This window comes from Pantoea agglomerans, assembly GCF_021397715.1.
Taxonomy (GTDB): domain Bacteria; phylum Pseudomonadota; class Gammaproteobacteria; order Enterobacterales; family Enterobacteriaceae; genus Pantoea; species Pantoea astica.
The window spans coordinates 969,913-1,200,598 of the sequence record NZ_CP090207.1; the positions used below are offsets into that span (position 1 = coordinate 969,913).

Sequence of the window (230,686 nt, forward strand, 5' to 3'; positions counted from 1 at the left end):
ACAAATATCTCAATATCGCCTGAGGCGATGCGATGTGGGCCGGGTGAAAGTCCGAAACCGGGCTAGCCGGATCGGCGGGTAAAAAACGCTGTGCCGGATCGAAGGGTTCGATCCGACAGCATTAACCGCGGTAGACGCAGCCCGCAGTGCAGGTTTCTTTGATCATCACCGCACTGAGCAGCGGCAGGCGAGGCTTCATCTGATCCCAGATCCATTTTGCCAGCACTTCGCTGGTCGGGTTTTCCAGCCCAGGGATCTCATTGAGATAATAGTGGTCAAGGCGATCGTAGATCGGCTTAAACGCCGCTTTCAGTTCAGCGAAATCCATCACCCAGCCAGTGTGCGCATCCACTTCGCCGGTAATTTCCAGACGCACCAGAAATGAATGACCGTGCAGACGACCGCATTTGTGTCCGGCCGGCACGTTGGGTAAATGGTGCGCGGCTTCGAACTGGAACTCTTTAAATAAAGTGGTAGACATAGTGGTTCTCAGACAGGAAAAAACCGCTAAATTCTACCTGAAAACCGCTATTTTCGCACCTGGATCACATAACGCCGCCACGAAACCTCCCGCCTGCCGATGTTGTACCAGCTAATTAACTGATATATCGCCGCTTTACTTACCACTTTTGTCGATTAATCCTACCAGGAAAACCATTTAGTCATTTTGGTTATTTGATATGTCGAAGGTGTATTTAATCGTTAATATACGGGCCGGTAACCTACGCACTCTTCCGCCATTTTACGGTCCGGACTTCTGATACTGGAATTTTTAACGCGATGACGACTCAGGCACCAGGTTCACTGCTTCCGCTCTCCCCGGAACAACTCGCCCGCTTACAGGCGGCGACGACCGATTATTCCCCCACCCAACTGGCATGGCTGTCAGGTTATTTCTGGGGCAGGGTTGAACAGACACCGGGTAGCGCAGTGGCCAGCGCGCCGGCCCCCGTCACCGCCACCGCGCCAGAAGCACCGGCAATCACGCTGCTGTCGGCTTCGCAGACCGGCAATGCCCGTCGCCTGGCCGAGCAGTTGCGCGATGACCTGCAGGCAGCCAGACTGAATGTAAACCTGGTGAATGCTGGCGATTACAAGTTCAAGCAAATTGGGCAGGAAAAGCTGCTGGTGGTGGTGACATCCACCCAGGGCGAAGGCGATCCACCGGAAGAAGCGGTGGCGCTGCATAAATTCCTGCTGTCAAAAAAGGCGCCGAAAATGACCGGTACCGCGTTTGCGGTGTTTGGCCTCGGCGACAGCTCTTATGAATTTTTCAGCAAAGCGGGCAAGGATTTTGATAGCCGGCTGGCGGAGCTGGGCGCGGAGCGACTGCTGGATCGGGTTGATGCCGACGTCGAGTATGCCGATCAGGCGGCGGCCTGGCGCAGCGCGCTGACAGAGATTTTAAAGCAGCGCGTGCCGACCGAATCCCCGGCTCAGGCTGCCGCCGCCGCCGCAGGCAGCGTCAATGAAGTCACCACCAGCCCCTATACCAAAGAGGCGCCACTCAGCGCCACGCTGGCGGTGAATCAGAAAATTACCGGCCGCGACTCTGACAAAGATGTTCGCCACATTGAAATTGATCTCGGCGAGTCAGGCCTGCGCTACCAGCCCGGCGACGCGCTGGGTATCTGGTATGAAAATGATAGCGCGCTGGTCAGCGAGCTGCTGGAGCTGGTCTGGCTGAAAGGTGATGAGCCGGTGCAGGTCCAGGGCGCAACGCTGCCGCTGGCTGAAGCGCTGCAAAAACATTTTGAGCTGACGGTTAATACGGCGCAGATCGTCGCGCAGTATGCCCAGCTGTCGCGTGATGCCGAGCTGCTGGCGCTGGTGGATGATAAAGCCCGGCTGCAACAGTATGCGCAGCGTTATCCGATTGTCGACATGATTCGTCTGGCCCCGGCGGAGCTCAGCGCAGAGCAACTGACGACGTTGCTGCGTCCGCTGACGCCACGGCTCTACTCAATCGCATCGTCGCAGGCGGAGACCGATACCGAAGTGCATATCACCGTGAGTGCAGTACGCTTTGATATTGAAGGTCGTCAGCGTGGCGGCGGTGCATCGACCTGGCTGGCCGATCGGGTTGAAGAAGAGGGCGAAGTTCGGGTGTTTATCGAGCACAACGATAACTTCCGCCTGCCGGCTAATCCGGACGCACCGGTGATCATGATTGGACCGGGTACCGGCATCGCGCCGTTCCGCGCCTTTATGCAGCAGCGCGAAAACGACGGTGCCAGCGGCAAAAACTGGCTGTTCTTCGGCAATCCGCACTTTACCGATGATTTCCTCTATCAGGTGGAGTGGCAGAAATATGTGAAAGAGGGGCTGCTGACCCGAATCGATCTGGCCTGGTCACGCGATCAGGCAGAGAAGGTATACGTACAGGATAAGATCCGCGCCAACGGTGCGGAAGTGTGGCGCTGGCTGCAGGAAGGCGCGCACCTTTACGTCTGTGGCGATGCGAATCGCATGGCGAAGGACGTTGAGCAGGCATTACTGGATGTGGTGGTCGAACACGGCGGAATGGATCGTGAAGCGGCCGACGAATTTTTAAGTGAGCTGCGCATTGAGCGCCGTTATCAGCGAGACGTTTACTAATGAGCGAAAAACACCCTGGACCGCTGGTTGTAGAAGGCAAATTAGCCGACGCTGAGCGTCTGAAGAAGCAGAGCAACTATCTGCGCGGCACCATTAAAGAAGATCTGGAAGAGGGTCTGACCGGCGGCTTTACCGGTGACAACTTCCTGCTGATCCGTTTCCACGGTATGTACCAGCAGGATGACCGCGATATTCGTGCCGAGCGTGCTGAGCAGAAGCTGGAGCCGCGCCACGCCATGATGCTGCGTTGCCGCTTGCCGGGCGGCATCATTACGCCAACCCAGTGGCTGGCCATCGACAAATTTGCCACCGATAAAACCATCTATGGCAGCATCCGTCTGACTAACCGTCAGACCTTCCAGTTTCACGGCATTCTGAAGAAGAATGTCAAGCCGACGCACCAGATGCTGCATGAAGTCGGACTGGATGCGTTGGCCACCGCCAACGATGTTAACCGCAACGTGCTCTGTACCTCGAATCCGGTGGAGTCGGAGCTGCATCAGGAAGCGTATGAGTGGGCGAAGAAACTCTCTGAGCACCTGCTGCCGCGCACCCGTGCTTACGCCGAAATCTGGTGGGATCAGGAGAAAGTTGCGACCACCGACGAAGAGCCGATCCTCGGTGAGACCTATCTGCCGCGTAAGTTTAAAACTACCGTGGTGATCCCGCCGCACAACGATGTGGATCTGCACGCCAACGATCTTAACTTCATCGCCGTGGCCGAGCAGGGCAAGCTGGTGGGCTTTAACCTGCTGGTCGGTGGTGGACTGTCGATTGAGCACGGTAACAAGGCCACCTACGCCCGTACCGCCAGCGAGTTCGGCTACTTCCCGCTGGAGAAGATCCTCGACGTGGCTGAAGCGGTGGTGACTACCCAGCGCGACTGGGGTAACCGCACCGATCGTAAGAATGCCAAAACCAAATACACCCTGGAACGCGTCGGCGTTGAGACGTTCAAAGCGGAAGTCGAGAAGCGGGCGGGCGTCACTTTTGAACCGATCCGTCCGTACGAATTTACCACCCGCGGCGATCGAATTGGCTGGATCAAAGGCATCGACAATAAATGGCACCTGACGCTGTTTATCGAGAATGGTCGCCTGCTGGACTATCCTGGCCGTCCGCTGAAGAGCGGCGTGGCTGAGATTGCTAAAATCCACCAGGGCGATTTCCGTCTGACCGCCAACCAGAACCTGATTGTGGCGGGCGTGCCGGAAAGCGAAAAGGCGAAGATTGAGGCGATCGCCCGTGAGCATGGGCTGATGGAAAACGTCTCGGCGCAGCGTGAGAACTCGATGGCCTGCGTGGCGTTCCCGACCTGTCCACTGGCGATGGCGGAGGCGGAACGCTTCCTGCCGGCGTTCGTGACCAAAGTTGAAGCGATCATGCACAGCCACGGCGTCGGTGATGAGCACATAGTGTTACGCGTTACCGGTTGTCCCAACGGCTGTGGCCGTGCCATGCTGGCTGAACTGGGTCTGGTCGGCAAAGCGCCAGGCCGTTACAACCTGCATCTCGGCGGCAACCGCATCGGCACACGCATTCCGCGGATGTACCGTGAAAACATTAATGAAAACGAAATCCTCGCCACCATTGATGAACTGGTGGGACGCTGGGCCAAAGAGCGCCATGCCGCTGAAGGCTTTGGTGACTTCGTGATCCGCGCGGGCATCGTTGCGCCTGTGCTGGACCCGGCGCGTGATTTCTGGGAGGAGGCAAAATGAGTCAGATTGACCTCGCAGCACTGAATGAGATGTCCAAAGTCCAGCGCGCAATGGCGCTGGCGGCCACCAATGCGCAGCTGGAGAAATCGTCAGCGGAAGCGCGGGTGAGCTGGGCGCTGGAAAATCTGCCGGGCGCCTATGTGCTCTCTTCCAGCTTCGGCATTCAGGCGGCGGTGTCGCTGCATCTGGTGACGCGTCAGCAGCCCGATATTCCGGTGATCCTCACCGATACCGGCTATCTGTTCCCGGAAACCTATCGCTTCATTGATGAGCTGGCGGATCAGCTCAATCTCAACCTCAAGGTGTTCCGCGCGGAGACCTCACCGGCCTGGCAGGAAGCGCGCTACGGCAAGCTGTGGGAGCAGGGCGTTGAGGGGATTGAGAAATACAACGACATCAATAAAGTGGAGCCGATGAATCGCGCGCTGGAAACGCTCGGTGCGCAGACCTGGTTTGCCGGCCTGCGCCGCGATCAGTCCGGTAGCCGGGCTAATCTGCCGGTGCTCGGGGTGCAGCGCGGCGTGTTTAAAGTGCTGCCGATCATCGACTGGGATAACCGCCAGATTCATCAGTATCTGCAGCAGCATAATCTGAAATACCATCCGCTATGGGATGAAGGCTATCTCTCAGTGGGCGATACCCATACCACACGTAAGTGGGAGCCAGGCATGGCAGAAGAAGAGACCCGCTTTTTCGGCCTGAAGCGCGAGTGCGGTCTGCACGAAGGGTAAGGGTGCGGTTTCCGGCTTCTCTGCGATTTCACAGAGAAGCCGGTGATTTACTGACCTTTTAAGCCAGCAAATTCTTCAGCCGCGCGCGTGACGTTCACTCGGGTCACCGCGTAGTGCGCCACCGCAACAAAGGGATCTTCTGCCAGTATCGCCTCCAGCCGTTCAGGTTCCATCTCTTTCACCAGCAGCATTCCACCGGTACGCGGATCTTTACGTCCTGCCGCAATCATTACGCCTGCCTCAAAATAGCGATCCAGCCACGTAATGTGTGCGGCCAGCAGCGCTTCTACCTCTTCCATCGGACGAAAATAATCGAGAGAAACAACGTACATAACAGATCCTCAGACTTTGGGATTGGTGAGTTCGCTCAGCAGCGGCAGCAGAACGCTGACGCTGTCGCGGGTACGGGCGGTAATCCGGCCAGGCATCCAGCGATCCAGATAGTTCAGGTTATCGCGATCGGTCTGATGGCGAATGGTGCCGTCGGGAAAATGACGGCTGCGATGACGCTGCTGAGCGCCATCTTTGTTACCCAGCGTCCAGTTGCTGGCCGTGACATCCAGCAGTGGAAAGCCCGCTTTATCAAAGGCGTTCAGGCCGGGAAAATCCTGGCGGGTTAACTGATGGCTGGCGGCAGAAATGCCATGCTGGCGCGCCAGCAGCAAGGCGCGCTCGCTGGTCTGTTTACGCACCGCGCGCGGGGTATTCATCCCGCTGTTGAAATAGAGATGATCGCCGGCGATCAGGCTGTTGAGATCGATCACCAGCAGGGTATTTTTCTTCTCTCTGGCGCTCATGCGCTCGACATAATCGTCCATGCCGTGCATCTCCGCCTCACCGGCGCTAAGCGCCACGAAGCGCACGCCGTAGTGCAGCGGTTGCTGACTCAGCTGTTGTGCCAGCTCCAGCATCACGCCAAGGCCCGAGGCGTTATCATCGACGCCCTGCAGGCGTAAACCACCGAGGTTCTGGTTAGTCTGACTGTTGCTGTGCGGCGTCCAGGTATCCAGATGCGCGACGATCAGAATCTCCTGCGGTTCACTGCCGGCGCGGGCAGCAATCACGGAGGTCGCCGTCAGCTTATGCCAGCGTAATTTTCCGTCATTTTCCTGCCAGTTATAGCCGGTGTTGAACTGCCGGGTATTGGTCTTAAAACCCAGCGCGGAAAATTGCTGCTGCAGATAGTCGGCCGCCATCAGTTCGGCCGGACTGCCGCTCATCCGGCCAGGAAAATAGGTGGCGATGTGACGAACCTGCTGCTCGGCAAAATGGCCAGGCTGGCTGGCAAGTGCCAGCGGGGAAAGTAGCGCGCCAATTAACGTCGCGGCTGCCCTCAATCGGAGGGAAAAAAACATAGTGCGTCCTTTTTCATTTTTCAGATACCGGTCCGGCATGACGCACCGGCCGGTCATGCCGGGCGACATTATAGCCTTTTTGCTCCGGCGTACGATGAACAGAATCAGGCACGGTACGCGCAGCGCTCGCTGGCTGCTCTGGCGGTAATCTGTATTTGCTGCCGAATGTGCCGATTTTTCCCCGCGGGTCCGGAGAATAATCTGTGAGCACGGTCACGGATAACCCCTTAATTCTCCGTCGTTAAGATCAAATTGTTCTGTGCTTTGCGGGGTCGTTATTCCATTCAGTAACTACTCATTCCAATTCGTAATTTCATCTGGATAAACTCAGGGACGTATAGTCGCGTTAATACAAAGTTAAAACATCAGGGTTAACGTGGACTATTTGCCCCTTTTTGCCGATCTCTCTGGCCGTCCGGTTCTGGTTGTCGGTGGTGGAGATATCGCAGCGCGAAAAATTGAACTGCTGCGCCGTGCGCGTGCGCGCGTGCAGATTGCCGCGCGTGAACTCTGCCCTGAACTGCAGGCGCTGCTGGAGACGCAGCAGCTGGAGTGGCTGGCGACCGCGTTTGATCCTGCCCAGCTGGACGGCGTTTTTCTGGTGATTGCCGCAACCGATGACAACGCCCTCAATGCTGCCGTATTCGAGGCGGCCAATGCGCGCCAGAAGCTGGTGAACGTGGTGGACGATCAGCCGAAATGCAGCTTTATCTTCCCGTCGATTGTTGACCGTTCACCGCTGGTGGTGGCGATCTCCTCCAGCGGCACCGCGCCGGTGCTGGCGCGGATGCTGCGTGAAAAGCTGGAGGCGCTGCTGCCCGCTAACCTGGGCCAGATGGCTGAGGTGGCCGGACAGTGGCGTGACAAGGTTAAACAGCGTTTTCAGCGGATGTCTGACCGTCGCCGTTTCTGGGAGCGGGCGTTCAACGGCCTGTTCGCCAGTCAGATGTCGGCTGGCAATGTGGATGAGGCGAAACGCACGCTGGATCGTGAACTGCTTGATGAACCGACCCGTCAGGGTGAAATCATTCTGGTGGGCGCGGGGCCGGGCGACAGCGGTCTGCTGACGCTGCGCGGTCTGCAGGTGATGCAGCTGGCCGATGTGGTGCTGTATGACCATCTGGTCAGTGACGAAGTGCTGGAGCTGGTGCGTCGCGACGCCGATCGTATCTGTGTCGGCAAACGGGCCGGCGCGCATTCGGTGCCGCAGGAAGAGACCAATCAGATGCTGGTGAAGCTGGCATTGCAGGGCAAGCGGGTCGTGCGCCTCAAGGGCGGCGATCCCTTTATCTTTGGCCGCGGCGGCGAAGAGCTGCAGGCGGCACAGCAGGCGGGTATTCCGTTTCAGGTGGTGCCGGGCGTTACTGCCGCTGCCGGTGCGACGGCCTACGCCGGTATTCCGCTGACCCACCGCGATTATGCTCAGAGCGTGATGTTTATTACCGGTCACTGTCGTCCGGATGGTGACGACATTGACTGGCCATCGCTGGCGCGGGCACGTCAGACGCTGGCGATCTATATGGGGACGGTTAAGGCTGCGCTGATTAGCGAGGTGCTGATTCAGCATGGCCGCGCAGCGTCAACGCCGGTGGCGGTGATCAGTCGCGGTACGCGTCAGGATCAACAGGTGCTGACCGGCACCTTAGAACAACTCGAGGCGCTGGCCGCCTCGGCACCCACTCCGGCACTGCTGGTGATCGGAGAAGTGGTCAATTTGCACGGGCAACTCGCCTGGTTTCAACATTCGGCACAGCAGGGGGCTCGCGAGTCCGCCGTTGTCAATCTGGCTTGAGGGAAAATCATGGACCAAAAACGACTCACTCATCTGCGTCAGCTGGAGGCGGAGAGTATCCACATCATTCGCGAAGTGGCGGCAGAGTTCAGCAACCCGGTGATGATGTACTCCATCGGTAAAGACTCCTCCGTGATGCTGCATCTGGCGCGTAAGGCCTTCTTTCCAGGCACGCTGCCGTTCCCGCTGCTGCATGTGGATACCGGCTGGAAATTCCGTGAAATGTACGAGTTTCGCGATCGCACCGTAAAAGCGATGGGCGCCGAGCTGCTGGTTCACCGCAACCCGGAAGGCGTGGCGATGGGTATCAACCCGTTCGTCCACGGCAGTGCCAAACACACCGACATCATGAAAACCGAAGGGCTGAAGCAGGCGCTGAATAAATATGGTTTCGATGCGGCTTTTGGTGGCGCTCGCCGTGACGAAGAGAAGTCGCGCGCCAAAGAGCGTATCTACTCGTTCCGCGATCGTTTCCATCGCTGGGACCCGAAAAACCAGCGCCCGGAGCTGTGGCACAACTACAACGGTCAGATCAACAAGGGCGAAAGCATCCGCGTTTTCCCGCTGTCGAACTGGACCGAACTGGATATCTGGCAGTACATCTTCCTGGAAAACATCGAGATCGTGCCGCTCTACCTCGCAGCGCCGCGTCCGGTGCTGGAGCGTGATGGCATGCTGATGATGATCGATGACGATCGGATCAATCTGCAGCCCGGTGAAGTGATTAAACAGCGCATGGTGCGTTTCCGTACCCTCGGCTGCTGGCCGCTGACCGGCGCGGTGGAATCGGAGGCGCAAACGCTGCCGGAGATCATCGAAGAGATGCTGGTCTCTACCACCAGTGAGCGTCAGGGCCGCGTGATCGATCGCGATCAGTCCGGGTCGATGGAACTGAAAAAACGTCAGGGTTATTTCTAAGGAGACGCCAGATGAATACCGTAATTGCACAACAGATTGCCGACCAGGGCGGCGTTGAAGCCTGGCTGACCGCACAACAACACAAGAGCCTGCTACGTTTTCTGACCTGCGGCAGCGTCGATGATGGCAAAAGCACCCTGATTGGTCGCCTGCTGCACGATACCCGGCAGATCTATGAAGATCAGCTCTCTTCGCTGCACAACGACAGCAAGCGTCACGGTACCCAGGGCGAGAAGCTCGATCTGGCGCTGCTGGTGGATGGTCTGCAGGCCGAGCGCGAGCAGGGCATCACCATTGATGTGGCCTATCGCTACTTCTCGACTGAAAAGCGTAAATTTATTATCGCTGATACGCCGGGACATGAGCAGTACACCCGTAATATGGCGACCGGCGCCTCAACCTGCGATCTGGCGATCCTGCTGATCGATGCCCGTAAAGGCGTGCTGGATCAGACCCGTCGGCACAGCTTTATCTCGACGCTGCTGGGGATCAAACACCTGGTGGTGGCGATCAATAAGATGGATCTGGTGGAGTACGATCAGGATCGCTACGAGCAGATCAAACAGGATTATCTCGATTTCGCTGCGCAGTTGCCGGACGACCTCGATATCCGTTTCGTGCCGATGTCGGCGCTGGAAGGGGATAACGTAGCATCAGCCAGCCAGACCATGTCGTGGTACAGCGGGCCGACGCTGCTCGACGTGCTGGAAACGGTTGAACTGAAACGCGTGGTCGATCATCAGCCGATGCGTTTCCCGGTACAGTATGTCAACCGTCCAAACCTCGATTTCCGCGGCTACGCCGGGACGCTGGCTTCAGGCAGCGTGCAGGTCGGCCAGCGCGTTAAAGTGCTGCCTTCTGGCGTGGAGTCGTCCATTGCCCGCATTGTGACCTTTGATGGCGATCTGCAGGAAGCGGGTGCAGGCGAAGCGATTACCCTTGTGCTGCAGGATGAGATTGATATCAGCCGTGGCGATCTGCTGGTGGATGCCAGTGAAGATCTGGCAGCGGTTCAGTCTGCCAGCGTTGACGTGGTCTGGATGGCAGAACAGCCGCTGCAGGCCGGTCAGAGTTACGACCTGAAAATCGCCGGTAAGAAAACCCGTGGCCGGGTAGAGAAGGTGCTGCATCAGGTCGAGATCAACTCGCTGGAGACGCGTCAGGTCGATACGCTGCCGCTCAACGGTATTGGTCGCATTGAGATCACCTTTGACGAACCGATGGTGCTCGACAGCTATCAGCAGAACCCGGTGACCGGCGGCATGATCTTTATCGATCGCCTGAGCAACGTTACCGTGGGTGCCGGCATGATCCATCAGCCAAACCATGATGCCCCGGTTAATACCGGCGAGTTCAGCGCCTTTGAACTGGAACTGAATGCGCTGGTGCGCCGTCACTTCCCACACTGGAACGCGCGCGATCTGCTGGGCGGTCAATAATGGCCCGGCACGATGACAACGTGGTGTGGCATGACCATCCGGTGACCCGCACCGCCCGCGAACAGCAGCACGGCCATCAGGGCGTGGTGCTGTGGTTCACCGGGCTGTCAGGCTCGGGGAAATCGACCGTGGCGGGCGCGCTGGAGCAGGCGCTGCACCGCATTGGCGTCAGCACCTATCTGCTGGATGGCGACAATGTGCGTCATGGCCTGTGCCGCGATCTCGGTTTCAGCGATGACGACCGCAAAGAGAACATTCGTCGGGTCGGCGAAGTGGCGAAGCTGATGGTGGACGCCGGGCTGGTGGTGCTGACCGCCTTTATTTCGCCGCATCGCGCCGAACGTCAGATGGTCCGCGATCTGCTGGAACCGGGCCAGTTTATTGAGGTGTTTGTGGATACGCCGCTGGCGGTGTGCGAAGCGCGCGATCCTAAAGGACTCTATCGCAAAGCACGCGCCGGTGAGCTGCGTAATTTCACCGGGATCGATAGCGTATACGAAGCGCCGGAAAGCCCGGAAATCCAGCTGGATGGCGAACAATTGGTTACAAAACTTGCCGCCCAATTGTTAGACCTGCTGCGTGACCGCGATATCATCAGATCCTGAACAGACAGCGGCAAATCCACGTTGATTTGCCGCCTTCGCGTCAACAGGACCTCTATGCAGAACATTACTCCCATGCTGGCTCGTAAAGATGAAAGCACCCCGGATGAGCCGCGTTCGTCGCTGCCGGGCGGCATCATCGGCTTTTTTGCCTACTGGTGCGCGCTGGCCATTCCCTTCCTGTTGTACGGCTCTAACACCTTGTTTTTCTTTCTCTACACCTGGCCTTTCTTCCTGGCACTGCTGCCGGTCTCGGTGCTGATGGGCATTGCGCTCAACACGCTGCTGCGCGGCCAGTTGTTGTGGACCACGCTCGCCACAGTCATTCTGGTCATTTGCCTGTTCTGGTTAATGTTCTCTTTTCTCTCCGGCTGGTAACCCTCTCGTGCCAGCGCGCTGATGTGCAAACGCATCGGCAGGTTACAAAACTTTTCCCGTCTGGTGATCCCTCTGATTCATATTTTGCGCAGACGCGCAGCAAAGCGCGCCATTTTCGCCACTGGTGTGGAGTCCTGTGCAAAGTTATGGGATGATTGGGCCGTTTTTAGGGGGCGGGATGGGAAAACTGACGTTACTGCTATTGGTGCTGCTTGGCTGGCTGCAATATTCATTGTGGCTGGGAAAAAATGGCATCCATGACTATACGCGCGTCAACGATGACGTCGCGGTGCAACAGGCGAATAACGCCAAACTGAAATCGCGTAACGATCAGCTGTTTGCCGAAATTGACGATCTCAATGGCGGCTCTGAAGCGATCGAGGAACGCGCACGCAATGAATTGGGCATGATCAAACCCGGTGAAACCTTCTATCGCCTTGTGCCTGACCAGAACAAACGCAACGCGCAACAAGCAGCGCAAAACCAACAACGATAAAACATGAACAATCTGTCCACCCTTGCGGATGTGATTGCCGTGGTGCCCGCTGCCGGAATCGGCAGCCGCATGCAGGCAAGCTGTCCTAAGCAGTATCTGACGATTGGTCAGCACACCCTTCTGGAACACAGCATTGCACGCCTGTTTTCCCATCCCGCTATCAAACAGGTGATTGTCGCCCTGAGCCCCAATGACCCGCATTTTGCCGCGCTGCCGCTGGCACGCGATCCGCGCGTGCTGCAGGTGACCGGCGGTGAAACGCGTGCCGAGTCGGTGCTGGCCGGCTTGCAGGCTGCCAAAGGCGCCTCATGGGTATTAGTGCATGATGCGGCGCGTCCCTGTCTGCATCCGGACGACCTTCAGCATCTGCTGAGCGTGCGTCAACAGAGCCACGTTGGTGGCATACTCGCGGCGCCGGTGCGTGACACCATGAAGCGGGGCGAGCCGGGTAAAGCGGCTATCGCCCATACCGTTGAGCGTGAAGATCTGTGGCACGCTTTAACGCCGCAATTTTTCCCGCACGCGTTACTCACTGCCTGCCTGACGCGCGCGCTCTCTGAAGGTGCCACCATCACGGATGAGGCGTCGGCGCTGGAGTATTGCGGCTATCATCCGGTGCTGGTGAGCGGACGCAGCGATAACATCAAAGTTACCCGGCCAGAAGATCTGGCACTGGCGGCTTTTTATCTCAGTCAGATTCAATTAAAGGAGAGCGCATAATGCGTATCGGTCACGGTTTTGACGTTCACGCCTTCGGTGGAGAGGGTCCGCTGGTGATTGGCGGCGTGCGAATCCCGTTTGAACAGGGATTTATCGCCCACTCTGATGGCGATGTCGCGCTGCATGCGCTGACTGACGCGCTGTTAGGTGCGGTGGCAATGGGCGACATTGGTAAGTTGTTCCCGGATACCGATCCCGCTTTTAAAGGGGCCGACAGCCGCGGTTTGCTGCGTGAAGCCTGGCGTCGTATTGAAGCTAAAGGCTACCGCATCGGCAACGTCGATGTGACCCTGATTGCCCAGGCACCCAAAATGCTGCCGCACGTACCGCAAATGCGCATCAATATTGCTGAAGATCTCGGCTGCCATATGGATGCGGTCAACGTGAAAGCGACCACCACCGAGAAGCTCGGCTTCACCGGTCGTGGCGAAGGGATCGCCTGTGAGGCGGTGGCCCTGCTGCTCAAAGCCGATAGCCAGTGATGCTGCACTATCTGCACGGCGTGCCTGCCGCCACCGGCGTGATCAAAGCTAACCCGGAAGATTTCGTGGTGGTGGAAGATCTCGGCTATGGCGCGGACGGGGAAGGCGAGCATCTGCTGGTGCGCATCCGCAAAGTGGGTGCCAATACCCGCTTTGTCGCAGAGGCGCTGGCGAAGTATCTCGGCATCCATCAGCGTGATATGAGCTACGCCGGCATGAAAGATCGTCATGCGGTGACCGAGCAGACGCTCTGTTTTCGTCTGCCGGGCAATGCGATGCCGGATCTGCGCGGCTTTGCGCTGGAAGGGGTAGAGATCCTTGAAGTGGCGCGCCACAGGCGTAAGTTGCGTATCGGCGCGCTGGCGTGCAATGCGTTCCGTCTGGTGATCCGTCAGATCAGCGATCGCGATGCAGTGGAAACCCGTCTGACGCAGATACGCGATGCTGGCGTGCCTAACTATTTTGGCGAGCAGCGTTTTGGCCGTAACGGCAACAACCTGATTATGGCAGAAAAGTGGGCGCGCAATGAGATTGTGATGCGCGATCGTAACAAGCGCAGCCTGCTGCTGTCAGCGGCGCGCAGCGCGCTGTTTAATCAGGTCACCAGCGCGCGTCTGCAACAGCAGGGCGGACTCAGCCAGGTGATGAGCGGCGATGCACTGCAGCTCACCGGACGGGGCAGCTGGTTTGTCGCTCAGCCTGAGGAGCTCGACGCACTGCAGGCCCGCGTTGATCAACACCAATTGCGCATCACGGCGCCGTTGCCGGGCTGTGGCGAGGCCGGTCCGCAGGCGGATGCGCTGGCGTTTGAACAGCAGGCGCTGGCTGAAGCGACGCTCTTGCTTAGCCTGATCACGCGTGAACGCGTCGATGCAGCCCGCCGCGCGATGCTGGTGGTGCCTCGCGATCTGTGCTGGAACTGGTGGGATGAGGTGACGCTGGAGATGAGCTTCTGGCTCCCCGCTGGCAGCTTTGCCACCAGCGTGGTCAGAGAGCTGCTGACCCAGACTGACGCGCTTGATAATATTGACGAGTAATCCCTGCTGCAACATTACCCTGAATGTGGGTATTGTTGCGGCAAACCCCCGCAGTAGTATGATTTACGCCTACCACTTCCTTGCATGCCTCGCTAGAATGCAAAAATCGCTGTCCGGTCTTCACCTGTTGCCATGCTGTTCAAACGGGTCCTGTCACGGCGACCAGTCGAATAGAAAAAGGTCAGAATAAATGCGGATATTGCTCAGCAACGATGACGGCATTCACGCGCCAGGTATTCAAACGCTGGCGAAAGCCCTGCGGCACTTTGCTGAAGTGCAGGTGGTTGCGCCCGATCGTAACCGAAGCGGCGCGTCGAACTCATTAACGCTGGAAACGCCGCTGCGCACCTTTACTCATGAGAATGGGGATATCGCGGTGCAGATGGGCACGCCGACAGACTGTGTTTATCTTGGCGTCAATGCGCTGATGCAGCCCCGTCCCGACATTGTGGTGTCGGGAATCAACGCCGGACCCAATCTGGGGGATGATGTGATCTATTCCGGCACGGTGGCGGCGGCGATGGAAGGGCGTCACCTGGGGCTGCCTGCGGTAGCGGTATCGCTCAATGGTCATCAGCATTATGCGACAGCGGCGGCGGTGACCTGCGCTATTCTCAAGGCGCTGACGCAGCAACCGCTACGCACCGGCCGCATTCTTAACATCAACGTACCGGACCTGCCGCTGGCCGAGCTGAAAGGCATCCGCGTGACGCGCTGTGGCAGCCGGCATCCTGCCGATCAGGTTATCGCCCAGCAGGACCCGCGCGGCAACACCCTCTACTGGATTGGGCCGCCGGGGGAAAAACTGGATGCCGGTCCGGATACCGACTTTGCCGCGGTGGATCAGGGCTATGTCTCGGTGACTGCGCTGCACGTCGATCTGACCGCGCACAGCGCCCAGGATGTGCTGCATGAGTGGCTGGCTAAAGCTGAGGTGAACCTGGCATGGTGAATCGGCGTATTGAGACATTGCTGTCACAACTGCGTCAGCAGGGAATTGATGACGAGAACCTGCTGAAAGCCATCAGCGATGTGCCGCGTGAACGCTTTATCGACGAGGCTTTTGAACATAAAGCCTGGGATAATGTGGCCCTGCCGATCGGCTCCGGCCAGACCATCTCCCAGCCTTATATGGTGGCGCGAATGACGGCGCTGCTGGCGCTGAATCCGCATTCACGGGTGCTGGAAATCGGCACCGGTTCCGGCTATCAGACCGCTATCCTCGCCCATCTGGTGGATCACGTCTATTCAGTTGAACGTATTAAAGGGCTGCAGTGGCAGGCCAAGCGCCGCCTGAAACAGCTCGATCTGCATAATGTCTCGACCCGACATGGCGATGGCTGGCAGGGCTGGCCTTCGCGCGGGCCGTTCGACGCCATCATCGTTACCGCAGCCCCGCCAGAAATTCCGATTGCGCTGATAGCGCAACTGGCAGAAGGCGGCATTATGGTGCTGCCGGTCGGCGAAGATCAGCAGGTGCTGAAACGTCTGCGCCGTCAGGGCGAAGAAATTATTGAAGAAACGATTGAGCCGGTACGGTTTGTGCCGCTGGTTCAGGGCGATCTTGCCTGACCGGCTTCGTATTTCTTCACAACTGTTTCATAGCACCACGTACTTGATATTGTTACTATCCAATTTAATCAACAAAAACGCAGATTTTATCGCGCCGCGCAGAGCATTCTGCTGGCAAGTACAGTGAAACAGGTACATCAGGGTTGCCATCACGGGGGATCAATGAGCACGGGAAGCACAATTTTTCAGTTACGCCGTCTGGCGGCGCTTTCACTGGTAGGTTTTTGGCTGGCAGGCTGTAGCTCCAGCGACAACACACAAGCACCCATTAGCCGCGTTGGTGATGGCGGCGGCATGAGCAGCAGTCAGAGTGGCGCAGCAAGCGCCTCTGGTGGTGTTCCCGCGATGCCTTCACAGGGAGGAATGTTAAGCGGAAGTGCAGCATCTGCCTCTGGCAATGGCGGAATGGTTAGTGCCAATAATAATGTGGAGACGCAAAATGGCCGAATCGTGTACAACCGCAGTTATCAGAATATTCCTAAAGGTAGCTACTCCGGCGAAACATATACCGTAAAACGTGGCGACACATTGTTTTACATCGCCTGGATCACCGGCAACGATTTCCGCGATTTAGCCCAGCGTAACAACGTTCCGGCGCCGTATAGCCTGAATGTCGGGCAAACTTTGCAGATTGGCAACGGTTCCGGTCAGCCGATTACTGGCGGTAATGCCATTACCGTTGCTGATGCAACGCAGGGCGGCGTTCCGACCACGCCACAAATTAAATCTGCCGCTGTTGCACAGCAACCTGTTATTACGTATTCTGATGATTCGGGTAGTTCGAGCGGCAGTAAACTGTTGCCTTCGAAAGGAGCAAATGTTGCAACGACAACAGCTCCAGTGGTTACCGCACCCCCAACGGTTAGCAGCACAACCAATAGCTCGACGCCGGTAGGAAGCTGGCGTTGGCCGACCGATGGGAAGATCATCGATAACTTCTCTGCTGCCGAAGGCGGCAATAAAGGTATCGATATCGCCGGCACGCGTGGACAGTCTGTCGTCGCTACCGCTTCAGGAAGGGTGGTGTACGCAGGTAACGCGCTCCGGGGTTACGGTAATCTGATCATCATCAAACACAATGATGATTACCTGAGTGCCTACGCCCATAACGATACAATGCTGGTCCGGGAACAACAGGAAGTTAAGGCGGGGCAGAAGATCGCAACCATGGGTAGCACCGGAACCAGTTCAGTAAGATTACACTTTGAAATTCGTTACAAGGGGAAATCCGTAAACCCGTTGCGTTATTTACCGCAGCGATAATCCGGCAGAACGCACTTTTTTGATGTTCTGCCCTGGAATCACGGGTAGGAGCCGCTTATGAGCCAGAATACGCTGAAAGTAAACGAGTTACATGAGAACGCGGAATTCGAGGAGAATGGAGCAGAGGTTTTTGATGAGAAGGCTCTCGTCGAAAACGAACCTGGTGATAACGACGTAGCGGAAGAAGAGTTGTTATCACAGGGTGCGACGCAACGTGTGTTAGATGCGACGCAGCTCTATCTCGGGGAGATTGGCTATTCTCCGTTGTTAACGGCAGAGGAAGAAGTGCTCTTCGCTCGCCGTGCATTGCGAGGTGACATCCCTTCCCGTCGCCGCATGATCGAAAGTAACTTACGCCTGGTGGTCAAGATCGCCCGTCGTTACAGCAATCGTGGTTTAGCACTGCTGGACCTGATTGAAGAAGGTAACCTCGGCCTGATCCGTGCCGTTGAGAAGTTTGACCCGGAGCGCGGGTTCCGTTTCTCAACTTACGCCACCTGGTGGATTCGTCAGACTATTGAACGGGCGATCATGAATCAAACCCGTACCATTCGTCTGCCGATTCATATTGTTAAAGAACTGAACGTTTATCTGCGTACTGCGCGTGAACTCTCCCACAAGCTTGACCATGAGCCAAGCGCGGAAGAGATCGCCGAGCAGCTGGATAAACCGGTTGATGACGTAAGCCGTATGTTGCGTCTCAACGAACGCATCACTTCAGTTGATACGCCGTTGGGCGGAGATTCTGAAAAAGCGTTGCTGGATATTCTGGCCGATGAAAAAGACAACGGACCGGAAGACACCACGCAAGACGATGATATGAAACAGAGCATCGTTAAGTGGTTGTTTGAACTGAACGCTAAGCAGCGTGAAGTGCTGGCACGTCGTTTCGGCCTGTTAGGCTATGAAGCGGCAACGCTTGAAGATGTAGGCCGTGAAATTGGTTTAACCCGTGAGCGTGTCCGTCAGATTCAGGTTGAAGGTTTGCGCCGTCTGCGCGAAATCCTGCAGGCGCAGGGCCTCAACATTGAAGCTCTGTTTCGGGAATAACAGCTTCGTGGATAACTGATTTAAGTGCGAAAAGCGGTGGTGAAAACCACCGCTTTTTTTATGTCTGCAGTTCAGGGAAAAGCGCAGCAGAGAGAATCCGCACAGCGCGGCAGCTGATAACGGCACCAGTAAAGCATCGCGTGCATCAGGCCTGACCGGATGCACGCGCTGTTTACACCAGCGATTTAAGACGATAGATCCATTCCAGCGCCTGACGTGGCGTCAGGGTATCCGGGTCCAGTGCCTCAAGCGCTTCAACCGCCGGTGAGGTCTCTTCAACCAGCAGCGGCAGTTGCGATCCATCTACTGTTGAAGAGGCGGTGTGGCTGGAAACCGTCTCCAGCTCCTTCAGCTTATTACGCGCCCGCTTGATCACTTCCTTTGGCACGCCCGCGAGCGCGGCGACGGCAAGACCATAACTCTTGCTGGCTGCGCCATCCTGTACGCTGTGCATAAAGGCGATGGTGTCGCCATGCTCCACTGCATCCAGATGCACATTGACCACGCCTTCCATTTTTTCCGGCAGGGTGGTCAGCTCAAAGTAGTGGGTGGCGAACAGCGTCATCGCCTTGATGCGGTTTGCCAGATTTTCGGCACAGGCCCAGGCCAGCGATAACCCATCGTAGGTTGAGGTGCCACGGCCAATCTCATCCATCAGCACCAGGCTGTTTTCGGTGGCGTTGTGCAGGATGTTAGCGGTTTCGGTCATCTCCACCATAAAGGTCGAACGGCCGGAGGCCAGATCGTCAGCCGCACCAACGCGGGTGAAGATACGATCCAGCGGACCGATCAGCGTTTCATCCGCCGGTACGAAGCTACCAATCCACGCCATCAGCGCAATCAGCGCAGTCTGTCGCATATAGGTACTTTTACCGCCCATATTGGGTCCGGTAATGATCAGCATCCGGCGCTGCGGTGCCAGCGAAAGCGGGTTAGCAATGAATGGCTCTTTCAGTACCTGTTCAACTACCGGATGGCGTCCACCACTGATTTTAATGCCTGGCTTGTCCTGAAGTACCGGACGGCAGTAGTTAAGTGACCAGGCGCGTTCTGCCAGGTTGCTCAGCACATCCAGCTCAGCCAGCGCCGCGGCACTCAGCTGTAATGCTTCCAGATGCGGTAACAGCTGATCAAACAGCGCCTCATACAGGCTTTTTTCCAGCGCCAGCGCTTTGCCTTTCGAGGTGAGCACCTTATCTTCGTACTCTTTCAGTTCCGGAATAATGTAGCGTTCGGCATTTTTCAGCGTCTGGCGGCGGACATAGTGCATCGGCACCTGATGACTCTGACCCCGGCTGACCTGAATGTAGTAGCCATGTACCGCATTAAAGCCGACCTTCAGCGTATCCAGTCCCAGCTTTTCACGCTCGCGGATCTCCAGCTTGTCGAGATAGTCGGTGGCACCGTCAGCAAGGGCGCGCCACTCATCCAGTTCCGCGTTGTAGCCGGGCGCGATCACGCCACCATCACGGATCAGCACCGGTGGCGATTCAATTACCGCCCGCTCCAGCAGCTCGCGCAAATCGGTAAATTCGCCCATCCGGGTCCGTAGCTGTTTCAGCTGTTCCGACTCCACCTCAGCCAGCAGCTGGTTCAGCTCGGGCAACTGCTGAAACGCATGGCGCATCCGGGCCAGATCGCGTGGACGTGCAGTACGCAGAGCCAAACGCGCCAGAATACGCTCCAGGTCACCGACCTGGCGCAGCACCGGTTGCAGGGTTTCGCTGAGATTTTGCAGCTCGGCAATCGACTCCTGACGCTGATTGATAATGCGGGCATCGCGCAGCGGCATATGCAGCCAGCGCTTCAGCATCCGGCTGCCCATCGGCGTAACGGTTTTATCCAGCACCGCCGCCAGGGTATTTTCAGTTCCACCTGCCAGGTTCTGGGTAATTTCCAGGTTACGGCGGGTTGCCGCATCCATAATGATGCTGTCCTGCTGCCGCTCCATGCTCAGAGAGCGAATGTGGGGCAGGGTAGTGCGCTGGGTATCTTTGACATACTGCAGCAGGCAACCGGCGGCACTGAGGCCAAGGTGGGCATTTTCGACGCCGAAACCGTTGAGATCGCGGGTGCCAAACTGCAGGTTCAGCTGCTGACGTGCGGTATCAATCTCAAATTCCCACAGCGGACGACGGCGCAGGCCGCGGCGCTGATCGATCAGCGACATCGCCTGAAAATCTTCCGGATAGAGCAGCTCGGCGGGATTGGTGCGTTGTAATTCTGCCGCCATGGTTTCCGCATCGCCGGGTTCAGTCAGACGAAAACGGCCAGAACTGATATCCAGCGTGGCATAGCCAAAGCCGCGCGGGCCCTGAACAATCGCCGCCAGCAGGTTGTCTTGACGCTCCTGCAGCAGCGCCTCATCACTGATGGTGCCGGGCGTGACGATGCGCACCACTTTGCGCTCAACCGGCCCTTTGCTCAGCGCGGGATCGCCGATCTGCTCACAAATCGCCACGGATTCACCCAGCTGCACCAGCTTCGCCAGATAACTTTCGACCGCATGATAAGGTACGCCAGCCATCGGAATCGGTTCGCCAGCCGAAGCGCCGCGTTTGGTGAGTGAAATTTCCAGCAACTGCGAGGCGCGCTTTGCGTCGTCATAAAACAGCTCGTAGAAATCGCCCATACGGTAAAACAGCAGAATGTCAGGATGCTCCGCCTTGAGTCGCAGGTATTGCTGCATCATCGGCGTATGGGAAGGAAAATCCTTTTCGGTTGGCTCTTGCATAGGGTTTTAACTCATATTCAATGCGGTAAGATTCTGGCTGCTGACGCCTGATGAGCCGAAGCGGCTCAGCGTCAGCGCGCAGGATAAGCTGATGATAACGAATAGGGTGGTGGATATACCAGCCTGATGCATCGCCGTATCGTCAGCCGTTGTCGCCTGAGCGGCACCCTATCAAACCGGGGAGGCAACTGGCGACAGAAAAAAGCCGGTTTTTCCGCTGTTGTGTTGCGGCTGCGAGACTGATCGCGAATCCTGTTGCACCAGCCTGACGGCGCGCGTCTCGCGCTGGCGCTAAACGTGTCCGTTTTGCAGCGCCCAGACCGCCGCTTCCAGCCGTGATTTCAGGTTCATCTTTTTCAGTAGATATTTGACGTGCACTTTGACCGTACTTTCACTGATCGCCAGTTTGCGGGCAATCGCTTTATTGGTCATGCCGGCGCTGATCAGTTGCAGAATATCGCGCTCGCGGCGCGTGAGCTGATTGATATCCCGTGCCGGTGCAGGACGGTCTTCACGTAACCGGGCGACCAGAATCGGGGTTAAGGCTTCGCTAAGAACGGTCTGGCCAGCCGCCGCCTGATGCAGTGCTTTCAGCAGCGCTTCCGGCTCCATGTCTTTCAGCAGATAACCGTCGGCGCCGCGTTTCAGGGCGCTGACCACATCCTCTTCATGGTCGGAAACAGTGAAAACCACCACCCGGCCAGAGAGCGAAATCTCGCGCAGCCGGCTCAGGGTATCCAGACCGTTCAGGCCCGGCATATTGAGATCGAGCAGGATCAGGTCAGGATCGTGCTGCTGTGCCAGCGCCACGCCATCAAATCCGTTACCCGCTTCAGCGACCACCTGCAACCTTTCATCCAGCGCAATCAGCTGTTTCAGGCCGTTACGCAACATGGGATGGTCGTCGATTAGTAACAGCGTAAATTTTTCTGGCGTCACGTCACTACTCCGTGGGTTCGCGCGCAGGGCGAAGTGAGATAAAGCGCTATCTTACCGGGGAAGCCGGGTCGCTATATACCCCTTATGGACTACTCCTTTATTTCCTCAGGTCGACCCGCCATTCACCGGTTTTCATCGCCTGCTTTAAAAGCCCCTGATAATTAAGGGTTATTTGCTGTTTCTTCATCTACTTAACCGGGATAAAAGCGGGCCTGCGGTGCTTAACAACCTGCTTTGCGGTTGATTTGTATCAAGCTGCCCGCCAGGTCAGATGCGCAGGATATGCACAATTATTATCCTGTTAATGAGAGAGTTATGACCCAATCCGCCCCACTGCAAACCGAAACGCGACGCGCGTTAATTCAGGACTGGCAGCCGGAAAATGAGGCTTTCTGGCAGGCGCAAGGTAAACGTATCGCCAGCCGTAACCTGTGGATCTCCGTCTTCTGTCTGCTGCTCGCCTTCTGCGTCTGGATGTTGTTCAGCACCGTCGCGGTTAACCTGAATAAAGTTGGCTTTAACTTTAGCACCGAGCAGCTCTTTTTACTGACCGCGCTGCCGTCGGTTTCTGGCGCGTTGCTGCGCGTCCCTTACTCTTTTGTTATTCCCATCTTTGGAGGACGTCGCTGGACCGCTTTCAGCACCGGCATCCTGATCATTCCCTGCCTGTGGCTCGGCTTTGCCGTACAGGACAGCCAGACCTCATTCACGACTTTTATGGTGATTTCCCTGCTATGCGGTTTCGGGGGCGCTAACTTTGCTTCCAGCATGGGCAATATCAGCTTCTTCTTCCCCAAAGCCCATCAGGGCGGCGCGCTGGGCATCAACGGCGGTCTGGGTAACCTTGGCGTCAGCGTGATGCAGTTTGTCGCCCCGCTGGCGATCTCCTGTGCCATTTTTGGTTTTGCCGACGTAGGTCATACCACCGTCACCGGCGACAGCATCTGGCTGGAAAATGCATCCTGGATCTGGGTGCCGTTACTGGCGATCGGCATGCTGGCGGCCTGGTTCGGCATGAACGACCTCGCAGCGGCCAAATCCTCGCTGCGTGAGCAGTTGCCGGTTCTGAAACGTCCGCACCTGTGGATCATGGCGCTGCTCTATCTGGCGACCTTTGGCTCATTTATCGGTTTCTCTGCCGGTTTTGCCATGCTGACGAAGACGCAGTTTCCTGATGTTGTGATCATGCATTACGCCTTTTTCGGACCGTTTATTGGCGCACTGGCCCGTTCAGCAGGCGGCATCATTTCTGACCGTTTCGGCGGTATCCGCGTCACGCTGATCAACTACGTGCTGATGGCGCTGTTTGCGGCGCTGCTGTTCCTCACCCTGCCGGGTGCCGGACATGATGGCTCGTTCGTTGCCTTCTTCGCCGTGTTTATGGGCCTGTTCCTGACCGCCGGCCTGGGTAGCGGCTCCACTTATCAGATGATTGCGGTGATTTTCCGCAAGCTCACGCTGGATCGCATTAAAGCAGAAGGCGGCGACGATGCGCTGGCCCTGCGTGAAGCGGGTACCGAAACGTCCGCTGCACTGGGCTTTATCTCTGCGATAGGCGCGCTGGGCGGCTTCTTCATTCCGCAGACCTTTGGCCTGTCGCTCTCAATGACCGGTTCGCCAGCCGGTGCGATGAAGATTTTCCTGGTGTTTTACCTCTGCTGTATCGCCATTACCTGGCTGGTTTACGCACGCAAGTCCCGCGCCTGATAACAACAATGCCGGCGTGGCGCGCCGGCAATTATTCACTTTCTGCGTCCTCACTGACGCAGGGTTAGCAATGTCACACTAAGCCTTCAGGAGTATTCCGGATGAGCAAGTTTCTTGATCGGTTTCGCTATTTCAAACAGCTGGCAGAACCGTTTTCCGGCCAGCATGGCCAGACCCTGAACAGTAATCGCGACTGGGAAGATGGTTACCGCAGTCGCTGGCAGCACGATAAAATTGTTCGCTCGACTCACGGCGTGAACTGCACCGGCTCATGCAGCTGGAAGATCTACGTGAAAAATGGCCTGGTGACCTGGGAGACGCAGCAGACCGACTATCCGCGTACCCGTCCCGATCTGCCAAATCATGAACCCCGCGGCTGCCCGCGCGGCGCCAGCTACTCCTGGTATCTCTACAGCGCGAACCGGCTGAAATATCCGCTGATGCGTAAGAAGCTGATTCAGCTCTGGCGCGAGGCGAAAACGCAGCACAGCGATCCGGTCGATGCCTGGGCTTCGATTATCAGCAATCCGGAAAAAGCCAAAAGCTACAAGCAGGCACGCGGCCGCGGTGGATTTGTGCGTTCCAGCTGGCAGGAGGTCAACGAGATGATCGCCGCCGCCAACATCTGCACCGCAAAAACCTACGGCCCGGACCGGGTGATGGGGTTCTCGCCCATCCCGGCGATGTCGATGGTTTCTTATGCGGCGGGCGCGCGTTATCTGTCGCTGATTGGCGGCACCTGCCTGAGTTTTTACGACTGGTATTGCGATCTGCCACCGGCATCGCCGATGACCTGGGGTGAGCAGACCGACGTACCGGAATCAGCCGACTGGTATAACTCCTCTTACATCATCGCCTGGGGCTCAAACGTGCCGCAGACGCGTACCCCGGATGCGCACTTCTTTACCGAGGTGCGTTACAAAGGCACCAAAACCGTGGCGGTCACGCCGGACTATGCGGAAGTCGCCAAGCTGTGCGACCAGTGGCTGAATCCGAAACAGGGCACCGACAGCGCGATGGCGCTGGCGATGGGCCATGTGATGCTGAAAGAGTTTCACCTCGATCGCGAAGTCAGCTATTTCAGCGACTACGTGCGTCGTTATACCGACATGCCGATGCTGGTGCTGCTGGAGCCGCGTGAAGGCGGTTATTACGCCGCCGGACGCCAGCTGCGCGCCAGCGATCTGGTCGACGGGCTGGGCCAGCAGAATAATCCTGAATGGAAAACGGTGGCGATCAACGAAGCGACCGGCCAGCTGGTGGCACCGCAGGGTTCAATCGGCTTCCGCTGGGGTGAAAAGGGCAAATGGAACCTTGAGCAGCGTGACGGCGCGTCACAGCAGGAAGTTGAACTGCAGCTTAGCCTGCTGGGCAGCCATGACGAGGTGGTTGAGGTGGGTTTCCCTTACTTTGGCGGCATCACCAGCGAACATTTCAACAGCGTGGCGCTGGATGAGATCCTGCTGCATAAGCTGCCGGTAAAACGTCTGCAACTGGCCGATGGCAGCGAAGCGCTGGTCACCAGCGTCTACGATCTGACGCTGGCTAACTATGGGCTGGAGCGCGGGCTGGACGATGCCAACTGCGCGCAAACTTACGACGAGATCAAAGCGTACAGCCCGGCCTGGGCGGAACAGATTACCGGCGTATCACGTCAGAACATCATCCGCATTGCCCGTGAGTTTGCCGAAAACGCCGAGAAGACCCGTGGTCGTTCAATGATCATCGTCGGTGCCGGTATGAACCACTGGTATCACATGGATATGAACTACCGTGGCCTGATGAACATGCTGATCTTCTGCGGCTGCGTCGGGCAGAGCGGGGGTGGCTGGGCGCACTACGTTGGCCAGGAGAAGTTGCGTCCGCAGACCGGCTGGGCACCGCTGGCGTTTGGTCTCGACTGGCAACGTCCGCCACGTCAGATGAACAGCACCTCCTTTTTCTATAACCACTCCAGCCAGTGGCGTTATGAAACGCTGGCCACCAGCGAGCTGCTGTCGCCGCTGGCCGATAAAAGTCGCTACAGCGGCAGCCTGATCGATCTCAACGTGCGTTCCGAACGCATGGGCTGGCTGCCATCTGCGCCTCAGCTTAACGTCAACCCGTTACGCATCGCCGCCCAGGCGAAAGCCGCCGGTCAGTCGCCGCTGGATTACACCGTGGAGAGCCTGAAAAACGGAACGATGCGTTTCGCCGCTGAACAGCCAGACGATCCGCAGAACTTCCCGCGCAACCTGTTTGTCTGGCGCTCCAACCTGCTCGGCTCATCCGGTAAAGGGCATGAGTACATGCTGAAGTACCTGCTGGGTACGGAAAACGGTATTCAGGGCAAAGATTTAGGCCAGCAGGGCCGCGTCAAGCCGGAAGAGGTGGAGTGGCAGGATCAGGGAGCAGAAGGCAAGCTCGATCTGGTCGTTACGCTCGATTTCCGCATGTCCAGCACCTGTCTTTATTCCGATGTGGTGCTGCCTACCGCCACCTGGTATGAAAAAGACGATATGAATACCTCGGATATGCATCCGTTTATTCATCCGCTCTCGGCTGCCGTTGATCCCGCCTGGGATTCAAAAAGTGACTGGGAGATTTATAAGGGCATCGCGAAAGCCTTTTCCGATCTCTGCCCTGGCCATTTAGGGGTAGAAACCGATGTAGTCACGCTGCCGGTACTGCACGATTCGCCAGCCGAACTGGCGCAGCCGTTTGACGCCAGAGACTGGAAAAAAGGCGAATGTGAGCTGATTCCGGGTAAAACCGCGCCGCATATCATGGTGGTGGAACGCGATTATCCGGCCACCTGGGCGCGCTTTACCTCGCTGGGTCCGCTGCTCGATACCCTGGGTAACGGCGGCAAGGGCATCGGCTGGAATACCCAGAAAGAGGTCGATTTCCTCAAGCAGCTTAACTATGTCAAAGCGGATGGCCCGGCGGCGGGACGGCCGAATATTGATACGGCCATCGACGCAGCTGAGGTGATTCTGGCGCTGGCGCCGGAAACCAACGGTCAGGTGGCGGTGAAAGCCTGGCAGGCGCTGGGTGCGATTACCGGCCGCGACCACACCCATCTGGCGCTGAACAAGGAAGATGAAAAAATTCGCTTCCGCGATATCCAGGCACAGCCGCGCAAAATCATCTCCAGCCCGACCTGGTCCGGTCTGGAAGATGAACATGTTTCGTATAACGCCTGCTACACCAACGTGCATGAGCTGATCCCGTGGCGCACCCTGAGTGGTCGTCAGCAGCTCTATCAGGATCATGAGTGGATGCGCGCCTTTGGCGAAAGCCTGCTGGTCTACCGTCCGCCAATCGATACCCGCGCGGCGAAGCCGTTGCTGAACAGCAAACCCAACGGTAACCCGGAGAAGGCGCTGAACTTCCTGACGCCACACCAGAAGTGGGGCATTCACTCCACCTACAGCGACAACCTGCTGATGCTGACACTGTCGCGCGGCGGACCGATTGTCTGGATGAGCGAAGAGGATGCGCGCGAGCTGGGGATCGTCGATAACGACTGGATCGAGGCGTTCAACGCTAACGGTGCGCTGACCGCGCGTGCGGTGGTGAGCCAGCGTATTCCGGCTGGCATGACCATGATGTATCACGCTCAGGAGCGCATCGTGAATATTCCGGGCTCGGAGATCACCAGCCAGCGCGGTGGTATCCACAACTCGGTCACCCGTACCTGTCCGAAACCGACCCACATGATCGGCGGCTACGCGCAGCTCTCCTGGGGCTTTAACTACTACGGCACCGTCGGCTCAAACCGTGATGAGTTCGTGGTGGTGAGAAAAATGAACAACGTTAACTGGTTAGACGGTGAAGGTAACGACGCCTGTCAGGGCAGCCAGCAGGAGGTAAAACCATGAAAATTCGTTCACAGGTCGGCATGGTGCTGAACCTCGACAAATGTATCGGTTGCCACACCTGCTCGGTGACCTGCAAAAACGTCTGGACCAGTCGCGAAGGGATGGAGTACGCCTGGTTCAATAACGTCGAAAGTAAACCAGGCGTTGGCTATCCCCACGCCTGGGAAGATCAGCAGAAGTGGAAGGGCGGCTGGATTCGAAAAATCAACGGTAAGCTGGAACCGCGCATGGGTAACCGTGTCGGTGTGCTGTCAAAAATCTTCGCCAATCCGGATGTGCCAGCGCTGGATGATTACTACGAGCCGTTCGATTTCGATTATCAGCATCTGCACAACGCACCGGCCGGTAAGCATCAGCCGATCGCGCGTCCGCGTTCGCTGATCACCGGTCAGCGAATGAAAAAAATTGAAAATGGCCCGAACTGGGAAGAGATCCTCGGCGGTGAGTTTGCCAAACGCTCGCAGGATAAGAACTTCGATAATATCCAGAAGGATATTTACGGCCAGTTCGAACACACCTTCATGATGTACCTGCCGCGCCTGTGTGAGCATTGCCTCAACCCGGCCTGCGTAGCGACCTGTCCGAGTGGTGCCATCTACAAACGTGGCGAAGATGGCATCGTTCTGATTGATCAGGATAAATGCCGTGGCTGGCGGATGTGCCTCACCGGCTGTCCGTACAAAAAGATCTACTTCAACTGGAAGAGCGGCAAATCAGAGAAATGTATTTTCTGTTATCCGCGTATTGAAGCCGGTCAGCCCACCGTCTGCTCGGAAACCTGCGTCGGCCGTATCCGCTATCTCGGCGTGCTGCTGTATGACGCTGACCGCATTGAGCAGGCTGCTTCGGCGGAGAATGAAAAAGATCTTTATCAGAGCCAGCTGGATATCTTCCTTGATCCCAACGATCCGGCGGTGATCGCCCAGGCGCTGAAAGATGGCGTCGCGCAGAGCGTGATCGACGCGGCGCAACGTTCACCGGTGTACAAAATGGCGATGGAGTGGAAGCTGGCGCTGCCGCTGCACCCTGAATATCGCACTTTGCCGATGGTGTGGTATGTGCCGCCATTGTCGCCAATCCAGTCAGCCGTTGACGGTGGCGCGCTGGCACACACCGGCGTGCTGCCGGATGTTGAAAGCCTGCGCATTCCGGTTGAGTACCTGGCGAACCTGCTGACCGCCGGTGATACCGCGCCGGTGCTGCTGGCGCTGAAACGGATGCTGGCGATGCGTCACTACAAGCGAGCGGAAAGCGTCGAAGGTGAACGGGATGTGCGGGCGCTGGAGCAGGTTGGCCTGAGCGAGGCGCAGGCACAGGAGATGTACCGTTATCTGGCGATTGCCAATTACGAAGATCGCTTTGTGGTGCCGTCCAGCCATCGTGAACTGGCGCGTGAAGCCTTCCCGGAAAGTAAAGGCTGCGGCTTTAGCTTCGGCGATGGCTGCCACGGCAGCGACAGCAAATTCAACCTGTTTAACAGCCGCCGTATTGATGCCATCGACATCAGTAAAAAAACCGTACGTCCGGAGGATGCATCATGATTGCGCTACGTGTGCTGTCGCGCCTGCTCGATTATCCGGATGAGGCGCTGTTTACCCATCATCAGGCGCTGATCGAGGCGCTGGAAAGCGCTTGTGAACTGAACCTGCAGCAGAGTGCAAAGCTGGTGCGCTTTATTAATCAGCTCTGCGCCCGGCCACTGCTCGACGTGCAGGCTGATTACTGCGAGCTGTTTGATCGCGGCCGCGCCACCTCGCTGCTGCTGTTTGAACATGTGCATGGCGAGTCACGCGATCGCGGCCAGGCGATGGTCGATTTGCTGGCGCAGTATCGGGCCGATGGGCTGGAGCTGGACAGCAAAGAGCTGCCTGATTATCTGCCGCTCTACCTCGAATACCTCGCCTGTAAAACGGCTGACGAGGCGCGTCAGGGGCTGGAGGATATCGCACCGATTCTGGCGCTGCTGGCGGCGCGGCTGGTGGAACGTCAGAGTCCTTATGCCGATCTGTTCAGCGCACTGTTAGCGCTTTCAGGCACCGCGATCCAGCCTGACGCGTTACGCCCGCAGGTGGCGCAGGAAGCGCGCGACGATACCCCAGCGGCACTGGATGCCGTCTGGGAAGAGGAGCAGATCAAATTTCTCGGCGAACAGGGCTGTGCTTCGGCACAGCAGGCGGCGCATCAGCGCCGTTTTGCCGACGCGGTTGCGCCGCAGTATCTGGATGTTGCTCAGGCGACAACGCGCGCCACAGGAGAATCAGCATGAATTTTATCAACACTTTCTTCTTTGATATTTACCCCTATCTTGCCGGAACGGTGTTTCTGGTCGGCAGCTGGCTGCGCTATGACTACGGACAGTACAGCTGGCGGGCCGGCTCCAGTCAGATGCTGGACAAAAAAGGAATGCGTCTCGCGTCCAACCTGTTCCACATTGGCATCATCGGCATTTTTTTCGGTCACATCGTCGGGATGCTGACGCCGCACTGGATGTATGAATCCTTTCTGCCGATCGACGTTAAACAGAAGCTGGCGATGATTGCCGGTGGGCTGTTTGGCGCGATGACCCTGGCGGGCGGGGCATTGCTGCTGAAACGCCGTCTGATGAATCCGCGGGTGCGGGCCACCAGCAGCGTCGGCGATATTCTTATCCTGAGCTTACTGGTGGCGCAGGCGACGCTGGGCTTGCTGACCATTCCTTTCTCGGCACAGCATATGGATGGCAGTGAGATGATGAAGCTGGTGGGCTGGGCGCAGGCAGTGGTGACCTTCCACGGTGGCGCATCACAGCATCTTGACGGCGTAGCGCTGATTTACCGCATCCACATGGTGCTGGGAATGACGCTGTTCCTGCTGTTTCCGTTCTGCCGGCTGGTCCATATCTGGAGTGCGCCGGTGGAGTATCTGACCCGCCGCTATCAGCTGGTCAGAAACCGCCGCTAAGCCACTAACGGCCACCGGAACTGCGCATCCGGTGGCCGTTTTTCAGGCGACAGCCTTGACGTTTTTTTAAGAATTTGACCTGTATGTCGTTGCGCTGAACGACTACTATTAGCGCATCTGAATTTACCCCTCGTTTATGGATAACCGATGCGTCTCAAGCTAGCTCTCCTTGCGTTCATCCCGTTACTGGCCTCCTGCAGCAGCAAACCTGAGGTTCCCCAACAGCAAAAGATGCTGGCTGCGCCGCAAGGTGGATTTTTACTCCAGCCGTCGCACAGTGGATCGGCAATGTCGGGTGACTTCGCCGGTAATCCGGCCGCGGAACAATTTATCGATCAGATGGTGGAGAAGCACGGCTTCGATCGCCAGCAGTTGCATAACATTCTGGGTCAGGCCAAACGGCTGGATTACGTGCTGCGCCTGATGGATCGCCAGGCACCAAGCTATACGCCAGCGCCGGGGCCGAACGGTGCCTGGATTCGCTATCGCAATAAGTTTATTACGCCAGATAACGTCCAGAATGGTGTGGCATTCTGGGATCAATATCAGGATGCGCTGCAGCGTGCACAGCAGGTTTACGGCGTTCCGCCTGAAATCATCGTCGGGATTATTGGCGTCGAAACGCGCTGGGGCCGCGTGATGGGAAAAACGCGTATTCTCGATGCGCTCGCCACCTTATCCTTTAACTATCCGCGCCGCGCCGCTTACTTCAGCAGCGAGCTGGAAACTTTTCTGTTGATGGCGCGTAACGAACAGGACGATCCGCTGGCACTTAAAGGCTCCTTTGCCGGGGCGATGGGCTATGGTCAGTTCATGCCGTCGTCCTACAAAGAGTATGCGGTTGACTTCAACGGCGACGGCCATGCCAACCTGTGGGATCCGGTGGATGCCATCGGCAGCGTGGCTCACTACTTCCAGCAGCACGGCTGGCGCAGCGGCGAGAACATCGCGGTTCCGGCCAGTGGTCAGGCGCCGCTGCTCGACGATGGCTTCAAAACCCGCTACAGCGTCAGCATGCTGGCCGCTTCAGGCCTGTCACCGCAGGGATCGCTCAACGGTAATGATGAAGTGAGCCTGTTACGGCTTGATCTCGGTACCAGCTATCAGTACTGGTACGGCTTACCCAATTTTTATGTCATTACCCGTTATAACCACAGCACCCATTACGCGATGGCGGTGTGGCAGTTAGGTGAGGCGGTGAGTAAGGCGCGTCAGGGCGGGCTGCTATAAAGACTGTCCTTATTAACAGTAAGGTTATATGATAACGCCCTTTTTCAGGCCTATCCGCCACTGTTATCTCTGGAGTCGTTATGTCTTTACCTGCCTGCCCAGCCTGTCACGCCGATTATACCTGGCAAGACGGCGATAACCTTAACTGTCCTTCCTGTGGTCATATCTGGACCGAGGCGGAAAGCGAAAGCAGCAATCAAACGCTGGAAGTGCGCGATGCTAACGGTAATCTGCTGGCAGATGGCGACAGCGTCACGGTGATTAAAGATCTTAAAGTGAAGGGCAGCTCTTCTTCCCTGAAGATTGGCACCAAAGTGAAAAGCATTCGTCTGGTGGAAGGGGATCACAACATCGATTGTAAGATCGACGGTTTTGGTCCAATGAAATTAAAATCTGAGTTCGTGAAAAAGAACTGAGCTGACGGGCGCAGGGACGCGCCCGTGACAGAAGCTAACTGAACAACCGATCCAGCGCCGCGCACTGCTGCGCATCTAAGCTGCCGCCATAATTACGCGACGCGCTCCCCATTGAGTCATAGCGACGCGACACCGCGGTTTTAATGGTGGTCACAAAATCATCGCCGATACTGTAAATTGCCATCAACCGACCGATCTGCTGCTGGAGACGGGTCAGCTCAGCCAGATTGCCGTCACGCCACGCCTGCATCATCTGCGCAAAAACCTCCGGCACAATATTATTCAGCCCTGAAATGACGCCGGCACCGCCCGCCAGCAAGTTAGGCAGCAGATATTCGTCATAGCCCGACAGCACCGCAAAATCACTGCGCACCTTCCTGGTCTCTTCAATCATTGCCCGGTTGTGTGACAGGCAGTCCACCGTATCCTTGATGCCGACGAAATTGGGTAATTTTGCGGCTAACGCAGCGACCAGCGTCGGGGTCAGATCGCAGCCGGTACGTGCCGGAAAGTTATAGGCAAACCACTTTCCGCCTAGCTGTTGATCGAGTGCTTCAAAGTAGTGCATCAGCTGCGCCTGCGTCTGGCCGTAATAGTAGGGCGGCAGCACCATAACCGCGTCGTAACCACTTTTCCATGCCGCATCCGCCAGCGTCAGCATATCGGGAATACAGGTGGCAGAGACGTTAGCCACCATTTTTAACGGCGACAATGGCCGGGCTTCTTTGATCAGCTGTAAGCGTTCCTGCTGCGTCAGTGAGGCGAACTCGCCAATGCTGCCCATGATCAGTAAGGTATCAATGCCTGAAGCGTTAAGGCGGGAAAAATGGCGTCCGAGCGCATCGATATCGAGGGCACCCTGCGCATTAAATGGGGTAACTGAGGGGCACCAGACACCGGCAAAGGCAGATTCTGCAGTCATGACTCACTCCTGAAGACGTTTCGGAAAAATGAAACAATGTTTTAACTTAATTATTCACCCTGACCACTACCAGCATTCGATTCAGAATTGAGCAATGGGTCGCACTTTTCCGCTTTTAAAGCGTCTTAACAAGCGGTCACGTCAGATAACGCAACCGGAGGTGAGCATGAAAGAGTGGGATCCTGTGCTGTATCGCAAATTTGAGGCGGAACGTACCCGTCCGGCGCGTGAGCTGCTGGCGCGCATCAGCTCTGAAGAGGTTGAACAGGTCACCGATTTGGGCTGCGGTCCGGGCAACAGCACTGAACTGCTGACGGAGGCCTGGCCGCTGGCAAAAGTCTGCGGTCTCGACAGTTCTGCCGCGATGCTAGCCCAGGCGCGCGAACGGTTACCGCACTGCCATTTTGTACAGGCGGATATCCGCAGCTGGCAGGCGGAAGCGCCTCAGCAGGTGATTTATGCCAACGCCTCTTTGCAATGGCTGGATAACCATGCCGTGCTGTTTCCCCATCTGGTAAAACAGCTGGCGCCCGGCGGCGTGCTGGCGGTACAGATGCCCGATAATCTCAATGAACCCTCGCATCAATTAATGCGCGAAGTGGCGGCAGCCGAGCCCTGGCGTACGCGTATCGGTGCGGAGACAGCAGACCGTAAACAGCTGCTCTCCAGCGGGGAATATTACGATCTGCTGACTCAGGCGGGTTGCGAAGTGGATATCTGGCGCACCACCTATTATCACGTGATGGCCGATGCTCAGGCGATTATCAGCTGGCTCCAGGCGACCGGTCTGCGTCCATTTCTCGCCCCGCTGGATGACGCCAGCCAGGCCGATTTTCTGGCGGCCTATCATCAGCGTCTGCTCAGCGCCTATCCGGCGCAGCGCGATGGTCAGGTTCTGCTCGCTTTCCCGCGTCTTTTTATTGTGGCGGTGAAAAAAACCTGATGCTCAGGGAAAGCAGGTCGCAAAAAGCGCGCAATACTGGATAGAGGGCTTGAAAACGTGATGATATTGCTCCACGTTCAACCCACGACCTGAGGGAGAAACGCGATGGATGATCAGCAGTTGCAGGCGCTTAGCGCGCAGATAGGTGAGAAGCTTAAACAGCAGAACGCCACCGTGACCTGTGCCGAATCCTGCACCGGCGGGTGGATTGCTAAGGTATTTACTGACATCAGCGGCAGCTCCGCCTGGTTTGAACGTGGCTTCGTGACCTACAGCAATGATGCCAAACAGCAGCTGGTAGGTGTGCAGGCCACCTCGCTGGAACAGTACGGGGCGGTGAGTGAAGCCGTGGTGCGTGAAATGGCGCTGGGCGCCCGACACGCGGCCCAGGCGGACTATGCTATTTCGGTGAGCGGTATTGCCGGGCCGGATGGCGGCAGTGAGGAGAAGCCAGTCGGCACCGTCTGGTTTGGTTTTGCCGGTCCGCAAGATAAAACCCTGACTTTTCAGCAGCATTTCGCCGGTGACCGTGAGGCGGTACGTCGTCAGTCCGTTGGCTGGGCATTGCAGAAGCTGTATGGCGAATTTCTGACAAATTAAACTTGATACTGTATGACTATACAGTATAATTGTCGGCAACAGAAAGAGTGCAGGCACCCATGAGTGCGTGTTTACCCGGCTTGATTAGGAGTTGAAATGGCGATTGATGAAAACAAACAAAAGGCTTTAGCTGCCGCGCTGGGCCAGATTGAGAAGCAATTTGGTAAAGGCTCCATCATGCGCTTGGGTGAAGACCGCTCAATGGATGTGGAAACCATCTCTACCGGTTCGCTGTCACTGGATATTGCATTAGGTGCAGGCGGTCTGCCAATGGGCCGTATCGTTGAGATTTACGGACCCGAGTCTTCAGGTAAAACCACGCTGACCCTGCAGGTGATTGCGTCGGCACAGCGTAAAGGCAAAACCTGTGCCTTTATCGATGCGGAACATGCGCTGGACCCGGTTTACGCCAAGAAACTGGGCGTAGACATCGACAACCTGCTCTGTTCACAGCCCGATACCGGTGAGCAGGCGCTGGAGATTTGTGATGCGCTGGCACGTTCAGGCGCGGTTGACGTCATCATCGTTGACTCCGTGGCGGCCCTGACGCCGAAAGCGGAAATCGAAGGTGAAATCGGTGACTCTCACATGGGCCTTGCGGCACGTATGATGAGCCAGGCGATGCGTAAGCTGGCCGGTAACCTGAAACAGTCCAACACGCTGCTGATCTTCATCAACCAGATCCGTATGAAAATTGGTGTGATGTTTGGTAACCCGGAAACCACCACCGGGGGTAACGCGCTGAAGTTCTACGCCTCTGTCCGTCTTGATATCCGCCGTATCGGTGCCATCAAAGAGGGCGATAACGTAGTCGGCAGTGAGACCCGCGTTAAAGTGGTGAAAAACAAAATCGCCGCGCCATTCAAACAGGCTGAGTTCCAGATCATGTACGGCGAAGGTATCAACACCTTCGGCGAGCTGGTCGACCTGGGCGTGAAGCACAAGCTGATTGAAAAAGCGGGTGCATGGTACAGCTACAATGGCGATAAGATTGGTCAGGGTAAATCGAATGCCGGCAACTTCCTGAAAGAGAATGCGGCTGTGGCAAACGAAATCGATATGAAGTTACGTGAGATGCTACTGAACGGCGCTGACGATAAACTGGCAGCAGAGCAGTCTGCTGACAAAGTGGAAAACGCAGCGAGCGAAGCGAACGAAGACTTCTAATCACTGACGCGGGGGTGGAGCTATCCACTCCCGCTGTTTTATTTACCTGACATCCTGCCTTTCTTACCTTCCTTCTCTGCCGTTCTGTCGCCATAATCCTCCTCCCGTTTGTACAAGGTGCGCAGTATGACTGAACAATCTCAGCCCCAATCCAACGTTGTCTCCTTTTCTCGTCTGCTCGATCGCGCGATGCGCATCCTGGGCCAGCGCGATCACAGCCGTGCAGAACTAGCACGCAAGCTGCAACAGTCGGCGCAGCGTGCCGCCTGGGCGCAGCAGAAAGAACCGGAAATCGTCACCGAAGAGCTGCTGGAAAAAGTGCTGAACTGGTGCCAGGAAAATGGCTGGTTAAACGACGAGCGTTTCACCGAACGTTTTATTCAGAGCCGCAGCCGCAAAGGTTTTGGTTCACAACGGGTGCGTATGGAGCTGGCGCAAAAAGGAATCGATCGCGAAGCAATTGATATTGCGATGGAAGAGACCGAGGTTGACTGGTCTGCCTGCGCTGCCCAGCTGGCTGAGCGTAAATTTGGTCATCCGTTACCGAAAGAATGGAAAGAGAAAGCCAAAGTCCTGCGCTATCTTCAGTCAAAAGGCTTCATGACCGAAGATATTCAGTCCGTTTTCAGAAATTTTGACGACTAAAAGCCGATGTAATTTTACTTCCCACTGAAGAAAATTTATCTTATTCCCACTTTTTGTTCCTCTCATCGGGCGCCGCCAGGATGTGGCATCGCGGAGAAGATGGAACGTTCGTTAGCGTGATTCCAGGATATATATGAGCAAGAGCACTGCTGAGATCCGTCAAGCGTTTCTCGACTTTTTTCATAGCAAGGGACATCAGGTTGTAACCAGCAGCTCCCTCGTACCGAATAACGATCCGACGTTGCTGTTTACCAACGCCGGAATGAACCAGTTCAAAGATGTGTTCCTCGGCCAGGACAAGCGTGATTATTCGCGCGCGACCACCTCACAACGCTGCGTGCGTGCCGGCGGTAAACACAACGATCTTGAAAATGTCGGCTACACCGCACGTCACCACACTTTCTTTGAAATGCTGGGCAATTTCAGCTTCGGTGACTACTTCAAGAAAGAGGCCATTGCTTTTGCCTGGGAACTGTTGACGAGCGAGCAGTGGTTCGGCCTGCCAAAAGAGCGTCTGTGGGTCACGATATATGAGACCGATGACGAGGCTTACGCCATCTGGGCCAACGAGATTGGCGTGCCGCACGAGCGCATTATTCGTATCGGCGACAACAAAGGCGGTGCTTACGCGTCAGATAACTTCTGGCAGATGGGCGATACCGGTCCTTGTGGTCCCTGCAGCGAGATTTTCTACGATCACGGCGATCACATCTGGGGTGGACCGCCGGGCAGCCCGGAAGAGGATGGCGACCGCTACATAGAGATCTGGAACATCGTCTTTATGCAGTTCAATCGTCAGGCGGATGGCACCATGCTGCCGCTGCCGAAACCGTCGGTTGATACCGGTATGGGCCTTGAGCGCATTTCTGCCGTGCTGCAGCACGTCAACTCTAACTATGAAATTGACCTGTTCCAGAAACTGATTCAGGCAGTTGCGCAGGTGACCGGTGCGACCGATCTCAGCAACAAATCACTGCGCGTGATTGCTGACCACATTCGTTCCTGCGCCTTCCTGATTGCCGATGGGGTGATCCCGTCGAATGAGAACCGCGGCTACGTGCTGCGTCGCATCATTCGTCGCGCCGTACGTCATGGCAACATGCTGGGTGCGAAAGATGCGTTCTTCTATAAGCTGGTCGCGCCACTGGTTGAGGTGATGGGAGCGGCCGGTGAAGAGTTACAGCGTCAGCAGGCTCAGGTTGAGCAGGTACTGAAAAGCGAAGAAGAGCAGTTCGCTAAGACGCTGGAGCGTGGCTTAGCGCTGCTGGATGAAGAGCTGGCGAAACTGCAGGGCGATACGCTGGATGGCGAAACGGTGTTCCGTCTGTATGACACCTTTGGCTTCCCGGCTGACCTGACGGCAGATGTTTGCCGCGAGCGCAACCTGAAGATTGACGAAGCGGGCTTTGAGCAGGCGATGGAACAACAGCGCCAGCGTGCACGTGAAGCGAGTGGTTTCGGGGCGGATTACAGCAACGTTATTCGTATCGATGCGGCGTCTTCTTTCAAAGGTTATGACCAGCTCGATTTAGCGGCTACGGTGAAAGCTCTCTACGTGGCGGGCGAGGCGGTAAATGAAGTCACCGCCGGTCAGGACGCGGTTGTGGTGCTGGATGAAACGCCATTCTACGGTGAATCAGGCGGCCAGGTGGGTGATACCGGCGTGCTGACAGGGAAGAATGCTGAATTTAGCGTGCAGGATACACAAAAATATGGTCAGGCGATCGGTCATATCGGTAAGCTGACGTCAGGGCAATTACGTATCGGCGATCGCCTTGAGGCTGTAGTTGATGCGGCACGCCGGGCGCGTATCCGTCTGAACCACTCCGCTACTCACTTATTACATGCCGCACTGCGTCAGGTCCTGGGTGATCATGTAGCGCAGAAAGGGTCACTGGTTAACGACAAGTACCTGCGTTTCGACTTCTCGCATTTCGAAGCGATGAAACCTCAGGAGATTCGTCAGGTCGAAGATATCGTCAACGCGCAGATTCGCCGCAACTTGCCGGTGGAAACTGAAGTGATGGATCTTGAAGCGGCGAAGTCCAAAGGTGCCATGGCGCTGTTTGGTGAGAAATACGATCAGCGCGTGCGCGTGCTGACCATGGGTGATTTCTCAGTTGAGCTGTGCGGCGGGACTCACGCGGCACGTACCGGCGACATCGGCCTGTTCCGCATTCAGGCGGAGTCAGGGACTGCAGCCGGTATTCGTCGTATTGAAGCGATTACTGGTGAAGGTGCGCTGGCGCAGGTTAACGCCCAGAGCAGCCAGCTACAGGATCTGGCGCAGCTGGTGAAAGCCAACAGCAGCAACCTGAATGAGAAAGTACGCGGTCTGGTTGATCACGTACGGGCGCTGGAGAAAGAGTTACAGCAGCTGCGCGATCAGCAAGCTGCGCAGGAAAGTGCGTCACTGAGCAGCAATGCCATCGATGTAAAAGGGGTGAAGCTGCTGGTCAGTGAGCTGAGTAATGTCGAGCCGAAAATGTTGCGCACCATGGTCGATGACCTGAAAAACCAGCTTGGCTCTGCCATCATCGTGTTAGCAACGGTGGCGGAAGGTAAAGTGTCGTTGATCGCAGGTGTGACCAAAGATCTGACCGATCGGGTTAAAGCCGGTGAACTGATTGCGGGTCTGGCGCAGCAGGTCGGTGGAAAAGGCGGTGGTCGCCCGGATATGGCGCAGGCTGGCGGAACCGATGCGGGTGCTCTCAAAGGCGCTTTAGCAGGGGTTGAGGACTGGGTCAGCAGCCGTCTGTAAGTGAATTAAAACAAGGCATCGTATAAAGCGTCAGAACGGTTGTTCCGGCGCTTTTTAATAGGATGTTAAAGCAGCAAATGACAAAGTCAGGTTGATGTAGTGTATTTCGGCTAAACTAACTATCAGCAGAATGTATTAGCGCATCGATGTGCATTGGTGTATTTCTCATACTCATTGTGCAGCGTTAAATGATGGATAATGCCGGGAGCCTGTACAAGCCCGACTCTTTTAATCTTTCAAGGAGCAAAGAATGCTTATTCTAACTCGTCGAGTTGGTGAAACCCTCATGATCGGTGATGAGGTGACTGTAACGGTGCTGGGTGTTAAAGGTAACCAGGTTCGCATCGGGGTTAACGCTCCGAAAGAAGTGTCTGTGCATCGCGAAGAGATCTATCAACGCATCCAGGCTGAAAAAACGCAACAAACCAGCGTTTAACGGATTCAGCGTCTCGCACTTGTGCGAGGCGCTACCGCTTTTTGCGTAAAACCTGCCTTTTTCTTTTCTCCCGCTTATCCCCTTTTTTGTTAACTCCATCATCTTTCATTGTTGATAATTCACTCTTTTTGTCGCCATTTTGTCCCAATTGTGTGTGATTTGCTCAATCAAACAAAGTTTCGGAAAAATTGTTTGACTTAAAAGTCCGGGAAAGTAATATGTGCGCCACGCAGTGCCGATGAGCGGAAACAAAGTTCAGCGGCGCAGTTCGGAAGAACGCGTAAGGTGAGGTGGCCGAGAGGCTGAAGGCGCTCCCCTGCTAAGGGAGTATACGGTCAAAAGCTGTATCGAGGGTTCGAATCCCTCCCTCACCGCCATTTCCGATGCATCCATAGCTCAGCTGGATAGAGTACTCGGCTACGAACCGAGCGGTCGGAGGTTCGAATCCTCCTGGATGCACCATATTTTCGAATATGGAGAAGTGCCTCGGTGTGACATGACGCATTAGCGTTCAGGGCGCACTAAGGAGGATAACGTTGCTTCAGCAACGGCCCGCAGGGCGAAGCGCAAGCTGAGTCATCCTCCTGGATGCACCATTCGGAATAAAAGAAGTAAAGTGAACTAGCAATTCCTTTCATGGTGAGTAGTTAGCACCCTGCGTTGTACAAGAATTAAACCAATGCATCCATAGCTCAGCTGGATAGAGTACTCGGCTACGAACCGAGCGGTCGGAGGTTCGAATCCTCCTGGATGCACCATATCTTCGGATATGGTTAAGTGCCTCAGTGTGTCATAGCGTGAAAATCGTCAGGCTGCACTAAGGAGGATAACGTTGCTTCAGCAACGGCCCGCAGGGCGAAGCGCAAGCTGAGTAATCCTCCTGGATGCACCATTCTTCGTATCATTCCCAGGTTGATTTCTGTAAGTCCATAAAAAAGTTATTCCCCAATGCATCCATAGCTCAGCTGGATAGAGTACTCGGCTACGAACCGAGCGGTCGGAGGTTCGAATCCTCCTGGATGCACCATATCTTCGGATAGGGAAAGCGCCTCAGTGTGTCATAGCGTGAAAATCGTCAGACTGCACTAAGGAGGATAACGTTGTTTCAGCAACGGCCCGCAGGGCGAAGCGCAAGCTGAGTCATCCTCCCGGACAGACCATTCTTAGTATCATTCCCAGGTTAATTTCTGTAAGCCCATAAAAAAGTTATTCCCCAATGCATCCATAGCTCAGCTGGATAGAGTACTCGGCTACGAACCGAGCGGTCGGAGGTTCGAATCCTCCTGGATGCACCATATCTTCGGATAGGGAAAGCGTCTCAGTGTGTCATAGCGTGAAAATCGTCAGACTGCACTAAGGATGACAACGTTGCTTCAGCAACGACTCTCGAAGCGAAAGCTGAGTCATCCTCCCCGAAGCACCCTCTGCATTTCTTTTTTACTTCTCCCCATGTTCTCTCCGTTACGTCATCGCTTTATTGCACCTGCTGAAATCCTGTCTGATCTCTCTCTGCTCTGATTGTTAATGTTCGAATCCGGTTTTCTGTTGTTCGCGTTTCATTAATGTCTGGCGATCGACGTTGGTCACCAGAATGTAAAAAACGCAGCAATTTCGTACTGTTATTGCCGGTCGCAGGCGATCACCTTTATCTGAAAAGAAAAATTGCTAATGCTTTCAAAGCATTTGCTGTTCATCCACCCTGGCGACAACCTGTGCACATTAGGCTAAAGTAATGTCTCATTTACAGGAGGTCCGGAGTGACAATGTACGATCAATACGACGCCCTGATTTTCGATATGGACGGCACGATTCTCGATACTGAGCCGACACATCGAAAAGCGTGGCGTCAGGTACTGGCGCGTTACGGAATGACGCTGGATGAAGCGCGTATTGTTGGCTTTAATGGTGCTCCGACCTGGCGACTGGCGCAGTTCATCATCGAAACCAACCAGTCGTCTCACGATCCTCATCTTCTTGCCGCTGAAAAGACCGCCGCTGTGAAAGCGATGCTGCTGGAAAATGTTCAGCCGCTCCCGCTGATGGAAGTGGTGAAGGCGTACCACGGCCGTCGTCCTATGGCGGTGGGTACCGGCAGCGAACACAGCATGGCGGATGCGTTACTGACCCAGCTGGGCGTACGTGAGCTGTTCTCCGCGGTTGTCGGTGCTGATGACGTACAGCGGCACAAACCTGAACCGGATACCTTCTTACGCTGCGCCGAGCTGATGGGCGTGGCACCAGAGCGCTGTATCGTTTTTGAAGATGCAGATTTTGGGGTTCAGGCGGCGAAAGCGGCAGGAATGGATGTCGTGGACGTCCGCTTACTGTGAGTGACTCGCTCGCTTATGCCTCACTGTTTGGCAGCAGTTTTTTAAGTGCGACGCTCCTGCCGGGAAGCTCTGAAGTACTGCTGGTAGCACTATTAATTGCAAAAAAGACGTCAGTTTACGGGTTGCTTTTGGCCGCATCACTGGGGAACACCTTGGGCGGCTTAACCAACATTTTTCTTGGTCGCTTGCTGCCGTTAAAACGTCAGGGGCGATGGCATGACACAGCAATGACGTGGTTGCACCGATTGGGTCCTGCAGCACTGTTATTCAGCTGGTTGCCGGTGGTAGGTGATCTGCTCTGCGTGCTTGCGGGCTGGTTACGCTTCGCCTGGTTACCTGCGATGTTGTTTCTCGCTGTCGGTAAAACACTGCGTTATATCGTTATCGCGACCGCCACTTTACAGGGAATGCAATGGTGGCATTGATTCGCACAGATTCGAGGCTACGGTTAACATTATGCTGAACAAAAATAAATTATTCTCACAGCGGGAGGTTAATGTGATCCCGGACGTATCTAAAGCGCTCTCCTGGCTGGAAGCGCATCCTGATGCCCTCAAGGGTATCGGCCGTGGCATCGAACGTGAAACGTTGCGCGTGCAGGCAGACGGTAAACTGGCGGAAAGCGGCCATCCCGAATCACTGGGTTCGGCGCTGAAGCATGACTGGATTACCACCGATTTTGCCGAAACGCTGCTGGAGTTCATTACGCCAGTGGATCACAGCATTGATCACATGCTGGCATTCCTGCGTGATATTCATCGTCATGTCGCCCGTGAACTCGGCGAAGAGCGTATGTGGCCCTTCAGCATGCCGTGCGAGATTGACGATGCGAACAAGATTGAACTGGCGCAGTACGGTAAATCGAATATAGGCCAGATGAAAACCCTGTACCGTGAAGGGCTGAAAAACCGTTACGGCGCGCTGATGCAGACCATCTCCGGCATTCACTATAACTTCTCGCTGCCGCTCTCTTTCTGGCAGGAGTGGGCCGATGTGAAAGATCAGGAAAGCGGTAAAGAGACCATCTCTGCCGGCTATCTGCGACTGATCCGCAACTATTACCGTTTTGGCTGGGTGATCCCTTATCTGTTTGGGGCGTCGCCTGCCATCAGCTCCAGTTTCCTGCAGGGCCGCGAGAGCGCGCTGCCGTTTGAAACCAATGATAAAGATACGATGTGGCTGCCTTATGCCACCTCGCTGCGTCTGAGTGATTTAGGCTACACCAACAAATCCCAGAGCTCGCTGGGCATTACCTTTAACTCACTGGAAGGTTATGTCACGGCGCTGAAGAAAGCGATCAAGACCCCGTCAGAAGAGTTTGCTGAGATGGGCACCAAAGATGCCGACGGCAACTGGCTCCAGCTCAATACCAACGTACTGCAGATTGAAAATGAGCTCTATGCACCGATTCGGCCAAAGCGCGTCACGCGCTCAGGTGAAGCGCCTTCTGACGCGCTGCTGCGTGGCGGTATTGAGTATATCGAAGTGCGCTCGCTGGATATTAACCCGTTCTCAGCGATTGGTGTGGACGAGAATCAGGTTCGCTTCCTCGACCTGTTCCTGATCTGGTGTACCCTGGCTGACGCGCCGGAAATGAGCGCAGACGAGCTGCAGTGTACCCGTAAGAACTGGAATCGCGTGGTGCTGGAAGGGCGCAAGCCCGATCAGAAAATCGCGGTGGGCTGTGGTGAAGCGGAACATTCGCTGGTTGAAGTGGGTAAAACTCTGTTTGCCGATCTGCGTCGGGTCGCGGAAGTTTTAGACAGCAACAACCAGGGCAGCACGCAATATCAACAAGTTTGCGATCAACTGGTGGCATCGTTCGACGATCCTGAGCTAACCTATTCGGCGCGCATCCTTCAGGCAATGAAGGACAATGGTGTGACCGGTACCGGCGTGGCGTTAGCAGAGCAGTATCGTCATCTGCTGTGCGAAGAGCCGCTGGAAGTGTTGACCGAAGAGGATTTCAGCCGTCAGGCGAAAGAATCGGTGGCGGCGCAGCAGGCGCTTGAAGCAGAGGATAAGCTGGATTTTGAAGCCTATCTGGCGAGCCGGGAAGGGTAGAAAAGAAAAAGGCCACATCAATGTGGCCAAATTAACATCTCTGTTGTCAGGGATGATGATAACAAATGCGCGTCTTTCATATATTCAGACGTTGGGCGAACAGAAAAGTTTCATCGTTTCAAAAAAAAATTCTTAAAACAGGAGGTGACGTATGCCACTACTGGACAGTTTTACCGTTGATCACACTATCATGGCCGCTCCCGCCGTACGCGTTGCGAAAACCATGAAGACTCCGCATGGCGATACGATTACCGTTTTTGACCTGCGTTTTTGCCGCCCGAACATTGATATCCTCACTGAGCGTGGCATTCATACGCTGGAGCACCTGTTTGCCGGTTTCATGCGTAACCATCTGAACGGTGACGGCGTGGAAATCGTGGATATCTCGCCAATGGGTTGCCGTACTGGCTTCTACATGAGCCTGATTGGTACGCCTGACGAGCAGCGCGTCGCAAAAGCGTGGAAAGGGGCGATGGAAGATGTTCTGAAAGTAAAAGATCAGAACCAGATCCCTGAGCTGAACGAATACCAGTGCGGCAGCTACAAGCTGCACTCGCTGGAAGAAGCGCAGCAGATCGCCCGCAATGTGCTGGCACATGAGATCGGTGTTAACCACAACGATGATCTGAAACTGCCTGCTGAAAAGCTGAAAGAACTGCACATCTAGTCAGAACTTATCAGCGAAGAGAAACGCCGCGATTATCGCGGCGTTTTTTGTGGGATTTATGAACCGACGGACTTTTTCAGCGGCGTGGCGGGCGTGATGCGGACCTGCTTGATCATGTTGTCCTGCACATCAAGAATATCGATATTGTACTGACTGATTTGCACCCGGGTCTTTGTCTGAGGGATCTCTTCCAGCACCTCCAGCAGCATGCCATTGATGGTGCGGGCCTCCTGCTCTGGCAGATGCCAGTTAAACGCCTTGTTGATTTCACGCACGTTGGCGCTGCCTTCAACCAGCACCGAGCCATCATTCTGCGGCATCACTTCTTCAGCCAGCGACGGTGACATCGAGGTGGTAAAATCACCCACGATCTCTTCCAGAATATCCTCTATCGTCACCAGTCCTTTGATGTCGCCATACTCATCCACCACCAGGCCGGCTTTCTTCTTGTTACGCTGGAACTTCACCAGTTGGGTGTTAAGCGGTGTGCCTTCCGGGATGTAGTAGATCTCATCCGCAGCACGCAGCAGTGTCTCTTTGGTGAACTCTTTTTTCTCGGTCATCATGCGCCAGGCTTCACGCACCCGCAGCATCCCGACGCAGTCGTCCAGCGAATCACGGAACAGCACGATGCGACCGTGCGGCGAATGACTTAACTGACGCACCACCGACTTCCAGTCATCGTTGATGTTAATACCGACGATCTCATTGCGCGGCACCATGATGTCATCCACGCTGACCTTCTCCAGATCGAGCACCGATAGCAGCATGTCCTGATTACGGCGTGATATCAGATTACGTGACTCGTAAACGATGGTGCGCAGCTCTTCTTTGCTCAGCGCGGAGTTGACCGAGCCATCGGTGCGAATGCCGACCAGCCGCATCAGCAGCCGGGTAATGGTGTTCAGCAACCAGACCAGCGGCAACATAACGTACTGCAGCGGACCCAGCAGGAAACTACTGGGATAGGCGACCTTCTCCGGATAGAGCGCTGCGATGGTTTTTGGTAACACTTCGGCAAACACCAGCACCACGAAGGTCAGCACGCCGGTGGCGATAGCGACGCCGGCATCGCCGTAGAGGCGCATCCCGACGATGGTGCTGAGGGCAGAGGCCAGGATATTGACCAGGTTATTGCCGATCAGCACCAGGCTGATCAAGCGGTCAGGGCGACGCAGCAATTTTTCGACGCGACGGGCAGCGCGGTGGCCATTTTTAGCCTGATGGCGCAGCTTGTAGCGATTGAGGGTCATCATGCCGGTTTCGGAGCCAGAAAAATAAGCCGAAACCAGCACCATGATGATCAGCGTAACAATCAGCGTGGTGGTTGAAACATGTTCCAACGCAGAACTTCCTTTTTAACGAGAGGTAGGGATAAGCAGGTGCTGTAAGATGCGACTGCCAAAGTAGGCCATGGTTAACAACAACGCGCCGCTGCAGTTAAACCACACCACACGACGCCCACGCCAACCTTCATGATAGTGTCCCCACAGCAAAACGATATACACAAACCAGGCGATGATCGAGAGCACCGCTTTATCGACGTTTTCCGCGCTGAAAAGATCCTGCATGTAAAACAGGCCGGTACAGAGTACCAGCGTCAGCAGCACCACGCCGACCTGCGTGATGTGAAACATCTTGCGCTCAATCGTCAGCAGCGGCGGCATATCCTGGGTAAAGGCCAGCCGTTTGTTTTTCAGCTGGTAATCAATCCACGCCAGCTGCAGCGCATAGAGTGCCGCAATGATCAGCGTAGCGTAGGCGAACAGCGACAGACCGATATGAATCATCATGCCTGGCGTGGTTTCCAGATGGGTGATAAACGCATTGGGCACAAAAGTGGCAAAGGCGAGGTTGATCAGCGCGAAACTATAAACAATCGGCAGCAGTAACCAGCCACGGTTGCGGGACGCCACAATGGTCATGATGGCGCAGATCAACAGACTGACCAGTGAGCCGATATTCAGCAGGCTGAAATTCTGTCCGCTATCGACGGCAAAAATACGTTGCTGCAAGGCCACCGCGTGCGTAATCAACGCCACGCAGGCAGAGAGCATCGCCATTCGACGCCAGCCACCGTTACGTTTCAACAGGCTGGGAACGATCAGTGCAAGACTTAGGGAGTAGGCTAACAGCGCCACTATCGCGAAAACGAACATAGATCCTTTCGGGTATCAGTCAGATAAGGAAAACGGCAGTATAGCGCCAGCGGCAGCTGGCACCAAACGATCTCAGGGGCAATTGCAGAGATCGCTGCGCCTTCGTGTTATAATCCGCCGCATTCTGCCGATCAGGCGCCTCGCGATCTTTTTAAGTGAGAGACCATGTTTGATAATTTAACCGATCGTTTATCGCAAACCCTGAAAAATATCAGCGGCCGCGGAAGGCTGACTGAAGAGAACATCAAAGAGACCCTGCGTGAAGTTCGCATGGCACTGCTTGAGGCTGACGTTGCGCTGCCGGTAGTGCGTGACTTCATTAATCGCGTGAAAGAAAGCGCGGTCGGGCACGATGTGAATAAGAGTCTGACGCCAGGTCAGGAGTTCATCAAGATTGTCCGTAACGAACTGGTTACGGCGATGGGTGCAGAAAACAACGCACTGGATCTGGCGGCGCAGCCACCGGCCGTGGTGTTGATGGCGGGTCTGCAGGGTGCGGGTAAAACCACCAGCGTCGGTAAGCTGGGTAAATTCCTGCGTGAAAAGCACAAAAAGAAAGTATTAGTGGTTTCTGCCGACGTCTATCGTCCGGCGGCGATCAAACAGCTGGAAACGCTGGCGCAACAGGTCGGCGTTGACTTCTGCCCGTCCGATCTGAGCCAGAAGCCGGTCGACATCGTAAACAATGCGCTGCGCGAAGCGCGCCTGAAGTTCTACGATGTGCTGCTGGTGGATACCGCGGGTCGTCTGCACGTAGACGAAGCGATGATGGACGAAATCAAACAGGTTCACGCTGCGATTAATCCGGTAGAAACCCTGTTTGTGGTCGATGCCATGACCGGTCAGGATGCGGCGAACACGGCCAAAGCCTTTAACGAAGCACTGCCGCTCACCGGGGTTATCCTGACCAAAGTGGATGGTGATGCACGCGGTGGTGCGGCGCTGTCGATTCGTCATATCACCGGCAAGCCGATTAAGTTCATGGGTGTGGGTGAGAAGACTGAAGCCCTGGAGCCGTTCTACCCGGAGCGTATCGCCTCACGTATCCTTGGCATGGGCGATGTGCTGTCGCTGATCGAAGATATTGAAAGCAAGGTTGACCGCGAGCAGGCGGAAAAGCTGGCGAAGAAACTGAAAACCGGTGACGGTTTCGATCTTAATGACTTCCTTGAGCAGCTGAAGCAGATGCGCAACATGGGCGGGATGGCCAGCCTGATGGGCAAACTGCCTGGCATGGGGCAGTTGCCGGATAACGTGAAGTCACAGATGGATGATAAAGTGCTGGTGCGCATGGAGGCGATCATCAACTCGATGACCCGCAAAGAGCGCCAGAAGCCAGAAATCATCAAAGGCTCGCGCAAGCGCCGCATTGCAACCGGCTCGGGTATGCAGGTGCAGGACGTTAACCGCTTACTCAAGCAGTTCGACGACATGCAGCGTATGATGAAGAAAATGAAGAAGGGCGGAATGGCGAAAATGATGCGCGGCATGAAAGGTATGATGCCGCCAGGTTTCCCTGGACGCTAAGTGTTCCACAAAAAAGCCCGAAAAGACGCGGTTTAGGTTGCTTTTTGCGCCAAAATGAGTAAAATTTTCGAGCTTTTTATACAGCACCCGGACCCCGTTCCTCGATGGGGGCCGGGTGTTTTATTAACTGAAGAGGATGTTATGGTAACAATTCGTTTGGCACGTCACGGCGCTAAAAAGCGTCCGTTCTATCAGGTCGTCGTTACTGACAGCCGCAATGCACGCAACGGTCGTTTCATCGAGCGCGTTGGTTTCTTCAACCCGATCGCATCTGGTCAGGCTGAAGGTCTGCGTCTGGATCTGGATCGTATCGAGCACTGGGTTGGCCAGGGCGCAACGCTTTCTGACCGCGTTAACGCGCTGGTCAAAGAAGCTAAGAAAGCAGCTTAATCTGTCACGGTGGTAAGCATGAGCAGACAACTTGCCGCACAGCCTCCTGTTAACCCGCTGGTGTTGGGTAAAATGGGAGCCGCCTACGGTATTCGCGGCTGGCTCAAAGTGTTTTCCTCCACTGAAGACGCTGAAAGCATCTTCGACTACCAACCCTGGTTTATCCAGCGCGCCGGTCAATGGCAGCAGATCGAACTGGAGGGTTGGAAGCACCACAATCAGGACCTGATCATCAAAGTCAAAGGCGTTGACGATCGGGATGCGGCGGCTCAGTTAACCAATTGCGAAATTCAGGTTGACTCGACGCAGTTGCCATCGCTGGAAGAGGGCGACTACTACTGGAAAGACCTTATGGGTTGCCAGGTGGTTAACCTCGACGGCTACGAGATGGGCAAAGTCATCGATATGATGGAAACCGGCTCGAACGACGTTCTCGTCGTTAAGGCAAACCTGAAGGATGCATTCGGTGTGCAGGAGCGGTTAATTCCGTTTCTTGATGAACAGGTTATCAGGAAAGTCGATCTCTCTACTGGCGTCATTGAAGTAGATTGGGATCCTGGTTTTTGATCTCCGAATCGAACGGTAACGTAACGGCGAAGACAATGTGGATTGGTGTAATTAGCCTGTTTCCAGAAATGTTTCGCGCTATTACCGATTACGGGGTAACTGGCCGGGCAGTAAAAAACGGTCTGCTCAGCATTCAAAGCTGGAGTCCTCGTGACTTCACGCACGACCGGCACCGTACCGTGGATGATCGTCCTTACGGCGGCGGACCGGGAATGCTGATGATGGTACAACCCTTACGGGATGCTATCTCCGCAGCGAAAGCAGCGGCAGGTGATGGGGCCAGGGTGATATATCTTTCACCTCAGGGGCGCAAACTGGACCAACAGGGCGTTTGCGAACTGGCGGCACGGGACAAGTTAATTCTGGTCTGTGGCCGTTATGAAGGGATAGATGAGCGCGTAATACACGCCGAAATTGATGAAGAATGGTCAATTGGTGATTACGTTCTCAGCGGCGGGGAACTGCCAGCGATGACGATGATTGACGCGGTCGCCCGGTTTATTCCCGGCGTGCTCGGCAAGCAGGCGTCAGCCGACGAGGACTCGTTCTCTGATGGGCTGCTGGACTGTCCGCACTATACCCGACCTGAAGTGTTAGACGGCGTGGAGGTTCCGGCAGTATTACTGTCAGGCAACCATGCTGATATTCGCCGTTGGCGCCTGAAGCAGTCGCTAGGCCGTACCTGGCTAAGAAGACCTGAACTTCTGGAAAACCTGGCTCTGACTGAAGAGCAAGCAAGGTTGCTAAGTGAGTTCCAGCGGGAATTTCACCAGCAACAAAACGATGATGTGGAAGAGTGATCTTCCCCGACTATCAGTTTACCCAGGATATGAGATTTAATTATGAGCAACATTATCAAGCAAATTGAACAAGAGCAGATGAAACAGGACGTACCTTCCTTCCGCCCGGGTGATTCCGTGGAAGTGAAAGTATGGGTCGTTGAAGGTTCTAAAAAACGTCTGCAGGCATTCGAGGGCGTGGTTATCGCTATTCGTAACCGCGGTCTGCACTCTGCATTCACTGTTCGCAAAATTTCTAACGGCGAAGGCGTTGAGCGTGTATTCCAGACTCACTCACCTGTAATTGACAGCATCACTGTCAAACGTCGTGGCGCTGTGCGTAAAGCCAAACTGTACTACCTGCGTGAGCGTACTGGTAAGTCTGCTCGTATTAAAGAGCGTCTTAACTAAGGTATCGCTAACGCGACATCTAAAAGTTAATAGCAAACAAGGGGTTGGCGTGAAGCCAGCCCCTTTTTTTATCTTATCATCCGGTCGATGGCGACGAACCTGTGGCATCAGGTCGCTGAAAATGATAAATCGCGCTATTTACCGGCCCGCTCTCCAGCACAATCAGCCCGTAGCGGCAGCCAATAAACTCACCACCACATTTCTCCGCCACTGCCCGACTGGCCAGGTTGTCTTCCGCCGCCAGAATCTCTATGCCGCGCGTTTCAGGACGGGAGAAGCCTAGCGACAGCAACGCAATCACGGCGCGGCTGGCGATACCCTGACGCTGTGCATCGCTGCGTACCCAATAACCCAGGGCGCTGAAATCGCCAGGATGACGGGCGAACCGAATCCCTGCGCCGCCCAGTATCCGGTCGCGCTGATCCACAATCGCAAACTCTTCTGCTTCACCTTTCAGGCGTTGCCAGTGGGTAAAGCGTATCCAGCTCTCCGCTTCATGCGGCTGATAATTCGCGTGCGCCCAGGCCATCCACGGCAACAAACTATCCAGCGAGGCGTTAACTGCTTCAGTAAACGCAGCGATATCGTTAAGCGTGAAAGGGCGGAGGCGAAGGTGGGTACCGGTCTGCGTCATGGCTCGCTCATAATGATCATGGTTGATTTTTATTCTGACAGCGACGAGAAGGAAAACAATGCTCAATGATGTAAATATATATGTACACTTTGTTTTATGTGGTCTTGCTGTAATGATCTAGTAATTACTTGTTTAATAAGTGTTTTAATAATTTACCTCACGCCGATCAATTTTACTGGTAATAAAAGTGTACGCCTGATGTTGTGTTATGTATTCCCTGTGATACAGTGTGCTGCATCCTCCATGAGGATCCCATGACCGCATATACGAGCAAAAAGGATCGCCACCATGCAAAAAGACGCGCTGAACAATGTGCATATCGCCGACGAACAGGTACTGATTACCCCGGAAGAGCTGAAAGCAAAATTTCCGCTGACCGCTGAGCAACAGGCTCAGGTTGCTGCCTCTCGTCAGACTATCTCCGACATCATTGCCGGCCGCGATCCGCGCCTGCTGGTGGTATGCGGACCTTGTTCAATCCACGATACCGAAGCGGCTCTGGATTATGCTCGTCGTTTGCAAACCCTCTCTGAACAGTTGAAGGATCAGCTGTATCTCGTCATGCGCGTCTACTTTGAAAAACCCCGTACCACCGTCGGCTGGAAAGGGTTGATCAACGATCCCTACATGGATAACTCCTTCGATATGGAAGCGGGCCTGCATATTGCCCGTAAGCTGCTGGTGAATCTGGTTGAGATGGGGTTACCGCTGGCGACAGAAGCGCTGGACCCTAACAGCCCGCAGTACCTCGGCGATCTGTTCAGCTGGTCTGCCATCGGCGCACGCACCACCGAATCGCAGACGCACCGTGAAATGGCCTCGGGTCTGTCAATGCCAGTGGGCTTCAAAAATGGCACCGACGGCAGTCTGGGTACCGCGATTAACGCGATGCGCGCGGCGTCAATGCCACACCGCTTTGTTGGCATCAATCAGGCCGGGCAGGTTTGTCTGTTACAGACACAGGGAAACCCTGATGGGCACGTGATTCTGCGCGGAGGTAAAGCGCCTAACTACGGTCCGGAAGATGTTACGCAATGTGAAAAAGAGATGCTCAAGGCGGGACTGCGTCCAGCCTTAATGATAGATTGCAGCCATGGTAACTCTAATAAAGACTACCGCCGTCAGCCTGGCGTAGCGGAATCCGCTATTGCCCAGATCAAAGATGGAAACCGTTCAATTATTGGTTTGATGCTGGAAAGCCACATCAATGAAGGTAACCAGTCTTCTGAGCAGCCACGCAGTGAAATGAAGTATGGCGTTTCCGTCACCGATGCCTGCATCAACTGGGACGTCACCGAAACGTTGCTGCGTGAGATGCATCAGGATCTGCAGGGAGTGCTGTCGGCGCGTCTGTCACACGAGGTGTAAGAGCAATGGTGGCTGAATTAAGCGCGTTACGCGATCAAATTGATAGTGTCGATAAGGCGCTGCTCGACCTGCTGGCCAGACGGCTTGAACTGGTCGCCGAAGTAGGCGAAGTCAAGAGCCGTTATGGACTGCCGATTTATGTCCCTGAGCGTGAGGCCTCAATGCTGGCCTCGCGCCGTAAAGAAGCTGAAGCGCTCGGCGTACCGCCGGACCTGATTGAGGATGTGCTGCGTCGGGTGATGCGCGAGTCCTATACCAGCGAGAACGACAAAGGCTTCAAAACGTTGTGTCCTGAACTGCGTCCGGTAGTGATTGTCGGCGGTAATGGGCAGATGGGGCGGCTGTTTGAGAAAATGCTGCGGCTGTCGGGCTATACGGTGAAAACGCTGGATAAAGAAGACTGGCCACAGGCGGAGAGTTTACTCAGCGATGCCGGTATGGTGATCATCAGCGTACCGATTCACTTAACCGAGCAGGTGATTGCCCAACTGCCGCCGCTGCCAGAGGATTGTATCCTGGTCGATCTGGCGTCAGTGAAGAACCGACCTTTGCAGGCGATGCTGGCGGCGCATAATGGTCCGGTGCTGGGCCTGCATCCGATGTTTGGTCCGGACAGCGGTAGCCTGGCAAAACAGGTGGTGGTCTGGTGTGATGGTCGTCAGCCTGAAGCGTATCAGTGGTTTCTGGAGCAGATTCAGGTCTGGGGCGCGCGCTTACACCGTATCAGTGCGGTTGAGCACGATCAGAATATGGCGTTCATCCAGGCATTACGTCACTTCGCGACCTTTGCTTACGGCCTGCATTTAGCGGAAGAGAACGTGAACCTCGATCAGCTGCTGGCGCTGTCGTCACCTATCTACCGGCTTGAGCTGGCGATGGTCGGACGATTATTTGCCCAGGACCCGCAGCTCTATGCTGACATTATCATGTCGTCAGAGAGCAACCTGGCGCTGATTAAGCGTTATTATCAGCGCTTCGGTGAGGCGATTGCCTTGCTGGAACAGGGGGATAAGCAGGCGTTTATCGCCAGCTTCAACCGGGTCGAGCACTGGTTTGGCGATCACGCGAAACGCTTCCTGGTTGAAAGCCGTAGCTTATTGCGCTCGGCGAACGACAGTCGCCCTTAAAACAGCAGCCGTCCAGAAACAACAAGGCATCCCGCGGGATGCCTTTTTTGTCTACTCGCCCGGTTCCACCGGCACCACATTCTCACTGGGATAACAGCCCAGCACCTTCAGTGAACGGGTCATAGTCTGCAACTCCTGCAGCGCCTGCTGCATTCTTTCCGACTGCAGGTTGCCCTGAACATCAATATAAAACATCTCTTCCCAGGGATTGCCGTTTATCGGACGCGACTCCAGCTTGCTCATGATCAGATTATGCTGGCGCAGCACCAGTAAGGCATCGACCAGCGCACCCGCCTGCTGACCGGTTGCCATGATCAGCGTCGTTTTGGCGGGTACCTGATCAGAAACCTCGATGGCTTTGCGGGCCAGCACAATAAAGCGGGTATGGTTTTGCTGCTGATTCGCCAGGTTGCGCTCCAGCACCTGTAGCTGATAGAGCTCGCCACCGGCTTCACTGCCCAGCGCCGCCACCTTCGGTGAGTTAAGCGCCGCCACTTTCTCCATGGCCGCTGCGGTGCTTTCGGTATATTCAATTTTCCAGTGCGGGAATCGGTTAATGAACTGGCTGCACTGCTGGAACGGCTGAGGATGGCTGTACACCGTCTCAATCTGCGTCAGATCAGTCGGGCCATTGACCAGCACGCAGTGGTCAATGGGCAGCGTCATCTCCCCAACGATCGATAAGCTGGTCTGCTGCAGCAAATCGTAGACGTCATTGATTGAGCCAGAACTGGTGTTCTCTATAGGCATCACCGCGTAATCTGCCGCACCGTTCTCCACCTGCTTGATGATATCGTGGAACTTCAGGCAACCGCATTCAACCATGTTATCGAAATGACGGGCGGCATATTTACGCGCCGCCAGATGCGAATAAGAGCCCTTGGGACCGAGGAAGGCGATACGGGCCGCATGGGCATGAGGATGATTAAGATTTTTTTGCAACAGGGCTTGCTGGGTCAATACCGAGTCTTCAATCACCAGCTGAAATAACCGGGTGATGTAGTGCGCATCCAGATTATGCGCTTTGCCCAGCACAATCAGGTTTTCCAGCAGCGCGCGCTCACGTTCAACATCGCGAATCGGGCGGTGGGTGGCCAGTTTGGCCTGCGCAACTTCCACTGCCAGCAGGCGGCGTTCCGCTAAAAGTGTCAGGAGTTTTTTATCAACTGCGCTGATTTTATCGCGTAGCGCCAGCAGTGGATTGTCGGGATTCATAAGGCTCACCTGTAAGCTGTCCAATAAAAAAGCCTCCCGGTTGGGAGGCTTTGTTGTTCGTCTTCGCTTTCGTTTTCACACGACGAATGGCCTCCCGTTCAGGGGAAGGTAAAAAAGAAAGCGAAGAAAAACAGGTCATGTTTCATAGGTATGTCCGTAAAGGGAGTGCTTTGAGAGTAACCGTACTGGTTAAAAGCTGTCAATAAAAAACGCGCCCGCAGGCGCGTTAACCAATCAGGATTGTTCGTCGGCGGGGATGATGTCTTTGACGCTGGCACTGGCACGGCGCGCTTCCGATTTATGCTGTACTTTATTTAGCTGGCGCTCGAGCTTGGCGATCAGGTCATTGATAGCGGTGTACATATCTTCGTGTTTGGCACTGGCCACCAGCGTCCCGTTCGGCGTATTAATCGTGGCATCAGCCACAAATTCTTTGGGTTCTTTGGACAGGACAATATGGGGATTAATCAGGTCGGTTTGCCATTTTTCAAGCTTGGCGAGACGGTCTTCAACATGGCTGCGGATAGCTGCAGTGATTTCCATTTGTTTGCTGGTAATGTTCAGGATCATCAATCTTACCTCTCTGTCATTTCCGTCTTGGTAAGTCCAGCATAGCGCGATAAAGGGTTAATTGCGTGATTTTGATCACGAAAAAATGTCACTTTTTGTCAAGCCAGACAATTTGTGAGAAAGGCAGAGAATGTGGCCGAAAAGCCTTGAAGCGAAGCGATTCTCGCGGCATTCTTGATGAGTTTACTTGCCGGCAAATTTCTATAACTGGCCAGCTAATAAGCAAAAAAAAGCAGCCCATTCAGGCTGCTTTTTTATCGCCGACAATCAACAGACGATCAGTGACTGTTCGCTGCAATGATTTTCGCCACTTTATCTGCTTCAGCGTTCAGCTGCAGATTCCGGTAAGCATTTTCCATCAACGGCAGCGCATCGTGTGTCGCCTGGGTATCCGGATAATCGCGCATCATGCCTTCTACCCGGTTAACAACCGCGACATAAGCCTCACGCTTAGTATAGAATTGCGCCACTGAGAGCTCATATTTGGCCAGACGATCTTTCAGGTAGACCAGACGTTTCTGAGCATCAGCCGCATACTGGCTGTTCGGGTAACCGCGCAGCAGCTGAGAGAAGTCGCGGAAAGCATCACGAGCGTGCGTCGGATCGCGGTCAGACCGATCGATACCAAAGAAGCCCTGCAGCGCCGAGTCATCCAGCGCCATATCCGTCAGACCTTTCATGTAGATGACATAGTCAATGTTCGGATGCGTCGGATTCAGGCGCATAAAGCGGGCAATGGCAGCCTGCGCCAGGGGCAGATCGGCATTTTTATAGTACGCGTAGATTAAATCCAGCTGAACCTGCTGCGAATAAGGACCGAACGGATAACGATTATCCAGCGCTTCCAGTTGCTTAATCGCGGCTTTAAAGTTACCGTCCTGCAGCTTTTGCTGCGCTGTAGCATAAATTTCAGAAGGCGGGCTGTCCGGTACCGCGTCATTAGAGCCGGAACAACCCACAAGGGCCAGGCTCAGTGTGGCAGCAGCCACCAGATGTTTCATACGCGTCATGACGAAGTGATTATCCTCAAAATGTTATGGCGGAAGCTGTCCGTATAGCTCCCGGTAATGACCAGGTACGATAGCACATTATATTAAACGGCATCGCCGTGAAAACCCAACGTTAACGAAGAAGCTGTATATGGCACAACAAGTTCAACTCACCGCAACGGTATCCGAATCACAACTCGGACAACGCTTAGATCAATCTTTGGCGGAATTGTTCCCTGATTATTCACGTTCTCGCATAAAAGAATGGATCCTCGATCGTCGCGTCACCGTAAACGGCGTCATGGTTGATACACCGAAAGAAAAAGTGTTGGGCGGCGAGCTGGTCGCCATTAACGCTGAGATCGAAGAAGAGCAGCGCTGGGAACCGCAGGCTCTGCCACTCGACATCGTTTATGAAGATGAAGACATTATTGTCATCAACAAGCCGCGTGACTTTGTCGTTCATCCCGGCGCTGGTAATCCGGACGGTACCGTATTAAATGCCTTACTTCACCACTATCCGGCAATTATGGATGTGCCGCGCGCCGGCATCGTTCACCGCCTGGATAAAGATACCACCGGTTTAATGGTGGTGGCGAAGACCGTACCGGCTCAGACGCACCTGGTGGAATCGCTGCAGAGGCGTGAGATCACCCGTGAATATGAAGCGGTAGCGATTGGCAACATGACGGCGGGCGGCACGGTTGATGAACCTATCAGCCGCCACTCGACCAAGCGTACCCACATGGCGGTGCACCCAATGGGTAAACCGGCGGTGACGCATTACCGCATCATGGAGCATTTCCGCGCGCACACCCGTCTGCGTCTGCGTCTGGAAACCGGTCGTACTCACCAGATCCGTGTGCATATGTCGCACATCAACCATCCGCTGGTGGGTGATCCGCTTTACGGCGGTCGCCCACGTCCGCCGAAAGGCGCATCGGATGCGTTCATTGCGACCCTGCGTGGTTTCGATCGTCAGGCGCTGCACGCCACCATGTTGCGTCTGTATCATCCCATCAGCGGGATCGAGATGGAATTTCATGCAGCCATTCCGCAGGATATGGTCGATCTGATTGCAGCGCTGAAGGCGGATACTGAGGCCTTCAAGGACCAGATGGACTGGTGATGCAGATGATTATTCCTCAATGGCCGGCCCCGGCGCGCGTCCGGGCTTGCTCGACGCAGCGGCAGGGTGGCGTCAGCCTGGCGCCTTGGGATGCACTTAATCTCGGCGGGCATGTGGGGGATAAGCCAGAGCACGTTGCACAGAACCGGCAACGCCTGGTTGAACAGGCGGGTCTGCCGGCGATGCCGCAATGGCTGGAGCAGGTGCATGCCACCGATGTGGCGCGTCTGACATCGAATGGCACGCTGCCGCTGCGTGCTGATGCCTGTATTACCTCGGAGAGTGGCGTGGTCTGTGCAGTCATGACGGCTGACTGTCTGCCGGTGCTGTTCTGTTCAGCAGACGGTAACGAGGTTGCTGCAGCACATGCTGGCTGGCGCGGGCTCTGTGCCGGAGTACTGGAAAATACCCTGGCGCAGTTCCGATCGCCGCCGCACCAGATTCACGCCTGGCTGGGACCGGCGATTGGGCCGGATGCGTTTGAGGTCGGTGCGGAGGTGCGTCATGCGTTTATGGCACAGGACCCGCGCGCGGCAGAGGCATTTCGTCCTTCAGGTGAGAAGTTTTATGCCGATATCGGGCAACTGGCGCGTCTTCGTCTGCGGGCCGCAGGCGTACAATCCATCACTGCTGACAGCCGTTGCACCTTCACGGAAGGCGACGATTTCTTCTCTTTCCGCCGCGATGGGATCACCGGGCGTATGGCAACTTTGATCTGGCTGTTATAACCTTACGCCATAAGACGGTCCAGTTAGCGTGTTTTTTACTCAAATCTCAGGTCATTAACCTTGAAATTTTGAGGGATGACCTCATTTAATCTCCAGTAGCATTTTGACCTGTAATGGGAGGAATTATGCGTCTGGATCGTCTTACTAATAAATTCCAACTGGCTCTCGCCGACGCGCAGTCCCTGGCTCTGGGACACGACAACCAATTCATTGAACCTCTGCACCTGATGAGCGCACTGCTGAAACAGGAAGGCGGATCGGTTTCACCTTTACTGACGTCTGCGGGTATCGACGTGGCCTCTTTGCGCACTCAGGTTGAGCAGGCTATCGATCGTCTGCCGCAGGTGGAAGGCAGCGAAGGGGATGTGCAGCCTTCATCAGACCTGGTTCGGGTATTGAACCTGTGCGACAAACTGGCGCAGAAGCGCAACGACAACTTTATATCATCCGAATTATTTGTTCTGGCGGCCCTCGATTCACGGGGTTCTCTGGCCGATCTGCTGAAAGCGGCAGGGGCAACCAGTGAAAAACTCACCAAGGCTATTGAACAAATGCGTGGAGGGGACAGCGTGAACGATCAGGGGGCTGAAGATCAGCGCCAGGCATTAAAAAAATACACCATCGATCTGACTGAGCGTGCTGAAAAGGGCAAGCTCGACCCGGTGATTGGCCGTGACGAAGAGATTCGTCGCACCATTCAGGTTCTGCAGCGCCGGACCAAAAACAACCCGGTACTGATTGGTGAGCCTGGCGTGGGTAAAACCGCCATCGTTGAAGGACTGGCGCAGCGCATTATTAATGGCGAAGTGCCTGAAGGTCTGAAAGGGCGTCGGGTACTGGCGCTGGATATGGGTGCGCTGGTGGCCGGTGCAAAATATCGCGGTGAGTTTGAAGAGCGTCTGAAAGGCGTACTGAATGATCTGTCGAAACAGGAAGGCAACGTCATTCTGTTTATCGACGAACTGCACACGATGGTCGGTGCCGGTAAAGCGGACGGCGCGATGGATGCAGGTAACATGCTCAAGCCAGCACTGGCACGCGGTGAACTGCACTGTGTGGGTGCCACCACGCTCGACGAATACCGTCAGTACATTGAAAAAGATGCGGCACTGGAGCGGCGTTTCCAGAAGGTCTACGTGGCTGAACCCACAGTGGAAGATACCATCGCCATCCTGCGTGGTCTGAAAGAGCGTTATGAACTGCATCACCATGTGCAGATTACTGACCCGGCCATTGTGGCGGCAGCGACCTTGTCGCATCGCTATATTGCCGATCGTCAGTTGCCAGACAAAGCGATTGACCTGATAGATGAGGCGGCTTCCAGCATTCGTATGCAGATTGACTCGAAGCCGGAAGCGCTTGATCGGCTGGAGCGCCGGATTATCCAGCTTAAACTGGAGCAGCAGGCGCTGAAGAAAGAGGCGGACGACGCCAGCATTAAGCGTCTTGAGATGCTGGAAAGCGAACTCGACCAGAAAGAGCGTGAATACGCCGAACTGGAAGATGAGTGGAAAACGGAGAAAGCCTCGCTGTCCGGAACACAAAATATTAAAGCCGAGCTGGAACAGGCGCGTCTGAATTTAGAGCAGGCACGTCGCCTGGGCGATCTCGCCCGGATGTCTGAGTTGCAATACGGTAAAATTCCGGCGCTGGAAAAACAGCTGGCTGCAGCCACGCAGGCGGAAGGCAAAACCATGAAGTTACTACGTAACCGTGTAACCGACGTGGAGATTGCCGACGTGCTGGCGCGCTGGACCGGTATTCCGGTAGCACGCATGATGGAAGGTGAGCGCGATAAACTGCTGCGTATGGAGCAGGATCTGCATGGCCGGGTGATTGGACAGGATGAAGCGGTTGAGGCGGTATCGAATGCGATTCGTCGTAGCCGAGCAGGTTTGTCAGATCCCAACCGTCCCATCGGTTCGTTCCTGTTCCTGGGACCAACCGGTGTGGGTAAGACCGAGCTCTGTAAGTCGCTGGCTAACTTCCTGTTCGACAGCGACGACGCGATGGTGCGTATCGATATGTCGGAGTTTATGGAGAAACACTCGGTCTCACGACTGGTGGGTGCACCTCCGGGTTATGTCGGATATGAAGAGGGCGGTTATCTGACCGAAGCCGTTCGTCGCCGTCCTTATTCAGTGATCCTGCTGGATGAGGTAGAGAAAGCGCATCCGGATGTTTTCAACATCCTGCTGCAGGTGCTGGATGATGGACGTCTGACGGATGGTCAGGGCCGTACGGTCGACTTCCGTAATACCGTGGTCATCATGACCTCTAACCTGGGATCGGATTTGATTCAGGAACGGTTTGGCGATCTGAACTATGCCGAGATGAAAGAGATTGTCATGGGCGTGGTCGGGCATCATTTCCGTCCTGAGTTTGTTAACCGTATCGATGAGGTGGTGGTGTTCCATCCGCTGGCAGAGAAACACATCGCGTCGATTGCCCAGATTCAGCTGCAGCGGTTGTACAAACGTCTGGAGGATCGCGGCTATCAGTTGCATATCTCCGACGCTGCGATCAAGTTGCTGGGTGAGAACGGTTATGATCCGGTGTATGGCGCGCGGCCGCTGAAACGTGCGATACAGCAGCAGATCGAGAACCCACTGGCACAGCAGATTCTCTCTGGCACGCTGGTCCCGGGCAAAACCATCGAAATGGATGTGGAAAACGACGTCATTACCGCGCATCAGTAATGCAGCGAGAACAAAAACGGGCCTCTGGCCCGTTTTTTTTGCCTTTCAGCGGCTGTTTTGCTGGTTTCCTGGTCATATTGCACATAAAGTGAACGGTCAGTTAAAAAGTTGAAATTAGCACTTGTCAGTCTCCGGGAACTGCCTATAATGCGCCTCCACTGACACGGAACACCGGCTTACGGAGTAACGGGTCAGCAGGCACAGGAGACTGCGCCGCCGGAGAAAACTTCTCAAAAAGAAGTTGACTCTGAAGGAGGAAAGCGTAATATACGCCACCTCGCGACAGGAAGCTAACGCACTGTTCGCACTGCTCTTTAACAATTTATCAGACAATCTGTGTGGGCACTCGCAGGATTGATATCAGCGTCTCCGGACGTTAAAAAATATCAAGTCTCACGAGTGAACACATAATGAAATTCATTATGACGTTTTACAGATGAGCACCGCTTAACTTGTTTAAGCAAATCAAACTTAAATTGAAGAGTTTGATCATGGCTCAGATTGAACGCTGGCGGCAGGCCTAACACATGCAAGTCGGACGGTAGCACAGAGGAGCTTGCTCCTTGGGTGACGAGTGGCGGACGGGTGAGTAATGTCTGGGGATCTGCCCGATAGAGGGGGATAACCACTGGAAACGGTGGCTAATACCGCATAACGTCGCAAGACCAAAGAGGGGGACCTTCGGGCCTCTCACTATCGGATGAACCCAGATGGGATTAGCTAGTAGGCGGGGTAATGGCCCACCTAGGCGACGATCCCTAGCTGGTCTGAGAGGATGACCAGCCACACTGGAACTGAGACACGGTCCAGACTCCTACGGGAGGCAGCAGTGGGGAATATTGCACAATGGGCGCAAGCCTGATGCAGCCATGCCGCGTGTATGAAGAAGGCCTTCGGGTTGTAAAGTACTTTCAGCGGGGAGGAAGGCGATGTGGTTAATAACCGCGTCGATTGACGTTACCCGCAGAAGAAGCACCGGCTAACTCCGTGCCAGCAGCCGCGGTAATACGGAGGGTGCAAGCGTTAATCGGAATTACTGGGCGTAAAGCGCACGCAGGCGGTCTGTTAAGTCAGATGTGAAATCCCCGGGCTTAACCTGGGAACTGCATTTGAAACTGGCAGGCTTGAGTCTTGTAGAGGGGGGTAGAATTCCAGGTGTAGCGGTGAAATGCGTAGAGATCTGGAGGAATACCGGTGGCGAAGGCGGCCCCCTGGACAAAGACTGACGCTCAGGTGCGAAAGCGTGGGGAGCAAACAGGATTAGATACCCTGGTAGTCCACGCCGTAAACGATGTCGACTTGGAGGTTGTTCCCTTGAGGAGTGGCTTCCGGAGCTAACGCGTTAAGTCGACCGCCTGGGGAGTACGGCCGCAAGGTTAAAACTCAAATGAATTGACGGGGGCCCGCACAAGCGGTGGAGCATGTGGTTTAATTCGATGCAACGCGAAGAACCTTACCTACTCTTGACATCCAGCGAACTTTCCAGAGATGGATTGGTGCCTTCGGGAACGCTGAGACAGGTGCTGCATGGCTGTCGTCAGCTCGTGTTGTGAAATGTTGGGTTAAGTCCCGCAACGAGCGCAACCCTTATCCTTTGTTGCCAGCGATTCGGTCGGGAACTCAAAGGAGACTGCCGGTGATAAACCGGAGGAAGGTGGGGATGACGTCAAGTCATCATGGCCCTTACGAGTAGGGCTACACACGTGCTACAATGGCGCATACAAAGAGAAGCGACCTCGCGAGAGCAAGCGGACCTCACAAAGTGCGTCGTAGTCCGGATCGGAGTCTGCAACTCGACTCCGTGAAGTCGGAATCGCTAGTAATCGTGGATCAGAATGCCACGGTGAATACGTTCCCGGGCCTTGTACACACCGCCCGTCACACCATGGGAGTGGGTTGCAAAAGAAGTAGGTAGCTTAACCTTCGGGAGGGCGCTTACCACTTTGTGATTCATGACTGGGGTGAAGTCGTAACAAGGTAACCGTAGGGGAACCTGCGGTTGGATCACCTCCTTACCTGAAGATACCTTCCCGCGCAGTGTCCACACAGATTGTCTGATAGAAAAGTAACGAGCAGAAAAAACCTCTACAGGCTTGTAGCTCAGGTGGTTAGAGCGCACCCCTGATAAGGGTGAGGTCGGTGGTTCAAGTCCACTCAGGCCTACCAAATTCGCACTCACGCTGCGTTATGTCTCCGGCTCGCATAGTTCACTATGCTTCGCGGAAACATGCCTTGCCTGAGCACGAATTGCATTTCTTACGGAATGTACTCGGTTGAGTGGTAGTAGTGGTCTCTGCAGTAACTGTATGGGGCTATAGCTCAGCTGGGAGAGCGCCTGCCTTGCACGCAGGAGGTCAGCGGTTCGATCCCGCTTAGCTCCACCATACCGTCTTACTGTTTTTTCTGAAAAAAATACTTCAGAGCGTACCGGCAACGGTGTGCTGCGAAGTATTATGCTCTTTAACAATCCGGAACAAGCTGAAAATTGAAACGACATGTCGTTTTCATTCTCCGTAATAAGAATGAAAAACACGATATGTTCGAGTCTCTCAAATGCTTGCAACACGCAGCGTTGAAAAACGCCTGTGGGTTGTGAGGTTAAGCGACTAAGCGTACACGGTGGATGCCCTGGCAGTCAGAGGCGATGAAGGACGTGCTAATCTGCGTAAAGCGACGGTAAGGTGATATGAACCGCTACAGCCGTCGATGTCCGAATGGGGAAACCCGGTGCACTCAGTGCATCATTGCAGCATGAATACATAGTGCTGCAAGGCGAACCGGGGGAACTGAAACATCTAAGTACCCCGAGGAAAAGAAATCAACCGAGATTCCCCCAGTAGCGGCGAGCGAACGGGGAGCAGCCCAGAGCCTGAATCAGCTTGTGTGTTAGTGGAAGCGTCTGGAAAGTCGCAGGGTACAGGGTGATACTCCCGTACACAAAAACACACATGCTGTGAGCTCGATGAGTAAGGCGGGACACGTGGTATCCTGTCTGAATATGGGGGGACCATCCTCCAAGGCTAAATACTCCTGACTGACCGATAGTGAACCAGTACCGTGAGGGAAAGGCGAAAAGAACCCCGGCGAGGGGAGTGAAACAGAACCTGAAACCGTGTACGTACAAGCAGTGGGAGCCTCTTTATGGGGTGACTGCGTACCTTTTGTATAATGGGTCAGCGACTTATATTCTGTAGCAAGGTTAACCGTATAGGGGAGCCGCAGGGAAACCGAGTCTTAACTGGGCGTTAAGTTGCAGGGTATAGACCCGAAACCCGGTGATCTAGCCATGGGCAGGTTGAAGGTTGGGTAACACTAACTGGAGGACCGAACCGACTAATGTTGAAAAATTAGCGGATGACCTGTGGCTGGGGGTGAAAGGCCAATCAAACCGGGAGATAGCTGGTTCTCCCCGAAAGCTATTTAGGTAGCGCCTCGTGAACTCATCTTCGGGGGTAGAGCACTGTTTCGGCTAGGGGGCCATCCCGGCTTACCAACCCGATGCAAACTGCGAATACCGAAGAATGTTATCACGGGAGACACACGGCGGGTGCTAACGTCCGTCGTGAAGAGGGAAACAACCCAGACCGCCAGCTAAGGTCCCAAAGTCATGGTTAAGTGGGAAACGATGTGGGAAGGCACAGACAGCCAGGATGTTGGCTTAGAAGCAGCCATCATTTAAAGAAAGCGTAATAGCTCACTGGTCGAGTCGGCCTGCGCGGAAGATGTAACGGGGCTAAACCATGCACCGAAGCTGCGGCAGCGACGCTTATGCGTTGTTGGGTAGGGGAGCGTTCTGTAAGCCGTCGAAGGTGTGCTGTGAGGCATGCTGGAGGTATCAGAAGTGCGAATGCTGACATAAGTAACGATAAAGCGGGTGAAAAGCCCGCTCGCCGGAAGACCAAGGGTTCCTGTTCAACGTTAATCGGAGCAGGGTGAGTCGACCCCTAAGGCGAGGCCGAAAGGCGTAGTCGATGGGAAACAGGTTAATATTCCTGTACTTGGTGTTACTGCGAAGGGGGGACGGAGAAGGCTATATCGGCCGGGCGACGGTTGTCCCGGTTTAAGCGTGTAGGTGTGTGTTCCAGGCAAATCCGGTTCACTTTACACTGAGGCGTGACGACGAGGCACTACGGTGCTGAAGTGATAAATGCCCTGCTTCCAGGAAAAGCCTCTAAGCATCAGGTAACACAAAATCGTACCCCAAACCGACACAGGTGGTCAGGTAGAGAATACCAAGGCGCTTGAGAGAACTCGGGTGAAGGAACTAGGCAAAATGGTGCCGTAACTTCGGGAGAAGGCACGCTGGCGCGTAGGTGGAGGGACTCGCTCCCCGAGCCGAAGCCAGTCGAAGATACCAGCTGGCTGCAACTGTTTATTAAAAACACAGCACTGTGCAAACACGAAAGTGGACGTATACGGTGTGACGCCTGCCCGGTGCCGGAAGGTTAATTGATGGGGTTATCCGCAAGGAGAAGCTCTTGATCGAAGCCCCGGTAAACGGCGGCCGTAACTATAACGGTCCTAAGGTAGCGAAATTCCTTGTCGGGTAAGTTCCGACCTGCACGAATGGCGTAATGATGGCCAGGCTGTCTCCACCCGAGACTCAGTGAAATTGAACTCGCTGTGAAGATGCAGTGTACCCGCGGCAAGACGGAAAGACCCCGTGAACCTTTACTACAGCTTGACACTGAACATTGAGCCTTGATGTGTAGGATAGGTGGGAGGCTTTGAAGCGCAGACGCCAGTCTGCGTGGAGCCAACCTTGAAATACCACCCTTTAATGTTTGATGTTCTAACGTGGCCCCGTGATCCGGGGTGCGGACAGTGTCTGGTGGGTAGTTTGACTGGGGCGGTCTCCTCCTAAAGCGTAACGGAGGAGCACGAAGGTCAGCTAATCACGGTCGGACATCGTGAGGTTAGTGCAATGGCATAAGCTGGCTTGACTGCGAGAGTGACGGCTCGAGCAGGTGCGAAAGCAGGTCATAGTGATCCGGTGGTTCTGAATGGAAGGGCCATCGCTCAACGGATAAAAGGTACTCCGGGGATAACAGGCTGATACCGCCCAAGAGTTCATATCGACGGCGGTGTTTGGCACCTCGATGTCGGCTCATCACATCCTGGGGCTGAAGTAGGTCCCAAGGGTACGGCTGTTCGCCGTTTAAAGTGGTACGCGAGCTGGGTTTAGAACGTCGTGAGACAGTTCGGTCCCTATCTGCCGTGGGCGCTGGAGAATTGAGGGGGGTTGCTCCTAGTACGAGAGGACCGGAGTGAACGCACCACTGGTGTTCGGGTTGTCATGCCAATGGCATTGCCCGGTAGCTAAGTGCGGAAAAGATAAGTGCTGAAAGCATCTAAGCACGAAACTTGCCCCGAGATGAGTTCTCCCTGACTCCTTGAGAGTCCTGAAGGGACGTTGAAGACGACGACGTTGATAGGCCGGGTGTGTAAGCGCAGCGATGCGTTGAGCTAACCGGTACTAATGACCCGTGAGGCTTAACCTTACAACGCCAGAGGCGTTTTTGAGAGACACGATTTTCAGCTTGTTTTCCGGATAATTATTTGCGGAAACGAAAGATTTTGCGGCGTGACAGGGCGCAGAGCGATGACGTCAGCGGGAGCATACAGGAGTATGTGACCGGTGCGGCTGAGCGATGGCAACGCGGTCACGGCGGAAAAGGTTCGTTTCATGCACAAAGAATTTGCCTGGCGGCTGTAGCGCGGTGGTCCCACCTGACCCCATGCCGAACTCAGAAGTGAAACGCCGTAGCGCCGATGGTAGTGTGGGGTCTCCCCATGCGAGAGTAGGGAACTGCCAGGCATTATATCAGTAAAAAAGCCCCGCACGGAAGTGCGGGGCTTTTTTACGTCTGAAGATCGCCAATTCTCCCCCGCTGGCTGCTGTTCTCACCTCACCGTTGCTGGGCAAAATTATTGCTGTCTGTCCTGAACAACTCGCTGATTTTCCAGCAATTAGCGATGTAGCTCACATTTATAATCTCGGAATACACCGCCTTTACCCGTAGTGCACTTAAATGCTTTACTCACTTCTTTAAATGCTGTTAATCAGCAAGGAACAGAGGCAAGGCATGACACCCATAAATAATAAAGGTCAGACAGAGGATACCAAAAAGCGCATCTGGGCGATCGTTGGCGCCTCATCGGGTAACCTGGTGGAGTGGTTCGACTTCTACGTCTACTCATTCTTCTCCCTCTATTTTGCCCATATCTTCTTCCCGCAAGGCGATACCACCACGCAACTCTTACAGACGGCCGGCGTATTTGCTGCCGGATTCCTGATGCGACCTATCGGCGGCTGGCTGTTCGGCTACATCGGTGACAAGCACGGGCGCAAAAGCTCCATGCTGATCTCAGTGTGCATGATGTGTTTTGGATCGCTGGTGATCGCCTGTTTACCCGGCTATGACGCTATTGGCATCGCGGCACCGATCATTCTGTTGCTGGCTCGCATGTTCCAGGGATTATCTGTCGGCGGTGAATATGGCACCAGTGCCACCTATATGAGTGAGGTGGCGCTGGAAGGACGCAAAGGTTTTTACGCCTCATTCCAGTATGTCACGCTGATCGGTGGCCAGCTGGCCGCGGTACTGACAGTGGTGGTGCTGCAGTTTGTGTTGAGCGATGCAGAGCTGCGTAGCTGGGGCTGGCGCATCCCGTTCTTCCTCGGCGCCTTGCTGGCCGTGGTTGCGTTGTGGTTACGTCGCTCACTGGAAGAAACCTCTGACAAGAGCAGCCGTCAGCACCGCGATGCGGGCAGCGTGATGGGATTGTTACGCAATCATACCCGTCCGTTCCTGATGGTGCTGGGCTTCACCGCCGGTGGATCCCTGAGCTTCTATACCTTCACCACCTATATGCAAAAGTATCTGGTTAACACCTCGGGTATGGACCCTAAAACCGCCAGCGGCCTGATGACCGGCGCACTGCTGGTCTTCATGCTACTGCAACCGGCTATCGGTGCACTGTCGGACAAAATTGGCCGTCGTACTTCAATGATGATTTTTGGTGCCGGTGCGGCAATTTGTACCGTGCCGATCCTGACTCTGCTGCAGAATGTTCAGAGCCCGGGCATCGCCTTCCTGTTAATCATGCTGGCGCTGCTGATCACCAGTTTCTACACCGCCATCAGCGGCATTCTGAAAGCAGAGATGTTCCCACCTCAGGTCCGTGCATTAGGCGTCGGGCTTTCTTACGCGGTGGCGAATGCTATCTTCGGCGGATCGGCGGAGTACGTGGCCTTGCTGATGAAGCAACAGGGAATAGAGACGACCTTCTTCTGGTATGTCTCAGCGATGGGCGCGGTGGCTTTTGCGGTGTCGCTGTTACTGCACAAGCGGGGGAAAGGGATTCAGCTATAAGCCCGTTACTGACTGAGATTCCATAAGGCGATGCCGCTGGCGGTACCGGCGGCATCCCAGGCAAAATCTTTCCAGCTCCAGCCGCTACCCGACGGGCGGCTGTCATACCACTCTTTACCCGCCCCGAGACTGAGCGAAAGCATGATCCCCAACGTATGACTTTGCCGGGTAGAGAGGTGCTGACGCTGACCATATTCGCTGCCCGCCGCGGCCAGCGCCGCAGAGGCGACAAAGTGTTCTGCTTTATCGCGCCCGGTCCAGCGATCGTCGGCCATATGGGCACATCCACTACACAACAGCACAGCAAACAGCAAAATTCGCATAGTGGATGAATGCCTTATGCGGGCGAAGGTTAAAGGATGCGGCTGATTAACCGATCGATACGGATCCGGCGCAGACGACGGATGAGTTTACGCACCTTAGCCGGATAGTCGGCAATGCTCTCCAGCTCGCGGAAATGCTTCACCACCGTGGTGTGCTGACGAATCAGCGTCAGCTCTTTTTCGCGTTGATCCGCCAGCTGTTGCAGTGGATCGTGAATCAACACCGCATTTTCCAGATCGAGCCGCCAGGCGCGAGGGTTAAGATTGTTGCCGGTAATCAGCTGCCATTCATCATCCACCCACATGCCCTTGAGGTGATAACTGTTATCGCCATCTTTCCATAACCGCACTATCAGCTGATCGTTGGTGACGTAGTATTGCAGCCGGCTCAGGAAGCGACGCAGGTTAATCTCATACAGATAGGGCAGGGCGCCAATAATTTTAAATGGCTGATCCGGGGCGATATAGAAGTCATTGGCGGTCTTATCGCCGACGATGATCTCAACCTGTTTCCCCTGACGCAGCAGGTGAATAATATTGCGCACCAGTAAAGCCGGCAGATTGAAGTAAGGCGTGCAGATAGTCAGTTTCTGTTCAGCGCAGGGCATCAGGTGGAAGATCGTCTTGTTGAGCAGGCTATGCTTGCCCAGCCCGACCAGCGGCGTCACCGCCAGCTCTTCATTGCTGGCATTCCCTTCAAACTGATAGTTGAATCCCCGGAGATCCTGACGAAACTGACGCGTTTCATTTTTTATTTCCGGGCTGGAAGGACGCTCGGCAAAATCGAGCCGGTTAACGGCCTCTGCCTGCTTCAGATTAAGGTTGATCCACGCGTACATGGTATCCGCCAGCTGCGGATTACGGATAATCTGGTAACGATCATAACGATATTTATCATGCTGATGCAGGTAAACATCATTAATACTGGCGCCGCTGTAAATCAGCTCGTCATCAATAATGAAGCCTTTCAGGTGCAGTACACCCAGCGCTTCACGGGTATTGACCGGAATGCCATACACCGGGATGGCAATGTCAGCATGCTGAGTGGCCATATCACAATACCAGTCAGCATTGGTCAGGCCGCGTGCGGCGCCAATGCGTCCACGCTGCGCCCGATGCCAGTCAACCAGGATAGAAATATCCAGCTGAGGACGTGCCTGTTTCGCTGCATAGAGCGCGTTCATTACCGCACGACCCGCGTCGTCGTTTTCCAGATAAAGCGCCGCGATACAGATACGGGTCTGCGCTGCCGCGATTTTCTCCAGCAGCGTCTGACGAAATTCGGCAGGCGAGTAAAGTGTCGACACATCCGCAACGGATTGTGACAGTTTCGGCAGCTGTGCGAGGTGTTGTTGGTGTTTATTACGTTTAAATTTAGACAACATCACAGTGCACTTCTTCTCTGTTCATTGCATGGCCTTTTGCCATCAAATCAGGGTCATAACGACAAATAATAACATCAACTGTCGCGATCCGGGCGTTTTTTACCTTTCTCTACAAGGTTAGCTTAACGCATCCTGCAGCGACAGTTTCAGGCTGACAATACCGTCATCCAGTTGAATATCAACATGAAAGTTGAGCTTGCGCGCCAGGGTAATCATGCCGCGATTATGCGGCATAGTGATACCGTTCAATTGTTGCAAGCCGTGATGCCGGGTATAGCGGATCATCTTTTCCAGCAACCGACGGCCCATGCCGAGCCCTTTAAGATCGGAGCGCACCAGCACGGAAAACTCGGCGTCAATGTTATCAGCATCAGAGATGGCGCGGGTCACGCCGATAATCTCTGGCTTGCCCTGCTGCTGACGCACCGCCACGATCGCCATCTCCCGGTCATAGTCGATTTGCGTCATGTTGGCGAGATCCTCATGCGTAAACTCGCTGATTTCGCTGAAGTAGCGGTAATAGAGATCTTCTTTGGTCACCTGGCCAATAAAGTCGCGTAGCAGCGGTTCATCTTCAGGCAGGATCGGGCGGAACAGGCAGCTCTGCCCATCCTTTAACTGCACCTGTTCTTCCAGATGCTGCGGATAGGGGCGGATTGCCAGTCGTGCTTCGTTATCGCCACTGAACGGTGCCAGCGTGAGCGTGACATCCAGCAGCGTAAAGTCGTTACCGGCCGCCAGCAGCGGATGAATATCCAGCCGCTGAATCTCCGGGCAGTCCACCACCAGGTTGGAAACCTGCACCAGCAACTGACTGAGACCGGCGATATCCAGCGGATTGAGGGCGCTTCGGCTGCGAATCTTGCCGCTTTTAATCGCCTGGATCACCAGATAGCGCGCCAGAGTCATATTCAGCGGCGGCAGCGCCACGGCGGCTTGTTTATCCGCCTGCCATTCAACACCGCCTTCGCCCAGCATAATGACCGGACCGAATAGTGCATCCTGTTCCACCACCACCCGCAGTTCCTGCGCTCCGGCCCGGTTCGCCATGCTTTGCACCAGCAGGCCTTCAATCCGCGCCTGCGGGAGCGTCTGACGCACCCGATCAAAGATTGCCTCCGCGGCGCGTTCGACTTCGCTGGCGTTGCGAAGATAGAGCATCACACCCTGGACATCTGATTTATGGGCGATATCGGGCGAGCGCAGCTTCAGCGCCACCGGATAGCCAATCTGATCGGCAATGGCCACCGCTGCGGCGCTGTCGCTGGCGATCCAGGTCGGCAGCGTCGCCAGCCCGTAGGCCTGAAGCACCGGCTGCACCTCATGGGTATCCAGCGCCGTAATGCCGCGATCGAGCGCCTGCGACAGCAGCTGGTGGGCGTGTGCGCTGTCCTGGGTCAGGCTGGCTGGCAGAGCGGGCGTCTCACGCAGTTGCTTCTGATTGCGCCGATATTCAACCTGATGCATAAACGCGGTCACGGTGCCTTCCGGCGTCCGCCAGGTCGGAATTCCCGCCTGGGTAAAAGCACGGCGCGCGGCCTGAGAGGAGAATTCGCCGCTCCAGTTGGTCAGCAGCGTGACCTGCTTGCCGCGCGGGTGCGCCGCAATGGCGGCGATGAGACGCTCGGCCGTTTCGGTCGCGGGCGCGACCGCGCTCGGGGCATGAATAATCATCAGCGCATCCAGCTCATGACTGTCGAGCAAACACTCGACGCAGGCCACGTAGCGATCCGGTGTCGCGTCATCTTTTAAATCCAGCGGGTTGCCGTGACCGGCACCGGCGGGCAGCAGCGTCTCCAGTTGCTGACGCATCTCATCACTAAGCTGGGCGAGCTTGCCGTTACGCGCATACAGCTCGTCCAGCGCCAGCGCAGCGGGCGCCGCACCGTTACTGATAATCATCAACCGTTCACCGCGCAGCGGCCGCATGTGGCTCAGCGACTCGACGGCAGAGAAGAGTTCATGAGTATCCTGCACCCGCAACAGGCCTGCGCGCTGAATGGCCGCGTCCCAGGCCGCATCCAGCCCGCTGTGGCTGCCGAGCAGCGCCTGCGCCTGACGGCTGCGGCCGCTCTTGATCACCAGAATGGGCTTATTACGTGATGCGCTACGCGAGGCGGAAACAAAGCGCCGGGCATCGCTGAGATGTTCGAGATAGAGCAGGATGGCGCTGGTTTTACCGTCGCGCGCCAGAAAATCGAGCAGATCATCCACATCAGTGTCCAGGCTATCACCCAGTGCGATAAACCAGGAGAAGCCGAGATTGCGCTGTTGCGCCCAGTCGAGGATGGTATTGGAGACCGCGGCGGATTGTGAAATGAATGCGATGCGCCCTTTGGCAATCGGCACCGGCGAGAAGCTGGCGTTCAGCCCCTGCCACGGTGCCAGCAGGCCCAGACTGTTCGGTCCCAGCAGCCGTATCTGCCACTGGCTGGCGCAGGCTTTGAGTTCTTCCCGCTGGCTGGCGGGAGCAGAGAGAATAATGCAGGCCTTGCAGCCTTTTTCACCCAGCTGCTGCAGCAGTGTCAGATTACGTTTAGAGTGGGTGCAGATGATAGCCAGATCCGGCGCAAACGGCAGACTGTCGATGTCAGGCCAGGCCAGCACGCCACTGACGGCTTTGTATTTGGGCGTGACCGGTAATACCGGACCGCTAAAACCGCCGGCCAGCAGATTACGCATCATAAAGTAACCGGCACGTCCCGGAGTTACCGAGGCGCCGATTACCGCAATGGATTTGGGTCTTAACAGCGCTTCCAGTCCGCGTTGGCTCATCTCGCCCTCCAGAGATCGGGATTTGCGTGATTGTAAACGCTTTTCGCCGTCAGTGCTTCCGGGCAGATCGCAGGCTGAGCAATCGAACCCGCTCAGCCGGCGACGACGCTCAACACCGGCATCGCTTAACCTGAGGTGGGATGATGCGGCTTGCCGGCCAGATAGGCGGCGCGGAACTGTTCAAAATGGTGGGATAACGCCTGGGCCGCCGGGCGATCGCCCGCCTGTTCCAGCAGCGCCGCCGCCACTTCAGCGGTGCAGTGCTGGCCCTCGCCGTGCGCCTCTCGCAGCGTATAGCGCGACGGGGCCGTTACCGTCAGCGACATCACCGGCAGGGCGTCGAGCCACGGGCTTTTGCGAAACATCTTCCGCGCCTCGGTCCAGGTGCCATCCAGCATAATAAACAGTGGAGGTTTGCCGCTGCGTGGCGGGGCGGTCAGCACTTCGCGGCCGGGGTCGGCATAGGCGGCCGGAAAGACCACCAGCGGCTGATAATCAGGGTTGCGTACCGCGTCGAGCAGCAGCGGGTCGGGCTCAGTGCGCGACCAGCCGAAGGCCTGGGTATCCGGCAGGATATCGGCAATCAGGCGGCCAGTGTTGCTCGGCTTCATCGGCTCGGTATCGAACATCACCAGGCAAAAGCGGCTGCGCGCCGTTTGCGGCACGATTTCACTGCAGAGACAGTTTTTCTCAGGCAGCAGACAGCCCTGACAGCGCAACACGCGATTACCGCGCGCAAGAAAGGGGCGGGTGGCACGGGCAAGACGTTGGGTGCGCAGGCGCAAAACAGCATTATCAGACATGAGTATTCAGGGCAGGAAAAACCACAGTGTAATCGAAGCGTCGCCGAAAAGGAAAAGGCCAGCGAGGCTGGCCTTAGCGGATTAAAGTGACTCGTCGAGCCACTCGTTGAAGGGCGCTTTGGGCATCGCGCCATTCAGCATATCGACCATCTCGCCGTTCTTAAACAACATAATGGTCGGAATACTGCGAATGCGGAAACGGCTACTGAGCGCCGGTTCTGCTTCGGTATTCACCTTAATAAAGCGAACCTTACCGTTGCGTTCGCCGGCGACCTCTTTAAACACCGGCGCGAAGTTAACGCAGGGACCGCACCACGGTGCCCAGAAGTCGACCACGACCGGCAGATCGTCCTGCAGATATTTGTCTAAGGTGGCGGCGGTCGCGCTCACCACGTCGCCATCAAACAGTCCGTGTCCACAGCGACCACATTTTGCGCCTTCGGCAAGCCGTTCTTCCGGAACGCGATTAGTTGCCTGACAGGAAGCGCATACCGTATTCATAGAAACCTCTGATGTTGGAATGTGTCGTTCTGGTAATATTGTCCATTATGAAAGGGGGCGAATGCCCTCTCAATCTGGATCGCTCTATAGGTTCAATAGTTGATAGCTAAGCGCCAGCACATCAGGTAATCTGCGCGCTCTCAATGCAGGAGGAACATATGAACGACGAATTTAAAGGCAAAAGCGGCAAGGTCAAAGTGATGTACGTACGTGGCGAGGATGATAAGAGCGCGCGTGCGCCTAATCCGCGTACCGGCAAAGGTGGCCGTCCTGCTGCCCGTCAGGATGATAATCGTCGTTCTTCTGGCCCCCGCACTGAACGTAATGAAGAGGGCGGACGCCCGGCTGGCCGTCGTAGCGATGACGGCGCCCGCAGCGGCTCAGCCCGTCGCGACGAAGGCGGTCGTGGCGCACCACGCCGTAGCGGTGAAGGCGCAGGTCGCCGTAACGAGCGCGCGGATGATAATCGGGGTGCTTACAGCAACAGCGATTCGCCGTGGCGTACCGTGTCACGCGCACCGTCAGAGCGTCCGGCTGCGACAGAAAGCGATAAGCCCGATCACGGTGGCATCAGCGGTAAGAGCTTTGTCGATCCCGAGCAGATCCGTCGTCAGCGTAACGAAGAGACGCGCGTCTATGGTGAGAACGCCTGTCAGGCGCTGTTCCAGAGCCGTCCTGAAGCGATTGTGCGCGCCTGGTTTATTCAGGAAGTGACACCGCGTTTCCGCGAAGCGCTGCGCTGGCTGGCGGCCAACCGCAAAGCCTACCATGTGGTCGAAGATGCAGAGATCACCAAAGCCTCCGGTACTGAGCATCATGGCGGCGTCTGCTTCCTGATCAAAAAGCGCATGGGCATGGCCGTATCAGAGTGGCTGGGTCAGGCGGGCACCAAAGATTGCGTGCTGGCGCTGGAAGATGTCAGCAACCCGCACAACCTCGGCGCGATTATGCGTAGCTGCGCGCATTTCGGCGTGAAAGGTCTGCTGGTCAATGACGCCTCTCTGCTGGAGTCGGGTGCCGCAGTCCGTACCGCTGAAGGCGGCGCGGAACATGTGCAGGCAATCAGCGGCGCGACCTTTAGTGAAGGTCTGGAAGCGTTCCGGAAAGCCGGTTACACCATCGTGACCACCTCCAGCCATCAGGGTACGCCGCTGGCGAAAGCGGAGCTGCCGGCCAAAATGGTGCTGGTGCTGGGTCAGGAGCGTGAAGGTCTGTCTGACAGCGCCTTCCAGCAGGGTGATATGAGCGTATCGATTGGCGGTACCGGTAACGTTGAAAGCCTCAACGTATCGGTGGCGACCGGCGTGCTGCTCGCCGAATGGTGGCGTCAGAACGCATAAAAAAAAACGGGCCGAAAGGCCCGTTTTGCTTTGTCACATCAGTGCGCACCACCGCCACCGCCGCCTGCGGTAAACGGCGGGCGGGCAAACCAGATCAGCACCAGCAGAATCAAAAAGACCCCCGCCGACGCCCAGAAAATTTCATTCGCTGAAATAATCAGTCCCTGATTGGTAATCTGCTGGGCGATCCAGGCCGACGCCTGCTGCTGCGTCATTCCCATACTTTCCAGCTGGCTATACATCTGCTGCGAATTGACGTTGTACGGGGTGATCGACTCCGTCAGGTAGCTATGATGCATCGACTCGCGGTTACTCCACATGGTCGTGGTAATCGACGTTCCCACCGAGCCTGCAAAGGTACGCATAAAGTTCGACAGGCTGGAGGCAGCGGCCATGCGCTCCGGCGGCAATCCCGATAGCGTAATGGTGGTCAGCGGCATAAAGAAGCAGGCCACGGCAAAGCCCTGAATAAACTGCGGCCAGGCGGAGGCGCCAAAGTCCATTCCCGGTTCAAACGTATACGCGCGCCAGTAGAAGCAGACGGCATACATAATGAAGCTGAACGTGACCAGCCGTCGCATGTCGAGCTTATGGGCAAAGCGTCCGATGATCGGCGACAGGATCACCGGCAGAATCCCCACCGGCGCAGACGCCAGACCGGCCCAGGTTGCGGTGTAGCCGTAGACCTCCTGCAACAGCTGCGGCAACAGAACAATCGAGCCGAAGTAGAGCATATAAGCCAGACTGATCGACAGGCAGCCAATGGTGAAGTTGCGCGACTTAAACAGCGACAGGTCAATGATCGGGTGATCGTCAGTCAGCTCCCACACCAGCAGGACTGACAGCGCAATCACGGCCACTACCCCGAGCACGATGATCTCGGACGAGTTAAACCAGTCGAGCTCCTTTCCGCGATCCAGCATCACCTGCAAACAGCCGATCCCCACCACCAGCAGCACCAGCCCGACCATATCGATCCGCCGGATTTCGGTTTTGGTTTCCCGGCCTCGCAGGGTTTGCAGCGTCAGTATCACCACCGCCACACCAATCGGCACGTTGATAAAGAAGATCCAGCCCCAGTGATAGTTATCGCTGATCCAGCCGCCCAGTATCGGGCCACAGATCGGTGCGACGATCACCGTCATCGCCCACAGCGACAGCGCAACACTGCGCTTGGCGGGCGGATAGTTGTTGAGCAGCAGACTTTGCGACAGCGGGATCAATGGACCCGCGACGATCCCCTGAATGACGCGGAAGAAGATCAGCATCTCCAGGCTGTCTGACATGCCGCACGCCCAGGAGGCGATAGCAAACAGAATGGTGGACCAGGTAAAGAGCTTCACTTCACCGATGCGTTTTGCCAGCCAGCCGGTCAGCGGGATCGAGATCGCATTGGCCACACCAAACGAGGTGATGACCCAGGTGCCCTGCGAGTTCGAGGCACCGAGATTACCGGCGATAGTGGGGATAGCCACGTTGGCGATGGTCGAGTCCAGTACCTGCATGAACGTCGCCAGCGACAGCGCAATGGTCATTAAGACCAGCGGCATCCCTTCAAGCGGTTTTTGTGCCATTACAGCCTCCGCGTCATCATCCGGCGTTGGCGCGGACGATATCGGTGATCAGCTGATTGACCGGCGCAAGGTCAATCGCCAGCGCATTGCTGCTGTAAGCCGCCTGCTGACGCACGCTGGTCGCCAGGGTGCTGCCCTCTGCGCTGGTGGTATCGATTTTCACCAGCGTCGACAGACCAATACGCAACGGATGCTGGGCGATATCCTGCGGGTTAAGCTCGATACGCACCGGCAGACGCTGAACCACTTTGATCCAGTTACCGGTGGCGTTCTGTGCCGGCAGCAGGGAGAACGCACTGCCGGTACCCATATCTAACCCGACCACTTTACCGTGGTAGACCACGTCATCGCCGTAGATATCAGCAACCACCGTGGCGGGCTGACCGATGCGCACGCCTGCCAGCTGAGTCTCTTTAAAGTTGGCGTCGATCCACAGATTCGTTGCAGGCACGACAGCCAGCAGCGGCGTGCTGGGGGAGATTTGCGAGCCGACCTGCACGCTACGACGCGAGACAAAACCGTCCATCGGGCTACGGATGTCGGTACGCTGCAGCGCCAGCCAGGCATCACGCAGTTCCGCGGCGCTCTGTTTCACCGCCGGCTGGTTTTCCAGCGAGGTATTGAGGATCATCGCCTGATTGGCGTTGTACTGCTGTACCGCTACGTCCAGTTCAGCTTTGGCAGAGGCCACCGCGTCGCGGGCGTGCTGCAACTCTTCACGACCAATCAGATTCGACGCACCCAGCGGCTCACGACGCTTCAGGTCAGCTTCTGCCTGAGCCAGCGCCGTCTGCCGTAAGGTGATGGTGGCCTGATACTGCCTGGCGTTGATCATCAGTTGATGGGTCTGGCGGACGCTGGTGGCCAGCGCGGTTTGCGCTTTTTCAAACGCCTGTTCCGCATCGGTTTTATCCAGCGAAACCAGCACATCGCCTTTTTTAACGAAGTCGGTATCTTCAAACCAGACTTTATTGACGCTACCGGAAACCTGCGCCATCACCTGCACCTGATTCCCCGCCACGTAGGCGTCGTCAGTTTCCTGAAAATGGCGCAGCACCAGGAACCAGTAAACTCCCCAGGCAATACCAATCAGCACAAAGATCAGCGCCAGCACGATGAGCACACTTTTGCGCTTCTTCTTTTTGTTCGCTGACGGTTGCGGGCTTTGTGCTTCTGCCGTTGCACTCATGTCTTTCTCCACGTTTTCCATTTAGTCGGGATGCAGGAATCCATTCCCGCCAGCGCCCGAGTCGAAAAAGCCAGCGACTGAGCGCTGGCCGGATAAAAAAGGAAATTAAAATAACGGTTTCGACAGGTGATTGTGTCGCACTTCTTGCTATTAGCGGGACAGTGAGGCGATCAACTGATCTTCATCCATTTTATCGAGGCGGTTAAGTAACTTACGGGTGATGCCTTCCAGCTGGGACTTCTCATCGACCGACAGTGACGACCAGAGATATTGCAGGCTCTGATGCTGGGGTGGCAGCAGCTGACGCAGGAACTCATTGCCTTTTTCGGTCAGGTGCAGGTGCAGACAGCGACGGTCGTGATCGCTTTCGCGGCGCTCGATCCAGCCGCGCTTTTCCAGCTCATCAGCAATACGCGTGGCGTTGGTACGTGATGAACCCAGTGCCGAGCTCAGCTCTGACGGCTGAATACTCTGGTTCTCCTGCGCATCCAGCGTAATCAATGCCATGAACAGGGTTTCGTTGATTCCCTGGGCCTTCAGCATCTTGTTGCGGTTGTCCAGCAGTTTACCCTGCATGTGCATACAGAGACGCGTCAGGATAATTTCCTGCAACGGAAAATCCTTATGGCGATTGGCACGGATGTTAAGCATCTGCTCAATGGGAGTAAACGAACTTTCCATTAAAAAAAACCTCACTAATTGCAACTTGTATAATAACTATGGTGACAGATTAAGCGTAGTCACATTTTCGGCAGGTGAGAGCGGATACGGTCACACTGCCACCAACAGGCGACTCCAGGCCATTCCCTGGCCCTGGGTTAAAAACCCGTACGCCCGGCGACAGTGAACGTGCCGGGACGTGATCAAAAAGGTGTCGAATTTAATAATTTCGCGAGGAAAAATAACTGAAGTGAATAGGTTTATCACTAACCATAACAAACCTAACCATTTGTGACCAGACTCAATCAGCTATCCGGCCTGCGCTTCAGCTCATTTTTGCCTGCTCAAATCGCTGGCCGTTAAACCAAATCAACAGGTTAACCAGCGTCAGCACGACGCCTGCGCTACATACGCCGTACCAGCCTGACAGATGGTAGGCGGTGGCGGAAAGCAGTGAACCCACTGCGCCGCCGATAAAATAACTGGTCATGTAACCGGCATTAAGGCGGTTACGCGCGTCCGGCAACTGGGCATAAATCACGCTTTGATTGGTGATATGCACCGCCTGTACCGCCAGATCCAGCAACAGGATGCCGACAATCAGTGCCGCCAGAGAGTGCGCGCCCAATGCGATCGGCAGCCACGACAGCAGCATAATCAGCAGGCCGACGCGGGTAGTCAGCTTCGCTTTGCCTTTATCCGCCAGTGAACCCGCCTGACGTGCCGCCAGCGCACCCGCGGCACCCACCAGCCCCAGCAGGCCAATTTCACCTTCTGAAAAGTGGTAAGGCGGAGCAGAAAGCAAAAAGGCCATCGAGGTCCACAACAGGCTGAAGTTGGCAAAAGAGAGACAGCCGGTCCAGGCGCGGGTCCGGATCACCCGATTGCTGGCGTAAAGCCTGAAAATAGATGTCAGCAGCTGGCGGTAACTCATCGTCACCGACACGCTGACGCGCGGCAGGAAGTGCCACAGCGCCAGCGCCATGACGCCCATCAACAGGCTGGCGGTCCAGTAAACCGTGCGCCAGCCGCCGAGTTGCGCCAGTCCACCGGCCACGGTTCGCGCCAGCAGGATACCCAGCAGCAGGCCACTCATCACCGTGCCGACAATTTTGCCACGCCGTTCCGGTGCGGCCAGAGTGGCGGCCAGCGGCACCAGAATCTGCGCCGCCACCGAGAACAGACCGGTCATTAGCGTGCCGAGCAGCAAAAACAGGAAAGAGTGCGACAGGGCGATCATCACCATGCCTGCCGCCGCCAGCAGGATCATGGTGACGATCAGGCTGCGGCGTTCCAATCTGTCACCCAGCGGCACCAGCAGCAACAGTCCGCAGGCGTAACCCAGCTGCGCCGTGGTTACGATAAAACCGGCGAGGCTGACAGAGAGATCGAACTGATGAGCAATGGTACTGAGCAGAGGCTGGACGTAATAGTTGCTGGCAACGGAAAGCCCGGTGGCCACCGACATCAGCATAACCAGAGCAGGCGTCAGACCCTGACGGGAAGCATTCATAAACAACAACGGCAGCTAATAATCATAAGATGGTAATAATAACTCAAAAAACTATTTCACACGCATCTTTATTAACAGGCCATACCAGTTTGCTTAACAGACACAAAAAAGGGCGGACAAGGTCCGCCCTGAGGGAGAAGAGAGGCGTTACTTCGCGGCGGCCTGGGCGTCACTGACCCACTTATCAAATTCTGCCTGATGGGCTTTGATCCAGCCATCGACGTGACCATTGATCGCCTCTTCTGACGACTGGCCGGCATGCATCGCGGCGTTTTCCGCATTGATATCGGCCAGTGGCAGTTTCATCTCTGCGAACAGTTTTGCCGCCGCCGGGTTTTTCTCAGCCCAGGCTTTATTCGCCACAATGTGCATGGTGTTGACCGGGAAGCCGTAGTTAGCGCCGTTAGCCAGTTTAGTATCGACGTTTTTCTGCTCGCCCGGCATGGAAGAGAACGGCACCTGCAGCCAGGTGACATCGCGGCCCGGCTTCATCACGTCGCTGACCCAGTAAGGCGTCCAGGTGTAATAGAGGATCGGCTTAGCCTGCTTAAAGCGGGTAATGGTGTCGGCAATCATCGCGGAATAGTTCCCCTGATTGTGCTCAACGGTTTTACTCAGGCCAAAGGCTTCGATCTGATGATTAATCACCGCTTCACAGCCCCAGCCTGGAGTACAACCGGTCAGGTCCGCCTTGCCGTCGCCGTTGGTATCAAACAGCGCGGCGATCTTAGGATCTTTCAGCTGTTCAATATTGGTGATGTGGTACTTTTCTGCGGTTTTTTTATCGATCAGATAGCCCTGGGCGGCACCGGTGACGTAAGTCCCCTGGCGATAAAACTTCGCATCACCGCCTGCGGCTTTATACATATCATCGTGCAGCGGCTTCCAGTTGGTGGCAATAAAGGTCGCATCGCCAGCGGCAATCGAGGTATAGCCGACGTTGTAATCCACTTCACTCGGTTTCTCTACCTGATAACCGAGTTTTTCCAGCGCGCGGCTGACAATCAGCGTCTGGAAGGTTTCTTCAGAAATGGTGCTCTGAATGGGCTTCACCGTGATGCCTTTGCCGGGCAGATCGGCTGCAGAGGCCTGTGAAACAGTCAATGTGGCTAACACGGCGGCGAGCAGAGGAGCTGTCTTGCGCATAGTGATTCCTTATTTTTTGCGAGCGGGCGACACGCGGGTGCCGCCCGAAAACTCATTTCTTACGAAACGGAGAGAGGATCAGGCCAATCGGGCCGCTGTGGTACCAGTGACGGTTGCCACGGCTGCGGTTATCACGGCCAAAGGATTGAGTCAGACGATCGAGGATGATGGCGAGGATCACAATGCCGACGCCGCCGACGGTCGCCAGACCCATATCGAGACGGCCAATGCCGCGCAGGACCATCTGGCCCAGACCGCCGACGGCAATCATCGAGGCAATCACCACCATCGACAGCGCCAGCATCAGGGTCTGGTTAACGCCTGCCATAATGGTCGGCATCGCCAGCGGTAGCTGCACTTTAAACAGCAGCTGACGCGGACTGGCACCGAAGGATTCACTCGCTTCGATCAGGTCGGCAGGCACCTGCTTAATCCCGAGAATCGTCAGACGCACAATCGGCGGCAGGGCAAAGATAATGGTGACCACCACGCCAGGCACGTTGCCGATACCAAACAGCATGACAATCGGCACCAGATAAACGAAGGCGGGTGTGGTCTGCATCGCATCCAGCAGCGGCCTGACAATGCGTGCGGCGCGCTGACTGCGGGCCAGCCAGATCCCCAGCGGCAGGCCGATCAGGATACAGAACAGCAGCGCGGTGAGAACCAGCGCCAGCGTCACCATCGCCTGCGACCAGGCACCAATCGCACCAATCAGCACCAGCGAAATCAGCGTTGCGATCCCCATTGCCGGGCTGGCAATCTGCCAGGCGATCAGCGCGAAGACCAGGATGGCTACCGGCGCGGGCATCCCCAGCAGCAGTTGCTGGAACGCGCTAAGAATATAATCGACCGGTACCCGAATCCCCTGGAACAGCGGACGAAAGTGATTCACTACCCAGTCGATACCGTTAGTCACCCAGTGATCGAGCGGTATCCAGGTTTTGTGAAACGGGTCCAGAAGATTGAAATGTTCTGGCTGGGCCGCCGGTGCGCTGTGCAGCCAGTCACTGCTGGCGGCATCCGGTGTCGCGCTGCCATCCGGCGCGCCCCAGGCGTCAGCGCCGCCGCTGGTGGCCGGTGCGGCCTGGCTGCTGGTGGGAGCAGCACTGGCGGTATCCCACGGATTGCTGGTTTCCTGACTCATGGCTGGGCTCCTTCACGATCTAATGCGCGCAACAGCGTGCTTTTGGAAATGATACCGACGTACTGATTTTCTTCTCCGACTACCGGCACCGCGCAGGGCGCCTGAGCAACGTGAGAGAGCAAATCGTTGAGTGAGGTATCGGCAGGAACCGCCACGGGTGCGTCGAGCAGCGCGCTGTCCAGCCCTTCGCCGGCTGCCAGCGCCGCTTTCAGTGAATCCGTGGAGACCACACCGATGAATTTCTGCTTCTCCAGCACGTAGCCGTAATCGCGATCTTCATCCTGTAGCAGTTTGATGGCGGAGCGTGGACCAAAACCGGCCGCTTTGCGGATTAACGCGCCGGCGCTGCGACGGGCGATATCTTTGGCGCTGAAGACGTGGCTGATATCGACGCCGCGGAAGAAAGTGCGCACGTAGTCATTGGCGGGATTATTCAGGATCTCATCGGGTGTGCCGACCTGCACCACTTCGCCGCCCTGCATAATGGCAATACGATCGCCAATACGCATCGCTTCATCCAGATCGTGGGAAATAAAGACGATGGTGCGCTGATGGCGGGCCTGTAAATTGACCAGCTCATCCTGCATTTCGGTTCGAATCAACGGGTCCAGCGCAGAGAAGGCTTCATCCATTAATAATATGTCGGGATTAATCGCCAGCGCGCGGGCTAATCCAACACGCTGACGCATGCCGCCGGAAAGTTCATCCGGGTAAGCATGAGCATAATTCTCCAGGCCAACCTGGCGTAACGCCTCTAATGCTTTTTCCTGCCGTTCAGCCAGCGCTATTCCGGCTAATTCCATGCCGAAGGCGGTATTATTTATGACATTCATATGCGGCATCAAAGCAAATGACTGGAATACCATGCTGATTTTATTTCGGCGAACTTCGCGCAGTTCGCTATCCGATATTTTCGCAATATCGACACCATCAATAATCACCTGGCCGCGTGTCGGCTCTATCAGACGATTGAGAAGGCGAACCATGGTCGATTTTCCTGAACCGGATAACCCCATGATGACGAATATCTCGCCTTCTTCAATGGCCAGACTGGCGTTCTTTACTCCGAGAGAAAGACCGGTCTTCTCCAGAATCACATCTTTGGTTGCACCCTGTTCAATATATTTAAATGCGCGATCCGGATTGTCGCCAAATATCTTATAGAGGTTCTTTACTTCGAGTTTTATTGCCATGCAGTCATTAAATCCTGGTTAAATTATTTAATATTATTCTGCCTGTCCCGCTGAAATTTGAGCAGGCCATACCGTAGCATACTGAGATTATCTGACAACCCTGATGGCGGATATTGGCGTAGCCGCTGGCGGGCTGATGCCGATTATCGCCAGTGCTCACAAGGGATCAGCGCAGATTAATTTTTTATGAAAGGAAGTGGAATTTATTGGCCTTCTGGCCGGTTTTCGGCCGTAAAGGCGGGAAATTAGCGCCTGCAAACGGGAAATATTACCGAAATAATGGCGCCTGACAGCGTAAAATAATTATCTGAATAATCGCAAATTTCAGGTGAATAATTGCCACTGATCAAAAACTCTTTTGACCGGCTGAAGTGCAGCGAAAAAAAGGGTTTCGCGAGGCGGCACGAGCTGCCATCTGCTCAACTAAACCGCAACTGGCGGGCAGGGAAGGGGATACCGGTAAGGTCCGGGCGCGGTGGCAGCACGCCCGGCAGGGATCAGAAGTTCCAGTCTTCGTCTTCGGTTTCGACCGCTTTTCCCATCACATAGGAAGAGCCGGAACCGGAGAAGAAATCGTGATTTTCATCCGCGTTCGGTGAAAGCGCAGACAGGATAGCCGGATTCACCGCCGTGAGTTCCGCCGGGAACAGTGCCTCATAACCCAGGTTCATCAGCGCTTTGTTGGCGTTATAGTGCAAAAAGGTTTTCACCTCTTCGACCCAGCCGACATCAGCATAGAGCGCTTCGGTATAGGCGACTTCATTCTCATACAGCGCCAGCAGCAGGTCGTAAGCGAACTGTTGCAGTTCCTCGCGACGCAGATCGTCAGCGGTTTCCAGCGCTTTCTGGAACTTATAACCGATGTAGTAACCGTGGACCGCCTCATCACGAATAATCAGACGGATCAGATCGGCGGTATTGGTCAGCTTGCCGCGGCTTGACCAGTACATCGGCAGCCAGAAGCCAGAGTAGAACAGAAACGACTCCAGAAACACGCTGGCGATTTTTTTCTTCAGCGGATCATCTGCCCGGTAGTGCTCAAGAATGATGCGCGCTTTGTTTTGCAGCGGCACATTCTCTTCGCTCCACTGGTAGGCCGCATCGACATCCTGCGTATTACACAGGGTCGAGAAGATCGAACTGTAGGAGCGGGCATGAACCGCCTCCATAAAGCTGATGTTCGACAGCACCGCCTCTTCGTGTGGCGTCAGCGCATCCTCCATTAGCCCCGGCGCGCCAATCACATTCTGAATGGTGTCGAGCAGCGTCAGGCCAGTGAAGACGCGGATGGTCAGCTGTTGCTGCTGGTTATCCAGCGTCTGCCAGGCGGGCAGATCGTTGGAAAGCGGCACCTTTTCCGGTAGCCAGAAGTTGCTGGTGAGACGGTTCCAGACCTCAAGATCTTTCTCATCCTGAATCCGGTTCCAGTTAATTGCCTGAATTTGTTTTAGTTGCATAGTTTTTATCACAGTGCGCAGGAGACGCAGCCCTGAACCTCTGTGCCTTGTAGCGCCATCTGGCGCAGACGAATGTAATAGAGCGTTTTGATGCCTTTTTTCCACGCGTAAATCTGCGCTTTGTTGATGTCACGCGTGGTGACGTCATCGCGGAAGAACAGCGTCAGCGACAGGCCCTGATCGACGTGCTGCGTGGCTTCGGCGTAGGTATCAATAATCGCTTCCGGCCCAATCTGATACGCATCCTGATAGAGATCGAGATTGTCGTTGGTCATAAACGGCGCGGGATAATAAACGCGACCGGTTTTGCCCTCTTTGCGGATCTCAATGCGCGAGACGATCGGATGAATGCTCGATGTCGCATGGTTGATATAGGAGATCGAACCGGTCGGCGGAATCGCCTGCAGGTTCTGATTAAACAGACCGTGCTGCATCACCGCGTCACGCAGCGCCTGCCAGTCCGCCTGGGTCGGCAGCGTAATACCGGCATCCGCAAACAGTTGCGCGACGCGTTCGGTGCGCGGACGCCATTCACGCTGAATGTATTTATCGAAATAGCGACCGCTGGCGTACTGCGAGTCAGCAAAACCGTCGAAGCTCTGCTGACGTTCGCGAGCCAGCTGGTTCGAGGTGCGCAGCGCGTAATAGGTGATGCAATAGAAGTAGAGATTGGTGAAGTCGAGCGCTTCCGGCGAGCCGTAGGCCATGCCTTCACGCGCCAGATAGCCGTGCAGATTCATCTGACCGAGGCCAATCGCATGTGAGCGACGGTTACCTTCGGCTACCGACGGTACCGAGCCGATCTCGCTCATCATGGAAACCGAGGTCAGAGCGCGCACGGCCACATCAACGGTGCGCGCCAGGTCTCGCGAATCCATCGCGTGGGCAATATTCAGCGAGCCGAGGTTACAGGAGATATCTTTGCCAACCCGGCGATAGCTGAGATCGTCAAAGTACTCGCTGGCGCTGTTCACCTGCAGAATCTCGGAGCAGAGGTTACTCATATTGATGCGACCGGCGATCGGGTTACTGCGGTTCACGCTGTCCTCAAACATAATGTAGGGATAGCCGGACTCGAACTGAATCTCAGCCAGCGTCTGGAAGAAATCACGCGGCTGAATATAGGTTTTACGGATACGCGCATCCGCCAGCATCTCGTCATATTTTTCGCTGATGCTGATATCGCCAAACGCCTGGCCGTAGATACGCTCCACGTCATAGGGTGAGAACAGTGCCATCGGCTTGTTCTCTTTCGCCAGCTGGAAGGTGATATCGGGGATCACCACGCCGAGCGACAGGGTTTTGATGCGGATCTTCTCATCGGCATTTTCGCGTTTGGTGTCAAGGAAACGGAAAATGTCGGGATGGTGAGCGTTAAGCCATACCGCGCCTGCGCCCTGACGCGCGCCGAGCTGATTGGCGTAGGAGAAAGCATCTTCCAGCATTTTCATTACCGGGATCACGCCCGATGACTGATTTTCGATGCGTTTGATCGGTGCGCCCGCCTCGCGCAGGTTCGACAGCAGGAAGGCGACGCCGCCGCCGCGTTTCGACAGCTGTAACGCCGAGTTCACCGCCCGGCCAATCGACTCCATATTGTCTTCAATACGCAGCAGGAAGCAGGAGACCAGTTCGCCGCGCTGTTGCTTACCGCAGTTAAGGAAGGTTGGCGTCGCAGGCTGGAACCGACCGCTGAGCATCTCTTCCAGCAGCAAACGCGCCAGGTTTTCGTCACCCTGCGCCAGCGTCAGCGCCACCATGCAGGCGCGCTGCTCAAAGGTTTCGAGATAGCGTTTGCCGTCAAAGGTCTTCAGCGTGTAGCTGGTGTAATATTTCCAGGCACCGAGAAAGGTTTTAAATTCAAAGCCGCGGTTATCCGCCACCTCATGCAGCGCCAGCAGGAAGTCGAAATCGTACTGGTTCAGCACCTCCGCTTCGTAATAACCTTCCGCCACCAGGTAGCGCAACCGCTCAGCGGTAGTGGCGAAAGGCACCGTATTGGGCTGCACATGCTGCAGGAAAAACTGACGCGTCGCTTCCTGATCCTTATCGAACTGAATCCGGCCGTCGGCATCGTACAGGTTGAGCATGGCGTTAAGCGCGTGGTAATCCAGCGTCACGGCGTTGAGGGTATCTGTTGTTGCCAAAATTGGGTTACTCCCGCTTTAACTTTCGCGATATCGTCGGGGGTTCCCATCAGCTCAAAACGATAGAGGCAGGGAACCTGACATTTTTTTGCAATGATGCTGCCGGCCAGGCAGTAACCGGCACCGAAATTACGGTTACCGGCGGCTATCACCCCACGAATCCCGCGGCGGTTGCCTTCATCATTCAGAAACTGGATCACCTGGCGCGGCACTGCGCCACGGCTACTGCCCCCGCCATAGCTCGGCACCACCAGAATGTAAGGCTGGCTGGTGTGTAACTGCTGTTTAGCATCGAGCGGAATGCGCCGGGCCGGCAAGCCCAGGCGCAGGATGAAGCGGTGGGTGTTTTCCGACTGGCTGGAAAAGTAGACCAGTGGGAACATCGCCTTAGCCTCCGACAGCAGAGAGCTGGCGCAGCGAGGCGATTTTATCCGGGCGGAAGCCGCTCCAGTGATCATCATCGGCCATCACCACCGGCACCTGGCGATAGCCCAGCGTTTTCAGGTTGTCGATCGCTTCTGGCTGGTTATCCAGATTGATCAGTTGATAGGCGATGCCCTGACGGTCCATGGCATTTTTAGTGGCGTTGCACTGGACACAATTATCTTTAGTGTAAATAATAATGCGCATGATTCGTATTTCCCTCTGTATGCGGTTCTGATGCCGGGAAACGAAGCAGAAGTGGTAAATATCGGGCTTCGTCTGGGCGGACATCGACTGTCGTGCTGATGAGGTAAATACTAGATGTAGCGTTTTATTGGGTCAAGCCCACCAGATATAGGGTTTTGAGATTTGCATTTGCCGGAACGGGACAAAGCCAGTGACGCTGCGCCTTCAGGGCCGAAAAAATGATTTGTAAATATTGGCGCTCAAAAAATGGGCATAAAAAAGCCCCGCACAGGGCGAGGCTCAGAGAAGGTGGAGGCGTTTTAGCGGCGTGAAGCCAGCAGTACACCAAACACCAGACCGATGGCGGCACCGACGCCGACACCGTGCCACGGCTTATCATGCACATAGGTATCAACCTGTGTACCGGCATCACGGGCGACCTGCGCCACACGGTTGCTGCCGCCGTTCAGTTTTGCGCGAGTCTGTTTCAGCAGAGCTTCTGCCTGGCTGCGTGCGGAGTCCACTTCATCTTTGGCATCACTGCCGTAAGATTTCAGCAGTGCTTCAAGTGAATCAGCGAGTTCGTTAACATCCTGATTGATATCAATGTCATCGTTTTTTACGGTTCGATTAAACATTTTTTGGCTCCCTTTGTTTTAAAACGTAATACTAGTGTAGACGACCTTGAGATAAACGAGACGCGAGAGTGGCCTTTAGGGAAAATTCCGAATGCCCACTCTGTCATGCTGTTGTAAGGTTGCGAAGCTTTTGAAAGAGGAGAGGATCGAGCATGTATTTACGACCAGATGAGGTAGCGCGCGTACTGGAAAAAGCGGGTTTTGAAGTAGACGAAATAACGCCACGGGCATATGGCTATCGCCGGGGTGACAACTACGTTTATGTGAATCGCGAAGCGCGCATGGGGCGCACGGCGCTGGTGATTCACCCGACACTGAAAGAGAAGAGCCAGCCGTTCGCTGAACCGGCTTCTGAAATGAAGACCTGCGATCACTACACCCAATTCCCTCTCTACCTGGCGGGTGATTCACAGGAACACTACGGCATCCCGCACGGATTCAGTTCCCGCATGGCGCTGGAACGCTATTTACAGAGCGTTTTCGGCTAACGCATCAGGCCCCGCCGCGACGGGGCACTGAACGCATCGGTTATCCTCCCATCCCGCCAGTCCATTGCAATTCCCGCCTGTGACGCGTATAAAACTCTCCACTATAGATGTTTAGACGTCCATACGGATAAAAGTGATGAGCGAACAGCAAAACCCCGCGCAGGATCAATTCAAACGCACCATGAAAGTGCGCCATCTGGTGATGTTATCGCTGGGCGGCGTCATTGGCACCGGGCTGTTTTTTAACACCGGCTACATTATCTCCACCACCGGCGCGGCCGGAACCCTGCTGGCTTACCTGATTGGCGCATTAGTGGTGTGGCTGGTGATGGTCTGCCTCGGCGAGCTCTCTGTGGCGATGCCGGAAACCGGCGCCTTCCACGTTTACGCGGCGCGCTATCTCAGCCCGGCAACCGGTTACACCGTGGCCTGGCTCTACTGGCTGACATGGACCGTGGCGCTGGGCTCCAGCCTGACGGCGGCGGGCTTCTGTATGCAGTACTGGTTTCCGCAGATCCCGGTCTGGATCTGGTGCCTGGTGTTCTGCTGTGCAATCTATCTGCTGAATGTCATCTCGACCCGCTTCTTCGCGGAAGGGGAGTTCTGGTTCTCGCTGATCAAAGTGATCACTATCGTTGCCTTCATCGTGCTGGGCGGTGCCGCGATGTTCGGCTTCATCCCGATGAAAGATGGCACGCCCGCGCCGGGTCTGAGCAATATCACCGCGCACGGCTGGCTGCCGAACGGCGTGTTGCCGATCCTGATGACCATGGTGGCGGTGAACTTTGCCTTCTCCGGCACCGAACTGATTGGCATCGCGGCCGGTGAAACCCAGCAGCCAGAGAAAGTGCTGCCGCTGGCGATCCGCACCACCGTAGCCAGGCTGATCATCTTCTTTATCGGCACGGTGTTTGTACTGGCAGCGCTGATCCCGATGGATCAGGCCGGGATCGTTAAAAGTCCGTTTGTGCTGGTCTTTGAAAAGATCGGCGTGCCCTGGGCGGCGGATATCATCAACTTTGTTATCCTGACCGCCATTCTGTCAGCCGCCAACTCCGGACTCTATGCCTCCGGCCGGATGCTCTGGTCGCTGGCGAATGAAAATACCCTGCCGCGCGCTTTTGCCCGGGTGAATCAGCGCGGCGTACCGCTGCTGGCGATTACCGTCAGCATGATTGGCGGATTGCTGGCGCTGATCTCCAGCGTGGTCGCGCCGGATACGGTGTTTGTGGCGCTGTCGGCGATCTCCGGTTTTGCGGTGGTCGCCGTCTGGCTCAGCATCTGCGCTTCCCATTTTGTCTTCCGTCGCCGTCATCTGCAGCAGGGAAAATCGCTGGCGCAACTGGCCTACCGTGCGCCGCTCTATCCGCTGACGCCGGTGCTCGGGTTTCTGCTCTGTCTGCTGGCCTGCGTCGGCCTGGCGTTCGATCCGACCCAGCGCATCGCCCTGTGGTGCGGCATTCCGTTTGTGCTGCTCTGCTATGCCGCTTACCATCTGACCCATAAATCATCGCCAAAGCCTGAGGAGGCTAATGATGTCGCATAATCCTGTCGCGCAGGCTCTGTCTGAATCGCCGCTGCTGATCCTCGATGGCGCGCTGGCCACCGAACTGGAAGCGCGTGGCTGCCAGCTGGCCGATGCGCTGTGGTCAGCCAAAGTGCTGATGGAGAATCCTGAACTGATCTATCAGGTGCACTACGACTATTTTGTCGCCGGCGCACGCTGTGCGATTACCGCCAGCTATCAGGCAACGCCGCAGGGCTTTGCCACACGCGGGCTGGATCAGGCGCAGTCGCTGGCGTTGATTGCGCAGAGCGTTGCACTGGCGCGGCGCGCGCGCGAAGATTATCTGGCGACGCAATCTCAGGAGAAAACCCTGCTGGTGGCGGGATCGGTCGGGCCTTACGGGGCATTTCTGGCGGATGGATCGGAGTATCGCGGCGACTACGCGCTGCCGGAAGCGGAGATGATGGCGTTTCATCGCCCGCGCATCGCGGCGCTGCTGGAGGCCGGAGCCGATCTGCTGGCCTGCGAGACGCTGCCATCTTTTGCTGAAGCGCAGGCGCTGGCAAAACTGCTGACCGAATTTCCGCACAGCGCCGCCTGGTTCTCGTTTACGCTGCGCGACGCGGGCCACATCAGCGACGGAACGCCGCTGTCAGAGGTGGTCGCCTGGCTGAACACTCAGCCGCAGGTGGTGGCGCTGGGCGTCAACTGCGTAGCGCTGGAGAGCGTGACGCCAGCGCTGCAGCAGCTCCAGTCGCTGACCAGCAAGCCGCTGGTGGTCTATCCCAACTCCGGCGAACAGTATGACGCCAGCAGCAAAACCTGGCATTCAGCGCCGTCGGGCTGCACCTTGCATGACAAGCTGGATGAGTGGCAACAGGCGGGCGCGAAGTTGATCGGCGGCTGCTGTCGCACCTCACCCCAGGACATCGCGGCTATCGCGCACGCTTGTCAACCGCAATAAGATGGCTGAATCGGGCGATGATAGCCCGATTGAGGCGCGTGAAAAGGCGGGAAGGGCGGTTTACACTGTGCTTCCTGACCTTTTTGCGGAACCCTTCATGAAACAGCGAATTCTGGCTCTGGCCGCCGCACTGCTGCTTAGCGGCTGTGCCACCATTGTCGGCAATGAAACCCAACTGGTCCGCATCGACTCGCTGCCGCAGGGTGCGCGCTTTACCGTACAGGATGAACGCGGTTTCGCGGTTGCACAGGGTTTCACGCCGCAGACCGTTGAGCTGGCGAAATCCACCGGTCGCTACTTCGGCAAGAAACACTATCTGCTGATGCTGGAGTGTCCTGGCTATGTGCCGGTGACGATGCCGATCGAAGCACGCGCGAACCTGTGGTACTTGCTGGGCAACATTCCGCTGGGCGGTTTCCCCGGCTGGCTGCTGGTCGATCCTTTCTACGGCGGCATGTACGACCTCAAGCCAGAGCATCCACGTCCGTTTATGAACCCGGTCGGCGCGCGCGGCTGATTACTGCGCGGTTGGCTTCACCATTCCGCCTGGCGTTTTATGGCGCTCCAGATACTGATGCTGGAAAATGCACATGCGGATGGTGTTACGGTATTCCCCGTTAATAAAAAATTCATGCTTCAGCACGCCTTCGATCTCGAAGCCGAGCTTGGTATAGATGTGGATCGCCTTCTCATTCTCCTGATCGACAATCAGGTAGAGCTTATAGAGATTCAGCACCGAGAAGCCGTAATCCATCGCCAGTTTAGCCGCCTGGGTCGCCAGGCCTTTGCCCTGATGCGCCGGATCGATGATGATCTGAAACTCGGCGCGGCGATGAACGTGATTGATCTCGACCAGCTCAACCAGTCCCGCTTTCTGCCCGCTGTGCTCCACCACAAAGCGCCGTTCAGTCTGATCGTGAATGTGCTTGTTGTAGAGATCCGACAGTTCAACAAAAGCCTCATACGGCTCCTCGAACCAGTAGCGCATCACGCTGGCGTTGTTGTCTAACTGATGCACAAAGTGCAGATCTTCCCGCTCAAGCGGACGCAGTTTAACCGTCATTTTCTTTTCCTTCCGTTACAAGATGGCGGCGAGTATACCGCACCCGTCAGATGACAATATTGCGCAGGATGCACTAACTGAACGCATCACCACGGCTGACTCTTTGCGCAACAGTGAGCTTTACCTGCGGGATAAGGAAGCTGGCGCAGGGTTGTCTGGATAAGACGATACCACCGTGAAATGTTCGCCGGGTGACAGGCGCAGAAGAGGGCAAAGTGCAGCGGTGTTGATGACGGCAACCCGCAGCATGCTGCTGCAGGCGGAGATTAGCGGCTCGATCCGCAGTGAAACTTTACAGTCGCTGCAGCCGTCAACGCCGGACGGACGGCAGGGACCGTCCGGCAGTTGTCAGGCACCGATCTGTTCGATGATGCGGCCCTGCGCCATCCGTACCGCGCGATCGCACATGTGATCGATCACGTCCGGATCGTGGCTCACCAGCACCATGGTTAAGCCATCCTGACGCTTGAGATCGTTCAGCAGGTTGAGGATCTCCGCCTGCACCGACATATCCAGCGCCGAGGTTGGCTCATCCAGCAGCAGGATCTTCGGCTGCAACAGCAGGGCGCGGACTATCGCCACGCGCTGACGCTGACCGCCGGAAAGCTGATGCGGATAGCGATCGGCCAGCGTCGGATCGAGCCCGACGTGACGAAAGCCCTGATCGATGCGATCGTTGATATTGTCGCGTTTAAGCAGCTTCAGCGGCTCCGCCAGGGTACGGCGCAGCCGGTGACGCGGGTGCAGCGAAGCATAAGGGTCCTGGAATACCATCTGCACTTCCTGACGCAGCGCGCCGGTAAAGGCTTTGCCCGGCTCAACCTGATGACCGGCTAACTGCATCCGGCCCTGCCAGTGAGGATTCAGACCCGCCAGCACCCACAGCAGCGATGACTTCCCGCAGCCGGAAGGCCCCACCAGACCAAAACATTCTCCGGCATTCACCTCCAGGCTGACCTCGTGCACCACGGTGCGCAACTCGTAGCCCTGCTTATGGGCGACGCTGAGATCCTGCAACTTAATCATGACTGGCCTCCAGCGCCGCGCGATCCAGCACCGGCAGCACCTGACCGTGGGTTGCTTTGCCCGGACGGCAGGCCCACAGCGTGCGGGTATAAGGATGGGTCGCTCGCGGCAGTTCAGCGGCGGGCAGGGTATCCAGCAGACGGCCTTTGTACATCACCATCACCCGCTCACAGTGTTCCGACACCTGCTGCAAATCGTGACTGATCAGCAGCAGCCCCATGTTGCGCGCTTCCACCAGACCGCGAATCAGCGCCAGCACCTGATCGCGCATCGCATGATCGAGCGCCGAGGTTGGTTCATCGGCAATCAGGAAATCGGGATCGGTAATCAGGGCGATCGCCAGCATCACGCGCTGGCCCATGCCGCCAGAGAGCTGGTGCGGATACTGTTTCATCAGCTGACGCGGATCGGGCAGGCCGACCGCATCCAGCATCTCGCACACTTTCTCTTTGCGTTCGGCACGGCTCAGACGACGGTGCAGGATCAGCGGCTCTTCAACCTGCCAGCCAATAGTACGCGTCGGGTTCAGGGCATACTTCGGGTCCTGCATCACCATCGCCACGCGGTTGCCGCGCAGCTGGCTCCAGTGACGCTCGCTCAGCGTCAGCGCATTTTCGCCGGCCACCTGGAGCTGGCTGGCCTGCAGATGCAGCGCGGGCGACAGTAAGCCCATCAGGCTGCGGGCGGTCAGTGACTTGCCGGAACCGGACTCACCGACCAGCGCCACGCGCTCGCGGCCAATGGTAAAACCAATATTATCGACCAGCAGCGCATCGTCGCTACGAATGGTCAGCCCTTCGGCGTGTAGCAGTTTATCTGGCATGACGGGTATCCAGTCGGTCGCGCAGGCCGTCGCCTGTCAGGTTAAAGGCCAGGCTGGCAAACAGAATGGCGGCGCCCGGTGCGGCGGCGACCCACCACTGGTCGAAGATCACTTTACTGCCTTCGGCCACCATCGAACCCCATTCGGCGGTTGGCGGCTGAACGCCCATACCCAGGAAGCCGAGACCGGCCGCGGCAAGAATGATGCCGCCCAGGCTCAGCGCGGCACGCACCACGGCGGTCGGCAGACAGAGCGGCAGAATGTGGCCGAACATCAGGCGAAAGCCGGTGATGCCCTGCATCCGTGCCGCGGCGAGGTAGTCGCTCCGTCGCAGCGCCAGCGTTTCGGCGCGCGCCTGACGGGCAAACGGCGGCCAGCTGGTCAGCGCCAGCGCCAGCGCGCCGTTCATCAGGCCAGGACCGAGAATCGCCACCAGCGCCAGCGCAATCACCAGATTGGGCAGCGACAGGAAGATATCGGTAATCCGCATCAGCAGGCGTTCCGTCCAGCCGCCAACGTAACCGGCGGTAATGCCGATCAGCAGCCCGGCCGGTATGGTCAGCACCAGAATCAGCGACACCAGCAGCAGGGTCGGACGGGCACCGTAAATCACTCGCGACAGCAGATCGCGGCCAAAGCCGTCGGTGCCGAACCAGTGCTGTGCTGACGGCGCCAGCAGACGGCTCGACATGGTTTGCAGATTGGGATCGAACGGCGCAATCAGCGGTGCCAGCAGCGCCATCAGGATCAGGATTGCCACCAGCGTCAGCCCAACGGTTAACGAGGTCACGCGTTGACGACGACGGCGTGGCCGCAGCGTTTCGAGTTCAGAGAGTTGTTGCGTCATCGGGTTCTCGGGTCGGTTAACCAGGTTAAAACATCCGCCAGGGTGTTAATCAGAATAAAGCAGCTACCGATCAACAGGGTAGAGCCGAGAATCGCCGGCACATCGCCGGAGAACAGGGCGTTGGTCATGTAGCGGCCGACACCCGGCCAGGCGAAGACGGTTTCTGTCAGTACCGAGCCTTCCAGCAGCGTGGCGTAGGAGAGGGCGATCACCGTCACCAGCGTGCCCAGCACGTTCGGGAAAATATGGCGCAGCAGGATGCGGACCCGACCGGCCCCTTTGGCCCGCGCCAGTACCACATACTCTTTGCTGCTCTCTTCCAGCAGCGCAGCGCGCAGCAGACGGGTAATGCCCGCCATCGCCAGCAGCCCGAGGATCACCACCGGCAGCCAGAGGTGGGCAATGGCGTTGCGAAACATCTCCGGCTCACCCGACAGCCAGCTGTCGATCAGCACAAAGCCGGTTTTCGGCTCCAGGGTATAGACCCAGATATCGTCCAGCCGTCCCGGACCGGCAGACCAGTGCAGTACCGCATAAAACAGCAGCAGACCGAGCAGGCCGAGCCAGAACACCGGCACCGAATAGCCCAGCAGCGAGATAAAGCGCGCCAGATTATCGATCCAGCTACCCGGTTTCCACGCCGCCAGCAGCGCCAGCGTCACGCCGAACACCACGGCGAAGATCATCGCGCAGGTGGCCAGCTCAATGGTGGCGGGGAAGGTGGTCATCAGGTCGCTGCTGACGGACTGATTGGTCAGCCGCGACACGCCGAGGTCGCCCTGGGCCAGATGGGACACATAGCGCCAGAACTGCACCAGCACCGGCTGATCCAGCCCGAGATCGTGGCGCACCTGGGCGTAGGTCGCTTCACTGGCGTGATCGCCAGCGATCTGCTGCACCGGATCGATCGGCGACAGGTGCGACAGCATAAAGGTGAAGGCGAGCAGGCCAAGCAGGGTGACCAGCAGCGACAGCAGGCTGCCGATCAGCCGTCCGCCACGTTGCCAAAAAAGCCGGGCGAACCCGGCTGTCGTCACAGACTGTGCCATTACTTCGTGACCTGCGAGTAATAGACCATGTCAGGGTTAATGCCCTGCACATAACCTTTCAGGTTGTCGCGCAGGGCGATCAGGTTTTTCGCCTGCATCCCAATCACATAAGGTGAGCTTTTCATCACGTCACGTTGCATCGCTTCATACAGCGCCACGCGTTTTTTCGGATCGCTTTCTGCGGTCGCCGCAATCACCTGCTTGTTCAGCTCAGGAATGTGCCAGTCAGAACGGAAGGCGATGGTTTTGCTGCCATCTTCCGGGTTATAGGCAAAAGAGGCGGCATTGGTGTTGGGATCGAAATAGTCTGAACCCCAGGCATTCAGCGTCGCTTCATACTTATGCGCTTTGACGTTGGTGGAGACTTCGGAGCTCAGGCCCGGTACCACTTCCACTTTCACGCCACCTTTGGCAAAGCTGCCCTGCAGCGCCTGGGCGATGTCGAGGTAAGGCGGCTGGTTGCTGGTGGAGAGTTTAAAGCTGACGTTGGTCAGGCCCGCTTTCTTCAGAATCGCTTTGGCCTTTTCCGGATCGTAGCTGTATGGCGTGTCGTTGATCGCGCCGAGGAAACCTTTTGGCAGGAAGGTCTGATGCACGTCGAACTGGCCTTTCAGCAGCTCGTTGGCGATGCCTTTGTAATCCCACAGGTAGCGCGCCGCTTCCCAGAATGCCGGGTTTTTCAGCGTCTCGTTGGCACCGATGTTGAACTGAATGTAGTAGAGCGAGGCCATTGGAATCGCTTCGGTCTTCACGCCCGGTTTGCCGTTCAATGCCGCAATCTGGTCAGCACCGAGATTACGGGCGATATCGGCATCACCCTGTTCCAGCAGCAGGCGACGCGCCGCCGGTTCCGGCACGTTCTTGATCAGGATGTTCTTCATTTTTGGTGCGCCAGCCGGCGAAGTTGGGTTCGCGCTCAGCAGCACCACCTGATGCATCACCACTTTACGGATCTGGTACGGGCCGCTGCCGGCAGAATGGGTCGCCAGCCAGCCGTTACCGAAATCGCCGTTCTTCTGATTGGCCATCGCGGTTTTCTCGTCGATGATTGACGAAACCGGTGCTGACAGCAGGCTCAGCACGTAGGTCGGGCTGACGTTGGCGGTCCAGCTGATCTGCACATGGTTGTCATCGACCTTCTTCAGGAAGCCATCGACGTTATCTTTGGTCCAGCCCAGTTGAGTCAGGATGAAAGAGGGATCGAGATTCAGTTTCACTACCCGGCCCAGCGAGAAGATCACATCTTCCGGACGCAGCGGATTGCCGGTGGAGAATTTCGCGTCTTTACGCAGTTCAAAGGTCAGGCTGCGGTTGTCGCTGCCGGGCTGCCAGGAGGTTGCCAGCGTGGGTTTCAGATCGACCGGATTTTGTGGGTCGGACTGGACCAGACGCTGATAAATATTGGTGAAGGCCTGCACGCTGGTGAGTTCAAAACCTTTGGCCGGATCGAAGCTATCGGCATCGTCAGTAGACTGCGCAATGACCAGCGTATCTTTTGGTGTCGCAGCCTGAGCAGAGAAGGCGGCAGCCAGCGTCAGCGCCAGCAGTGATGGAATTATAGTTTTCATGAAATTTCCTTGCCTTAAAAAGTTACGCGAGTTTACGAAAGGGCCGATGCGAAGAATAGTCGAATATGGGCTAATCATATGCCAAAAAGGCATAAGAGTAAGGTTGTGGTTATAAGAAGGTGACATATTTGTTGCGCCGCTGCGTCTATTCCGGAAACGGCACCTCAACGAAATGATGATTTTTCTTATTGCCGCTTTACCCTGACCTTCCTCTCTTTATAATAGCGTCAAATTATTTCTGGAGAATTCAGTTGGACAGTCACCCTAAATTTATTTTTATTATGGCAAGCTGAATTTTCTTCGCTGCTTGCCAACCGGCGGGCAGCAATCCTCTCTTTTCGTCACGATTGCGCTCCTTTTTCATCACCCTGTTAGCTGAGTGAGTGCGCATTATGTTCCTGTTTATTCTGGCTCTTTTTCCTCCACCTCGTCTGGCGTAGCCCAGGCTACGCCCGATCTCCGCTTTCTGCCTGATATTACGTTGCGCTAATTTCGCGCCGCGTGACTTTCTGCGCCCCATTATTTCTGAACAAAGGAGGGATATATGGACGATCCCGCAAGGTTACCCTTTTAAATAACCCGGCAACGCCAGGTTTTCTCCGCATGCCTTATTGGGCGTGCAGGACAACTATTGCTTTAAATCAGGGAGATGTCGAAATGAGCGACATGAAACTGGAACAGGTTGCGATCAAATCTGACGCCAACCGTACAACCAAAAAAAATCAAAAACTATTCGCGATTGCCCGTGAAGCGGGCCAGCCTGTCGACGTCACGCTGGCGAACCTGCGTAGCGATCGGGACGGCCTGACCCACACCGAAGCGGCGGCCCGCCTGGCGCTGTTTGGTCCGAATGAGGTCGCCCATGAAAAAGCGCCACCGGCACTGATTCAGTTACTGATGGCCTTCAACAATCCGTTTATTTACGTCTTACTGGTGCTGGCGCTGGTGAGTCTGTTTACTGACTATCTGCTGCCGCTGCGGGCCGGTCAGGAAACCGATCTCTCCGGGGTGATCATCATTACTACCATGGTGCTGCTGAGTGGTCTGCTGCGCTTCTGGCAGGAGTTTCGCACCAACCGTGCGGCGCAGGCGCTGAAGTCTCTGGTGCGCACCCAGGTCACGGTGCTGCGGCGCGAAGCCGCCAGTGACACCGCGCAGCGTCATGATGTGGATATGCGTGAACTGGTGCCGGGCGATGTGATTCTGTTAAGTACCGGCGATCAGGTGCCTGCCGATGTCCGGCTGCTGAGTGCGCGTAATCTGTTTATCAGCGAAGCGGTGCTGACCGGTGAATCGCTGCCGGTAGAGAAACAGAGCGGCAATCTCGCCGTCGATCCGCAGGGCAAATCCGCCCAGGAGTTACTGACGCTCAATAACATTTGTCTGATGGGCACCAGCGTCGCCAGCGGCACGGCCAGCGCGGTGGTGGTGGCGACGGGCGCTGAAACCTGGTTTGGATCGCTGGCCGCCTCGCTGACCGGAAGCCGTCCGCAGACCGCTTTTGATCGCGGGGTTAACAGCGTCAGCCGGTTACTGATTCGCTTTATGCTGGTGATGGTGCCGGTGGTACTGCTGATCAACGGCTTCACCAAAGGCGACTGGATGGATGCCACGCTGTTTGCGCTGGCAGTGGCGGTCGGCCTGACCCCGGAAATGTTGCCGATGATTGTCAGCGCCAACCTGGCCAAAGGCGCGATTGCGATGTCGCGGCGCAAAGTGATCGTGAAGCGGCTGAACGCCATTCAGAACCTGGGTGCCATGGATGTGCTGTGCACCGATAAAACCGGCACGCTGACCCAGGACACCATTCTGCTGGCCCACCACCTCAACCCGCAGGGAGAGGAAGATGGAGAGGTGCTGTTGCTGGGATGGCTAAACAGCGGTAGCCAGAGCGGCGCGAAAAATCTGATGGATCGGGCGGTGCTGATGGCGGGCGACAAAGTGATCTGCCAGACCCGGCGCAGCCAGTTTCACCTGGTTGATGAGCTGCCGTTCGACTTCGAGCGCCGCCGGGTTTCGGTGCTGGTGGAAGATCTCGCGCGCCATCGCTCGCTGCTGATTTGCAAAGGCGCAGTGGAAGAGATGCTGGCGGTGAGCAGCACTATCCGCCAGGGCGAGGCGATCGTTCCGCTGGATGACCGCCTGCGGGCGGAACTGCTGGCGCTGACCCAACGCTATAACCAGCAGGGCTATCGGGTATTGCTGGTGGCGACGCGCGAAAGCGATTTGCAGGCGCCGCTCAGCCACAGTGACGAACGGGAGCTGACGCTGGAAGGGCTGCTGACCTTCCGCGATCCGCCAAAAGCGAGCGCCGGTAAAGCGATTCAGGCACTGCGCGACCACGGCGTCGCGGTGAAAGTGCTGACCGGCGATAACCCGCTGGTTACGCTGCGGGTCTGCCAGGATGTCGGGCTGCGCGATCCGGCAATGCTGACCGGTGATCAGATCGAGGCGATGGACGATGCGCAACTGGCGCAGGAGGCGGAACGCTGCACGCTGTTTGCGCAGCTGACGCCGCAGCAGAAATCCCGCGTGGTGCGCCTGCTGCAACAGAATGGTCATACCGTGGGTTTTCTCGGTGATGGCATCAACGACGCGCCGGCACTGCGGGCGGCGGATACCGGTATTTCCGTAGACAGCGCGGCGGATGTGGCGAAAGCCTCATCGGATATTATTCTGCTGGAGAAAGATCTGCAGGTGCTGGGCGAGGGCGTGCTGAAAGGACGCGAAACCTTTGGCAATATCATCAAGTACCTCAACATGACCGCCAGCTCGAACTTTGGCAACGTCTTCTCGCTGCTGATCGCCAGCGCCTTTATTCCGTTTCTGCCGATGCTGTCGATTCATCTGCTGATTCAGAACCTGATGTATGACGTCTCCCAGCTGGCGCTGCCGTGGGACAAAGTGGACCGGGATTTTCTGCGTCAGCCACGCAAATGGGATGCCGGTAACATCAAACGCTTTATGCTGTGGATGGGACCAACCTCGTCAATTTTTGACGTCACTACCTTTGCGCTGATGTGGTTCATCTTCGGGGCTAACCACGCTGGTGTGCAGTCGCTGTTCCAGTCCGGCTGGTTTATTGAGGGGCTGCTCTCTCAGACGCTGGTGGTACATATGCTGCGCACCCGCAAGATTCCGTTTATCCAGAGTCGCGCCACCTTGCCGGTGATGCTGACTACGCTGGCGATAATGGCACTGGGGATTGCGATTCCGTTCTCACCGCTGGGCGCGATGGTCGGGCTGGTGCCGTTGCCATGGCAATACTTCCCGTGGCTGGTGCTGACGCTGTTCAGCTACTGCCTGGTGGCGCAGGGCATGAAACGTTTATATATCCGCCGCTTTGGTCAGTGGTTCTAGGGAGGCGACGATGAAAAATGACCGGATTGATAAGGTGTTTGTCGGCGTGATGGTCATCGGTTTAACGCTGATTGCGCTGACGGTGATCGTGCGGTGAGGGCGTTGTGATAGTGAGGTAATAGTGCGGTAATTGAGAGGCAGCGAGGCGACTCGCTGCCTTTTTTGATGCAGTTACTCTTCGTCGCGCTCACGGCTGGCGCGCTGGCGCTCGTAATATTCATCTTCTGCAGTGATGATCTCATCCATCAGAGAATCCATATCGACCACGCGCTCCTCTTCCACAAATTTCCCGGTAAGCGGTGTTTCCGGCGTCAGCTTGCCATCTTCATACAGCAGCCAGATCTCTTTGGCATAGCGCGTCTGCAACAGCTGCGGTGCGAACTGACCGTAGTAGGCGGTGATATTGTTAACATCACGCTCGAACATCGATTCGGCGTGGTTGTTGGCTGCGGCATCAACCGCCTGCGGCAGGTCGATAATCACCGGGCCCTGATCGTCAAGCAGCACGTTGAACTCTGATAGATCGCCATGCACGATACCGGCACATAACATGCGCACGATATTACGGATCATGGTGTTGAAATCAGTGAGCGCCTGTTCTTCGGAGAGCGTGACATCGCTGAGGCGCGGTGCGACTGAGCCATTGGCGTCGGTTACCAGCTCCATCAATAACACACCGTCAATGCAGAGATAAGGCTGCGGCACGCGCACACCGGCATTCGCCAGACGGAACAGCGCATCCACTTCAGCCGTCTGCCACGACTCCTCCTGCTGCTTACGGCCAAACTTCGAGCCTTTCTGCATGGCGCGGGCGCTACGGCTGTTACGGGTTTTACGTCCTTCCTGATACTGCACTGCCTGCTTGAAGCTACGCTGCGTGGCTTCTTTATAGACTTTGGCGCACTGGATCTTGTCACCGCATAACACGGTGTAGACGTCAGCTTCTTTGCCACTTTTCAGTCGCTGAAGCACGTCATCAATCAGGCCATCATCGACCAGAGGCTGGATTCTGTTTGGGATTTTCATGCGGCTTTATACCTTATTTCAGCCCCTTTTCGTATCAATAACACCAACGGCGATAATAGAAAAAAATTGGCAACGTCTAAAGGAAGTGACTAATTCTACCCTGGAAAAAGGTTTTAGGAAGATGATCCTTTCTCGCTTCGGCTGATCGCGATGGTTTTCTCTGAAGCAGCGGATTCAGTGGCGTCAGCGGGCAGGCTGACCGGGGAATCACTGAGGCTAAGGCAGCTCACAACATAGCGGACGGGAGGTTATGCTTCACCTGGTCGGAAGCGGGATGGCGAAATCCTGCGTGGGTCAGGGGCAGGATTCCGGCCAGCCAGAGATTACTTGAGACCCTTGAGCAGCTTCACCGTGCTCTCGATGTCGATCTCATCTTCGGTGAAGATCAAGGTCGAACCCTGAAAAGTAGTGATTGCCAGCTTCTTCAGTGAACGCATTTCACCGGGCTTTACGTCTGATTTCGGTCGGATGTTGCTTAGCAGCACGCCCACCGACAGCACCGGATTCTCTTTATCGATGCGGGTGTCGACCGGCACTTCTTCGCTGTAGACCAGGTAAGATTTGATCGCAGTGATCTTGATGCGCTCACCCGCGATAAAGATGTATTTGCTTTCCGGCACCACTTTCACCGCATAGGCCGACAGGCCTTTGTTATTGGTGGTGGGTTCAAAGGTCACTGCAGCATCTTTCTTGATCAGATCAGGGTTGGCGACCTTAATCACATGAAAATAGCGGTTCTCACCGTTTTCATCTTTGATAAAACCAAAACCCTTATCTTTGAACCAGGTTGTGATTGTTCCGTTCATCGCCATTACCGCCTGTTTAATCGTTTATCTACTCAGTTTTTTACAGCGCGCAGTGTAAAGCACAATGCCTGCGCAGACTATATCCGTGTGAATGATAATTTCTGACCGGTAAGAGAGCAATCCGGTGACGCGTTGAACGGTGTCGGGCCATCAGGGATCTGAGGCTGTGAAAGTGCTCACGATGAGTTGGCTGGCAGAGAAATGGGGAAGGGCGCGGGAGATGACGCTGACGGTGCGGTTATGGCGCAGGGAGTATATCCGGGCGGATAAGGTCACTATCGTCACCTGCTGACCGCCCGGCGCATTCGGGTAAGGTTACTCGTTACCCCATTGGTTGAGGAAGGTCGCGATCTCATCGATACGCTCAGCATCAATGCCCGCTTCCGTGGCCATCTCCTGCTGCGACTCTTCACTGATCTCCTCGTTATTCATCAGACGCGTGATCAGTAACTGGAAGTAGTGCGCCAGCGGTGTGCGTTCTGCATCGCTCACCGGCTTAGCGGATTCGGTCGCATACTCATCTGCGACGTCGTAGTACTTGAGGGGAATGTCGTTAGTCATAAAGAGTCCGCTAAGTTGAAGTGCTGGTCAGATGCTGCCTGCGCTCGATGGCGTAAGTAGCGGGGTTATTATTTCGTGTTTAGGCGGGGGCTGTAAAGGGGAGTGGATGTCAGTAGATAGAAGGAAAATGTGGAGTGAACAGCGGTTATTTCGGGTTAAGTGACCGCCCCGTCGGCCACAACGAAGAAAAAGTATTGATACAGAGTGGCGTAAAAACCCATCAGCCTGGATGTTCGGGGGTTCGCTTTTGCCTGAATCCGGCTTTATTGCCTTATCTGACTAGAGAAGGAGCGGCGGTAGTTGTTTGAAGGTGCTGACTAAGCCTTCTCCCCAGCCTTTACGGATAGTCGTGAAGTAGGGATGGTCTTCGGTAATGCGGTATTGCCGGGCATCGCTGAAGCTATCACAAGGGTAGATCATGACGTCGAGCGGCAGGCCAACAGAGAGATTGCTGCGCAGGGTCGAATCCAGTGAAATCAGCGCGCATTGCATCGCTTGCTCCAGAGACATGTCGTAGTGCAGCACCCGGTCAATAATCGGTTTGCCGTACTTGCTTTCACCAATCTGGAAATAGGGCGTATCGCGAGTTGCTTCGATGAAATTACCCTGTGGGTAAATATGGAACAGACCAATATCATCCCCGTTAATTTGACCGCCGAGCAGCAGGTTGCAACTGAAATCTGTCGTACTGCCATTCTGTTGTGCCTCACTGTCACGCTGGATCACCTCACGAACCGTCTCTCCGACCAGAGAAGCGGCCTCGTAAAGGCTGGCGGCATTCAGCAGATTGGGACAATCGGCATTCCTGCTGCGGTGTCGCAGCAGACTGATAATACTTTGAGTGGTCGCCAGATTACCGGCAGTCTGAAGCACCAGCGTACGATCGCCGTCCTGATGAAACACATGTAGTTTACGGAAGGTGGAAATGTGATCCACCCCAGCATTGGTACGTGAATCGGATGCAAAGACCAGCCCGGATGACAGGCGCATGGCCACACAATAGGTCATACCACACTCCCCTCAAAAAAATTTGCACGCCATCAGCGTGCATGAAGTTTTCACCACCAGCAAGTCGCTACAGGTCAATTTACATCATTTGTACCGCGGCAATCGCGCACATATCTTCGTATCCACCGCCAATGCGTAAACCGCGCACCGGACAGGCATCCAGGTAATCAATACCCACAGCAAGTTTAAGATGTTGATCAGGTATACGGGTATTGTTGGTAATGTCAAAGCAGTGCCAGCGGTCTTCCACCCAAACTTCGGCCCAGGCATGGGTCGCGACATGTGCAGAATCTTTGCTGTGCAGGTAACCGCTGACGTAGCGTGCCGGTATATTCAGGCTACGGCAGCAGCTCAGAAAGACATGAGTATGATCCTGGCACACTCCACTACCGGCGGCGAAAGCCTCAGCGGCACTGTCGGTCACAAGGGTAGAGCCAGGGGTGTAAGGCATCCTGAGCAGCAGGTCTCCCATCAGGTTTTCCAGGGTGGTCAGAATCGCCTGGGGTTGGTAATAGCGCAGGGCAAAAGCCTGAATCGCCGCATCGGGCTGGGTCAGCGGACTGTGGCGCAGGAAAACTAGCGGCGACAGATGCCCCTGAGCCTGATCTTCAATGCCGTGTTCAATCTCCACCACGCCATGTGCCTGAATGGTGATGGACTCATGCGGTTCATCGAGTGTCAGCACATGCATGATGTTGCCGAAGGCATCAGTGGTGCAAACCGCCTTATCCGGTAAGGTCAGTTCCCAGGATAGTATGCGTTGATGAGACGATTCCTGAGGCGTCAGCCGCAGGTACTGGATACTGCGTTGCACCGCCTGGTCGTAGCGATAATGCGTGTTGTGCTCAATGCTAAGTTTCATTGCGCCTCCAGATAAGTGTGATGAATACTTTCGGCGATCTCGTTTAACTGGGTGAGAAAGGCTTCCAGCCAGTTGTTCAGCCCGATTCTGCTGAGGTCTTTCATGGAACTGAAGCGCAGCTCAGCGTGCAGGATGTGCGCCAGGCGGCGTGGCTGGTTTGCACGGCCACCTATCAGCTCCAGTTGCTGAACCATATCGTTGATACACGCCAGCAACGAACGCGGCAGCTCGTTGCGCAGGATCATCAGTTCGGCGATGGTCTCCCGGCTCAGCGGCTGCTTATAAATACTATGGTAGGCTTCGCGCGCGCTTACCGCCTGCAGCAGTGTGTCCATGCGGTAATATTCGCGCACCGGATCGTCATCAATATCCATCAGTCTGTTTTTCACCTCCAGCAGACGGGCAGTGCCATCAGCCCGTTCCAGCAACGTCCCGAGACGAATAAAGTGCATCGCGTCACTGCGGAGCAGGGTACCGAACATGGCACCACGGAACAGATGAGATCGCTCTTTCACCCAGTCAAAGAAGGCATCGGCACCGTCTGAGCCTATGCCCTGACGGCGTATCGATTTCATCGCGATCCAGGTGGCATTGATACATTCCCAGACTTCGGATGACAGGCTGCCACGTACCGCATGCGCGTTGTTCCAGCCCATCTGCAGACAACTAAAAATGCTGCTGTAATTCCGGCTATCCAGGGCGAAAAAACTGACCAGATTGGGCATCGTCAGTGTCAGGTTGGTCTCAGCATACAGCTCGCTGGTGCTGGTCAGGTTGAGCGGTACCAGCAGATCATGATTACCCCCATTGCGGATTGGCATCATCGACAGCTTGTTGGTGACATCCAGTACCCTGGCGATATTTTCTGCCCGCTCCAGATAGCGGGCCATCCAATAGAGTTCACTGGCTGTCCGGCTCAGCATATATCATCCTCCAGTACCCAGGTGTCCTTGGTTCCGCCGCCCTGTGACGAATTGACGACCAGCGAACCTTCCGTCAACGCTACGCGGGTAAGGCCGCCGGGCACCAGTCGAATCTCCGCACCACTCAGCGCAAAGGGGCGGAGATCGATATGACGTGGGGCCAGGCCGTCGTTGACAAAAGTGGGACAGGTGGACAACGCCAGCGTGTTTTGCGCGATATAATTCTGCGGACGAGCCAGCAACAGGTCACGGAAGTGGGCGAGCTCAGCTTTGTTCGCGGCGGGTCCAATCAACATGCCGTAACCGCCAGCACCGTGAACCTCTTTCACGACCATTTTTTCGAGGTTGGCCAGCACATACGACAGCTCATTTTTATGTCTGCACTGCCAGGTTGGCACGTTATTGAGGATCGGTTCTTCCTGCAGATAAAAGCGCACCATATCCGGTACGTAGGGATAGATTGATTTGTCATCAGCTACGCCAGTGCCGATGGCGTTGGCCAGGACGACATTGCCAGCCCGGTAAACCGACAGCAGTCCCGGTACGCCGAGCATGGAGTCCGGGCGGAATGCCAGCGGATCGAGGAAGGCATCATCAACCCGACGATAGATGACATGTATTCTGCATGGCCCGGCAGTCGTGCGCATAAACAGCATGCCATCCTTAACGAACAGATCGGCGCTTTCAACCAGCTCAACGCCCATCTGCTGGGCCAGGAAGCTGTGTTCGAAGTAAGCGCTGTTAAAGCGGCCTGGGGTCAATACCACCACGGTGGGATCGTTAATGGGTGAGCTTTCGCGAAGCGTTTGTAGCAGATGCGACGGATAGCGTTCTACGGGAGCAATACGTTGCTGAGCAAAGAGTTCCGGATAGAGCCGCATCATCATTTTACGGTTTTCCAGCATATAGGAGACGCCGGAGGGGGTACGCAGGTTATCTTCCAGGACGTAATATTCGCCATCACTGTTGCGCACCATATCTACGCCAACAATATGCGCATAGATATCACGGTGGATATCAACACCTTGCATACAGGGTTGATACTGTTCGTTAGCCAGAACCTGTTCTGCCGGAATGATTCCCGCCTTCAGAATATGTTGTTCATGGTAGATATCGTAGAGGAAGGCGTTGAGTGCCTGCACACGCTGGCGAATGCCGGCATCGAGCATGGCCCATTCGGCGGCCGGTATAATACGTGGCACGCTGTCGAACGGGATCAACCGTTCAGCACCATTATCGTCATCGTAGACATTGAAGGTAATACCTACCCGGTGAAACAGGAGGGCGGCTTCTTCCCGCTTGCGCTGTACAGCCTGATGATCAGCCTGTTGCAGCCATTGCCAGTAGGCGGCGTAGTGGTCACGGTGCTCACCTTCAGCCAGAAGCATCTCATCAAAAAAGGGTGAAGCGGAGAGATTGATATTCAGCATCGTCACCTCGCAGACGTTAAAGGCTGTCAATCTACTCAAGCATAAAGTGTGCCAGCATCTGAAGAAGCGAAACGGTGCAAAGCGGTAATGTTGCAACGTCCAATGCCCTTTTTTGGTGCAGGCTCAGCGCGGGAGTGTCTTAATATGGCGCTTAGTGTGCCGTGGTGGAGAAAAACCACCTCCGCCATAACGATTCCGATCTGAGCTGGATCCCCGCGGAATCGATCAAACCTATCGAAGTGGTGCGCGGGCTAATGTCGTCCTTATACGGCTCCGATGCGCTGGGCGGATACTCCATCTGGAATACAGGCGAGTCGTATAAGGTGAATAAAACGGTAAAGATCCGCCCAGGGGTGCTGAATCTGACTGATAAAAATCTCAACCGTGACGACTATAGCGATAACGAAGATGGCAGCAGGTATGTCGCTGCGGTTGATGATAGTTTCTGGCGTAAGATTCTGACCGGGACGGTTGAGGTCCCGGCTGTTTTCTGTGTCCGCAGTCTGACTGACGGGATATTTTCAATGGCACTGCACGTCGTCGGGGAAGCTGTTTTACGAGCTTTATTCACTACCCGATAATCAGTGCGAAAGATTATTTTGCGCGTGCAGGAATCGCGTACGCCAGGGCTTGAGCACCCATAACGCCAGACCCGCGGTGATAAAGTCGAAGGTAATAGCGCAGCCAAAGACCAGGTGCCAGTTATGGGTGTGCTGATACATTAGTGCCGCCAGCGGACCGCCAAAGATTGCGCCGATACCCTGTGAGATATACAACCAACCATAGTTCGCTGAAGCATTTTCACTGCCAAAGGTGTCGGTCAGTGTGGATGGGAACAGCGAGAAGATTTCACCCCAGCCAAAGAACACTACGCCTGAAAGCAGTACGAATAGCAACGGATCTTCGCGGCAGGCAAGCCACAGCGTCATCGCAACACCTTCCAACGCGAAGGCAACAAACATGGTATTTTCGCGGCCGTAGCGGTCAGAAATAAAACCAAACAGTGGGCGTGTTAAACCGTTCGTGAAACGGTCGATAGTCAGCGCCAGGGGCAGCGCGGCCATACCGAAAATTACCGCCTTGCTGATGCCGAAGTCTTCGGCAAAAATTGCCATCTGCGAGGTCACCATCAGTCCCGATGTCGACATCATGGTCATCATGATGAACATCAGCCAGAACAGTGGCTGGCGCAGCATTTCTCCGGAGCTGAACTGGCGCTGGTCCGGCACGGGCGACGGTATTTTGTTGACCGACATCGTCATGCTGGTTTCAGGCAGTCTCAGGCTTTGACTGGCGAGAAAACCCACGGTGGCAAAGAGCAGGCCAAATAGGGTCATTGTCTGTTCCAGCCCGTAGCTGTTTAGAGAAATGGAAATCGGGAAGGTGGTAAAAATTGCCCCCATGCCGTAGCCCGCCGCCACGGTTCCGGCGGCAAAACCGCGCTGCTGTGGAAACCACTTCATTACCAGTCCCACCACGCCGATATAAACAATACCCGTACCCAGTCCGCCAAGGCAGCCATAGACCAGATACAGTGAAGTCAGGCTGTTGACCCGGGCGGCGATTACCCAGCTAAATCCCGCCATTAGTGTACCGATAGAGATCAGCAGGCGTGGACCAAAACGCTCTACCAGCCGACCCTGGAAGGGTGAGAAGAAGGTCTGCAAAATAATCAGCAGCGAGAACGTTACCTGTAGTTCCGCCAGTCCGACGCCGAGTTTGGCAATCATAGGTTTGGTTAACAGCGTCCAGACATACTGCGGGCTGGAAATTGACGCCATGCAAAGTAATCCAAGCAGAAACTGTACCCACTTGCTGTTTTTCGCTATTACCACCGGTTCGCTCATCAAGGCCATTATCTGTCTCCAAAATTACGCTTTGCTCTGCTTAACCACTTTTTTGTCGCATTACCTGCTAATGCTCAATCCCCGGAACCTTCATCCCGATACGCAGATGTAGACGTAAAGCCATTAGCAGGATGTGTGCCAGTTTGAAAAAGCCATTAAATTCAATTGGTAATGGAATGATTAGGGAAGTGAATGTTATGGAGTGCAAAAAATCAGTGCGCTGAGATGGTGCGTAGGAGAGGGTTGATTGCCAGAAAAGCCATCCGGTACCTTTTGATTTCCAGGATGATGCACTAATTGATTTCCGAGATGATGCACTAAAGACGTTTATCGAAAAAGTTGACCAGTTGCCTGAAATTCCCGGATTGGGGGTACAAAAAAGCCCGCAAGGCTTGTGCCGTGCGGGCTTTCAGGACTTCGATTAAGGTTCTGGTAACCATCAACCAGGAATTTTGGGCTGGCGGAATCTGAATAGACTGCGCAGGTTCATGTAAAATTGAGGTTTTATCTGATTCAACTTTGTTCCGTGTACCTAACCGTGTACCAATTATAGGATCTCATACTCCGGAACGGCTTTGCTAGGATAACTAACAGTCAGCCTAAAATCTGAATAAAATGATTTTGAGAAAAAGTGTTCACACTGTTCACTTTTGTTTTTTATTGATTAAATTCATTGGGTTAAGTGGTTTATGGTTTGAAGCGGGATGTACACTAGTGTGCACTAAGGGTGATCACCTTAGCCAAGATGATTAAAAGCGTCCTAAGCCACTATGCGCAATGTGAAGTTATTAGCCGCTGCTGTTGTCAATAGCCCGCTTTTGGCAATAGCAGAAGTTTGGAGTGACCTAGGGCGGATTAGGATGTTAGTTTAAAGGAGGAATGATAATGTTTAAAAGCATCGACAGCTTCTTATATTTTTCGCAGCTCATTAGGTGACATTCCTCTATGACTCCAATTCCTTCTAATCTTTTCGAAGTATATGCCTTATCGCTGCCCAGAGGTTTAGGATTTGGTGATGACCCTCCTGTAAATGCATGGGAGAGTAGTGATCGGATAACACTTTGTGCATTAACTCGTAACTGTCATAGTGGTAAGCATGGCATTCTTATAATGAGGCGTCGTGAAGATGATGTATGGACGGTACTGCGCAGGGAAACAAATTCCTTTAGTGAAGAAAACGCATTGGCAATAATTGGTAACGCGTGCAATGAATTCGCAGGTCGCGTTCCGTTGCCCCCGGGATCTAGACGACGTACACCTCTATGGGATACCAAAGGCGCGCAACCAAGTGGCATATTCAAAATGCTTGGACACCCCTCAAGAGCTCCTGGGGCATGGATGCTAAACCAACTATATCTGGCAATGCCTAATCCAGATTCTCACTGGGCAAGAGAGTGTCAGGGCGATAGTTTCCACACACGGATTTGGGAAGCCATGCTTCTAGCTAGTTTCCGCGAACAGGGTATGTTGGTAACTCAAGACCATGATTCTCCTGATTTCTATGTGGCAAATAGAGCAGGGGAAGAAGCCTGGGTAGAAGCCGTAACAGTTAATCCACCAGAGCGTTACGACCATGCCACGGCTGGACGCGACAAAGTTCCCGCAGATCTTAAAGAAAGAGTTTCAGGAATTGCCGCTGAACGCTACGCTCGGACCTTACGAAATAAATTGCGTAAAAATTATACTAGCTTGAAGCATGTCCAAGGCAAACCATTTGCTATTGCAGTAGCAGATTTTCACGCTCCAGGTTCAATGATGTGGAGTCGTGAGGCTCTCATGACCTACCTCTATGGATTTTATGGCAGAGAGAAAGAAAAAGATGGAAAGATTGTGGCTGTGCTCGAAATTATCGAATTCCTTTCGAGCGATCCGAATATACGTGCTGGCTTATTTATGTCGCGTGAAAACATAGAGCTTTCGGCGGTCATTTTTTCGAACGCAGCTACTTTATCCAAACTGAGCAGAGTACCTGTTTCCTCCGGAGTTTTAATTGATGGGTATCGCTATGTGAGAATTGGTAAATTCGCTGATGACTCTCCCGGTGCTGTGCGTGCTATTCCTTTTATTATGGACGTAACCAGCAACGAGTATCGTTCTTTGTGGAAGCCTTATAATCATGAGCCATGGACTGCGGAGATTGAAATATTTCATAACCCGAACGCGAAACATCCTCTGAGTACTGCGATATTTCCAGAGGCGACACATTGGATTCCAGAGAATGGCGAGATAGTTTGCAAACGTTATTATAAGTACAGCATACTTAGTAGCCAAACTCAGATACAACTTTCTCACACGCTCCTACCCTCGTTAGAGAGTTTCCTTGCTCAAGACATTAATGACGCTGACGATAAAATGAATTGATTTTATTCTGCTATGTCAGCCTAAAGTCGTTATATGAAAATATCCATTTCTGACTTCTTTTTCATCAGTGCAATTTATTATGTATACTGATAGCATTAGATGAGAAACATCATTGACCTTTTCCCATTTTTCATAAAGAAAGTTCTTAGCAATGTCCGCATATCGCTCATAGCAAACTCTGCCTAAGCGCACAGGCTGTTCCATGCGATTAGCGGACCTTGACGTAAAAATTTAGTTGTCGCTTCCTTAATAAATTAAGGTGTCCGATTTACTTGTTCTTCTGCTGGTACCACTTCTTCAGGTTGAGCTGCAACTTCTGAAATCGAGTTCAATATGTCACGAAGTCCTATTATTGTATTGCGCAAAGGCTCTAACAATTCTGGTTCTCGATCTGCTTGTTGTACTATCCATTCAGCAAATGTATCTTTACTTTCAGGAACTAGGCAAAGAACGTGGTAATGTAAATGGTCATCTCTTTCATTTATGTAATCAGCTATTTTCTCAAAGTTATCTGTGAAAAATTCACTATGCGGTTTTTTAGTAAGAGTTAGAAAACCCGCTTCTGATGCTCGATGCTTCACCTCTGCAGTGAATATATTCTCCAAGCACCCAGGCCAAAATGCTTTTTCTACTCTACAGCTAGTCATCAATTGCTGAAGTTCATGAACAAATGGTAATCGACACCAATAAACTTTGTTGGAATTGTCCTGTACCCAAGCGCCTCCATCACCTAATCTTCTATTTTTATAAAGATCACGCCCTTCTTTATCGTTATCAACTAATGCAAAAACAGCTCGTCCAGGTGCTAACGTGCTGATAACTTTTCCATTGCTTGCAAGAGCTTCCATTTTAGTTGTGCCTCCGCCAGATTCGAAAGTGAAAGGTATGTCACCTCCGATAAATAGCTCCCATGCCTTTGTAAATACAGCTGCGTCTGTGGCACCTTCAACAAAAACGATTGACGCATTATGCTGTACTAACTCTTGCTCCAAAGAAGTTCTTAACGCTTTAGACCTTTCTATCTCTGCATGGGCCTGTTCAAGGTAACTACTAATTACTGGAAGATGTGGTGTCTCACCCATTAACTCACTTGGGAGTTGCATTGAATCATTAGATAATTCTTTGACAGCAGAGTTCAAACGCCCCATATGTTCGTGCGTTTTAGAAACGAAATATTTGCTAACGCCATTATCTTTAAGTGAAAAAAAAGCAGGGCTATGACTAGTTAAGAATATTTGTTTGTTATTAGCTTTGCCAAGCTCAAGAAAGGTTTTAGCTTCCTCAATAGCACTAGCGAGCTCAAGTGAATTTTCAGGCTCTTCAAAACCCCATATATGGTATTCCTTTAAACTATTGTCGGATAAAAATGAAAGAATCTGAGGGATATGTCTTACTTGAATGCCATCGCCGCGTTGTAAAGTCAAACTGTATGAATCACCTTCTTCTGAAGTAACTTCAAAGTCTAATGATTTAAATAAGTCAGTTAGATCTCTAGGCGTAGAAACAGAACTATTTATCTTGAGAGAGCTTAAAAGTCCTTGGGTTAATTGTTCGGTTCTATTTCTTAGAGCTTCGGTGAAATTTACTAATGAACCGGAAAACTCAACGTGCTCAGAAATAACCTTGTAAATTTCTGCTTGCAGTCCTTCAAATATCTTTCTGTCTTTAATTGCTGGTATGTAATGAAATTGTATTTTATTAAGAAACCTTGTTAAATATTGCTGTAGATTAGGTTGAGTTATGGAAGAATAAAATTTTGGTTCTTCTTGATTAGTAATGCTCCACTGTTTCTTAACCCAAAATGAGTCTCCCAATGATGCTCTCCAGTTTACTGGGGTCGTGAACCAAATTTTCACATAAACAAACTTCCTTATATCATTTTCTGGTGTTGCCTCAGAGCGGCGAGCATGTGAAAAGTCACGGTCAAAACGAAAAGCTTGATTTGGATTTGTTTCATTTCTAAAAAATAAATTTAGAGCTCGTAAAACGTTACTTTTTCCAGCATCGTTTCTCCCGAAAATAATATTAGTCCCCGAGCAATTATTTAAATCATCTTTATAAATAGAACGAAAGTATGCGATTTCCACTTGCTTTATGAGTTTCATTAATACCACCCTAATAAAATTTTTATTCAAAACACCCTAAAGTACTTTTCTCAGAGGATATTTATAACAAAATCAACATTACTAAGCGATCTTAATGTAAGCAGATTGAACATTTATACTTTGAGCCAACTATTCGAAGCGTGGCTGAACAAATCAACGTCAGCACAACACTCATAACGAACCTTGGCTGACATTGAAAATTGCATCAAATAAAAACCGGCCAAAGCCGGTTTACATAGAATGATGTTATCAGGCGCTACATGCGGGCAACCAATCTGCCTCACTATCCTCATGTAACGTGAGGTTGGTTTGTATGCCGTTATTTGTCCGGCGTTTGAGCAGCACGCGCTCGTACTCTTTCAGTGTCTGCGGCACCGCCTGGCCGAAAGCCGTCAGGCTGAGCGGGTGCTGATGACCGCGCGATTCCATAAACGACAAGTACGCATGATAGAGATAGCGTTTCGGGTTAATCGGGCGAATGTTAGCGTTGCCGATAAACAACCCGTTCGGTGTGCTCAGCGGCATCAGGTAGCCACAGAAATCGACCAGCGGATCGGCCTGTCGCTTTATCTCCAGTGCTTCGCCGGATGTTTGCTGCGCCTGCAACAGCTCGCGTGCTTCATCGGGTGACGCGAAGCGCTGCATTAGATGGCGAACAATCACGGCCAGCTCGGCGCTGATTTTGTCCAGCAGCTGCGGATCGCGCTCTTTAGCCGGTATCACCTCCGGGAAGGTCAGGATTACCCGGCGACGCGAAACTCCACCGCTGCGATCGCTGAAACGCATCGGGTTGTTGTTCACTGCCAGAATTACCGCCGGGATGTGGGTTGAGTAGGGATCGCGATACTTGGGATCGATGGCTACCGCATCACCGCCGGTAATCGCCTTAATGCCCGCGCCGTCGCCGCTCCACTTTTCCTGGTCGGGCAGGATAATCAGCGAGTAGCCAATCACCACCACACGTTCGCGCGACGACTCCAGCGTGTCGATGGTCGCGGCCGTGGTGTTGTCCGTTCCGGCCAGCATGGTGGCGATTTCCGCCATGATGCTTTTACCACTGTCGCCGCCGGTGACCTCAAGAAACCTCTTCCAGCCATACCCGGCTTGCCAGCACCATAAATGACAATTCGCAAAATCACAGACACAAAAAAGCCCGCGAGGCTTTCACCTTGCGGGCTTTCAGGACTTCGATGATGGTTCTGGTAACCATCAACCAAGAATTTTGGTGGAGCTGGCGGGAGTTGAACCCGCGTCCGAAATTACTACACCGTCGGCACTACATGCTTAGTCAGTTTTTACATTCGCCGGTTAGCTGCGAACAGACACGCCACTAACAGACTAGCCTGATTGGATTTAACGCTTCAACCCCAGGCAAGGCATCCACGCGATCTCTTTTGGGTTTGACTTCTCTTGATCCCCGTCTTAAGAGCGGAAGCTAGGGAGAGAAGGCTCTAAGCAGGTTATTAAGCTGCTAGTGCGTAGTTTTCGTCGTTTGCGACTATTTTTTTGCGGCTTTTTACGAGGCAAACCGCCCCTCGGCATGCTCCTAAGGCTTCACAATCCCGTCGAATCCAGAATCAGCCCCAGAACTTCAAATACTAGCAAAAAATCGGGTCAGAATCCAGCGCTAACGCTTTGAATTCTTCATGATACGGGCTTTATCCAGTTGCCATTCACGGTCTTTGATATCGTCACGTTTATCATGCTCTTTCTTACCGCGTGCAACACCAATCTTCAGTTTACACCAGGCGTTCTTCCAGTAGAGCGAGAGCGCCACGATGGTATAACCTTCGCGATTGACGCGGCCATACAGTGAATCCAGCTCACGTTGCTTCAGCAGCAGCTTACGGCTGCGCGTGGGATCGCACACCACATGGCTGGAAGCAACGGCTAAGGGTTGAAAGGTTGAACCAAACAGGAACGCTTCGCCATCGCGCAGCAGAATATAGCTGTCGCTGATGTTGGCTTTGCCGGCACGAAGTGATTTAACTTCCCATCCTTGCAACGATAATCCCGCTTCATACTCCTCTTCGATGAAGTATTCGTGGCGGGCGCGTTTGTTCATGGCAACAGTGGCAGAACCGGGTTTGTGTGATTTTTTCTTTGTCATAGTGCGGCGTATTTTACATCACTTAGTCGGTTATCGCATCCCCAGTCCAGCGGGGCAGCAGGAAACGAGATATTCTAGCACACCCTTACTCGGGGGCATTTTTGTTTAATCGCTGAAAATGCTATTATTCAGCGGTTTCGTGATGAACAGGAACCATTATGGCTCAGATTAGTCGTTCGGCGCTGGTCCCGTTTAGTGCCGGGCAGATGTACAAACTTGTAAATGATGTGGATGCTTATCCGCAATTCCTGCCGGGTTGCACCGGAAGCCGCGTGCTGGATGCGTCAGAGAATCAGATGACCGCGTCCGTGGATGTGTCGAAAGCTGGCATCAGCAAAACATTTACTACCCGAAATACCCTGACGGATAACCAGAGCATCCACATGCAGCTGGTTGACGGGCCGTTCCGTAAGCTGACCGGCGGCTGGAAATTCATCTCACTGGGCGATGATGCCTGCAAGGTGGAGTTAAGCCTGGAGTTTGAATTTACCAACATGCTAGTCGAGATGGCCTTTGGTCGAATCTTCAAAGAGCTGGCCAACAGCATGGTGCAGGCGTTCACGCAGCGCGCCAAAGAGGTCTACAGTGCCTGATATTTCGGTTGAGGTGGTCTATGCGCTGCCTGAAAAGCAATATCAGCTCTATGTCAAAGTGGAGCAGGGCAGCACGGTGGAGCAGGCGATAGAGCAATCCGGAATACTGGAGCTGCGCCGCGAAATCGACCTCAGCAGCAACAAAGTGGGTATCTACAGCCGGGCAGTGAAGCTCAGTGATGTGGTTGATGAAGGCGATAGGATTGAAATCTATCGACCGCTGATCGCCGATCCTAAAGAGCTGCGTCGTCAACGCGCAGAACGCTCAGCATCCGGTAAAAAGTAAGCAGCAGATCACCAGGTCCTGATGATCAGCAGCATAAAAAAAGGCGCTCAGTGCGCCTTTTTTACTGTCTGCCGTTGGGTTAGTCGCTTTTTTGCGCCAGATTCGGCTTGTTGTCGATATTGGTCAGAACGCCGTTGCCATCAAAGTTGAGCGTCAGCGTCTGCTGCTGTACGCGCTCATGGCCTGGTTCCTGACGGAAAACGTAATACCAGACGTTGCTGCCAAACGGATCTTTCATCATTGGCGTACCGAGCGTGTAAGCCACCTGCTGCTGTGTCATACCGGTGTGAATCTTGGCCACATCATTGGCAACCAGATAGTTTCCCTGGTTGATATCAGGACGATATACCACGCGCTCTAAGGTGGAACATCCGGCGGTCATCATCAACATTACCACTGCCGCGGCAGTCAGCGTTTTACAGCGCATCTATACATTCCTTTTCCGGGGCCAAACGCCTTTTACAGGCTGTTTTTTTGCCAACAAAATCTGAACTCTGCCTGCGGCAGGCTTTATTACTTTGGCGACATAAGTGCCGATGATAATAAACCTTTTCGCTATTGGAAACCTCTACAGAGCATGCATATGACCACGGTAGGTTAAAAAAGTGCGCTATCAGGCGGCTAAAAGTTCTTTGGCATTCGCCAGGGTGTTGCGTGTGACCTCGCTACCGCCCAGCAGGCGTGCCAGTTCCTGCAGCCGTGCACGCTTGTCCAGCGGCTGCATATGGGTTTCGGTCATTGCGCCATCGGTCTCTTTGCTGACAAAGAAATGCTGATGACCGCAGCCCGCCACCTGTGGCAGGTGGGTGACACACATCACCTGCGTTGACTCACCCAGCTGACGCAGCAGTTTACCCACCACGGCGGCAGTCGGACCGCTGATCCCGACATCAACTTCATCGAAAATCATCGCTGGCGTCTCCATTTTCTTCGCGGTGATCACCTGAATCGCCAGCGCGATACGGGAGAGCTCACCACCGGACGCGACTTTACCCAGCGGCTGCAGCGGCTGGCCGGGATTCGTGGTCACCTGGAAGTCGATGCGGCTGGCGCCCTCTGCAGTCAGCTGATCCGGGTTAAAGGTCAGCGCAATCTTAAACTGGCCGTGCGGCATAGAGAGCAGATGCATACTCTGGGTAATCAGCTGCTGCAGCTCTTCAGCGTACTGTGTGCGCTGCTGATGAAGCTGCTCAGCGCTTAACAGGGCAGCCTGATAGTGTTCGCCGACCAGCGACTGCAGGCTCTCCTGATCGCTTTCATGCTGTGACAGCAGCTCCGCTTCAGCCAGCAACTGCTGATGCAGTTCAGGCAGGTTTTCCGGCGTGACGTGATGCTTACGCGCCAGGGCGATCTGGCGTGAAATGCGCAGCTCCAGTTCATACAGGCGATTAGGATCGAGATCGAGGCTGTCGCAGTAGTGACGCAATTCGTCGCTGGCTTCACTCAGCTGAATGGCCGCTTCTTCCAGCAGGTTGTAGACACCGTTCAGTTTCTCATCCAGCGAGGTCAGCTCAGAGAGCATCTCACGGGCGCTGTAGAGCAGGCTGCAGAGATTGTTGTCGTCACTGTCCGCAAGTAGCTGCAGCGCCTGTTGGCTGGTCGACAGCAGCTGTCCGCTATTGGCGAGCCGCTTGTACTCTTCGTCAATCTGCTCATATTCGCCAGCCTGCGGCGCAAACTCGTTCAGCTCTTTCAACTGATACTGCAACAGTTCACGACGCGCTTCACGCTCCTGCGCCTGCTGCTGATGCAGCGCCAGGGTGCGGCAGCTCTGGTGCCAGGTCTGATAGTGGGTGCGCATGCGCTGCAGCAGATCGTCATGACCGGCGTAGGCATCCAGCAGATGTTTCTGATGCTCAGGCTTGAGCAGCAGCTGGTGCGCATGCTGACCGTGAATCTGAATCAGTAACTGACCAAGGTCGCGCAACTGTGACAGCGGCACCGCCGTGCCGTTGATGAACCCGCGTGAACGTCCGTCAGCGCTAATCACCCGGCGCAGCAGACACTCATTGCCATCGTCCAGATGATTATCTACCAGCCAGCGCTGAGCAGAAGGGGAGGATTTAAGCTGAAAGCGGGCGCAAAGATCGGCCCGGCTGGCACCCTGACGCACCATGTCGGCATCGGCCCGACCGCCAAGGCATAATCCCAGCGCATCAATCGCGATAGATTTACCGGCACCGGTCTCACCCGTGATTGCTGTCATACCGCGTTGGAAATCAATGTCGAGCTCACGAACGATAGCGAAATTACTGATGGTCAGTTGGGCCAGCATAGGTTCACCTGTATGAATAAACACATATGGTTTTTCATACAGTATAAACTGGAATTTTATCCAGTAAAGAGGCGGCGTGCCTTTTCAGAATAATTTTTTTGACCAGCCTAGTTTTGAACTCAGCGTATTGAAATAGCTGTAGTTTTTGGGGTGGATCAGATTAAGGTGACTGGCGCTGCGTCGAATCAGCACATCTTCGCCTTCCTGGATCGGCAGCGCGATCTGGCTGTCACAGCTGATCTCCAGGTCGCTGCGGCGTGAAGAAAAGCGCAACCGGATGGTACTGCTGCTGTTAATCACCAGCGGACGGGCCGACAGCGTATGCGGGAACATCGGCACCAGCACAATCGCCTCCAGCGAGGGCGTGAGTATCGGGCCGCCAGCAGAAAGCGAATAGGCGGTTGAGCCAGTAGGCGTAGAGATAATCAGCCCATCGGAGCGCTGGGAAAAGGCAAACACTTCATCGATATACACTTCAAACTCGATCATGTGCGCCACTTTACCGGGATGCAGCACCACTTCATTAATGGCCGAGCCAATGCGTGGCGAGCAGTCAGATTTACACACCTGCGCTTCCAGTAGAAAACGGCTTTCAACGAAGTAGTTGCCCTGTAACACTTCATCCAGCTGCTGTTGCGCATTGTCCGGATCGAGATCGGTCAGAAAGCCGAGATTACCGCGGTTAATGCCAATCACTTTGATGTCATAGCGCGCCAGCACGCGGGCCGCGCCCAGCATATTGCCGTCGCCGCCGACCACCACCGCCAGATCGGCCTGTTGACCAATCTCCGCCAGCGTACCGGTCTGAACGTCGTGTAGCGCCAGCTCCTGCGCGATTTGCTTCTCTACGATCACTTGATAACCTTTGGCGGTCAGCCAGCGCCAGAGCATCTCATGCGTGGTTAACGCGGTGGGATGGCGTGGATGACCCACAATACCAATGCAGTTAAAGTGTTTGTTCATCGAGTGGGTGTTCCTTATAAGCCAAAACGGCAAGGCAATGTGATAGGTTCCCTTGAAACCGTCAAACCGATCCCCATAATAAGCCAACCAGCGAAATGAATGTGCAAAACGCGGAGAAATTCATGAGTAGTAAAGAACAGAACACCCCAAACGAGCAAGTCTCAGACGAAATTCAGCAGGATCAGCAGCAACCTCAGGAAGCGGAGACAGCAGCAGAGGTGGATCCGCGTGATGAGCGTATCGCTCAGCTCGAAGCTGAATTAGCGCAGTCGCAAACCGGCGTGCGTGACGCACAGCTGCGTGCGCAGGCTGAGATTGAGAACATTCGTCGCCGTGCCGAAATGGACGTCGAGAAGGCGCATAAATTCGCTCTGGAGAAATTTGCCAACGAATTGCTGCCGGTGATCGACAGTCTTGAGCGTGCGCTGGAAGTGGCGAATAAAGAAGACGCGCAGCTGGCGCCAATGATCGAAGGGATTGAACTGACCCTGAAGGGTCTGCTCGGCGCAGTGCGTAAATTCGGCGTTGAAGTGGTCGGCGAAACCGGCGTGCCGTTCAATCCGGAAGTGCATCAGGCGATGTCGATGATGGAGTCTGAAGAGTTCGAACCTAACCAGGTGATGCTGGTGATGCAACGTGGCTACACGCTGAATGGTCGCTTACTGCGTCCGGCGATGGTGGCGGTTGCCAAAGCCAAAGGCTGATTTCACGCCTGAATCCGTTCCACGGCCGCGCACTGTCGCGGCCGTGTGCTTTGCGGCTTACGCAGGCAATACCGGCGTCCAGTCAATCGGTTCCTGACCGGCGTCGCGCAGTATCGCGTTGGTTTTCGAGAAGTGCTGACAGCCAAAAAAGCCCCGATGCGCCGAGAGCGGCGAAGGATGCGGCGCCTGCAATACGTGATGGCGCTGACGGTCAATAATGCTGCCTTTCTTCTGCGCGTGCGATCCCCACAGCAGGAACACCACTCCTTCCCGATGCTGGTTAATCGCAGCAATCACATTATCGGTAAAGGTTTCCCAGCCAAATCGCGCATGGGAATGGGCCTTACCGGCTTCCACCGTTAATACCGTGTTCAGCAGCATCACACCCTGTTTTGCCCAGCTTTCCAGAAAACCGTGGTTCGGTTTTTCAAAGCCTGGAATGTCCTGCAACAGCTCTTTATAGATGTTCTGCAGCGACGGCGGCACCTGAACGCCAGGCAAGACCGAAAAGGCCAGACCATGTGCCTGATGAGGGCCGTGATACGGGTCCTGACCGAGAATCACCACTTTAACGTCGCCTAATTCTGTCAGGCGAAAGGCGTTGAACACATCCTTTTGCGGCGGATAAACCGTCACGCCGGCGGCACGCTCATCGGCCACTAATTTCAGCGTCTCGGTGAAATAGGGTTTCTGTTTCTCTTCAGCCAGCACGTCGTGCCAGGTCAGCTTTTCAGCCATAATTAACTCCCTTGAGGTGTGTGCGGTAAGCTTAGCCGTTCCTGCTGCTGAGCTGAAGGGCAAAAATATTTTTAATAATGCAAAAAAAGTTAATGTCGGCAGGGTTGTGAGATCAAACAGTTAGCGGAAAAGGGCGATTTCTGGCTGGCTAAAATTGACCCAGGTCAAAGCTGCTTCTGCGGAGGAGTGGTATACCGGGGCCTCAAATTTGATTCATTCACGCATTGCCCTGGAGGCGCTGACATGATTACTGGAATCCAGATCACACAAACTAATAAACCCCAACTCCTTAACTCCTTCTGGCTACTGGACGAAGAGAAAGGCGAGGCGCGCTGCCTGTGCGCTAAAGGCGGCTATGAAGAAGATCAGGTTGTTGCTATCAGCGAACTGGGTGAGTTCACCTATCGTGAAGTACCGGTAGAGATGAAACCTCAGGTGCGCGTCGAAGGTGGGCAGCATCTGAACGTCAACGTTCTGCGTCGTGAAACGCTGGAAGATGCGGTTAAACATCCTGAAAATTATCCGCAGCTGACCATTCGTGTTTCCGGCTACGCGGTACGTTTTAATTCGCTGACGCCAGAGCAGCAACGCGACGTGATCGCCCGTACCTTTACTGAAAGTCTTTGAGTCACAACAATCAGCAGGCGCTGAAAAAGAACGCAAAGCACACACAGTATTTTCTATCAGGTTATTAATAAGATAGAAGCCAGGCTCAGAGGCCTGAGCGGCGCTGACTTACGGAAGATTGCCCTCAGGCACTGAAAATGGCACCAACCGCCTGTTACTGATGGTTAAGTCAAAAAAATCGCCTCATCAGAGGCGATTTTTTTATTGATGCGATGATTTATTCCGCATTCTCATTAGCCGGTGCGCTGCCGCTCGGCTTGCGGCGTTTGCCAATATTTTTGGCATCGCGATGGCGTTTTTTCACTCGCGGTTTCTCCGCTTCGCTCGATTTCTTCTCTGCACGCTTCGCCAGCACTTTTTTCGACGGTTTACCGGTGGTTTTGGCATGTGGCGCACGCGTCTCTGGACGCAGCTCATCAATCACGCGCGCTTTCAGCGGCTCGTTGACGTAGCGACTGATTTTACCCAGCAGCACATAATCGTGCGCCTCGACCAGCGAAATCGCGATCCCTTTACGGCCGGCACGTCCGGTACGGCCAATACGGTGCAGATAGGTGTCGGCGGTGCGCGGCATATCGAAGTTGAAGACGTGACTGACGTCATCAACGTCAATGCCGCGTGCTGCGATGTCAGTGGCGACCAGCACGTTCACCCGGCCTTCAATCAGACGTTTGATCGCTTCGTTACGCTTCGCCTGCACCATTTCGCCTTCCAGATAGCTGCTACGAATCCCCGCTTCGTGCAGCCAGCTGACCAGCTCATGCAGACGCTCACGTTTACGTACAAACACGATGCAGCGCGTCACTTCCGGCTGTTTCAGCAGGTGAACCAGCAATTTGGTTTTGTGTTCCAGATCGTCAGCACGGTAGTACCACTGCTGGATCTTTTTACGTTCGCGGCGGCTCGGATCGGCTTCCAGTTCAACCGGATCGTTCAGCAGACGCTCGGCGAAGTCTTTGATGTTTTCGCCTTCCAGCGTGGCGGAAAACAGCATCGTTTGCTTGCGCCAGCGGGTTTCAGCCGCAATGGTTTCAATATCCTGGGCGAAACCCATGTCCAGCATACGGTCCGCTTCATCAAGCACCAGCGTCTCAACGGCGCGGCAGTCGAAGTTCTCTTCTTTGATGTATTGCAGCAGACGACCGGTGGTGGCGACCACGATATCCTGGTTTTCGCTGAAGACTTCAGCGTGGTTCATGTAGGCCACGCCGCCGGTAATGGTGGCGATATCCAGATGGGTGTGCTTCGCCAGTTCGCGTGCCTGGTCGGCGACCTGCATCGCCAGTTCACGGGTTGGCGTTAAGATCAGAATGCGGGGCGGGCCAGATTTCTTACGAGGGAAATCAAGCAGGTGCTGCAGCGCCGGTAACAGATAGGCGGCAGTTTTCCCGGTCCCGGTAGGTGCCGAACCCAGAACGTCGTGGCCCTCAAGCGCGGGCGGAATGGCTGCAGCCTGAATGACTGTTGGGCGCGTAAAGCCTTTTTCCTGCAGCGCTTCAAGCAGGCTTTCGTCGAGTTCGAGTTCGGAGAATGTGGTTACTGTCATGGTCTACCTCAGTTTGGGGCGCTGATTATAGACAGATCAGACGTAATCTTCATCTGTTAATCCGCCAGGTATAGTCTGCTGCGTGAATTCCGTTACCTGTCACGTTACACTTATGCGCTGCCGCACGGCAGAAAAAAGTAAATGGTAGCGACCCATGATGCACGACAAGCCGCGTGAGCGGCCCCAGTTAAACAAGAACGGATTTACCTTTAAACAATTTTTTGTGGCGCACGATCGCTGTGCAATGAAAGTCGGAACCGATGCCATTCTGCTTGGTGCCTGGGCGCCGGTGGCTGGCGTCAGACGGATTCTGGACATCGGCAGTGGCAGCGGACTGATTGCGCTGATGCTGGCGCAACGCACGCCGTCTCCGGTTGAGATTGATGCGGTTGAGCTGGAGAGTGAGGCAGCGCAGCAGGCGCAGGATAATGTTCAGCAGTCGCCGTGGCCGGCACGTATCCGGGTTCATCAGCAGGATATTGCCCGCTGGGCAGAGCGTTGCGAGCAGCGCTATTCACTGATCGTCAGTAATCCTCCTTACTTCGCACCCGGCGTGGCCTGCTCCAGCACGGCGCGCGACAACGCCCGGGCAACCAGCACGCTCGATCATCAGACCCTGTTGCGCAGCGCGGCGCTGCTGATTGAAGAAGAGGGGATGTTCTGCGTGGTGCTGCCGACCGCCACCGGTGAGACCTTTATCAGCCAGGCGCTGGACGATGGCTGGCATTTACGTTTCCGGCTCGACGTAGCGGAATATGCGCATCGTCCACCGCATCGGGTGCTGCTGGCCTTTTCCCCTAAGGCGGGCGAAACGCTGCAGGAGCGTCTCGCCATTCGCGCGCCCGACACGCACTATTCTGATGACTGGTGTTGCCTGACGCGGGAGTTCTATCTGTTCCTGTAACTGGGTGGCGTCAGGATGGTCGGCAGCGCTTCCGGTAACAGATCGGGATAGTCGCGGATGTAGTGCAGTCCACGGCTCTCTTTTCGCGCCAGCGCGTAGCGCACCATGAGTTCGGCAACCTGCACCAGATTCCTCAGTTCCAGCAAATTGTTGGAGAGGCGGAAGTGATGATAATACTCATCGATCTCCTGCTGGAGCAGGGTGATGCGGCGCAATGCCCGCTCCAGACGCTTGGTGGTCCGCACGATGCCGACGTAATCCCACATAAACAGCCGCAACTCATGCCAGTTATGCTGGATGATCACCCGTTCATCGGCATCATCAACCTGGCTTTCATCCCAGCCGGGCAGCGCGGTAACAGCTTCGACCTCGGGCAGGGTGCGAATCAAATCTTCTGCAGCAGACCAGCCATAGACCAGGCACTCCAGCAGCGAGTTGGAGGCCATCCGGTTGGCACCGTGCAGGCCGGTATAACTCACTTCACCAATCGCATACAGGCCATTAACGTCGGTGCGGCCCTGCTGATCGACCATCACACCGCCACAGGTGTAGTGCGCGGCTGGCACAATCGGAATCGGCTCTCGGGTCAGGTCAAAGCCAAAGGTCAGCAACTTGTCGTAAATCATCGGGAAGTGGGCGCGGACAAAGTCCGCCGGCTGATGACTGATGTCGAGATACATGCAGTCAACGCCCAGCCGCTTCATCTCATGATCAATGGCTCTGGCGACGATGTCGCGCGGTGCCAGTTCAGCTCGCTCATCAAAATCGGGCATAAAGCGGCTGCCGTCAGGACGCAGCAGCCAGGCCCCTTCGCCGCGTAACGCTTCGGTTAACAGAAAATTACGCGCCTGGGGATGAAACAGGCAGGTCGGATGAAACTGGTTAAATTCAAGGTTGGCGACCCGACAACCGGCCCGCCACGCCATCGCGATGCCATCGCCGGAGGCAATATCGGGATTAGTCGTGTATTGATACACTTTTGCTGCGCCGCCGGTCGCCACCACCACCGCGCGGGCAGAACAGATTTCAACCTGCTCGCGATTGCGGTTCCAGATCCACGCACCCACGACCCGGCGTGGTCCGGGCAGCCCGAGTTTGTCTGAAAGAATCAGATCGACGGCGTTAGTCCGTTCCAGAATCCGGATGTTGGGATGGCTGAGCGCCTGGCTGACCAGCGTGGTTTCTACCGCGCGGCCGGTGGCATCGGCGCTGTGCAGAATACGGCGATGACTATGACCGCCTTCGCGGGTCAGGTGATAGCGCATCTCGCCCGCCGCCTGCGGATCGATATCAAAGGCGACGCCGTTATCAATCAGCCACTGCACGCAGTGACGGGCATTGCTGGCGATAAACGAGACGGCATCTCGGTCGCACAGCCCGGCGCCGGCCACCAGCGTATCCTCAACGTGCGACTCAATGCTGTCAGTTTCATCAAACACCGCCGCGATGCCGCCCTGCGCATACAGGGTGGAACCCTCATTGACTTGTGCTTTGCTGAGCACCGTCACCTGATAGTGTCGGGCCAGACGCAGCGCCAGCGACAGACCGGCTGCACCGCTGCCCACAATCAAAACATCACACTGATAATCCGGATTTGCATTTGTCATGGTGTTTAATTTACTAAACAAGAATAGGGCTGAGCATAAGCTTTAAGCCGGTTGCTGTGAAGTATTTTGAACAACTTTTCAGCTCGCTGGTGGCGGGCGGGTTAAATGCCACCAATAATCAGCAAGTTAAAGCCAGGCGGGTTTAAAAACTGTTTTTTATACCAAACTAAATTAAGCACAGGGATTTAAAGATGAAAAAGCCGTTGTCATAGGTTACTCTGCCTGCGATTTACGCTCCTTGCACTGAACGAAAATGAACAAGCCGGAGACTCTCCAGCGGAGCGGTAAATATTAGGGCGATAAGTGAACTTCGCTCCACATCACAACTCTAAGCGCATGCTTGCTCAGAAACATTGAGATGTGCTGGCAGTTACTTTACGCGTAAGAAAAATTTGGGGAGACATTACCTCGGATGAGCGAGCAGTTAACGGATCAGATCCTCGTTGAACGGGTACAGAAGGGAGATCAAAAAGCTTTCAACTTACTGGTAATTCGTTACCAGCATAAAGTGGCGAGCCTGGTTTCACGCTATGTTCCGTCGGGCGATGTGCCTGATGTAGTACAGGAATCGTTTATTAAAGCGTATCGCGCACTGGACTCTTTCCGGGGCGATAGCGCGTTTTATACCTGGCTGTACCGCATCGCGGTCAATACAGCGAAAAATTACCTGGTTGCTCAGGGGCGTCGTCCGCCATCCAGCGATGTGGATGCGATTGACGCAGAAAATTTCGAAAGTGCGGGTGCATTAAAAGAAATTTCGAACCCTGAGAACTTAATGTTGTCAGAAGAACTGAAACAAATTGTCTTTCGTACCATCGAGGCGCTACCCGAGGATTTGCGTATGGCAATCACCCTCAGGGAACTGGACGGCCTGAGCTATGAAGAGATCGCCGTCATTATGGATTGCCCGGTAGGCACTGTTCGGTCACGTATCTTCCGTGCGCGAGAGGCCATTGATAATAAAGTTCAACCGCTTATCCAACGTCAGTGATAACGGCTACTGGAAGGGTACCTAGGCATGCAGAAAGAAAAACTTTCCGCTTTAATGGATGGTGAGACCTTAGATAACGAGCTGTTCTCCACGTTATCAAAGGATGCGGATTTACAGAAAAGCTGGGAAAGCTACCATCTCATTCGCGATACGATGCGCGGCGATGTTGGTGAGTTCCTGCATTTTGATATCTCTGCGCGCGTTGCCGCTGCCATCGAAAAAGAACCGCTGCGTACTGTTACACCGCTGATCCCTGAAGCGCAGCCAGAACCTTCCCGTTGGGAAAAAATGCCGTTCTGGCAAAAAGTGCGCCCGTGGGCTGCGCAACTGACTCAGGTCGGCGTGGCTGCCTGCGTTTCACTGGCCGTTATCGTTGGCGTACAGCACTATAACCAGCCTGCCGGCGGTGCGACTGAAGCGTCTGACTCGCCGGTGTTCAACACGCTGCCGATGATGGGCAAAGCCTCACCGGTCAGCCTGGGCGTACCGTCAGATGCGTTTGATACCAACAGCGCTAATCAGCAGGTTCAGGATCAGCGTCGTCGCGTTAACGCGATGCTGCAGGATTATGAGCTGCAACGCCGCTTACATGCCGATCAGCTGCAGTTTGAAACTAACGCACCGAAACAGGCACAGGCTGATGTTCCCGGAAACCAATCGTTAGGACTCCAGCAGCAGTAATGAAGCCGCTTTGGTATGCTGTTAGCCTGCTGACAGGCAGCCTGTTGTGGTCATCTGCCGCCCCGGCGCAAACTTCTGCGTCCGGGGCGCTATTGCAGCAGATGGAGCAGGCCAGTCAGAACCTCAACTACGAATTTGCTTATATCAACGTCTCCCGCCTTGGCATTGAATCGCTGCGTTACCGTCATGCGGTAATCGATCAGCGCATTTTTGCTCAGCTGTTGCAGATGGACGGTCCGCGCCGTGAAGTCATCCAGCGCGACAACGATATCAGCTACTTCGAACCGGGCCTTGAACCGTTCTCGCTTCCTGGAAACCACATTATCGATGCGTTGCCATCGGTCATCTTTGCTGATTTCTCCAAACTGAGCAGTGCTTACGACTTTATTACCGTCGGACGCTCACGTATTGCCGATCAGATGTGTGACGTGTTGCGCATTGTGTCGCGCGACGGCACACGCTACAGCTATGTCGTCTGGCTCGACGTTGATACCAAACTGCCGCTGCGCATTGACCTGCTGGATCGGGATGGTGAAACGCTGGAGCAGTTTCGCGTCATCAGCTTTGCGGTGGACGAAGGAGTGCGTAATCTGATGCAGGGGCTTGAAAAGGCCAATCTGCCGCCATCGCTCTCGGTGCCGAAAGGGGATGCGGTGACGCTCAACTGGCAGCCCGGCTGGATTCCCGCTGGCATGACGCTGGTGTCGCAGAACCGTCGTACGCTGCCCGCGCTGAACAAAAATATGGAGTCGCGTCTCTACAGCGATGGCCTGTTCAGCTTCGCGATCAATATTACGCCGGCCGATAAAAGCAGCACCACCCAGACATTGCGCACTGGGCGACGTACGGTCCAGACAGTTGTGCGCAATAATAACGAGATTGCAGTGGTCGGCGAATTACCGCCAGCGACAGCAAAACGCATTGCGGACAGCATCGACCTGGGGTCACAAAAATGATGAGAGAATGGGCCACCGTGGTGGCATGGCAGGATGGCATCGCCACTCTGCATACTGAAGCGAAAACCTCCTGCAACAGTTGCCAGGCGCGTAAAGGCTGCGGCAGCCATATGCTGAACAAACTCGGCCCGAAAAATGCCCATGTGATGCAGATTGCCAGCAGCAAACCGCTGCAGCCGGGACAGCGAATCGAGCTCGGTATCCGTGAGAGCAGCCTGCTGGGCTCGGCATTGCTGGTCTACATGACGCCGCTGTTGGGTCTCTTCCTGGTGGCAGGCCTGTTTCAGGCACTGTTCAGTAGCGATCTGGCCGCTGCCAGCGGCGCGCTACTGGGCGGTATCGGCGGCTTTATTATCGCTAAAGGGGTCTCAATGAAGCTGGGGGATCGTGAAGCCTTTCAGCCGGTGATCCTGAACATCGCCTTACCTCCTGACGCGCTGCGTGTTGAAAGCGAAGCGTAACCCACGCCCAGGCCGCGCACTCCGCGGCCTTTGTCCGTTCTTCCCGCTGCAAAACTCTGTTTCGCTTCCACAACGTTCCATTCTTTTATGCGCGGCGTTAACAGTGTAATATGCGTCGTCATTAATGAGGCTGACAGGATTGTGGGTAAAGAGCGATCTTCCTGAATGTGTCTGTGCTCAGGTTTTCAACTGATTCTCTATGCGAAGATATTCATATAAATGAAGCACATAAGAAATTTCTCCATCATCGCCCACATCGACCATGGTAAATCTACGCTCTCTGACCGCCTGATTCAGATTTGCGGTGGCCTCACCGCCCGTGAGATGGCTGCCCAGGTTCTTGACTCGATGGATCTGGAGCGTGAACGCGGCATCACCATCAAAGCACAGAGCGTAACGCTCGATTACCACGCGAAAGACGGCGAAACTTACCAGCTCAATTTCATCGATACGCCGGGTCACGTTGACTTCTCCTATGAAGTTTCCCGCTCACTGGCGGCCTGCGAAGGCGCACTGCTGGTGGTGGATGCCGGGCAGGGCGTAGAAGCGCAGACCCTGGCGAACTGCTACACCGCGATTGAGATGGATCTGGAAGTAGTGCCGGTTCTGAACAAAATTGACCTGCCAGCGGCCGATCCCGATCGTGCGGCGCAGGAAATTGAAGATATCGTCGGCATTGATGCTACCGACGCGGTGCGCTGCTCGGCCAAGACCGGCGTGGGCGTACCGGAAGTGCTGGAGCGTTTAGTACGCGATATCCCGCCGCCACAAGGCGATCCGGAGGCTCCACTGCAGGCGCTGATTATCGACTCCTGGTTTGATAACTACCTCGGTGTGGTTTCGCTGGTGCGCGTCAAAAACGGCACCATGCGCAAGGGCGATAAAATTAAAGTGCTGAGCACCGGCCAGGTCTATAACGCTGACCGTCTCGGCATCTTCACCCCGAAGCGGGTCGATCGTAACGAACTTAACTGCGGTGAAGTCGGCTGGCTGGTCTGCGCGATTAAAGACATTCTCGGCGCGCCGGTCGGGGATACCCTGACCACCGCACGCAACCCGGCAGACAAAGCGTTGCCAGGCTTCAAAAAAGTGAAGCCGCAGGTCTATGCCGGTCTGTTCCCAATCAGCTCTGACGACTATGAAGCGTTCCGTGATGCGCTCGGCAAACTGAGCCTGAACGATGCTTCGCTGTTCTACGAGCCAGAGAGCTCGACGGCGCTGGGCTTTGGTTTCCGTTGTGGCTTCCTGGGTCTGCTGCACATGGAGATCATCCAGGAACGTCTGGAGCGCGAATACGATCTCGATCTGATCACCACTGCGCCAACCGTAGTGTATGAAGTGGTCACCACCAGCGGCGATGTGGTCTATGTCGATAGCCCGTCTAAGCTGCCGGCGCTGAATAACATCGAAGAGCTGCGCGAGCCGATCGCTGAGTGTCACATGCTGTTGCCGCAGGAGTATCTCGGCAACGTGATTACGCTGTGCATCGAGAAACGTGGCGTTCAGACCAACATGGTTTACCACGGCAATCAGGTCGCGCTGACCTATGAGATTCCGATGGCGGAAGTGGTACTGGACTTCTTTGACCGTCTGAAATCGACGTCACGCGGTTATGCTTCGCTGGATTATAACTTTAAACGTTTCCAGACCTCTGACATGGTGCGCGTCGATGTTCTGATCAACTCAGAACGTGTCGATGCGCTGGCGCTGATTACCCACCGTGAAAACGCACCGTATCGGGGACGCGATCTGGTTGAGAAGATGAAAGAGCTCATTCCGCGTCAGCAGTTTGATATTGCGATTCAGGCGGCAATCGGCAATCACATTATCGCGCGTTCAACGGTTAAACAGCTGCGTAAAAACGTGCTCGCCAAGTGTTATGGCGGTGACGTCAGTCGTAAGAAGAAACTGTTGCAGAAGCAGAAAGACGGTAAGAAGCGAATGAAGCAGGTCGGTAACGTTGAGCTGCCGCAGGAAGCCTTCCTCGCGATTCTGCATGTCGGTAAGGACAGCAAATAAGGATTTCCAATGGCTAATATGTTCGCCCTGATACTGGCGATAGCGACGCTGATTACTGGCATCGTCTGGGTTATTGATCGTTTTAAATGGGCACCGCAACGTCGGGCGAAACAGGCAGCGGCTCAGGCGCAAACCGGCAATACGCTCGACAGCAAAACGCTGGCGAAAGTGTCGTCGCAGCCAGGCTGGGTGGAAACCACGGCGTCGGTGTTCCCGGTGCTGGCGGTGGTGTTTATCGTGCGGTCGTTTATTTACGAACCGTTCCAGATCCCCTCAGGATCGATGATGCCGACGCTGCTGATTGGCGATTTTATTCTGGTGGAGAAGTTCGCCTACGGAATTAAAGATCCGATCACCCAGACCACGCTGATCCCAACCGGTCAGCCGAAGCGCGGTGATATCGCGGTGTTTAAATACCCGAAAGATCCGAGCCTCGACTACATTAAACGCGTTATCGGTTTACCTGGCGATAAAGTGATCTATGATCCTTACAGCAAAACCCTGACGGTGAAGCCAGCCTGTACCGACGGTAAAGCCTGTGATACCGCGTTAGCGGTAACCTACACCGACGTTCAGCCGAGCAATTTTATCCAGACCTTCAGCGGCTTCGATGGCAATGAAACCGGCAACGGTTTCTACCAGGTTCCGCAGGGCGATACGATGCGTGGCGGCTTACGCCTCGGCACCCGTAAAGAGACGATTGGCAACGTGACCCACGATATTCTGCTGGTGAACGAAGCGCAGAGTCAGGCGGGCATGTATTATCAGCAGCCGGGTCAGCCACAGGCGAGCTGGGTGGTGCCGAAAGGGCAATATTTCATGATGGGCGATAACCGTGACAACAGCGCCGACAGCCGCTACTGGGGCTTTGTCCCGGAGCGTAACCTGGTCGGTAAAGCGGTCGCTATCTGGATGAGCTTTGAGAAACAAGAAGGGCAGTGGCCTACCGGCGTACGATTCAGTCGTATCGGCGGCATCCACTAAAAGTATTGTCTGACTAACAGGCAAATCGGGTGGCCTCCTGCGGGAGGCCACTGCACACCAAACGGAAAGTGTTGGAACCTCAGCCCTGTTTGGTATGCAGAGTCACAGACGCAACAAAGAACTGGAATCGCATGAACCCCATCCTGATTAACAAGCTTCAGCGCAAACTGGGCTACACTTTTACTCATTCGGAACTGTTACAGCAGGCCCTGACTCACCGCAGCGCCAGCAGTAAGCACAACGAGCGTCTTGAATTTCTCGGCGATTCTATTCTCAGCTATGTGATTGCGAATGCGCTTTATCACCGCTTCCCGCGGGTCGATGAAGGTGACATGAGCCGCATGCGCGCCACGCTGGTGCGGGGTAATACGCTGGCTGAGATGGCCCGCGAATTTGACCTCGGCGAGTGCCTGCGTTTAGGCCCCGGTGAGCTGAAAAGCGGCGGATTCCGTCGCGAATCGATCCTGGCGGATACGGTGGAAGCGCTGATTGGCGGTATCTTCCTCGATAGCAGTATCCAGACGGTAGAAAAACTGATCCTCGACTGGTATCAGAGCCGCCTCGACGAAATCAGTCCTGGCGACAAGCAAAAAGATCCGAAAACGCGTCTGCAGGAGTATCTGCAGGGACGTCATCTGCCGCTGCCGAGCTATCTGGTGGTGCAGGTGCGTGGCGAAGCCCACGATCAGGAATTTACCATTCACTGTCAGGTGAGTGGCATGGCCGAGCCGGTGGTGGGCGTAGGTTCCAGCCGCCGTAAAGCAGAGCAGGCAGCCGCGGAACAGGCGCTGATTAAACTGGGTCTTGAATAATCCCTGACCCCGGCACCGGCAGCGGTGCCTGATGAATCATGACCTGACTGCCTTCCGGCCCTGGCGTCTGACACGGCGCTGAATCAATCATGACCCGAATATGCACTATCCCGGCGCCTGAACAGGCGCTGAATAACTCAGGACTCGAATGAGCGAAAACGTAACTTATTGCGGCTTTGTCGCGATTGTCGGCCGACCTAACGTCGGCAAATCCACCTTACTGAACCAGTTACTGGGGCAGAAGGTGTCGATCACCTCGCGTAAGCCGCAAACCACGCGCCACCGCATCATGGGCATCCATACCGAAGGCCAGTATCAGGCGATCTACGTCGATACGCCCGGTCTGCACATGGAAGAGAAGCGTGCGATTAACCGTCTGATGAACCGTGCCGCCAGCAGCTCGATTGGCGACGTGGAACTGGTGATCTTCGTGGTAGAAGGCACCCGCTGGACGCCAGATGATGAGATGGTATTAGGCAAACTGCGCGACGGCAAAGTGCCGGTGGTGCTGGCGATCAACAAAGTCGACAACATCCAGGACAAGAGTATTCTGCTGCCGCACCTGCAGTTCCTGAGCCAGCAGATGAACTTCCTCGATATCGTGCCGATCTCGGCGGAAAGCGGGAAAAACGTCGATACTATCGCGGCGATCACCCGTAAACATCTGCGTCAGGCCGATCACCATTTCCCGGAAGATTACATCACTGACCGTTCACAGCGCTTTATGGCGTCAGAGATCATCCGTGAGAAGCTGATGCGTTTCCTCGGCGCTGAGCTGCCTTACTCGGTCACGGTAGAAATCGAGCGCTTCGTCACCAACGAACGTGGCGGCTACGATATCAATGGCCTGATCCTGGTGGAGCGCGAAGGCCAGAAGAAGATGGTGATTGGCAACAAAGGCGCCAAAATCAAAGTCATCGGAACAGAAGCGCGCAGGGACATGGAAGAGATGTTCGAAGCGAAAGTGCATCTCGAACTCTGGGTTAAGGTGAAATCGGGCTGGGCGGACGACGAACGTGCGCTGCGTAGCCTGGGTTACACAGACGATCTCTGATTCGATGGAAGGCTGGCAACGCGCCTTTGTGCTGCATAGTCGTCCCTTCAGTGAGACCAGCCTGCTGCTTGACCTGTTCAGCGAAAGCGAAGGGCGGGTACGGGTGCTGGCAAAAGGGGCGCGTTCACGGCGCTCTCAGCTGAAAGGGGCACTTCAGCCTTTCACGCCGCTGCTGGTGCGCTGGAGCGGGCGCGGTGAGGTCAAAACTCTGCGCAATGCCGAAGCGGTGTCGCTGGCGTTACCGCTCAGCGGCATCACGCTTTACTGCGGCCTCTACGTCAACGAACTGTTGTCCCGCGTACTGCAGCAGGAATTTCCCTTCTCCGATCTGTTCTTCGACTATCTCAACTGCTTACAGAGCTTAGCCTCATCTCACGGCACGCCGGAACCGGCACTGCGCCGCTTTGAGCTGGCGCTGCTCGGCCATCTTGGCTACGGCGTCGATTTTCTGCACTGCGCCGGCAGCGGCGAGCCGGTCAGCGATGACATGACTTACAGTTACCGTGAAGAGCGCGGCTTTATCGCCAGCCTGGTGCTGAATCAGCGCAGTTTTACCGGCCGTCAGCTACGGGCGCTGTGTGAGCGCGAGTTTCCCGATGCGGAGAGCCTGCGCGCCGCGAAGCGGTTTACCCGCATGGCCCTGAAACCCTACCTCGGTGGAAAACCGCTCAAGAGCCAGGAGCTGTTTCGCCAGTTTACCCCGATGAAAAAGCCGGATGTCGCGGGTGAAGTCCCTGATGACGCGGCGGATTAGCGCAGGTGGTACCGCTTGCCAGGCGCAACGCGGTACACTCAACATTACGATGAACAAGAAGTGAGGATGGTCATGGCTGAGTTGCTGTTAGGCGTCAATATCGATCACATTGCCACGGTACGTAACGCGCGTGGTACTAACTATCCCGATCCGGTGCAGGCGGCGTTTATCGCTGAGCAGGCGGGGGCTGATGGCATTACCGTGCATCTGCGCGAGGATCGCCGTCATATCACCGATCGCGACGTGCGTATCCTGCGCGATACCATCCAGACGCGAATGAATCTGGAGATGGCGGTGACCGATGAGATGATTGGCATCGCCTGTGATATCAAGCCGCACTTCTGCTGTCTGGTACCGGAAAAGCGACAGGAAGTGACCACAGAGGGCGGGCTGGATGTGGCCGGGCAGCAGGACAAGCTGAATGCAGCGGTTAAGCTGCTGAGCGAAGCCGGTATCCTGGTGTCGCTGTTCATTGATGCCGATCACCGCCAGATCGAGGCGGCAGTGGCCAGCGGTGCGCCCTATATCGAAATTCATACCGGTGCTTATGCCGAGGCAGCGGAAGGTCTGGCGCGCGACGCAGAACTGGCGCGCATCCGTCAGGCAGCCACCTTCGCGGCCAGCCTGGGCCTGAAGGTCAACGCCGGTCACGGTCTGACCTATCACAACGTGCTGCCGATTGCGGCACTGCCGGAAATGCATGAGCTGAACATCGGTCATGCGATCATTGGCCGTGCGGTGATGAGCGGATTGCCAGATGCAGTCCGGGAGATGAAGCAGCTGCTGCGTGAAGCGCGTCGCTGATGGCCATTCTCGGACTGGGTACCGACATCGTTGAGATCGAGCGTATCGCCGGGGTGATTGAGCGATCCGGCGATCGGCTGGCGCGTCGGGTACTGAGCGAAGCGGAGTGGCAGCAATATCAGGCGCACCAGCAGCCGGTGCGCTTTCTTGCCAAGCGTTTTGCGGTCAAAGAGGCGGCAGCCAAGGCGTTTGGCACCGGCATTCGCGGCGGTCTGGCGTTCAATCAGTTTGAGGTCTACAACGATGCGCTGGGGAAACCGGGATTACGGTTTTTCCAGCACGCCGCAGAAGTGGCACAGCGGCTGGGCGTGGCAAATGTTCACGTCACGCTGGCTGACGAACGTCATTACGCCTGCGCCACGGTGATCATCGAAAGCTAGCCGTGCAGCAGCACAAACTTATCCCACAGCGCATCGCGTGATTCGGTGTGCTGTGGGTCAACGATGATCGTGTTATCGATAGGGCAGACCCGCTGGCAGGTTGGCTCATCATAATGACCGATGCACTCGGTGCAGCGGCTGACATCAATTTCATAAATCGCATCGCCCAGCGAAATGGCCTGGTTTGGGCATTCCGGTTCGCACATATCGCAGTTAATGCATTTGGCCGTAATCAACAGCGCCATCTTCCCCACCTGATACCAACAGAAAAAGCGCGGCTATTATACGCCCTGACGCTGATCAGACCAGCTTTTTCACCAGCGCTTCGCTGTGCCGGATATGACTGGAGGCGCGTTCCGGATCGTTCTGCACCAGCGCCATAAACAGCAGATCGGTCAGCGCCAGCTGCGCGGTGGTCGAGGAGATCGCCGCGCTGCGGGTACTTTGCTCTTCCGCCACGGTATAGAGGCAGTGACTGGCGCTCTGTTGCAGAGTATTCGGCGTAAAGCCGGTAAAGGCCAGCACGTCTGCGCCGACCTGGGCCGCTTCCTGCGCCGCCAGATTGATCTCGCGTCGCTCACCGGTATAAGAGATAGCCAGCAGCACATCGCCGGGTCCCATCGCCTGTACGCTGGCCAGCAGGGCATGCATATCCTGCTCGGCCACCGCGTTAATACCGATTTTCATCAGCTTCCACGAAAAATCTTTCGCCACCAGTCCGGAGGCGCCAATTCCCACCAGCAAAATTCGCCGGGCATTTTTCAGCAACTGCAATACGTCGTTGAGCTTCTCTTCGCTGTTGATATCCAGCGTGGCGCGTATGGCTGACAGCTTTTCGGTCAGCAATTTTTCTCCCACCATTTTGAGCGGGTCATCGCTGAGAATATGGTTGTGCACGGTAATCGCATCCTTGTCGGCCAGTGACTCGCTCAGGGCCAGTTTCAGCGCCGGAAAACCTTTGTAGCCCAGCTTCTGGGCGAATTTCACCACGCTTGACTGACTGACGCCTGACTCTTCCGCCAGTTTTTGCGAACTCAGATGGCGCGCCCGATCGGGTTGTGACAGCAAAAAATCAGCCAGCCGGCGTTCGTTCAACGCCAGACGGGGATAAAGCTGGCGAATGCGCAGCAATGAACTCATGCCCAATCCTCATGATTCAGGAGTAATTTGCGAAGAATAAACTATTCATCTGGCATTGTAGTCATCGGAATTAAAAATGACAGCCATCGCCGTGCCGCCTGATGATGGCTACAATAGTCTCTATTAACGCAAAATCAGCGAAAAGGAGTGTTGTTTGACCAAGGGTACACAACGTCGCATCGTATTTTTTGACCTGGACGGCACGCTGCACCAGCAGGATATGTTTGGCACTTTCATGCGTTATCTGCTGCGACGCCGGCCGCTGAATCTGCTGCTGGTGGGGCCGCTGCTGCCCGTCGTCGGCATAGGATTGCTGTTCAAAGGCCGGGCGGCGCGCTGGCCGATGAGCCTGCTGCTCTGGTCAATCACTTTTGGTCATTCAGAGCGCACCCTGCTGCGTCTTGAAGCGGAGTTTGCCCAATGGTTTCGTCTGCGGGTCAGGGCTTTCCCGGTGGTGCAACAGCGTCTGACCGACTATCTCGGCAGCGATGATGCCGATGTCTGGCTGATTACCGGTTCGCCGCAGTCGCTGGTGGAGCAGGTCTATTACGACTCTGCGTTTCTGCCTCGGGTAAAACTGATCGCCAGCCAGATGGAGCGCGGCTGGGGTGGACGGGTGCTGGCGATGCGCTGCCTCGGTCATGAGAAAGTGGCGCAGCTGGAGGAGCAAATCGGCACGCCGCTGCAGCTCTACAGTGGCTACAGCGACAGCAAGCAGGACAACCCGCTGCTGTTTTTCTGCCAGCATCGCTGGCGGGTGACGCCGGCCGGCGAGCTGCAACAGCTGGAATAAGTTTCAACACAGCGCGGGAGACCGCTATAATGCGCCGCTTTTCTGTCGCCGGGAGTGGCCTGCATGAATCAACAACACGATGAATACTGGATGCGCCACGCGCTCGGTCTGGCACGCCTGGCCTGGGAGCAGGGCGAGGTGCCGGTCGGGGCGGTGCTGGTACAGGAGGATCGGGTGATTGGCGAAGGCTGGAATCGCCCGATTGGTCAGCACGATCCCACCGCCCATGCGGAGATGATGGCGCTGCGTCAGGGCGGCAAGGTGCTGGAAAATTATCGTCTGCTGAATACCACGCTCTACGTGACGCTGGAGCCGTGCGTGATGTGTGCCGGTGCGATGGTTCACAGCCGGATTACCCGGCTGGTGTATGGCGCGCATGATGTCAAAACCGGGGCGGCAGGATCGCTGCTCGATGTGCTGGGTCATCCCGGCATGAATCATCAGGTTGAATTGCACAGCGGCGTATTAGCAGACGAGTGTGCCGCGATGCTGAGTGATTTCTTCCGGATGCGGCGCGAGCAGAAAAAAGCGCTGCGTCAGGCGCAGCGCCAGGGTTAGTTCATGGCGATGTTTGGTTCGACGGCCGGATAGCCTTTTGCCAGTTCCGCTTGTGCCGCCATCTGCTGCGCCAGGCGTTTCTCCTGCTCCTGCAGATACCCCACCAGACTGATCTGATACTTACGGATGTTCTCCACGTAGTTATACGCTTCGTGCCCGCGCGCGTAGCCGTAGGTGGTCTGCGTGTAGTAACGCTTCTGGCTCAGCATCGGCAGCCGCAGCTTGACGTCAGCCCAACTATCCGGATTGCCGCCCTGGCGGGCCGTCAGTTTCCGTACGTCCAGCATGTGGGCATAGCCCATGTTATAGGCGGCCAGCGCAAACCAGATACGCTCATCTTCCGGGATGGTTTGCGGCACTTTCTCCATCATGTTTTGCAGATACTGGCTGCCGCCGCGAATGCTCTGTTCCGGATCGGTGCGGTCACCCACGTCCAGGCTTTCAGCAGTATTACGGGTCAGCATCATCATGCCGCGCACGCCGGTCGGCGAGGTGGCCTGCGGGTTCCAGTGCGACTCCTGGTAAGAGATAGCGGCCAGCAGACGCCAGTCGATGCTGGTGGCATACTTCTCGAAAAGCGGTTTGATGTCGGGCAGAGTGTTGTCGATGGCGCGCAGGAAGGTGCGGGTATCCACATAATCAAAGGTGCCGACGTGGCCGAGATACTTCTCCTCCAGCCGCGCCATCGCGCCTTCTTCGCCCATGCCGTTAAAGAAGTCGAGCATCGCCGCGTTGAGGCTGTCATCGTCACTGTGCTTAACGTACCAGGTGACCGGCTCCTCATCGGTGACGTCAAACGCCACCGCCAATTGAGGATAGATACGCTGCAGCAGCGCAATGGTCACCGAGTCGCCAATGGTGTAATCGATTTTGCCATCCGCCACCGCTTCCAGCAGCGCTTTCGGACTCTGGTCAGTGGCGATCGCCCAGTCCAGATCGGGGAACTGATTGGAGCGAGCGCTTTTCAGGGTCGAGAGATAGGCCGATCCTGAGGCGACCGTCAGCCGCCCCTTGAGATCGCCGAGGTTTTTCGGGCGTGGCTTATCCACGCGATACACCAGCTGTTGCGAAACGTTGTAGTAGCCGGGCCCGGTGCGATACCGTGCCAGACGTTCGCTGTTGTAATTCAGGCCAGCCGCCAGCACATCCGCTTTCCCCTCATCCAGGTCGTCAAACAGGTCACTCAGGTTCGGGCGAACCGTAACCTTGAGTTTCACGCCCAGATAATCGGCAAAGCGTTTTGCCAGCTCGTAGTCCATACCGGCCGGAGATTGATTTACGGTGTAGTAAGTCAGCGGGGAATTGATGGTGCTGACACGCAACACTCCCCGTGATTTAATCTGTGAAATCGTATCCTGCCCACCGCCATACCACGGGATGGACGGCCACAATGCCATTGCTAACAGCACGGCGACCAGACCGATAAACAGATAATTAAATTTTAGGCGTTTCAAATAGTTATCTCTCGCTGGCTCTAAGGCCTCTGTCTTTTAAAGGCAGTATTTGTCTTCTTTGAACTCCCAGAGCGAGGGGCATTTTGCGCAACAAAGCGAAGCTGAGCAACTCATATAGCAGGTTTTGCGCAAATTTCAGGCAAATCCGGGTTGCCAAAAATTGTGCGCAAACGGTTTCGTCGCGAGGTCGCTTTCTCTATAATACGCCCCGTTTTCCCCTGTTGCGCCCAATGAAGCGTCGCCCGGCGTTTCGAAGACGAGAGATCTTATGATGGAAATTCTGCGTGGTTCGCCCGCTCTGTCGGCATTTCGTGTAAACAAACTGCTGACCCGCTTTCAGGACGCTCACCTGCCGGTGAGTGATATTTACGCTGAGTACGTCCATTTTGCCGATGTCAGCGCGCCACTGAGCGCTGACCAACAGACCCGTTTACAGCGTCTGCTGAAATATGGTCCTTCTCTCGCTGAACATGCGCCACAAGGGCGTCTGCTGCTGGTGACACCGCGTCCCGGCACTATTTCACCCTGGTCATCGAAGGCTACCGACATTGCCCACAACTGCGATCTGCCGCAGGTGCGTCGCCTGGAGCGCGGTCTGGCGTTTTATGTGCAGGCACCACAGTTAACAGAAGCGCAGTGGCAGTCGCTTGGCGCACTGCTGCATGACCGCATGATGGAGACGGTCTACAGCGACCTGGCGCAGGCTGAGCAGCTGTTTGCTCATCATTCCCCGCAGCCGGTGAAAAGTGTCGATGTGCTGGGCGAGGGTCGTCAGGCGCTGGTTCAGGCCAATCTCACGCTGGGTCTGGCGCTGGCCGACGATGAAATTGACTATCTGCTGGCGGCGTTCACCCGCCTGGGCCGCAATCCCAACGACATTGAACTCTATATGTTCGCGCAGGCCAACTCGGAGCACTGCCGTCATAAAATCTTCAACGCCGACTGGGTCATTGATGGCGAGAAACAGCCGAAGTCGCTGTTTAAGATGATCAAAAATACTATGGAGCAGACGCCCGATTACGTGCTGTCTGCTTACAAAGATAACGCCGCGGTGATGGAAGGGTCCGACGTCGGCCGGTTCTTCGCCGACGCCGCAGAAAGTGAATACCGCTGGCATCAGGAAGCGGCGCATATCCTGATGAAAGTTGAGACGCACAACCACCCGACGGCGATCTCGCCGTGGCCAGGCGCCGCTACCGGCTCCGGCGGCGAAATCCGTGATGAAGGCGCAACCGGTCGCGGTGCCAAGCCAAAAGCGGGCCTGGTTGGCTTTTCGGTATCGAACCTGCGTATTCCTGGCTTTGAACAGCCGTGGGAAGAGGATTTCGGCAAGCCGGACCGCATCGTCAGCGCGCTGGAAATCATGACCGACGGCCCTCTGGGTGGCGCAGCGTTTAACAACGAATTTGGACGTCCGGCGCTGAACGGCTACTTCCGTACCTACGAAGAGCAGGTCACCAGCCACAATGGCACCGAGCTGCGTGGCTACCACAAGCCGATCATGCTGGCGGGCGGCATTGGTAATATTCGTGCTGACCACGTGCAGAAAGGTGAAATCACCGTAGGCGCGAAGCTGGTGGTGCTGGGCGGTCCGGCCATGAATATCGGCCTCGGCGGCGGTGCGGCATCCTCAATGGCTTCCGGCCAGTCAGACGCCGATCTCGACTTCGCATCGGTTCAGCGTGACAACCCGGAGATGGAGCGTCGCTGTCAGGAAGTGATCGATCGCTGCTGGCAGCTGGGCGATGACAACCCGATTCTGTTTATCCATGACGTGGGTGCCGGCGGTCTGTCTAATGCGATGCCTGAGCTGGTCAGCGATGGCGGCCGTGGCGGTCAGTTTAACCTGCGCGATATCCTGAACGATGAGCCAGGCATGAGTCCGCTGGAAGTGTGGTGCAACGAATCACAGGAACGTTATGTGATGGCGGTAGCACCGGAGAAGCTGGCGGAGTTCGAAGCGATTTGCCAGCGTGAACGCGCGCCGTTTGCGGTGATCGGTGAAGCCACCGAAGAGCTGCATCTGAGCCTGAGCGACAGCCATTTCGACAATAAACCGATCGACATGCCGCTCGACGTGCTGCTGGGCAAAACGCCGAAGATGACGCGTGACGTGGTGACGCAGCAGGCGCAGGGCAGTGAACTGCAGCGTGATGGCATTACCCTGGTGGATGCGGTGAATCGCGTGCTGCATCTGCCCGCCGTGGCGGAGAAAACCTTCCTGATCACTATCGGTGACCGCAGCGTGACCGGCATGGTCGCGCGCGACCAGATGGTCGGTCCGTGGCAGATCCCGGTAGCTAACTGCGCCGTGACCACCGCCAGCCTCGACAGCTATCACGGTGAAGCCTTTGCCCTGGGCGAGCGCGCACCGGTTGCGCTGCTCGATTTCGCTGCCTCCGGCCGTCTGGCGGTGGGTGAAGCGCTGACCAACCTGGCGGCGACCGCAATCGGCTCGCTGAAACGCGTCAAGCTGTCAGCTAACTGGATGTCGGCTGCCGGTCATCCGGGTGAAGATGCTGGTCTCTACGCGGCGGTCAAAGCCGTTGGCGAAGAGCTTTGTCCGGCGCTGGGCATCACCATTCCGGTCGGTAAAGATTCGATGTCGATGAAGACCCGCTGGCAGGAAGGTAATGAACAGCGTGAAATGACTTCGCCGCTGTCGCTGGTGATCACCGCGTTTGCGCGGGTTGAAGATGTGCGCCGTACCGTTACGCCACAGCTGCAGCCCGATCGGGAAAACCTGCTGCTGCTGATCGACCTCGGCAACGGGGCCAATACCCTGGGCGCCACGGCGCTGTCGCAGGTTTATCGTCAGCTGGGCGACAAGCCTGCTGATGTGCGTGATGCGACTCAGCTGGCGGGCTTCTTCAACGCCATGCAGGCGCTGGTGGCGCAGCAGAAGCTGCTGGCCTATCACGACCGTTCCGATGGTGGCCTGTTAGTGACGCTGGCAGAGATGGCTTTTGCCGGACACTGTGGCGTTGAGGTGGATATCGCGGCGCTGGGCAATGACCCACTGGCCGCCCTGTTTACCGAAGAGCTGGGTGCGGTGATTCAGATCAACGCCGCCGATCGCGCGGTGGTTGAGCAGGTGCTGGCCGATCACGGTCTGGCTGAGTGCAGTCATCTGCTGGGCCACGCGCAGCCGGGCGACCGTTTTGTGATTCGTTCGGGTGATAGCGCGGTCTACAGCGAAAGCCGGACCACGCTGCGCACCTGGTGGGCGGAAACCACCTGGCAGATGCAGCGCCTGCGTGACAACCCGGCCTGTGCCGATCAGGAACACGAAGCGAAGAAGAACGACAACGATCCGGGTCTGAACGTCACGCTGACCTTCAACCCGCAGGAGGATGTGGCGGCGCCAATGATCGCCACCGGCGCGCGTCCGCGGGTCGCGGTGCTGCGCGAGCAGGGCGTCAACTCCCATGTTGAAATGGCGGCGGCCTTTGATCGTGCCGGTTTTACCGCGGTTGATGTGCATATGAGCGACCTGCTGGCGGGCCGTCGCGGTCTGGAAGAGTTTCAGGCGCTGGTCGCCTGTGGCGGCTTCTCGTACGGCGATGTGCTGGGTGCCGGTGAGGGCTGGGCGAAATCGATTCTGTTCAACCCGCGCGTTCGTGATGAGTTTGAGACCTTCTTCCACCGTCCGCAGACTCTGGCGCTGGGCGTCTGCAACGGTTGTCAGATGATGTCCAATCTGCGTGAACTGATCCCTGGCAGTGACCTGTGGCCACGCTTTGTGCGTAACCAGTCGGAGCGGTTTGAAGCCCGTTTCAGCCTGGTCGAAGTGGCCGCCAGCCCGTCGCTGTTGCTGGACGGCATGGCGGGATCGCATATGCCGATCGCCGTTTCCCACGGTGAAGGCTTCGTTGAAGTCCGCGACCAGGCGCATCTGGCTGCTCTGGAGTCGAAAGGCCTGGTGGCGCTGCGCTTTATCGATAACTTCGGCAAAGTGACAGAAACCTATCCGGCTAACCCGAATGGTTCTCCTAACGGCATTACCGCCGTGACCAATGAAAGCGGTCGCGTCACCATTATGATGCCGCATCCGGAGCGGGTGTTCCGCACCGTCAGCAACTCCTGGCATCCGGCAGAGTGGGGCGAAGACAGCCCGTGGATGCGTATCTTCCGCAACGCGCGTAAACAGCTGGGTTAAAATATGCGCTGATAACTTTATTAATAACAACAGGAGGCCACCGTGCCTCCTGTTTTCTTTTCAGGCGGTTGTTGGCAAATGACGACAGAAGTCGCTTTCGGGTGTCGCTACCAGGCGACATTTATCCTGCTGATTTTTATCAATTAATGATTCGCAGTGCCTGGCTGTTGCTGTCAGGCGACAGTTTTGCCTGTTGCAGCGGCTGATAAACGCTGCAACAGGCGCAGGGTTCTGGCAATCTTCTGAAAAATATCACTATTTATTAACTGGCATGAAACTTGCTATACTCTGTCAGCTGCTCATTCACCTGTTTATGATTGCCCCGCCTGGCGGAAAAGAGCTCATAAAAACCGAATGACGCACCAAACGGAGCCTGCCGTCCACCTCATCGATAATCGTTTGCTTTGCAACGTTATCAAACGCCGGACGTCACGTTGAGTAAGGCTCCACCCATTCCTGTGCGATGCCGCTGGCGTCGCCTCTACGGCAGGCCAGTGCGCCTGCCGTTTTCTTGTCTGCCTCTTTCTTCCTGCATCAGAGTCCGCTAGCATCCAGTCAGCAATTTTCTAAGGAAGCGGCCGCGTGAAAAGATGGCGTTTATTTCCCCGTTCTCTGCGCCAGCTGGTGCTGATGGCCTTTGTGCTGGTGCTGTTACCGCTGCTGGTACTGGCCTGGCAGGCGTGGGAGAGCCTCTCCGCCCTGAGCGAACAGGCGGCCGATACCAACCGCAATACCTTTACCGACGTGCGCCGCAGCGAGGCGATGGCCCGCACCGCGGTTGAACTGGAGCGCAGCTATCGCCAGTATTGCGTGCTGGATGACGCCTCACTGGCGCGGCTCTATCAGACGCAACGTACCCGCTACAGTCAGATGCTGAGCGCCCACAGCGACAGCCTGCCGGAACTGCCCGCTTTCCAGACATTACAGGCCACGCTGCCGCTGCTGACGCAACTGCAATGTGATAATGGCAATCCGGTACCGCGTGCCGCCGAAGCGCTGGATCGCTTTTCCGCCACCAATGCCCGGATGGTGCAGGATACGCGTGAAGTGGTGTTTTCCCGCGGTCTACAGCTCCAGCGAGAGATTGCCGATCGCGGCCAGTTTTTTGGCTGGCAGGCGCTGATTCTGTTTATCATCAGCCTGGCGTTAATGCTGCTGTTTACCGGCATGATCATCGGACCGGTTAAGCGGATTGAGCGGATGATCAACCGGCTGGGAGAAGGGCGGGAACTGGGCAGCAGCGTGGTGCTTCGCGGTCCGCGTGAGCTGCGTTCGCTTGGTCAGCGTATCTTATGGCTAAGCGAGCGGCTGGCCTGGCTGGAAACCCAGCGGCATGAGTTTCTGCGCCATCTCTCTCATGAACTGAAAACGCCGTTAGCCAGCCTGCGCGAAGGCACTGAGCTGCTGGCGGATGAAGTGGCGGGATCGCTCAACAGCGAACAGAAAGAGGTAGTATCGATTCTCGACAGTAGCAGCCGCCATCTGCAGCGATTGATTGAGCAGCTGCTGGATTACAACCGCAAACTGGCCGATGGCCCGACCCGGCTGGAAACGGTCAGACTGGATGAGATTGTCGAGCGGGTAGTCAGCGCTCATGCGCTATCGGCCCGAACCAAACTGATGCAGACGGTGCTGGATCTCAGGGCGACGCACTGTCTGGCCGAGCCAACGTTGCTGATGCGGGTGATCGACAACCTCTATTCGAACGCCGTGAACTACGGCAGCGAATCCGGTACCATCTGGCTGCGCAGTCAGCAGCAGGGCGATCGCATCTGGATTGAGGTTGCCAATAGCGGCACGCCGATTCCGCCGGACGAGCAGAAGATGATTTTCGAGCCGTTCTTCCAGGGCAGCCAGCAGCGTAAAGGTCCCGTCAAGGGCAGCGGGCTGGGACTGAGTATTGCCAAAGATTGTCTGCGCCGGATGCAGGGTGACCTGTCGCTGGTCACCAGCGATCGCACCGGCGTCTGTTTTCGCATTGAACTGAACACCACAGCCGGGAATGTCTGACCGATGAAATATTTACCCGCTTTGCTGCTGAGCACGCTGACGACCGTGCTGCTCAGCGGCTGTACCGCTTCTCCGGCCACTTCATCGCTGCCATCCGGTCATCCGGTGGCGGAACCGGAGGTCAAAATAGCCGATTATCTGGCGACCCGTTGCAGTGACGTATGGCAGATTGAGAATCCGGCGGCGCTTGGTAATCCGCTCTACTGGATGCGCGCCATCGACTGTGCGGAACGCCTGTCGCCGGCCGAAGCCCGGGCGGAAGCGCATCGCTGGCCGGCGGAGAGCTGGTCACGCGCCTTTAAGCAGGGCGTGTTAATGGCTAACGGCAACGTAACGCCAATGGAGCGACGCCAGTATGTCACCACGCTTGACAGCTACAGCAGTGACTTTCCTGCTCCGGTGCGTCCGCTTATTCAGCTGTGGCGCAGCAACCAGGCCGCGCAGCTGGACCTCAGCGAAGCGCGCAGCCGTTACGCGCATCTGCAACAAAGCAGTGATGCCCAGCTGGAGGCCATCCGGCAGCAGATGGTCAGGCAGCAACAGCAGCTGAGTGATACGCAGCGTAAGCTGGAGCGCCTGACCGACATTGAGCGCCAGCTATCATCCCGCAAAGCGCCGGATGTCTCTGACAGCAGTCACGGCACCGCACTGCCGCAGGAAGAGGAGCAATAATGGTTAAACAAGCCGCCCGGCTGCTGCTGGTCGATGACGATCCCAGCCTGCTGAAGCTGCTGGGCATGCGTCTCAGCAGCGAAGGTTACCAGGTCACCACCGCCGCCAGCGGTCCGGAAGCGCTGCGCCTGTTGCAGAAAGAAAAAATTGATCTGGTGATCAGCGATCTGCGGATGGATGAAATGGATGGGCTGGCGCTGTTTGGCGAGATTCAGAAACGCCATATGGGGCTGCCGGTGATTATTCTGACCGCACACGGCTCGATTCCGGATGCGGTCTCCGCCACCCAGCAGGGCGTGTTCAGCTTTCTGACCAAGCCGGTGGATCGTGATGCGCTCTACAAAGCGATCGATGAAGCGCTGGCGCAGCAGGCACCCATCAGCGATGACCGCTGGCGCGAAGCAATTGTCACCCGCAGCCCGCTGATGCTGCGGCTGCTGGAGCAGGCGCATATGGTGGCGCAGTCGGATGTCAGCGTGCTGATTAACGGGCAGAGCGGCACCGGCAAAGAGATGCTGGCGCAGGCGATCCATGCCGCCAGTCCCCGTAACGGCAAGCCGTTCATCGCCATCAACTGCGGTGCGCTGCCCGAGCAGCTGCTGGAGTCTGAACTGTTTGGTCACGCCAAAGGGGCGTTTACCGGCGCAGTCAGCGCCCGCGATGGGCTGTTCAAAGCGGCTGGCGGCGGCACGCTGTTTCTCGATGAGATCGGCGATATGCCGCAGGCGCTGCAGGTTAAGCTGCTGCGGGTGCTGCAGGAGCGTAAAATCCGGCCGGTCGGCAGCGATCATGACATCGATATCGACGTGCGCATCATTTCCGCTACCCATCGCGATCTGCCTAAGGCGATGGAGAAAAAAGAGTTCCGTGAAGATCTGTTCTATCGCCTCAATGTGGTGAATCTGAAAATTCCGGCACTGCATCAGCGAACGGAAGATATCCCGCTGCTGGCGAATCATCTGCTGCGTCAGGCAGCGGAACGGCATAAACCGCAGATCCGCAGTTTCTCGGTTGATGCGATGAAACGGCTGATGGCGGCCAGCTGGCCGGGTAACGTGCGCCAGCTGGTCAATGTGGTTGAGCAGTGTGTGGCGCTCAGCGCCTCGCCAGTGATCAGTGATGCGCTGGTGGCGCAGGCGCTGAGCGGTGAAAACAGCGCGCTGCCGACGTTTGCCGAGGCGCGCAACCAGTTTGAGCTGAACTATCTGCGCAAGCTGCTGCAGATGACCAAAGGCAATGTTACTCATGCTGCGCGTCTGGCTGGACGCAACCGTACTGAGTTCTATAAGCTGCTGTCTCGTCACGAACTGGACGCCAGCGATTTTAAAGAGTAGCGTGCGCCGCACGACTGAGGCGGCTGCAGATCGCAAACAGTGATGTGGATTGCGGATATTCGCGCCCGGCAGCGCCAGCAACATTTATACTTGATAAACCCTTCCGACCACGGAGGGAGTGAGAAAAGGGTCAGACATGAAAAAGATTGATGCGATTATCAAACCATTCAAACTCGATGATGTACGTGAAGCCCTGGCTGAAGTCGGCATCACCGGCATGACCGTGAGTGAAGTGAAAGGGTTTGGCCGTCAGAAAGGCCACACCGAGCTCTATCGTGGCGCGGAGTATATGGTCGACTTTCTGCCGAAAGTAAAAATTGAAATGGTGGTCGGCGATGACATCGTCGATACCTGTGTGGAAACCATCATGCGCACCGCGCAGACCGGCAAAATCGGTGACGGTAAAATCTTTGTCTTTGACGTGGCGCGCGTGGTGCGCATCCGTACCGGCGAAGAGGATGAAGAGGCGATCTGAGTTCGCCGGATTAAAAAAGCCCGCTGCGATGCGGGCTTTTTTTATGGCGGAATCACATGCCTTTATGCGGACCGAACAGTTCATAGTGGATGCGTGTATCCTCTACGCCGGCATCACGTAGCTGCGCGATCACATGCTGCATAAAGCCCAGCGGTCCGCACAGGTAGAACTGCGTCTGCGGCGACTGCAGGCGTGCCGCCATAGCCGTGACGTCCATCAGACCCTGCGCATCATACGCACCGGCATCCTGCGGGGCGGGCTGACGATACCAGACCTGCGAAACGAAATCGCTGAGCTGTGCGCCGGTCGCTTTCACTTCGTCAGCAAAGGCGTGCTGCTCGCCATTTTCCGCTGCGTGCAGCCAGCTTACCGGGGCGCGCGAATGGCGGGCCGCCAGCGCATGCAGCATCGCCAGCATCGGCGTCTGTCCGACACCGGCTGAGATCAGCGCCACCGGCGTCTCAGCGTCAGTCTGCAGGAAGAAATCACCGTGCGGTGCCGCCAGCTGCAACTCATCGCCCACTTTACCCGACTGATGAAGCCAGCCGGACACTGTGCCCTGTGCCTCACGCTTCACCGCAATACGGTAATCTTTGCCATTACTCAGGTGGGTCAGGGAGTATTGACGAATCTGATGATGTTCAAAGCTGGCTGGCTGCAGGTGAACCGTCAGGTACTGACCGGGTTCAAACGCCGCTACCGGGCCGCCATCAACCGGAGTAAAGGTGAAACTTTTGATCACCGCGCTCTGTTGTTCAATCGCGCTGATGCGGAAGGTCCGGGTACCGCGCCAGCCGCCCGGCTGCTGCTCCGATGCCTGATAAATTTGTTCTTCACGCTGGATAAACACCTCTGCCAGAACACCGTAAGCGCGTCCCCATGCAGCCAGCACCTCTTCGCCGGGATCGAGCAGCTCTTTGATGGTTGCCAGTAAATTTTCGCCGACGATGGCGTACTGATCAGGCTGAATATTCAGGCTGGTATGCTTCTGCGCAATCTTTTCCACCGCCGGCAGCAGCACCGCCAGATTTTCCAGGTTAGCCCCGTAAGCGCAGATCGCATTAAACAGCGCTTCCCGCTGAGCGCCGTTGCGCTGGTTGTTCATGTTGAAGACGTTTTTCAGTTCGGGATGGTGCGACAACATGCGGTCATAAAAGTGGGCGGTAAGTTTTGGGCCGCAGGCCGCAATCGCAGGCAGCGTCGATTTAACGGTGGCGATGGTTTGTGCATCAAGCATAGGAAGAACCTCACAGGTAAAGTTGCATTTTAAATGCATCTTATAGCTCGTTACGCTGCGCTGTAAATAACCAGACCCCATTTACGGTGATTCCGCTGGCAACTTTTCAGTGCAGGATGAGGAAATCTCCATCACATCCTGAAGAAATTTCCGGCTGCGGTTTCGTCGGAAAAAAGCGTAAAAATCCCGTGCCGCTGCCCAGCCAATCGTTTGCGTAAAAAGAGGGGATTCACCCTACCTTCACCCGATAAAACGGTTTACACTGTGGGCCTTCGCCCCGGTGGGGCTTAAACTGCCGTTAAAAAAGTTAGCTGAGTCAGGAGATGCGGATGTTAAAGCGTGATATGAACATTGCCGATTATGATGCCGAGTTGTGGCAGGCGATGGAGCAAGAGAAAGTGCGTCAGGAAGAGCACATCGAACTGATTGCTTCTGAAAACTACACCAGCCCGCGCGTTATGCAGGCGCAAGGTTCTCAGCTCACCAACAAATACGCCGAAGGCTATCCGGGCAAACGCTACTACGGCGGTTGTGAATATGTTGATATCGTTGAGCAGTTAGCGATTGACCGCGCTAAAGAACTGTTTGGTGCCGATTACGCTAACGTGCAGCCGCACTCCGGTTCGCAGGCAAATTTCGCGGTCTATACCGCGCTGCTGCAGCCTGGTGACACCATCCTCGGCATGAACCTGGCTCACGGCGGACACCTGACGCACGGCTCACCGGTTAACCTCTCTGGCAAACTCTACAACGTGGTCGCTTACGGTATCGATGAAACCGGTAAGATTGACTACGACGAGCTGGCTGAACTGGCAAAAACCCATAAGCCGAAAATGATTGTAGGCGGCTTCTCTGCCTATTCCGGCGTCTGTGACTGGGCAAAAATGCGTGAAATCGCCGATAGCGTCGGTGCCTGGCTGTTCGTTGACATGGCGCACGTCGCCGGTCTGATCGCCGCTGACGTCTACCCAAGCCCGGTGCCACATGCGCACGTCGTCACCTCGACCACCCACAAAACCCTGGCGGGTCCGCGTGGCGGCATCATCCTGGCGAAAAACGGTGACGAAGATTTCTATAAGAAACTGAACTCTGCGGTCTTCCCTGGCGGCCAGGGCGGTCCTCTGATGCACGTCATTGCCGGTAAAGCGGTCGCCTTCAAAGAGGCGATGGAGCCGGAATTTAAAACCTACCAGCAGCAGGTAGCGAAAAATGCCAAAGCGATGGTCGAGGTGCTGATCGCGCGCGGCTACAACATCGTTTCTGGCGGTACCCATAACCATCTGTTCCTGATCGATCTGGTGAGCAAAAACCTGACCGGTAAAGAAGCGGATGCTGCGCTGGGCCGTGCCAATATCACGGTAAACAAAAACAGCGTACCTAACGATCCGAAGAGCCCGTTTGTTACCTCAGGTATTCGTATCGGTACCCCAGCCGTGACGCGCCGTGGCTTCAACGAAGCAGACGTACGTGAACTGGCAGGCTGGATTGCTGACGTGCTGGATAACATCAACGACGAAGCGACCATTGAGCGCACCAAACAGAAAGTGCTGGAAATCTGCAGCCGTCTGCCGGTCTATGCTTAACCGCTAACCCGTTGTGAACGCGCATAAAAAGGATGGCTGATGCCATCCTTTTTTAATGCCTGAAACAGGGCGCTCTGCCAGAGTAGCGTCCACTCTTGCTGCCATGCAGCACTCTTGCTGGAGGGAATATGGCAATCGGCTCCGCCAGATGGCTCGGATTGGGCTACTTCACTTACTTCTTCTGTTACGGCATCTATCTGCCCTTCTGGGGCGTCTGGCTGAAAGGCACCGGCCTTGATGCCGAAAAAATTGGTCTGCTGCTGGGCTGTGGCATGGTGGCGCGCTTTGTCGGCAGCCTGCTTATCGCCTCGCAGGTAAAAAATCCGGCGCAGTTAATTACCGCACTTCGCCTGCTGGCACTGATGACCTGCCTGTTCGCCATCGGCTACTGGGTCGGGCAGCAGTGGATGTGGCTGCTGGCGGTGATGATTGGCTTCAACCTGTTTTTCTCGCCGCTGGTGCCGCTGAGTGATGCGCTCGCCGCCACCTGGACGCAGCAGATTGGCCTGGCCTACGGGCCGGTGCGGCTATGGGGATCGCTGGCGTTTGTCATCAGTTCAGCGCTGACCGGGGTGCTGGTCAGCGCATACTCCTCGCAGGCGATATTGCTGTTGCTGTCAGTTGGCGCGCTCAGCATGCTGGCGGGCATGATGCTCAGGCCTGCGACCCATCCGCAGGGCAATGAACGTCAGGGCGCTGCAGGCGGCGGCTGGGCGGTCTGGCGGGATCTGCTGCGCGAGAATGCGGTCTGGCGCTTTATGCTGTGCGTGACGCTACTACAGGGCGCGCACGCGGCCTATTACGGCTTCAGTGCGATCTGGTGGCAGGAGAGCGGCTATTCCGCCTCGACGGTGGGCTATCTCTGGTCGCTGGGCGTGGTGGCGGAGATTATTATTTTTGCGCTCAGTAACCGGCTGTTCCGCCGCTGGAGCGCGCGCGATCTGCTGCTGCTGTCGGGCATTTGTGCCCTGATTCGCTGGAGCCTGCTGGGCGCCAGTACCGCGCTGCCGCTGCTGATTGTGGCGCAGATTCTGCACTGCGGCAGCTTCACCGTCTGCCATCTGGCGGCGATGCGTTTTATTGCCGCACGCCAGGGCGCAGAGGTCATCCGGCTGCAATCCCTCTACTCCGCGCTGGCGATGGGCGGTGGCATTGCGGTGATGACCATGATTTGCGGCGTACTCTTTACCCATCTGCAGGGGCATCTGTTCTGGGTGATGGCGCTGGTGGCACTGCCTGCGCTGTTTCTGCGTCCGCGTTACGACTCAAGCAAATAACGGATACGCTGCTGATGATGTGCCGTCAGCGGCAGTTCCGCATGGATCAGCGGCGGTGAGAACAGCGGCAGAGACGTCGCGTAAGGGGAAATAATCAGGTCAACCTCGCGCGGCGCGCCATCACGCTGAAAGCTGCTCACCTGCTGGTAGGTGATATTGATCGGCAGCAGGGTGATTTCACGGATCTGCTGCTCGACATCCTGCTCCAGTTGCGGATCTTCACCGGTCAGGATCAGCACCTGCTTCTCCTGCAGCGCGTTTTCCTGCATCAGCCAGGCACCAAAAATCACCGTAATCAGGCTCACCTCTTCCGGCGTAAAAGCGATCTGGTATTCATATTCAAAAGCGCGCAGCGCCAGCTGGGTGGTGCGCAGCAGGCGAGGGTAGAGGCGACTGACATCCAGCGCCACGCTGTTGTCGATGCCGATAGTGAAGTGGGTGCGATCCAGCGCCTGAGCCAGATGGGTATAGAGCTGACGCAGCAGATCGTCGCGGTCGGCGAAGGTCACGGCGGCACACTCCTCAAAGTCGGCAATCAGCTGCACCGTTGCCGCCATTAAGCGCTGCTCGCAGGGATGACGGACCCGATCGGCCGCCGGGGTGTGAATCAGGCTGAACAGCAGCGTCCAGAAATCGGTTTCGCTGATATGCGGTGCCAGATGGCAGCGTTTCCGCCAGTGATGGATTACCGCTTCAGCAGCCCGACGCTCCACCTTGTGCTGCAGCCAGACGCGCTGCGCATCGCTGAACAGTGCCGGCTGGCGCTGGCAAAGACCATATTTCATAAAGATCTGCAAAAAAAGCCGATCGCGCTCGCTGAAGTCGCGGCCCAGCCGCAGCCCACAATGCTGAATTAATGCCTGCAGATTGGTTTCATCATACAGCGCCTTCTCAATCTTCATCACTTTCAGGCGCTGACGTAACGGAGCGGCAAAATGCTCACAGACGAAATCCTGCGATAACCGCAGACTGCGTCGCAGGTTGTGCAGCAAACAGAGGCGCCGATCCAACTCTGTACCATGAAGACGAAAGCTGCCATCCACCATCTGATGCAGTTCCAGCTGGTGGTAGCGCTGTATCTCATTACCCACTTCCGCGATATCCTGTCGGGCAACCGCAGGATCCACGCCATTTAACTGACAGACTTTTTCAAGCGTAAGCACGGGAGTCGGCAGAAACAGCAGTAGTAAAAGATGGCACTGACGCTGTGAACGGGTGAAGAGTGGTGCCAAAGGGGTAGCAGAACTCATCAATCAGATTTCCAGCAGGCTATTTTGAGCTAAGAATAGCTAACCCCGTCAGTCCCGGTGTAGGTCAGGCAGATTTTTTAGTCAGAGGTTTAAGGCGGGTCACAAAATTTTGTTACTTATAGATTCTTTTCAACGGGAACGTTACTTTATAACATTATGAAACGCACAGGCTTTGTCTTACTGATGGTATTAAGTCCGGCTGCGCTGGCGCATCCGCACAGTTTCATCGACATGAAAACGGAACTGGTGGCCAAAGACGACACCTTTACCGGGCTGAAAATGACCTGGACGATGGATGAGATCACCTCGGCCGATCTGCTGTATGACGCTGGCGAGGCGAAGCCGGGAAGCGTGGTGTGGAAAAAGCTGGCAGCGGGCGTGATGGCTAACGTGCTGGGCCAGCACTACTTTTCAGAAATCTGGCACAATCAACAGCGGGTGAAGTTTTTGAATCTGCCAACCGAATACAATTTGTCGCGTAACGGTCATAAAGCCGTGCTTGAGTTTATTCTGCCGCTGGCGGAACCGCCGGTACTGACCGGCCAGCGCTTTGAGATCCTCACCTTCGATCCGACCTATTTTGTCGACATGTTTTACGACAATGCCCGCGCCCTGACGCTGCCGCCCGCGCTGCAGCCACGCTGTAAGTTTGCGCTGAATACGCCAAAGCCCAATGACTCCCTGAAACAGTATGCATTGTCGCTGGATAAAGCCGATGCGCCGGCCGAAGAGCTCGATTTAGGCCGGCAGTTTGCCCAGACGGTGATACTCACATGTCAGTGATCGATACCCCGCAACGCCGCTCGCGCCTCTGGCCGCTCTGGCTGCTGGCGGCGCTGCTGCTGGCTGGCGGTACGCTCATCTGGCTTAACTGGCCGCAAATCCTGCTGCAAAGCGTGTTGTGGCAGAAAGATCTGCATCGACAGATGACCCAGCTGTTACAGCAGGTCGCTGAACAGCCCCAGCAGGCGGGAGTGACGCTGGTGCTGTTCAGTCTGTTGTATGGCGTGCTGCATGCGCTGGGACCGGGTCACGGCAAAGTGGTGATTACCACTTTTCTGGCCACCCATCCGGCCAGAGTGAAGACCAGTATCAGGCTGACGCTGCTGGCGTCGCTGCTACAGGGGTCGGTGGCTATCGTGCTGGTCACGGTGATGCTGGTGCTGCTGCAGACCTCATCGCGCCAGCTGCATCTCAGCAGTTTCTGGCTGGAGAAGGGCAGTTATCTGCTGGTGGTCGGACTGGGGATCTGGATCGGTTATCGCGCGCTGCGATCGCTGTGGCAGGCGTTACGTCCGCGTCCGGCTATCGTCTTTCGGGCGCTCCATCCTGATCATCAGCATGATGCGCACTGCGGATGCGGTCATGCGCATCTGCCATCGCCACAGCAGATCAACGATGCGGTTAGCGTGAAAACCCAGTGGCTGGTAGTGGTATCGATGGGGCTGCGTCCCTGTTCCGGCGCGATCATGATGCTGCTGTTTGCCAAAGTGATTGGTGTGTATGCCTGGGGCGTGCTGTCAGCCGCCGTGATGGCGCTGGGGACTGCGCTGACGATCTCGGCCATAGGTTTGCTGGTCCAGCGCGCCCGAGTGGTCGCACAGCGGCTGACTCAATCCCGCCAGCGCGGACAGGCGTCTCTGCTGTTACCCCTGCTGGCGCTGGTGGGCAGCCTGATTTTAATCATGGCCGGCATCGCATTGTGGCAATCAGCCCAGCCTGCCTTTAGCGGCGGTATTCGGCCTTTATGAGTTTAAACCGCAGCGGGAATTAAATTGCCCCTGCTAGCACACCTTCACTAATTTCTTTAAATTCACATCTTTATTTTTTTCTCGCGCTGTAACGGTGGTGAAATGCCTCTTCACTGTCTACGCTGTTATTACCAAAACGGCATTCTCTGCCGGGATGATAAAAACCAGAGCACCTTTCTGTTTGTTGCGAGGAGAATATTTCATGGCTGATACCCGTATTAATAATGGCTATACCGAAACGCTGGCAACCGGGCCAGCGGGATTACCGCTCAAACGTATTTCCTGGAGTGCTGTCTTTGCCGGGGTAATTTGTGCGCTGATCGTTCACATCATATTGACGCTGCTGGGAACGGCTATTGGCGCCACCACTATTGACCCGATGAAGGAACAGAATCCTTTAGACGGTCTGGGTACCGGCGCGCTGGTCTGGACGGCCATTGAAATGCTGGTGGCGATGGCGGCCGGTAGCTATGTGGCGGGTCGCCTGGCGCAGCGCGAAGGGGCACTGCACGGCTTACTGATGTTTGGCCTTAGCACAATTTTCACTATTTACCTGGCGATTGCGCTGGCAAGTAGCGTATTGGGCGGCGCGATGAATATTGTCGGCTCCGGTTTCCAGGCATTGGGTAGTGGTATTTCCGCAGCAGCGCCTTCGGTAACCCAAATGGCGAAAGATAAGTTGCAGGAAAGCAATATTAATTTAAATGATCTGCAGAATGAACTGGAAACTACGCTGCGTCAGACCGGTAAGCCGGAATTACAGCCTGAGAATTTAAAGCAGGATGCAAATAACGAAGCGCAGAATGCAGAGAACCAGGCTAACAACACGGCTAACCATCCTCAGACGGCGGATACTGATCTGACTAACTGGTTAAAAGGCGTGATGGATCGTCATTCAGATACATTACAGGCTGCCGATCGTGATGCGCTGAAAAATATTATTAAAGCGCGTACCGGTAAAAGTGATCAGGAAGTGGATCAGATCGTCGCGCAGACCGAAAAGAGCTATCAGCAGGCAGTACAGAAATATCAGGAACTGAAGCAGCAGGCTGAGCAGAAAGCACGTGAAGCGGCAGAGAAGGCAGCAGCAGCGACGGCGAAAGCCAGCTGGTATGCACTGATTCTGTTGATTATCGAAGCGGTGCTGGCCGGTGTGATGGGCATGGTGGGTCGTCGTACTCAGCCTCGTCAGGTGTTGTCACACGAACGTCGTTAATTCACGCTAACATCAGGCAATAAAAAAGGCGGCTGATAAGCCGCCTTTTTCTCTGCTGTCGCTTAGCGTTTTAACGCTTCGCTCAGCTCTTCACGCATGTTTGACAGCATCGCTTTCACCACACGTGGGTTACCCGCCACGATGTTACCGGAATGCAGATAACCGTGGTTACCGGTGAAGTCAGTGACCAGACCACCCGCTTCACGCACCAGCAGTTCACCGGCAGCAAAATCCCACGGCTTCAGGCCAATCTCAAAATAGCCATCAACGCGACCGGCAGCCACATACGCCAGATCCAGCGCAGCTGAACCGGTACGACGGAAATCGGCGCACTGGGTAAACAGTTTAGTGAGGATGTTCATATAGGCTGGCGCGTGCTGCTTCAGTTTGAACGGGAAGCCGGTGGCCAGAATGGTGCCATCCAGATCGCGAGCGATGCTACCGCGCAGACGGTATCCGTTGAGCTGAGCGCCCTGGCCGCGTACGGCACTGAACAGTTCATTACGCATTGGATCGTAAACCACCGCGACTTCAGTGCGGCCTTTAATGCGCACGGCGATGGAAACAGCAAAGTGGGGCAGGCGTTTGATGAAGTTGGTAGTGCCATCCAGCGGATCGATAACCCATTGAATGTCCTGATCCTCACCCGCCAGTTCACCGCTTTCTTCGGTGATGATGGTATGTTTCGGGTAAGATTTACGAATCACTTCGATAATCAGGCGTTCTGCTTCACGGTCAACATTCGTTACGAAGTCGTTGCTGCCTTTCTGGCTGGCTTCGACGGCGTCCGGGGTTTCATAATTCTTGGCAATTAAATTTCCGGCCTTGCGCGCTGCGCGCACGGCAATGTTGAGCATTGGATGCATCGGTATCTCTCGCTGGATGTTAAAGAACGGGGAAAACGGCGCGGAGTATAGCAGCGTGTTCGGTAAATGTCCTGCTTTATGTTAGCATTCACGCCACTGATTTTACTGACCCGTTGCTGAGACTCCTCATTAATGCTGCAAAATATTCGTATCGTGCTGGTTGAAACCTCTCACACCGGCAACATGGGCTCCGTTGCCCGCGCCATGAAAACCATGGGCCTGACCAACCTCTATCTGGTTAACCCACTGGTGAAACCCGATTCACAGGCGATTTCTCTCGCCGCCGGTGCCAGTGATGTGATTGGCGACGCTAAAATCGTCGACTCACTGGATGAAGCCATCGCGGGCTGTAGCCTGGTGGTCGGCACCAGCGCCCGTTCCCGTTCGCTGCCGTGGCCGATGCTGGATGCGCGCGAATGCGGCGTGAAAAGTGTGGAAGAGGGCCAGCAGGCTCCGGTGGCGCTGGTGTTTGGTCGTGAGCGCGTCGGCCTGACCAATGAAGAGCTGCAGAAGTGTCATTACCATGTCGCCATTCAGGCCAACCCGGAATACAGCTCGCTGAACCTGGCAATGGCAGTACAGATCATCGCCTATGAAGTGCGCATGGCCTGGCTGCAGGCGCAGGAACAGGCCAGCCCGCAACCGCAGTATACGGAGTCGCCTTATCCACTGGTGGATGACCTTGAACGCTTCTATCAGCACATGGAACAGATGATGCTGAACAGCGGCTTTATCCGCGAAGCCAATCCGGGTCAGGTGATGAGCAAACTGCGTCGTCTTTATACCCGTGCGCGGCCAGAACGTGATGAACTTAACATCCTGCGCGGGATGCTTTCGTCGTTTGAAAAGCGGAAAAACGAGAAGAAAGAAGAAGATAATAGTTGAGTAAAATACCAGGTTAAATACTTGAGTGTTTTACCTGGTTAAATAGTTGACCAAATTACTCGGGAATGTCAGACTTGCCAGCATCTTTTGCAAATCCTCCGATAACCGGACGCTATTGAGGTCGTACGCTATGAGACTGACATCTAAAGGACGTTATGCCGTAACTGCTATGCTGGACGTTGCCCTTCACTCCCATGAAGGCCCGGTTCCGCTGGCTGATATTTCTGAACGTCAGGGCATTTCGCTGTCGTATCTCGAGCAGTTATTCTCCCGATTGCGTAAAAATGGCTTAGTTTCCAGCGTGCGCGGTCCGGGCGGCGGTTATCTGTTAGGCAAAGAATCAAATGCTATCGCCGTCGGTGAAGTGATCACCGCGGTCGATGAGTCGGTTGACGCCACCAAATGCCAGGGCAAAGAAGGCTGCCAGGGCGGCGAGCGTTGCCTGACACACGTCCTGTGGCGCGATCTGAGCGTGCGTATCAGTGACTTCCTGAACAATATTACCCTGGCTGAGCTGGTGAATAATCAGGAGATCCTTGACGTGGCCGATCGTCAGAACGCCAATGACAATCGTCGCTTCCAGAGCCCGCGCGCTCAGGAAATCAACGTCAATCTGCGCGCCTCGTAATCCCCGCTGTTGCGGCCCTAACTGCTAACGCGGGCGGGGCCGAATCTGCTATAAAGACGTATGATTTTTTATACGGAGCTGTAGCGCAATGAAATTACCGATTTACCTGGATTATGCCGCCACCACGCCGGCCGATCCGCGTGTGGCCAGCAAAATGATGCAGTTTCTGACGCTGGATGGCACGTTCGGTAATCCGGCCTCCCGTTCTCACCGTTTTGGCTGGCAATCTGAAGAAGCGGTCGATGTGGCGCGCAATCAGGTGGCCGAACTGGTCAATGCCGATCCGCGTGAAATCGTTTTCACCTCGGGCGCCACCGAATCGGACAATCTTGCGATTAAAGGCGCAGCCCACGCTCATCAGGCGCGCGGCAAACATATCATCACCAGCCAGACTGAACACAAAGCCGTGCTCGACAGCTGCCAGCAGCTGGAGCGGGAAGGCTTTGATGTGACCTACCTGAAACCGGCCGCCAACGGCATGATCAGCCCTGACATGTTGCGTGACGCCCTGCGCGACGACACCATTCTGGTCTCGATCATGCACGTCAATAATGAAATCGGGGTGATTCAGGATATCGCTGCGTTTGGTGAGCTGTGCCGTGAACGCGACATTCTGTTTCATGTGGATGCCACCCAGAGCGTCGGCAAGCTGCCGATCGATCTCAGCCTGTTGCCGGTTGATTTGATGTCCTTTTCCGCCCACAAACTGTATGGTCCGAAAGGGATCGGTGCGCTCTATGTGCGTCGTAAACCGCGCGTGCAGATTGCCGCCCAGATCCACGGCGGTGGGCATGAGCGGGGTATGCGTTCGGGGACGCTGCCGGTACACCAGATTGTCGGAATGGGCGAAGCCTATCAGATCGCGGCGCAAGAGCGTGAAACTGAAATGGCACGTCTGCAGAGCCTGCGCGACCGGCTGTGGCAGGGTATCAGTACGCTGCCAGGCGTCACGCTTAACGGTGACCTGCAGCACAGCGCGGCCACTATACTTAACCTCAGTTTCGCCGACGTTGAGGGTGAATCGCTGATCATGGCGCTGAAAGATCTGGCGCTCTCCTCCGGTTCGGCCTGTACGTCGGCCAGCCTGGAGCCCTCTTATGTCCTGCGGGCGCTGGGTGTCAGTGAAGAGCTGGCCCACAGTTCGCTGCGGTTTTCGCTTGGCCGTTTTACCACCGAAGAAGAGATCGATTACGCCATTGCGCTGGTGCAGAAATCGGTGACGCGTCTGCGCGCCTTAATGTAACCGGCAGCTTACCGGCCTGATTCTGGAAACCGCGCCATTATTTGCGCTACGCTGGCATCCTCTGACGGAATCTGTTATCAGGTCTGTCTGCATCTTGCATGTAACATCTTATTAAATCCGCTTTAACAATCGGGCTGGATGAAACGAATAACGTCTATGGAGCTTCGCGATGACCACACAACCGATGAACATCACTCTTAGCAGCCAGCCCGCCGATGCGCGCTGGGGCGAAAAAGCCATTCTGAGCAGCAACGACAGCGGGATGACGCTGCACCTGACCGGCGCTGACGCGCTGATGACCCTTCAGCGAGCCGGCCGCAAACTGGATAGCCAGGGTATCCGCCACGTGGCGCTGACCGGCGAAGGCTGGCACCTTGAGCAGTGCTGGGCATTCTGGCAAGGCTACCGCGGTCCGAAAGGGCAGCGTCAGGTTGAGTGGCCGACGCTGGGTGAGCATGAGCAGGCGGAATTTGATCGTCGTCTGAAAATTATCGACTGGGTACGCAACACCATCAACCTGCCGGCCGAAGAGCTGGGCCCGGAACAGCTGGCGCACACGGCTATCGATCTGATCAGCGAAGTGGGCGGCAGCGCCGTCAGCTATCGCATCACCAAAGGTGAGGATCTGCGGGTCCAGGGTTATATGGGCCTGCATACGGTGGGACGCGGTTCCAGCCGTCCGCCGGTGCTGCTGGCGCTCGACTTTAATCCAACCGGTGACGACAGCGCGCCGGTTTACGCCTGTCTGGTCGGCAAAGGTATTACCTTCGACACCGGCGGCTACAGCATGAAGCAGAGCAGCTTCATGGATTCGATGAAGTCCGATATGGGCGGCGCGGCCACCGTGACCGGTGCGCTGGCGATGGCCATTTCGCGCGGTCTGAATAAACGCGTCAAACTTTACCTCTGCTGTGCCGACAACATGGTCAGCAGCAACGCCTTCAAACTGGGCGATATCATTCGCTATCGCAACGGCAAATCGGTGGAAGTAATGAACACCGATGCGGAAGGACGCCTGGTACTGGCTGACGGTTTAATCGACGCCAGCGAGCAGAATCCGACGATGATCATCGACGCCGCCACCCTGACCGGTGCAGCTAAGACGGCGCTGGGTAACGATTATCACGCGCTGTTCACCTTTGATGAGGTGCTGGCGCAGTCGCTGATGGGCAGCGCGGTCAGTGAGAACGAGCCGTTCTGGCGTCTGCCGCTGGCCGAGTTCCATCGCAGCCATCTGCCGTCTAACTTTGCCGATCTCAATAATATCGCCAGCCCGGCACATGCGGCCGGTGCCAGCAGCGCGGCAGCGTTCCTCTCTTATTTCGTCAGCAACTACCAGCAGGGCTGGCTGCACATCGACTGTTCGGCGACCTACCGCAAAAGCGCGGTCGATCAGTGGGCCGCAGGCGCCACCGGCCTTGGTGTGCGCACGCTGGCTAACCTGTTACTGAAATAAGTGCTATTCCGCGGTGGCTTCAGCCGCCGCATTTTTAGAGAGTGACTATGAACCGTCTTGAAGAGGTGCTGAAGCTGGCGGCGACCGAGCCAGCTCACCGGCCCGAATTTTTTCAACTGCTGCTGGAATCGGACGTCTGGGTGCCGGGCGAAAGCACCGCGCAGCAACTTGATGCCAGCACGCCGGTCGATCTGCAGCACTGGGAAAAAGAGGATGGCAGCAGCATCATTCCGTTTTTCAGTTCAGAACAGGCGATGAGCGACGCGGTCAGCACTGAGCAGGCTTATCTGCGTCTGCCGGTGCGCACGCTGTTTGAAATGACCCGCGGCGAAACGCTGTTTCTCAATCCTAAGTTACCGACCGGCAAAGAGTTCTCGCCTGCCGAAATCACTCATCTGCTGGCGGAAGAGGGCAGCGCCCTGAGTCAGCAAACGGTGCTGGAAGGCGGGCAGTCGCTGCTGTTGTCTGAAGTAGCCGAACCGCCCGCGCAGATGGTTGACTCGCTGACCCAGCTGTTCAGCAAATATAAACAGGTGCGTCGTGCGTTTATCGCCAGCATCCGTGAGCGGGCCGATGAAGCGCCGAACCTGCTGATTGGTATTGAAGCGGACAGCGACATTGAGGCGATCATTCAGGCGGCGGGTAGCGTAGCGATGGATACGCTGCCGGATGATGCGCCGGTGGATCTGTGCGAAGTGACGGTGGAAGATCGCGGCATCAGCCACTTCTTTACCGCCCACATTACGCCGTTCTATGAGCGCCGCTGGGGCAGTTTCCTGCGCGACTTTAAAGGCAGCGAACGGATACTCTGATGAAAAAAGAGCGGCGCAATGGCCGCTCTTTTTTTACTTCGCAATCGGCAGGTCGTCGCGGCTGCCCCATTCACTCCAGGAACCGTCGTAAATCGCCGTCTGACGTGCGCCCAGCGCGGTCAGCGCCAGAATCACCACCGCCGCCGTCACGCCCGAACCACAGCTCGCCACCACCGGTTTTTCCGGATCAACCCCGGCGCGCGTGAACAGATCGCGCAGCTCAGCCAGCGGTTTCAGTTCGCCATTGACCACCAGGCTGTTCCACGGCACATTCAGGCTGTTCGGAATGTGACCGCGCAGCAGACCGGGGCGTGGCTCATCCACTTCGGCGTTGAAACGATTGGCCGCACGAGCATCGATAATCTGTGCGCCGCCTTCATGACTGATCAGCAGGACATCGTTCAGCCGGCGGATCTGGCTTTCATCCGCGCTGGCTTCAAATTCGCCTTCCGGCAGCGAGACCGGACCCGTTGCAACCGGATAACCGGCCGCTTTCCAGCCCTGCAGGCCGCCGGCCAGAATCGAGACCTGCGCCACGCCAAAGAGGCGCAGCATCCACCAGGCGCGTGGCGCTGAGAACAGATTACCTTCGTCGTACACCACCAGATGTTTGTCGCTACTGATACCCAGCTCGCGCATCGCCACGGCAAAACGCTCGGCGCGCGGCAGCATGTGCGGATAGGGGCTGGTGTGATCCGACAGTTCTTCAATATTGAAGAAAGGCGCATCGGGCAGATGTTCCGCCAGATATTCGCCATTCACATCCCGGATCGTCTCCTGACCGGGCGGCAGCATACGGGTGTCCAGCACCTGCAGCGTCTCATCGTTGTAGTGTTCCTGTAACCAGTCGGCGGACACAAACAGTGGCGTCGTCATAACAACCTCATCTCAGTGATCTGTGCTGTCAGTGTCGGGCAATGCGGGCGCCATCTCAAGAGAAGCGTTGATTAAATGCGAGCATTGATATGAAATTGCGCAGCGTTACAAAACAACTCCTCTGGGACACGGTGAAGGATTTACCATGAAAAAACGCATTAACCCATGGCTGTTCAGCTTGCTGATCGGCGGCTCTCTGCTGGCAACCGCGGCCACTCCGGTTTTATCGGTCAGCGCGGCGGAAACCGCTGCCACCCAACAGGTCAGCAAGCCACTTGCGCTACTCGACCTCTCTGAGCTTCAGCTCGATGGCGCAGCCGCGCTGGTGTTAACCTTCAATCAGCCGCTGGATGATAAGCAGGATCTGACGCAAAAAGTCAGGCTGATCGATGATAAACAGGGTCAGGTTGACGGCGCCTGGGAGCTGTCAGAGAACCGCAAAGCGCTGCGCTTTCGCCATCCGGAGCCGTCACGTCAGTTTACCGTGACGCTGGAGCCGGGATTACGCGCCGCCAGCGGTGAGACGCTGCCTGCCGGCATCAGTAAAAAAGTGACAACCCGTGATATCGAACCGATGGTGGGCTTTGCCAGCCGTGGCTCGCTGCTGCCGCTGCGTCTCTCTCAGGGTTTGCCGGTACTGGCACTGAATGTCGATCAGGTTGATGTGGATTTTTTCCGGATAAAAAACGCGGGCCTGGCGGAATTTCTCTCGCAGTGGAACTACGGCAACAACCTCTCCAGCTGGCAGTCTCAGGAGTTGCTGAAAAGCAGCCAGCTGGTCTATTCCGGACGTTTTGAGCTCAACCCGGCGCGTAACACGCGTGAAAAGCTGCAACTGCCGATGCGTGATATTTCCGCACTTCAGCAACCGGGTGTCTATCTGGCGGTAATGAAGCAGGCCGGTACTTATCGCTACAGTCAGCCTGCCACGCTTTTCACTCTGAGTGATATCGGCCTGTCACTGCATCGCTTCCCGACCCAATTCGAACTGTTCGCTCAGAGTCTGGCAAACGGCCAGCCGCTTTCCGGAGTCAGCGTCAGGTTACTGGATGAGAAAGGACAGGTGCTGCAAAGCGGCACCATCGACAGTAGCGGTCATCTGCGCCTGAAGGCGGATGAAAAAGGGAAGCTGCTGCTGGCAGTGCAGGGTGAGCAGACCTCGATGATCGATCTGTCACGTCCGGCGCTGGATTTGGCCGAATTTCCGGTTGCCGGGCCGCAGGGCTATGACAAACAACTGTTTGTCTTTGGCCCGCGCGATATCTACCGACCTGGCGAAACGGTCATCGTTAATGCGCTGCTTCGTGATGCTGACGGACGCCCGTTGCCCGCGCAGCCGATTAAAGCGGAGCTGGTGCAGCCCGATGGCCAGGTGATGCAGACTTTTGTCTGGCAGCCTGACGCCGGATTCTACCAGCAGCGACTGTCGCTGCCCGCATCTGCCATGACCGGCGACTGGATGCTGCGGCTCAATACCGGCGATAACCTCAAGCGCCAGTGGCATTTCCACGTCGAAGATTTTCTGCCGGAACGCATGGCGTTAACCCTGAAAAACGATCCCCAGCCACAGCCTGCTGATGCCCGTGTTGAGTTCGGTATTGAGGGACGCTATCTCTATGGCGCACCTGCCGCGGGTAACACGTTACAGGGACAACTCTATCTGCGACCGGCACGCGAGGCGGTGGCTGCTTTGCCGGGCTACCAGTTTGGTGACATTACCGAAGAAGGTCTGAAGCGCACGCTGGATGAGGTGGATCTCAGGCTTGATGCCCAGGGTAAAGCGCAGCTTGAGGTAGAGAATCAGTGGGATCAGCTGCACTCCCCGCTCAATCTGATCCTGCAGGCCAGCCTGCTTGAAACCGGCGGACGTCCGGTTACCCGTCGTGCCACTCAGGCCATCTGGCCGGCAGAAGCCCTGCCGGGTATCCGGCCGCTGTTCGGTAATAAAGCGGTTTATGACTACCGCAGTGACAGCTATCACGATGAGCCTACCGTGCCGGAACAGAGTCTGGCCGAATTCGACATTGTCTATGCCAACAGTCAGGGCAAAAAACTGGCGGCAGATAAGCTGGAAGTGCGCCTGATTCGCGAACGCCGTGATTACTACTGGAGTTTCTCTGACAGCGAAGGCTGGCAGGCGCGGTACGGCGACAAGGATCTGCAGGAAGATGAACGCGCCATCTCTGTCCCGGCTGACGGCAGTACTAAAGTCAGCTTCCCGGTCGAGTGGGGCCACTACCGGCTGGAAGTGCAGGCGGGCGAAAAGATCGTCAGCAGCGTGCGGTTCCAGGCGGGTTATGACTGGCAGGATAACACCAATGGCACGGGCGCGTTGCGCCCGGATCAGGTGAGACTGAAGCTGGATAAAGCCGCTTACCAGCCGGGCGACACCGTGCATCTGCAGGTGGATTCACCGGCGGCCGGTAAAGGCTACCTGATGGTGGAGTCGAGCAGCGGCACCCTCTGGTGGCAACCGCTGACTGTTCCGCAGGGCGGCACAACGGTGGATGTGCCCGTGGCTGAGAGCTGGCAGCGTCACGATCTCTACTTCAGCGCCATCGTGGTGCGTGACGGTGATAAGGTCAGTGGCGCAACGCCAAAACGCGCGGTGGGGCTGTTGCATCTGCCGATGGCGACGGAGGCGCGCCGCTTAAATCTGACGCTGGATGCGCCCGATAAAATCCGTCCCGAACAAAACCTGACGGTAAAAGTTCACGCCAGTCGTGACGGTGGCCCGCTGCCAGAAAAAGTGAATGTGCTGCTGTCAGCGGTGGATAGCGGTGTTCTGAGCGTGACAGATTTTAAAACGCCCGATCCGTGGCAGGCGTTCTTTGGCCGTAAACGCTACAACGTCGATCAGTATGACGTCTTTGGTCAGCTGATCGAAGGCGGTGGCCGGCTGGCGGCGCTGCGTTTTGGTGGCGATGGCGAAGATGAATCGATGACGCGCGGCGGCAAAAAGCCGGTGACGCACGTCAATATCGTGGCGCAGCAGTTACAGGCGGTGACGCTGGATAAAGAGGGCAACGGATCGATTACGCTGCCGATCCCGGCCTTTAACGGCGAACTGCGGCTGATGACTCAGGCCTGGAGCGACGACAGCTTCGGCGCGGCAGAGCGCAAACTGGTGGTCGCGGCACCGCTGATCAGCGAACTGGCCACTCCACGTTTCCTTGCCAGCGGCGACACGGCATCACTGGCGCTGGATATCACTAACCTGACGGAGCTGCCGCAAACCCTGAAAGTAGATCTGAGCAGCAGTGGTTTAGTGGATCTGACCAGTGCTGCCAGCCAGAGCGTGACGCTGGCTAAAGGCGCACGCACCACAGTGCAGATTCCGGTCACCGCGAAAACCGGCTTTGGTGACGGTGAGGTCACCGTGCAGATTTCCGGTCTGAATCTGCCGGGTGAGCAGGTGAAGCCCAGCAAACAGCAGTGGAAAATCGGTGTCCGGCCACCTTATCCGGCCCGGACGCTGAATTTCGATGCCGTGATCAATCCCGATCAGCCGTGGCAGGTCGCGGCAGCCGCTTTCACCGGGCTGGAGGCTCAGACCCTGAGTGGACAGCTGACGCTGAGCAATCGCCCGCCGCTGAACATCGCCAGCTATATCAGTGCGCTTTACACCTATCCCTACGGCTGTCTGGAACAGACCAGCAGCGGCCTCTGGCCTTCTCTCTACACCAGCCATGCCGGGCTGACGGCCATGGGGATAAAAACCAGCAGTGATGAGGCGCGCCGGGCCGCAGTCAACACCGGCATTGCCCGTCTGGCGGGCATGCAGCGGGCCAACGGTAGCTTCGGGCTGTGGGATAAACAGAGTGAAGAGGAGTTCTGGCTGACGCCTTACGTGACGGACTTCCTGCTGCGCGCCAGCGAGGCGGGCTATGCGCTGCCGGATAACGTGGTTGATCGCGCTAACGCCCGGCTGCTGCGCTATCTGCAGGATCCCGCGCAGATCAGCGGTGGCAGCAGCGATAATAACGCCGCGCTGCAGTTCAGCGTTCAGGCTTACGCCGGACTGGTGCTGGCGCGTCAGCAGCGCGCGCCTCTGGGTGCGCTGCGCGTCTTGTATGAAAAACGGGACAAATCCCGCTCCGGCCTGGCGCTGATGCAGCTTGGCGTGGCGCTGAAGCTGATGGGTGACGGGCAACGTTCACAGCTGGCGATCATGCAGGGTGCCAGCCTGACGCGCTCAGATAAAGAGTGGTTTGGCGACTATGGCAGCAGGGTGCGCGATCAGGGAATGATGATAGCCCTGTTAGCAGAAAATCAACTGCAGCCTGATTTGCAGAATAGTCTGCTGCTGTCGCTGTCAAAAGAGGTTAACGGCAAACGCTGGTTCTCGACCCAGGAAAATAATGCGCTCTATCTTGCGGCCCATACTCTGCAGCGTGCGCAGGGCAGAAACTGGCAGGCGATACTGACGGGCGATCCACAGCCGCTGCAGGGCGATGCACCGCTGAATAAAGGGCTGGCGGCTGAGCGACTGTTGCAGGGCTTAGCCATCAGTAATCCGGGCAGTGCGCCGCTGTATGGTCGTCTCGATGTCACCGGTTATCCACTGACCGCACCACAGCCGGAAAGCAATGTGCTCGGAATAAAACGTGAATACTTTACTCTGGATGGCAAAGCCGCCGATCTCAGCAGGCTGCGCAGTGGTGAGTTACTGGTAGTGCGTCTGACCGTTTCGTCGACGCGCAACATCAAAGATGCGCTGGTGGTGGATCTGCTGCCTGCCGGGCTGGAGCTGGAAAACCAGAATCTGGCCGACAGCAGCGCCAGCCTCGGCGACAGTGCGGACGCGCTGAAGGAGAGCATGGGTGATATGCAGCAGGCTGACATTAAGCACATTGAGTTCCGTGACGATCGCTTTGTGGCGGCACTGGCGGTGGATACTTATCGTCCCGCCACGCTGATCTATCTGGCGCGGGCAGTCACACCGGGTCGCTACCTGATGCCGCCGCCGCAGGTCGAGTCGATGTATGTGCCGGAGTGGCGCGCCACTGGCAGCACGCCATCGCAGCTGCAAATCCAGTAAGTGACGTCAGGCGTGATTAACATCGGCACTATTAAAAAGCGGTGGCTCGCGCTGCCGCTTTTTTTTCTGGCACTGTGGCTGGCGACGTGGGGACTGGATCGGCTGTTCCCGTTGCCGCTTAAACAGGTCCAGCCTGCGCGGGTGATTGTTGCCAGCGACGGTACGCCATTGTGGCGTTTTGCTGACAGCCGGGGGATCTGGCGCTATCCGGTGACGCCAGAGGAGGTGGCTCCGGCCTATCTGCAGGCGCTGCTGACCTATGAAGATCGCTGGTTCTGGTATCACCCCGGCATCAATCCACTGGCTCTGCTGCGCGCCGCCTGGCAGGATCTGCGTCATCAGAGCGTGATCTCTGGCGGCAGCACCCTGACCATGCAGGTGGCACGCCTTATTGACCCGCAACCCCGTACGCTGCGCGGCAAGCTGATTCAGGCGTGGCGTGCGCTGCAGCTGGAGTGGCATCTTTCCAAACGTGACATTCTGACGCTCTACCTTAACCGCGCGCCCTTTGGCGGCACGCTGGAAGGGGTAGGTGCGGCCAGCTGGAGCTGGCTGGGAAAAGCACCGTCGCAATTGACGCGCGGTGAGGCGGCGCTGCTGGCGGTTTTACCGCAGGCACCCAGCCGTCTGCGGCCCGATCGCTGGCCGGAGCGGGCGGAAGCCGCCCGTAATAAAGTGCTGGATAGGCTGGCGCAATACCGCATCTGGTCCCCTGAACAGGTGGCGGAGATTCGTCAGGAACCGGTCTGGTTGCCGCCGCGCCAGATGCCGCAGATGGCGCCATTGCTGGCCCGGCGTATGCTGTCGATCAGCCGCAGCGATAAGATTGTCTCCACGCTCGACCCTTCTTTGCAGCGTGATCTGGAAAGTCTGGCGCTGAATGTAAAAAATCAGCTTCCGCCGCGCACCTCGCTGGCGATGCTGGTAGTGGATCACACCACCATGGCGGTGCGTGGCTACGTCGGCTCGGCTGACTTTACCGATGACAGCCGTTTTGGACATGTAGATATGATCGCCAGCGTGCGTTCGCCTGGCTCGGTGTTAAAACCCTTTATTTACGGCATGGCGCTGGACGAGGGGCTGATCCATGCCGAATCGCTGCTGCAGGATGTGCCGCGTCGCTTTGGTGATTACCGGCCAGGTAACTTTGACACCGGTTTTCACGGCCCGGTCAGCGCCAGCGAGGCGCTGGTGCGATCCCTGAATCTGCCCGCCGTCCAGTTACTGGAGGCGCTGGGGCCGAAAAATGCGGCGGCACGTCTGCGCAATGTGGGCCTGAACTTACGTTTTCCGCCCGGCGCTGAACCTAATCTTTCGTTAATTCTTGGCGGCACCGGGGCGCGCATGGATGAGATCGTGGCCGCCTACAGCGCCTTTGCCCGCCACGGCAATGCCGCTGCGCTGCGCTGGACGCCCGATCAACCCTTGCAACAGCGGCGGCTGCTGTCGCCGGAAGCAGCGTGGATTGTCCGGCGTATCCTGGCCGGTGAAGCGCAGCCGGCAGGCAATGGCCGCGTACCCGACGTGGTGCCTCTGGCCTGGAAAACCGGCACCAGTTACGGCTATCGCGATGCCTGGTCGGTGGGAATCAATCCCCGTTATCTGATTGGCGTCTGGGTCGGGCGACCGGATGCGACTCCGGTGGCCGGGCAGTTTGGTTTTGCCTCTGCTGTGCCCGTCATGAACCAGATCAACAGTGTGCTGATGAGCCGCCTCGGCAGGCGTGACGTGCCGGTTGATCCGCGTCCGGCCTCGGTAACGGTAGCCACTATTTGCTGGCCTGGCGGTCAGCCGCTGCCCGCCGGAGACGAGAATTGCCGCCAGCGGCGGCAAAGCTGGGTCGCCGCGAATACGCTGCCGCCAACCCTGCTGGCGCCTGGCCAGGAGAGCCTCAGCGGGTTGCGCATCGGCTACTGGCAGAATGCGCAGGGACTGCGTGTGGCAGCAGATTGCCCCAACGCCACCCGTCACGAGCGGCTGGTCTGGCCGCTGCCGCTGGAAGCCTGGCTACCGCCTCATGAACGGCGGGCGCAACGCTTACCGCCTGTTGATACCCATTGTCCGCCGTTACAGCAGGGCAGCAGCGCACCGCTGATCGTCACCGGCGTGACTGAGCGGCAGATCGTCAAGCCGCTGCCAGGCAACGGCTCGCTGGTGATCCCGGTGGCGGTTCAGGGAGGGCAGGGCGAACAGCGCTGGTGGTTCCTGAATGGCGAGCCTCTGATGACGCAAAACGCCGCGGATCATCTGTCGCTGCATCTTGATCATCCAGGAGATTATCAGCTGGTGGTGATGGATGAAGAGGGGCAGCTCGCCTCCGTCAGCTTCAGCCGGCTGTGATGGTTTTTTGCGCTAAATCAGAGTTGCGACCGCTTTGCTCCGATTCAGATCAAGATTTTTCAATAAATTGCGGATCTCTGATAGGCAACGCCAGGCTCTGCCCCTATAATCGGCGCCGTTTCTTAGCCGGGGCGTGCGCCTCCGGTTTCTTCAGGACGTCAAGACAGAGGTCAACATGGCAATCGAACGTACTTTTTCTATCATCAAGCCAAACGCCGTCGCTAAAAACGTGATCGGTGCCATCTACAACCGTTTTGAAAGCGCAGGCTTCAAAATCGTTGGCGCAAAAATGCTGCAGCTGAGCAAAGAGCAGGCTGAAGGTTTCTACGCTGAGCATCAGGGCAAGCCATTCTTCGACGGTCTGGTTGAATTTATGACCTCTGGCCCGGTTGTGGTTTCTGTGCTGGAAGGTGAAAACGCCGTTCAGCGTCACCGTGACCTGATGGGTGCCACTAACCCGGCAAACGCGCTGGCTGGCACGCTGCGTGCTGACTACGCTGACAGCTTCACCGAGAACGCGACCCACGGTTCAGATTCTGCAGAATCTGCTGCCCGTGAAATCGCTTACTTCTTCGGCGAAAACGAAATCTGCCCGCGTACCCGTTAATCGCCTGGCGATAAACCACCGGCTGACTTTACAAAAATCTGCCTGAGGGAGGCGACTCCTGCCTGTTATCAGGCCGCAGATGTTGTACAATATTGCGCCTTCATTGACTCCGCTTAATGAAGGCGCAATTTTTTACCTATTCCTGAACAGCGCCATAACGTGTAACAACGAGGCCAGAGAACATTATGTCTGAACAGATTGTGACGCCCGCGTCCGCATCCCCAATTGCCGTTTCCCCCAAGAGCCAAAAAATTAACCTGCTGGATCTCAACCGTCAGCAGATGCGCGAATTTTTCCTGTCGCTCGGTGAAAAGCCGTTCCGCGCTGACCAGGTCATGAAGTGGATCTATCACTACTGCTGCGATGATTTCGAGCAGATGACCGACATCAACAAAAAGCTGCGCACCCGGCTGATGGAGCTGACCGAAATCCGCGCGCCGGAAGTGGCGGAAGAGATGCGATCCACCGATGGCACCATTAAATGGGCGATTCGCGTGGGCGATCAGCTGGTTGAAACCGTCTATATTCCGGAAGGCGACCGCGCCACGCTGTGTGTCTCGTCGCAGGTGGGCTGCGCGCTGGAGTGTAAATTCTGTTCGACTGCGCAGCAGGGCTTTAACCGTAACCTGCGGGTATCGGAAATCATTGGTCAGGTATGGCGCGCGGCGAAGATTGTTGGTGCAGCCAAAATTACCGGCCAGCGTCCGATCACCAACGTGGTGATGATGGGCATGGGCGAACCTCTGCTCAACCTGAACAACGTCGTGCCGGCGATGGAGATCATGCTGGATGACTTCGGTTTTGGTTTATCGAAGCGTCGCGTGACCCTTTCGACCTCCGGCGTAGTACCGGCGCTCGACAAACTGGGCGATATGATTGACGTTGCGCTGGCGATCTCGCTGCACGCCCCCAATGACAAACTGCGTGACGATATCGTCCCGATCAACAAAAAATATAATATCGAAACCTTCCTGGCCGCGGTTAAACGCTACATCGGGAAGTCGAATGCCAATCAGGGGCGCGTCACTATCGAGTACGTCTTGCTGGATCATGTGAACGACAGCACTGACGATGCGCATGAGCTTGCCGCCTTACTGAAAGAGACGCCGTGCAAAATCAACCTGATTCCGTGGAACCCCTTCCCGGGCGCACCTTATGGCCGCAGCTCTAACAGCCGCATCGATCGCTTCTCCAAGGTGCTGATGGACTACGGTTTCACCACCATCGTGCGTAAAACCCGTGGTGATGATATTGATGCCGCCTGTGGTCAGCTGGCGGGCGAAGTGATCGACCGCACCAAGCGGACGATGCGGAAAAAAATGGCTGGTGAAGCGATATCTGTGAAGGCGCTCTGAAACCGTGACCGTTAACGTTTCCTGAGGGTGTGACGCGTGGCAGGCTTAACGCTGCTAACGTCAACCCAATGGAAACGATGATGCGTAAGGGATTACCTGTGGCTTTACTGGCCCTGTTTGTTGTAAGCGGGTGTGTCAGCCACACTCAGCAACCCGGTGCGGCAGAAGTGCGTCTACAGTTAGGTATGCATTACCTGGCGAGCGGTGATGAAGAAGCCGCTGAGCGTAATTTCCTGCGAGCGCAGGCGGCGGCACCGGATGATTATCGGATATCACTGGCGCTGGCCCGGCTGGCGCAAATGCAGGGTAATCGAGCTGCCGCACAGGCCCATTACCAGCTGGCACAACAGCAGGCCCCGCAGAATGGTTTTGTCGCTAACAATTACGGTGCGTTTCTTTGCACTTTAAGGCAGTATGGCGAAGCGCATCAACAGTTTAGTCGGGCAGGCGATGCGCAGCAGGTTGATGCCCGCATCGATGCGCTTGAACTGGCGGGATTTTGTTATCTGCAGGCAGGCGAGTTTGCCACGGCACGGCGTGCATTACAGCAGGCGCTGGAGTCCGACGATCGCAAAGCCGGATCGGTGCTGAGTGAAGCTGAAAAGCTGCTGGCTGAAAACCAGCTGACCAGCGCGCAGATTTTGCTCGAGATTTACCAGCAACAGCGGCCCGAAACGGCACGCAGTCTGGCGTTACACTTACGTTTCGCCGCGCTACAGGGGAATGCCGCTGACGTTTCACGTTATGGCGACCGGTTAGCGCGACGTTTTCCGCAATCGATACAGTACCAGCGTTATTTAGCTAATGAATACTGAAGCCACTCAAGAGAACTCTGCAGTACATTCAACAGGTGAACGCCTGCGTCTGGCCCGTGAGCAGATGGGGCTGACGCAGCAGAACGTCGCTGAACGCCTGTGTCTGAAACTTTCTACCGTGCGTGACATTGAGGAAGATAAGTCGCCAGCCGATTTAGCCTCTACCTTTCTGCGCGGCTACATTCGCTCCTACGCCCGACTGGTGCATATTCCTGAAGAGGAACTGCTGCCAATGATGGCGAAACAGACGCCGGTTCGTGCAGCAAAAATCGAACCGATGCAAAGTTTCTCTTTGGGTAAGCGCCGCAAAAAGCGTGACGGCTGGTTGATGATTTTCACCTGGCTGGTGCTGTTTGTGGTGGTTGGCCTGACGGGCGCCTGGTGGTGGCAGAATCATAAAGCCTCACAGGATGATCTGGTGTCGATGGCCGACCAGAATGGCAGCAGTGGTGATGGTCAGTCTATTCCGCTGGGTGAATCCAGCGGTGACAGCACTACCCCAGCCGCACCCGATGAAAGTAACAATGTGCCGCTGGCGGCTGACAACAGCGCCGCCAGCGTACCAGCCAGTGCGGCTCCGGCCGCCAGTGCCAGCAATAGCAATACCGCGCCTGCAGCGCAGCCGGACAACAGCAACAATGCGGTGGTTTCACCCAGCCAGGCACCGGTAGACAATACCGCTGCCGCGCCAGCGGCAACCCCCAACAGTGCCAGCACCGCACCGCAGATGCCGGTGGGCGCAGCGGCAGTCAGTGAACCGGCTACCGATCCGAATGCAGTGGTGATGACCTTTAACGCCGACTGCTGGCTGGAAGTGAGTGATGCGACCGGTAAAAAACTGTTCAGCGGCCTGCAGCGTAGCGGTGGTAAACTCAGTCTCGCAGGAACCGCTCCGTATCGTCTGAAAATTGGCGCTCCTTCCGCGGTTCAGGTGCAATATCAGAATCAGCCCGTTGATTTAAGTCGTTTTATCCGTAATAACCAGGTTGCTCGCCTGACGTTGGGTGCGCAATAACAGCGTATCGCGTACCGGGCAATTGTGGAGAAGAAATATGCATAACGAAGCACCCATTATCCGCCGTAAATCCAAACGTATTTACGTCGGCAAGGTGCCAGTCGGTGACGGCGCGCCAATCGCTGTTCAATCGATGACGAACACCCGCACCACTGACGTGGCGGCGACGGTCAATCAGATCAAAGCCCTTGAGCGCGTCGGTGTCGACATCGTCCGCATTTCGGTGCCGACGATGGATGCTGCAGAAGCATTCAGACTGATTAAACAGCAGGTGAACGTCCCGCTGGTGGCCGATATCCATTTTGACTATCGCATTGCATTGAAAGTCGCCGAATATGGCGTCGATTGCCTGCGCATCAATCCCGGCAACATCGGGAACAATGAGCGCATCCGCATGGTGGTTGACTGTGCACGCGATAACAATATCCCGATCCGAATTGGCGTTAACGCCGGTTCGCTGGAAAAAGATCTGCAGGAAAAGTATGGCGAGCCGACGCCGCAGGCGCTGCTGGAATCCGCCATGCGCCATGTCGATCATCTCGATCGCCTTAACTTCGATCAGTTCAAAGTTAGCGTAAAAGCCTCTGACGTCTTCCTGGCGGTTGAATCGTACCGTCTGCTGGCGAAACAGATTGAGCAGCCACTGCATCTCGGCATCACCGAAGCGGGCGGCGCGCGTGCCGGCGCAGTGAAATCGGCCATCGGGCTGGGTTTACTGCTGTCAGAAGGCATCGGCGACACGCTGCGTATTTCGCTGGCGGCCGATCCGGTTGAAGAGGTGAAAGTCGGTTTCGACATCCTCAAGTCACTGCGCATTCGCTCTCGTGGGATCAATTTCATCGCTTGCCCAACCTGCTCACGTCAGGAGTTTGACGTTATCGGCACGGTCAACGCGCTGGAGCAGCGTCTGGAAGATCTGATCACGCCGATGGACGTTTCCATTATCGGTTGTGTGGTCAACGGGCCAGGTGAAGCAACCCTCTCCACGCTGGGCGTGACCGGCGGCAACAAGAAAAGCGGCTTCTACGAAGATGGCGTGCGTCAGCGCGATCGTCTCGATAACAACGATATGATCGATCAGCTGGAAGCGCGCATTCGTGCCAAAGCGTCGATGCTGGATGCCAGCCGCCGTATTGATGTGCAGCATCTGGAAAAATAATGGCGTGCGCGGTTTGCGTACGTGACTTTTTTGACTGAACCTGTGCGGTTTCATCCTCATAAGGTATGATGCCGGACAGGTTTTTTTGCATTAAGAGATTCTAACGTGGCGAAGAATATTCAGGCGATTCGCGGGATGAACGATTACCTGCCTGCGGATACCGCCATCTGGCAACGGATTGAAAGCGTTCTTAAACAGACGCTGGCGAGCTACGGTTACAGCGAAATTCGCTTACCGCTGGTGGAGCAGACCCCGCTGTTTAAACGTGCCATCGGTGAAGTCACCGATGTGGTTGAAAAAGAGATGTACACCTTCGAGGATCGCAACGGCGAAAGCCTGACGCTGCGTCCGGAAGGGACCGCAGGCTGCGTGCGCGCCGGTATTGAACACGGTTTACTCTACAACCAGGAACAGCGCCTGTGGTACATGGGCCCGATGTTCCGCTATGAGCGTCCGCAGAAGGGACGCTACCGTCAGTTTTACCAGATGGGCGTCGAGGTGTTTGGCCTGCAGGGCCCGGACATTGACGCTGAATTGATTATGCTTAACGCCCGCTGGTGGAAAGCATTGGGTATCGCCGATCACGTTCGCCTTGAACTCAACTCCATTGGCTCCCTTGAAGCCCGCGCCCGCTATCGCGATGCGCTGGTCGCCTTCCTTGAGCAGCACAAAGAGGTGCTGGATGAGGATTGCAAACGCCGCATGTACAGTAATCCAATGCGGGTACTGGACAGCAAAAACCCCGAAATTCAGCAACTGCTGAACGATGCGCCGCAACTCGGCGACTACCTGGACGATGAATCACGCGAACATTTCAACGGCCTCTGTGCGCTGCTGGATGATGCCGGTATCGCCTACACCATTAACCAGCGCCTGGTGCGCGGGCTTGATTACTACAATCGTACGGTGATTGAGTGGGTGACCGACAGCCTCGGTTCACAGGGTACGGTGTGTGGCGGCGGTCGCTATGATGGCCTGGTGGAACAGCTCGGCGGACGTGCAACGCCAGCCGTCGGCTTTGCCATGGGCATGGAGCGTCTGGTACTGCTGGTTCAGGCGGTGAATCCCGATTTTGAACCGACGAGCAATGTGGATGTCTATGTAATCGCTTCGGGTCAGGGCGTGCAGTCTGCTGCGATGCAACTGGCGGAGAAACTGCGTGATGAAGCGCCAGAACTGCGGTTGATGACCAACTTCGGTGGCGGCAACTTTAAAAAACAGTTTGCTCGTGCTGACAAATGGGGCGCTCGCGTCGCGCTGGTGTTAGGCGAGGATGAAGTGAAGGCCGGTCAGGTCGTGATTAAAGATCTACGCCGTGGCGAGCAGCAAACGCTGGCTCAGGCAGAGGCTGCTGCTGTTTTGCGCACGCTGTTACAGTAAGCGTGTTACAGCACCAACCATTGAAAGGAGAGGGATTGCGTGGAAGTGTATAGCAATGAGAACGAGCAGACCGATGCGCTGCGCCGCTTTTTTGCCAATAATGGTAAAGCGTTAGCGGTTGGCGTAGTGATCGGCATTGCTGCGCTGGGCGGCTGGCGTTACTGGTCCAGCCATCAGGAAGAGGCGACGAAGTCGGTGTCGGCGCAGTACCAGCAGCTCACCAGCGCCATGCAGGCGGGTAAGCCAGAAACGCTGGAAGCAGTAAACACCTTTGCCAATGAAAACAGCAACACTTACGGTGCGCTGGCCGCGATGGATCTGGCAAAACAGTATGTTGATACCAACCAGCTGGACAAAGCCGCGACGCTGCTGCAAAACGGCCTGAAAGATACCAAAGATGCCAACCTGCAGGCGGTGATTAACCTGCGCCTGGCACGCATTCAACTGCAACAGAATCAAGCTGATGCGGCGCTTAAAACCCTTGACGCTGTGAAGGGTGATGGCTGGACAGCCATTGTGGCCGATATCCGCGGCGAAGCGCTGCTGAGCAAAGGCGACAAGCAGGGCGCGCGCGATGCATGGAGCAAAGGGGTTGAATCTGACGCCTCTCCGGCATTGAAGCAAATGATGCAGATGAAGATGAATAACTTAAGCTAAGCCAGTCAAGAGAGAGCGCATGGAATTACGTAAATACCTGCTGCCGGGGCTGATTTCAGTCACTTTGCTCAGCGGTTGTTCGCTGTTTAGCGGCGAAGAAGATGTGGTAAAAATGGCTCCGCTGCCCAAGGTGGAAAACCAGTTCACGCCACAGGAAGTGTGGAGCACCTCGGTAGGAGATGGCGTCGGTGATTTCTACTCCAACCTGCATCCCGCCTGGCTGGACAACACCGTGTTTGCGGCCGATCGTTTCGGTATCGTGAAAGCGCTGGATGCCACCAACGGTAAAGAAAAATGGAAAGTCGATCTCTCTGAGAAAACCGGCTTCTTTTCGAAAAACCGCTCAGCCCTGTTGTCCGGTGGCCTGACGGCTGAAGGCGATCGCGTCTATGTGGGCAGCGAGCGCGGTCAGGTTTATGCGCTGAACAGCAGCGATGGCAGCCTGGCATGGCAGACCAAAGTGGCGGGGGAAGCCCTTTCCCGTCCGGTGGTCAGCGACGGTCTGGTACTGGTACACACCAGCAACGGTATGTTGCAGGGACTGGATCAGAGCAGCGGTGCCATCAAGTGGAGCGTTAACCTCGATATGCCAGCGCTGTCCCTGCGCGGCGAATCTGCGCCAGCGGTGGCTTTTGGCGGCGCGATTGTCGGCGGCGACAGTGGTCGCGTCAGCGCGGTTATCCTGAATCAGGGTCAGCTGATCTGGCAGCAGCGTATTTCGCAGATCAGCGGTGCGACTGAGATCGATCGTCTGAATGATGTCGATACTACGCCGGTTATCGTTAACGGTGTGGTTTACGCCCTGGCATATAACGGTGATCTCACCGCGCTGGATCTGCGCTCTGGTCAGATTTTGTGGAAACGCGAAATCGGCGGCGTGAAAGATCTGATTGTCGATGCGGGCCGCATCTATCTGGTCGATCAGGATGATCGGGTGATTGCGCTGAACGCCGACGGTGGCGTCGCCATCTGGCGCCAGAGCGATCTGCTGCATCGCAACCTGACTTCACCGGTGCTCTACAACGGCTACCTGGTGGTCGGCGACAGCGAAGGCTATCTGCACTGGATGAACACCACGGATGGTCGCTTTGTCGCGCAGCAGAAACTGGATAGCTCCGGCTTCCAGACCGAGCCGGTGGTCGCCAGCGATAAGCTGCTGATCCAGTCGAAAGATGGCGAGGTCTATGCGATTACCCGCTAACGGGTAACGTCTGGCAGGTGAAATCCTCCGCACTAACGGCTCCTGATTTAATCAGGGGCCGTTTCGTTTTTAGTCAGGCATGGTATTCTTTGCGCCTTCAGCCTGAACTTAACGGCCAGAGCCGTTATAATCACGCCATTCGGGCGATTAATTATTTATTGAGGCATTGTTATGGTACCTGTGGTCGCGCTGGTTGGGCGTCCCAATGTGGGAAAATCTACGCTGTTTAACCGTTTAACTCGCACTCGTGATGCGCTGGTAGCGGATTTTCCTGGACTGACTCGCGATCGCAAATATGGTCGCGCCGAAGTGGAAGGGCGCGAATTTATTGTTATCGATACCGGCGGTATCGACGGCACCGAAGAGGGTGTTGAAACGCGGATGGCTGAGCAGTCACTGCTGGCGATCGAAGAAGCGGATGTGGTGCTGTTTATGGTCGATGCGCGCGCGGGTATGATGGCCGCCGATCAGCAAATCGCCAAACACCTGCGTTCGCGTCAGAAAGCCACGTTTCTGGTGGCGAATAAAACCGACGGACTCGATCCCGATCAGGCGGTAGTGGATTTCTATTCGCTGGGTCTGGGCGAAATCCACGCCATTGCGGCGTCGCATGGTCGTGGTGTTTCCAGCCTGATCGAAACGGCTCTGTTGCCGTGGCTGGACAGGGTTGAGCCGGTCGAACTCACCGAAGAAGAAGAGAACCAGGCTTACTGGGCGGCACTTGACGCCGAGGAGACGGCTGAACTGGAAGCCGCAGAGGAAGAAGAAAACTTCGACCCGACAGGCTTGCCGATCAAACTGGCGATTGTCGGCCGTCCTAACGTAGGTAAGTCAACGCTTACTAACCGCATCCTGGGTGAAGACCGCGTGGTGGTCTACGATATGCCGGGCACCACCCGTGACAGTATCTATATCCCGATGGAGCGTGATGGACGTGAATACGTTCTGATCGACACTGCGGGTGTGCGTAAGCGTGCCAAAATCTCTGACACCGTAGAGAAATTCTCGGTGATTAAGACGCTGCAGGCGATTGAAGATGCCAACGTGGTGATGCTGGTGATTGATGCTCACGCCGGTATTTCCGATCAGGATCTCTCGCTGCTGGGCTTTATCCTCAACAGTGGTCGTTCGCTGGTGATTGTGGTCAACAAATGGGATGGCCTGTCGCAGGAAGTGCGTGACGAAGTGAAAGAGACGCTGGACTACCGTCTGGGCTTTATCGATTTCGCCCGCATTCACTTTATCTCTGCGCTGCACGGCAGCGGCGTCGGTAATCTGTTTGAGTCAATCACCGAAGCCTATGACTGTTCGACGAAGCGCGTAAACACCTCGCTGCTGACCCGCATCATGAACATGGCAGCCGAAGATCATCAGCCACCCTTGGTTCGTGGTCGTCGCGTTAAGCTGAAGTATGCGCATGCCGGCGGTTATAACCCGCCAATTGTGGTGATCCACGGTAATCAGGTTAAAGATCTGCCGGACTCATACAAGCGCTACCTGATGAACTACTTCCGTAAATCACTGAACGTGATGGGAACGCCGATTCGCATCCAGTTCAAAGAGGGTGATAACCCGTACGAAGGGAAGCGCAACCTGCTGACGCCAACGCAGCAGCGTAAGCGTAAGCGCCTGATGGCGCATATGAAGAAAAATAAGCGTTAAGCAAATGAGGGCCGGAAGGCCCTCTTTTTTTGGCTCAAGCTAAAACAACGGGCGGGGAGTGATGATGACCATCCACTGTGAAAAATGTCAGCAGCCGTTGCTGCTCAGCGACGGTGAGGTTATCTGTAGCGGTTGCGGCGCGCGCTACCTGGCGGAGGCGTGCTGTCCTGACTGTCATCAGCCACTGGAACGGCTGAACGCCTGCGGTGCGGTGAACTACTTCTGTCATCACGGACACGGCCTGATTTCGAAAAAACGTGTCGATTTTCAGCCGCAGAAAGCGCCAGGCGGTTCAGGGACAGCATAAGCGGTGCGGATAAAGAGATTGTTGTAGCAAAAATGCTATTGCAGCGTAACAACTGCGTTATAGATGTTCACTCTGTAATGTACCAGGTGGTACAATCCTGCCGCGTCGTGGGGAGGGACCAGCCGATCCATTTTTTTCCGGTCCAGGTCACTTCACAGACGCGGGTCTGTTTATATTCGATTTGAAGCAGTGCGGCACGCCGCATGTCTCTTTGACAAGGTTGCGCAGTTCAGGCGGCAACCGGCGTGAGCGCTCTGCTTATTCAGGAGAGTTAGTGTTATGGCTGAAACATCGTCCCGCTCCGCTAAGGGGCTGGGAATCATATCCGTGCTGTTCGGACTGGTGCTGCTGGCAACCGGTCTGTTCTTCGCGATTGGCGGCGGTAAACTGGTCGCCCTTGGCGGCAGTTTGTACTTCCTGATTGCCGGTATCGTGACCGTTCTGGCAGCAATACAGTTTTTCCGCCGCAAATCCTCGGCGGTGGTCCTGTTTCTGCTGGTATTTGTCGGCACGCTGATCTGGTCACTGTTCGATGCCGGGCTGGAGTTCTGGCCGCTGGTGTCGCGCCTGATGGTGCCAGCTGGCCTGATGGTTGTGGCCTTCCTGCTCTGGCCTGCGCTGCGCAAGCGTGAAGGAAAAAGCTCGCTGGCCAAAGCTGCCTACACGCTCTCTGCGCTGCTGGCCGTTGGCATGGTGGTCACCTTTGTGCAGATGTTTCAGCCACATCCTACCGTGGCCTCTTCAGGAGAAGAGCTGCCGCTGATTCCGGTAGATAAAGCGAAACAGCAGAAAGACTGGGATAACTACGGCAACACGCCGCAGGGCAGCCGCTTTGTGGCGCTGGATCAGATCACCCGCGATAACGTCAAAGATCTGCAGGTTGCCTGGGCCTTCCATACCGGCGATATCCCGGACAGCCCGACCGGTAACGGCGCGGAAGATCAGCAGACCCCATTACAGGTAGGCAATACCCTGTATCTCTGTACCCCGCACAACAACGTGATTGCGGTTGAAGCAGACAGCGGTAAGCAGATCTGGAAGCGCGAAATCAACGCCCAGGCGGAAGTCTGGCCGCGCTGCCGTGGTCTGGCCTATTTCGATGCCACTAAACCGCTGCAGCAGCCAACTCAGCCAGGCTCGACGCCGGTTCCGGCCGTCACGCTGCCAGCCGGTGATAGCTGTCAGCGCCGCATCCTGATGAACACCATTGATGCACGTCTGATTGCTATCAACGCCGACAACGGTGAATTCTGTGAGAACTTTGGCCATAACGGTATCGTCGATCTGAAAGCCGGCCTCGGCCAGGCACCCGATCCCCAGTATCAGCTGACTTCGGCACCGACGCTGGCAGGTACCACCGTTGTGGTTGGTGGTCGCGTGGCGGATAACGTCCAGACCGATATGCCTGGTGGCGTGTTGCGTGGTTTTGACGTCATCACCGGCCAGATGCGCTGGGCGTTTGACCCGGGTAATGTCGATCCGAATGCGATATTAATGCCGGGCAAAGAGTACGCCCGCAGTACGCCGAACTCCTGGGCACCGATGTCCTACGATCCGGCGATGAACACCGTGTTTATCCCGATGGGCAGCTCATCTGTCGATCTGTGGGGTGCGAACCGTACCGAACTGGATCACAAATATGGTGCATCCGTGCTGGCGCTCGACGCCACTACCGGTAAAGAGAAGTGGGTTTATCAGACCGTACATAACGATCTGTGGGACTTCGACCTGCCGATGCAGCCAAGCCTGATCGATTTCCCACAGAAGGATGGCACCACCAAACCGGCAGTAGTGATTGGCGGTAAAACCGGCATGATCTTCGTGCTCGATCGCATGACCGGCAAGCCACTGACTAAAGTCGAAGAGCTGCCGATGCCGCAGGGTCATATCCCGAACGAGCAGTACACCAAAACCCAGCCTCATTCGACCGGTATGCCGCAGATTGGCAACCAGACGCTGAAAGAGTCTGACATGTGGGGTGCAACGCCGTTTGATCAGCTGGCCTGCCGTATTGGCTTCAAATCGATGCGTTATGATGGTCTGTTCACCGTGCCGGACACCGATAAGTCGCTGAGCTTCCCGGGTTCGCTGGGCGGGATGAACTGGGGCAGCATGTCAACCGATCCGAACAACCACCTGCTGTTCGTCAATGATATGCGTCTCGGCCTGTGGGTACAGATGATCCCGGCTGACACCAATAAGATTTCACGTGGCAGCAACGGCGGTGAAGCGATCAACACCGGTATGGGCGCGGTGCCGCTGAAAGGTACACCGTATGCGGTGAACAAAAACCGCTTTATGTCGCCGCTGGGCATTCCTTGCCAGAAGCCACCGTTTGGTACGCTGTCGGCGATTGACATGAAAACCCAGAAAATCGTCTGGCAGGTGCCGGTTGGTACCGTGCAGGATACCGGACCTTTCGGCATCAAGATGCGGATGAAAATGCCGGTCGGTATGCCAACGCTGGGTGGTACGCTGGCAACCCAGGGTGGCCTGGTGTTCATCGCCGGTACCCAGGATTACTATCTGCGCGCCTTTGATGCCTCAACCGGTAAAGAAGTGTGGAAAGCGCGTCTGCCGGTGGGTAGCCAGGGTGGCCCGATGAGCTACGTTTCGCCGAAAACCGGCAAACAGTACATCCTCATCTCGGCTGGTGGCGCACGCCAGTCGCCGGATCGCGGTGACTACGTGATTGCTTACGCGCTGCCAGACAGCAAGTAACCTCACCAGTGAAAAGGGCCGACGTTGTCGGCCCTTTTTTTGCTTATTTTCCATCACGCCACAGCGCCTGTAATTCTGGTGGCGCCACCTGTTCCGGAATCAGCAACACAATGGTGCCGACCTCGCGGTGGGTCGCATACTGAATCTGAATGCGAAAATAGCGTTGATCGCCGCTTCCCACCTGAGGCGCTTTCTCTTCCGGTTCGCCCAGTGGCATCGCCTGCTCAAGGGCGCGACAGACGCGCTGCTTTTCCGGCGGCGGCAGTTCACCCAGCGAAAAACGGCGCTCAGCACGCAGGCCGGGCATAAAAGCAAGGCCGCCTTCACGCGCCACGATGATGGTGGCATCATCGGTGAGTTCGGGCAGATCACTCATAGCACACCCACTTCTTTCCACGCCTGCTCAATCGCGCTGGCAACGGAACGGTTAAAGCGTTTTTCGCCATGCTGAACGGTAAAGCGGGCAAAGGTTTTGAAATCGGCGTCCTGCGGCAGTTCATCGTCGCACATCGTGTCGTACCAGGCGTGTCCCGCCTGCTCCCACGCATAGCCGCCCAGTGCTTTCGCCGCCAGATAGAAAGCGCGGTTAGGAATACCGGAATTGAGATGCACACCGCCGTTATCTTCACGAGTCTGCACATAATCATCCATGTGCGCCGGCTGCGGATCTTTCCCCAGCATTGGATCGTCATACGCGGTGCCGGGCGCTGACATTGACCGCAGGCCCTTGCCATTAATGCCGCTAGCCAGTAATCCTTCGCCGATAATCCAGTCCGCCTGATCGGCGCTCTGCTTCTTGCTGAACTGTTTGACCAGCGAACCGAATACATCGGAAAGTGACTCGTTTAGCGCCCCCGCCTGTTCGAAGTAGATCAGACCGGCTTCATTCTCGGTCACGCCATGCGTCAGTTCATGCGCCACCACGTCTATCGCAATGGTAAAGCGGTTAAAAATTTCACCGTCGCCATCACCAAATACCATCTGCTGACCGTTCCAGAACGCATTCTGATATTTGTCGCCGTAATGGACCGTTCCGAGCAGTTTCAGCCCCTGATTATCCAGCGAATTACGCTGATACGCCTGCCAGAAAAAGTCATAGGTGGTGCCGAGATAATCCCAGGCTTCCCCGGCGGCGACATCACCGTTTTCAGGCTGGCCTTCCTGACGGATCAGCTTCCCGGGAAGGGTCTGCTGATTTTGCGCATCATAAATTTCACGGTCCACATGGCCGCCCGCTGCTGTTTTCGCCACGGTCGGCTTTTGCCAGTGTTCCGCCATCAGATGCTGGACATGGGTCAGAGTACGGCGCGCCTGTTCCTGCTGATGGCCGGAGCCGTGCGCGATAATTTTGCGGAGGATATAGGGAGGAATAACGCTAAAAGCCATGTGAAACTCCTTGGCAACAGGGATGTGCCAAAAAGTATAGACCCGACAGGCTGGATAGGCCTGGTGAGTGAGGCCAGCTGTAAGATGAAAAGTATGAACGCAGAGGCAGGATCAGGAGGCGGTTTTGCGGCGGCGCTTTTTCTCTGGCAGCAGCTGCGTCACCTGGCTCTCGACCCAGCCATCATCCAGACGGGTACGCAGAAGATCGCCGCTCTGTAGCTGTTGGGTCTTTTTCACCACCTGGCCCGTGGTGTCGGTGGTCACGCTGAAGCCGCGCGCCAGCGTTGCTAACGGACTGACGCCTTCCAGCTGCGCCACCCGCTGGCCGAACCGCTGTTGGTCGGCGCTCAGTTTCTTTTGCATACTCTGTTGCAGGCGATAGTGCCAGCTTTGTAGCTGTTTCTGCGCGTCGAACAGACGCTGCTGCGGCTGCTGCGCCGTCAGCCGATGCGTCAGACGATCCTGCTGACGGCTGGCGTGGCGCAGAGCGGTTTCCATCGCGTCTGTCAGTCGCTGCTGCAGGCGGAACAGGGCGGTTTGCTGACGGGCAAGGCGTAACTGAGGATGCTGCTGTTGCAGGCGGTGCTCCAGCCGGCTATAGCGCCGCTGCTGGCGCGCCAGATAATAATCCATCGCCATCTCCAGCCGCTGTTGCTGCGACTGCAGCTGACGCAGCAGCTCAAGCTGGTTACGGCTGACGAGCTCTGCGGCGGCAGAGGGCGTTGGCGCACGTAGATCCGCCACAAAATCGGCAATGGTCACGTCAGTTTCATGGCCGACGGCGCTGACGATTGGAATGCGGCTGGCAAAAATGGCGCGCGCGACCCGCTCGTCGTTGAAGCTCCATAAATCTTCCAGGGAACCGCCGCCACGGCCGACAATCAGCACGTCGCACTCATTGCGCTGGTTGGCGATCTCAATCGCCCGGACGATCGCGGCAGGCGCATCGACGCCCTGTACCGGCGTCGGGTAGATCACCACCGGCAATGAGGGATCGCGGCGATGCAGCACCCGCAGCACATCGTGCAGCGCGGCACCGGTTGAAGAGGTAATCACACCGACCTGGCGCGCCGGGTCAGGCAGCGGTTGCTTATGCTGCGGTTCGAACAGCCCTTCGGTCGCCAGCCGGGCTTTCAGCAGTTCAAACTGCTGCTGCAGCAGACCTTCACCGGCCGGATGCATACTTTCGATAATCAGCTGATAGTCGCCGCGCGGCTCATACAGGGTAATATTGGCGCGAACCAGCACCTGCTGACCATGCTGCGGCCGGAAAGTGACGCGACGGTTACCGTTGCGGAACATCGCGCAACGCACCTGGGCACCGTCATCCTTCAGGGTGAAGTACCAGTGCCCGGAAGCGGGTTGAGTGAAGTTAGAGATCTCGGCGCTCAGCCAGACCAGGCCCATCTCTTTTTCCAGCAGCTGACGCACTGTGGTGTTAAGACGGCTGACGGTAAAAATATTGGCGACGGGTGGCAGCGACATGTGACGAAGATCAAATTCCAAATCAGCAGGTTAATTCACCGATACTACAGGGCTGCTAGCACGGATCAAGAGTTTTTCTGAAATAATGCTGGAGGCAATCGATTACGGCCTGTATAATGCCGCGGCAATATTTTATCTATTCTCATTCACCCGAGGTGGAGTATTGCCATGTTAAGAATCGCTAAAGAAGCACTCACTTTTGACGACGTTTTGCTCGTTCCTGCACACTCCACCGTCCTGCCGAATACGGCCGATCTCAGCACTCAGCTGACCAAAAATATCCGTTTAAATATTCCTATGCTCTCCGCTGCGATGGACACCGTGACCGAAGCGGGCCTGGCGATTGCGCTGGCGCAGGAAGGCGGTCTCGGCTTCATTCACAAAAACATGTCTATTGAACGCCAGGCGGATGAAGTCCGCAAGGTGAAGAAGCATGAGAGCGGCGTGGTCACTGAACCACAGACCGTACTGCCAACCACCCCACTGGCCGAAGTGAAAGCGCTGACCGAGCGTAACGGCTTCGCCGGTTATCCGGTAGTGAACCGCGACAACGAACTGGTCGGTATCATTACCGGTCGTGATGTTCGCTTTGTCACTGACCTCTCCCAGCCGGTTTCCGCGGTAATGACCCCGAAAGATCGTCTGGTGACGGTGAAAGAGGGTGAAGCGCGCGATGTGGTGCTGCACAAAATGCATGAAAAGCGCGTTGAGAAAGCGCTGGTGGTAGACGACAGCTTCCATCTGCTGGGCATGATCACCGTAAAAGATTTCCAGAAAGCCGAACGTAAACCTAACGCCTGTAAAGATGCGCAGGGACGTCTGCGCGTGGGTGCGGCCGTTGGCGCGGGCGCAGGCAACGAAGAGCGTATCGATGCTCTGGTGGCGGCCGGTGTTGACGTGCTGCTGATTGACTCCTCGCACGGTCATTCCGAAGGCGTGCTGTCACGTATTCGTGAAACCCGCGCGAAATACCCCGATCTTGAAATCGTCGGCGGCAACGTGGCGACCGGTGCCGGCGCTCTGGCGCTGGTTGAAGCGGGCGTCAGCGCAGTGAAAGTCGGTATTGGTCCTGGCTCCATCTGTACTACCCGTATCGTGACCGGTGTGGGCGTGCCGCAGATTACCGCAGTGTCTGATGCCGTTGCTGCGCTTGAAGGGACCGGTATTCCGGTGATTGCTGATGGCGGCATCCGCTTCTCAGGCGACATCGCCAAAGCGATTGCAGCGGGTGCATCCTGCGTGATGGTCGGTTCGATGCTGGCGGGTACCGAAGAATCACCGGGCGAAATCGAACTCTATCAGGGTCGTTCATTCAAATCCTATCGCGGCATGGGTTCACTGGGCGCGATGTCAAAAGGCTCATCTGACCGTTACTTCCAGACCGATAACGCGGCTGACAAACTGGTGCCGGAAGGTATCGAAGGCCGCGTTGCCTATAAAGGCCGCCTGAAAGAGATCGTACACCAGCAGATGGGCGGACTGCGCTCCTGTATGGGCCTGACCGGCTGCCCGACCATTGATGATCTGCGCACCAAAGCGGAATTTGTCCGCATAAGCGGCGCCGGCATCAACGAAAGCCACGTACACGATGTGACCATCACCAAAGAGTCACCGAACTACCGCATGGGATCGTAATCCCGTAAGATTTCCCGCCCGGCTTCAGCCGGGCGCTTTACTTTATCAAGTCACCGTTCTGGAAACCCCTCAATGACGACGGAAAATATCCATAAGCATCGCATTCTGATTCTCGATTTCGGCTCTCAATATACTCAGCTGGTGGCACGTCGCGTGCGCGAACTGGGTGTCTACTGTGAACTCTGGGCATGGGACGTCACCGAAGAGCAGATTCGCCAGTTCAATCCGAGCGGCATCATCCTCTCCGGTGGACCGGAAAGCACCACCGAGCTGAACAGTCCGCGTGCGCCTGAATATGTCTTCAGCGCCGGTGTGCCGGTGCTGGGTGTCTGCTACGGTATGCAGACCATGGCGATGCAGTTGGGCGGCAAAGTCTCCGGTTCCAGCGAGCGTGAGTTTGGTTATGCTCAGGTTGAAGTGACCACGCCAAGTGCGCTGGTGCGCGGTATTGAAGACGCGATCAGCGCTGCTGGTAAACCGCTGCTGGATGTCTGGATGAGCCACGGCGACAAAGTGACCGCCATTCCGGACGACTTCGTCACCGTTGCTAGCACCGAAACCTGTCCGTTTGCCATCATGGCCAACGAAGAGAAGCGTTTCTACGGCGTGCAGTTCCACCCGGAAGTGACGCATACCCGTCAGGGCCTGCGGATGCTTGAACGTTTCATCATCGACATCTGCGAATGTGAAGCGCTGTGGACGCCAGCTAAAATCATCGAAGATGCGGTTGAGCGCCTGCGTGAGCAGGTCGGCAACGATAAAGTAATCCTTGGCCTGTCCGGCGGCGTTGACTCCTCCGTGACGGCGATGCTGCTGCATCGCGCCATTGGCGATCGCCTGACCTGTGTGTTCGTGGATAACGGTCTGCTGCGCCTGAACGAAGCACAACAGGTGATGGATATGTTTGGCGACCACTTCGGTCTCAACATCATCCATGTGCCGGCTGAGATGCGTTTCCTGGATGCGCTGGCGGGGATTGATGAACCTGAAGCCAAGCGTAAAACCATCGGTCGCGTCTTTGTGGAAGTCTTTGACGAAGAAGCGCTGAAACTGCAGGACGTTAAGTGGCTGGCGCAGGGCACCATCTATCCGGATGTGATTGAGTCGGCGGCTTCTGCCACCGGTAAAGCGCACGTCATCAAATCGCACCATAACGTCGGTGGCCTGCCGAAAGAGATGAAGATGGGCCTGGTTGAGCCGCTGAAAGAGCTGTTCAAAGACGAAGTGCGTAAGATCGGTCTGGAGCTGGGCCTGCCGTACGATATGCTCTACCGTCATCCATTCCCGGGTCCGGGTCTGGGCGTGCGAGTACTGGGCGAAGTGAAGAAAGAGTATTGCGACCTGCTGCGCCGTGCCGATGCGATCTTTATCGAAGAGCTGCATAAAGCCGATCTCTACAACAAAGTCAGCCAGGCCTTCACCGTCTTCCTGCCGGTACGTTCAGTGGGTGTAATGGGCGATGGTCGTAAATATGACTGGGTTGTCTCGCTGCGTGCGGTGGAAACCATCGACTTTATGACCGCACACTGGGCGCACCTGCCGTATGATTTCCTCGGCCGCGTCTCTAACCGCATCATCAATGAAGTCAATGGTATTTCCCGCGTGGTCTATGACATCAGCGGTAAGCCACCGGCGACCATCGAGTGGGAATAAGCCGGTAACCGCCGCCTGAATCCTGAGTAACTGAAGCCCGCCTTACCGCGGGCTTTTTACTGGCTGTTAACAGGCAGGCCATTCTGTTCTCCGTTTTAACCTTTCAGCGCATCCATACCCGCCGCTGGCGGTTTTCTGTTCACTTTGCCGCAAATTGCGCTATCCTGCTCTGCAGTAGAGAGACGCGCGTCCGCTTTGCCGTCCGCCTTTACCCGCCGCTTTCACCGATCGTTCGTATCCCAAAGCCGCCCCTTATTGAATCCGTCTGCTAATCAGACGTTGCCACTATTGTCACCAGGAATGTTGTCATGCTCTCACTTAAAGTGTTCAGCCTGTTTTTTGTTGCCGTCTTACTGTTATCGCTGGGTGCCAGCATCGCGCAGGCGACCCGCCACAGCGATAACAATGAAAAGGGTAGCTGGTGGTCGGCTCGTCGTGATTCGGCCGGGATAGCGCCCGATCCGCGCGCCATAGCCAACCTGGCGATAGTGCAGGTCTATGCCGCGCCGACCTACGGCTGGAAAGGCGCGGTGGCGGTTCATCCGTGGATCATCTTTAAACGCGCTGGCGAAAGTCGTTATAACCGTTATGAAGTGATTAGCTGGGGCAGCGGCGATAAAGTCCGCCGCAACACTAATATTCCGGATGGTTACTGGTATGGCGCGAAACCGCGGTTGCTGGTGGAGCATCGCGGTCCGGCGGCGGAAGCGATGATCCCGCAGATTGAAGCGGCAATTAAATCTTACCCGTGGCCGACCACCTATCACGCCTGGCCGGGCCCCAACAGTAATACCTTTCTGGCGCATATCGGCCGGGAAGTGCCGGCACTGAAACTCGATCTGCCCGCTAATGCGCTAGGCAAAGATTACCGGCCGTTGTGGCGTCCGATTGGGTTACCGCCATCGGGACGCGGATTACAGGTGTCGATTCTGGGCGTAGCGGGTGTGACGCTCGGCGCTGAAGAGGGCTTTGAAGTGAATCTGCTGGGCTTAAATATGGGGCTGGATTTCACGCCTTTCCGGCTGCGTCTGCCGTTTATCGGCGGCCTCGGTCACGACAACCTTCAGCAGGATAAGCCGTAATAGTCTGGCCCCTTAACCGGGGCCAGTTTTATCAGCAGACGCCGAAGTCGCCTTCTTCGTGATACAGATTCACGCTATCCGCCTTGACTTCAATCTCATTTTTGGTCGCATCGTCAATGCGTGCACACCACAGGGTATCGCCTTCAACCCGCAGCACCTGCATCTTTGGACCGCCGGTCTTTGACTGGACAAAATCATCAGCTTTAAACATGTTGCCTCCATAGAGTGTTTTTATTCTGGTCGCGTAAATCCACAGTTGATGATTTTTTGCGTGCCGCTTTCCAGTTTATACCCTGACTGTTTTACCGCGAGAAAAAGTCTGCCCATGCTGAGCCGCATAACATCTATTTTATCAGTTGTCAGTTGACAACTGGCGGGTTTCACGTCAGGCTGAGAGGCTCAGATGGTCAGAAAGCGACATCCCAATAAAGAGATTGAATCGGCTTTATGTTACGCAGAATCCCATGGATGGCGGGTGGTGCCGGGCGGCCATCATGCGTGGGGCAAAATGTACTGCCCGAAAAAACTGATGACCTGTCGGTGTGGCGAGTTTTGCCTGACCTGCATCTGGAGTACGCCGAAGAGTGCGCAAAACCATGCCAATGCCCTGCGGCGCGTGGTTGATCATTGTCACACTCTTACGGCCTGACACAGCAAAAGGAGCGGCTCATGGAATACCGTTTTACTCTACGATTTAGTCTGCCAGTGGATCATGCCACGCAGGATGAGATGCTGGAGAATCTGGCAATGGCGGGCTGTGATGATGCGCTGGTCGGGCTTGGCGTTCCCGGCAGAATTGCGCTGGAGTTTAGCCGTGAGGCCTCTTCTGCCAGTGAGGCACTGAAACGCGCAGAGGAAGAGGTCATGAGCGCGATTCCCGGCGCGATACTGGCGGAAGCGGCACCCGATTTTGTCGGGCTGACGGATGTGGCGGAACTCACCGGTATGTCACGCCAGAATATGCGTAAACTGATGCTCAGCCAGCGTCCGCCGTTTCCGCTGCCGGTGCATGACGGCAAAACTGCAATCTGGCATCTGGACGATGTGCTGGCGTGGTTAAGCCAGCGCGGCACTTATGCGCTGCCATCTGCCATCGGTGAGCTGGCGCAGGTGACGCGCCAGCGCAATCTCAGGCGGGCATTACAACGCCGCGAAGACCGCGCCTGAGGCTCAGTGCGGCAGCAGGAACAGCGTCGCCAGCCCCAGAAAGATGAAGAAGCCGCCGGTGTCGGTGATAGCGGTAATCAATACGCTGGAGCCGACGGCAGGATCGCGCTTCATTTTGGTCATCACCAGCGGCACCAGAACCCCCATCAGCGCCGCCAGCAGCAGATTCAGCGCCATTGCCAGCATCATCACACCGCCCAGCGCCAGGTTGTCATACATCAGCCAGGTGATGCCGCCCATAATGCCGCCCCAGAACAGGCCGTTGATCAGTGCCACGCCCAGTTCACGGACAATCAGGAACGAGAAGTTTCCCGGTTCAACCTGATGCAGCGCCAGCGCACGCACAATCATGGTGATGGTCTGGTTACCGGTGTTGCCGCCAATGCCCGCGACAATCGGCATCAGGGTGGCGAGCGCCACAATTTGCGAAATGGTGCCTTCAAACAGCCCGATGACCCGTGAAGCGATAAAGGCGGTGCAGAGATTAATCGCCAGCCATGCCCAGCGCTTGCGCACCGACTTACGCACCGGGGCGAACACATCCTCTTCCTGACTGATACCGCCCATCTTACGAATGTTGCTTTCGTTTTCGGCGTTGACCAAATCGATGATGTCTTCAATGGTGATACGGCCAATCAGCCGGCCTTTTGCATCGGTGACCGCGGCGGAGATCAGGTTATAACGTTCAAAGGCGCTGGCGGCGTCTTCGGCTTTATCGTTGAGCTGGAAGGTCGTAGGGCGGGCATTCATCACCTCGCTGACCAGCGTTTTAGGCTTGTTCAGCAGGATGTCAGTCAGCATCAGTTCGCCCAGCAGCAGATTATCATCATTGGTGATGAAGATTTTATCGGTGCCACCCGGCATGCTTTTATGCTTACGCAGGTAACGCTGTACCGTGGCCAGCGTCACGTCGTCGCGCACCGTCAGGATATTGAAATCCATCACCCGGCCAACGCGGTCGCGGTCAAACTCCACCACGCTCAGCATCCGGGCGCGCAGGCCCGGCTCCACCGACGCCAGCAGGCGACCGGTCAGGTCACGCGGCAGATAGCGTGCCAGCCATACCTGATCGTCGATATCCAGCGGTTCGATGGCGCGCAGAATATCGCGGTCGCTCATCTCTTCGGTCAGGCTGGCCCAGACGGTTTCCGAGGCTTCTACCAGCACCAGGCCGCGTCGTTCGTTCGGCACCAGCCGCCACAGCGCCTGACGTTCTTCTTCCGGTAAGGCTTCGAGGATATCGGCAAGGTCAGCCGCGTGCAGCTGAAGGATATCCTGTTCCAGCGCGTCACGCTGGGTCGCATTTTCACGTTGCTGTTCAGGGCTGAGGTCACTGGCTTTATCCAGCAACGCATCAACCAGATCGTGCTCATTGAGCAGCAGCGTCAGAATGCGATGACGTATTTCACTTAAACGTTGAGAGTGTGAGGCAGACACGTTGAATCCCTTTAGTCTGAAAGCACCAGCACGAAGTGTAGCGTTTCGCCTGAAAAAGGGATGCAAAAAATGGCGCAGTCAACCGGACGGCGTGGCAGTTTTTTCAGGCGAATAAGTCGTGTTCGCTAACGCGTATCGCCAGAACTGACGGCAACCGGTTCAGGCAGCGATTTTTGTTGCTGGTGATGTTCGAAAGCAGCAGGCAGGATAAAAATCAGGCGGCTAAACAAAATGATAAAGCTGATCAGCAACACGATGCGGGTCATGGTGCCGGTTTTTTGACGTCTTCGGGGAGAAATAGCGCTGTTCACGCGGGGTGGTTCCTGTAATGACCCATGCTGGGCGACTGCAATATTTAGTCACAGTCGCCAGATGAAATCAATCGCTGTTGAAAAAAACAGCAGACAAAGATCAGTAACTGGCTTTCTGCGCCAGCAGAGTAGCGAAGCGGCAGGTGATGCGGTTGCCGTTTTCATCTTTACGGTGCAGCTGGCCGGGATGTTCGTTGTACTTCACGATGTGCCAGTTACGGTAGTAATGGCTGAGCTCACCCGATTTAAACGCAAAGGTAAAGTCGCCAGGGCAGGGCATATCGTCGGTGTTCATCGCCGCCACGATCAGGTTGTAGCCATCTCTCACCGTACAGGCCTGCATATCGGCAATCAGCTGCGGAATGGCCTGCGGCTGCAGGAACATCATCACCACGGTCGACAGCACAAAATCATAGCCGCCATTAAAGCGCGTGTTGTTCAGATCGCGTTGCTCGGTGTGGATACCGCTCAGGCCTTCGCGCCCGATGATATCGTGCAGGCGTGCCAGACTCTGCGGATTGTGATCCCAGGCAGTTACCTCGAAACCCTGCTGATTAAGAAACAGCGTATTACGACCGCCGCCACAGCCGAGATCGAGCGCCTTACCGACGTTGAGCATCGGCAGCGCGGCAACCACTTCAGAGTGCGGCGGCGTCAGGCCGTAGGTTTCGGCGAAATAGTTTTCGTCACGCAGACGTTCGGTTTGTTGTGTCATGGTTATCAGTTCAGTTGGATGGGCGCCAGGCGCCCACGTTATCAGGCTTCTTCGAGAATCAGTTTCCATCCGGTAACATCATTCCAGTACCCCTGTTCGCGCTCAAGATCGAGCTGGACCAGCGTGTTCTGGCTGAAGTAACCCGTCGGGAATATCAGCGTCCAGTGGCCGTCATCGCATTTCAGGACCAGCGTATCTGGCCTGGTGGTAGCCTGGCGCTGATTGTTCAGCAGGGTACCCAGACGCAACAGGAAGATCAGCGGCACGAACTGCTTTTTCTTAAACAGCGTCACCCGTGGCAGCTCATCGATCTTCACCGCTTTACGGTGGAATCTTACCAGTGCCGCCAGCAGCATTTGCTGATCCTGGTTAAAGCCCGGCATATTGGTGTTTTGCAGGATATAGGCGGAGTGGCGCTGCAGGCCGCTATGGTTAATGGTCAGCCCGACTTCATGCAGCATCGCCGCCCACTTCAGCAGCGCCGCCAGCTGCGGGTTCGCCAGTTTCGGATTCTGATCGCGCCATTGCAGATAGAGCTGTTCGGTTGTGTCGAGCACGCGACGCGCCTGATCGCTGTCGATGGCGTAATGATTCGCCAGACTCTGCGCGGTGCGGCTGCGGATATCCTGATGCCGGAAACGGCCTTCCATTTCATACAGCACGCCTTCACGCAGCGCGCCATCAGAGAGGCGCAGCTCGCGAATCGCCAGTGCGTCGAACACCCCACACAGAATTGCCAGACCCGGTACAAATACCCCTTTGCGCTCTTCCGACAGGCCGGGCAGACTCAGCGCGGCAAACGACTTATGTTTGATCACTTCGTCATACAGTTTGTCGAGACGCTCAGGGGTAATCAGCTTCTCTTTCTCATCCATCGCCTGCAGCACTTCGCAGGCGGCCTTGATGGTACCGGAGGCTCCCAGCGCATATTGCCAGCCGTGCAGGCGGTACTGCCACGCCAGCGTCTCCAGTTTTTGCGCTGCCGCTAAGCGGGCACGACGGAAATTTTCGCGGCTGATTTCGCCGTTAGGGAAATAGAGCTGGGCGAAACTGACGCAACCCATGCGGCGGCTTTCCACCAGCTGCGGCTCAAAATCCTCGCCAATCACCAGTTCGGTTGAACCGCCGCCGATGTCGATCACCAGCTTGCGGCCTTTCTCCGGCTGAGTATGTTCCACGCCCATAAAGATCAGACGCGCTTCTTCATGGCCCGAAATCACCTCAATCGGGTAGGGGATCACCTCGGCGGCACGCTGCAAAAAGGTCTCGGCGTTAACCGCCTGACGCAGCGTATGGGTGCCGACAATGGTGACGTTGCTGGGGCTGAATCCCTGCAGGCGCTCCGCGAACAGCGCCAGGCAGGTTAATCCCCGCTCCATCGCCTCTTCGCTCAGGCGATTGTTGGCATCCAGCCCGTCAGCCAGATGGACGCGCTGTTTAAGGCGACCTAATACCTGCATCGCGCCATCCACCACCCGGGCGATGACCATGTGGAAGCTGTTCGATCCGAGGTCGATCGCCGCAAACTCCTGGGGTTTTGGCGTACTTTTATGGGAAATTGGCATAGGATTTATTCAGGTTGTTCCAGGTTCTTGATGTAATCATAAATGGCCAGCTGCGATCGCACTTTGCGACGATTGCCGCGCTGGACGTAATGGTTACTCAACTCTTTATCGACGATGCGGGCTTTTACCGTATCACTTAACTGAATAGCAATAATGTCGAGTATGCGCTGCTTAATGCGTGGATCGAGAATCGCCACCGCCACTTCGATGCGGTAATCAATGTTACGCGTCATCCAGTCAGCCGAGGAGAGGAACACCTTTTTATCGCCGCCATTGTCAAAAATATAGACGCGATCGTGTTCCAGATAACGGTCAACGATACTGATGACACGAATATTTTCACTGATCCCAGGCAAGTCGGGGATCAATGAGCACATGCCGCGTACCAGAAGATTGACTTTAACCCCCACGCTGGAGGCTGTATAAAGCCGGTCAACCAGTCCTTTGTCCACCAGATTGTTAATTTTCAGAGTAATGCCGGACGGCTTTTTCTGCTGCGCATTGGCAATTTCGGTATCGATCAACTCATACAGCATCCGGCGCGAGTTTTGCGGCGACACCATCAGATGATCGAAGGTGACCGGGCGGTAAGGGTTCTCAATAAAGTTAAACACCCGACGCACTTCGTTGGTGATACGCGCATCGGCAGTCAGTAACGAGTAATCGGTATAGAGACGGGCGGTTTTCTCATTGAAGTTACCGGTACCGATATGCGCGTAACGCACAATCTCTTCTCCCTCACGACGGGAGATCAGGAACAGTTTGGCGTGGATCTTCAGCCCGGGCGCAGAAAAAATGACGTGGACGCCCGCTTCGGTCAGGCGTTTAGCCCAGTAGATGTTCGCCTCTTCATCAAAGCGCGCCTGCAGCTCGACCACCACCGTGACTTTTTTGCCGTTATAGGCGGCATGAATCATCGCATCCATGATGCGTGAGTGTTTGGCGACGCGATAGATATTAATTTTGATCGCCAGCACGCTGGGGTCAAACGACGCCTGACGCAGCAGCTCCAGCACATGTTCAAAGGTATGGTAAGGATAGTAGAGCAGCACGTCGCGATCGCGAATCGCATCAAAGCCGTTGCGGAAGCCGTCGAAGCCGATATGGCGAATCTGCGGCAGCGGCCGGTTCACCAGGTTGTTTTTGCCGACGTTCGGGAAGCCGATGAAGTCTTTAAAGTTGTGATAGCGACCGCCGGGCAATATCGAGTCGAAGTTGGAAATGGAGAGCTTATGACACAGCAACTCAACCATCGAATCCGGCATATCACGCTGATAGACGAAGCGCACCGGCTCAGCGGTCAGGCGCTGCTTCAGGCTGGAGGACATCAGTTCCAGCAGGCTTGATTCCATCTCCGTCACCAGATCGTACTCGGCGTCACGCGTCATTTTCATTGAGTAGGCGTTGAGCGCGTCGTAGTCGTAGAAGCCTTTAAAAATGTCGTCCAGGCAGTAACGTAAAATGTTATCCAGCAGGATCATCGGCTTACGGCGGCGCGGTGGCTCAGCCGGCAGGTTAATGAAGCGCGGCACTTTATCAGACGGGATCTCGAGCAGCGCATAACGAATGTTATCGCCGCGAATAATTTCCACCGCCAGATAGGTGTAATCGTCTTTCAGAAATTCGGTCAGGTCCGTTTCATGGGTGATCAGAATCGGCGAGATGTGCTGACGCAGCTCATGCTTGAAATAGTGGCGCAGCCACGCCTGCTGATTCGGCGACAGCTGACGTTCGTTAATCAGGAAGATCTGATTACGCGCCATCTCCAGCAGCAGATCGTTATACAGCGCGTCAAACTCCTGGTCAGACTTGAGAACCCGCTGCTGGATCTTCTTAAACAGATGGCGTGGCGTACTGGCGGAACCCTGCTCTTCACCGATCAGAATGCGGCGTTTCAGGTCGGCGAAACGCACCTTATAGAACTCATCAAGGTTATTGGAGTAGATGCCGAGAAAACGCATCCGCTCAATCAGCGGATTACTTTTGTCCGCCGCTTCCTGCAAAACCCGTTCATTAAAGGATAACCAGCTTAATTCTTTTTCAATATAAAGCTTTACCTGACCCATTCTCACTCCATATAGCGGTTGCAGGACTGAAGATCCAGTGTCCACGATCATTATGGCGAGAGTATGGCAGCGTTGTCCAACGTCAATAGTTGTCTTATCAACCGGCTACGGGCAACATAGCGGCTTGTTTTAGCCTGCTACCGGAACCGCATGAGCGTAAACCACATCCCCGTCCAGTTTAGCGACCTAAAGCGTCGTGCCGTTGACCGTCTGACGCGGCGACTGGTCACGTCCTGTGGCGTTGCGATTCTGCTGCTGATGCTATTGCTGTTTTGCTGGCTGATTGGCGTGGTATTACCGCTGTTTAGCGCACCACAGCTTCATATCGCCAGTCAGCAGCAGTTATGGGATCGCGCACCGGCGTTAGCGCTCGGCAATGATGGCAGCACCGGCTGGCGCATCAGTGAACGCGGGGCAGCACGGTTTATTCCGCTGAATGGCCAGCCGGCAGAACCGGCGCTGGCCTTATCGCCGGCACCGCAACAGGTGGTGCGCAGCGCTGACGCTCAGACGCTGTTGCTGAATATGCAGGGCGCGCTGATGCTGATGCAGCCGACGGCGCAACAGCAGTGGCGTTTTCCGCTGGGCGATAAACCGTTTCATCTGCCACAGGGCGCGGTGACAAAAATGGCGCTGGCGACCCGCCATGCGGGTCAGTGGCGTATCGCCGCGCTGACCGATGCCGGACTGACGGTGCTGACGCTCGGCACCGATCAGCAGGCCGCCACCATTGACCTGCCGCAACAGCACCTGGATCTGGTGGCCCTTTCCCCGGCGGGCGATCTGCTCTATACCACCGAAGGCAACGTGCTGCGCGTCTGGCAACTCAATGATGATCAGGCGTTGCTGCGTGAAACCCAGACGCTGCCGCAGCGTCCGCAAAGCCTGCATCTGCTGGTGGGCGGAAAAAGCCTGCTGATTCAGGATCAGAATGGCATTACCCAGTGGTTTGCCATCGCCAGCCCGCAGGGTCCGCGGCTGCAACGCATCCGTACCTTTAGCCACAGTGACGGACCGGCGATTGTCATCACCGAATCGCAGCGTCGGGTATTTGCCACTCTGAGTGAAAGCGGCCTGCTGCGGCTGTTCGCCAGCAAGCAGGATGGGCCTGTTCTGCAACGCCAGCTGGCGCCAGGCATTCTCGACGCGCAGTTTTCGCCGCGTGGCGACACGCTGTTGATTGAACGGTCGGGCAGCTGGCAAACCCTGCGGCTGGATAACCCGTGGCCGGATGTCACCTGGCGTAACTTCTGGCAGAAAATCTGGTACGAAAACTACCCGAAACCGGACTATATCTGGCAATCGACGGCGGCAGGCGACAGCTATCAGGGCAAGTTCAGCCTGGTACCGATGGTGGTGGGTACGCTGAAAGCCGCCAGTTTAGCGCTGCTGTTTGCGACGCCGCTGGCGCTGGCGGCAGCCATGTATACCGCATTCTTTATGGCGCCGGGCCTGCGCCGCTGGGTTAAACCGGCTATCGAAATGATGGGCGCGCTGCCGAGTGTGGTGGTGGGCCTGATTGCCGGTGTCTGGCTGGCCCCGCACATCAGTCAGGCGCTGGTTGGTGTGCTGTTACTGCCGCTGACGCTGGCGGGCAGTTTGTTGCTGTGCGGTGTGCTCAGCGCACGTTTGCCACCGCGCTGGCGACAGCCGGGCCGCGAAGTGCTGATTCTGCTGCCGCTGTTGCTGCTGGTCACCTTACTGACGCTGTGGCTGCCGACGCTGTTTATTCCCGACGCGGGCGACTGGCTGCCGCATTACGAACAGCGCAACCTGCTGGTGGCGGCGCTGGCGATGGGCTTTGCGCTGGTGCCGCTGATTTTTACGCTCTCTGAAGATGCGCTGTTCAGCGTGCCCGCGGCGCTGGGGCAGGGATCGCTGGCGCTGGGGGCAACACCCTGGCAAACCCTGACCCGCGTGGTGCTGCCTGGCGCCTCCGCCGGGATCTTCGCTGCCCTGATGATCGGCCTGGGGCGCGCAGTGGGAGAAACCATGATTCTGCTGATGGCCACCGGCAACACGCCGCAAACTGAAGGCGGATTGTTCAGCGGGCTGCGCGCCCTGTCGGCCAATATCGCCATTGAAATGCCGGAAGCGGCCGCCGGCAGCGCGCATTATCGCATTCTGTTTCTCAGCGCCCTGATGCTGCTGCTGTTCACGCTGGTGATCAATACCGTAGCAGAGCTGATCCGTCAGCGGCTGCGCCAGCGCTATAGTCAGCAAGAGGAGCAGGTATGAAGGTGATGCGACAGAACGATCGCTGGCGCTGGCTAACCGCCGGTGCGGTGGCGGTCTGCCTGCTGGCCTTTACGCTGCTGATTGGGCTGCTGGCCTGGCAGGGCGTCCGGGCCTTCTGGCCGCAGCGGGTTGATCTCTACAGTTTCAGCCAGCCCGATGGGCGCGAGGTGCGGCTGCTGGGTGAAACGCTTGAGCATCAGCCACGCTTTCCGGCTCCGGCGGATGAGCAGGGCAACAGCGGCGGACAAGTGCATCGTTATCTGATTAAAACCGGCAATCGCGACTGGGATGCGCCCGATTTCCGCGTGGTCTATAGCCGGCAAGCAGCCAGCGTCAGCCAGCCAAAAGCAATCATGGTGCTACAGCGACGCAGTCACGGCCAGGCTTACGGCTGGTTTGTTGGCCTGCGTGAGGATAATGAGGTCTTAACCGCTCAGGACCCCGATGCGCTGCTGCATCAGCGGCTGGCGCAGGTGCAACTGCTGCTGCGGCAGGCCAACCAGATTCGGCGGGTTGAGATGGCACGCGTTAACAGCCAGCGCGAGCAACTCGACGAGCAGGCCGCAAAACAACGCGCTGCCGGGCATTTTGACCTTCAGACCGAGTCGGAATACCAGGCGAATCAGGCGGCATTACAGCGCCGCTTCGATCAACTCAGTGAGACGCTGGCCAGCCTGCAACAGCAGAGCCTGCGCGACGTGCTGATCCTGCGGGATGTGCACGGCATCGATCACGCCATTCCGTTAACGGAAATTGTTGATAGCTGGAAACCCAACGCAATGACGGCAGGCGAAAAAACGGTGCATTTCCTGCATCAGCTGTGGCGTTTCGTCAGCGACTCACCGGCAGATGGTGAAAGCGAATCGGGGGCTTTTCCGGCGATTTTTGGCACCGTGCTGATGGTGTTGCTGATGTCGATTGTGGTGATGCCGCTGGGGGTGATCGCTGCAATCTGGCTGCATGAATATGCCGGACGCAATGCCCTGACGCGGCTGGTGCGGATTGCGGTGGTCAATCTGGCCGGGGTGCCGTCGATTGTCTATGGCGTCTTTGGCCTGGGCTTTTTTGTCTGGCTGGTCGGCGGCACGATCGATCAGCTGTTCTTCGCCAGCGCGCTGCCTAATCCGACCTTTGGTACGCCGGGCCTGCTATGGGCGGCGTTAACCCTGGCACTACTGACGCTGCCGGTGGTGATCGTGGCGACGGAAGAGGGACTCTCGCGCATTCCCAACACGCTGCGTCAGGGATCGCTGGCGCTGGGTGCCACTCAGGCGGAAACCTTGTGGCATGTGGTGCTGCCGCTGGCGGTCCCGGCCATGCTGACCGGATTGATCCTTGCAGTGGCACGAGCGGCGGGCGAAACCGCGCCGCTAATGCTGGTCGGGGTGGTGAAGATGGTGCCGGAATTACCGATCGACGCGGTGTTCCCCTATCTGCATCTGGACCGCAAATTTATGCATCTTGGCTTCCAGATTTACGATCTGGCGTTTCAGAGCCCGAATATTGAAGCTGACCGGCCGCTGGTGTTCGCCACTGCGCTGCTGCTGGTGCTGATTATTCTGTCGCTCAATTTGCTGGCGATGAGCCTGCGTCACCGTCTGCGTGAACGCTATCGCCTTATGACTCAATAACAGGCTATGACTATGACGCCCGACACTGACATTGCGCTCACCGTGAATCATCTCTCGCTGTGGTACGGCGAGCGCCAGGCGCTGCAGGATATTTCCCTGCAGGTGCCGAAGAACCGCATTACCGCGCTGATCGGGCCATCGGGCTGCGGCAAATCGACCCTGCTGCGCTGCTTCAATCGGATGAACGATGTGATCGATCACTGCCGGGTCGAGGGTGAAGTACTGCTGGGCGGGTTGCCGATCATGCGGCCGGATCAGGATCTTTCTGCACTGCGTCGGCGGGTTGGCATGGTGTTTCAGCGGCCCAATCCATTTCCCAAGTCGATCTATGAAAACGTGGTATATGGCCTGCGGTTGCAGGGCGTGCGCGATCGGCGGGTGCTGAATGAAGCCTGTGAACGTGCGCTGCGGGCGGCGGCGTTATGGAGTGAGGTGAAGGATCAGCTGGGGCAAAATGCGCTGACCCTGTCGACCGGACAGCAGCAGCGGCTGGTAATTGCCCGGGCGATTGCCATCGAACCCGAAGTTTTACTGCTGGACGAGCCGACCTCGGCGCTGGACCCGATCTCCACGCTGGTGATTGAAGAGCTGATGACCACGCTGAAGCAGCACTTTACCCTGGTGCTGGTGACCCACAATATGCAGCAGGCATCACGCGTCTCGGATTACACCGCGTTTATGCATCAGGGCGCGTTAGTGGAGTTTGATGATACCGATCGGATCTTTACCGCCCCGAAACAGCGGCGCACCGAAGATTACATCACCGGTCGCTACGGCTAAGAAGAGGGAGAAGGGCGAGGCTTTTGGCAGACGGCTCATAAACGCAAAGCGATGGGAGCCTATGCCCGTAGTTACGGCGCGCGGTGAGGGATGGCGTTTTTTGCGTCTTTACGGAGGGCGTAGGTTCCCTGAGCCTTTACTCCACGACTCTTTCAGGAGAAGCCCGGGCTTCTCCTTCCTGGTCAGTCGTGGGCGTAGCCTTGCGGCGGCAGGGGTTCCCCATCCAGCCAGGCTTTGCCATCACGCATTTTGAGTCGTCCGTCGATAAACCAGCTAATCACCAGCGGATAGATCGCATGTTCCTGATGCTGCACCCGCTCAGTTATCTCCGCTTCGCTGTCGTCAGGGAACACCGGTACTTTGGCCTGCAAAATCACCGGGCCGCCATCCAGCTCATCGGTGACGAAGTGCACCGAGGTTCCATGTTCGCTGTCGCCATTCTCCAGCGCCTGACGATGGGTATGCAGGCCCGGATATTTCGGCAGCAGGGAAGGATGAATATTCAGCAGACGGTCGTGGAAATGGGCGACAAAGGCGCGACTGAGAATGCGCATGTAGCCCGCCAGCACCACCAGATCCGGCGAAAACGCCTCGATTTCAGCGATCAGCTGCCGGTCAAAAGCGTCGCGGTCAGCAAAGTCGCTGGCCGCCAGCGCTTTCGCGGGAATACCTGCCTCCTGCGCCCGGGTCAGACCATAGGCGGCGGCGCGATTGCTGATAACGGCAGCAACGCTGCCGTCAATCCGCCCGCTGGCGCAGGCGTCAAGGATGGACTGAAGGTTGCTTCCGTTACCGGAAATCAGGACAACCAGCTTTTTCATCCGTTGATAACCACACGCTCTTCAGCATCCGAGGCTTTGATCACGCCCAGCTTCCAGGCTTTCTCGCCGGCCGCCTGCATCAGCGCGACCGCTTTATCTGCGTCGGCCGGGCTCAGGGCAATGATCATTCCGACGCCGCAGTTAAAGGTGCGGTACATCTCAAAGCGGCTGACGTTGCCCGCCTGCTGCATCCAGCTGAACACCGCTGGCCACTGCCAGCTCGTCTCGTCAATCACCGCCTGGGTGTTGTCGGGCAGCACGCGTGGAATGTTTTCCCAGAAGCCGCCGCCGGTCAGGTGCGCAATGGCATGCACATCGACCTGCTCAATCAGGCTGAGAATATTTTTCACATAGATGCGGGTCGGTTCCAGCAGATGATCGGCCAGCGGTTTGCCTTCCAGCTGTTCAGTCAGCGGATCGGTATTGCTGACCTCCAGAATCTTGCGCACCAGCGAATAGCCGTTGGAGTGCGGACCGCTTGAGCCCAGCGCGATCAGCACGTCACCATCCTGCACTTTACTGCCGTCGATGATTTCAGACTTTTCAACCACGCCGACACAGAAACCGGCCACGTCGTAATCTTCACCGTGGTACATGCCCGGCATTTCAGCGGTTTCGCCGCCAACCAGCGCACAACCTGACTGCAGGCAGCCTTCGGCGATGCCGGTGATGACCGCGGAGGCGGTATCAACATCCAGTTTGCCGGTGGCGTAGTAGTCGAGGAAGAACAGCGGCTCGGCACCCTGAACCACCAGATCGTTGACGCACATGGCGACCAGATCGATGCCAATCGCATCGTGGCGCTTGAGGTCCATCGCCAGACGCAGCTTGGTGCCGACGCCATCGGTGCCGGAGACCAGCACCGGTTCACGGTATTTTTGCGGCAGCGCGCAAAGCGCACCGAAGCCGCCCAGTCCACCCATCACTTCCGGGCGACGCGTCTTTTTCACTACGCCTTTAATACGGTCAACCAGGGCGTTACCAGCATCAATATCAACACCGGCGTCTTTGTAGCTGAGAGAGGTCTTGTCGGTCACTGCGAGGTCCCCACGCGAGTTGCGGTTGGTGGTTTAAATAAAGCGCGGCAATTCTACCAGCGCAGGCAAACGTTTGCGAGTCCGGGATTGCGCACCGGGCGATTTTCATCAATCCTTATTTTGTCCCGGTAAAAGCTGCCGCTTTGCGCAAGGATAAGTGGCGCAGAGGCGAAAAGGCGGTATAATCCCGCGATTTTTTTTTAGCTCAACTCACTCCGGGAGAACACCAATGAAGATCGTGGAAGTCAGACACCCGCTGGTCAAACATAAACTGGGCTTGATGCGTGAGCATGATATCAGTACCAAGCGTTTCCGCGAGCTGGCATCAGAAGTGGGCAGCCTGCTGACCTACGAAGCCACCGCCGACCTGGAAACCGAAAAAGTGACCATTGAGGGCTGGAATGGCCCGGTGCAGATCGATCAAATCAAAGGTAAAAAAATTACGGTGGTCCCGATTCTGCGTGCCGGTCTCGGCATGATGGAAGGCGTGCTGGAACATGTTCCCAGCGCCCGCATCAGCGTGGTGGGCGTTTACCGCGATGAAGAAACCCTGGAGCCGGTCCCTTATTTCCAGAAGCTGGTCTCTAATATTGAAGAGCGTCTGGCGCTGGTGGTCGATCCGATGCTGGCGACCGGTGGCTCGATGATCGCCACTATCGATCTGCTGAAAAAAGCCGGTTGCAGCAGCATTAAAGTGCTGGTGCTGGTGGCGGCGCCAGAAGGGATTGCGGCGCTGGAAAAAGCGCATCCTGACGTCGAGCTCTATACCGCGTCAGTCGATCAGGGACTGAACGAAAAAGGTTACATCATTCCCGGGCTGGGTGACGCTGGGGATAAGATTTTCGGAACCAAATAAATCGCATAGCCGGCCGGAGAGTCGGCTTTTTTTTGGCAAAAAAGCATCATCCCCAATCCGATAGCCTCTGCCGCTGGCGACAGGTTCACGCCTTGTGCGTGGATGTGACTCGTCGCGGCTGTCAGCGCGGAAGGGGATGCATAACATAAGGGGATAAATGATGACTCGTCGCGCCATTGGCGTCAGTGAACGACCGCCGTTACTGCAAACCATTCCACTCAGCCTGCAACACCTGTTCGCCATGTTTGGTGCCACGGTGCTGGTGCCGATTCTGTTTCATATCAACCCGGCTACCGTGCTGTTATTCAACGGCGTCGGCACGCTGATCTATCTGTTTATCTGTAAGGGCAAAATCCCCGCCTATCTCGGTTCGAGCTTTGCGTTTATCTCGCCGGTGTTGCTGCTGTTGCCGCTGGGCTATGAGGTGGCGCTGGGCGGATTTATTCTGTGCGGCGTGCTGTTCTGTATCGTGGCGCTGATTGTGAAGCGGGCCGGTACCGGCTGGCTGGATGTGATGTTCCCGCCGGCGGCGATGGGCGCGATTGTTGCGGTGATCGGTCTGGAACTGGCGGGCGTCGCGGCCAACATGGCAGGCCTGCTGCCGGCTGAGGGCAGCGCGCCCGACAGCACCACGGTGATCATCTCGCTGGTTACGCTGGCGGTGACGGTGTTCGGATCGGTGCTGTTTCGTGGCTTCCTGGCGATTATCCCGATTCTGATCGGGGTGCTGGTCGGCTATGTGCTCTCCTGGTTTATGGGCATCGTTGACTGGCGTGGAGTCGAGAACGCGCCGTGGTTCGCGCTGCCGACCTTCTATACGCCGCGCTTTGAGTGGGTAGCGATGCTCACCATTCTGCCGGCGGCGCTGGTGGTGATTGCCGAACACATCGGGCATCTGGTGGTGACGGCCAACATTGTGAAGAAAGATCTGATCCGCGATCCCGGCCTGCATCGTTCGATGTTCGCCAATGGCTTATCGACGGTGATCTCTGGCTTCTTTGGCTCAACCCCTAATACCACCTACGGTGAGAACATCGGCGTGATGGCGATTACCCGCGTCTACAGTACCTGGGTGATTGGCGGCGCGGCGATCCTCGCCATTCTGCTGTCGTGCGTCGGTAAACTGGCGGCGGCGATTCAGGCGATCCCGGTGCCGGTGATGGGCGGCGTCTCGCTGCTGCTCTATGGGGTGATTGGCGCGTCCGGTATCCGGGTACTGATCGAATCCAAAGTGGATTACAACAAAGCGCAGAACCTGATCCTGACCTCGGTGATCCTGATCATCGGTGTCAGCGGCGCGAAGGTACATATCGGTGCGGCGGAGCTGAAAGGCATGGCGCTGGCCACGCTGGTTGGCGTAGGACTGGCGCTGATCTTCCGCGTGATTTCACTGCTGCGCCCGGAAGAAGTAGTGCTGGAAGCGGAAGATCGTCAGGATTCCTGATCGTCGGCACGCGCATCAGATCGGGGCAGGGACGCTCCATTCATCTCTTTCTGAAAACTGTGGTAGACTTCCCCGGTTTTTTGCTTGTTCTCTTGCTGAGGTGCTTCTGAACACGCCGGCACAATTGTCATTGCCACTCTATTTGCCTGACGACGAAACCTTCGCCAGCTTCTGGCCGGGGGAAAACCCGTCGCTGATTGCCGCGCTGAAAGGTGCTCTCAACCAACAACATGGCAGCTATCTCTACTTCTGGTCGCGTGAAGGCGGTGGCCGGAGCCATTTGCTGCATGCGGCTTGCGCTGAAATGTCTGCACGCGGTGCGGCGGTCGGCTATGTGCCGCTGGATAAGCGTACCTGGTTCGTGCCGGAAGTGCTGGAAGGGATGGAGCAACTGTCACTGGTCTGCATCGATAATATCGAGTGCATCGCCGGCGAGCCGGAGTGGGAGATGGCGATCTTTGATCTCTACAACCGCATTCTGGAAACCGGCAATACCCGCCTGTTTATTACCGGCGATCGTCCGCCGCGTCAGCTTAACCTGCAGTTGCCCGATCTGGCTTCGCGTCTCGACTGGGGGCAGATTTATCGCCTGCAGCCGCTTTCCGACGAAGATAAACTGCAGGCGCTGCAGTTGCGCGCCGGATTACGCGGTTTTGAGCTGCCGGAAGATGTCGGCCGCTTCCTGTTGAAACGGCTCGATCGCGAAATGCGCACGCTGTTTGATACGCTGGATCGGCTCGATCGTGCTTCGATCAGCGCCCAGCGCAAACTCACCATTCCTTTTGTCAAAGAGACGCTCGGCCTTTAGAGAATGTCGAGCACCGCTTCCGGCGGGCGGCCAATGCGCGCCCGATCGCCATTAATCACGATGGGTCGTTCAATTAAAATGGGATGGCTGACCAGCGCGGCGATCAGCGCCGTCTCGCTTTGGCTCTGATCCGCCAGCCCTAACGTCTGATAAAGCGGCTCTTTGGTTCGCATCAGCTGGCGTGCGCTCTGCATCCCCAGCTTCTGCAGCAAAATGTGCAGCGTGTCGCTCGCCGGTGGCGTCTGCAGATAGAGCACCACCTCCGGCTCAATGCCGCGCTCCTGTAACAGCGCCAGCGTTTCGCGGCTCTTGCTGCAGCGCGGATTGTGATAAATCGTCACCATCTCCGGCGATCTCCTGTGATCTCTGGTCATTTAACCTTTCTGATACTGCTTAAAGCGCTGTTGCAACTGACGCAGCTGATCAATACGGGCATCGTATCGCGCCTGTTTCAGGCTGCCGAGCGGCACCTGGGCACTGGCGCTGCTGAGCGTGGTGATCGCCTGATCCAGCCGGCCATTTAGCGCCAGGCTTTCAGCGCGTGCCGACAGCTCTTCATCGTTCAGACCCTGCTGCGCTGAAGCCTGTGCCAGTAAATCCCAGCCGTTAGGATCATCTTTATTGCTCCAGGTGTAGCGGTTCAGAATGCGGCTGGCATTGGCGGGCTGTTTCGCTTCGACGTAGGCGTTGGCCAGGTTGAGCTGCACCACCGGACTGTTCTTCGCGCCGGTGGCCGCGGTCAGCATAGCGATCGCCTGCTGCGGCTGATTCAGCCCGATATCAATATCGGACATGATATCAAGGAACCAGACGTTATCCGGCTGCTTCGCCAGCAGCGGGGTGATGATGCGCTTCGCATCGGCATAGCTTTTTGCCTGTAAAAACTGCACGGCCTTGCCATATTGCGACGCCAGCTGTTCGCGAGCGTTGCCGCTGGCGTACTGGCTCAGCAGTTCATCGGTCAGCTGATTGCGGCCGGTTGAATACATCCCCAGCGCACGCACCTTCGCCAGATAGAAATCCTGCGTGGACTGGACCACCACCGGCCGCATCTGATTGGCGCGGTTACGGGCATCAGCCAGGCGGCTGTCGGGCAACGGGTGCGTCAGCAGGATCTCGGGCGGCTTAGAGGAGAAGCGGCTCTGGTCGGCCAGCTTCTGTAAGAAATTGGGCATCGCCTGAGGATCAAAACCGGCGCGCTGCAGTACCTGAATCCCGATGCGATCCGCTTCCTGCTCGTTGCCCTGGGTGAAGCTGATAATGCCCTGCTGGGTACCCGCCAGCGTCCCGGTCAGCGCCGCCATACCGGCCTGGGGATTGGCCATCGCCAGCAGAATGGAGCCAAGCGCGCCAACCCAGGTGAGCGGCGCATTTCGTTTTTGATCTTCCATCGCGCGCGCCAGATGGCGCTGGGTGACGTGCGAAATTTCATGCGCCATCACCGAGGCCAGCTGGCTCTCATTGTCGGTGAACCGGAACAGTGCCGAGTGCAGCACCACATTACCGCCAAAGAAGGCAAAGGCGTTGAGTTCGTCATTCTGGATCAGGAAGAAGTGGAACGGCGTCTTAACCGAATCGGCGTGTGACACCAGCCGCTGTCCGAGCTGATTAATGTATTGATTCAGTAACGGGTCGTTGATCAGGGGCGCACTGGCGCGCAGCTGGCGAACGTAGAAGTCGCCCATCTGTAATTCCTGATTAATCGACAGGGTCGAGCCCGCCGTGGTCCCCATGTCGGGCAGTGAATCGCTGACGTCGGCATAAGCCGGTGCCAGACTGGTTACTATCAGCGCCGGGAGCAGTGCGGCGATCAGCGTTTTCTTTAACCGGTTCAACATGCCTTAATCCTGTAAAGAGGCCCTGAGACGGGACAGGTGCGCAGCGGTAACATTCCGTTTTTTCGCAGCTAACAGCGATTCGCAACCATCTTAACCAGAGCATGATAAGAAAGAAATGGGGTTATCTGCGCAGAATGGTGAGTGATTTGTGCGAGATCGCCTTTTCTGACGAAAAAAATTGAATGTCTCTGAAACCTAAACCAGAGCTAAACGAAAAAAGGCGTCCCGCCTGTGCTGGCGATAACTGGCGGCTCTGTTTCCGCTTATTACCGATTTCCCGATGCAGCAGCGAAAAATAAAGCAGATTATGCTGAAGGCAATATCTGCCTGTTCACTTCATTAGTTTAAAGTTATGTAAACACACTCAAAAAAATTGAATGTGGCATGAATTTTTCCAGGTATACTCCGAAAAAAAAGGGTGTTTCGTCACTTTTTGCTCAGATCTTCGATTGAGAAATTAAATCGTTCAAGGTGAAAGCCAACCTTTATTTCCACTGCGGTGTGGACTTAAATTATGCGTTGTCTGCCGATGCTGCATACGTATTCGCGTTTATTAAGGGCCGATGAATACTGTCTTTTCGTTTAAACGCGATGAAACCTTTCTATTGATTGCGTCCGTGCATTATTTCCCCGATCGCGTAAAGCGTGCTGACCTGAATTTACGCAGGCGCTGAATACTCATGCGCTGTGATATAGATAAGGCCGCGATTCAGAATCAGGATCGATAACGCATTAATTAGTGGAGAGGAGTGTTATGCGCTCAGCGGTTTCGTACGTGTTAATCGCCATTATCGGCGGTGCGGTTGGCGCGGCTGTGACACAAAGCAGCAAAATCTATGACAAAGTGGCGAGTCATATTTCAACTGAGCCGCAGGAGCCTGCGGGTTTCTGGAGTACGCCAGCCATTGCGGGCTACGGCAAAATTCATTATGAGTCTGATGCGGCCTTTAAACCGGTGGCCGGGCTGAGCAATAAAATTGTTTTCCAGATTACCCGCAGCGATGGTGCCATGACCGCACCCAATCTGGGCCTGGAGCGGGTCGCGCGGGTGGTGAATCTCTATATCGCCTCCGGCATTCCGGCTGACCAGCTTCAGTTTGTGGTGTCAGTGACCGGCGATGCGACGCCAGCCATGCTGGATAACGCCCATTTCAGACAATTTTATGGCATCGATAACCCGAACCTGAAACTGATTGATGAGCTGAATAAAACCGGCGTGAAAGTGTCGGTCTGCGATCAGTCGGTGGCATTCCACCATTATCCCAATAACTGGATTGATAAATCGGTGGTGCATGCACTTTCCAGTCCGACCACGGTATCGACTCTGCAAAATCAGGGTTACGCGTGGCTGGCAATGTAATTAACGTCTTGTCTGAAACTTCAGGAGAAATAAGTCATGCGTCCAGCAGCCTTTATTGTGGTCGCCGCGGTGGCGGGTTTTATTGGGGGTAATGTTTTACAGTTGCCGGAAATGTTCGATAAGGTCAGCGGGAAAATGGCGGATAATAAAACGCAGCCGGCTGATTTCTGGAGTACGCCCGCCATTGATGGCTACGGAAAAATACATTATGTCGATACGCCCGCATTTAAACCAGGCACCACGCCAGGCCTGAGTAATAAAATTGTTTTCCAGATCAACCGCAGTGAAGGCGATATTCGTCAGCCCAATCTCGGTCTGGAACGGGTGGCTCGCGTGACCAACCTCTATTACGCTGCGGGCGTGCCGCTCAACCAGCTCAAATTTGTCGTTTCGATTAACAGCGATGCGGTGCCAGCTGCCTTAAATAATACCCAGTTTCATAAAGCCTACGGTGTCGACAACCCGAACCTTAAACTGATCGACGAACTGAAAAAAGCCGGTGTTGAGGTGTCGATTTGCGATCAGTCGGTGGCATTCCATCAGCTTGAGCGTGAATGGATCGATCCGAGAGTAACGCACACCATCTCCAGCGGCACTACCGTCGCCACGTTGCAAAATGAAGGGTACGCTTTTCTGATGCTCTGATCCTTCCGGCGGCGGCAACGCCGCTGTCATCTTTCCGTCACCTCACCGCGATGCGCCTGTCATATCTCGCCGTTAGCTTACGCCTCAATGAGATCGATCTCATCGACGATAAACGAGGGCGTAATGACCGATTTAATCAGCGTGGCCAATCTGGCGGGTGTTTCCCGCGCCACTGCCGCACGCGCCTTCTCTGATCCTCATCTGCTGAAACCCGACACGCTGCAAAAAGTGCTGGCGGCGTCGGCCGAGCTCGGGTTTCGCCCGAATCATATTGCCCGTCAGCTCCGCACCCAGCACTCCACCACGCTAGGCGTGTTGCTGCCTTCGCTGCTGAACCCGGTTTTTGCCCAGCAGCTTCAGGCGATGGAGCAACAGGCCCGGCGTGCCGGCTACGGTTTGCTGGTGGCGACCAGTGACTATCAGGCCGATCGGGAAGCGGCGATAGTCGAACATATGCTGCGCCAGCGCGTGGCGGGTCTGGTACTGACGGTGGCGGATGCCGACAGCAGTACGCTGTTACCGACGCTGGCGGCAGCAGAGATGCCGTTTGTCCTGACGCACAACGTGCCGCAGCAGCATGACTGGCCCTGCCTGTGTGTGGATAACCGACGAGCCATTGCCGAGGCGACCGGGCATCTGCTGGCGCTGGGCCACCGTCATATCGTGATGATCGCCGGGCCGATGCGTCAATCTGATCGGGCGCGCCAGCGCTATCTTGGCTATGGCGATGCCATGCGGCAGGCCGGTCTGATGGCGCATCCGGTCATCGAAATGCCGAGCCATACCCAATCTGATTTTCAGCCGCTGCTGCCGCTGATACACGCCGCATCGCCGCTGACGGCCGTGATTTGCAGCAACGATCTGCTGGCCATCAGCCTGATGGGGGCGGCTGCGCGTGCTGGCATCAGCGTGCCGCGCCAGCTCTCCGTGATGGGTTTCGACGGCATTGCACTGGGTGAACAGCTCTCGCCTTCACTGGCCAGTGTGGTGCAGCCGGGCGCGCTGCTGGGGACGCGCGCCATCGATCGGCTTTTACATCCTTCCTCCGGCGGCGGCACAGAGCGGCTGGAACATCATTTGCGGCTTGGGGAGAGTGTCGCCCCGGCATTTTATGGCTCAACTTCAGGGAAACATCATGCTACTCACGGTTAATATCAAACAGCTTTTCAGCGTCGCGCTGCTGGCGGGCTGCACGCTCACCAGTCACTGGGTCCAGGCGGCGGATAATGCCATCTGCTACAACTGCCCGCCCGAGTGGGCTGACTGGGGCACTCAGCTGAAAGCGATCGAAAAAGCGACCGGCATTCAGGTGCCGCAGGATAATAAAAATTCCGGTCAGGCGCTGGCGCAGCTGGTGGCTGAGAAAAACAATCCGGTTGCCGACGTGGTTTATTACGGTGTCAGCTTCGGCATCCAGGCAGCCGGTGCCGATGTGATCGCCGCCTATAAACCGTCCGGCTGGGATCAAATCCCGGCGGGGATGAAAGATCCGGCCGGTAAATGGGTGGCGCTGCACTCCGGGACGCTCGGCTTTATGGTCAATGTGGATGCGCTGGCTGGCGCACCGGTGCCCCGTTCCTGGGACGATCTGCTGAAGCCGGAATATAAAGGCATGATTGGCTACCTCGATCCCGCCAGTGCTTTTGTCGGTTACGTGACGGCGGTGGCGGTGAATCAGGCCAAAGGCGGCAATCTGCAGGATTTCACTCCGGCGCTTAACTGGTTTAAAGCATTGCAGCGCAACCAGCCGATTGTGCCGAAACAGACCGCCTATGCCCGCCTGATTTCCGGCGAAATCCCGATTCTGCTCGACTACGACTTCAACGCCTATCGCGCCCGCTATAAAGATCACGCTAACGTCGAATTTGTTATTCCGCAGGAAGGCACGGTGACGGTGCCTTACGTCATCAGCCTGGTGAAAAACGCGCCGCATCCGGCGAACGGTAAAAAAGTGATCGACTATGTGCTCTCCGATCCCGGTCAGGCGATCTGGGCGAATGCATATCTGCGCCCGGTACGCCCGGCGGCGATGTCAGCAGAAGCCAAAAAACATTTTCTGCCGGACAGCGATTACGCCCGCGCCCATACCGTCGATTATCAGCAGATGGCCGATGCCCAGAAAGCCTTCTCAGCGCGTTACCTGAGTGAGATCCGCTGATGGCACTCGCTGAAACCGGCCACGCCTTAGCCCGCGTCGGCCGTGCTCGGGCGCGTGCCGGGCAGCCGGACGCGAACTGGCCGTGGATGTTGCTGCCTGCGCTGCTGTTCTTTGCTGCCTTCTGGCTGCTGCCGTTTGCCCGCCTGTTGCAAATCGGCATGACAGCCGATCGCAGCAGCCACCACAGTGGCTACTGGACGGTCATCAGCCAGCCGCAGTATCTGCAAAGCCTGTTTAATACCGTGCTGCTGTCGCTGGCGGTTACCCTGGTTACGCTGCTGATTGCCGCCGTGGTTGGCTGCTTTCTGGCGCGGCAGCGTTTTAACGGACGCGGCACGCTGCTGGCGCTGCTGACCTTTCCGCTGGCCTTTCCCGGCGTGGTGGTGGGGTTTCTGGTGGTGATGCTGGCGGGACGGCAGGGCGTGCTGGCGCAACTCAGTCTTAGCCTGGTGGGGGAGCGCTGGGTCCTTGCTTACTCGCTGAGCGGGCTGTTTATTGGTTACCTTTACTTCTCGCTGCCACGGGCCATCGTCACGCTGGTGGCGGCCAGTGAAAAGCTGGATCGCTCACTGGAAGAGGCGGCCCGTTCACTGGGTGCCAGCCAGTGGCGCATCATCCTTGATGTGATTATTCCGGGTCTGAAACCGGCGCTGCTCTCCTGCGGTGCGCTCTGTTTCGCCACCAGCATGGGCGCCTTTGGCACCGCATTTACTCTCGGGACGCAGCTGGCGGTGCTGCCGCTGACCATCTACGGCGAGTTCACTAATTACGCCAATTTCGCCACCGCCGCCGCGCTCTCGGTGGTGATGGGAGCGGTCGCCTGGCTGGGCCTGATGCTGGCACGCTGGCTGACCGCCAGCCGCGAGGAACGCACATCATGAAGCGCCGGGGACTGTTTTATCTGCAGATCTCCATCACCAGCCTGACCGCGCTGTTTATGATCGTGCCGGTGCTGTTATCGATGCTGGCGGGCGTGACGCAAAACTATTTTGTCGGCCTGCGCAGTGGCCTGACGCTGAAGTGGGTGGCGCAGGTGTGGCAGATGTATGCCGACACCTTCTGGCTATCACTGCTGATCGCGCTGAGCTGTTTAGCGCTGACGGTGGTGATCGGGGTACCGGCAGCCTGGGGCCTGCTGAAGTCGCCCTCACGCTGGGCGGCGCGGATTGAAGAGTGTCTGATGCTGCCGGTGGCGCTGCCCGGTCTGGCGACCGCGCTGGGTATTATTCTGCTGTATGGCCAGTTCAGTAGCCTGCGTGACAGCTGGCTGTTCATCCTGATTGGTCATGTGCTGTTCACGCTGCCGTTTATGATCCGACCGGTGCTGGCGGTGATGCAGGCGATTCAGCTACCGCGCCTGGAAGAGGCCGCTGCCAGCCTCGGGGCCGGTTTCTGGCACCGTTTCTTTACCGTGGTGGTTCCCAACTGCCGCAACGGCATCCTGGCTGGCGCTTTTATGGTGATTACCCTGTCGGTCGGCGAGTTCAACATTACCTGGATGCTGCACACCCCGCTGACCAAAACGCTGCCGGTCGGACTGGCGGACAGCTACGCCTCGATGCGGCTGGAAGTCGGGTCCGCTTATACCCTGATTTTTATTCTGATGATTTTACCGCTGCTGCTGTTGCTCAATGCCTGTAATCACTGGCTGGAACGACAAACCCGGCGGCAGCAACGTGAGGAGCAAGCATGAACGAGGCGGTAAACGTAACGCTGCGCGGCTGTTCGCGCCGCTTTAATCAACATGTGGCGCTGCATCCGCTCGATCTGCAGGTGCAGGCGGGTGAAACGCTGGTGCTACTCGGCCCGTCGGGCTGCGGCAAAACCACGACATTGCGCATCATCAGCGGGCTGGAGAGCAGCGATCGGCCGGGCGAAGTCTGGTTTGATCAGCGCAACGTGACCAATTTGCCGATTGAGAAACGCAATGTCGGCATGGTGTTCCAGAACTACGCGCTGTTTCCCACGCTCAACGTGGCGCAGAACGTCGCCTATGGCCTGAAGGTGCAGGGCGTGCCGCGCGCCGAGCGTGAGGCGCGGGTGGCGGAGATGCTGGCGCTGGTGGATCTGACGCATCTGGCGCAGCGCGGGATTGATAAATTGTCCGGCGGACAGAAGCAGCGGGTGGCGCTGGCGCGTGCGCTGGCCGCCCGACCCAAAGTGTTGCTGTTCGATGAGCCGCTGGCGGCGCTCGACGCGCGCCTGCGCGAACGGCTGCGACTGGAGATCGGCGCGCTGCTGAAGCGGCTGGCGATCACCGCCGTCTACGTGACCCACGACCAGCAGGAAGCGATGGCGCTGGGCGACCGCATTGCAGTGATGGAGCAGGGTCGCCTGGTGCAGATCGATACGCCACAGGGAATTTATCAGCGTCCGGCGTCACGCTTTGTCGCTGATTTTGTCGGGGCGATTAACTGTATTGCCGAGGATCGGCACGGCAAACCGCTGCGTTTCTGTCGGCCGGAAGATGTGCTGCTGGCTGACGAGAGCCGGTATGCCCAGCAGGGTATGGTGATGGGCAGTACCTTTCTTGGCGCCTCGCAGCGCTTACTGATCGATATCGGGCTGGAAACGCCGATTCAGGTCGAACGCCACGCCCGCGAAGTCTGGCAGGCCGGACAGCGTATCAGCTGGTCGCTGGCCAGCCATGCCGCACTGGAATTTAGTTGCTAAGGAGTCAGGATTGTCTGTTCAACCTACGGTGATTGCGCAGCTCAGCGATCTGCATATCAAGGCCAATGGCCGTCTCTCTTATAAAAAGGTCGATACCCATGCGGCCTTACTGCTGGCTATCGATACGCTAAACGCGCTGCGACCGCAGCCCGATGTGGTGGTGATTACCGGCGATCTGGTCGATTTCGGCAGGCCTGACGAGTATCAGACGCTGCGCGACGCCTTGCAGCGGCTACAGCGGCCCTATTACCTGATGACGGGCAATCATGATGACCGCCAGGCGCTGCGCGCTGCCTTTCCGGATCACGCTTACCTGCAAAACGGGCCAACCCTGAACTGGCAACTGACCGTTGGCGATGTCAGGCTGCTGGCGCTTGACTCCAGCGTGCCGCAGCAGCCGTGGGGCTATGTCGATGAGCAGCAACTGCTGTGGCTGGATCGGGCGTTGAGTGCCGCGCCCGATCGGCCCACGCTGGTGATGCTGCACCATCCGCCTTTTGCCTGCGGTATCGATCATATGGATCGGCAACGGTTACGTCAGCCCGACGCGCTTGAGGCGATCATTGCCCGTCATCCGCAGGTGGAACGGGTGCTGTGCGGTCATCTGCATCGCAGCTTACAGACCCGTTTTGCCGGCACGCTGGCCTGCGTAGCGCCGGGCGCCTCGCATCAGGTGGCGCTGGATCTGCAGCCTGACGGTCCGGCGCACTTTGTGCTGGAGCCGCCCGGATTTCTGTTGCATCGCTGGCAGCCCGGAGAGGGAATGGTGACGCACCAGTGCGCCATTGGCCGCTTTTCCGGGCCCTGGCCGTTTTACGATAGCCAGGGATTGATCGATTAGGACCAGATAAATTTGAATTTAGTGTGGTGCCGGCGGCCTTAACCCTGCTCAAATCCTCTGTCAGGGTGTAAACTGACGCCAGTATCGCCAGGCCATCCGGCACACGCTAATAACAATAATCAGGCACGTAATCGATGATTTTTTCACCTGCGGCGGCAACGTCATGATAAGGCGTTTTCGACCCAAAACCGATCTGCGCAATTTAATCGCGCTGCTGGTCATAGTCAGCATCGTCATCACCCTCGCCAATACCCTGTACGCCACCTGGCGGGTTCAGCGGCAGGTATTGATTGAAAGCACGCTGGAAGCTAACCGGGCCTACGCCGCCAAGCTGGCCTCCACCAGTGAAATTTTCTTTCAGCTGGCGCAGTCGCAACTGCACTACAGCGCTAACCAGATCAGCGGCGATTTCGGTAATGACAAACTGCTGCAGAGCGAAGTCAACCGACTGCGCGAGCAGACCATCAGTTTTAACTCGGTCGCGGTGGTCGATCAGCAGGGGATAGTCAGAGCTATCTCGCCGGAATCGCTGACGCTGAAAGGGATGCACCTCACCAGCGACGCGTCACGAGAGGCGCTGTCGATGCGTCAGCCGATGATCAGTAAACCGACGCTTTCTGCCGCTAACAATCTGCTGGTGTTCGTCTCCTGGCCCATCTGGAGCCGGGAAGGGGACTATCTGGGTTATGTGGGCGGCACCATCTATCTGAAGAAGAAAAGTGTTCTGAATGCGCTGCTGGGCGAACAGTTTTATCGCGATGGCACCAGCGTCTACGTGCTCGACAGCAATAATCAGGTGCTCTATCACCAGAATCGCCAGCTGATTGGCAAAACGCTGCCCGCCATCATCGGCCCACGCGAGGAGCAGAGCAACGGCTCGCTGAAGATTTCGCCAGCAGGAGAGGTTACCCAGCTGGCAGGCTATGCGGTGGTGCCGACCACTGGCTGGATGGTGGTGGCACTCAAGCCGGTTAACGTGACGCTGGAGCCGCTGTCGGGCCTGTTGTTGAAGGTGCTGAAAAACTCCGTACCCTTTGCGCTGTTAACGCTGCTGGTGGCGGTGATTCTGGCCCGGCTGATTGCGCTACCGCTGTGGCAACTGGCGCGTAAGGCCAGCCGGATGGATGCGCAGGGCGTGTCAAAAGAGATAGGCGGGATCAGCGCCTGGTATTTTGAAGCTGCGCAGGTCAAGCGTGCGCTGCTGACCGGCATCGGACTGGTGCAGGATAAAATTGGCCGACTCAACTCGGAAGCACAGACCGATCCGCTGACCCAGTTACTCAATCGTCGCGGGCTCAACGCGGTGCTGGACTATTACCAGACGCTGCGTCAGCCATTTTCGGTGCTGGCACTGGATATCGATCATTTTAAAAACGTCAACGATAGCTGGGGCCATGACGTCGGCGACCGGGTCATTCAGCAGGTCGCGAGCACGCTGCGCGCCAGCGCCCGCCAGTCTGATGTGGTCTGTCGTAACGGCGGCGAAGAGTTTCTGATGCTGCTGCCAGGCACCGCGCTGGAAGAGGCGCTGATCATTGCCGAACGGGTGCGGCTCGGCATTGCCGAAGCCTGGCTTACCGACGTCGGACGCATTACCTTATCGATTGGCGTCTCGGCATGGAGCGGTCAGCAGGATGTGACGCTTGAAGATAGCCTGAAGCAGGCGGATGCTGCGCTCTATCAGGCGAAAAACAGCGGCCGTAACTGTGTGATCGCCGCGGCAGTCAGTTAGCCGCTACGTCGGAAGCCGCAACCCTGGCAGGGCGCGGGTTAACGGAGAGATTCTGGTGGCGGAGAGGCGGTAAGCCCTCTGGCGGCTGAAGCGGATCACCGCAGTCAGTCAGGGCAGTGACGCTAATAAGCAGGACGCGGCGAGCAGGCTGCCGCGTCCTGCAGACATCAGGCGGACTTAACGTAGTCCAGCACGATATCGTGGTGATTGGAGGTTTTAAAGTTATCGAAGACCTTTTCCACCTTGCCGTCAGCATCCAGCAGGAAACTGATGCGATGGATGCCGTCATAGGTTTTACCCATAAAGGTTTTTTCACCCCAGACGCCAAACGCCTTACAGACCTCATGATCTTCATCTGACAGCAGGGTGAAGTTCAGCAGCTCTTTTTCGACAAAGCGTGACAGCTTTTCCGGTTTGTCAGTGCTGATACCCAGCACCTCCACGCCCGCTTTTTTTAACTCATCCATGTTGTCACGCAGACCGCACGCCTGGACGGTGCAGCCGGGTGTCATCGCCTTCGGATAGAAATACACCAGAACGCGCTGTCCCTGGAAGTCGGTCAAATTCACTTGTTCGCCATCCTGATCGGGCAAGCTAAATTTCGGTGCGGTATCACCGGCTTTCAGTGGATTCATCACATCTCTCCATTTTTTTATTCAGGCTGTCGGTAATACACCATCCGGCGCGAAACTGCCAAATGGAAAATTACCATCAGGGGGTATTTCACCACATAGCCGGGCACGTTTCGGTGACGGTCATGTGGAGAAATAGCTCCGGTATCAACATGCGCCGTTAGCGTGTCGGGCTGATGGCTTCACTGCTGTCGGCATCCGACAGGCTGTAAAGGCGCAGCGATCCCTGGGCATTCAGCTCATGACACAGCGTATTAAAGGCCTGCTCAAACGACGTGCCTTCAGTCCGCGTCGGACTGTGGGCGGTCATTTGAATATAGAGCGTGGGAGGCAAATCGTGTTGTCCCGGTGTAATCCGGGAGACCAGTTCGGCAACATTCATCTGATGCTTATCGATCAGATCGGTGAAGCGTTCAATGATGTGCGGCGAATCCGCTACCTCAACCTGGATAAAGGCGGTATCCGGCATCGGCGGACGGCGACTGGCATTGGTCCGCTTCATGACAATCAGCAGTTCCAGTTCGGCGCCTTTTAGCGGCAGAGTGGATTCAATCAGCGTAATGGCGTTCCAGCTGCCTGACAGCAGCATGATAAAGGTGAACTCATCCCCGAGCATGGCGAGACGGCTATCTTCAATGTTGCAACCGCAGCTGCTGACGTGTCGGGTAATGGTGTTGACGATACCCGGACGGTCAACACCGAGCGCGGTGATCACCAGATGATGGGGCTGAGATTGCGGCAAAATGGCTTTTCCTGTGCATTCGCTAATAACTATAAGGTAAACATAAAAAAAACTGCTGACAAGCGCCGGAATAGCGTGGCTTGCTTGCTTTTCCCTAAGCGTAAAACGTACCATGAAGCACTTGTTTGTCGAGGGGATCGCCAATGTTTACGGGAAGTATTGTTGCACTCGTTACGCCAATGGATGACAAAGGTAATGTCTGCCGTGCGAGTCTGAAAAAACTGATTGATTATCATGTCGCCAGCGGCACCGCGGCGATTGTTTCCGTCGGCACCACAGGCGAATCGGCCACGCTGAGCCATGAAGAACACGGCGATGTGGTGATGCTGACCCTGGAGCTGGCGGATGGCCGTATTCCGGTGATCGCCGGAACCGGTGCGAATGCCACCGCTGAAGGCATCTCTCTGACTAAACGTTTCGAACACTCCGGCGTGGTCGGCTGCCTGACCGTCACGCCTTATTACAACCGTCCTACGCAGGAAGGGTTGTTCCAGCACTTTAAAGCGATCGCCGACAGCACCAGCCTGCCGCAAATGCTGTATAACGTTCCCTCACGTACCGGTTGTGACATGCTGCCGGAAACCGTTGCCCGCCTGGCTGAAATAAAAAATATTATCGGAATCAAAGAGGCAACCGGGAACTTATCGCGGGTAAGTCAGATCCAAGAGCTGGTTAATGAAGAGTTCATTCTGGTGAGTGGCGACGATGCTACCGCACTGGACTTTATGCAACTGGGCGGCAAAGGCGTCATTTCGGTGACGGCGAACATAGCCGCGCGCGAAATGGCTGAGCTGTGCACACTGGCACAGCAGGGTAATTTCGTCGAGGCACGCCGTCTGAATCAGCGTCTGATGCACCTGCACCAGACGCTTTTCTGTGAACCCAATCCTATCCCGGTAAAATGGGCTGCGAAACAGCTAGGATTAATCGCTAACGACACGCTGCGTCTGCCAATGACGCCACTGACTGCAGCCGGCCAGCCGAAAGTGGAGCAGGCGCTGGTGAAAGCGGGTTTGCGATAATTTAGGGAGTTTGAATGAATTACTCAGTAAAGCGGTCAACGGTAGCCACAGTGGTGGGGCTTTCCACCCTGATGCTGTTGTCGGCCTGTTCAAGCGACCAGCGCTATAAGCGCCAGGTCAGCGGTGACGAATCTTATCTGCAAGCCAGCGAACTACATGAACTGAAAGCCCCAGCCGGGATGATCCTGCCGGTTCAGCGTGGCGATTTTGATGTCCCGCGCACCAGCAGCCAGGCCCCGACCGGCAAGCAGCTTGATATCCGTCCACCAGCGCAGCCGCTGGCGCTGCTGAACGGTACCCGCGCGCAATACAGCAATAATACCGGCGCGTTGATGCTTGATAACAGCCGTGGCTCCGTCTGGTCGCAGGTCGTCAATGTGGTGCAGTCTTACAAATTCCCGATTGCTTCACGTAATGACGCCGGACAGCAGTTGACCACCGACTGGGTTCAGTGGAACCGCGCTGATGAAGATCAGCAGTATCGTGGCCGTTACCAGATCAGCGTGCAGTCGCAGAGCTATCAGCAGCTGCTGACGGTTCGCCTGCTGGAACTGCAGCAGGATGGCAAAACCATCACTTCGCCTGCGCAGATCCAACGCTATACCGCGCAGATGCTTAACGACATCAGCACCGGCATGGATAAGATCCAGACCGCCAGCGAAAATGCGGCTTCGGGTCGGGTGAATGGCGCGATTGATGTGCAGAGCGGTGCGGATGATACCGGCCTGCCGTTGCTGATCCTGCGTACGCCGTACAACGTGGCCTGGCAGCGTCTGCCAGAGGCAATGAAACGCATCGGAATGGAAGTGACCGATACGACCCGCTCAACCGGCAGCATGAAGGTGACCTATAAATCACCGGGCAGCAGCGGCTGGGATGAAGTAGGCGCTAAAGATCCCGAATTGCCAAACGGGGATTATAAAGTGCAGGTCGGCGATCTTGATAACCGTACCAGCCTGCAGTTCATCGACCCGAAAGGGCATGTGCTGACCCAGTCGCAAAATGATGCGCTGGTGGCGGTGTTCCAGGGCGCGCTGAACAAATAAAAATGATGAAGGGCCGGAGATTCTCCGGCCTTTTTATTTTGTTTTTGGCATAATAGCGCGCGGCGAAGTAAACGATTGCGTCAAGGCAATCGCCGCAGCGGCACAGGCCGCTGGACACCCGTTATTTCAAGTCTGGAGTGAACAAGATGCAAAAGCGAGCTGAGCTGTATCGCGGTAAAGCGAAAACCGTATACAGCACCGATAACCCGGATCTGCTGATACTCGAATTCCGCAACGATACGTCAGCAGGTGACGGGGCTCGAATTGAGCAGTTTGATCGTAAAGGGATGGTGAACAACAAGTTCAACCATTTCATTATGACTAAATTGCAGGAAGCGGGTATCCCGACCCAGATGGAAGCGCTGCTGTCTGATACCGAAGCGCTGGTGAAGAAGCTGGAGATGGTGCCGGTTGAGTGCGTGGTGCGCAACCGTGCCGCGGGTTCGCTGGTAAAACGCCTGGGCGTGGAAGAGGGGCTGGTGCTCAATCCACCGCTGTTCGATCTTTTCCTGAAAGACGATGCGAAACATGACCCGATGGTCAACGAATCCTATTGCGAAACCTTTGGCTGGGTCAGCAAGGCAAACCTGGCGCGGATGCAGGAACTGACCTTTAAAGCCAACGAGGTTCTGAGCAAGCTGTTTGACGACGCCGGACTGATTCTGGTCGACTTCAAGCTGGAGTTTGGTCTGTTTAACGGCGAAGTGACGCTGGGCGATGAATTCTCGCCAGACGGCGCGCGCCTGTGGGACAAAGAGACGCTGGATAAAATGGACAAAGACCGTTTCCGCCAGAGCCTGGGCGGCGTGGTTGAAGCCTATGAAGCCGTTGCTCAGCGGCTGGGCGTGAAGCTCGACTAAGCCACACCGCACAGCAGAGAAAGGAGAGCCTCGGCTCTCCTTTTTTCATTTTGGCGTAAAGCTGGTTATTGCCCCGGCACACAACTAAAATCATGCCATCTGAGTAAACCGCTAAGGGAGTAAAGCATGCGCTGGCAAGGGCGTCGCGAAAGCGACAATGTAGAGGACCGTCGCGATCAATCGTCCGGTTATGGAGGCCGCCAGATCCGTCTGCCGCGCGGCAAGGGTGGTATCGTTCTGCTGATCGTGGTCGCGGTGGCCGGCTATTATGGCTATGACCTGACCGGCTTACTGACCGGCGGAGAGGTGGCGCCGACCAGTCAGCAGCAGCAGCGCAGCGTCAGCGCTAATGATGACGAGGCCGCGAAATTCACTAAGGTTATCCTGGCTACCACCGAAGATACCTGGGGCAAACTGTTCCAGCAGATGAACAAACAGTATGTCGCGCCGAAGCTGGTGATGTATCGCGGCGCAACCCGCACCGGCTGCGGTACCGGCCAGTCGGTAATGGGACCCTTCTACTGTCCTGCCGATCAGACGGTTTATATCGATCTCTCATTTTATGACGAGATGAAAACCAAACTCGGTGCTGGCGGTGACTTTGCCCAGGGCTATGTGATTGCGCATGAAGTCGGCCATCACGTGCAGAAGTTACTTGGCATCGAACCGAAAGTCCGCGAAATGCAGCAGGGTGCCAGCCAGACTCAGGTCAACCATCTGTCGGTCAAAATGGAGTTACAGGCTGACTGCTTCGCAGGCGTCTGGGGACACTATATGCAGCAGGAGAATATCCTGGAAGTCGGCGATCTGCAGGAGGCGCTGAATGCCGCCGAGGCGATTGGTGACGATCGTCTGCAACAGAAAAGTCAGGGACGGGTGGTGCCGGATAGCTTCACTCACGGCACCTCGCAGCAGCGCTACAGCTGGTTCAAGCGCGGTTTTGATAGTGGCAATCCGGGACAGTGCAACACCTTTGCCAGCAACGAATGACCCTGCAGCACACCACCGTCCTGATGCAGCAGGCCGGGATTCGACGGCTGGCAGTGATCAGCGGCGATCCCGCCTGGTGCCTGGCACGGGCGGCGGTATGGCGCGACGCGCTGGCGGGTGACTGGCTGACACTGGCCGACAGCGCGCTGTTTCCCGGTCCGCACTGCGCGCCAGGTGCGGTGCGCACTCTGCTGGGACGCGAATTTCATCACGCCATTTTCGATGCCCGCGCGGGCTTTCACGCCGACGCCTTCGCCGCACTGGCTGGCACCTTAACCGCCGGTAGCTGGCTGCTGCTGCTGGTCCCGCCCTGGGACCGCTGGCCGCACCAGCCGGATGCCGATAGCCTGCGCTGGGCGGATGTCGCCGAACCCATCGCCACGCCACGCTTCGTTCACCATCTGCAACAGCAGATTCTCACCGATGCCGAAGTGCTACTGGAGCGGCAGCATCAGCCGTGCCGTTGGCCGCCGCTGTCTGACAAGCCACGCTGGCAGTGTCAGGCACCGCAGCAGCAACAGGCGGTGCTGGAACAGTGGCTGGCAATGTCGTCTGGCGTGGCGGTCCTGACCGCCGCCCGTGGCCGCGGAAAATCGGCACTGGCGGGGATGCTGGCGCGTCACAATGGTCACGCGCTGGTGACCGCACCGGCCAGAGCTTCAACGGAGGTCCTGGCAGCGTTTGCCGGCGAGCATTTTCATTTCATGGCACCAGACGCGCTACTGGCGCTGGACCCGCCGCCTGCCGCTGAGTGGCTGATTATTGATGAAGCGGCAGCTATTCCCGCGCCGCTGTTGCAGGCGCTGGTCAGCCGTTTTCCCCGCGTGTTACTCACCACCACCGTACAAGGTTACGAAGGTAGCGGGCGCGGCTTTATCCTCAAGTTTTGCGCCGCACTGCCGCAGGTGCGCTATTTTACCCTTGATGAGCCACTGCGCTGGTCGCGTAGCGATCCGCTGGAGCGCTGGCTCAACCAGACGCTGCTGTTTGATGATGCCACCGCTGTCACGCCTTCCTCATCAGCCCTTCCGCATCCTGCCTCCCGCGACGATTTTCCGGCGTTGCAGGCGGCCTATCGCCTGCTGACCAGCGCCCATTACCGGACCTCACCGCTGGATTTACGTCGGCTGCTGGATGCGCCAGGTATGCAGCTGTGGCTGGCTGGCGAGACAGCGGCGTTGCAGGGCGCATTATGGCTGGTGGAAGAGGGTGGACTTGATCCAGCGCTGGCGCAGGCGGTGTGGGCCGGTACCCGTCGGCCACGCGGTAACCTGGTCGCTCAGTCGCTGGCGGCGCATGCAGGACTGACGGAGGCGGCAACGTTACGCTCACTGCGCATCAGCCGTATTGCCGTGGCGGCGGAAAGCCGTCGCCGTGGAATCGGCCAGCAGCTGGTGACCGCGGCCCGTCACGCTGCCGCTGATTACGACTATCTTTCCGTCAGCTTCGGCTACACTGAGTCTCTTTGGGCCTTCTGGCGCGCCTGTGGTTTTACCCTGGTGCGAATCGGCAGTCAGCGCGAGGCGAGCAGCGGCTGTTACGCCGCAATGGCGATGCTGGCCTGTTCTGCTGCCGGAGAAGCGTTGCAGCAGCGCGCGGCACAGCAACTGGCCCGCGACTGGCCGCTTTTACCTCAGCCTGTCGCGTTACCGGCAGGCGTTGTGATGCGGTATGACGCGGATTTTACCGATCAGGATGCCTGGCTGGCCGCCGGTTTTGCCTGGGCACAGCGGCCACTGGAGGCCAGTTTGCCGGTGTTGCAGCGGCTGGCTGGCCTCCGGCTGCAGCCGTTACCGCTGCTGGAAGCCGCGATTGCCGCGCCGGATGCGCTCAGCACGCTGGCCCGACAGGCGGGACTGAGTGGACGTAAAGCGCTGATTACTGCGCTGCGTCAGCAGACCGCCAGCGCGCTTGAAAACCTGCCAGGCCTGGACGCTGAGGCTCTGCGTCAGTCGTTGAAATAATTCGACCTGCGGGTTCAAATTTTCCTCATATCATTTCGCGCCCGGCGGCGTAGAGTGAAAACAGGAGGTCAACATGACACTGAAATATGTAATCGTTCAACAGCCCGCCACGGCGGCCCAGCTGTTTCTGCTTTATCACGGCGTAGGCGACAATCCGGACTCAATGGGCGAGATTGGCAGCTGGTTTGCCCGCACCTTCCCGGAGGCGCTGGTGGTGTCGGTGGGGGCGCCTGCCGCAGGCCGCCAGTGGTTTCCCGAAGCCGATTTACACGACCAGACGGTTCAGCAACGGGTCGACGCTGCGATGCCGCAGTTCGTCGAGTCGGTTCGTCACTGGCAGCAGCAGAGCGGTGTCCGGGCGGAAGCGACGGCGCTGATCGGCTTTTCGCAGGGCGGCAGCATGGTGCTGGAAGGGGTAAAAGCGCATGCCGATCTGGCGGGGCGGGCGGTGGTGTTTAACGGTCGCTTCGTCACGTTACCCGAGAAAGCCAGTACCCGCACCACGGTGCATCTGATTCACGGTGATTACGATGAGCAGATCCCGCTGCATCATGCGCAGCTGGCGGAGCAGCGTCTGACGGCGTTAGGCGGCGATGTTACGCTGGATATTGTCGACGATCTGGCCCATGCCATCGACCATCGCAGCATGGCGCTGGCGCTGGATCATCTGCGTTATACGGTGCCGAAGCGTTATTTTGACGAGGCGTTGAGCGGGGCGAAGCCCGGTGATGATGATGTCATCGTGATGATGTAAAAATGCCCTCGCTCAGCGAGGGCATCCGGCATTACTTCTTCTTCGGCCAGTCGTCGTCATCGTCCCATTTATCGTTAAAATCACGATGCGGCGGCAGGTTCGGTTTGTTATCCATAAATTTTTTGTGATCGATGCGTTTCAGATCTTTATACACATTCATCAGCACGCCAACCATCAGCAGGATCACCAGGATCCACCAGTAATCTTTAATAAACTCCATTTCCCGCTCCTTAACATCGCACTCAGGCGATCAGTTGTTCCATGATGCGTTGATACATCCGGCTCAGCATCTGCAGGTCGGAGGCTTTCACACACTCATTGATTTTATGAATGGTGGCGTTTACCGGACCCAGTTCCACTACCTGCGCACCCATGCGGGCGATAAAGCGGCCATCAGAGGTGCCGCCGGTTGTCAGCAGCTGCGGCTTAATTTCATTATAGTGCGCTACCGCTTTTACGACGGCATCCACCAGCTTACCGCGATCGGTCAGGAACGGCTGACCCGAGAGTTTCCACTCAATGGTGTAGCGCAACTGATGACGATCCAGCAGCTCTGCGACCCGCTGACGGATCATCGCGTCGGTCAGTTCGGTGCTGAAGCGGAAGTTAAACTGCACGAACAGCTCGCCGGGAATGACATTATTACTGCCGGTTCCCGCCTGTACGTTGGCAATCTGCATACTGGTCGCCGGGAAAAACGCATTGCCCTGATCCCATTCGACCGCCACCAGTTCGTTCAGCGCGGGCATCGCCCGATGCACCGGGTTATCCGCCAGATGCGGATAGGCGACGTGGCCCTGCACGCCGTGGATGGTCAGATTGGCGGTGATCGAGCCGCGTCGGCCATTTTTCACTACGTCACCGACCACTTCGGTACTTGAGGGTTCGCCGACCAGGCAGTAATCAAGCCGCTCCTGGCGTGCCATCAGGCGTTCAACCACCTTCACGGTCCCGTTGGCACCGCTGGCCTCTTCGTCTGAGGTGATCAGAAACGCCAGCCGCCCTTTATGGTGCGGATGGACGGCGACAAAACGCTCCGCCGCCACCACCATCGCCGCCAGCGAACCCTTCATGTCGGCCGCGCCACGGCCAAACAGCATGCCGTCGCGGATGGTGGGCTCAAACGGCGGATTGATCCAGCGGCTGGCATCGCCCGACGGGACCACATCGGTATGACCGGCAAAGGCCAGCGTTTCGCCTTCACCGCGGGTCGCCCAGAAATTCAGGGTGTCATCGATGTTCATGGTCTCAATGTGGAAACCAATCGCCTGCAGGCGGGCAATCAGCAGCGCCTGACAGCCGGCATCATCGGGACTGAGAGAAGGGCGACGAATCAGCTGTTGCGTCAGCTCAATGACCGGGCAAAACATATTACTTCTCCTGGATAGCATTCTGATAACTCGTCTCACTAAAGCCGGCAAGCAAAGTGCCATCCGGAGTGCGTAACAGCGGGCGTTTAATCATGGCGGGCTGGGCCAGCATCAGGGCTTTGGCGCTGTCGGCATCGGTGACGGCTTCGCGCTCTGCCTCGGGCAACTTGCGCCAGGTGGTGCCGCGGGTGTTGAGCAGGGTGGTGTAACCCAGCGCATCAATAAATTCCTGCAGCATCGCATCACTCAGGCCATCAGCGCGGTAGTCATGAAACCGATAGTCGATACCAGCCGCCGTTAAAAAGCCCCGGGCTTTTTTTATCGTGTCGCAATTTTTAATCCCGAACATCACCCACTGCGCGCTCATCGCCTGATCCTTATTATCCTGTGAAAAGTGGAAGCTGAAAAAAGCAGCCAAAGCGGGAGTTTAGCATAGTGCGATCCGTTGCGGCATCTCACCAGGCCAGCCTGACCTGCCGAAAAACGCTTTCGGCTGCGCCTGGTTTATCACCGGGTAACCGTTATCAATTTCAGCCGTAATCATTACCTGGCTTATCATTGGGTGATTGAGAATTTCGCCATGTTTGAAAAATAGTCTACCGCTGGGTTTATCAAAAATTATTTTCAGTCGGGTTAAGCAGTTGCTGAAATGTGCGTCAGCTACCAAATCCGATAAATCTCAGGTTTTATTCACCGCTGCCGATAGTGATAACAGGTGTAAACGTATTCACCTGATGAAAAAAAGCGCGTAACATTGCCATCACAATAAGAGAGGGCATTATGATTGACACTGAAATGGGGAACTGGAAAGAATTTATCGAAGCGATGTTACGCAACAAGTAACACGCTAAGAGACAAGCAGGGCGATTCCCCTCTTGCTGCAATTCTTACCACACACAGAAATAAGGCGGTCACTGACATCAGTGGCCGCTTTTTATTTCTGACCTTGCTGGCCCGGTTGCGGGCCAATCGGCTTAATCGTGTGGCTTCTCTTTTAGCGGGAAGCGCCGGCGGACCAGCACAAAGAACAGCGGTACAAAGAAGATCGCCAGCAGCGTGGCGGAGATCATGCCGCCCATTACGCCGGTCCCCACCGCATGCTGGCTGCCGGAACCGGCTCCGCTACTGATTGCCATCGGCAGCACCCCAAAGATAAACGCCAGCGAAGTCATCAGAATCGGCCGCAGGCGCTGGCGTGACGCCTCCAGCGTCGCGGCCACCAGTTCGCCGCCTTTGCTGTTGATCTCATTGGCAAACTCAACAATCAGGATGGCGTTCTTGGCGGAGAGCCCCACCACCGTCAGCAACCCGACCTGGAAGTAGACATCGTTCTCCAGCCCGCGCAGCCAGGTGGCGATCAGCGCCCCGACCACGCCGAGCGGCACCACCAGCATCACCGAGAACGGAATCGACCAGCTCTCATAGAGCGCGGCAAGACAGAGGAAGACCACCAGCAGCGAAATCGCATACAGCGCCGGGGCCTGTGAGCCGGAGAGCCGCTCCTGATAAGAGGCACCGCTCCACTGGAAGCCGACGCCCAGCGGCAGG

204 protein-coding genes, 7 tRNA genes, 3 rRNA genes, 1 other RNA gene, 2 pseudogenes and 1 other annotated feature (2 of these 218 running past the window's edge) are annotated in these 230,686 nt (G+C 56.2%); of the genes and pseudogenes, 137 read left to right on the forward strand and 80 right to left on the reverse strand.

Features of this window, described 5'->3' with window-relative positions; translation table 11 throughout:
• A protein-coding gene (gene queE, locus LZU96_RS04690; RefSeq protein WP_233987275.1) for a 7-carboxy-7-deazaguanine synthase QueE crosses the window boundary here: on the forward strand, positions 1-23 show its 3' portion. 649 nt of this gene lie to the left of the window's left edge; 23 of the gene's 672 nt are visible here — the last part of the coding sequence; the start codon falls outside the window, past its left edge; it ends in the stop codon at positions 21-23.
• Positions 24-121: 98 nt separating this feature from the next.
• Here the strand turns inward: queE and queD are convergent, their stop codons facing one another.
• Complete coding sequence (queD, locus tag LZU96_RS04695) at positions 122-481, reverse strand: 6-carboxytetrahydropterin synthase QueD (RefSeq protein WP_233987276.1); 360 nt, start codon at positions 479-481, stop codon at positions 122-124.
• A 299-nt stretch (positions 482-780) separates the two neighbouring features.
• Here queD and cysJ point away from each other — a divergent pair, with 299 nt between their 5' ends.
• The 3 genes from cysJ to LZU96_RS04710 are packed head-to-tail and all read left to right on the forward strand — an operon-like array spanning position 781 to position 5,050.
• Entirely contained in the window at positions 781-2,598 is a 1,818-nt protein-coding gene (gene cysJ, locus LZU96_RS04700) for an NADPH-dependent assimilatory sulfite reductase flavoprotein subunit (protein ID WP_233987277.1), read from the forward strand.
• Positions 2,598-4,319: an assimilatory sulfite reductase (NADPH) hemoprotein subunit gene (cysI, locus tag LZU96_RS04705; RefSeq protein ID WP_233987278.1), complete on the forward strand. Its 1,722-nt coding sequence runs from the start codon at positions 2,598-2,600 to the stop codon at positions 4,317-4,319. The genes cysJ and cysI overlap by 1 nt, the downstream gene beginning before the upstream one ends.
• Entirely contained in the window at positions 4,316-5,050 is a 735-nt protein-coding gene (locus LZU96_RS04710; protein ID WP_233987279.1) for a phosphoadenylyl-sulfate reductase, read from the forward strand. Before cysI ends, LZU96_RS04710 begins: the two co-directional genes overlap by 4 nt.
• A 47-nt stretch (positions 5,051-5,097) precedes the next feature.
• Here LZU96_RS04710 and LZU96_RS04715 read toward each other — a convergent pair whose 3' ends face one another.
• Both LZU96_RS04715 and LZU96_RS04720 read right to left on the reverse strand, forming a co-directional pair.
• The gene (locus LZU96_RS04715; protein WP_233987280.1) at positions 5,098-5,382 is read right to left on the reverse strand and encodes a YciI family protein; all 285 of its coding nucleotides are present in this window, start codon (positions 5,380-5,382) and stop codon (positions 5,098-5,100) included.
• A gap of 9 nt (positions 5,383-5,391) precedes the next feature.
• On the reverse strand, positions 5,392-6,405 hold the full coding sequence (locus LZU96_RS04720) for an aminopeptidase (protein WP_233987281.1): 1,014 nt from the start codon (positions 6,403-6,405) through the stop codon (positions 5,392-5,394).
• 376 nt (positions 6,406-6,781) lie between these two features.
• Between LZU96_RS04720 and cysG the strand changes: the two genes are divergently transcribed.
• The 13 genes from cysG (at position 6,782) to rpoS (ending at position 18,154) form a co-directional block, all read left to right on the forward strand.
• Positions 6,782-8,197, forward strand: a complete 1,416-nt coding sequence (gene cysG, locus LZU96_RS04725) for a siroheme synthase CysG (protein ID WP_233987282.1) — start codon at positions 6,782-6,784, stop codon at positions 8,195-8,197.
• Positions 8,198-8,206: 9 nt separating this feature from the next.
• On the forward strand, positions 8,207-9,115 hold the full coding sequence (gene cysD / locus LZU96_RS04730) for a sulfate adenylyltransferase subunit CysD (RefSeq protein ID WP_233987283.1): 909 nt from the start codon (positions 8,207-8,209) through the stop codon (positions 9,113-9,115).
• 11 nt (positions 9,116-9,126) lie between these two features.
• On the forward strand, positions 9,127-10,554 hold the full coding sequence (cysN, locus tag LZU96_RS04735; RefSeq protein ID WP_233987284.1) for a sulfate adenylyltransferase subunit CysN: 1,428 nt from the start codon (positions 9,127-9,129) through the stop codon (positions 10,552-10,554).
• Complete coding sequence (gene cysC / locus LZU96_RS04740; RefSeq protein ID WP_233987285.1) at positions 10,554-11,159, forward strand: adenylyl-sulfate kinase; 606 nt, start codon at positions 10,554-10,556, stop codon at positions 11,157-11,159. The genes cysN and cysC overlap by 1 nt, the downstream gene beginning before the upstream one ends.
• Before the next feature lie 54 nt (positions 11,160-11,213).
• A complete protein-coding gene (locus LZU96_RS04745) occupies positions 11,214-11,534 on the forward strand; it encodes a DUF3561 family protein (RefSeq protein WP_094120860.1) in 321 nt (106 codons plus the stop codon).
• Between the two features lie 178 nt (positions 11,535-11,712).
• Complete coding sequence (gene ftsB / locus LZU96_RS04750; RefSeq protein WP_013358867.1) at positions 11,713-12,030, forward strand: cell division protein FtsB; 318 nt, start codon at positions 11,713-11,715, stop codon at positions 12,028-12,030.
• A 3-nt stretch (positions 12,031-12,033) separates the two neighbouring features.
• Positions 12,034-12,750 carry a 2-C-methyl-D-erythritol 4-phosphate cytidylyltransferase gene (gene ispD, locus LZU96_RS04755; protein WP_233987286.1) on the forward strand — a complete coding sequence of 239 codons (717 nt, stop codon included), beginning with the start codon at positions 12,034-12,036 and terminating at the stop codon, positions 12,748-12,750.
• Positions 12,750-13,232, forward strand: a complete 483-nt coding sequence (gene ispF / locus LZU96_RS04760; RefSeq protein ID WP_094120862.1) for a 2-C-methyl-D-erythritol 2,4-cyclodiphosphate synthase — start codon at positions 12,750-12,752, stop codon at positions 13,230-13,232. Before ispD ends, ispF begins: the two co-directional genes overlap by 1 nt.
• Positions 13,229-14,269: a tRNA pseudouridine(13) synthase TruD gene (truD, locus tag LZU96_RS04765; protein ID WP_233987287.1), complete on the forward strand. Its 1,041-nt coding sequence runs from the start codon at positions 13,229-13,231 to the stop codon at positions 14,267-14,269. Before ispF ends, truD begins: the two co-directional genes overlap by 4 nt.
• Before the next feature lie 190 nt (positions 14,270-14,459).
• The gene (surE, locus tag LZU96_RS04770; RefSeq protein ID WP_233987288.1) at positions 14,460-15,221 is read left to right on the forward strand and encodes a 5'/3'-nucleotidase SurE; all 762 of its coding nucleotides are present in this window, start codon (positions 14,460-14,462) and stop codon (positions 15,219-15,221) included.
• Positions 15,215-15,841 (forward strand): protein-L-isoaspartate(D-aspartate) O-methyltransferase, encoded by a 627-nt coding sequence (locus LZU96_RS04775; RefSeq protein ID WP_031374755.1) that lies wholly within the window; start codon positions 15,215-15,217, stop codon positions 15,839-15,841. Before surE ends, LZU96_RS04775 begins: the two co-directional genes overlap by 7 nt.
• A gap of 162 nt (positions 15,842-16,003) precedes the next feature.
• On the forward strand, positions 16,004-17,104 hold the full coding sequence (gene nlpD, locus LZU96_RS04780; RefSeq protein ID WP_233987289.1) for a murein hydrolase activator NlpD: 1,101 nt from the start codon (positions 16,004-16,006) through the stop codon (positions 17,102-17,104).
• Between the two features lie 57 nt (positions 17,105-17,161).
• Complete coding sequence (gene rpoS, locus LZU96_RS04785; protein WP_031374757.1) at positions 17,162-18,154, forward strand: RNA polymerase sigma factor RpoS; 993 nt, start codon at positions 17,162-17,164, stop codon at positions 18,152-18,154.
• A gap of 172 nt (positions 18,155-18,326) precedes the next feature.
• Here rpoS and mutS read toward each other — a convergent pair whose 3' ends face one another.
• Both mutS and narL read right to left on the reverse strand, forming a co-directional pair.
• Positions 18,327-20,888 (reverse strand): DNA mismatch repair protein MutS, encoded by a 2,562-nt coding sequence (mutS, locus tag LZU96_RS04790; protein WP_233987290.1) that lies wholly within the window; start codon positions 20,886-20,888, stop codon positions 18,327-18,329.
• 291 nt (positions 20,889-21,179) lie between these two features.
• Complete coding sequence (gene narL / locus LZU96_RS04795; protein ID WP_233988130.1) at positions 21,180-21,782, reverse strand: two-component system response regulator NarL; 603 nt, start codon at positions 21,780-21,782, stop codon at positions 21,180-21,182.
• 360 nt (positions 21,783-22,142) lie between these two features.
• On the opposite strand from narL, the gene LZU96_RS04800 reads away from it, so the two are divergent.
• The 7 genes from LZU96_RS04800 (at position 22,143) to LZU96_RS04830 (ending at position 31,983) form a co-directional block, all read left to right on the forward strand.
• The gene (locus LZU96_RS04800) at positions 22,143-23,534 is read left to right on the forward strand and encodes a NarK family nitrate/nitrite MFS transporter (protein WP_233987291.1); all 1,392 of its coding nucleotides are present in this window, start codon (positions 22,143-22,145) and stop codon (positions 23,532-23,534) included.
• A 101-nt stretch (positions 23,535-23,635) separates the two neighbouring features.
• Entirely contained in the window at positions 23,636-27,397 is a 3,762-nt protein-coding gene (locus LZU96_RS04805) for a nitrate reductase subunit alpha (RefSeq protein WP_233987292.1), read from the forward strand.
• Positions 27,394-28,938: a nitrate reductase subunit beta gene (gene narH / locus LZU96_RS04810; RefSeq protein ID WP_233987293.1), complete on the forward strand. Its 1,545-nt coding sequence runs from the start codon at positions 27,394-27,396 to the stop codon at positions 28,936-28,938. The genes LZU96_RS04805 and narH overlap by 4 nt, the downstream gene beginning before the upstream one ends.
• Complete coding sequence (gene narJ, locus LZU96_RS04815; RefSeq protein WP_233987294.1) at positions 28,935-29,663, forward strand: nitrate reductase molybdenum cofactor assembly chaperone; 729 nt, start codon at positions 28,935-28,937, stop codon at positions 29,661-29,663. The genes narH and narJ overlap by 4 nt, the downstream gene beginning before the upstream one ends.
• On the forward strand, positions 29,660-30,337 hold the full coding sequence (gene narI / locus LZU96_RS04820; RefSeq protein ID WP_233987295.1) for a respiratory nitrate reductase subunit gamma: 678 nt from the start codon (positions 29,660-29,662) through the stop codon (positions 30,335-30,337). The genes narJ and narI overlap by 4 nt, the downstream gene beginning before the upstream one ends.
• 147 nt (positions 30,338-30,484) lie before the next feature.
• Positions 30,485-31,567, forward strand: coding sequence for a lytic murein transglycosylase B (gene mltB, locus LZU96_RS04825; RefSeq protein ID WP_233987296.1), 1,083 nt, complete (start codon positions 30,485-30,487; stop codon positions 31,565-31,567).
• Between the two features lie 80 nt (positions 31,568-31,647).
• Positions 31,648-31,983 carry a zinc ribbon domain-containing protein YjdM gene (locus LZU96_RS04830; protein WP_233987297.1) on the forward strand — a complete coding sequence of 112 codons (336 nt, stop codon included), beginning with the start codon at positions 31,648-31,650 and terminating at the stop codon, positions 31,981-31,983.
• A 34-nt stretch (positions 31,984-32,017) separates the two neighbouring features.
• Here LZU96_RS04830 and LZU96_RS04835 read toward each other — a convergent pair whose 3' ends face one another.
• Positions 32,018-32,905 carry a dihydrodipicolinate synthase family protein gene (locus LZU96_RS04835; protein WP_233987298.1) on the reverse strand — a complete coding sequence of 296 codons (888 nt, stop codon included), beginning with the start codon at positions 32,903-32,905 and terminating at the stop codon, positions 32,018-32,020.
• Positions 32,906-33,071: 166 nt separating this feature from the next.
• On the opposite strand from LZU96_RS04835, the gene tam reads away from it, so the two are divergent.
• From tam to luxS, 15 genes are all read left to right on the forward strand, one after another.
• Positions 33,072-33,848: a trans-aconitate 2-methyltransferase gene (gene tam / locus LZU96_RS04840; protein ID WP_233987299.1), complete on the forward strand. Its 777-nt coding sequence runs from the start codon at positions 33,072-33,074 to the stop codon at positions 33,846-33,848.
• Between the two features lie 105 nt (positions 33,849-33,953).
• Positions 33,954-34,448, forward strand: a complete 495-nt coding sequence (gene pncC / locus LZU96_RS04845) for a nicotinamide-nucleotide amidase (protein ID WP_233987300.1) — start codon at positions 33,954-33,956, stop codon at positions 34,446-34,448.
• Positions 34,449-34,544: 96 nt separating this feature from the next.
• On the forward strand, positions 34,545-35,615 hold the full coding sequence (recA, locus tag LZU96_RS04850; RefSeq protein WP_094121087.1) for a recombinase RecA: 1,071 nt from the start codon (positions 34,545-34,547) through the stop codon (positions 35,613-35,615).
• 126 nt (positions 35,616-35,741) lie between these two features.
• Positions 35,742-36,260 carry a regulatory protein RecX gene (locus LZU96_RS04855; RefSeq protein WP_233987301.1) on the forward strand — a complete coding sequence of 173 codons (519 nt, stop codon included), beginning with the start codon at positions 35,742-35,744 and terminating at the stop codon, positions 36,258-36,260.
• Between the two features lie 133 nt (positions 36,261-36,393).
• The gene (alaS, locus tag LZU96_RS04860; RefSeq protein ID WP_233987302.1) at positions 36,394-39,021 is read left to right on the forward strand and encodes an alanine--tRNA ligase; all 2,628 of its coding nucleotides are present in this window, start codon (positions 36,394-36,396) and stop codon (positions 39,019-39,021) included.
• A gap of 250 nt (positions 39,022-39,271) precedes the next feature.
• Positions 39,272-39,457, forward strand: coding sequence for a carbon storage regulator CsrA (gene csrA / locus LZU96_RS04865; RefSeq protein ID WP_008927091.1), 186 nt, complete (start codon positions 39,272-39,274; stop codon positions 39,455-39,457).
• A 284-nt stretch (positions 39,458-39,741) separates the two neighbouring features.
• A tRNA-Ser gene (locus tag LZU96_RS04870) sits at positions 39,742-39,834 on the forward strand.
• An 8-nt stretch (positions 39,835-39,842) separates the two neighbouring features.
• A tRNA-Arg gene (locus LZU96_RS04875) sits at positions 39,843-39,919 on the forward strand.
• Positions 39,920-40,138: 219 nt separating this feature from the next.
• A tRNA-Arg gene (locus LZU96_RS04880) sits at positions 40,139-40,215 on the forward strand.
• Between the two features lie 192 nt (positions 40,216-40,407).
• Positions 40,408-40,484: transfer RNA gene (locus tag LZU96_RS04885), tRNA-Arg, on the forward strand.
• A 191-nt stretch (positions 40,485-40,675) separates the two neighbouring features.
• Positions 40,676-40,752, forward strand: a tRNA-Arg gene (locus LZU96_RS04890).
• Between the two features lie 468 nt (positions 40,753-41,220).
• Positions 41,221-41,787 carry a fructose-1-phosphate/6-phosphogluconate phosphatase gene (gene yqaB / locus LZU96_RS04895; RefSeq protein WP_233987303.1) on the forward strand — a complete coding sequence of 189 codons (567 nt, stop codon included), beginning with the start codon at positions 41,221-41,223 and terminating at the stop codon, positions 41,785-41,787.
• Positions 41,784-42,212: a YqaA family protein gene (locus tag LZU96_RS04900; protein WP_233987304.1), complete on the forward strand. Its 429-nt coding sequence runs from the start codon at positions 41,784-41,786 to the stop codon at positions 42,210-42,212. The genes yqaB and LZU96_RS04900 overlap by 4 nt, the downstream gene beginning before the upstream one ends.
• 31 nt (positions 42,213-42,243) lie before the next feature.
• Positions 42,244-43,851: a glutamate--cysteine ligase gene (gshA, locus tag LZU96_RS04905; RefSeq protein ID WP_233987305.1), complete on the forward strand. Its 1,608-nt coding sequence runs from the start codon at positions 42,244-42,246 to the stop codon at positions 43,849-43,851.
• A 151-nt stretch (positions 43,852-44,002) separates the two neighbouring features.
• Positions 44,003-44,518 (forward strand): S-ribosylhomocysteine lyase, encoded by a 516-nt coding sequence (gene luxS / locus LZU96_RS04910; RefSeq protein ID WP_094121081.1) that lies wholly within the window; start codon positions 44,003-44,005, stop codon positions 44,516-44,518.
• 56 nt (positions 44,519-44,574) lie between these two features.
• Here the strand turns inward: luxS and LZU96_RS04915 are convergent, their stop codons facing one another.
• Entirely contained in the window at positions 44,575-45,861 is a 1,287-nt protein-coding gene (locus tag LZU96_RS04915; protein ID WP_233987306.1) for an HlyC/CorC family transporter, read from the reverse strand.
• 15 nt (positions 45,862-45,876) lie between these two features.
• Positions 45,877-46,677 carry a cytochrome C assembly family protein gene (locus LZU96_RS04920; RefSeq protein ID WP_233987307.1) on the reverse strand — a complete coding sequence of 267 codons (801 nt, stop codon included), beginning with the start codon at positions 46,675-46,677 and terminating at the stop codon, positions 45,877-45,879.
• A gap of 165 nt (positions 46,678-46,842) precedes the next feature.
• On the opposite strand from LZU96_RS04920, the gene ffh reads away from it, so the two are divergent.
• From ffh to rplS, 5 genes are all read left to right on the forward strand, one after another.
• Positions 46,843-48,204, forward strand: coding sequence for a signal recognition particle protein (gene ffh / locus LZU96_RS04925; RefSeq protein ID WP_233987308.1), 1,362 nt, complete (start codon positions 46,843-46,845; stop codon positions 48,202-48,204).
• A 141-nt stretch (positions 48,205-48,345) separates the two neighbouring features.
• Positions 48,346-48,594 (forward strand): 30S ribosomal protein S16, encoded by a 249-nt coding sequence (gene rpsP, locus LZU96_RS04930; RefSeq protein ID WP_003849041.1) that lies wholly within the window; start codon positions 48,346-48,348, stop codon positions 48,592-48,594.
• An 18-nt stretch (positions 48,595-48,612) separates the two neighbouring features.
• Positions 48,613-49,161 (forward strand): ribosome maturation factor RimM, encoded by a 549-nt coding sequence (rimM, locus tag LZU96_RS04935; protein WP_233987309.1) that lies wholly within the window; start codon positions 48,613-48,615, stop codon positions 49,159-49,161.
• A 35-nt stretch (positions 49,162-49,196) separates the two neighbouring features.
• Positions 49,197-49,961 carry a tRNA (guanosine(37)-N1)-methyltransferase TrmD gene (gene trmD / locus LZU96_RS04940; protein ID WP_094121076.1) on the forward strand — a complete coding sequence of 255 codons (765 nt, stop codon included), beginning with the start codon at positions 49,197-49,199 and terminating at the stop codon, positions 49,959-49,961.
• Positions 49,962-50,003: 42 nt separating this feature from the next.
• On the forward strand, positions 50,004-50,351 hold the full coding sequence (gene rplS / locus LZU96_RS04945; RefSeq protein WP_031374778.1) for a 50S ribosomal protein L19: 348 nt from the start codon (positions 50,004-50,006) through the stop codon (positions 50,349-50,351).
• Positions 50,352-50,427: 76 nt separating this feature from the next.
• Here rplS and LZU96_RS04950 read toward each other — a convergent pair whose 3' ends face one another.
• Positions 50,428-50,985, reverse strand: coding sequence for a GNAT family N-acetyltransferase (locus LZU96_RS04950; protein ID WP_233987310.1), 558 nt, complete (start codon positions 50,983-50,985; stop codon positions 50,428-50,430).
• A gap of 288 nt (positions 50,986-51,273) precedes the next feature.
• Here LZU96_RS04950 and LZU96_RS04955 point away from each other — a divergent pair, with 288 nt between their 5' ends.
• Both LZU96_RS04955 and tyrA read left to right on the forward strand, forming a co-directional pair.
• Positions 51,274-52,353 (forward strand): 3-deoxy-7-phosphoheptulonate synthase, encoded by a 1,080-nt coding sequence (locus tag LZU96_RS04955; protein WP_031374780.1) that lies wholly within the window; start codon positions 51,274-51,276, stop codon positions 52,351-52,353.
• Positions 52,354-52,358: 5 nt separating this feature from the next.
• Positions 52,359-53,480, forward strand: coding sequence for a bifunctional chorismate mutase/prephenate dehydrogenase (tyrA, locus tag LZU96_RS04960; RefSeq protein ID WP_233987311.1), 1,122 nt, complete (start codon positions 52,359-52,361; stop codon positions 53,478-53,480).
• Between the two features lie 51 nt (positions 53,481-53,531).
• Here tyrA and pheA read toward each other — a convergent pair whose 3' ends face one another.
• The 4 genes from pheA to bamD form a co-directional block, all read right to left on the reverse strand.
• Entirely contained in the window at positions 53,532-54,695 is a 1,164-nt protein-coding gene (pheA, locus tag LZU96_RS04965; RefSeq protein WP_233987312.1) for a bifunctional chorismate mutase/prephenate dehydratase, read from the reverse strand.
• Between the two features lie 22 nt (positions 54,696-54,717).
• Positions 54,718-54,842: a sequence feature (Phe leader region), on the reverse strand.
• Positions 54,794-54,841 (reverse strand): pheA operon leader peptide PheL, encoded by a 48-nt coding sequence (pheL, locus tag LZU96_RS04970; protein ID WP_193387678.1) that lies wholly within the window; start codon positions 54,839-54,841, stop codon positions 54,794-54,796. (Overlaps the previous feature by 48 nt.)
• Positions 54,843-54,929: 87 nt before the next feature.
• Entirely contained in the window at positions 54,930-55,265 is a 336-nt protein-coding gene (raiA, locus tag LZU96_RS04975) for a ribosome-associated translation inhibitor RaiA (protein WP_233987313.1), read from the reverse strand.
• Positions 55,266-55,543: 278 nt separating this feature from the next.
• On the reverse strand, positions 55,544-56,275 hold the full coding sequence (bamD, locus tag LZU96_RS04980; protein ID WP_233987314.1) for an outer membrane protein assembly factor BamD: 732 nt from the start codon (positions 56,273-56,275) through the stop codon (positions 55,544-55,546).
• A 130-nt stretch (positions 56,276-56,405) separates the two neighbouring features.
• Here bamD and rluD point away from each other — a divergent pair, with 130 nt between their 5' ends.
• The 9 genes from rluD to LZU96_RS05025 all read left to right on the forward strand — a co-directional run bounded on the left by rluD (position 56,406) and on the right by LZU96_RS05025 (position 68,186).
• Positions 56,406-57,383 carry a 23S rRNA pseudouridine(1911/1915/1917) synthase RluD gene (gene rluD / locus LZU96_RS04985; RefSeq protein WP_233987315.1) on the forward strand — a complete coding sequence of 326 codons (978 nt, stop codon included), beginning with the start codon at positions 56,406-56,408 and terminating at the stop codon, positions 57,381-57,383.
• Entirely contained in the window at positions 57,383-58,111 is a 729-nt protein-coding gene (yfiH, locus tag LZU96_RS04990) for a purine nucleoside phosphorylase YfiH (protein WP_233987316.1), read from the forward strand. The genes rluD and yfiH overlap by 1 nt, the downstream gene beginning before the upstream one ends.
• Positions 58,112-58,224: 113 nt before the next feature.
• Positions 58,225-60,810 (forward strand): ATP-dependent chaperone ClpB, encoded by a 2,586-nt coding sequence (gene clpB / locus LZU96_RS04995; protein WP_233987317.1) that lies wholly within the window; start codon positions 58,225-58,227, stop codon positions 60,808-60,810.
• 473 nt (positions 60,811-61,283) lie between these two features.
• A 16S ribosomal RNA gene (locus tag LZU96_RS05000) occupies positions 61,284-62,825 on the forward strand.
• A gap of 74 nt (positions 62,826-62,899) precedes the next feature.
• Positions 62,900-62,976 (forward strand) — tRNA-Ile (locus LZU96_RS05005).
• Positions 62,977-63,118: 142 nt separating this feature from the next.
• Positions 63,119-63,194 (forward strand) — tRNA-Ala (locus tag LZU96_RS05010).
• Positions 63,195-63,406: 212 nt separating this feature from the next.
• Positions 63,407-66,311: ribosomal RNA gene (locus LZU96_RS05015) — 23S ribosomal RNA — on the forward strand.
• Positions 66,312-66,512: 201 nt separating this feature from the next.
• Positions 66,513-66,628, forward strand: a 5S ribosomal RNA gene (rrf, locus tag LZU96_RS05020).
• Together the 16S, 23S and 5S rRNA genes with 2 tRNA genes alongside form the textbook arrangement of a ribosomal RNA operon.
• A gap of 268 nt (positions 66,629-66,896) precedes the next feature.
• Entirely contained in the window at positions 66,897-68,186 is a 1,290-nt protein-coding gene (locus LZU96_RS05025) for an MFS family transporter (protein WP_233987318.1), read from the forward strand.
• 5 nt (positions 68,187-68,191) lie between these two features.
• On the opposite strand, the gene LZU96_RS05030 is transcribed toward LZU96_RS05025, so the two are convergent.
• The 5 genes from LZU96_RS05030 to trxC form a co-directional block, all read right to left on the reverse strand.
• On the reverse strand, positions 68,192-68,509 hold the full coding sequence (locus LZU96_RS05030; protein ID WP_233987319.1) for a YfiM family lipoprotein: 318 nt from the start codon (positions 68,507-68,509) through the stop codon (positions 68,192-68,194).
• Positions 68,510-68,538: 29 nt separating this feature from the next.
• Positions 68,539-69,894: a CDP-diacylglycerol--serine O-phosphatidyltransferase gene (gene pssA, locus LZU96_RS05035; protein ID WP_233987320.1), complete on the reverse strand. Its 1,356-nt coding sequence runs from the start codon at positions 69,892-69,894 to the stop codon at positions 68,539-68,541.
• 117 nt (positions 69,895-70,011) lie between these two features.
• Entirely contained in the window at positions 70,012-72,669 is a 2,658-nt protein-coding gene (locus tag LZU96_RS05045) for a bifunctional acetate--CoA ligase family protein/GNAT family N-acetyltransferase (protein WP_233987321.1), read from the reverse strand.
• A 125-nt stretch (positions 72,670-72,794) separates the two neighbouring features.
• Positions 72,795-73,472 carry a tRNA-uridine aminocarboxypropyltransferase gene (locus LZU96_RS05050; RefSeq protein ID WP_233987322.1) on the reverse strand — a complete coding sequence of 226 codons (678 nt, stop codon included), beginning with the start codon at positions 73,470-73,472 and terminating at the stop codon, positions 72,795-72,797.
• 81 nt (positions 73,473-73,553) lie between these two features.
• Complete coding sequence (gene trxC, locus LZU96_RS05055) at positions 73,554-73,973, reverse strand: thioredoxin TrxC (protein WP_233987323.1); 420 nt, start codon at positions 73,971-73,973, stop codon at positions 73,554-73,556.
• Positions 73,974-74,131: 158 nt separating this feature from the next.
• On the opposite strand from trxC, the gene LZU96_RS05060 reads away from it, so the two are divergent.
• Positions 74,132-75,313 (forward strand): tRNA/rRNA methyltransferase, encoded by a 1,182-nt coding sequence (locus LZU96_RS05060; protein WP_233987324.1) that lies wholly within the window; start codon positions 74,132-74,134, stop codon positions 75,311-75,313.
• A 38-nt stretch (positions 75,314-75,351) separates the two neighbouring features.
• Here LZU96_RS05060 and emrB read toward each other — a convergent pair whose 3' ends face one another.
• The 12 genes from emrB to LZU96_RS05120 form a co-directional block, all read right to left on the reverse strand.
• Positions 75,352-76,887, reverse strand: coding sequence for a multidrug efflux MFS transporter permease subunit EmrB (gene emrB, locus LZU96_RS05065; RefSeq protein WP_233987325.1), 1,536 nt, complete (start codon positions 76,885-76,887; stop codon positions 75,352-75,354).
• A gap of 16 nt (positions 76,888-76,903) precedes the next feature.
• On the reverse strand, positions 76,904-78,076 hold the full coding sequence (gene emrA / locus LZU96_RS05070; protein WP_233987326.1) for a multidrug efflux MFS transporter periplasmic adaptor subunit EmrA: 1,173 nt from the start codon (positions 78,074-78,076) through the stop codon (positions 76,904-76,906).
• A 150-nt stretch (positions 78,077-78,226) separates the two neighbouring features.
• Positions 78,227-78,757, reverse strand: a complete 531-nt coding sequence (mprA, locus tag LZU96_RS05075) for a transcriptional repressor MprA (RefSeq protein WP_031376453.1) — start codon at positions 78,755-78,757, stop codon at positions 78,227-78,229.
• A gap of 304 nt (positions 78,758-79,061) precedes the next feature.
• The gene (locus LZU96_RS05080) at positions 79,062-80,249 is read right to left on the reverse strand and encodes an MFS transporter (RefSeq protein ID WP_233987327.1); all 1,188 of its coding nucleotides are present in this window, start codon (positions 80,247-80,249) and stop codon (positions 79,062-79,064) included.
• 147 nt (positions 80,250-80,396) lie between these two features.
• Positions 80,397-81,395: a glycine betaine/L-proline ABC transporter substrate-binding protein ProX gene (gene proX / locus LZU96_RS05085; RefSeq protein ID WP_233987328.1), complete on the reverse strand. Its 999-nt coding sequence runs from the start codon at positions 81,393-81,395 to the stop codon at positions 80,397-80,399.
• A gap of 52 nt (positions 81,396-81,447) precedes the next feature.
• Positions 81,448-82,542, reverse strand: a complete 1,095-nt coding sequence (proW, locus tag LZU96_RS05090) for a glycine betaine/L-proline ABC transporter permease ProW (RefSeq protein WP_233987329.1) — start codon at positions 82,540-82,542, stop codon at positions 81,448-81,450.
• Complete coding sequence (gene proV / locus LZU96_RS05095) at positions 82,539-83,735, reverse strand: glycine betaine/L-proline ABC transporter ATP-binding protein ProV (RefSeq protein ID WP_233987330.1); 1,197 nt, start codon at positions 83,733-83,735, stop codon at positions 82,539-82,541. The genes proW and proV overlap by 4 nt, the downstream gene beginning before the upstream one ends.
• 497 nt (positions 83,736-84,232) lie before the next feature.
• Entirely contained in the window at positions 84,233-85,192 is a 960-nt protein-coding gene (gene nrdF, locus LZU96_RS05100; RefSeq protein ID WP_233987331.1) for a class 1b ribonucleoside-diphosphate reductase subunit beta, read from the reverse strand.
• An 8-nt stretch (positions 85,193-85,200) separates the two neighbouring features.
• Positions 85,201-87,339 (reverse strand): class 1b ribonucleoside-diphosphate reductase subunit alpha, encoded by a 2,139-nt coding sequence (gene nrdE, locus LZU96_RS05105; RefSeq protein WP_233987332.1) that lies wholly within the window; start codon positions 87,337-87,339, stop codon positions 85,201-85,203.
• Entirely contained in the window at positions 87,309-87,722 is a 414-nt protein-coding gene (nrdI, locus tag LZU96_RS05110; RefSeq protein ID WP_094119807.1) for a class Ib ribonucleoside-diphosphate reductase assembly flavoprotein NrdI, read from the reverse strand. Before nrdI ends, nrdE begins: the two co-directional genes overlap by 31 nt.
• A 4-nt stretch (positions 87,723-87,726) precedes the next feature.
• Complete coding sequence (nrdH, locus tag LZU96_RS05115; protein WP_233987333.1) at positions 87,727-87,969, reverse strand: glutaredoxin-like protein NrdH; 243 nt, start codon at positions 87,967-87,969, stop codon at positions 87,727-87,729.
• A 299-nt stretch (positions 87,970-88,268) separates the two neighbouring features.
• Entirely contained in the window at positions 88,269-88,586 is a 318-nt protein-coding gene (locus LZU96_RS05120) for a DUF883 family protein (RefSeq protein ID WP_233987334.1), read from the reverse strand.
• A 152-nt stretch (positions 88,587-88,738) separates the two neighbouring features.
• On the opposite strand from LZU96_RS05120, the gene LZU96_RS05125 reads away from it, so the two are divergent.
• The 4 genes from LZU96_RS05125 to LZU96_RS05140 all read left to right on the forward strand — a co-directional run bounded on the left by LZU96_RS05125 (position 88,739) and on the right by LZU96_RS05140 (position 92,062).
• The gene (locus tag LZU96_RS05125) at positions 88,739-89,074 is read left to right on the forward strand and encodes a DUF2002 family protein (protein ID WP_031376461.1); all 336 of its coding nucleotides are present in this window, start codon (positions 88,739-88,741) and stop codon (positions 89,072-89,074) included.
• A 133-nt stretch (positions 89,075-89,207) separates the two neighbouring features.
• Entirely contained in the window at positions 89,208-90,620 is a 1,413-nt protein-coding gene (gene mmuP, locus LZU96_RS05130; RefSeq protein ID WP_409520430.1) for an S-methylmethionine permease, read from the forward strand.
• Positions 90,610-91,545 carry a homocysteine S-methyltransferase gene (gene mmuM, locus LZU96_RS05135; protein WP_233988131.1) on the forward strand — a complete coding sequence of 312 codons (936 nt, stop codon included), beginning with the start codon at positions 90,610-90,612 and terminating at the stop codon, positions 91,543-91,545. The genes mmuP and mmuM overlap by 11 nt, the downstream gene beginning before the upstream one ends.
• Positions 91,546-91,642: 97 nt before the next feature.
• Positions 91,643-92,062, forward strand: coding sequence for a hypothetical protein (locus tag LZU96_RS05140; RefSeq protein WP_233987336.1), 420 nt, complete (start codon positions 91,643-91,645; stop codon positions 92,060-92,062).
• Here the strand turns inward: LZU96_RS05140 and speG are convergent, their stop codons facing one another.
• The 6 genes from speG to LZU96_RS05170 form a co-directional block, all read right to left on the reverse strand.
• Positions 92,063-92,608 carry a spermidine N1-acetyltransferase gene (gene speG / locus LZU96_RS05145; RefSeq protein ID WP_003850356.1) on the reverse strand — a complete coding sequence of 182 codons (546 nt, stop codon included), beginning with the start codon at positions 92,606-92,608 and terminating at the stop codon, positions 92,063-92,065.
• Between the two features lie 348 nt (positions 92,609-92,956).
• Positions 92,957-93,634 (reverse strand): ABC transporter ATP-binding protein, encoded by a 678-nt coding sequence (locus LZU96_RS05150; protein ID WP_233987337.1) that lies wholly within the window; start codon positions 93,632-93,634, stop codon positions 92,957-92,959.
• The gene (locus LZU96_RS05155) at positions 93,627-94,457 is read right to left on the reverse strand and encodes an ABC transporter ATP-binding protein (protein ID WP_233987338.1); all 831 of its coding nucleotides are present in this window, start codon (positions 94,455-94,457) and stop codon (positions 93,627-93,629) included. Before LZU96_RS05155 ends, LZU96_RS05150 begins: the two co-directional genes overlap by 8 nt.
• Positions 94,447-95,304 carry an ABC transporter permease gene (locus tag LZU96_RS05160; RefSeq protein WP_094119797.1) on the reverse strand — a complete coding sequence of 286 codons (858 nt, stop codon included), beginning with the start codon at positions 95,302-95,304 and terminating at the stop codon, positions 94,447-94,449. The genes LZU96_RS05155 and LZU96_RS05160 overlap by 11 nt, the downstream gene beginning before the upstream one ends.
• Positions 95,301-96,353, reverse strand: coding sequence for an ABC transporter permease (locus tag LZU96_RS05165; protein WP_094119796.1), 1,053 nt, complete (start codon positions 96,351-96,353; stop codon positions 95,301-95,303). The genes LZU96_RS05160 and LZU96_RS05165 overlap by 4 nt, the downstream gene beginning before the upstream one ends.
• Positions 96,353-97,921 (reverse strand): ABC transporter substrate-binding protein, encoded by a 1,569-nt coding sequence (locus tag LZU96_RS05170; RefSeq protein WP_233987339.1) that lies wholly within the window; start codon positions 97,919-97,921, stop codon positions 96,353-96,355. The genes LZU96_RS05165 and LZU96_RS05170 overlap by 1 nt, the downstream gene beginning before the upstream one ends.
• A gap of 657 nt (positions 97,922-98,578) precedes the next feature.
• On the opposite strand from LZU96_RS05170, the gene mgtA reads away from it, so the two are divergent.
• Together mgtA and LZU96_RS23565 are read left to right on the forward strand one after the other, a co-directional pair.
• Entirely contained in the window at positions 98,579-101,281 is a 2,703-nt protein-coding gene (gene mgtA / locus LZU96_RS05175; protein WP_233987340.1) for a magnesium-translocating P-type ATPase, read from the forward strand.
• 49 nt (positions 101,282-101,330) lie between these two features.
• Positions 101,331-101,378 carry a hypothetical protein gene (locus LZU96_RS23565; protein WP_419149889.1) on the forward strand — a complete coding sequence of 16 codons (48 nt, stop codon included), beginning with the start codon at positions 101,331-101,333 and terminating at the stop codon, positions 101,376-101,378.
• Positions 101,379-101,452: 74 nt separating this feature from the next.
• Here the strand turns inward: LZU96_RS23565 and LZU96_RS05180 are convergent, their stop codons facing one another.
• From LZU96_RS05180 to LZU96_RS05210, 7 genes are all read right to left on the reverse strand, one after another.
• Positions 101,453-102,307, reverse strand: coding sequence for a PA4780 family RIO1-like protein kinase (locus LZU96_RS05180; RefSeq protein WP_233987341.1), 855 nt, complete (start codon positions 102,305-102,307; stop codon positions 101,453-101,455).
• A gap of 323 nt (positions 102,308-102,630) precedes the next feature.
• Positions 102,631-103,119 (reverse strand): cold-shock protein, encoded by a 489-nt coding sequence (locus LZU96_RS05185; protein ID WP_031378050.1) that lies wholly within the window; start codon positions 103,117-103,119, stop codon positions 102,631-102,633.
• Positions 103,120-103,428: 309 nt separating this feature from the next.
• Positions 103,429-103,674: a DUF2543 family protein gene (locus LZU96_RS05190; protein ID WP_094119791.1), complete on the reverse strand. Its 246-nt coding sequence runs from the start codon at positions 103,672-103,674 to the stop codon at positions 103,429-103,431.
• 279 nt (positions 103,675-103,953) lie between these two features.
• Positions 103,954-104,682, reverse strand: a complete 729-nt coding sequence (locus LZU96_RS05195) for a proteasome-type protease (RefSeq protein ID WP_233987342.1) — start codon at positions 104,680-104,682, stop codon at positions 103,954-103,956.
• A gap of 79 nt (positions 104,683-104,761) precedes the next feature.
• Positions 104,762-105,544 carry a transglutaminase family protein gene (locus LZU96_RS05200; RefSeq protein WP_233987343.1) on the reverse strand — a complete coding sequence of 261 codons (783 nt, stop codon included), beginning with the start codon at positions 105,542-105,544 and terminating at the stop codon, positions 104,762-104,764.
• Entirely contained in the window at positions 105,541-106,467 is a 927-nt protein-coding gene (locus tag LZU96_RS05205; protein WP_233987344.1) for an alpha-E domain-containing protein, read from the reverse strand. The genes LZU96_RS05200 and LZU96_RS05205 overlap by 4 nt, the downstream gene beginning before the upstream one ends.
• Positions 106,461-107,897 (reverse strand): circularly permuted type 2 ATP-grasp protein, encoded by a 1,437-nt coding sequence (locus LZU96_RS05210; RefSeq protein ID WP_233988132.1) that lies wholly within the window; start codon positions 107,895-107,897, stop codon positions 106,461-106,463. Before LZU96_RS05210 ends, LZU96_RS05205 begins: the two co-directional genes overlap by 7 nt.
• Positions 107,898-108,079: 182 nt before the next feature.
• Here LZU96_RS05210 and LZU96_RS05215 point away from each other — a divergent pair.
• Positions 108,080-108,478, forward strand: a pseudogene (locus LZU96_RS05215) (TonB-dependent receptor plug domain-containing protein); the annotation flags it as partial.
• Here the strand turns inward: LZU96_RS05215 and oxlT are convergent.
• A complete protein-coding gene (gene oxlT, locus LZU96_RS05220) occupies positions 108,479-109,753 on the reverse strand; it encodes an oxalate/formate MFS antiporter (protein ID WP_233987345.1) in 1,275 nt (424 codons plus the stop codon).
• Between the two features lie 936 nt (positions 109,754-110,689).
• Between oxlT and LZU96_RS05225 the strand changes: the two genes are divergently transcribed.
• Positions 110,690-112,105, forward strand: coding sequence for a hypothetical protein (locus tag LZU96_RS05225; RefSeq protein ID WP_233987346.1), 1,416 nt, complete (start codon positions 110,690-110,692; stop codon positions 112,103-112,105).
• Positions 112,106-112,359: 254 nt separating this feature from the next.
• Here LZU96_RS05225 and LZU96_RS05230 read toward each other — a convergent pair whose 3' ends face one another.
• From LZU96_RS05230 to smpB, 4 genes and pseudogenes are all read right to left on the reverse strand, one after another.
• On the reverse strand, positions 112,360-114,210 hold the full coding sequence (locus tag LZU96_RS05230) for an ATP-dependent nuclease (RefSeq protein WP_233987347.1): 1,851 nt from the start codon (positions 114,208-114,210) through the stop codon (positions 112,360-112,362).
• A 249-nt stretch (positions 114,211-114,459) separates the two neighbouring features.
• Positions 114,460-115,330, reverse strand: a pseudogene (locus LZU96_RS05235) (DNA primase family protein); the annotation flags it as partial.
• Between the two features lie 103 nt (positions 115,331-115,433).
• Positions 115,434-115,795: a transfer-messenger RNA gene (ssrA, locus tag LZU96_RS05240) on the reverse strand.
• A 42-nt stretch (positions 115,796-115,837) separates the two neighbouring features.
• Positions 115,838-116,320 carry an SsrA-binding protein SmpB gene (smpB, locus tag LZU96_RS05245; RefSeq protein ID WP_159861142.1) on the reverse strand — a complete coding sequence of 161 codons (483 nt, stop codon included), beginning with the start codon at positions 116,318-116,320 and terminating at the stop codon, positions 115,838-115,840.
• Positions 116,321-116,478: 158 nt separating this feature from the next.
• Between smpB and LZU96_RS05250 the strand changes: the two genes are divergently transcribed.
• Positions 116,479-116,913, forward strand: coding sequence for a type II toxin-antitoxin system RatA family toxin (locus LZU96_RS05250; protein ID WP_031376296.1), 435 nt, complete (start codon positions 116,479-116,481; stop codon positions 116,911-116,913).
• Positions 116,906-117,199, forward strand: coding sequence for an RnfH family protein (locus LZU96_RS05255; RefSeq protein ID WP_233987348.1), 294 nt, complete (start codon positions 116,906-116,908; stop codon positions 117,197-117,199). Before LZU96_RS05250 ends, LZU96_RS05255 begins: the two co-directional genes overlap by 8 nt.
• Positions 117,200-117,278: 79 nt before the next feature.
• Here the strand turns inward: LZU96_RS05255 and bamE are convergent, their stop codons facing one another.
• The 3 genes from bamE to nadK form a co-directional block, all read right to left on the reverse strand.
• Positions 117,279-117,626 (reverse strand): outer membrane protein assembly factor BamE, encoded by a 348-nt coding sequence (gene bamE, locus LZU96_RS05260; protein WP_031376294.1) that lies wholly within the window; start codon positions 117,624-117,626, stop codon positions 117,279-117,281.
• Positions 117,627-117,812: 186 nt separating this feature from the next.
• A complete protein-coding gene (recN, locus tag LZU96_RS05265; RefSeq protein WP_233987349.1) occupies positions 117,813-119,474 on the reverse strand; it encodes a DNA repair protein RecN in 1,662 nt (553 codons plus the stop codon).
• An 84-nt stretch (positions 119,475-119,558) separates the two neighbouring features.
• Positions 119,559-120,437, reverse strand: a complete 879-nt coding sequence (gene nadK, locus LZU96_RS05270; protein ID WP_031376292.1) for an NAD(+) kinase — start codon at positions 120,435-120,437, stop codon at positions 119,559-119,561.
• 122 nt (positions 120,438-120,559) lie between these two features.
• On the opposite strand from nadK, the gene grpE reads away from it, so the two are divergent.
• On the forward strand, positions 120,560-121,141 hold the full coding sequence (grpE, locus tag LZU96_RS05275; RefSeq protein WP_031376291.1) for a nucleotide exchange factor GrpE: 582 nt from the start codon (positions 120,560-120,562) through the stop codon (positions 121,139-121,141).
• Positions 121,142-121,198: 57 nt separating this feature from the next.
• Here the strand turns inward: grpE and ung are convergent, their stop codons facing one another.
• The gene (gene ung / locus LZU96_RS05280) at positions 121,199-121,879 is read right to left on the reverse strand and encodes a uracil-DNA glycosylase (protein ID WP_233987350.1); all 681 of its coding nucleotides are present in this window, start codon (positions 121,877-121,879) and stop codon (positions 121,199-121,201) included.
• Positions 121,880-122,122: 243 nt separating this feature from the next.
• Here ung and grcA point away from each other — a divergent pair, with 243 nt between their 5' ends.
• Positions 122,123-122,506, forward strand: a complete 384-nt coding sequence (gene grcA / locus LZU96_RS05285; RefSeq protein ID WP_233987351.1) for an autonomous glycyl radical cofactor GrcA — start codon at positions 122,123-122,125, stop codon at positions 122,504-122,506.
• A 217-nt stretch (positions 122,507-122,723) separates the two neighbouring features.
• On the opposite strand, the gene srmB is transcribed toward grcA, so the two are convergent.
• Complete coding sequence (gene srmB / locus LZU96_RS05290) at positions 122,724-124,052, reverse strand: ATP-dependent RNA helicase SrmB (RefSeq protein ID WP_233987352.1); 1,329 nt, start codon at positions 124,050-124,052, stop codon at positions 122,724-122,726.
• Positions 124,053-124,206: 154 nt separating this feature from the next.
• Between srmB and trmN the strand changes: the two genes are divergently transcribed.
• Entirely contained in the window at positions 124,207-124,956 is a 750-nt protein-coding gene (trmN, locus tag LZU96_RS05295; RefSeq protein ID WP_233987353.1) for a tRNA(1)(Val) (adenine(37)-N(6))-methyltransferase TrmN, read from the forward strand.
• On the opposite strand, the gene nadB is transcribed toward trmN, so the two are convergent.
• Complete coding sequence (gene nadB, locus LZU96_RS05300; RefSeq protein WP_233987354.1) at positions 124,941-126,563, reverse strand: L-aspartate oxidase; 1,623 nt, start codon at positions 126,561-126,563, stop codon at positions 124,941-124,943. The genes trmN and nadB overlap by 16 nt on opposite strands.
• Before the next feature lie 412 nt (positions 126,564-126,975).
• Between nadB and rpoE the strand changes: the two genes are divergently transcribed.
• The 11 genes from rpoE (at position 126,976) to acpS (ending at position 136,459) form a co-directional block, all read left to right on the forward strand.
• Positions 126,976-127,554, forward strand: coding sequence for an RNA polymerase sigma factor RpoE (gene rpoE / locus LZU96_RS05305; RefSeq protein ID WP_094119811.1), 579 nt, complete (start codon positions 126,976-126,978; stop codon positions 127,552-127,554).
• Between the two features lie 27 nt (positions 127,555-127,581).
• Positions 127,582-128,235, forward strand: coding sequence for an anti-sigma-E factor RseA (gene rseA, locus LZU96_RS05310; protein ID WP_233987355.1), 654 nt, complete (start codon positions 127,582-127,584; stop codon positions 128,233-128,235).
• Complete coding sequence (gene rseB / locus LZU96_RS05315; RefSeq protein WP_233987356.1) at positions 128,235-129,191, forward strand: sigma-E factor regulatory protein RseB; 957 nt, start codon at positions 128,235-128,237, stop codon at positions 129,189-129,191. Before rseA ends, rseB begins: the two co-directional genes overlap by 1 nt.
• On the forward strand, positions 129,188-129,652 hold the full coding sequence (rseC, locus tag LZU96_RS05320; protein ID WP_233987357.1) for a SoxR-reducing system protein RseC: 465 nt from the start codon (positions 129,188-129,190) through the stop codon (positions 129,650-129,652). Before rseB ends, rseC begins: the two co-directional genes overlap by 4 nt.
• Before the next feature lie 219 nt (positions 129,653-129,871).
• Entirely contained in the window at positions 129,872-131,671 is a 1,800-nt protein-coding gene (gene lepA, locus LZU96_RS05325; protein WP_094119770.1) for a translation elongation factor 4, read from the forward strand.
• Between the two features lie 9 nt (positions 131,672-131,680).
• Entirely contained in the window at positions 131,681-132,655 is a 975-nt protein-coding gene (lepB, locus tag LZU96_RS05330; protein WP_233987358.1) for a signal peptidase I, read from the forward strand.
• Positions 132,656-132,786: 131 nt separating this feature from the next.
• Positions 132,787-133,467, forward strand: coding sequence for a ribonuclease III (gene rnc / locus LZU96_RS05335; RefSeq protein ID WP_069728695.1), 681 nt, complete (start codon positions 132,787-132,789; stop codon positions 133,465-133,467).
• 148 nt (positions 133,468-133,615) lie between these two features.
• Positions 133,616-134,521: a GTPase Era gene (gene era, locus LZU96_RS05340; RefSeq protein ID WP_094119768.1), complete on the forward strand. Its 906-nt coding sequence runs from the start codon at positions 133,616-133,618 to the stop codon at positions 134,519-134,521.
• Positions 134,522-134,525: 4 nt separating this feature from the next.
• On the forward strand, positions 134,526-135,275 hold the full coding sequence (recO, locus tag LZU96_RS05345; RefSeq protein WP_233987359.1) for a DNA repair protein RecO: 750 nt from the start codon (positions 134,526-134,528) through the stop codon (positions 135,273-135,275).
• Positions 135,276-135,347: 72 nt separating this feature from the next.
• Positions 135,348-136,079: a pyridoxine 5'-phosphate synthase gene (pdxJ, locus tag LZU96_RS05350; RefSeq protein ID WP_233987360.1), complete on the forward strand. Its 732-nt coding sequence runs from the start codon at positions 135,348-135,350 to the stop codon at positions 136,077-136,079.
• Positions 136,079-136,459, forward strand: a complete 381-nt coding sequence (gene acpS / locus LZU96_RS05355; RefSeq protein ID WP_094119766.1) for a holo-ACP synthase — start codon at positions 136,079-136,081, stop codon at positions 136,457-136,459. Before pdxJ ends, acpS begins: the two co-directional genes overlap by 1 nt.
• Here acpS and LZU96_RS05360 read toward each other — a convergent pair.
• Together LZU96_RS05360 and LZU96_RS05365 are read right to left on the reverse strand one after the other, a co-directional pair.
• Positions 136,456-136,704: a YfhL family 4Fe-4S dicluster ferredoxin gene (locus LZU96_RS05360; RefSeq protein ID WP_094119765.1), complete on the reverse strand. Its 249-nt coding sequence runs from the start codon at positions 136,702-136,704 to the stop codon at positions 136,456-136,458. The genes acpS and LZU96_RS05360 overlap by 4 nt on opposite strands.
• A gap of 55 nt (positions 136,705-136,759) precedes the next feature.
• Positions 136,760-137,599: a MurR/RpiR family transcriptional regulator gene (locus tag LZU96_RS05365; protein WP_233987361.1), complete on the reverse strand. Its 840-nt coding sequence runs from the start codon at positions 137,597-137,599 to the stop codon at positions 136,760-136,762.
• Between the two features lie 154 nt (positions 137,600-137,753).
• On the opposite strand from LZU96_RS05365, the gene yfhb reads away from it, so the two are divergent.
• Together yfhb and tadA are read left to right on the forward strand one after the other, a co-directional pair.
• Entirely contained in the window at positions 137,754-138,392 is a 639-nt protein-coding gene (yfhb, locus tag LZU96_RS05370; RefSeq protein ID WP_233987362.1) for a phosphatidylglycerophosphatase C, read from the forward strand.
• A 63-nt stretch (positions 138,393-138,455) separates the two neighbouring features.
• Positions 138,456-138,950, forward strand: a complete 495-nt coding sequence (gene tadA / locus LZU96_RS05375) for a tRNA adenosine(34) deaminase TadA (RefSeq protein ID WP_233987363.1) — start codon at positions 138,456-138,458, stop codon at positions 138,948-138,950.
• Here tadA and mltF read toward each other — a convergent pair.
• Positions 138,947-140,404 (reverse strand): membrane-bound lytic murein transglycosylase MltF, encoded by a 1,458-nt coding sequence (gene mltF / locus LZU96_RS05380; RefSeq protein ID WP_233987364.1) that lies wholly within the window; start codon positions 140,402-140,404, stop codon positions 138,947-138,949. The genes tadA and mltF overlap by 4 nt on opposite strands.
• Positions 140,405-140,672: 268 nt before the next feature.
• Between mltF and purL the strand changes: the two genes are divergently transcribed.
• From purL to glnB, 5 genes are all read left to right on the forward strand, one after another.
• Positions 140,673-144,563, forward strand: coding sequence for a phosphoribosylformylglycinamidine synthase (purL, locus tag LZU96_RS05385; RefSeq protein WP_233987365.1), 3,891 nt, complete (start codon positions 140,673-140,675; stop codon positions 144,561-144,563).
• A gap of 582 nt (positions 144,564-145,145) precedes the next feature.
• On the forward strand, positions 145,146-146,573 hold the full coding sequence (locus tag LZU96_RS05390) for a sensor histidine kinase (RefSeq protein WP_233987366.1): 1,428 nt from the start codon (positions 145,146-145,148) through the stop codon (positions 146,571-146,573).
• Between the two features lie 3 nt (positions 146,574-146,576).
• Entirely contained in the window at positions 146,577-147,245 is a 669-nt protein-coding gene (qseG, locus tag LZU96_RS05395; RefSeq protein ID WP_233987367.1) for a two-component system QseEF-associated lipoprotein QseG, read from the forward strand.
• Positions 147,245-148,579, forward strand: a complete 1,335-nt coding sequence (gene glrR, locus LZU96_RS05400; RefSeq protein WP_409520427.1) for a two-component system response regulator GlrR — start codon at positions 147,245-147,247, stop codon at positions 148,577-148,579. The genes qseG and glrR overlap by 1 nt, the downstream gene beginning before the upstream one ends.
• 136 nt (positions 148,580-148,715) lie before the next feature.
• Positions 148,716-149,054, forward strand: a complete 339-nt coding sequence (gene glnB, locus LZU96_RS05405) for a nitrogen regulatory protein P-II (protein ID WP_003848647.1) — start codon at positions 148,716-148,718, stop codon at positions 149,052-149,054.
• A 52-nt stretch (positions 149,055-149,106) separates the two neighbouring features.
• Here glnB and hmpA read toward each other — a convergent pair whose 3' ends face one another.
• Positions 149,107-150,291, reverse strand: a complete 1,185-nt coding sequence (gene hmpA, locus LZU96_RS05410; protein WP_233987368.1) for an NO-inducible flavohemoprotein — start codon at positions 150,289-150,291, stop codon at positions 149,107-149,109.
• A 329-nt stretch (positions 150,292-150,620) separates the two neighbouring features.
• Here hmpA and glyA point away from each other — a divergent pair, with 329 nt between their 5' ends.
• Together glyA and LZU96_RS05420 are read left to right on the forward strand one after the other, a co-directional pair.
• Positions 150,621-151,874: a serine hydroxymethyltransferase gene (gene glyA, locus LZU96_RS05415; protein ID WP_233987369.1), complete on the forward strand. Its 1,254-nt coding sequence runs from the start codon at positions 150,621-150,623 to the stop codon at positions 151,872-151,874.
• A gap of 128 nt (positions 151,875-152,002) precedes the next feature.
• Positions 152,003-153,151: a 3-phenylpropionate MFS transporter gene (locus tag LZU96_RS05420; protein WP_233987370.1), complete on the forward strand. Its 1,149-nt coding sequence runs from the start codon at positions 152,003-152,005 to the stop codon at positions 153,149-153,151.
• Here the strand turns inward: LZU96_RS05420 and csiE are convergent.
• Positions 153,133-154,401, reverse strand: coding sequence for a stationary phase inducible protein CsiE (gene csiE / locus LZU96_RS05425; RefSeq protein ID WP_233987371.1), 1,269 nt, complete (start codon positions 154,399-154,401; stop codon positions 153,133-153,135). The genes LZU96_RS05420 and csiE overlap by 19 nt on opposite strands.
• A gap of 156 nt (positions 154,402-154,557) precedes the next feature.
• Between csiE and LZU96_RS05430 the strand changes: the two genes are divergently transcribed.
• The 3 genes from LZU96_RS05430 (at position 154,558) to LZU96_RS05440 (ending at position 157,368) form a co-directional block, all read left to right on the forward strand.
• A complete protein-coding gene (locus LZU96_RS05430) occupies positions 154,558-155,184 on the forward strand; it encodes a DUF1007 family protein (protein WP_233987372.1) in 627 nt (208 codons plus the stop codon).
• On the forward strand, positions 155,175-156,152 hold the full coding sequence (locus LZU96_RS05435; protein WP_233987373.1) for a nickel/cobalt transporter: 978 nt from the start codon (positions 155,175-155,177) through the stop codon (positions 156,150-156,152). Before LZU96_RS05430 ends, LZU96_RS05435 begins: the two co-directional genes overlap by 10 nt.
• 202 nt (positions 156,153-156,354) lie before the next feature.
• On the forward strand, positions 156,355-157,368 hold the full coding sequence (locus LZU96_RS05440; RefSeq protein WP_233987374.1) for a TIGR04086 family membrane protein: 1,014 nt from the start codon (positions 156,355-156,357) through the stop codon (positions 157,366-157,368).
• A gap of 62 nt (positions 157,369-157,430) precedes the next feature.
• Here the strand turns inward: LZU96_RS05440 and suhB are convergent, their stop codons facing one another.
• Positions 157,431-158,234, reverse strand: a complete 804-nt coding sequence (gene suhB / locus LZU96_RS05445; protein WP_031376258.1) for an inositol-1-monophosphatase — start codon at positions 158,232-158,234, stop codon at positions 157,431-157,433.
• Positions 158,235-158,366: 132 nt separating this feature from the next.
• Here suhB and trmJ point away from each other — a divergent pair, with 132 nt between their 5' ends.
• From trmJ to sseB, 5 genes are all read left to right on the forward strand, one after another.
• Positions 158,367-159,119, forward strand: coding sequence for a tRNA (cytosine(32)/uridine(32)-2'-O)-methyltransferase TrmJ (gene trmJ, locus LZU96_RS05450; protein WP_233987375.1), 753 nt, complete (start codon positions 158,367-158,369; stop codon positions 159,117-159,119).
• 130 nt (positions 159,120-159,249) lie between these two features.
• Positions 159,250-159,747, forward strand: coding sequence for a Fe-S cluster assembly transcriptional regulator IscR (gene iscR / locus LZU96_RS05455; protein WP_233987376.1), 498 nt, complete (start codon positions 159,250-159,252; stop codon positions 159,745-159,747).
• 88 nt (positions 159,748-159,835) lie between these two features.
• Complete coding sequence (locus LZU96_RS05460; RefSeq protein ID WP_233987377.1) at positions 159,836-160,990, forward strand: IscS subfamily cysteine desulfurase; 1,155 nt, start codon at positions 159,836-159,838, stop codon at positions 160,988-160,990.
• A 169-nt stretch (positions 160,991-161,159) separates the two neighbouring features.
• Positions 161,160-162,446, forward strand: coding sequence for an aminopeptidase PepB (gene pepB, locus LZU96_RS05465; RefSeq protein ID WP_233987378.1), 1,287 nt, complete (start codon positions 161,160-161,162; stop codon positions 162,444-162,446).
• A 47-nt stretch (positions 162,447-162,493) separates the two neighbouring features.
• Positions 162,494-163,258 carry an enhanced serine sensitivity protein SseB gene (gene sseB / locus LZU96_RS05470; RefSeq protein ID WP_094119748.1) on the forward strand — a complete coding sequence of 255 codons (765 nt, stop codon included), beginning with the start codon at positions 162,494-162,496 and terminating at the stop codon, positions 163,256-163,258.
• Between the two features lie 33 nt (positions 163,259-163,291).
• On the opposite strand, the gene sseA is transcribed toward sseB, so the two are convergent.
• Positions 163,292-164,134, reverse strand: coding sequence for a 3-mercaptopyruvate sulfurtransferase (gene sseA / locus LZU96_RS05475; protein WP_233987379.1), 843 nt, complete (start codon positions 164,132-164,134; stop codon positions 163,292-163,294).
• Positions 164,135-164,279: 145 nt separating this feature from the next.
• On the opposite strand from sseA, the gene LZU96_RS05480 reads away from it, so the two are divergent.
• The 13 genes from LZU96_RS05480 to LZU96_RS05540 all read left to right on the forward strand — a co-directional run bounded on the left by LZU96_RS05480 (position 164,280) and on the right by LZU96_RS05540 (position 184,394).
• Positions 164,280-169,175, forward strand: coding sequence for an alpha-2-macroglobulin family protein (locus LZU96_RS05480; RefSeq protein WP_233987380.1), 4,896 nt, complete (start codon positions 164,280-164,282; stop codon positions 169,173-169,175).
• A gap of 12 nt (positions 169,176-169,187) precedes the next feature.
• Positions 169,188-171,515, forward strand: coding sequence for a peptidoglycan glycosyltransferase PbpC (pbpC, locus tag LZU96_RS05485; RefSeq protein WP_409520426.1), 2,328 nt, complete (start codon positions 169,188-169,190; stop codon positions 171,513-171,515).
• Positions 171,516-171,690: 175 nt separating this feature from the next.
• On the forward strand, positions 171,691-172,122 hold the full coding sequence (ndk, locus tag LZU96_RS05490) for a nucleoside-diphosphate kinase (RefSeq protein ID WP_003848684.1): 432 nt from the start codon (positions 171,691-171,693) through the stop codon (positions 172,120-172,122).
• A gap of 185 nt (positions 172,123-172,307) precedes the next feature.
• Positions 172,308-173,477, forward strand: a complete 1,170-nt coding sequence (locus tag LZU96_RS05495) for a bifunctional tRNA (adenosine(37)-C2)-methyltransferase TrmG/ribosomal RNA large subunit methyltransferase RlmN (protein ID WP_233987382.1) — start codon at positions 172,308-172,310, stop codon at positions 173,475-173,477.
• An 80-nt stretch (positions 173,478-173,557) separates the two neighbouring features.
• The gene (gene pilW, locus LZU96_RS05500) at positions 173,558-174,292 is read left to right on the forward strand and encodes a type IV pilus biogenesis/stability protein PilW (RefSeq protein WP_233988134.1); all 735 of its coding nucleotides are present in this window, start codon (positions 173,558-173,560) and stop codon (positions 174,290-174,292) included.
• Positions 174,282-175,307, forward strand: a complete 1,026-nt coding sequence (rodZ, locus tag LZU96_RS05505) for a cytoskeleton protein RodZ (protein WP_233987383.1) — start codon at positions 174,282-174,284, stop codon at positions 175,305-175,307. Before pilW ends, rodZ begins: the two co-directional genes overlap by 11 nt.
• A 37-nt stretch (positions 175,308-175,344) precedes the next feature.
• On the forward strand, positions 175,345-176,466 hold the full coding sequence (ispG, locus tag LZU96_RS05510) for a flavodoxin-dependent (E)-4-hydroxy-3-methylbut-2-enyl-diphosphate synthase (RefSeq protein WP_233987384.1): 1,122 nt from the start codon (positions 175,345-175,347) through the stop codon (positions 176,464-176,466).
• Between the two features lie 105 nt (positions 176,467-176,571).
• Positions 176,572-177,846 (forward strand): histidine--tRNA ligase, encoded by a 1,275-nt coding sequence (hisS, locus tag LZU96_RS05515; protein ID WP_233987385.1) that lies wholly within the window; start codon positions 176,572-176,574, stop codon positions 177,844-177,846.
• A 39-nt stretch (positions 177,847-177,885) separates the two neighbouring features.
• The gene (locus LZU96_RS05520) at positions 177,886-178,503 is read left to right on the forward strand and encodes a YfgM family protein (protein ID WP_233987386.1); all 618 of its coding nucleotides are present in this window, start codon (positions 177,886-177,888) and stop codon (positions 178,501-178,503) included.
• Between the two features lie 19 nt (positions 178,504-178,522).
• Positions 178,523-179,704: an outer membrane protein assembly factor BamB gene (gene bamB, locus LZU96_RS05525; protein WP_233987387.1), complete on the forward strand. Its 1,182-nt coding sequence runs from the start codon at positions 178,523-178,525 to the stop codon at positions 179,702-179,704.
• A 171-nt stretch (positions 179,705-179,875) separates the two neighbouring features.
• Positions 179,876-181,366 (forward strand): ribosome biogenesis GTPase Der, encoded by a 1,491-nt coding sequence (gene der, locus LZU96_RS05530; RefSeq protein ID WP_233987388.1) that lies wholly within the window; start codon positions 179,876-179,878, stop codon positions 181,364-181,366.
• Between the two features lie 64 nt (positions 181,367-181,430).
• On the forward strand, positions 181,431-181,673 hold the full coding sequence (locus LZU96_RS05535; protein WP_233988135.1) for a zinc ribbon domain-containing protein: 243 nt from the start codon (positions 181,431-181,433) through the stop codon (positions 181,671-181,673).
• Positions 181,674-181,952: 279 nt separating this feature from the next.
• Positions 181,953-184,394, forward strand: a complete 2,442-nt coding sequence (locus LZU96_RS05540) for a glucose/quinate/shikimate family membrane-bound PQQ-dependent dehydrogenase (protein ID WP_233987389.1) — start codon at positions 181,953-181,955, stop codon at positions 184,392-184,394.
• 43 nt (positions 184,395-184,437) lie between these two features.
• Here the strand turns inward: LZU96_RS05540 and LZU96_RS05545 are convergent, their stop codons facing one another.
• The 3 genes from LZU96_RS05545 to xseA all read right to left on the reverse strand — a co-directional run bounded on the left by LZU96_RS05545 (position 184,438) and on the right by xseA (position 187,265).
• Positions 184,438-184,770 carry a protealysin inhibitor emfourin gene (locus tag LZU96_RS05545; RefSeq protein ID WP_233987390.1) on the reverse strand — a complete coding sequence of 111 codons (333 nt, stop codon included), beginning with the start codon at positions 184,768-184,770 and terminating at the stop codon, positions 184,438-184,440.
• Positions 184,767-185,780, reverse strand: a complete 1,014-nt coding sequence (locus tag LZU96_RS05550) for a M4 family metallopeptidase (RefSeq protein ID WP_233987391.1) — start codon at positions 185,778-185,780, stop codon at positions 184,767-184,769. The genes LZU96_RS05545 and LZU96_RS05550 overlap by 4 nt, the downstream gene beginning before the upstream one ends.
• A gap of 111 nt (positions 185,781-185,891) precedes the next feature.
• Positions 185,892-187,265 (reverse strand): exodeoxyribonuclease VII large subunit, encoded by a 1,374-nt coding sequence (xseA, locus tag LZU96_RS05555; RefSeq protein WP_233987392.1) that lies wholly within the window; start codon positions 187,263-187,265, stop codon positions 185,892-185,894.
• A 168-nt stretch (positions 187,266-187,433) separates the two neighbouring features.
• Here xseA and guaB point away from each other — a divergent pair, with 168 nt between their 5' ends.
• From guaB to LZU96_RS05570, 3 genes are all read left to right on the forward strand, one after another.
• Positions 187,434-188,900 (forward strand): IMP dehydrogenase, encoded by a 1,467-nt coding sequence (gene guaB, locus LZU96_RS05560; protein ID WP_233987393.1) that lies wholly within the window; start codon positions 187,434-187,436, stop codon positions 188,898-188,900.
• A 72-nt stretch (positions 188,901-188,972) separates the two neighbouring features.
• A complete protein-coding gene (gene guaA / locus LZU96_RS05565; protein WP_233987394.1) occupies positions 188,973-190,553 on the forward strand; it encodes a glutamine-hydrolyzing GMP synthase in 1,581 nt (526 codons plus the stop codon).
• 308 nt (positions 190,554-190,861) lie between these two features.
• Positions 190,862-191,635 (forward strand): DUF3750 domain-containing protein, encoded by a 774-nt coding sequence (locus LZU96_RS05570; RefSeq protein WP_233987395.1) that lies wholly within the window; start codon positions 190,862-190,864, stop codon positions 191,633-191,635.
• 31 nt (positions 191,636-191,666) lie between these two features.
• Here the strand turns inward: LZU96_RS05570 and LZU96_RS05575 are convergent, their stop codons facing one another.
• Positions 191,667-191,846 (reverse strand): DUF2158 domain-containing protein, encoded by a 180-nt coding sequence (locus LZU96_RS05575; protein WP_233987396.1) that lies wholly within the window; start codon positions 191,844-191,846, stop codon positions 191,667-191,669.
• 192 nt (positions 191,847-192,038) lie between these two features.
• Here LZU96_RS05575 and LZU96_RS05580 point away from each other — a divergent pair, with 192 nt between their 5' ends.
• Positions 192,039-192,284, forward strand: coding sequence for a hypothetical protein (locus LZU96_RS05580; RefSeq protein ID WP_233987397.1), 246 nt, complete (start codon positions 192,039-192,041; stop codon positions 192,282-192,284).
• Positions 192,285-192,304: 20 nt separating this feature from the next.
• Positions 192,305-192,802, forward strand: coding sequence for a helix-turn-helix transcriptional regulator (locus LZU96_RS05585; protein ID WP_233987398.1), 498 nt, complete (start codon positions 192,305-192,307; stop codon positions 192,800-192,802).
• A 3-nt stretch (positions 192,803-192,805) separates the two neighbouring features.
• Here LZU96_RS05585 and mgtE read toward each other — a convergent pair whose 3' ends face one another.
• The 5 genes from mgtE to ppk1 all read right to left on the reverse strand — a co-directional run bounded on the left by mgtE (position 192,806) and on the right by ppk1 (position 198,896).
• Positions 192,806-194,239: a magnesium transporter gene (gene mgtE / locus LZU96_RS05590; RefSeq protein WP_233987399.1), complete on the reverse strand. Its 1,434-nt coding sequence runs from the start codon at positions 194,237-194,239 to the stop codon at positions 192,806-192,808.
• A 125-nt stretch (positions 194,240-194,364) separates the two neighbouring features.
• A complete protein-coding gene (locus LZU96_RS05595; RefSeq protein WP_031375371.1) occupies positions 194,365-194,550 on the reverse strand; it encodes a YfgG family protein in 186 nt (61 codons plus the stop codon).
• Positions 194,551-194,650: 100 nt separating this feature from the next.
• Positions 194,651-195,265, reverse strand: coding sequence for a tellurite resistance methyltransferase TehB (tehB, locus tag LZU96_RS05600; RefSeq protein ID WP_233987400.1), 615 nt, complete (start codon positions 195,263-195,265; stop codon positions 194,651-194,653).
• A 41-nt stretch (positions 195,266-195,306) separates the two neighbouring features.
• The gene (ppx, locus tag LZU96_RS05605; RefSeq protein WP_233987401.1) at positions 195,307-196,830 is read right to left on the reverse strand and encodes an exopolyphosphatase; all 1,524 of its coding nucleotides are present in this window, start codon (positions 196,828-196,830) and stop codon (positions 195,307-195,309) included.
• Positions 196,831-196,835: 5 nt separating this feature from the next.
• Complete coding sequence (gene ppk1 / locus LZU96_RS05610; RefSeq protein ID WP_233987402.1) at positions 196,836-198,896, reverse strand: polyphosphate kinase 1; 2,061 nt, start codon at positions 198,894-198,896, stop codon at positions 196,836-196,838.
• A 150-nt stretch (positions 198,897-199,046) separates the two neighbouring features.
• On the opposite strand from ppk1, the gene LZU96_RS05615 reads away from it, so the two are divergent.
• The 3 genes from LZU96_RS05615 to pstB are packed head-to-tail and all read left to right on the forward strand — an operon-like array spanning position 199,047 to position 203,545.
• Positions 199,047-201,134, forward strand: a complete 2,088-nt coding sequence (locus tag LZU96_RS05615) for an ABC transporter permease subunit (RefSeq protein WP_233987403.1) — start codon at positions 199,047-199,049, stop codon at positions 201,132-201,134.
• Complete coding sequence (gene pstA, locus LZU96_RS05620) at positions 201,131-202,765, forward strand: phosphate ABC transporter permease PstA (RefSeq protein ID WP_233987404.1); 1,635 nt, start codon at positions 201,131-201,133, stop codon at positions 202,763-202,765. The genes LZU96_RS05615 and pstA overlap by 4 nt, the downstream gene beginning before the upstream one ends.
• A gap of 12 nt (positions 202,766-202,777) precedes the next feature.
• Entirely contained in the window at positions 202,778-203,545 is a 768-nt protein-coding gene (gene pstB, locus LZU96_RS05625; protein WP_233987405.1) for a phosphate ABC transporter ATP-binding protein PstB, read from the forward strand.
• Positions 203,546-203,727: 182 nt separating this feature from the next.
• Here pstB and purN read toward each other — a convergent pair whose 3' ends face one another.
• Both purN and purM read right to left on the reverse strand, forming a co-directional pair.
• On the reverse strand, positions 203,728-204,366 hold the full coding sequence (gene purN, locus LZU96_RS05630; RefSeq protein ID WP_233987406.1) for a phosphoribosylglycinamide formyltransferase: 639 nt from the start codon (positions 204,364-204,366) through the stop codon (positions 203,728-203,730).
• Positions 204,363-205,403 (reverse strand): phosphoribosylformylglycinamidine cyclo-ligase, encoded by a 1,041-nt coding sequence (gene purM / locus LZU96_RS05635; protein WP_233987407.1) that lies wholly within the window; start codon positions 205,401-205,403, stop codon positions 204,363-204,365. Before purM ends, purN begins: the two co-directional genes overlap by 4 nt.
• A 229-nt stretch (positions 205,404-205,632) precedes the next feature.
• Between purM and upp the strand changes: the two genes are divergently transcribed.
• From upp to hda, 3 genes are all read left to right on the forward strand, one after another.
• Entirely contained in the window at positions 205,633-206,259 is a 627-nt protein-coding gene (gene upp, locus LZU96_RS05640; RefSeq protein WP_233987408.1) for a uracil phosphoribosyltransferase, read from the forward strand.
• A 160-nt stretch (positions 206,260-206,419) separates the two neighbouring features.
• Positions 206,420-207,703 (forward strand): uracil permease, encoded by a 1,284-nt coding sequence (gene uraA / locus LZU96_RS05645; protein ID WP_233988136.1) that lies wholly within the window; start codon positions 206,420-206,422, stop codon positions 207,701-207,703.
• A 106-nt stretch (positions 207,704-207,809) separates the two neighbouring features.
• Entirely contained in the window at positions 207,810-208,511 is a 702-nt protein-coding gene (hda, locus tag LZU96_RS05650; RefSeq protein ID WP_180217190.1) for a DnaA inactivator Hda, read from the forward strand.
• On the opposite strand, the gene arsC is transcribed toward hda, so the two are convergent.
• Entirely contained in the window at positions 208,508-208,855 is a 348-nt protein-coding gene (gene arsC, locus LZU96_RS05655) for an arsenate reductase (glutaredoxin) (RefSeq protein ID WP_233987409.1), read from the reverse strand. The two genes, hda and arsC, sit on opposite strands and share 4 nt — an antisense overlap.
• A 30-nt stretch (positions 208,856-208,885) precedes the next feature.
• Entirely contained in the window at positions 208,886-210,349 is a 1,464-nt protein-coding gene (locus tag LZU96_RS05660) for a tetratricopeptide repeat protein (protein WP_233987410.1), read from the reverse strand.
• A gap of 754 nt (positions 210,350-211,103) precedes the next feature.
• Between LZU96_RS05660 and LZU96_RS05665 the strand changes: the two genes are divergently transcribed.
• From LZU96_RS05665 to LZU96_RS05705, 9 genes are all read left to right on the forward strand, one after another.
• Positions 211,104-211,709, forward strand: a complete 606-nt coding sequence (locus tag LZU96_RS05665) for a DsrE family protein (RefSeq protein ID WP_233987411.1) — start codon at positions 211,104-211,106, stop codon at positions 211,707-211,709.
• A gap of 36 nt (positions 211,710-211,745) precedes the next feature.
• The gene (locus tag LZU96_RS05670) at positions 211,746-212,354 is read left to right on the forward strand and encodes a DsrE family protein (RefSeq protein ID WP_233987412.1); all 609 of its coding nucleotides are present in this window, start codon (positions 211,746-211,748) and stop codon (positions 212,352-212,354) included.
• Positions 212,355-212,477: 123 nt separating this feature from the next.
• Complete coding sequence (locus tag LZU96_RS05675; RefSeq protein ID WP_233987413.1) at positions 212,478-213,506, forward strand: LacI family DNA-binding transcriptional regulator; 1,029 nt, start codon at positions 212,478-212,480, stop codon at positions 213,504-213,506.
• Entirely contained in the window at positions 213,490-214,512 is a 1,023-nt protein-coding gene (locus LZU96_RS05680) for an ABC transporter substrate-binding protein (protein WP_094121592.1), read from the forward strand. Before LZU96_RS05675 ends, LZU96_RS05680 begins: the two co-directional genes overlap by 17 nt.
• Positions 214,512-215,393 (forward strand): ABC transporter permease, encoded by an 882-nt coding sequence (locus LZU96_RS05685; RefSeq protein ID WP_094121593.1) that lies wholly within the window; start codon positions 214,512-214,514, stop codon positions 215,391-215,393. Before LZU96_RS05680 ends, LZU96_RS05685 begins: the two co-directional genes overlap by 1 nt.
• Positions 215,390-216,205: an ABC transporter permease gene (locus LZU96_RS05690; protein ID WP_094121594.1), complete on the forward strand. Its 816-nt coding sequence runs from the start codon at positions 215,390-215,392 to the stop codon at positions 216,203-216,205. Before LZU96_RS05685 ends, LZU96_RS05690 begins: the two co-directional genes overlap by 4 nt.
• Entirely contained in the window at positions 216,202-217,185 is a 984-nt protein-coding gene (locus LZU96_RS05695; protein WP_233987414.1) for an ABC transporter ATP-binding protein, read from the forward strand. Before LZU96_RS05690 ends, LZU96_RS05695 begins: the two co-directional genes overlap by 4 nt.
• A 10-nt stretch (positions 217,186-217,195) precedes the next feature.
• Complete coding sequence (locus LZU96_RS05700; RefSeq protein WP_233987415.1) at positions 217,196-218,026, forward strand: phosphodiesterase; 831 nt, start codon at positions 217,196-217,198, stop codon at positions 218,024-218,026.
• 163 nt (positions 218,027-218,189) lie between these two features.
• Positions 218,190-219,758: a sensor domain-containing diguanylate cyclase gene (locus tag LZU96_RS05705; protein WP_233987416.1), complete on the forward strand. Its 1,569-nt coding sequence runs from the start codon at positions 218,190-218,192 to the stop codon at positions 219,756-219,758.
• Positions 219,759-219,925: 167 nt separating this feature from the next.
• Here LZU96_RS05705 and bcp read toward each other — a convergent pair whose 3' ends face one another.
• The gene (gene bcp, locus LZU96_RS05710) at positions 219,926-220,393 is read right to left on the reverse strand and encodes a thioredoxin-dependent thiol peroxidase (protein WP_031375386.1); all 468 of its coding nucleotides are present in this window, start codon (positions 220,391-220,393) and stop codon (positions 219,926-219,928) included.
• 157 nt (positions 220,394-220,550) lie between these two features.
• Entirely contained in the window at positions 220,551-221,132 is a 582-nt protein-coding gene (locus LZU96_RS05715) for a glycine cleavage system transcriptional repressor (protein ID WP_094122051.1), read from the reverse strand.
• A gap of 143 nt (positions 221,133-221,275) precedes the next feature.
• On the opposite strand from LZU96_RS05715, the gene dapA reads away from it, so the two are divergent.
• The 6 genes from dapA (at position 221,276) to ypfH (ending at position 227,768) form a co-directional block, all read left to right on the forward strand.
• A complete protein-coding gene (gene dapA / locus LZU96_RS05720; RefSeq protein WP_233987417.1) occupies positions 221,276-222,154 on the forward strand; it encodes a 4-hydroxy-tetrahydrodipicolinate synthase in 879 nt (292 codons plus the stop codon).
• 14 nt (positions 222,155-222,168) lie between these two features.
• Entirely contained in the window at positions 222,169-223,200 is a 1,032-nt protein-coding gene (bamC, locus tag LZU96_RS05725; RefSeq protein WP_233987418.1) for an outer membrane protein assembly factor BamC, read from the forward strand.
• A 146-nt stretch (positions 223,201-223,346) separates the two neighbouring features.
• On the forward strand, positions 223,347-224,060 hold the full coding sequence (gene purC, locus LZU96_RS05730) for a phosphoribosylaminoimidazolesuccinocarboxamide synthase (protein ID WP_233987419.1): 714 nt from the start codon (positions 223,347-223,349) through the stop codon (positions 224,058-224,060).
• Between the two features lie 126 nt (positions 224,061-224,186).
• A complete protein-coding gene (locus tag LZU96_RS05735; protein ID WP_233987420.1) occupies positions 224,187-225,050 on the forward strand; it encodes a neutral zinc metallopeptidase in 864 nt (287 codons plus the stop codon).
• Positions 225,047-227,014, forward strand: a complete 1,968-nt coding sequence (locus tag LZU96_RS05740; RefSeq protein WP_233987421.1) for a tRNA(Met) cytidine acetyltransferase TmcA — start codon at positions 225,047-225,049, stop codon at positions 227,012-227,014. Before LZU96_RS05735 ends, LZU96_RS05740 begins: the two co-directional genes overlap by 4 nt.
• A 73-nt stretch (positions 227,015-227,087) precedes the next feature.
• Positions 227,088-227,768 carry an esterase gene (ypfH, locus tag LZU96_RS05745; RefSeq protein ID WP_233987422.1) on the forward strand — a complete coding sequence of 227 codons (681 nt, stop codon included), beginning with the start codon at positions 227,088-227,090 and terminating at the stop codon, positions 227,766-227,768.
• 31 nt (positions 227,769-227,799) lie between these two features.
• On the opposite strand, the gene LZU96_RS05750 is transcribed toward ypfH, so the two are convergent.
• The 3 genes from LZU96_RS05750 to LZU96_RS05760 are packed head-to-tail and all read right to left on the reverse strand — an operon-like array spanning position 227,800 to position 229,505.
• Positions 227,800-227,988, reverse strand: a complete 189-nt coding sequence (locus tag LZU96_RS05750) for a YpfN family protein (RefSeq protein ID WP_233987423.1) — start codon at positions 227,986-227,988, stop codon at positions 227,800-227,802.
• Positions 227,989-228,010: 22 nt separating this feature from the next.
• Positions 228,011-229,138, reverse strand: coding sequence for a succinyl-diaminopimelate desuccinylase (gene dapE / locus LZU96_RS05755; RefSeq protein WP_233987424.1), 1,128 nt, complete (start codon positions 229,136-229,138; stop codon positions 228,011-228,013).
• 1 nt (position 229,139) lies between these two features.
• Positions 229,140-229,505 (reverse strand): ArsC family reductase, encoded by a 366-nt coding sequence (locus LZU96_RS05760; RefSeq protein ID WP_094121199.1) that lies wholly within the window; start codon positions 229,503-229,505, stop codon positions 229,140-229,142.
• Positions 229,506-229,933: 428 nt separating this feature from the next.
• On the opposite strand from LZU96_RS05760, the gene LZU96_RS23570 reads away from it, so the two are divergent.
• A complete protein-coding gene (locus LZU96_RS23570) occupies positions 229,934-229,981 on the forward strand; it encodes a hypothetical protein (RefSeq protein WP_227008733.1) in 48 nt (15 codons plus the stop codon).
• Between the two features lie 131 nt (positions 229,982-230,112).
• On the opposite strand, the gene acrD is transcribed toward LZU96_RS23570, so the two are convergent.
• Positions 230,113-230,686, reverse strand: partial view of a multidrug efflux RND transporter permease AcrD gene (gene acrD, locus LZU96_RS05765; RefSeq protein WP_233987425.1) — the 3' end only. It continues 2,543 nt past the right edge of the window; 574 of the gene's 3,117 nt are visible here — the last part of the coding sequence; its start codon lies off the right edge, out of view — the gene reads right to left on this strand; it ends in the stop codon at positions 230,113-230,115.

Excerpts from the sequence above, each read along its gene's own strand:
- queD (WP_233987276.1), bottom strand. The coding sequence starts at position 481 with ATGTCTACCACTTTATTTAAAGAGTTCCAGTTCGAAGCCGCGCACCAT.
- cysJ (WP_233987277.1), top strand. The coding sequence starts at position 781 with ATGACGACTCAGGCACCAGGTTCACTGCTTCCGCTCTCCCCGGAACAA.
- cysI (WP_233987278.1), top strand. The coding sequence starts at position 2,598 with ATGAGCGAAAAACACCCTGGACCGCTGGTTGTAGAAGGCAAATTAGCC.
- LZU96_RS04710 (WP_233987279.1), top strand. The coding sequence starts at position 4,316 with ATGAGTCAGATTGACCTCGCAGCACTGAATGAGATGTCCAAAGTCCAG.
- LZU96_RS04715 (WP_233987280.1), bottom strand. The coding sequence starts at position 5,382 with ATGTACGTTGTTTCTCTCGATTATTTTCGTCCGATGGAAGAGGTAGAA.
- LZU96_RS04720 (WP_233987281.1), bottom strand. The coding sequence starts at position 6,405 with ATGTTTTTTTCCCTCCGATTGAGGGCAGCCGCGACGTTAATTGGCGCG.
- cysD (WP_233987283.1), top strand. The coding sequence starts at position 8,207 with ATGGACCAAAAACGACTCACTCATCTGCGTCAGCTGGAGGCGGAGAGT.
- cysN (WP_233987284.1), top strand. The coding sequence starts at position 9,127 with ATGAATACCGTAATTGCACAACAGATTGCCGACCAGGGCGGCGTTGAA.
- cysC (WP_233987285.1), top strand. The coding sequence starts at position 10,554 with ATGGCCCGGCACGATGACAACGTGGTGTGGCATGACCATCCGGTGACC.
- LZU96_RS04745 (WP_094120860.1), top strand. The coding sequence starts at position 11,214 with ATGCAGAACATTACTCCCATGCTGGCTCGTAAAGATGAAAGCACCCCG.
- ftsB (WP_013358867.1), top strand. The coding sequence starts at position 11,713 with ATGGGAAAACTGACGTTACTGCTATTGGTGCTGCTTGGCTGGCTGCAA.
- ispD (WP_233987286.1), top strand. The coding sequence starts at position 12,034 with ATGAACAATCTGTCCACCCTTGCGGATGTGATTGCCGTGGTGCCCGCT.
- ispF (WP_094120862.1), top strand. The coding sequence starts at position 12,750 with ATGCGTATCGGTCACGGTTTTGACGTTCACGCCTTCGGTGGAGAGGGT.
- surE (WP_233987288.1), top strand. The coding sequence starts at position 14,460 with ATGCGGATATTGCTCAGCAACGATGACGGCATTCACGCGCCAGGTATT.
- LZU96_RS04775 (WP_031374755.1), top strand. The coding sequence starts at position 15,215 with ATGGTGAATCGGCGTATTGAGACATTGCTGTCACAACTGCGTCAGCAG.
- nlpD (WP_233987289.1), top strand. The coding sequence starts at position 16,004 with ATGAGCACGGGAAGCACAATTTTTCAGTTACGCCGTCTGGCGGCGCTT.
- rpoS (WP_031374757.1), top strand. The coding sequence starts at position 17,162 with ATGAGCCAGAATACGCTGAAAGTAAACGAGTTACATGAGAACGCGGAA.
- mutS (WP_233987290.1), bottom strand. The coding sequence starts at position 20,888 with ATGCAAGAGCCAACCGAAAAGGATTTTCCTTCCCATACGCCGATGATG.
- narL (WP_233988130.1), bottom strand. The coding sequence starts at position 21,782 with ATGTTGCGTAACGGCCTGAAACAGCTGATTGCGCTGGATGAAAGGTTG.
- LZU96_RS04800 (WP_233987291.1), top strand. The coding sequence starts at position 22,143 with ATGACCCAATCCGCCCCACTGCAAACCGAAACGCGACGCGCGTTAATT.
- LZU96_RS04805 (WP_233987292.1), top strand. The coding sequence starts at position 23,636 with ATGAGCAAGTTTCTTGATCGGTTTCGCTATTTCAAACAGCTGGCAGAA.
- narH (WP_233987293.1), top strand. The coding sequence starts at position 27,394 with ATGAAAATTCGTTCACAGGTCGGCATGGTGCTGAACCTCGACAAATGT.
- narJ (WP_233987294.1), top strand. The coding sequence starts at position 28,935 with ATGATTGCGCTACGTGTGCTGTCGCGCCTGCTCGATTATCCGGATGAG.
- narI (WP_233987295.1), top strand. The coding sequence starts at position 29,660 with ATGAATTTTATCAACACTTTCTTCTTTGATATTTACCCCTATCTTGCC.
- mltB (WP_233987296.1), top strand. The coding sequence starts at position 30,485 with ATGCGTCTCAAGCTAGCTCTCCTTGCGTTCATCCCGTTACTGGCCTCC.
- LZU96_RS04830 (WP_233987297.1), top strand. The coding sequence starts at position 31,648 with ATGTCTTTACCTGCCTGCCCAGCCTGTCACGCCGATTATACCTGGCAA.
- LZU96_RS04835 (WP_233987298.1), bottom strand. The coding sequence starts at position 32,905 with ATGACTGCAGAATCTGCCTTTGCCGGTGTCTGGTGCCCCTCAGTTACC.
- tam (WP_233987299.1), top strand. The coding sequence starts at position 33,072 with ATGAAAGAGTGGGATCCTGTGCTGTATCGCAAATTTGAGGCGGAACGT.
- pncC (WP_233987300.1), top strand. The coding sequence starts at position 33,954 with ATGGATGATCAGCAGTTGCAGGCGCTTAGCGCGCAGATAGGTGAGAAG.
- recA (WP_094121087.1), top strand. The coding sequence starts at position 34,545 with ATGGCGATTGATGAAAACAAACAAAAGGCTTTAGCTGCCGCGCTGGGC.
- LZU96_RS04855 (WP_233987301.1), top strand. The coding sequence starts at position 35,742 with ATGACTGAACAATCTCAGCCCCAATCCAACGTTGTCTCCTTTTCTCGT.
- alaS (WP_233987302.1), top strand. The coding sequence starts at position 36,394 with ATGAGCAAGAGCACTGCTGAGATCCGTCAAGCGTTTCTCGACTTTTTT.
- csrA (WP_008927091.1), top strand. The coding sequence starts at position 39,272 with ATGCTTATTCTAACTCGTCGAGTTGGTGAAACCCTCATGATCGGTGAT.
- yqaB (WP_233987303.1), top strand. The coding sequence starts at position 41,221 with ATGTACGATCAATACGACGCCCTGATTTTCGATATGGACGGCACGATT.
- gshA (WP_233987305.1), top strand. The coding sequence starts at position 42,244 with ATGCTGAACAAAAATAAATTATTCTCACAGCGGGAGGTTAATGTGATC.
- luxS (WP_094121081.1), top strand. The coding sequence starts at position 44,003 with ATGCCACTACTGGACAGTTTTACCGTTGATCACACTATCATGGCCGCT.
- LZU96_RS04920 (WP_233987307.1), bottom strand. The coding sequence starts at position 46,677 with ATGTTCGTTTTCGCGATAGTGGCGCTGTTAGCCTACTCCCTAAGTCTT.
- ffh (WP_233987308.1), top strand. The coding sequence starts at position 46,843 with ATGTTTGATAATTTAACCGATCGTTTATCGCAAACCCTGAAAAATATC.
- rpsP (WP_003849041.1), top strand. The coding sequence starts at position 48,346 with ATGGTAACAATTCGTTTGGCACGTCACGGCGCTAAAAAGCGTCCGTTC.
- rimM (WP_233987309.1), top strand. The coding sequence starts at position 48,613 with ATGAGCAGACAACTTGCCGCACAGCCTCCTGTTAACCCGCTGGTGTTG.
- trmD (WP_094121076.1), top strand. The coding sequence starts at position 49,197 with ATGTGGATTGGTGTAATTAGCCTGTTTCCAGAAATGTTTCGCGCTATT.
- rplS (WP_031374778.1), top strand. The coding sequence starts at position 50,004 with ATGAGCAACATTATCAAGCAAATTGAACAAGAGCAGATGAAACAGGAC.
- LZU96_RS04950 (WP_233987310.1), bottom strand. The coding sequence starts at position 50,985 with ATGACGCAGACCGGTACCCACCTTCGCCTCCGCCCTTTCACGCTTAAC.
- LZU96_RS04955 (WP_031374780.1), top strand. The coding sequence starts at position 51,274 with ATGCAAAAAGACGCGCTGAACAATGTGCATATCGCCGACGAACAGGTA.
- tyrA (WP_233987311.1), top strand. The coding sequence starts at position 52,359 with ATGGTGGCTGAATTAAGCGCGTTACGCGATCAAATTGATAGTGTCGAT.
- pheA (WP_233987312.1), bottom strand. The coding sequence starts at position 54,695 with ATGAATCCCGACAATCCACTGCTGGCGCTACGCGATAAAATCAGCGCA.
- raiA (WP_233987313.1), bottom strand. The coding sequence starts at position 55,265 with ATGATCCTGAACATTACCAGCAAACAAATGGAAATCACTGCAGCTATC.
- bamD (WP_233987314.1), bottom strand. The coding sequence starts at position 56,275 with ATGACGCGTATGAAACATCTGGTGGCTGCTGCCACACTGAGCCTGGCC.
- rluD (WP_233987315.1), top strand. The coding sequence starts at position 56,406 with ATGGCACAACAAGTTCAACTCACCGCAACGGTATCCGAATCACAACTC.
- yfiH (WP_233987316.1), top strand. The coding sequence starts at position 57,383 with ATGCAGATGATTATTCCTCAATGGCCGGCCCCGGCGCGCGTCCGGGCT.
- clpB (WP_233987317.1), top strand. The coding sequence starts at position 58,225 with ATGGGAGGAATTATGCGTCTGGATCGTCTTACTAATAAATTCCAACTG.
- LZU96_RS05025 (WP_233987318.1), top strand. The coding sequence starts at position 66,897 with ATGACACCCATAAATAATAAAGGTCAGACAGAGGATACCAAAAAGCGC.
- LZU96_RS05030 (WP_233987319.1), bottom strand. The coding sequence starts at position 68,509 with ATGCGAATTTTGCTGTTTGCTGTGCTGTTGTGTAGTGGATGTGCCCAT.
- pssA (WP_233987320.1), bottom strand. The coding sequence starts at position 69,894 with ATGTTGTCTAAATTTAAACGTAATAAACACCAACAACACCTCGCACAG.
- LZU96_RS05045 (WP_233987321.1), bottom strand. The coding sequence starts at position 72,669 with ATGAGCCAACGCGGACTGGAAGCGCTGTTAAGACCCAAATCCATTGCG.
- LZU96_RS05050 (WP_233987322.1), bottom strand. The coding sequence starts at position 73,472 with ATGTCTGATAATGCTGTTTTGCGCCTGCGCACCCAACGTCTTGCCCGT.
- trxC (WP_233987323.1), bottom strand. The coding sequence starts at position 73,973 with ATGAATACGGTATGCGCTTCCTGTCAGGCAACTAATCGCGTTCCGGAA.
- LZU96_RS05060 (WP_233987324.1), top strand. The coding sequence starts at position 74,132 with ATGAACGACGAATTTAAAGGCAAAAGCGGCAAGGTCAAAGTGATGTAC.
- emrB (WP_233987325.1), bottom strand. The coding sequence starts at position 76,887 with ATGGCACAAAAACCGCTTGAAGGGATGCCGCTGGTCTTAATGACCATT.
- emrA (WP_233987326.1), bottom strand. The coding sequence starts at position 78,076 with ATGAGTGCAACGGCAGAAGCACAAAGCCCGCAACCGTCAGCGAACAAA.
- mprA (WP_031376453.1), bottom strand. The coding sequence starts at position 78,757 with ATGGAAAGTTCGTTTACTCCCATTGAGCAGATGCTTAACATCCGTGCC.
- LZU96_RS05080 (WP_233987327.1), bottom strand. The coding sequence starts at position 80,249 with ATGAATGCTTCCCGTCAGGGTCTGACGCCTGCTCTGGTTATGCTGATG.
- proX (WP_233987328.1), bottom strand. The coding sequence starts at position 81,395 with ATGCGCAAGACAGCTCCTCTGCTCGCCGCCGTGTTAGCCACATTGACT.
- proW (WP_233987329.1), bottom strand. The coding sequence starts at position 82,542 with ATGAGTCAGGAAACCAGCAATCCGTGGGATACCGCCAGTGCTGCTCCC.
- proV (WP_233987330.1), bottom strand. The coding sequence starts at position 83,735 with ATGGCAATAAAACTCGAAGTAAAGAACCTCTATAAGATATTTGGCGAC.
- nrdF (WP_233987331.1), bottom strand. The coding sequence starts at position 85,192 with ATGCAACTAAAACAAATTCAGGCAATTAACTGGAACCGGATTCAGGAT.
- nrdI (WP_094119807.1), bottom strand. The coding sequence starts at position 87,722 with ATGTTCCCACTGGTCTACTTTTCCAGCCAGTCGGAAAACACCCACCGC.
- nrdH (WP_233987333.1), bottom strand. The coding sequence starts at position 87,969 with ATGCGCATTATTATTTACACTAAAGATAATTGTGTCCAGTGCAACGCC.
- LZU96_RS05120 (WP_233987334.1), bottom strand. The coding sequence starts at position 88,586 with ATGTTTAATCGAACCGTAAAAAACGATGACATTGATATCAATCAGGAT.
- LZU96_RS05125 (WP_031376461.1), top strand. The coding sequence starts at position 88,739 with ATGTATTTACGACCAGATGAGGTAGCGCGCGTACTGGAAAAAGCGGGT.
- mmuM (WP_233988131.1), top strand. The coding sequence starts at position 90,610 with ATGTCGCATAATCCTGTCGCGCAGGCTCTGTCTGAATCGCCGCTGCTG.
- LZU96_RS05140 (WP_233987336.1), top strand. The coding sequence starts at position 91,643 with ATGAAACAGCGAATTCTGGCTCTGGCCGCCGCACTGCTGCTTAGCGGC.
- speG (WP_003850356.1), bottom strand. The coding sequence starts at position 92,608 with ATGACGGTTAAACTGCGTCCGCTTGAGCGGGAAGATCTGCACTTTGTG.
- LZU96_RS05150 (WP_233987337.1), bottom strand. The coding sequence starts at position 93,634 with ATGATTAAGTTGCAGGATCTCAGCGTCGCCCATAAGCAGGGCTACGAG.
- LZU96_RS05155 (WP_233987338.1), bottom strand. The coding sequence starts at position 94,457 with ATGCCAGATAAACTGCTACACGCCGAAGGGCTGACCATTCGTAGCGAC.
- LZU96_RS05160 (WP_094119797.1), bottom strand. The coding sequence starts at position 95,304 with ATGACGCAACAACTCTCTGAACTCGAAACGCTGCGGCCACGCCGTCGT.
- LZU96_RS05165 (WP_094119796.1), bottom strand. The coding sequence starts at position 96,353 with ATGGCACAGTCTGTGACGACAGCCGGGTTCGCCCGGCTTTTTTGGCAA.
- LZU96_RS05170 (WP_233987339.1), bottom strand. The coding sequence starts at position 97,921 with ATGAAAACTATAATTCCATCACTGCTGGCGCTGACGCTGGCTGCCGCC.
- mgtA (WP_233987340.1), top strand. The coding sequence starts at position 98,579 with ATGAGCGACATGAAACTGGAACAGGTTGCGATCAAATCTGACGCCAAC.
- LZU96_RS05180 (WP_233987341.1), bottom strand. The coding sequence starts at position 102,307 with ATGAAAATCCCAAACAGAATCCAGCCTCTGGTCGATGATGGCCTGATT.
- LZU96_RS05185 (WP_031378050.1), bottom strand. The coding sequence starts at position 103,119 with ATGGCGATGAACGGAACAATCACAACCTGGTTCAAAGATAAGGGTTTT.
- LZU96_RS05190 (WP_094119791.1), bottom strand. The coding sequence starts at position 103,674 with ATGACTAACGACATTCCCCTCAAGTACTACGACGTCGCAGATGAGTAT.
- LZU96_RS05195 (WP_233987342.1), bottom strand. The coding sequence starts at position 104,682 with ATGACCTATTGTGTGGCCATGCGCCTGTCATCCGGGCTGGTCTTTGCA.
- LZU96_RS05200 (WP_233987343.1), bottom strand. The coding sequence starts at position 105,544 with ATGAAACTTAGCATTGAGCACAACACGCATTATCGCTACGACCAGGCG.
- LZU96_RS05205 (WP_233987344.1), bottom strand. The coding sequence starts at position 106,467 with ATGCTGAGCCGGACAGCCAGTGAACTCTATTGGATGGCCCGCTATCTG.
- LZU96_RS05210 (WP_233988132.1), bottom strand. The coding sequence starts at position 107,897 with ATGCTGAATATCAATCTCTCCGCTTCACCCTTTTTTGATGAGATGCTT.
- oxlT (WP_233987345.1), bottom strand. The coding sequence starts at position 109,753 with ATGGCCTTGATGAGCGAACCGGTGGTAATAGCGAAAAACAGCAAGTGG.
- LZU96_RS05225 (WP_233987346.1), top strand. The coding sequence starts at position 110,690 with ATGACTCCAATTCCTTCTAATCTTTTCGAAGTATATGCCTTATCGCTG.
- LZU96_RS05230 (WP_233987347.1), bottom strand. The coding sequence starts at position 114,210 with ATGAAACTCATAAAGCAAGTGGAAATCGCATACTTTCGTTCTATTTAT.
- smpB (WP_159861142.1), bottom strand. The coding sequence starts at position 116,320 with ATGACAAAGAAAAAATCACACAAACCCGGTTCTGCCACTGTTGCCATG.
- LZU96_RS05250 (WP_031376296.1), top strand. The coding sequence starts at position 116,479 with ATGGCTCAGATTAGTCGTTCGGCGCTGGTCCCGTTTAGTGCCGGGCAG.
- bamE (WP_031376294.1), bottom strand. The coding sequence starts at position 117,626 with ATGCGCTGTAAAACGCTGACTGCCGCGGCAGTGGTAATGTTGATGATG.
- recN (WP_233987349.1), bottom strand. The coding sequence starts at position 119,474 with ATGCTGGCCCAACTGACCATCAGTAATTTCGCTATCGTTCGTGAGCTC.
- nadK (WP_031376292.1), bottom strand. The coding sequence starts at position 120,437 with ATGAACAAACACTTTAACTGCATTGGTATTGTGGGTCATCCACGCCAT.
- grpE (WP_031376291.1), top strand. The coding sequence starts at position 120,560 with ATGAGTAGTAAAGAACAGAACACCCCAAACGAGCAAGTCTCAGACGAA.
- ung (WP_233987350.1), bottom strand. The coding sequence starts at position 121,879 with ATGGCTGAAAAGCTGACCTGGCACGACGTGCTGGCTGAAGAGAAACAG.
- grcA (WP_233987351.1), top strand. The coding sequence starts at position 122,123 with ATGATTACTGGAATCCAGATCACACAAACTAATAAACCCCAACTCCTT.
- srmB (WP_233987352.1), bottom strand. The coding sequence starts at position 124,052 with ATGACAGTAACCACATTCTCCGAACTCGAACTCGACGAAAGCCTGCTT.
- trmN (WP_233987353.1), top strand. The coding sequence starts at position 124,207 with ATGATGCACGACAAGCCGCGTGAGCGGCCCCAGTTAAACAAGAACGGA.
- nadB (WP_233987354.1), bottom strand. The coding sequence starts at position 126,563 with ATGACAAATGCAAATCCGGATTATCAGTGTGATGTTTTGATTGTGGGC.
- rpoE (WP_094119811.1), top strand. The coding sequence starts at position 126,976 with ATGAGCGAGCAGTTAACGGATCAGATCCTCGTTGAACGGGTACAGAAG.
- rseA (WP_233987355.1), top strand. The coding sequence starts at position 127,582 with ATGCAGAAAGAAAAACTTTCCGCTTTAATGGATGGTGAGACCTTAGAT.
- rseB (WP_233987356.1), top strand. The coding sequence starts at position 128,235 with ATGAAGCCGCTTTGGTATGCTGTTAGCCTGCTGACAGGCAGCCTGTTG.
- rseC (WP_233987357.1), top strand. The coding sequence starts at position 129,188 with ATGATGAGAGAATGGGCCACCGTGGTGGCATGGCAGGATGGCATCGCC.
- lepA (WP_094119770.1), top strand. The coding sequence starts at position 129,872 with ATGAAGCACATAAGAAATTTCTCCATCATCGCCCACATCGACCATGGT.
- lepB (WP_233987358.1), top strand. The coding sequence starts at position 131,681 with ATGGCTAATATGTTCGCCCTGATACTGGCGATAGCGACGCTGATTACT.
- rnc (WP_069728695.1), top strand. The coding sequence starts at position 132,787 with ATGAACCCCATCCTGATTAACAAGCTTCAGCGCAAACTGGGCTACACT.
- era (WP_094119768.1), top strand. The coding sequence starts at position 133,616 with ATGAGCGAAAACGTAACTTATTGCGGCTTTGTCGCGATTGTCGGCCGA.
- recO (WP_233987359.1), top strand. The coding sequence starts at position 134,526 with ATGGAAGGCTGGCAACGCGCCTTTGTGCTGCATAGTCGTCCCTTCAGT.
- pdxJ (WP_233987360.1), top strand. The coding sequence starts at position 135,348 with ATGGCTGAGTTGCTGTTAGGCGTCAATATCGATCACATTGCCACGGTA.
- acpS (WP_094119766.1), top strand. The coding sequence starts at position 136,079 with ATGGCCATTCTCGGACTGGGTACCGACATCGTTGAGATCGAGCGTATC.
- LZU96_RS05360 (WP_094119765.1), bottom strand. The coding sequence starts at position 136,704 with ATGGCGCTGTTGATTACGGCCAAATGCATTAACTGCGATATGTGCGAA.
- LZU96_RS05365 (WP_233987361.1), bottom strand. The coding sequence starts at position 137,599 with ATGAGTTCATTGCTGCGCATTCGCCAGCTTTATCCCCGTCTGGCGTTG.
- tadA (WP_233987363.1), top strand. The coding sequence starts at position 138,456 with ATGAATCAACAACACGATGAATACTGGATGCGCCACGCGCTCGGTCTG.
- purL (WP_233987365.1), top strand. The coding sequence starts at position 140,673 with ATGATGGAAATTCTGCGTGGTTCGCCCGCTCTGTCGGCATTTCGTGTA.
- qseG (WP_233987367.1), top strand. The coding sequence starts at position 146,577 with ATGAAATATTTACCCGCTTTGCTGCTGAGCACGCTGACGACCGTGCTG.
- glrR (WP_409520427.1), top strand. The coding sequence starts at position 147,245 with ATGGTTAAACAAGCCGCCCGGCTGCTGCTGGTCGATGACGATCCCAGC.
- glnB (WP_003848647.1), top strand. The coding sequence starts at position 148,716 with ATGAAAAAGATTGATGCGATTATCAAACCATTCAAACTCGATGATGTA.
- hmpA (WP_233987368.1), bottom strand. The coding sequence starts at position 150,291 with ATGCTTGATGCACAAACCATCGCCACCGTTAAATCGACGCTGCCTGCG.
- glyA (WP_233987369.1), top strand. The coding sequence starts at position 150,621 with ATGTTAAAGCGTGATATGAACATTGCCGATTATGATGCCGAGTTGTGG.
- LZU96_RS05420 (WP_233987370.1), top strand. The coding sequence starts at position 152,003 with ATGGCAATCGGCTCCGCCAGATGGCTCGGATTGGGCTACTTCACTTAC.
- csiE (WP_233987371.1), bottom strand. The coding sequence starts at position 154,401 with ATGAGTTCTGCTACCCCTTTGGCACCACTCTTCACCCGTTCACAGCGT.
- LZU96_RS05430 (WP_233987372.1), top strand. The coding sequence starts at position 154,558 with ATGAAACGCACAGGCTTTGTCTTACTGATGGTATTAAGTCCGGCTGCG.
- LZU96_RS05435 (WP_233987373.1), top strand. The coding sequence starts at position 155,175 with ATGTCAGTGATCGATACCCCGCAACGCCGCTCGCGCCTCTGGCCGCTC.
- LZU96_RS05440 (WP_233987374.1), top strand. The coding sequence starts at position 156,355 with ATGGCTGATACCCGTATTAATAATGGCTATACCGAAACGCTGGCAACC.
- suhB (WP_031376258.1), bottom strand. The coding sequence starts at position 158,234 with ATGCATCCAATGCTCAACATTGCCGTGCGCGCAGCGCGCAAGGCCGGA.
- trmJ (WP_233987375.1), top strand. The coding sequence starts at position 158,367 with ATGCTGCAAAATATTCGTATCGTGCTGGTTGAAACCTCTCACACCGGC.
- iscR (WP_233987376.1), top strand. The coding sequence starts at position 159,250 with ATGAGACTGACATCTAAAGGACGTTATGCCGTAACTGCTATGCTGGAC.
- LZU96_RS05460 (WP_233987377.1), top strand. The coding sequence starts at position 159,836 with ATGAAATTACCGATTTACCTGGATTATGCCGCCACCACGCCGGCCGAT.
- pepB (WP_233987378.1), top strand. The coding sequence starts at position 161,160 with ATGACCACACAACCGATGAACATCACTCTTAGCAGCCAGCCCGCCGAT.
- sseB (WP_094119748.1), top strand. The coding sequence starts at position 162,494 with ATGAACCGTCTTGAAGAGGTGCTGAAGCTGGCGGCGACCGAGCCAGCT.
- sseA (WP_233987379.1), bottom strand. The coding sequence starts at position 164,134 with ATGACGACGCCACTGTTTGTGTCCGCCGACTGGTTACAGGAACACTAC.
- LZU96_RS05480 (WP_233987380.1), top strand. The coding sequence starts at position 164,280 with ATGAAAAAACGCATTAACCCATGGCTGTTCAGCTTGCTGATCGGCGGC.
- ndk (WP_003848684.1), top strand. The coding sequence starts at position 171,691 with ATGGCAATCGAACGTACTTTTTCTATCATCAAGCCAAACGCCGTCGCT.
- LZU96_RS05495 (WP_233987382.1), top strand. The coding sequence starts at position 172,308 with ATGTCTGAACAGATTGTGACGCCCGCGTCCGCATCCCCAATTGCCGTT.
- pilW (WP_233988134.1), top strand. The coding sequence starts at position 173,558 with ATGCGTAAGGGATTACCTGTGGCTTTACTGGCCCTGTTTGTTGTAAGC.
- rodZ (WP_233987383.1), top strand. The coding sequence starts at position 174,282 with ATGAATACTGAAGCCACTCAAGAGAACTCTGCAGTACATTCAACAGGT.
- ispG (WP_233987384.1), top strand. The coding sequence starts at position 175,345 with ATGCATAACGAAGCACCCATTATCCGCCGTAAATCCAAACGTATTTAC.
- bamB (WP_233987387.1), top strand. The coding sequence starts at position 178,523 with ATGGAATTACGTAAATACCTGCTGCCGGGGCTGATTTCAGTCACTTTG.
- der (WP_233987388.1), top strand. The coding sequence starts at position 179,876 with ATGGTACCTGTGGTCGCGCTGGTTGGGCGTCCCAATGTGGGAAAATCT.
- LZU96_RS05535 (WP_233988135.1), top strand. The coding sequence starts at position 181,431 with ATGACCATCCACTGTGAAAAATGTCAGCAGCCGTTGCTGCTCAGCGAC.
- LZU96_RS05540 (WP_233987389.1), top strand. The coding sequence starts at position 181,953 with ATGGCTGAAACATCGTCCCGCTCCGCTAAGGGGCTGGGAATCATATCC.
- LZU96_RS05545 (WP_233987390.1), bottom strand. The coding sequence starts at position 184,770 with ATGAGTGATCTGCCCGAACTCACCGATGATGCCACCATCATCGTGGCG.
- LZU96_RS05550 (WP_233987391.1), bottom strand. The coding sequence starts at position 185,780 with ATGGCTTTTAGCGTTATTCCTCCCTATATCCTCCGCAAAATTATCGCG.
- xseA (WP_233987392.1), bottom strand. The coding sequence starts at position 187,265 with ATGTCGCTGCCACCCGTCGCCAATATTTTTACCGTCAGCCGTCTTAAC.
- guaB (WP_233987393.1), top strand. The coding sequence starts at position 187,434 with ATGTTAAGAATCGCTAAAGAAGCACTCACTTTTGACGACGTTTTGCTC.
- guaA (WP_233987394.1), top strand. The coding sequence starts at position 188,973 with ATGACGACGGAAAATATCCATAAGCATCGCATTCTGATTCTCGATTTC.
- LZU96_RS05570 (WP_233987395.1), top strand. The coding sequence starts at position 190,862 with ATGCTCTCACTTAAAGTGTTCAGCCTGTTTTTTGTTGCCGTCTTACTG.
- LZU96_RS05575 (WP_233987396.1), bottom strand. The coding sequence starts at position 191,846 with ATGTTTAAAGCTGATGATTTTGTCCAGTCAAAGACCGGCGGTCCAAAG.
- LZU96_RS05580 (WP_233987397.1), top strand. The coding sequence starts at position 192,039 with ATGGTCAGAAAGCGACATCCCAATAAAGAGATTGAATCGGCTTTATGT.
- LZU96_RS05585 (WP_233987398.1), top strand. The coding sequence starts at position 192,305 with ATGGAATACCGTTTTACTCTACGATTTAGTCTGCCAGTGGATCATGCC.
- tehB (WP_233987400.1), bottom strand. The coding sequence starts at position 195,265 with ATGACACAACAAACCGAACGTCTGCGTGACGAAAACTATTTCGCCGAA.
- ppx (WP_233987401.1), bottom strand. The coding sequence starts at position 196,830 with ATGCCAATTTCCCATAAAAGTACGCCAAAACCCCAGGAGTTTGCGGCG.
- ppk1 (WP_233987402.1), bottom strand. The coding sequence starts at position 198,896 with ATGGGTCAGGTAAAGCTTTATATTGAAAAAGAATTAAGCTGGTTATCC.
- LZU96_RS05615 (WP_233987403.1), top strand. The coding sequence starts at position 199,047 with ATGAGCGTAAACCACATCCCCGTCCAGTTTAGCGACCTAAAGCGTCGT.
- pstA (WP_233987404.1), top strand. The coding sequence starts at position 201,131 with ATGAAGGTGATGCGACAGAACGATCGCTGGCGCTGGCTAACCGCCGGT.
- pstB (WP_233987405.1), top strand. The coding sequence starts at position 202,778 with ATGACGCCCGACACTGACATTGCGCTCACCGTGAATCATCTCTCGCTG.
- purN (WP_233987406.1), bottom strand. The coding sequence starts at position 204,366 with ATGAAAAAGCTGGTTGTCCTGATTTCCGGTAACGGAAGCAACCTTCAG.
- upp (WP_233987408.1), top strand. The coding sequence starts at position 205,633 with ATGAAGATCGTGGAAGTCAGACACCCGCTGGTCAAACATAAACTGGGC.
- uraA (WP_233988136.1), top strand. The coding sequence starts at position 206,420 with ATGACTCGTCGCGCCATTGGCGTCAGTGAACGACCGCCGTTACTGCAA.
- arsC (WP_233987409.1), bottom strand. The coding sequence starts at position 208,855 with ATGGTGACGATTTATCACAATCCGCGCTGCAGCAAGAGCCGCGAAACG.
- LZU96_RS05660 (WP_233987410.1), bottom strand. The coding sequence starts at position 210,349 with ATGTTGAACCGGTTAAAGAAAACGCTGATCGCCGCACTGCTCCCGGCG.
- LZU96_RS05665 (WP_233987411.1), top strand. The coding sequence starts at position 211,104 with ATGCGCTCAGCGGTTTCGTACGTGTTAATCGCCATTATCGGCGGTGCG.
- LZU96_RS05670 (WP_233987412.1), top strand. The coding sequence starts at position 211,746 with ATGCGTCCAGCAGCCTTTATTGTGGTCGCCGCGGTGGCGGGTTTTATT.
- LZU96_RS05675 (WP_233987413.1), top strand. The coding sequence starts at position 212,478 with ATGACCGATTTAATCAGCGTGGCCAATCTGGCGGGTGTTTCCCGCGCC.
- LZU96_RS05680 (WP_094121592.1), top strand. The coding sequence starts at position 213,490 with ATGCTACTCACGGTTAATATCAAACAGCTTTTCAGCGTCGCGCTGCTG.
- LZU96_RS05685 (WP_094121593.1), top strand. The coding sequence starts at position 214,512 with ATGGCACTCGCTGAAACCGGCCACGCCTTAGCCCGCGTCGGCCGTGCT.
- LZU96_RS05690 (WP_094121594.1), top strand. The coding sequence starts at position 215,390 with ATGAAGCGCCGGGGACTGTTTTATCTGCAGATCTCCATCACCAGCCTG.
- LZU96_RS05695 (WP_233987414.1), top strand. The coding sequence starts at position 216,202 with ATGAACGAGGCGGTAAACGTAACGCTGCGCGGCTGTTCGCGCCGCTTT.
- LZU96_RS05705 (WP_233987416.1), top strand. The coding sequence starts at position 218,190 with ATGATAAGGCGTTTTCGACCCAAAACCGATCTGCGCAATTTAATCGCG.
- bcp (WP_031375386.1), bottom strand. The coding sequence starts at position 220,393 with ATGAATCCACTGAAAGCCGGTGATACCGCACCGAAATTTAGCTTGCCC.
- dapA (WP_233987417.1), top strand. The coding sequence starts at position 221,276 with ATGTTTACGGGAAGTATTGTTGCACTCGTTACGCCAATGGATGACAAA.
- bamC (WP_233987418.1), top strand. The coding sequence starts at position 222,169 with ATGAATTACTCAGTAAAGCGGTCAACGGTAGCCACAGTGGTGGGGCTT.
- purC (WP_233987419.1), top strand. The coding sequence starts at position 223,347 with ATGCAAAAGCGAGCTGAGCTGTATCGCGGTAAAGCGAAAACCGTATAC.
- LZU96_RS05735 (WP_233987420.1), top strand. The coding sequence starts at position 224,187 with ATGCGCTGGCAAGGGCGTCGCGAAAGCGACAATGTAGAGGACCGTCGC.
- LZU96_RS05740 (WP_233987421.1), top strand. The coding sequence starts at position 225,047 with ATGACCCTGCAGCACACCACCGTCCTGATGCAGCAGGCCGGGATTCGA.
- ypfH (WP_233987422.1), top strand. The coding sequence starts at position 227,088 with ATGACACTGAAATATGTAATCGTTCAACAGCCCGCCACGGCGGCCCAG.
- LZU96_RS05750 (WP_233987423.1), bottom strand. The coding sequence starts at position 227,988 with ATGGAGTTTATTAAAGATTACTGGTGGATCCTGGTGATCCTGCTGATG.
- dapE (WP_233987424.1), bottom strand. The coding sequence starts at position 229,138 with ATGTTTTGCCCGGTCATTGAGCTGACGCAACAGCTGATTCGTCGCCCT.
- LZU96_RS05760 (WP_094121199.1), bottom strand. The coding sequence starts at position 229,505 with ATGAGCGCGCAGTGGGTGATGTTCGGGATTAAAAATTGCGACACGATA.